Consider the following 186,525-nt stretch of genomic DNA (forward strand, 5'->3'; position numbering starts at 1 on the left):
CAGCATTAAAATGATGAGGATCAGGGAAAAGATCGCTCGGCTGAAGCAGGAGATGAGCCGCCTGGAAGTGCTTGAGCGCAGATGTGCGGCGTCCCGCGGCGCTTTGTGCGGCAGCCTACGTCGGCTCAACGCGGCTGATCGACAACGTAATACTGGGGTTGCCAGCTCGGTAGCGCTATGCGTGGCTAAACCGCGCGCAGCATATTGAGCGGCAAGGAATGCTCAAGGCACTGCTCGGAAAAGGGGCGTCGAGCTGGTAGCCAAAAGCCAACTCCGAGGCGACTTTGTTTAGCGACTTAGCGAAGCGATAACGCGTGCATACGGAATATTATGGGGCCGAGAACTTTGTGTCCTGCAACATCACGAGTTGCGCAATGGCGATCAGCACCAGTTCGACAAACGTTGGTATAGTGCTTTGCAGCCTAGGCTATATCACCCATTTACCTTTGTAGAGTTGAGCACCCGTCAGATCGTTTGTACTTTCGATGTTGAACCTGGATCATTCGGTCTGCGGGTCAGTGCGAAACCTGAACTGATGTCTTGCTATAAGTCGTTGAGTTCCGATCAGGTGTCGGACCTTTGGCCGATTGCGCGCAAAAAGACAGGGGCTTTATAGAAGGTGCCCACCATCGAGATCGCGATCTGCCATCAGAGCAACGGAATACATTCACTCGAGCGACGAAGATGCAAGCGAAGGATGGGGCGTCCGAGCTCGCGAGCACGTGAGCCCTTAGAGTAGCCAATAGCACGTCCCTCATACTGGGGGCTCTAACACAGCCGCCGCATTGTGATCATTGCCGCTTGAATTTGCATCCCACTCTTGAATCGGGTCGATATGGCATTTACCGAGCTTTTCATCAGACGTCCGGTGTTGTCTATTGTTATCAGTTCCTTGATTTTGCTGATTGGCCTGCGCGCGGCCACCGTACTGCCGATCCGGCAATATCCCAAGCTATCCAATACGGTCGTCACTATCTCGACTTCCTATCCTGGCGCCTCCGCCGACCTGATCCAGGGGTTCATCACCACTCCCCTGGAGCAGGTAGTCGCGTCCGCTGAGGGCGTCGACTACATCAATTCCTCGTCTGTGCTTGGTATCTCGACCATCAAAGTCTACATCAAGCTCAATTTTGATCCCAACGAAGCGCTTACGGAGGTGCTCGCCAAAGTCAATTCAGTCAAATACTTGATCCCGAAGGAGTCAAACGATCCGGTCGTCACTAAGTCGACCGGTCAGGCCACCGCTGTCATGTATATCGCCTTCTCCAGCGAGGAACTGGCGGCCAGCGCGATCTCCGACTACCTCTCGCGCGTCGTACAACCCGTTATGTCAACCGTCGACGATGTCGCAGCGGCAGACATCCTGGGGGGCCAGAGCTTTGCGATGCGGCTATGGCTCGATCCTGGGAAAATGGCAGGGTACGGCGTGTCGCCAGCCGAAGTTTCGGCTGCAATCGCGGCTAACAACTTCCAGGCCGCTGCCGGCCAGACCAAGAGCTATTTCACTATCTCCGATGTCACGGCAAACACGGATCTGCGGAGTGTCGATGAATTCAAGCGCATGATCGTCAAAGCCAATGACGGTGGTTTTGTGCGCATGGAGGACATTGCGGTAGTCGAGCTTGCCGCGCAGACCGCAGACACTAGCGTCGCAATGAACGGGGAGCACGCGGTTTTTATCGGCGTTCAGGCGAGCCCGCAAGGCAATCCGCTAAACATAGTGCGAGGCGTTCGGGCGCTGTTCCCAGAAATGGAGCGTAACCTGCCGCCGTCACTGAAGATGAAAGTGGCCTACGACGCCACCAAATTCATTCAATCGTCGATCGATGAAGTGGAGAAGACGCTCATCGAGGCCGTCGTCGTCGTGGTGGTAGTAATCTTCCTATTCCTGGCCTCGCTGCGGTCGGTCATCATTCCTGTGATCACTATTCCGTTGTCGCTCGTCGGTGTCTGCAGCATGATGCTGGCGCTGGGGTTCTCATTCAATCTTCTGACTCTCCTTGCGATGGTTCTCGCGATCGGTCTCGTGGTGGATGACGCGATCGTGGTGGTGGAGAACATTCATCGCCATTTAGAAGAAGGTGCGCCGCCCCTACAGGCTGCCATAAGGGGCGCGCGCGAGATCGTTGGCCCCGTTATCTCCATGACGATTACCTTGGCTGCGGTGTATGCCCCAATCGGATTTCTCGGCGGCCTCACTGGTGCGCTGTTCCGCGAGTTCGCGTTTACGCTAGCGGGAGCGGTGATCGTGTCGGGCGTGATCGCCTTGACGCTGTCGCCGCTGATGTGCTCGCTCTTCCTGAGGCGCGCTGACGGGGGGCGGTTTGCAAGATTTGTGAACCGCGGGCTCAGCGCCATCACACGATGGTACGGCCACAAGCTCGACCGCTCGCTCGACTATCGTCCGATTACCGGCCTGTTTGCCCTGACTATGCTGGGCCTCGTCGGCTTTCTCTATATGCATACTTCCAAGGAACTCGCACCCGAGGAGGATCAAGGTATCGTATTCGCTCTAACCAAGGCGCCGAAATATGCCAATATCGACTACCTCGACTATTACGGCGCCAAGCTTGAACACGCGCTCCAGAAATTTCCAGAGACTGATTTGAGCTTTGTACTCAATGGCGTTAGCGGCCAGCAGACTGGCATAGCCGGCATGCTGCTCAAGCCATGGGACGAGCGCAAGCGATCATCCATTGCGCTAAAGTCCCTTATCCAGGCCGAGCTGTCCAAAATCGAAGGCATTAACGCGTTTGCCTTTAGCTTGCCGCCGCTTCCTGGCGGTTCGGATGGCCTACCCGTGCAGATGGTGATCAATTCGACGCTGGGCTTCCAATCCGTCTACGAGGAGATGTCGAAGCTGAAGGATGCCGCGCGGAAGAGCGGTCTGTTCATGGTGAGCGACTCCGACCTCGAGTTCAACCAGCCGGTGGTACGAATCAAGGTTGATCGATCCAAGGCCAACGAGCTTGGCATCACCATGCAGACAGTCGGTAACGCGCTCGCCACTCTACTTGGCGGAAACTACGTCAACCGCTTCAATTTACAGGGCCGCTCCTACCAGGTGATCCTGCAGGTGCCACGCGAGGAACGCCTGGCGCCGCAAGCAATCGGGAGCTATTATGTGAAGACTGCGACGGGCTCGATGCTCCCGTTGTCTACCATAGTCTCCATCGAGGCTGCGACCGATCCAAACGCGCTCACACACTACAACCAGCTCAACTGCGCGACCTTTCAGGCCGTGCCGATGCCCGGCGTCACGATCGGGCAGGCCGTGGACTTCTTGGAAGCCGAGGCGAAGAAACTGCCCGCAGGCTTCAGCCACGACTTCCTCGCCGACGCCCGCCAATATGTGCACGAGGGTAACCAACTGGCCGTTACCTTTGCATTTGCACTCATAATCATATTCTTGGTGCTTGCGGCACAGTTTGAAAGTCTGCGCGATCCCCTCATCATCCTGATCAGCGTGCCGATGGCAATCGTCGGTGCGTTGATCCCGCCATTCTTTGGCTGGGCGACGATGAACATCTACACCCAGGTGGGACTGTTGACCCTGGTCGGTTTGATTTCCAAGCACGGCATCCTGATGGTTGAATTCGCTAATGAGCTGCAGCTCAAGGAGAGACTTGACCGTCGCTCGGCTATAGAGATGGCGGCGCGCGTCCGACTGCGTCCAATCTTGATGACAACTGCGGCAATGGTCACGGGCTTCATACCCTTGATGACCGTAACGGGAGCTGGCGCTGCGAGCCGCTTCTCGATCGGGCTCGTGCTCGTCGCGGGCATGTCCGTAGGTACGCTGTTCACGCTCTTCGTGCTGCCGGCGGTCTATGTCGCGATCGCGTCCGATCATCGTGCCGATGCGAGCTCCGGCCGCGCGAAGATCGCCGCCGAGCTCGACCTCACCGGCGCTGCTGATGCCCAGATGGGCTCGCAATGACGATGAAATCAATCCAGGTTCGCTCAGTGTAGTGAGCGAAGCAACCTGCGAGCGCTTCAAGCTCCCTTACGGATCGAGATCTTCACGCCCGTGGTGCCGAGCTTGGCGACCATCACGTGGGTGATAATCCGCGGCTGCTCCGCTAAGGTGAATTACAAAAAACTCGACCTCGCCGGGGAGAAGAGAATTCATGCTCTCCCGTAAAAGATGGCGTTGCCACTTATGCGACGGGCTCTTGAACGACAACTATTTGCTTCCGTCTGACGCGTGTTGCGTTGCTAGCTGAAAAAGATGACGCTGGTTTGAACGCCTTTAGGACTAATTGACACGAGTTCAATTCTCTGGACGAACGGGTCGAGAACGGTCGTCATCAGGAGCCCCGGATACATGGCCGACGCAGGTCATCATTGAGGTCTTCGTCAATGTCTACGTCCTTCTCGTCAATCTGAAGGGCGTGCCGGCAGCTTGAGACGAGTGTTTCCCATCTTGCTTCTCTTGCCGGGCGTTGCGCTCGGCGGCCATGCCTTGACCTCGCTCCAGCCGGGCTGGATCAAATTCGCCTACACGATCATTTTGTCCCTGATCGTGCTGCAAGCTGCGGGTTGACGCCGCCCTATCGAGGCAAGCTGGCGGATCCGCCGGCCATTCGGGTGGATGCTGGGTATCCTCTCGCTCGGTGCCGACTATCTCCGGCCCTCCCTTATCGATGTTGTTTAACAATCAGGCCTGGCTAAACACGAATTTCGCGCCGGCCTAGCCCTGGATTCGCGTAGTGGAATCGAGCGTGCCCCCTTCGTCTACTATCACCTCGGCTCGTTCCCGAGAGCGGCAGCTTGCTCTAGGTGTTTATACCCATTGTCATGCTTGACATCCTGCTGGGCTCCTACCTCCTGCGTCGGCTTGATCCGGAGATATTTCGACGGATCTGCTTGAGCTTTGATGCTGGTGTCGGTTTGTCGCTGGTGATGATCGAGCTTGATCTAGTGCAGAGCGCCTGGGCTTATAACGTGAGGGGCGGCGATACTGATGGATCTGTGCCTCCTACACCTGCTCCTTACCACCCACAGTCCGATTTGGTCGGAGCGACGGTCTCTGCGAACTGCGGATATCAGCGCTTGAACGATGCCGGCGGGCACCTCGGTGTCGAATGCGCGCGCGTCGTGGACCTGAGCGACGCCACCCTCTTCCGCGGCGCGATGATGTCATGGAAACTACCTGGCCGCCTGAAACCAGGAAGAATCGAATTTCAAAAGTACGGGCCGACATTGACGGCTTCCGCGTGATAGCGGTCTTGTATTGGTCCCGTGAGTCAGCGCCGTTACCCGTGAAGAGAGCTCCTGATTTTGCAAGAGCTGTCGGAAAACTACGGCTGTGTCCGGCACCGTTGGCTTTGCGGGGTTTGTAGGCTTTGCGACAAAGCCACAGTGAGCGTTGCGCCTCCGGTTGTCGCAGACCAGCAAAAACTGTCACCCTCTTATGGCCAGCTTAGCCGGGAAAGAATAGCCGAAACACCGTATCCACGGGCTCGACGATCACCGCCCGCTCGCCTAGTGACGTAGTCCAGTAGTTTTGTGACGGCATCGCATTTGCAGGGATTAAAGAATGCCAGCTTGAGGCCATCATTGTCGACAGCGCCGCTTGCAGGCGACGCGCGCAGGATGAGGGGCGTTGCGCTCGCGAGCCCGTTCTCTCAGGAGCGCCCGTGATACTGTCTGGTAATTGGTCAGCCGGCCTGCTTGGGACACGGCTCGCATTTTTTGTGGCCGGATTCGGCCTCGCGGCCTGGGCGCCTTTGGTGCCACTCGCCAAGGAGCGGCTCGCGGTCGATGACCGCATGCTTGGTCTTCTGCTGCTCTGTCTCGGAACGGGATCCGTCATCGCGATGCTTTCGACCAGCATATTGAATGCGCGGTACGGCAGCAAGCCCATTATCCTCGCGGGTGGACTTGGACTCGCGATGATGTTGCCGTGCCTTGCAATTGCCAACACACCTGTCAGGCTCGGTGCTACGCTGTTTGCTTTCGGCGTTTCACTCGGCTCGATCGATGTAGCCATGAACATTCATGCGATTGAATTGGAGCGCGATACGGGCCGTCCATTGATGTCTGGCTTCCACGCTCAGTACAGCATTGGGGAATTCACCGGCTCTGCCGCTGTGACCTCGTTAATGTCGCTGCAGCTTGGCCCGCTTTTTTCGACGCTGGTCTCTTCGGCGTTAATGACGATCGCGATTGTATCGGCCTGGCCGGGGTTGCTCGCGGCGGGGTCGGAGCAGCAGGGGCCATCGTTTGTTTTGCCCCATCGCAGTGTGTTGCTAATAGCTGTGCTCGCGGCTATCACCTTTCTTGTCGAAGGTGCAATGCTCGATTGGAGTGCTTTGCTTCTCGTTGAACGAGATCTTCTCGCGGAAGCGCACGGGGGCATTGGTTGTATGCTCTTCTCAATCGCAATGGCCGCAGGGCGTCTCAGCGGAGATGCCGTGGTGGCACGAATCGGAGACCGTGCCACATTGATGCTCGGGACTCTGCCGATCGTAACAGGCTTCTTGGCTGTGGTGGCCGCGCCCGTTGCGTTGATTGCTATGGCGGGGTTCCTGCTTATTGGATTGGGTATTTCAAACGTTGTACCTGTACTTTGTCGACGCGCCGGCAAACAGAAAATGATGCCAGCAGGCGTTGCGATCGCAGTCATCACGACAGTCGGCTATGCGGGTATACTCGTTGGGCCCGCCGGCATTGGGCTCGTCGCACACATGTTTGGCTTGCGCTTGGCGTTTGGGATGTTGGGCGCGCTCATGTCTATCGCTACGCTATCGGCGAGGATGATGATGACAGACCATCGCTAAGGCGTTGACCGAGAGGAAAGGGACACCAGTACGCTGCTAATGACCGTCCAGCGGTCGGCGCTTAACGGCTTAGAGACGATGAGCTCTCAACTTCATGGCAGCAGGTCTCGATCATGGCCATTCTCCTTTTCCTGCAAGTCGTTGGCTGCGTCGTAGATAGGATACTCCGCGTCACTCGGGTTCTTGGCGTCCGACCGAGCCCGGTCGTTGACAATGAACGCCTGTCAACTGCGAAGCAAAGTTGGTCGTTACGTGAGCGGCAAGTCCGCTAGGCTGGACATTCACCGCCGATTGATACCTAGCATGGGCCCGTTATTCCGGAACAGGCAGATCACTCTGGTGCCGTCCATCGCTGTCGGCGCGATACGCCCGGTATGCCAGCTGAATGCCGTCCTCAAGCGAGGTCGTGGCGCGCCAGCCGAGCCCGGACAGCCGCCCGACGTCGAGCAGCTTGCGCGGCGTGCCGTCAGGGCGCGACGTGTCGAAGCTGATCTCACCGCGAAAACCGATAGCGGCCGCGACCATGAGTGCTAACTCGGCGATGCTGATGTCCTCGCCGGTGCCGATATTGACCAGTTCCGGTGAGGAATAGGTCTTCATCAGGTGAATGCAGGCGTCGGCGAGATCGTCAACGTAGAGCAATTCGCGGCGCGGCGTGCCGGTGCCCCAGACCACCACGCTCTTCGAGCCCGCGAGCTTCGCCTCGTGGAAGCGGCGGACCAGGGCGGCAACTACGTGGCTGTACTCGGGATGATAATTGTCGCCGGGACCGTAGAGATTGGTCGGCATCACGCTAATGAAGTCGCTGCCATACTGCCTGCGATAGGCCTCCGCCATCTTGATGCCGGCGATTTTGGCGATCGCGTAGGGCTCGTTGGTCGGCTCCAACGGGCCTGTCAGCACCGAGTCCTCGCGCAGGGGCTGCGGCGCGAGCTTCGGATAGATGCAAGACGAGCCGAAAAACATCAGCTTCTCGGCGCTGCTTTGCTGCGCGGCCCGGATCACGTTCGCCGCGATCGCGATGTTGTCGTAGATAAACTCGGCGCGCAGCGTGTCGTTGGCGACGATGCCGCCCACCTTCGCGGCGGCGAGGAATACGACCCGCGGCCGAACCCGCGCGAACCAGTCGAACACGGCGGCCTGGTTGCAGAGGTCGACCTCACGCCGGTCCACTGTGACGATTTTGACGTTCTCGCGCGCCAGCCGGCGCACCAGCGCGCTGCCAACCATGCCACGATGGCCGGCGACATAGACGCTCTTGCCGGTCAGCTCAAAGGCTGCGCTTGCCATGGACCGCGTCCCATTTCGCCTCGGCGAGGTCGCTCGCCATCATCTCCTCGACGAGCTGGGCAAAAGCCCGCTTCGGCTTCCAGCCGAGCTTCTCGCGCGCCTTGCTGGCATCGCCGACGAGGAGATCGACCTCGGTCGGCCGGAAATAGGTCGGATCGATCTTCACCACGGTCTTGCCGCTCTTGGCGTCGACGCCGGTCTCATCGACGCCCGTGCCGCGCCATTCAACGCGGCGGCCGACCTGCGCGAAGGCAAGCTCGACCATCTCGCGCACCGATCGGGTCTCGCCGGTGGCGAGCACGAAATCGTCCGGCTTGTCGGCCTGGAGGATCATATGCATGCCCTCGACATAGTCTTTCGCGTGGCCCCAGTCGCGCTTGGCCTCGAGATTGCCAAGATAGAGCGTCTGTTCGAGACCGACCTCGATGCGGGCGACACCACGAGTGATCTTGCGGGTCACGAAGGTCTCGCCGCGAATCGGACTCTCGTGATTGAACAGGATGCCGTTGGACGCGAACATGCCATAGGCTTCGCGGTAGTTCACCGTGATCCAATAACCGTAAAGCTTGGCGACGCCGTAAGGCGAGCGCGGATAGAACGGCGTCGTCTCCTTCTGCGGGATCTCCTGCACGAGGCCGTAGAGCTCGGAGGTCGAGGCCTGGTAGAACAGCGTCTCCTTCTCCATGCCCAGGATGCGGATCGCTTCCAGGAGGCGCAGCACGCCGATCGCGTCGGCATTGGCGGTGTATTCGGGGCTCTCGAAGCTGACGGCGACGTGGCTTTGAGCTGCGAGATTGTAGATCTCGGTGGGGCGGATCTGCTGCATCAGGCGGATCAAATTGGTCGAATCCGTCATGTCGCCATAGTGCATCAGGAACCGCACGTTGCCGGCATGCGGATCCTGGTAAAGATGATCGACGCGCGCGGTGTTGAACGAAGACGACCGGCGCTTGATCCCATGCACGGTGTAGCCGAGACCGAGCAAATACTCGGCGAGATATGCGCCGTCCTGCCCGGTGACGCCCGTAATTAGCGCAACGCGCCGCTTTGAGTCCTGAGCCGCCATGGTCTCTCTTAGTTGCGCCGCAAAGAGCCTCGCTTCAAACACCATTGCGAAGCCGTTTCTCAAAAATCTTGATGTGCACGCGCGCTCCACCCGCAATTAAAGCAAAGCGATCGTTAGCTCCAGTCATACACACCATGCAGGAATGCACACTATATACATTGATTTATACTTGGACTGAAGGATGCCAACACATTGAGCGTCAAAAATGAAGCCCAACGCTAGCAGCGCGATAGTCCTAAGGCGAGATGGATGGCAAAGCGCCCTTTACGCGCGCCCTGGGCGCGCTTGCCTGGGCGATATTTCCAATGAGAGAGAAGCGACGGTCTGTGCTCCTTATCTATCCTCAGGCGAACGTGTGCATTCGCGTGGTCTCGTCATGGCATGGGAGAGCGACTAGCTGAGGTCGCAATGCATTTGTCGGAATGACGGTATGCAAGCCAGCACACAGCCAAGGCTGGTCATAGAGCCGCAGTCTACAAAACGCTGTTAGCTTCCGAACAGAACACGCAGTCTTCTAGGTCGACTCATCAACCATGATCGGCGCCGTTGCCGATATCCAACCGCGGCAGGCAATGGACGGTCGACGCGAGGCAAAGTGAGAAAGAATAGCAAACGTTGGTATAGATCGTCGAACGTTTCGATATCGAGAGCTTACTTTCGTACAATGGAGCTTCGACGGCAATCCTTTAACCTTGACCGAGCGTAAGTTGCCTCGGTTCGAGTATGATAAGTCTGTTAAACCCGCGCCGAAAAAATGTCTGCAGTAAGACAGGACAATTCAAACTAGAGCTGCTGCGCCGTTTGTACTCGATCGGCGGGCGAAGCGATGATGGCTGAAAGAGATCTAACTCACTCACGCTTGTGAAAGCGGCGGCGATACAGGGGGCCGCGAAAACCGAACTTGACACCTGTTACCATCCGGCAAGCGAATTTCATAACCGGGTTCCTGTAGGGGGACGTCGGACTCCTTAAACTTGGGCTGCATTGATCGATATGTGCGGAATTGTTGGCATTTTGGGGCGTGGTCCGGTCGTTGGGCAGTTGGTCGCGTCGCTCAAGAGATTGGAATATCGTGGCTACGACTCCGCAGGTCTCGCGACTCTCGAAGGTCTCCGTATCGAGCGCCGCCGCGCTGAAGGTAAGCTGAGAAACCTTGAGGAGCAGCTGCGCTGTTATCCGCCGTCGGGTCATACCGGCATCGGTCATACCCGCTGGGCGACTCATGGAAAGCCGACCGAGAGCAATGCTCACCCGCATGCGACGGAAAATGTCGCGGTCGTTCATAACGGGATCATTGAGAATTTCCGCGAGTTGCGAGCCGAACTGGAGCGGAATGGAGCCCATTTTAGCTCAGAGACAGACACGGAGGTGGTGGCGCATCTCGTCGAATCTTATCTCAAGAAGGGTTACTCGCCGCAGGATGCGGTACAAGCGTCGCTGCCGCGGCTGCGCGGTGCCTTCGCGCTGGCATTCCTTTTCAAGGCCCACGATGATCTTTTGATCGGTGCGCGTAAGGGGTCGCCCCTTGCGATCGGGCATGGGGCCGGCGAAGTATATCTAGGATCGGACGCGATCGCGCTCGCGCCTTTGACCGACACCATCACCTATCTTGAAGACGGCGACTGGGCCGTGCTTACGCGCACGACGTGCGTGATTTATAGCGCAGACGGCTCTGTCGTCGAGCGGCAGACATCAAAGTCTGGCGTATCGACACTCCTTGTGGACAAAGCGAATTATCGCCACTTCATGGCCAAGGAAATCCACGAACAGCCGACGGTGGCCGCCAAGACATTGGCGCATTATCTCGACATGGCGGCTAAGCGCGTCGCCCTGCCGCTCACATTGCCGTTCGACTTTAAATCCATTCAGCGCATCTCAATTACCGCATGCGGCACTGCAAGCTATGCCGGGCACATCGCCAAATACTGGTTTGAGCGGCTGGCGCGCTTGCCTGTCGAGATCGATGTAGCCTCCGAGTTCCGCTACAGGGGGGCGCCTTTGCGCCGGGGCGATCTCGCGATCGTCATCTCCCAGTCGGGCGAAACCGCTGACACGCTAGCTGCGTTGCGATACGCCAAGGACCAGGGCGTGCACACGATATCTGTGGTCAATGTCCCGACGTCAACGATTGCGCGGGAGAGCGAATCCGTTCTGCCGACGCTGGCGGGGCCAGAAATCGGCGTCGCCTCCACCAAGGCATTCATCTGCCAGCTGATGGTATTGGCGGCGCTTGCCGTCGCAGCAGGCAAAGAGCGCGATAAACTGTCTGAAATCGATGAATCAAAGCTTGTGCGTGAGCTTATCGAAGTGCCGCAGTTGATTGCTGCGGCACTGTTGATTGAGCCGCAGATTGAGAAGCTCGCTCGTTATATCGCGGACACAAGGGACGTGCTCTATCTCGGTCGTGGCACATCGGCCCCGCTGGCGCTGGAGGGCGCACTCAAGCTGAAGGAAATTGCCTATATTCACTCAGAAGGTTACGCCGCCGGCGAGCTCAAGCACGGACCGATCGCACTGATAGATGAGGCCGTGCCTGTGGTGGTGATCGCGCCTTATGACGGGGTCTTCGAGAAGACCGTCTCGAATATGCAAGAAGTTGCGGCTCGGGGCGGCAAGATCATCCTGATCACCGATTCGAAGGGTGCTTTGGAAGCGACGGTGGACACACTCATGACCATTGTGCTGCCAGAGATGGTCGCAAGCTTTACGCCGATGGTGTATGCCATTCCGGTTCAGCTCTTGGCTTACCATACCGCGCTCGTAAGGGGCGCGGACGTGGATCAGCCACGTAATCTAGCAAAATCGGTGACTGTGGAATGAGGCGGCAGTGTTATATCGAAGCATTGAGGCCACTAATGGAGTGGGCGAGCTCAAGGAGAACGATCCCAGTATCAACAGGTCTATCATAGACCGATCCAGCTCGATGAGCAAAGTGTCATCATCGTCCACCGACTAACGCCAATGGGGGCGAGCGTTACCTCCCTGTCGTTCGAGAGGAACGGTCGATAACAAGTGGGACTTACTGACCATTGGGAGATCCAAGTCGGCTCTCGGTTACCCAGCCTGCCATCTGCTTTGCAGGGCCAAATCAGCCTGAAGCTCGGTACGCAAAAGATACTCTCTAACTCATCCTCCCACCTTGCCGAAGCCGACGAGCAAGTCGGTGCACGCAACAGCTTCGGGCCGCTCCGTCGCGGCTTATTCACTGGCAGCGCATACACGCGACAACTTACGTTCATCTGCCCCATGTCGGGCACGTTGAGCATGCACTTCCACCGCGGGGACGATTCCTTAGGATGCAGTGCAGTTTGTGCTTAGATCGCGCGTAGCAGCGGCTCACGCAGTCCGGTTGGACCATACGCGCCGGGGCGGCCCTTCCAGCTGCTACGTGTCATCAAATGGATTGTTAGAAACCGGACATTCCCGCGCAAGGTCGGGGCGTAAAGCCAAGTGCAGGGGGCGCCGCACCGGAACGACGCGGCACCCCGGCTGTAGCGGCAGGAGAGTACTACTAGTCATTATATAATCCAGCGACGGCCGATCCGCTTGTATAGCAGGAGCGACCAGCCTTGCAGCGACGCGGGATTTAGCACGACTGGCAAATCCTGTTGGTGGGCCAGCGATCGCATCGGGTTCCTATGGGAGCCGCAGATCTGGTTGACCAGAAGGACGCTCCTTATTCTGGGCACGGGATTTGCTGTCCCGCTCCTCGACCGACTGCTGTCAACGCATGTCTGGGAGGGCTGCGATTTAGGGCAGCCTCTCCATTTCTATCGTTTTGAAGCCTCGCACCGAGAGTACGAGCGTGCAGCCGCAAGTCTCAGGGCGACAAGCTCAACAACGCAATCGTGGTGAGGTGGCTTGCCGGGCTAGGTCTCCGTTCGCCACACTCCAAGGAGGAACGCGATGAATGATCCGAGTGTGGCCGAAGTCGATCTTCACAACCTACAGGTCTCGGATCCACTGATTGGGCAATGCCAGCAGCTGGTCAGGGAAGTGGCAATTCCCTACCAATGGGAGGTGCTAAACGATCGCGATCCGGAGGTGATACCGAGTCACGCGGTAGAGAACTTCCGCCTTACTGCCGGACGTGCGAGGGGCGACTTCCGTGGCACTGTTTTTCAGGACAGTGACGTCGCAAAATGGCTTGAGGCGGCTGCATGGTCGCTATGCCAGGCACCAAATCCAGAACTGGAGAAAGCCGTCGATGAGCTGATTGAATTGATTGCGGCCGCCCAATGCGGCGACGGTTATCTCAACACTTATTTCATACTGAACGCGCCTCAGGAGCGCTGGACCAACCTAACGGAGTGCCACGAGCTTTATTGTGCTGGCCACGCCACTTAATTGAAGCGGGTGCGCATTCTTTCAGGGGACTGGCAAACGGCGATTGCTGGAGGTCGTTTGCAGGCTTGCCGACCTCCTCTGCACAGTTTTCGGCCCAGAGCGCGATCAGTTTCACGGCTATGATGGCCATCCGGAAATCGAACTTGCGTTGGCACGACTCTACGAAGCGACAAAGGAACAGCGATATCTCACGCTAGCCAATTATTTCGTGGAGCAACGCGGCAGGGAGCCACACTTTTACGACATTGAGTATGAGAAGCGCCAGCAATCCTGCATCCAAAAATCCGACGGCACGCCTTGGATGTAACAAACAAAGCATATAGCCAAGCGCACTTGCCGCTTTCGGAGCAGCGGACTGCAACCGGTCATGCGGTTCGTTTTGTATACCTGATGACGGCAGTAGCTCATCTCGCGCGTCTGCGCCAGAACGAGCAGCAGCGCCAAACTTGCCTACGGCTATGGCAAAACATGGTTCAGCGCCAGATCTATATTACCGGAGCCATCGGCTCGCAAGGCGCGGGCGAAGCGTTCAGCAGCGATTACGATTTGCCAAATGATACGGCGTATGCGGAAAGTTGTGCGTCGATTGGCCTGATGATGTTCGCGCGCCGTATGCTGGAGATGGAACTCGACGGTCGCTATGCCGACGTGATGGAGCGCGCGCTCTACAATACCGTTCTCGGCAGTATCGCGTTCGACGGGCGTCACTATTTCTATGTTAACCCGCTCGAAGTGCATCCCAAAACGCTGAGGTCTAATGGCATCTACAATCACGTCTCGCCGGTGCGACGGCGCTGGTTTGGCTGCGCGTGCTGTCCACCGAACATCGCGCGCCTTTTCACATCGATTGGTCATTACATCTACACGCCCAGCACCGACACGCTCTATGTAAATCTCTACGTTGGTAATAGGGTAGCAATATCGGTCGACGGACATGCGCTGCGGTTGCTCATAAGCGGCAGCTATCCCTGGAGAGACGAGGTGGAAATCGCAGTCGAATCTGCTCCGCAAATTGCCCACACGCTCGCCCTGCGCCTGCCGGAATGGTGCAGCGCGCCGCAGGCGAGCGTGAACGGCGAGCCTGTGAATTGCGAGCCGCGCAAGGGCTATTTGCACATTCGCCGAACGTGGCGGCAGGGAGATCGCGTCAAACTATCGCTGCCAATGCAAGTGCGTCGCGTATACGGCCATCCACAACTTCGCAATTTGGCCGGAAAGGTGGCCATCCAGCGTGGCCCCTTAATTTATTGTCTGGAGGAGGCCGACAACGGGACCGAGTTACACAACGTTTGGCTTAATGCAGACAGTCGGTTTTCCCTTATCGAAGGAACTGATCTCTTTAGTGGCAAGATCTTGCTGCAGGCCGGCGGGGCGCGGTTGCAACACACGCATTCTGAAGAAGCGGCGCTTTATCAATACGACAGAGTGCCTGGACAGCTAGAACCGCAGCGTCTGACATTCATTCCGTGGTTCAGCTGGGCTAACCGCGGCGAAGGCGAAATGCGGATTTGGATAAGTGAGCGTTGACGCCGAACGCGCGGTCGCACTTCCACGAGTCCGCGTTAGACTTCGTCTCTGGGGCAGGTGATGGCGTTGCTCAAAGTCTGGAAATCGGCCAGTGTATGGAAGGCGGTCCGGGAGCTCCACTGGAACGTTGAAAAGAGAACCTGGATATAAGGCGGCGCGGCGGAACTCCGAAAAGAGTACGATCCGATTGGCGTCAGCAGGTCAATCAGCTGATCAACCAAATTCCCTAATCAAGGAGCTTCCTCGGTCTGTTCGCGGCCTCTCATCAAACCTGATGAATGCCGATGGCACGAGCGTGCCTCCGTGTCGTTTAGAAGGAAGCCCTATGACAAGCCAACGTGAGGGCGGCCACGTCAGGTTTTGGTAAGCCAACCTCCCTATCAGCCCCGCTGGGCTTACCAAGCCTAAATTAGATGCGGAAATGTATGTCCGACGGGAGCACCAATCGCCATGTATAATCGGATCAATGGCTCGTCCTACTTCCAATCCTCTAACTTTGCAGAAACTGATGAGCAAATGGACGCAGCCAACTTTGCGGATGCGTTCGCCAATATGCGCTTAGCCGAATCTGGCTCGAGTGGCAGTTCATCTTCGGCAACAAGACCATATTCGCTCGTTCAACCCCTCCCATAATAGAGTTCAAGGATCGTCACTCATTCCGAGAAGCCGCGAAGGCCTATCATGGCGACGAAATCGGGTACATCGCCGACAACCCCCATGAGTACTCCGACTTCTTCTCCGCCAAGGCGAGGCGAACTGCAGAAGTTGCCAAAGACTACGGGACGACCCGAGATTCCGAGGTACTTCAGCTACCAATTGGGCAACAAGAGCGTCGGACTTCTAAGAATGGAAGGCGGCGACGGCATGACCGAATTCGACGTCAAAAGGTGGAAGAAGCTATTCCCTGACGCCACGGGACTACCTCTACTGTGGATCTTCAAGTCGTTCATCCACTTGTCGAGAAGCTGGCGATATCCTGCTCGAGCACCAGCTTCGAATGGACGGCGAACAGCCGCTGCTCAATTTGCGCCCGGCTAATCCGGAAGCAAGAGCCCGTGCGGCAAAGATGGGATTCGTCGAAGTTGACGCCGACAACATGGTTCTCGACCCAAAGAAGTCAGACAAGTGGGTAAGAAATAGCGACGGCGAATGGCAGCGAAAAGGCACTGCTGCGCGGTATCTTTCCAAAGCTGACGACAGTGAAGGTAGTAATACTGAGATCCCAGCGAGCCCAACATACGATTATGAGGATGATTTTATGTGACCATGAGATCACCGGTGATTGGGCCCGATGGAGTAGGCTAATCTAGCCTGCTCCGGCTCCTCTCTATTTATAGCGTTTGCGGCTGAGAGTTCCTCTGAGTTGGCTCAGAAGACTGCCCCCAGAGTGCTCCTTGGCCTAGCGGTTGCTGAGTTGTGTGAGCGTTGGAAGTAGGAGCTCACTGCGCAAGGCAATTGCGGCAATGCTCTCTGCGGCGAGGACCTGCATGGGTGCCGCCAAAGTGCGCCCGGCCGCCGAGGGGCCGGGCGTGTTGCGCCGAGCACGTTGGACGGCTTGGAGGCAGAAGTCTTCTACAGATCACGGCCTAGAAGTAGTAACGGCGTGGGCGGCTGCCGTGTGTCGGTGGGCAAAGAAATGTACAGCGAAGCGGCGCTCGATGGACAAGACGGCCGGCATTCGTCAACCGATATAACGACGCCGTGAGCACGAGGATCGTGCAGAGCTCTTTCACCAGAAAAGCCTCAACACAACACGCGAGGCGGTTGTCCTGGGCGAAGCTCCGTTATCATCGTCACTGCAGTCGGGCTGCGAACAGCCAATCTCTTGCTTTGTCGAACGCTCTCGCGCCAGCTCCGCTCTGCAATGGAGTATATAACCTCGATCTAGACGAGTTAAGAAGTGCTTAGGGTCGTCGAGTGCTTTGGGTCAGCATTATCTTCAACGTCGACCTACAGAATGAGTCGAGCTAGCCTGCCTTCCGGCCCTCGCAGCGATAATGTTGTTCTGCACCAATGTAGCCGCCCGGCATAGTCGGTGAAGCATGGACAAGGCAACAATTGGCCTCTCGCTCGCGTTTTAAAGCAAGTAGCGTGTTTGACCGCGAAGGGGTTGATCGGTGGCGAGATCGACCCGTGGACCGTTAAGATCGGACATCAATTCATGCCGCAGGTTGATTGCATCAGATGCCGTCTCGGCCGTCATACGCGTTCAGTGCCTTGTCGAGGCACTCGATTAACGCTTGTCCGGTAAAGGGTTTGGCGAGGAAGCCAATCGCTCCGGCGCCCAGCGCTGACGCGCGCACGCGGTCGTCGGGGAAAGCCGTAATGAAAATGAATGGTGCGTCGTAACCGCGTGTCCGCATCTCTGCCAGTAGCTGAAGGCCGCTCATAGCCGACATCTGTACATCGGTAATCACACAGGATGTCTCGTCCAACTGCGGGGACCTCAGGAGTTCCTCGGCCGACGCAAATATTTGGGCGATGTAGCCACGCGATTTCAAAAGATTCTCTGTCGCCGCACGGACTGAGGCGTCGTCGTCAACGACGGAAATCAAAGGCGTGGACAAGACGAGCACTCCTGAACGGGGAATAGCGGCTGCAAGCATCAGCCACCTTCGGCGAAAAGTGGGCTCGACTGATGAAATTGTAAAATCATACTTGGGTTTGTTCAGGACGATTGGCGCGAATTCCCAACGTCTCAGTCATTCTAATCAAGTCGGCCAGCGACCGTGCACGCATCTTCTTCATTACGTGTCCCCGGTAGATCTTGACCGTAATCTCGGCGAGCCCAAGCTCGGCGGCTACCTGCTTGTTCATCAGGCCGGCAGCGACCAGTTTCATCACCCCCTGCTCGCGCGGGCTTAAGGTCTCAAATCGAGACTGCAGGTTCGCGACGATCTGCTGAGCGTCCCGTCTTTTGCGATCGCGTTCGGTCGCCGCAACCACGGCATCAAGCAGTTCCTGATCGCGAAACGGTTTGCTGAGAAAATCGACCGCTCCTTCCTTCATGGCCCTGACGGTCATGGGAATGTCGCCATGGCCGGTAATGAAAATGATCGGCATATGTATGTTCAACCTTGCTAGCTCGGTCTGGTAATCAAGGCCGCTCAAGCCTGGCAGCCGGACATCAAGAACTAGACAGCTAATAACGTCCGGAATTGTGCTCTGCAACATTTCGCGAGCCGATCCGAATGCAATGACATCCATCCCTACCGAATGAAAAAGGTTCGTAAGCGAGCGGCGCATCGAGATGTCATCCTCGACGACGAAGACGATCGCCTTTGTCGAGGCCTTGGCGTTGCTGCCTTCACCTGGCGAGTCAAATCGTCCCGTCACGAGACGGCCTCCTTATGCAGCGGCAGGGCAAACTGGAACGTCGCGCCCGGTCCATTTTTGTGGGCCATTGACAGTCGTCCTCCATGAGCTTCCACGATCGACCGGCAGATCGAAAGACCCATTCCAAGGCCAGTCGATTTGGTGGTGAAGAAGGGATCTAAGACGCGGTCGGCGTCGTTCTCGGCGATGCCGACGCCGCAATCGGTCACGGCAAGTTGGACGTGCCCCACATTGTCCTTCGATGATTGAATCAGCAGTTCGCGCGTCCGGTCTGTAACTGCGTCCATGGCTTCGATTCCGTTCATCACCAGATTGATGATCACTTGTTGCAGCTGAATCCGATCGCCGAGGATCGTAGGCAGCCCTGCCGTCAACTCGGTTCGTAACATCACTCGGTGGCTCACCAGCTCTCGTGTTACCAGTGCAATGACGTCCTTGACGACCTCATTGATATCGAGCGGCACCATCTCAATCTCGCCTTTCTTCGCGAGCGTGCGAACACGACGGATCACCTCGCTTGCCCGGATTGCGTCTTCGATGATCCACTCCACCGAAGAGCGCGCGGCGGGAAGATTAGGAGCTTCCCGCCCCATCCAACCGAGGCACGCATCGGCGTTGCTGATAATAGCGGCGAGTGGCTGGTTTATTTCGTGGGCGATGGAGGTTGTCAGCTCTCCTAACGTCGTCACACGCGTCACATGCGCAAGCTCCGCCTGTGCCTTTCGTAGTTCTTGTTCGGCTTGATCGGCGCGAATGGTAGCGGTGATGTCAGTGCTGACGCCACGATAGCCGAGAAAATTGCCCTTTCCATCGAAAAAAGGCTTGCCACTCGTGCGGACGTAGATCGGAGAACCTGTCCGATTCACGGTGCGGTAGACGAGATCCCGAAACGGAAGATGGGCCTCCAACGTCGCCCGATGCTGCGCCCACTTCTCGGGTTCCTCTTCGAGGTCGCACGCAATCTCCCAGCGAAGCAGGCCCATCAATCCTGTCGCCAAAATTCCCGCAGCGCTGGTGTGCTCGGATAAGTGAGTGACCTGATGATCCGGCCCGGTCTCCCAGAGCCAGTCGGAAGCTGTTTCGGCGTAGTCGCGAAAGCGCTGCTCGCTTTCGCGCAGCGCGGCAAGTGTGTTTTCCAGGCGTTCCCTAGCTGCGTGTTGCTCGGTCACATCCATATGTGTTCCGATCAGCTCGCTGACGTTACCATCGCTGCCGACCACCACGTGCGCAACGGAGTGTATGCGTCTTATCCCGCCATCTGGTAGAAGGATACGAAAATCATATTCGAACCGCCCCTCCTTGTGTTCAATCGCCTGACGCTGCACCTCCTGTAGCCGCGGCAAGTCGTCCGGATGGATGCGCGATCGAATGGTCTCGATCGATACCGGCTCTTGGGGGCTAAAGCCAAACAGACGATCGACCTCGGCGGAGCGATACACGAAATCTACACCGTAGACGTCCCAGGACCAGCTGCCCGTGTGACTGAGATGCTGGGCTTCGGCCAGATAGGCCTCGCTGCGGCGCAGCTGCTGTTCTGCTCGCCTCGCCGCCGTAATATCCGTAGCTGCCCCAACAAACTCGATGTCACCAGAGGCTGTCCTCGTCGCTCGTGCCTGCGCATGAATGTGCTTTACCGAGCCGTCCGGTAGCAGAAGCCGGTATTCGTGCTCGAAATCGCTCGGGTCTCGCATCGCGCGATCGATAATTTCTCTAACCGAAGCCCTATCATCTGGATGCGTGCGCTCAACGACGAGCTGCGGCCCCGGTGGCGCTGTCTGAGGGTCTAATTGGAAAATTCGAAATGTTTCCTTTGACCAGAAGGCCTCGCCCGTTGTGGGGTTCCAGCTGAAGCTGCCTGTGTGACTCAACTCCTGCGCCTGGGCCAGATGTGCTTCGCTCCGCTGCAGGGCAAGTTCGGTCCGCCTTCGCTCCGTGATATCTTCGCAGGCGATAAGGACAATGGGCTGCTCATCGGCCCAGAGCATGGCTTTAGCGCTTTCACGTACCCACAACACCGAGCCGTCCTTCTTGACTTTCTGGACGTCCCACGTGCGCGTTTGTCCGACATCCTCAAGGCATGTCCGAACGCATTCGCAAACGAACGCGCGATCTTCCTCAGGAAATACGTCCAGCACGGATTGACCGATCAGTTCAGCACGAGCATAGCCAAGTTGTGTCGCGCCCAATGTATTCACGTTGAGGACAGTGCCGGCTTCATCGACCATGAAGTACATGGCCGGATTGTGCTCGAAGATGGCGCGCCACCGTTTCTCGCGATCCTCCAAATCGGCCGCACTCCGCTGAAGCTTGGCCGCGACCACACGCGCAGCCTCTCTTTCCTGGCGGAGCTTTGCGATCAGGTGCGCTCCCACCATCGAGGCAATAAAGAATGCAACGACCACCGGCAGGTCTTGGGGGTCATCGATTCGCAGGCTAAATGCCGGCGGCGCAAAGTAGTAAGCGAGAGCAGCGATGGCTGCGATGCAAAGCGCGGACGACGCGATGAAGCTGCCTATCAGCGAAAACAGCAATACCACTAACAAATATGCGAACGCCGTCGCGGCGAAATGCGCGTGAAGGTACAAGCAAGCCAGTGTTACCACGGCCAGCATCATGCTGCCAAAGGTAAACTGAAGGGCTGAACGTTCTAAACTGCTGATCTGGCTACGCATTTTGATACCGTCCGGCCTGTTCTCCGGCGGGAGAGCTATAACATTTTAGGCAAAAATAGGGCAATACTCGGCGCCAGCACCCGCTGGCGAGCGCTTCCGAGATCGATTGCTTGGCGCTGAACTGAGCACGCGCCGAGAAAAATTGCATCCCAGACGTACGTATAGTTGTCCTAAACCTTTCAATGTGGCGCGCTGACACGCCTGCAATCGATGCTCAGATGTCTGCTTTCCTCCGGTGCCGATATCCCCGGGCAGGCGCTCGAGGCTGCAGCCGAGGACAACTCCCTTACGCCAGCCGCACGAGGACAGCGGCTGCAGTTCAGTCAAGACATTGTGCCGGAACAATCAGGCCCGCCTCGCCGAACCGGAAAGAACAAAGACAAGCTGCCGGACCACTCATCTCGCCGGCACGATCGGTCATGCGGAAGAAAGCGCAATGGTCATATGACGAGATACGAAGGCGAAGTTACGCGACTGCTTTGTATGCCCTAGGGCCATCATGCCTAGGTGCGGAGGACTTGCTCTCCGAGTGGTTGGCCGGAATCGAGCGCGCGCAGCGACGCCGAGCCGAGACTAGCCGTGTGCGAGACGCCACGGCTCTGTCGAGGTGCCATCTAATCCGTGCTGATCACACCCATCATGATCTAATGCGGCAGCGCGGACCGTAACAAGGGATGATGAGTTGCGTCAGCAAGATCGCTACCACGTCGTTGGTCGGACCAGGCAAGCGCAGTGACCGCGCACACGGGCAATTGTAGGCGGAGCAACACCTAGGTCCGTCAACCGGACACGTTCTGTCGCAGTCCTGTTATCTGGCACGGCAAAATGTCGCAGAAGCGTTCAGATGGCCGGGAGCTTAACGGCGAAAAGACGCGCTTGAAAATGACTGTTAAAAAAGCCCCGACACTTTTGCTCGGCTGGCATCTTTTCAGAGCGGCTGCCGGGGGCGACGCGGTGCAAGGGCTGCGCACTAGAGATCGCGCGTGAAAGGTCCGGCTCCGTGTCAAGTCGGCTATGTCGATTCAACTACGAGAAATGCGGCTTCGCTTGCATTCGATGCGTCTTCGAATGGCGGCGGTTAGGATCCGGAACCTATCTCATCGTGTGTCGATAGTGGGGGAAACGTTGGGCTGGTTGAGCCGAGCTTGCAGCGTCGCGTGCTCGAGCTCGTCCTCCCACCAGGATACGAACACGGCGGCGATGCCATTGCCGGTGATGTTAGTAAGGGCACGCACCTCGCTCATGAACTTGTCGATCGAAAATACGATTGCCATGCCCGGCACCAGCGCTGGGTTGACCACCGACAACGTCGCAGCGAGCGTGATGAAGCCCGCGCCGGTGACGCCGCTTGCTCCCTTCGACGTTAGCATTGCCACGAGCAGGATCGTGAGCTGCTGGCCAAAGGTGAGATCGACCCCGAGTGCCTGGGCAATGAACAATGTCGCAAGTGTCATATAGATATTGGTGCCGTCGAGGTTGAAGGAGTAGCCAGTTGGCACCACCAAGCCGACCACGGGCTTGGAGCAGCCCAGCCGCTCGAGCTTCTCCATTAATTGAGGCAGCGCGCTTTCAGAGGACGATGTGCCGAGCACGATCAGAATCTCGTCCTTGATATAGACAATGAACTTGAAGATTGAAAAGCCGATGAGGCGCGCGATCAAACCGAGCACCACCACGACAAATAACGCCGCCGTCGCGTAAAACAGCGCGATTAGACCGATCAAATTGCCGAGTGCTGCCGGCCCGAACTTGCCGATAGTGAAGGCCATGGCGCCGAAGGCGCCGATCGGGGCCGCCTTCATAATGATAGCGATCACGCCGAACACCGCGTGCGCGACGTCGTCAATCATGCCTCGCAGCCGCTCCCCACGGCTTCCCAACGCCATCAGCGAAAAGCCGAATAGGATCGCGAACAGGAGAACCTGCAGAACATCGCCGCGGGCGAAGGCGCCGACCACGGTATCGGGAATGATGTTGAGAAAGAAATCGACGGTCTTCGAGGCTTCCGCCTGCTTGACGTAATTGGCGACCGCCGCAGCATCCGGCTTGACCGCAAGACCATGACCGATTTGGACCAGATTTCCCATAAGAAGGCCCAACACCAAGGCAAAGCTGGAGACGATCTCGAAATAGACCAGCGCCTTGACGCCGACGCGCCCGACTTTCTTCGCATCCTGAATATGCGCAATGCCAGATGTGACGGTGCAGAAGATAATCGGCGCGATCACCATCTTGATGAGCTTGATAAACCCGTCACCGAGCGCCTTGACCCAGTCATTGGTCGCGACAGACGGCCATAGGCAACCGACCATGGCGCCAAGCAAGATCGCGATCAGCACCTGCACGTAGAGAATCTTATACCAAGCTTGCGACGCGCGTGCGGGCGCCGCTGTTGCCATGGTGGTCATGACGCTTCCTTCCCGAATATACTCGAATGTGGGCCGCCGCGTCGTTGAGAGACGACGGCGTCATACGAGACTCATCATTTTTGCCGTGTCCGATTGAAGGACGGTTCCGAGAGCGGGCGCGTCGTTCCAAAGGCAGGCGTTTAGTTGCGTTATCCCTTCACGTTAAGCAAGATATGCACCAGATGCCCAAAGTGCGCCCGATTGGGCAGTCTCGGACAACCGTCTGTCTCCGAGCGGTATCGGCTTGAGTGCTCGGCCCGCGTTCGCAAGGTCGAACAAAAAGTTGCAGCGAGACGCGTATCTTGATCGGCTGGGCGCATTAGCGGCGTCCCGTCTCGGGATGGAAGCCCGAGCGTGATCGATATGCGCCGACTGCTGAGATGGATGCAAGAGTAGATGACATTGGTAAAATTGATAGTTTGGATAGCACTCATCCACGCGATGGAAGCCTGTTTAGGAGCTCGATTGCGCGCCAATAATCTTGGATCGATGCACTGCGTTGTCGCGAGCGGCAAAGCTCGTTCGTGCACGGGGTATTTGTCTCCAGGCGTGTGCTAACGATTTCGCATTAGGCAGGATTCCTTCGCTCTGGGCCCCTCGCGCCTTTTACCGCGTCGCAGAAGCAGCGTTACGATGATGACTCAGCTAGATCGTTCGCGTTGCTGCCAAAGGGCAGGCTTCCTGCGATCCGTTCCATTACCGGCGCGGCGAGTGCGGCGTTTGAGCCACCGACAACCAAATAGGCATCTCTGGCGGCGTCAAATTCTGCCGTTTCGTTGCGCGGCTGTCGCTGTCTGCTCGGCAACAAAAGCTGCCAGAAATCTGACATAGCGTTAGGTCCACGCCACAGCGACGTCGACGTCTATGCGAATTGCTCCGACGTTGCGCATAGAGCGCTCCACATTTCGCCCGCGGCACAGGAATTGCTGATTTTGAACGAGGAGGTGCCGCCGTCAGATGGATGGAAGCGGCCCTGTCACAGGAGTTGCCGATGAGACTTGCGATGCTGCTCTTGTTCGTAGAAACGACGCGCGTGAATGTGGCGCCCGCCACGAAGTGCGGCGCGACTAGAGGGCGATCCGCGCCACATGTCTGGCGAGCCGGACGTGCAGGCGATCACTGGGCCCGTAAGACGATCTGCTTTCACTTTTGGGGCTGACGCACATGGATGTCTTTTCGGCAGAGATTGCGCAATCCGTTGCGCTCACGATTGAGCTCGCCAGCGTGACGACCGTGATCCTCCTCGTGATTGGTGTGCCCGTCGCTTGGTGGTTAGCGCGCTCAAAGACTTTTTTGAGCGAGGCGGTGGCGACGATGATCGCCCTGCCGTTCGTGCTACCGCCGACGGCTCTCGGTTTTTGCGTACTCGTGTTGCTCGGCCCCAACGGACCGGGTGGCGTTCTCGCCTCTTTGTGGGGCGAGCGCACGCTCGCTTTTACCTTCGCAGGAATCGTGATCGGATCGGTCCTCTCGGCGCTGCCGTTGGTGGTGCAGCCGATCCGTAACGCCTTTGTCGCGATAGGCGATCGTCCGTTGGAAACTACGGGGTGCGTTTCGTCGTTGTATGCCTTCATTACCATCAGTGGGCCGCTGGCGCGATTGGAGTTTGTTAAAGCCGCCGTGGTTGGGTTTTCTCATACGATCGGCACATTTGGCGTCGTGATGATGATCGGCGGCAACATTCCTGGACGCACCAAGGTGTTGTCGGCCTACGTCGTAGACTACGTCCAAGCATCGGGCTGGCGCGAGGCGAGTGTGGTTGCCGGCGGTATGGTGATGTTCGCCTTTGCGGCACTCTTCGCCCTAGCCCTTATCGACAGACACTGTGCCAGGAGAGGCATCGAACCGTCTTAGGCTTGCCGGCCGGACATATCCGATCACGACCGAGCAGCAGTATTGCAAGCCGGATCCATCAATCCTTGGGTGGCTACAATGAACAAGCTTGTTATGGCCGCGGCGGCTGCTGGAATCGGCTTCAATTTAGTGCACTCCGCGCCTCTGCCCGAAGCGACGGCCGATGACCTCGGCGTTTCTCAGCAGCGCCTCGCCAAGCTAGACGAGTTCTTCGCTCGCGAAATCGCTCGCAAACGCGTGCCGGGTGCGGTGGTTGCAATCGCCAGGGACGGCAAGCTGATTCACTACAAGGCGTACGGGCAACTCGATCCTGCAAAAGGAAAATCGATGCGGCTCGACGCGATGTTCGCGCTTGCGTCTATGACCAAGCCGATGGTGGCTGTTGCGGGGCTTATCCTCATGGAGCAAGGTCGGCTGCCTCTACGGGCCAGGCTCACGGATTACTACCCGGAATTCGCAAACATGAAGGTGGGAGTGCCGCAGCATGACGGCCCATTAGAATTTCAAACGCAGAGTTCTCCGATCTACATCCACGATCTATATCGGCACACATCCGGGCTCACCTATGGCGCGCCCCCCGACAGCTCAGACAAGGTGGCGCGTCTCTATCCCGATTTCGCCGCTCCGCCACTGAGGGGCGATAAGCAGGCGTTCATCGAAGCCATCACCAAGCTGCCGCTAGCGCACCAACCGGGAACGGAATTCGAATACGGCTTCTCGACCGATGTGCTGGGAGCTGTCGTAGAACAGGTCAGCGAACAGCGATTGGGCGACTATCTTGCCAGCAATCTGTGGAAGCCCATCCAAATGCAGGATGCCACTTTCCATCTGTCGGAATCGCAACGCGAGCGCCTCGCACATCCATTTCCAGGCGACCCGCTGACGGGAAAGCCACAAGACATCGAGCTCCTCGAAAGTCCGACGAAGTTTGACTGCGGGGGAGCCTGCGCATTTGCGACAGTCGGTGACTACGTGCGCTTCGGACAAATGCTGCTCAACGGCGGGGAACTCGATGGGCAGCGCATTCTCGGTCCGAAGACGGTGCGCCACATGATTTCCGACCACCTCGGGGCAGAGATCAAAAATAAGGTCGCCAATGTGGAGGCGCACCGTGCCGGCTTCGGCTTCGGGCTCGGAGTAGCTGTACGCATAAACGAGGGTCTCTCGGCGGTTCCGGGCAATCCGGGTGAGTTCACCTGGAGTGGCGCCTACGGGACACAATTGTTATGCGATCCAAAGGAGCGTCTCGTCGTGGTGGTCGGAACGGCAGCGCCCGGAGAAATCCGGAAGTATTATCGCGAACAGGTCCAATATATTGTCTATGCTGCAATAATCCGATAATCCGCTTTCCGCCGAAAGGCTCGGCCAGCCGTTTGGGTAACCGGCAGACAGTGCTGCTACTACGCATCGATATCGACTGAAAGTCGGGGCCGTTACTTGCTATCCGCGTTGGCGCGGATCGCGCCAGTGCTTCAACAACGAGATCGCCTCCGCTATCGCGAAGAAGCTCTTGCAAGCGGGTTTGGTGTCGCGGATGCGCTAAGACGATCGCGCATTGCTATCGATCGGCTCGCGCGATGAACGCTCCTGTGATGGCTCTGAACTCCAGGCTCTCGCCCACCATCTTGCAGCGATGCCGTGCAGCGAGGCGCTTTGAATCAAAGGCAGTACTCTTCGTCGCCCGACAGCCGCTTTCGTGCGGGCTGCTTGCGTATGCTTTAACGCCCCATTGGTCAGCAATCGGCAAGTCTGATTAAGACTGGAGGGCAGTCCGGTGGCCGTCAACTGCACTAATTCTATTTAAAAACCGGCATTTCACGTGAGTGTCGCGGTCGTGCAAGAGCGAGCATGACGTAGCCGCCATGCAGTGGTGAACCATCATGCTGCTCTGTTGAAGTGCTTACATGGACGTCCAAAACCGGACACCATTAGCATGACAGATCAATGGCGCAGCTTATGGCTCGCTGGCTGCTTTCGCCAGTCCGCAACTCCCGAAGCGCTGGCTTGGTATCCGTTAAGTGTTTCGCTTCGGTGGCTTGTTTCTTGCTGAACGTCAGTAATTCGTTACGGTCGACGACAACTCACATGGAAGGCTTCATGGGTGGTGCAACGGAAACGTTCTATAGCGTGATCAGACGTCAAGGTATGACGCGTCGTAGTTTCCACAAATTCTGCAGTTTGACTGCCGCGAGCTTGGGACTTGGTCCGCTTGCCGCAAGCAGTATTGCCAACGCCCTGGAGACCAAACCGCGTGTGCCCGTCATCTGGCTGCACGGGCTCGAGTGTACCTGCTGCTCGGAAAGCTTTATCCGCTCGGCCCATCCCTTGATCAAGGACGCGCTGCTGTCGATGATTTCGCTCGACTATGACGATACGATCATGGCGGCGGCAGGACACCAGGCCGAAGCCATCCTGGAGGAAACTCGTGCCAAGTACAAAGGCAGGTATGTGCTCGCCGTCGAAGGAAATCCACCGCTGAAAGAGGGTGGCATGTTCTGCATTGACGGGGGCAAGCCGTTCGTTGAAAAGCTCAGGTCCATGGCGGAAGAGTCCATGGCGATCATCGCTTGGGGTACGTGTGCGTCATGGGGATGTGTGCAAGCGGCCAAGCCCAATCCCACTGGCGCGGCGCCGATCGATAAGGTGATCACCAACAAGCCAATCATCAAGGTGCCCGGGTGCCCGCCTATCGCAGAGGTCATGAGTGGCCTCGTGACTTTCATCACCACGTTCGGAAAGCTTCCGGAGCTCGATCGCCAAGGGCGTCCAAATATGTTCTATTCCGAGCGCATTCACGACAAGTGCTATCGGCGCTCCCATTTCGACGCTGGCCAATTTGTCGAAGAGTGGGACGACAAGTACGCACGCAAGGGCTATTGCCTGTACAAGATGGGCTGCAAGGGGCCAACCACCTACAATGCCTGTTCGGCCCTGCGGTGGAACGGCGGCGTTTCATTTCCGATTCAATCCGGCCACGGCTGCTTCGGCTGCTCTGAAGACGGCTTCTGGGATAAGGGGCCATTTTACGACCGACTCACAACCATCAGGCAGTTCGGCATCGAGGAGAACGCCGACCAGATCGGCATGGCTGCTGCCGGCGTAGTTGGGCTAACTGTCGCTGCCCATGCGGCGGTCACCGCCGTGAAGCGGTTGACTCACAAGCCGGATCGCGCAGCCCAAAAAAGAAAACCGAGTTGAGGAGGGGGCGACGGTGGCCGTCCAGACACCGAATGGATTCAATCTCGATCGTTCAGGCAGGCGAATCGTCATCGATCCGCTGACGCGGGTCGAAGGCCACCTGCGTGTCGAAGCCAATCTCGATTCCGACAATGTGATCCGCAACGCGGTCTCAAGCGGGACGATGTGGCGTGGCATCGAAGTCATCCTGCGCGGGCGCGATCCGCGCGACGCCTGGGCGTTCACCGAGCGGATTTGCGGGGTCTGCACCGGCACCCATGCGCTCACCTCCGTGCGCGCGGTTGAAAATGCACTAGGAATTGCGATTCCCGAGAATGCCAATTCGATCCGCAACATCATGCAGCTGTGCCTGCTCGTGCATGATCACCTCGTACATTTCTATCACCTGCACGCGCTGGATTGGGTCGACGTGGTCTCCGCGCTCAAGGCCGATCCCAAGTCGACCTCCGCGCTCGCGCAGTCTATCTCGCCCTGGCCGCTGTCGTCCCCTGGCTATTTTAAGGATTTGCAGATCCGGCTCACTAAATTCTTCGGATCAGGGCAACTCGGTCCGTTCAAGAATGGCTATTGGGGGCATCCGGCCTACAAGCTGCCACCGGAAGCGAACCTGATGGCTGTAGCGCATTATCTGGAAGCGCTGGATTTCCAGAAGGAGATCGTCAAGATCCAAGCTATCTATGGTGGTAAGAACCCGCATCCGAACTGGCTGGTCGGCGGCGTGCCCTGTGCGATCAACATCGAGGGAATTGGTGCGGTGGGTGCGATCAATATGGAGCGACTGAACATCGTGTCCTCGATCATCGACCGTTCGATCGAGTTTGTCGAGCAGGTCTACCTGCCCGACATTGCCGCGATCTGCTCGTTCTATAAGGACTGGCTTCATGGCGGCGGACTTTCGAGCAAGAGCGTGATGTCCTATGGCGACATCCCCGAAATCGCAAATGACTGTTCCGCCAAAAGTTTCAAGCTGCCGCGCGGGGTCATTCTTGGTGGCAATCTCAAGGAGATACTGCCGATCGACCATGGTGATCCCGAGCAGATCCAGGAATTCGTCGCGCATTCATGGTATAAATACCCCAGCGATTGCTGTGGACTGCATCCTTGGGACGGTATCACCGAGCCGCGTTTTGAACTTGGGCCAAAACTCAAAGGCAGCAAGACAGATATCAAGGAACTCGACGAAGGCGGCAAGTATTCCTGGATCAAAGCGCCGCGCTGGCGCGGCCACGCCGTGGAGGTCGGGCCGTTGGCGCGATACATCATCGGTTATGCGCAAGGCAAAGCCGAGTTCAAGGAGCCGGCCGAGAGACTGCTCAAGGGGCTCAATCTTCCCCTGACTGCGCTGTTCTCGACGCTTGGCCGAACTGCGGCGCGCGCGCTCGAATGCCAGTGGGCGGCGCATCAGATGCGTTATTTCCAGGATAAGCTGGTAATCCACATCAAGGCAGGCCATACGGCAACTGCCGATGTCAGCAGGTGGAAGCCGGAAAGCTGGCGCAAGGAGGCTAAGGGCTACGGGTTCAGCGAGGCCCCGCGCGGTGCACTTGGGCACTGGATCAAGATCAAGGACGGCAAGATCGACAATTATCAATGTGTCGTGCCGACGACGTGGAACGGATCTCCTCGCGATCCCAAGGGCAATATTGGCGCTTTTGAAGCCTCCCTGATCGGTACCCCGATGGCCGATCCGCAGCGGCCCCTGGAGATCTTGCGCACGATCCATTCCTTCGATCCGTGCTTGGCTTGTTCGACCCACGTGATGAGTCCTGACGGCCAGGAAATGGCTTCAGTCAATGTTCGTTAACGACATGCTGGACAAAGCTCGGAAGCTCCTTGCCGCCGTCGATGCGGAACCGACTGAACGGACCATCGGCGCTGGCATCGCCTACGCGCCGGTGCGACTGTGGCATTGGGTTAATGCGGCGGCCATTCTGATGCTGAGTTTAACCGGCTATGTCATTGGAACCGGAACACCGGCGATGTCGGGAGAGGCAAGCGGCAATTTCCTGTTCGGCTATATCCGCTTTGCTCATTTCTCGGCGGGATACGTGCTCAGTATTGGCTTTCTTCTGCGGATCTACTGGGCGTTAATCGGAAACGCGCATGCCATGCAGATCTTTTGGGTGCCGCTCTGGCGCAGGTGCTTTTGGCGCGAGGTGTACCACGAGATTCGCTGGTATGCGTTCCTTACAGTTGAGCCTGAGAGGCGCGTCGGGCACAACCGTCTTGCTCAGCTCGCGATGTTCTTCATGTTTACGCAGACGATCACGTTCATGGTCGTCACAGGCTTTGCACTTTATGGGCAAGGTGCCGGTACTGACAGCTGGCAGTACAAGCTGTTCGGCTGGGTATTTTCGATTTGGCCGAACAGTCAGGACGTCCATACCTGGCATCATCTCGGCCTGTGGGTGATCGTGACCTTTGCGCTGGTCCACATCTACGCGGCGGTCCGGGAAGACTCATGTCGCGCCGGAGCATCTCTTCTGTGATATTGGGCGAGCGCGGGTTTCGCGATTGACTGGCAAGCGGATGCTGAATCCGGAAAACAAGAAAAGGATCCTGGTGCTCGGCATCGGCAATATCCTGTGGGCCGATGAGGGATTCGGCGTGCGGGTGGTCGAGGAGTTTCATCGCCGCTACGCCATCGATGACAACGTCACCGTCCTTGATGGCGGCACACAGGGGCTCTACCTCGTCAGTTTTCTTGAGCAGGCTGATTGCCTGATCGTATTCGATGCCATTGACTATGGATTGCTGCCCGGGCAGTTGAAGCTTGTGCGAGATGACGAAGTGCCAATGTTTACCGCCGCCAAGAAGGTGAGTCTGCATCAGACCGGCTTTCAGGAGGTCTTGAGTGCGGCCGATCTGCTTGGCCGCCGCCCGCGAGAGCTCGCTCTCATCGGCTGCCAGCCGCTGGACCTGGAGCAATGGGGCGGTCCGCTGACCGCCCCGGTACGCTTTCAGATTGCGCCTGCGATTGAACTGGCTTGCAAACTCCTGGCGCAGTGGGACTCGCCGGCAAAACCGCGGACCGCGCCGCTGCCTGCATCAGAACGGCTGTTGGCGAACAATATCGACCATGCAAATTATGAGATGAGGGCGCAGCCGATCTAGCGGCGAGCGACTAACCATGTGCCTTGGCTTGCCAATGACGATTGTCGAGACCGACGGCATCACGGCGCTGTGCGAGTATGGGAATGAACAGCGGCGCGTCTCGGTCATGCTGCTCTCCGACGCCTCAGTCGGCGCCAAGGTGCTCGTTCATATCGACAGCGCGGTGCGGCTTTTGGACGAGAATGAAGCAAGGCTGATCTCGGAAGCACTTGACGGGCTTGAGGCCAGCCTCAACGGCCAGGACTGCGATCGCTTCTTTGCGGACTTGATCGGTCATGAGCCGCAATTGCCGGAGCACCTGCGCTAGCAGTTCCGCTCGCCGTTGCGCCGACTAGGCTTGCACACAAATCGAATTCCAGTCGCACGTAACCTTTGCATGGAAAATGTCAGGCGCTTCGAGCCGTTGGTTCGAGCAGGACGCGGCCAGACGGTGACTGGCATGCGCCTTGCTATTACCCTGCTAGAACCGAACATTATCAGAAAGGCGTGTGATGAAGTTGCAGCCGGCGCAGCATGGTCTGGCGCGGCCCGCTCCGTCCGACGTGGAGGGCGTCAGTGTCGATGGACGCCCGGTCGCGCACGCTCCCGTGAGGTCGGCCGTGATGCCACAGTCGGCGGCCGATCCCCTATATATACTCCGGATCATCCAGCCCGCGTTCTTTCCTGAAATGGTCAAGGCGTTTCGGCGGCGCATGCGAGGTGCAGTGCCAGCGCGCGGCGTAGGTGGCGAACTGGTTGAGTGGCTCGGCCTGCGAGGCCCATCGACGCCGATCCTGTGCCATCGGCACCATACACTTCGCCTGATCGCCAGGAGACCGGTCCGTTTGGTCACGATCGATCGCATCTTGGTACCGATGGTTCGGTCACACGCCGGCAGCGCTTGTGTCGGCAAGTGCATTGCCTCTCGATATAGCCAACGGAACATCGCATCATGAAAGCAGCGATCCGCGTTATATCCGACGGCGCCGACGGGGCGGCGAGTGACCTTGCCACTGGCGCTGGAAGTCTCGATGTAGTCTATAGCGGGTTGACGAGTGCGAGTGCGCTCGCCGAGCGCGCTTGGCGCGACAGCGACGAGCTTGCAAGCAACTATCCGAATGCCATGGCGCTGTTATCGAATGCCGCTGCTGCCGTTGGCGGCCAGAGAAGCCGCGCTCGGACACAACTGTACGGACTCGCGAATCTCAGCGATCCCGAGCGCAAGCTGATAGGCGAAGTGCTCGGAGAAGGTGAGGTCGCCGGCGTGGTTGCGCTGCCAGATGGTTCTTTGGCGCAAATCCGGGAGTCCGTGCTTGCAGGAATCTGGCGCGTGCGCATCGGGGGCGAGCCTGCGCACGAATATCTTGAGGTCGGAGCGATCCCGCAGATTGTCCGGCGCGCCGCAACTGACCTGACATCCGCCGATCTTGCGATCGGCGCGGCGCCGGACGGCGCAATGAACGTGCAACCGGTGCTCGCCGAAATACGCGAGCGGGCGCGCGTCTGGCGCTTTGGCATGCGCGCGCATGTCATCAATCTCACGTCGCTGCCGATGAGCGTTATCGACCTAACATTCCTGCAGCAAAGCATGGGCAATGGCCCGGTCCAACTCATCTTCCGCGGTTACGGCACGTGCCGAGTGCAGGCGACCCGGATCAGGAACGTCTGGTCGGTGCAGTTCTTCAATTCTACGGACAATATCATCCTTGATACGCTGGAGGTCGGCAGCGTGCCGATTGTTGCGTTGGCTGCCGACGAGGATTTCCAGGACTCTGCCGAGCGCATGCAGGAAATTATTAAGGCGTACTTCACATGAAGAGCTTGGAGAACATTCGGCATCGGGTGGGATCCCGTAGACGGCGCGGGCGCAGCGACCGCCGGCATACCTCGCGCAGGACGTTGGTGGAGCGGTGCGCATGAGCCTCGCTGCCCACAATAAAATCGATGTCACCGTGTTGCTAGCTGCCGACGTAGTCGCCGCGATCGAGATCCTACCGCGGGTCCGGCCGCCGCTGGCGCGGCTGTTCACTGGAAAAAAAGCCTCGTCGCTGCTCAAGGTGCTGCCGCGGCTCTTCGCGTTGTGTGCCGCTGCGCAGCAAACTGCACTGCTGTCCGCGGTGGAGACGGCGCGCGACGAAGTGATCACCCGCACGACAAAACAGCATCGTATTGCGCTTATCGTTATCGAGCGCATCGCGGATTTGCTACGGGGCCTGTTTGTCGGACATTTTACGCACTACATCGGCAGTGCGGCGGCAACCCGCTCTCTTATGCGGGGAATGTCAGCGCTTCTCGGCAGCGCACAGCCAGCCTGGGACTCCGCTCAATGCGAAGCAACGGCGCGGATCGTGGCTGCGCTGAACGCGCTCGGCATGCCGAATGAGGGGGACGCGGAGAGGTCCGATGGCCCATTGGCGCTTCGCATTGCAGCGCTTGATGAGATCGACCTAAAGTCAATTCCGGCGGAGCACTCGTTCCTGTCCGTTGCGGACGACCTCAACGTCATTAAACGGCTGCTCGTGGATGGCGCAACATTTTGCTGTTGTCCGGATCTTGACGGACATGTGCCCGAGACGGGTCCATGGGCGCGCCAAATGACGCGTGATCGGCTCTCGCCGAGCCCCTCCGGTGCGGCCGAGCGGCTGAGGGCCAGAGTTGCCGAAGCCCTCCGGTTATGTGCCTGGCTCAAAGCCGGTGCTCAGATTGACGCGGCGGAGCATGGGATTATCGAAAGATATAAGTTGGGGCCCGGCCGTGCGGCGGCAGCGGTCGAATGCGCCAGGGGCCGTCTCTACCACGCGGTTGAGCTTGATCCTCAGGGCCGGATATCCCGCTTCGAATTCCTTGCGCCGACGGAGTGGAATTTCCACCCGCGCGGACCGCTTGTCCGCAGCCTGCAGGGCGCGGTGCTGACGGCTAGACGACGTCGGGATGCAGTCGATGCGGTGATTGCATCGCTCGATCCGTGCGTCGGGTTCACTCTCAATTTTCGCGAAGTTGGCGATGCATGAAATGGCGATTTGTCTTGGCATCATTCAAATCGTCGAGGAGGAGGTACGTCACCGATCGTTTTCGCGGGTGCGTAGCGTCTGTCTAGAGATGGGAGCGCTCAGTCATGCCGCGCCCGAAGCGATCAGGTTCTGCTTTGCTGTCGTGGCAGCGCGGACCGTTGCCCAGGGTGCAGTCCTTAATATCATCGAACTGCCAGGCGTTGCCTGGTGCATGAGCTGTTCGAAGAACGTCGAGATTGCGCGACGCGGTGAATGCTGTCCTTGCTGCGGCAGCTATCAGTTGCAGGTGACTGCGGGTGAACAGATGCGCGTGAAAGAGCTGGAGATCGATTGATGTGTACCGTTTGCGGCTGCACCGAAGGGACGCCGTCGACCAAACGCGCCAATGCGCATGATGCGGAGAGCCATGACCGACACGATGCCCATGTGCGGGACGATTGCGATCGCCATTGTGCCCCTCCGCATGAAAACCAAGGCCCGCAGCGTTCAAACCATGCTGGCGATAGTCATAGGCGCCATCGTCGGTCTGCCCATCAGGCTCATGGTGGGCAGGCCTTTCTGGGTGCCGGCGCCGGCCCGGCTGGCTTGAAGGTCGCGGGCATGAGCAGAGAGCGGGTCATTCAGATCGGGCGCGATATTCTTGGCAAGAATAATGGTATTGCGGCGGATAACCGCGCGCTCTTCGTCGCGGATGACCTGCTTGTATTTAATCTTTTGTCCAGTCCCGGTGCAGGTAAAACGACGCTGCTCGTCCGCGGGGTGTCTGAACTCAAGCGTAGCCGGCCGGTCGGCGTCATCGAAGGCGACCAGCACACCTCGCACGATGCCGAACGCATTCGGGCCACCGGCGTGCCAGCCATTCAAGTCAACACCGGCAAGGGTTGCCATCTCGACGCTGCGATGATTGGCGAGGCTTATCGCCGCTTGCCGCTGCTCACGGGTGGTATTCTCTTCATCGAGAACGTCGGTAATCTGATCTGTCCCGCAGCCTTCGATCTTGGCGAGGCCTGCAAGATCGTAGTGCTGTCGATTACCGAAGGTGAAGACAAGCCGCTCAAATATCCTGATATGTTTGCCGCTTCTTCGCTCATGGTGATCAACAAGATTGATCTGGTCCCACTGCTTGAGTTCGATTTGGGCAAGACGATCGAATACGCTAGACGAGTCAATCCAAAGATCGACGTGCTTGTAGTTTCGGCTCGTACGGGTGAGGGTTTTGGCGCGCTCTACGCGTGGATCGATAGACAGGCGGGGCATCAGAGGCGCGCCCTAGAAGACACAAGGTGATGAGCGCCCCAACCACCTGCGACCGAACGCGGCTGCGCGTGCGCGTGAGTGGGGCCGTACAAGGGGTCGGCTTTCGTCCTTACGTCTATGGACTCGCCATGCGCTACGGATTGGCGGGATTTGTCATCAATGGCCCCGAGGGTGTTACGATCGAGGTCGAGGGCCACCGTGCGTCGGAGTTTGTCGCCACGTTGCCGCTCGAGGCGCCTCCATTGGCACGCATCGACCACATCTGCGTTCGCGAGACTGCTGCGCTCGCGGCGAAAGACTTTTCGATCGGCTCGAGCGAAGGCGGCAAATTGTCAACCCAGATCGTCGCTGATGCTGCTGCCTGCCAGCAATGCCTCAGGGAGCTGTTCGATCCAGAAAATCGGCATTACCTTTACCCCTTCATCAGTTGCTGCCATTGCGGCCCACGCTACACCATCGCCGAACGGCTGCCGTACGACCGCCGCAACACCGTGATGGGGGCTTTTAGGCTGTGCGCCGCCTGCGCGGCCGAATACGCCGATCCGGCGAGCCGCAGGTTTCATGCGGAGGCGATCGCGTGTCCGACATGCGGGCCTCGGCTCAGCCATGGGATCAGCGCCATTGTCGCGGCAATCGCGGGAGGACAAATCGTGGCGATAAAGGGGCTGGGGGGATACCAGCTACTTTGCGATGCGCGTAACCAGGACGCCGTGCAGCGTCTGCGCAGGAGAAAGCAGCGCCTTCAGAAGCCGTTCGCGGTTATGGTCGATTCCATAGAGCGCGTCAGCGACATCGCGGAGGCGAACGCGCCCGAGCTTGCGCTGCTCGAATCCGTAGCACGTCCCATCGTCCTTCTTTCTTCGCGGAACAATTTGGCGGCTGCCATAGCTCCGGGCTTATCGCGTGTGGGTGTCATGCTGCCTGTAGCGCCGCTGCATCACCTCATCCTTCATGCGCTTCGCTCGGCAGGAGCATGTGCGCGGACCGGCCCGGTCATCGTCGCCACCAGTGCCAATCGTTGCGGCGAACCGCTCCTGATCGACAACGCGCAGGCGCTGCGGCGGCTCAAGGGGATCTCCGACCTTATCGTGACCCATGATCGCGATATAGTGACGCGTGCTGATGACTCCGTGGTGTCGGTGGTGGCTGACCGGCCGCAATTCATTCGTCGTGCCCGTGGCTATGTCCCCGAACCAATAAGGCTTGCGAAGTCTGTGCCGCCCGTGCTTGCCGTCGGCGGCGCACTGAAATCGACCGTCACCATCACGCGGGACAACCAAGCGTTCGTCTCCCAGCATATTGGCGATCTGGATACGGCCGAAGGCATCCGTACGTTCGAGGAGACGATCCGACACCTCACATCGAGCCTTGACGTGGAGCCTCTCGCCATCGCCCATGATCTGCATCCAGATATGGCTTCTACCCGGTTTGCGGAAGCAAATGGCCGCGCGCTGGTCGCTGTCCAGCATCACCACGCACACGCTGCCGCAGTAATCGCCGAGCATGGCCATACGGGACCTGCGCTTGCCCTGGTGCTCGATGGCCATGGCCTTGGCTCCGAGGGCGGTAACTGGGGTGGCGAGCTATTGTTGTGCGAAGGGACGAGGTGCCGACGCATCGGGCACTTAGCGCCCCTGCAAATGCCTGGTGGAGATCGTGCAGCCCGCGAGCCGTGGCGCATGGCCAGCGCAGTATTACATGAGCTCGGCCGGGGTAACGAAATCGGGCGGCGCTTTGCGGCGCAACGGCAGGCTGGATGTGTGTCGGCCTTACTCGAACAGCCGGGCGGGGCCACGACGACCAGTGCGGGCCGGTTGTTCGACGCGACAGCGGCGCTGCTGGGGATTGCGAGTTTGCAGAGCTATGAGGGCGAAGCGGCGATGAAGCTCGAGGCGCTGGTGCGGCGGACTGCGATTCTCGAATCCGGCTGGACGATCGCTGGCGCCGTGCTGTCGCTTCGTCCGCTGTTTGCGCGTTTGATTGCAGATGACATTGACGCGGTGGGCGGAGCCGGGCTGTTTCATGGCACCTTCGCCGCCGCCTGCGTTGACTGGGTCACACGGTCTGCGCGGACAACGGGCGTTAATACCGTCGTTCTGAGCGGCGGCTGCTTCCTGAACGCGGCGCTGGCGGATGAAATCCCGCGCGGTTGCAGCGCTGCCGGCCTTACCCCGCTCTTGCCACGGCGGGTGCCGCCCAATGATGGCGGTTTAAGTCTTGGCCAGGCCTGGATTGCCGCCCTGCAGATAGCTCAACAGTCGTCCGCCAGGGGAGGAACAGCCTGATATGTGTCTTTCGGTTCCGGCAAAGATTGCGAAAATTCTTCCCAACGACATGGCCATAGCGTGCATCGATGGCATCAGCCTGGAAATATCGATCGCTCTCGTCGACGAGCTCGAGGTCGGCGATTGCGTCCTTGTCCATGTCGGCTATGCACTGGCTAAGATCGATCCGATGGAAGCCAAGCGCACGCTGGAGCTGCTGCAGGAGCTAGGCGGCGCAGGGGAACGCCGATCATGAAATATGCCGACGAATTTCGCGACAAGGCCATCGCGCAGGGAATTGCGCGTGCGATTGGCGCCGAGGTCAGTTCGCAAAGAGCCTATCGGTTCATGGAATTCTGCGGCGGGCACACTCATGCGATCGCCCGCTACGGCCTGGAGGATCTGCTGCCCGCGAACGTTCGCATGATCCACGGGCCCGGTTGTCCCGTCTGCGTTCTCCCCGCCAGTCGAATCGATATGGCGATACGGCTTGTCGACCGACCAGAGGTCACTCTGTGCGTCTACGGCGACCTGATGCGCGCGCCTGGGTCGCAAGGACAGTCCCTATTGCGAGCTAAAGCGCTCGGCGCCGACATTCGGATGGTCTACTCGACGCTCGACGCTATCCGGCTCGCCGAACAGGCGCCGAGCCGCGAGGTGGTCTTCTTTGCCATCGGATTTGAGACCACGACGCCCCCGACGGCGGTGATGATCCGAATTGCCGAGAAGAAGCGGCTGAAGGGCCTCAGCGTGTTCTGCAACCACGTGCTTACACCCTCTGCGATGCACAGCATTCTCGAGAACCCCAAAATCCGCGACACCGGCGGGGTTCCAATTGACGGCTTCATCGGGCCTGCACATGTCAGCACCATTATCGGTACGCAGCCTTACGAGCCCCTGGCAGAACAATTTGGCAAGCCGATCGTGATCGCGGGATTTGAACCGCTCGATGTGATGCAGGCGATCCTGATGCTAGTGCGGCAGGTGAACGAAGATCGCTACGAGGTGGAGAACCAATACAGTCGTGCGGTGACGCGTGACGGCAATCGGCGCGCCAAGGACGAGGTATCGCAGATGTTCGAACTGCGCGAGCAGTTTGAATGGCGTGGGCTCGGACTCGTACCCAACAGCGGACTGAAGCTGAAACGGGCCTACGCGCAATTCGACGCTGAGACGCGTTTTGCGATCCACGACCTGCGTGTCGCAGACAATCCGGCGTGCGAGTGCTGCGCGATCCTGCGTGGCGCCAAGCGGCCGGTCGAGTGTAAGCTGTTTGGAACCGTCTGCACGCCGGAAACTCCCATAGGGTCCTGCATGGTATCATCGGAAGGCGCTTGTGCGGCGTATTGGACCTATGGCCGAGTTCGCGATGAACCGGTGAGGCACACGTCATGAGCGTAAAGGGCTATCAACGCAAGCTCGATGTCGAGAACGGACGCGTTGATCTTTCCCACGGATCCGGGGGCCGTGCCATGGCGCAGCTGATCTCCGGCCTTTTTCACCAAGCCTTTGGTAATGAATGGCTCGCCCGCTGCAATGATCAGTCGGCGTTTGACGTTGCGGCAGGCAGGATGGTGATGACGACGGACGGCTATGTGGTCTCGCCGCTGTTCTTTCCCGGCGGCAATATCGGGTCACTGGCTGTGCACGGCACGATCAATGATGTCGCGATGTCCGGCGCGCGTCCCCTCTATCTGTCGGCCAGTTTTATCATCGAGGAGGGCTTCCCGTTTTCTGATCTGAAGGCGATCGCCGATTCCATGGGCGCGGCAGCGCGCAGTGCCGGCGTTTACATCATTGCCGGAGACACCAAGGTCGTCGAGCGCGGCAAGGCGGATGGTCTGTTCATCTCTACGACCGGGATCGGGATTGTGGCCGATGGGCTCGATCTCTCCGCCGACAAGGCAAGGGTCGGGGACCGTGTGCTGGTCTCCGGTAGCCTCGGCGATCATGGGGTGGCGGTCATGTCAAAGCGCCAGAACGTCGCTTTTCAAACCGAGGTCGTCTCGGATTCCGTAGCGTTGCACAACCTCGTAGCGGTCATGGTTGCCGCCGGCGGTAGCGGCATCCGGGTCATGCGCGACCCCACGCGCGGTGGGCTTGCCGCGACCCTCAACGAGATTGCGCATCAATCCGAGCTCGGGTTCCGTCTGCAGGAAGCATCCATTCCGGTGAAGCCGGCGGTTGCGGCTACGTGCGAACTCCTTGGACTCGATCCAATCCATGTCGCCAACGAAGGCAAGCTCGTTGCGATCGTCGCGCCTGATTTGGCCGATGCCGTGCTTGCAGCCATGAAGGCGCACCCGCTCGGGGCCGACGCAGCTGATATTGGCGAAGCGGTGGCTGACAATCGGAAATTTGTCCAGATGGCGACCGGTTTCGGCGGTCGACGAATCGTCGACTGGTTGTGGGCCGAACAATTGCCTCGGATCTGTTGACACGCTGCGTATCGTCCAGCTTTTGGGAACCAAGTTTATGATCAATGGTCATGAGCCATCACCCATCACTCATTAGCTCTGGAAACGATCCCTTCTATGGGCGATCAGCCCAACCGGCAGACTGCGACTTCGCTCTTTGGGCGTGCTGAATTTCGGTTGTTGGCTTTTCCACGAGCCGAGAACGCAATTCGAAACGATTCGTCGCCACCGCGCACTTTCGACGGTTAAGCTCAGCGAGCATGGTCACACGATCCGCTCGGCACCCGTGGGTTTGAAATCCTGCGAAGCTTGTCAAATATCGTTGAATTTCTGCGCCATTTTAACGGCTGCGTCGCAATATCGCTGCTCGCTTCCGATTAGAAAGGCGCTCCAGGCAGGGAGTTTTCAGATGAAGGTCGGAGTCCCCAAGGAAATCAAGGCACACGAATATCGCGTGGGCCTTACCCCGGGAGCTGTCCGCGAATACGTGGCAGCGGGCCACCGCGTGATGATCGAGACCAATGCCGGCGCTGGCATTGGTGCAACCGATGACGATTATCGCATTGTTGGCGGAACGATTCTAACTTCCGCAGCTGAGGTCTTCGCATCGAGCGAGATGATCGTAAAGGTTAAGGAACCTCAGCCGTCCGAGTGGTGTCAGCTGCGGGAAAATCAGATCCTGTTCACTTATTTGCATCTGGCCCCCGACCCGGATCAGGCCAAGGGCCTCCTGAAATCTGGATGCACTGCGATCGCCTACGAGACCGTAACTGATGCGCATGGTGGTCTTCCGCTGCTGGCGCCGATGAGCGAGGTCGCGGGTAGGCTTGCGATCGAAGCGGCGGGCAGCGCCCTGAAGCGGAGTGCAGGCGGACGAGGGCTGTTGATCGGTGGGGTGCCCGGTGTTCAGCCTGCCCGAATCGTGGTGATCGGAGGTGGCGTTGTTGGTACGCACGCGGCACGCATGGCGGTTGGTCTGGGCGCAGAGGTGACCATCATCGACCGTTCGATACTCCGGCTCCGCGAGTTGGACGAGCTATTCGAAGGACGCGCTCGCACCAGGTTTTCGACTATCGACTCTGTGGAGGAAGAGGTATTTGCGGCGGATGTGGTGATTGGTGCGGTGCTCGTTCCAGGTGCGAGCGCGCCGAAGCTAGTCCGCCGGAGCATGCTGAGCTCGATGCGCAAGAGGGCGGTGCTCGTGGACGTCGCTATCGATCAGGGCGGCTGCTTTGAGACATCGCACCCAACCACTCACGATGATCCTACTTACGAAGTGGATGGCATCATTCATTATTGCGTGGCCAATATGCCCGGGGCCGTGCCGCTGACCTCGAGCCAGGCACTGAATAACGCGACGCTGCCGTTTGGTTTGGCTCTGGCCAACAAGGGCTTTTCCGCCGTGCTCGACAATCCGCATTTGCGCGCAGGCCTCAACGTCCATCGGGGCCGGCTAACTTACGAAGCGGTCGCCGAAAGCCTCGGGCTGCCCTTCTCACCGATCGAACAGGCTGCGGCCTGATCCCAGAGGCCCTCATGGGCGTTTCCTCCCTGACTTAAGCCACCCTTCGGGGTGGCTTTTTTTCGGCTCCATCGATCTGCTAACCGGCGCCGGCATTTACTTCGACCGTGGAGCGAAGCGGAGGATCACCAGACGAAGGCTTGGCTTCAGTCCCCGCACGATGCGAGACAATGTACTTTCGGTCCATACAGCGCATATGAATGCCGGTCTTGCCAGGTAATCCAACGCAATTGAGAATGCGTCTGCGGGTCCGCTGGGGACCTCGCGACCACCGGAGCGACTTTGTCTGGCCCGATCGCCGCGATTCTGACTGGCTGTGGAGACGTCAATCCGGCCGGTGACGACTGCGCGGGTTGTTTACCCTGGTACTGTCGCCGAAGCCGCCGCTGTCCCGGTGAGTGGAACCATCAAGATGTGGCCCGGGGTCGACCTGACACACCGGCGGAGAAATTTTTGAGATCGCGCGGCTCATCCATCATCGCCGCGGCACGGCGGCCTTAGCAAGGATCGCAGATCGTTCCCTGAGGCTGGCGAACGCGGTCCACCTGATCGCTGACTGCCGTGAGATCGACCATACGCGAACCACGGCATCGAGCTCAAGCTACTGTCATGCGCGGTGTAGGATTTGCGACACCGTGTCGAGACGGCGACTTGCGTTCTCGAAAATAGCCCAGACAAAATCAAGTCAACTGTCTGGCACAAGACTTGAAAGCAAGAAATTGTCCCGCAACTTTCGCTCATGGAATCGCAGTATGGCCTACAAGATAATCGCATCCCAGTGCACCGTCTGCGGTGCATGTGAGTTCGAATGTCCCAATGCCGCGATCAACTTGAAGAACGACATATATGTGATCAATCCGACCCAGTGTACTCAATGTGAGGGGCACTTTGACGCGCCGCAATGCGCCGTCGTTTGCCCGGTGCCCGATACCTGCGTGCCGGCGTAGGTGGAGTAGCCGATGAGAGGAGCTCCGGCGCGAAATATGATGGAAACGCGATCGACAGCCGCCGCCTTTTGGATCCGTCTTCCGCTTCTCTCACTCGCTGGCCCTGACTCGGCGGCAACTTGCGCGATCCGCTCAGATAGATTGGGGCGGAATCCTCGCCAGCGGGAGGTGTCGTTGCGCGAGTGGAGCGGGCAATGGTAGCTGTACAAGAGACGGTCGAGCGCGTGAAGCGCATCGACGTCGACCAGTATCGTTATGGGTTTGAAACCCTGATCGACTCCGAGAAGGCCCCCAAGGGGCTGTCGGAAGAGATCGTAAAATTCATCTCGCAGAAAAAGAATGAACCCGCCTGGATGCTCCAGTGGCGGCTTGAGGCCTATCGGCGCTGGCTGACCATGACCGAGCCGACCTGGGCGCGCGTCGACTATCCCAAGATCGATTTCCAGGACCTCTATTACTACGCGGCGCCGAAGCCGAAGAAGACGGTCACCTCGCTCGACGAGATCAATCCGGAGATCCTGAAGACCTACGAGAAGCTCGGCATTCCCTTGCGGGAAGTCGCCATGCTCGAAGGCGTCGAGCCGAAGCCCGGGGAGGAAGATCCGGCCCGGCGCAAGATCGCGGTCGACGCGGTCTTCGATTCGGTCTCGGTTGCGACCACGTTCAAGGCGGAGCTGAAGAAGGCCGGCGTGATCTTCATGCCGATCTCGGAGGCGATCCGCGAGCATCCCGAGCTGGTGCAGAAGTATCTGGGCTCGGTGGTGCCGACCTCGGACAATTTCTACGCGACGCTGAACTCGGCGGTGTTCTCCGACGGCTCGTTCGTCTACGTGCCGCCGGGCGTGCGCTGCCCGATGGAGCTGTCGACCTATTTCCGCATCAACGAGCGCAACACCGGCCAGTTCGAGCGCACGCTGATCATCGCCGACAAGGGCTCCTACGTCTCCTATCTCGAAGGCTGCACCGCGCCGCAGCGCGACGAGAACCAGCTGCACGCCGCCGTGGTCGAGCTGGTCGCGCATGACGACGCCGAGATCAAATATTCGACGGTGCAGAACTGGTACCCCGGCAATTCGGAAGGCAAGGGCGGCATCTACAATTTCGTCACCAAGCGTGGCGACTGCCGCGGAAACCGTTCGAAGATCTCCTGGACCCAGGTCGAAACCGGTTCGGCGATCACCTGGAAATATCCGAGCTGCATTCTCCGCGGTGACAATTCGAGCGGCGAGTTCTACTCGATCGCGATCTCGAACGGCTTCCAGCAGGTCGATTCGGGCACCAAGATGATCCATCTCGGCAAGAACACGTCGAGCCGGATCATCTCCAAGGGCATCGCGGCCGGCAAGTCGCAGAACACCTATCGCGGCCTTGTCACCGCGCACCGGAAAGCGACCGGCGCGCGCAACTTCACCGCCTGCGACTCGCTGCTGATCGGCGATAAGTGCGGCGCGCACACCGTGCCGTACATCGAGGCCAAGAACTCCTCGGCGACGTTCGAGCACGAAGCGACGACCTCAAAGATCTCCGAGGACGTGCTGTTCTACTGCATCCAGCGCGGTCTTTCGCAGGAGGAGGCCGTCGGCCTCGTCGTCAACGGCTTCGTCAAGCAAGTTCTGCAAAAACTGCCGATGGAGTTCGCAGTGGAGGCGCAGAAGCTAATCTCGATCTCGCTCGACGGATCTGTCGGATAACCAAACATCCCGCGAGCCCCCTTGAATGCGGCTCGCCAGATGACATTTCAGGGATCAGATCAGAATGGCGCTACTCGAAATCCGACATTTGCATGTTGGTGTCGAAGACCGCGAAGTTCTTCGCGGCCTCGATCTTAACGTCAATGCGGGTGAGGTGCACGCGATCATGGGGCCGAACGGCTCCGGCAAGTCGACGCTCTCGCATGTTATCGCCGGCAAGCCCGGTTATGAGATCACCCGCGGACAAATCCTGTTCAGGGGCGAGAACCTGTTGCGGATGGAGCCAAATGAACGCGCCGCCAAGGGCGTGTTCCTGGCATTCCAGTATCCGGTCGAGATCCCCGGCGTGACCACCATGAACTTCCTGCGGGCGGCGCTGAATGCCCAGCGCAAGGCGCGCGGCCAACAGGAATTCTCCACCCCCGAATTTCTGAAAAGAGTCCGCCAGGTGGCCGGTTCGCTCAACATTCCGCAGGACATGCTCAAGCGCGGCGTCAATGTCGGCTTCTCCGGCGGCGAGAAGAAGCGCAACGAGATTTTGCAGATGGCGTTGGTCGAGCCGAGTCTGTGCATCCTTGACGAGATCGATTCCGGCCTCGACATCGACGCGCTGCGTATCGTCGCCAGCGGCATCAACGCCTTGCGTGCGCCGGAACGAGCGATGATCATAATCACGCACTATCGGCGGCTTCTCGACCATATCGTGCCGGACGTTGTGCACGTGATGTCGAAAGGGCGGATCATGAAGAGCGGCGGCAAGGAACTCGCGCTGGAGCTCGAGGCTTCCGGCTACGCACAATTCGAACACGCGGCCTGACGGCTCTAGGGATTCCCCGATGAAGCAGGTTTTTCCCAAAGCCGACGCCGAACGCGCAATTGGCAATGTTTTCGCTGCGGCGCGTGGACGACTGCCCGGTGCAGGCCCTGTGGCCAAAATCCGGGCAAGGGCATTCGAAGTCTACGAGCGTACCGGCCTCCCGCATCGGCGCATGGAGGATTGGAAATACACTGATCTGCGCGCCCTGATCGGCGAGGTGCTGCCGCTCGCTCCGCGACCTGATGCGGAGGCGCTGGTGCGCGCAAAGGTGTCGGCCGAGCAAGTGTCTGGCGATCAGGCGGTCAAACTGGTTTTGGTGGATGGCATATTCGCGCCGGAACTATCCGATCTCGGCAGGCTGGAAAATGAAGTTGTTGTGCGGTCGCTGCGAGAGGTTCTGGAGAATTCGGCCACTGGGGCCATGGCCGGTCTGGTGCTGTCGACGACGAGCGATCCGGCGATCTCGCTCAACGCTGCAATGGCGACAGATGGCCTGGTGATTACGGTCGCCGATGGCAATGCGGTGAAGTGTCCAATTCAAATCGTTCACGTCGCAACCGGACTGTCGGTGTCCACCTTTACACGCTCCTATCTGCAGCTCGGTAAAGGAGCGCATGCGGCCATCGTGGAAACCTTCGTCCCGGCTGGAGGCGCGAGCGGCTATCAAGCCAACGATGCGATAATCGTCTTGGTTGGTGACGAGGCGAGCCTTTCGCATATCCGCGTGGCAGCCGATGCCTCTGACGCCGTGAACATCTCGTCGGCGATCATCGCAGTTGGCGCCAGGGCTAAGCTCGACCTCTTCAGCATGACTTGCAGCGGCTCCATCAGCCGCTATCAGGGATTCATCACGCTGGCCGGCGAGGGAACCAAGCTCTCGGCAAATGGGGTTAATCTCATCAGGGACAAGCTGCACGCCGACACAACGATCGTGGTCGACCACGCCGTGCCACATTGCACCAGTCGGGAGAAGTTCCGCGCGGTCGTCGACGATTGCGGGCGCTCGGTGTTTCAGGGCCGAATCGTCGTTCGTCCCGCCGCCCGGAAGACGGACGCCACCCTGACAACGCGAGCGTTGCTGCTATCGGACCAGGCCGAGGCTGACAATAAGCCCGAACTTGAAATCTTGGCTGACGACGTGACCTGCGGCCACGGAGCGACATCGGGTGCGCTGGACGACACTCTCGTATTCTATCTGCGCGCTCGGGGGCTATCCGAGACGGATGCGCAGAGCTTGCTGATTAAAGCGTTCCTTGGCGAGTTGATTGAGGAGATCACTTCCGAGAATCTACGCGATTTTGTGACAGCGCAAGCTGAACACTGGCTGCAGGCGGGCCGATGAGCGCACATTCCGCTGTGAGCACTGGTAGTTACGAGGTCAACCGTCTGCGTACGGACTTTCCTGCGCTCGCCATGACGGTGTACGGCAAACCGCTTGTTTACCTCGATAACGCTGCATCCGCGCAAAAGCCCAACGCGGTGCTTGACCGTATGATGCAGGTGTACTCCAGCGAATACGCCAACGTTCATCGCGGCTTGCACTACCTCGCTAACGCGGCGACCGAGGCCTATGAAGGCGCCCGTATCAAGGTGGCGCAGTTTGTGAACGCGCATTCAAACGAAGAGATCATCTTCACCCGGGGCGCCACGGAGGCAATCAATCTGGTGTCCCAGACTTTTGGCCGTGAACGCATTAGCCCGGGCGATGAGATCGTTCTCTCGATTATGGAACACCACTCCAACATTGTGCCATGGCACCTTCTCAGGGAACGACTCGGTGCAGTGATCAAATGGGCGCCAGTGGATGATGACGGAAACTTTTTACTCGATGATTTTGAGCGACTGCTGACCCCGCGCACCAAGATGGTTGCAATCACGCAAATGTCGAACGTGCTCGGCACGGTGTTGCCGGTGAAAGACGTGGTGAGGATCGCGCATGCTCGTGGTATCCCGGTGCTGGTCGACGGGTCGCAAGGATGCGTCCATCTGAGCGTCGACGTCTGCGACATTGATTGCGATTTCTACGTCATGACGGGCCACAAACTTTATGGTCCGACTGGGATCGGTGTGCTTTACGGCAAGTCTGAGCATCTGGCATCGATGCCGCCCTTCAATGGCGGCGGCGAGATGATCCGCGAGGTCTCGCGTTCCGGCGTGATTTACGGTGATCCGCCACACCGGTTCGAAGCGGGTACGCCGCCGATCGTCGAGGCCATCGGCTTAGGCGCGGCTATCGATTACATCAATTCAATAGGCAAGGTGCACATCCGCAGGCACGAGAGCGTACTGCTCGCTTACGCGCAGGAGAGGCTGGCGGACATCAACTTCGTGCGCATGATCGGGTGCCCTGCCGAGAAGGGGCCGATCATTTCCTTTGATATGAAGGGTGCGCATGCGCATGATATTTCCACCGTCGCCGACCGCGCCGGGGTAGCGATGCGGGCGGGGGCCCACTGTGCGATGCCGCTACTCAAGCGCTTCGGCGTGCTGGCGACGTGCCGTGTGTCTTTCGGACTTTACAATACACGTGAAGAGATTGATGTGCTCGTGCGTGCGCTTATCAAGGCGCGGCAGCTGTTCTCGTGATTCGGAGAGCCTACGACGTCCAGGTGGCGAAGTAGTCGCATTGAGGTCTGGAGGATCAGGTCATGCACCTCATCCTCATCGCGGTAGGTAAGCACCTGTAAGTCTCAGCAAGCATAGAAGGATTGGCAAGCCTGTATCGGCCAGCCGGCCTTGCAGCCGGTCTTCCTTGTACGGCCGCCTTCGGCAAGCGCGATCGCAGAGTACTGCGATCGCGGACACGCTCGAGAATTGGGCAGCAATTCGCGCATAGCCAGCCGTTGTTCCATTTCGAACAGCCCCAAACCAAGAGTTCTCTGCCCAAAGCGTAATGTCGGGTTCGCAACAACGCCCCTGTCACCGCACGAGGCGCGCTAAACGATTTCGATTGCTGTGTTTTTTGTGCTCACGAGACACTGGCATGCTGGTTGCAAAAGTTCTGGTCAAGAAGCCGACCTCGCAACAGCTAACCTTAGAAGGACATCAGATGAGTCTCGCCACGACCCAGAGCATCGCAGAAATCAGGGCTCGCAACAAAGAGCTGATCGAGGAGGTGCTGAAGGTCTATCCGGAGAAAACCGCGAAACGGCGTGCCAAGCACCTCAACGTTCACCAAGCCGGCAAGTCAGATTGCGGGGTGAAGTCCAACATCAAATCCATACCTGGTGTGATGACGATCAGAGGCTGCGCCTATGCAGGGTCAAAGGGGGTGGTCTGGGGACCGATCAAGGACATGGTCCATATCAGCCATGGCCCGGTCGGCTGCGGTCAGTATTCGTGGGGCTCCCGACGCAATTATTACGTTGGCACGACGGGCATCGATAGCTTCGTGACCCTGCAGTTCACCTCCGACTTCCAGGAAAAGGATATCGTATTCGGTGGCGACAAAAAGCTGGTCAAAATTCTTGACGAAATCCAGGAGCTGTTTCCGCTCAACAACGGCATCACGATCCAATCGGAATGCCCGATCGGATTGATCGGTGACGACATCGAGGCCGTCTCGAGAGCGAAATCCAAGGAATATGGCGGCAAGACGATCGTGCCGGTCCGTTGCGAGGGCTTTCGGGGCGTGTCGCAGTCACTAGGCCATCACATTGCAAATGACGCGGTGCGCGATTGGATTTTCGACCAGCTCGAGTCCGATGGCAAACCAAAGTTTGAGCTGACGCCATACGATGTTGCGATCATCGGAGACTACAATATCGGCGGCGACGCCTGGTCATCACGAATTCTCCTAGAGGAGATGGGCTTGCGGGTGATCGCGCAGTGGTCCGGCGACGGTTCACTGGCTGAGCTCGAGGCAACACCGAAGGCAAAGCTCAACATTCTGCATTGCTACCGTTCCATGAACTACATCTCACGCCACATGGAAGAGAAGTTCGGTATCCCCTGGTGCGAGTACAACTTCTTCGGACCCTCAAAGATCGCAGAGTCGCTGCGCAAGATTGCGGGCTATTTCGACGACAAGATCAAGGAAGGCGCCGAGCGCGTGATTGAAAAGTACCAACCGCTGGTGAACGCTGTGATCGCAAAATATCGCCCGCGCCTCGAGGGCAAGACGGTGATGCTGTACGTCGGCGGGCTCCGTCCGCGTCATGTGATTGGTGCATACGAGGACCTCGGGATGGAAGTCATTGGTACCGGATACGAGTTCGGTCACAACGACGACTATCAGCGCACAGCTCAGCACTACGTAAAGGACAGCACGCTCATCTACGATGATGTCAATGGCTATGAGTTCGAGCGCTTCGTCGAAAAGCTCCAGCCTGACCTCGTCGGCTCGGGCATCAAGGAAAAATACATTTTTCAAAAGATGGGTGTGCCGTTCCGGCAGATGCACTCCTGGGACTATTCGGGCCCATATCACGGCTATGACGGCTTTGCGATCTTTGCGCGCGACATGGATCTAGCCATCAACTCGCCGGTCTGGAAGAAAACGAAGGCCCCCTGGAAGGAAGCTTCGAGAGCCAAGCTTCTGGCTGCAGAATAAACCAACTCATCTCGCTCTGTTGGAAAGCCGGGGCGACACCAATCTCGATAGTGAAGGATTTCAACAATGGCGCAGAGTGCCGAACACGTGCTCGATCATCTCGAACTGTTCCGCGGTCCAGAATACCAGCAGATGCTGGCCAAGAAGAAGATATTCGAGAATCCTCGCGATCCCGCCGAGGTCGAACGCATCAAGGAATGGACGAAGACGGCCGAATATCGCGAAAAGAACTTTGCGCGGGAGGCGCTAGCGGTAAATCCGGCCAAGGCATGCCAGCCGCTTGGCGCCGTATTCGCCTCTGTCGGCTTTGAGGGCACGCTGCCCTTCGTCCACGGCTCGCAAGGCTGCGTGGCTTATTACCGCAGCCATCTGTCGCGGCACTTTAAGGAGCCGTCTTCCTGCGTCTCTTCGTCGATGACGGAAGACGCCGCCGTATTCGGCGGCCTGAACAACATGATCGACGGGCTCGCAAACAGCTACAACATGTACAAGCCCAAGATGATTGCGGTCTCGACGACCTGCATGGCCGAGGTGATCGGCGATGACCTCAACGCCTTCATCAAAACGTCGAAAGAAAAAGGCTCGGTTCCGGCGGACTTCGACGTGCCATTCGCCCACACGCCGGCGTTCGTCGGCAGCCACGTCACCGGTTATGACAATGCGCTCAAGGGCATTCTGGAGCATTTTTGGGACGGTAAGGCCGGAACAGCGCCGAAGCTGGTGCGCAAGCAGAACGGGGCGATCAACATCATTGGTGGGTTCGACGGCTATACCGTCGGAAACCTTCGCGAGATCAAGCGCATCTTGGCGTTGATGGGCATCCAGCACACGATTCTCGCGGATAATTCTGAAGTCTTCGATACTCCGACCGACGGCGAATTCCGGATGTATGACGGAGGCACGACGCTGGAAGATGCGGCCAACGCGGTTCACGCCAAGGCGACAATCTCCATGCAGCAGTGGTGCACCGAAAAAACGCTGCCATTCGTCGCTCAGCATGGGCAGGACGTCGTATCCTTCAATTACCCGGTGGGCTTATCCGCAACAGATGACCTTATCGTGGCGCTGTCACGCATCAGCGGCAAGGAGATTCCCGATCAACTCGCGCGAGAACGAGGCCGCCTGGTCGACGCCATCGCTGACTCCAGCGCGCATATCCATGGCAAGAAGTTCGCGATCTATGGCGATCCGGATCTTTGCTATGGGTTGGCTGCGTTTCTGCTCGAACTCGGCGCCGAACCGACCCATGTGCTGTCCACGAACGGCAACAAGGCATGGCACGAGAAAATGCAGGTGCTGCTTGCAAGCTCGCCATTTGGGCAGGGCTGCCAAGCCTATCCGGGCCGAGACCTCTGGCACATGCGCTCACTCCTGTTCACCGAGCCAGTCGATTTTCTGATTGGCAACACCTATGGCAAGTATCTGGAGCGCGATACTGGAACGCCACTGATCCGCATCGGCTTTCCGATTTTTGATCGGCATCACCATCACCGCTCCCCTCTATGGGGCTATCAGGGCGGCCTGAATGTGCTGGTGAAGATCCTGGACAAGATCTTCGATGAGATCGACAACAAGACAAACGTTCTTGGCAAAACTGACTACAGCTTCGACATCATTCGTTGATGAGCGACCGTGCGCCTGCCATCGCCCAAGCACTCGACGATGGCACAAGCACACGACGGTCGACCATGCAATTGCTTTGCGCTGAGAGGAAAAGGGATGAGTTCACTAGCGGCCAGGGTCCAGGATGTTTTCGACGAGCCGGGCTGCGCCAAGAACGGCAGTAAGTCGGAGGCTGAACGCAAGAACGGCTGCACCAAACAACTGCAGCCAGGTAGCGCTGCCGGCGGCTGTGCTTTCGATGGCGCCAAGGTTGCGCTGCAGCCGTTCACCGATGTCGCTCACTTGGTGCATGGTCCGATCGCTTGCGAAGGTAATTCCTGGGACAATCGCGGCGCGGCGTCGTCAGGCTCGAGTCTGTGGCGTACCTCGTTCACAACTGATTTGAGCGAAACCGATATTGTATTCGGAGGAGAGAAGCGGCTGTGCAAAGCGATCAAGGAGATCATCGACAAGTGCGACCCACCCGCCATCTTCGTCTATCAAACCTGCATCCCGGCGATGATCGGCGACGACATCAACGCAGTCTGTAAGGCAGCATCTCAAAGGTTCGCAAAGCCGGTGATCCCGATCAATTCCCCGGGCTTCGTCGGCTCGAAGAACCTCGGTAACAAGCTCGCCGGCGAGGCGTTGCTCGACTATGTGATCGGGACGCAAGAGCCAGACTACACCACCCCATACGATGTCAACCTAATCGGGGAATACAACCTTTCGGGAGAGCTTTGGCAAGTGAAGCCATTGCTAGATGAGCTTGGAGTACGGATTCTCTCCTGCATCTCCGGCGATGGCAAGTATCGCGAAGTCGCTTCATCTCATCGCGCGCGGGCGGCGATGTTGGTGTGCTCAAAGTCCATGATCAACGTCGCACGCAAGATGGAGCAACGCTACGGGATCCCGTTCTTCGAGGGATCGTTCTACGGTATTCAAGATTCGAGCGAATCGCTGCGTCAGCTTGCCCGCTTATTGGTTGAACGCGGCGCGCCGACAGATCTGCTCGAACGCACTGAAGCGGTGATCGCGCGCGAGGAAGCGTGGGCCTGGGCTGCGATAAAGCCGTACAAGCCACGATTCGAAGGCAAGAAGGCTTTGTTGATTACCGGCGGGGTCAAGTCATGGTCGGTCGTTGCGGCACTCCAGGAAGCCGGGCTTGAGTTAATCGGAACCAGCGTCAAGAAATCAACCAGGAAAGACAAGGAGCGCATCAAGGATCTCATGGGGCATGATGCCCACATGATCGAGGACATGACGCCGCGCGAAATGTACAAGATGTTGAAGGAGGCAAAAGCGGATATCATGCTATCGGGCGGCAAGTCGCAGTTCGTCGCCCTGAAAGCGGCGATGCCCTGGCTCGATATCAACCAGGAGCGTTGTCACGCGTATATGGGCTATGTTGGAATGGTCAAGCTGGTGGAGGAGATCGATAAGTCGCTCTCCAGTCCGATGTGGGAGCAGCTACGTCGACCGGCACCATGGCAGGCATTGCCCAAGGCGATGGAGCAGATGCAATCGCCGGTGGCCGCGATCGCCTGCGATCCGGCGCTCGCCGAAACCGCGCGCCGCGCGAGGAAGATCTGCGTGTGTAACACGGTCGATCTGGGCACGATTGAGGATGCAATATACGCGCACGACCTGAGGAGCGTCGCAGCGGTGAGAGAGCATACCAATGCGGTCGGTGGCTGCTGCCAAAGACGCATCGAAGGTATCTTGGTGTCCGAGCCATCTGCCATGCGACAGGCCGGAGAATAGGGAGGCGTCATGGCCATCGTCACGGCGCCGGCGAAAGCCTGCGTTGTCAACCCGCTGAAGATGAGTCAGCCGATCGGCGGCGCATTCGCCTTCATGGGGCTGCGCGGGGCGATGCCGCTTCTGCACGGCTCCCAGGGATGCACATCCTTCGGGCTCACGCTCTTCGTCCGGCATTTCAAAGAGGCCGTACCGCTGCAGACCACCGCAATGAGCGAGGTCGCGACCGTACTCGGCGGTTATGAGAATCTCGAGCAGGCGATACTGAACATCTCCAACCGTGCCAAGCCAAAGATCATCGGAATCTGCTCGACCGGTGTCACCGAGACCAACGGCGACGATGTGGATGCCTACCTCAAGCTAATCCGGAGCAAGCATCCGCAACTCGCAAAGTTGCCACTGGTGTATGTCTCGACGCCTGATTTTAAGGGCGCGTTCCAGGACGGCTGGGAGAAGGCTGTGGCCCGCATTGTGGAGGTGCTGGTGGAAGGGCCCAGCGCCAATGGTCTGCGGGACCCATCGAAAGTTAATGTTCTGCCGGGATGTCACCTCACGCCCGGCGATCTTGATGAACTCCGCGTCATAGTGGAGGATTTCGGCTTGTGCCCGTCCTTCCTGCCTGACCTGGCGGGATCACTCGATGGGCATATCCCCGATGAGTTTACGCCAACGACCATCGGCGGCATCGGCGTCGACGAAATTGCGAGCATGGGCCGCGCCGGATGGACGATTGCCATCGGGGCGCAGATGCAGCGTGCGGCAGAGGTCATGCAGGTCAAGACCGGCGTGCCTTTTCGCGTCTTTGAGCGGCTGTGCGGTCTCTGTCCGAACGACGAATTCATGACCTTCTTGAGCGAGATCAGCGGCCGCCCCATACCCTTGAAATATCGGCGCCAGCGCAGTCAGCTCGCCGATGCAATGCTGGACGCGCACTTCCATATTGGCGGTCGCAAAGTTGCTATCGGCGCTGAGCCAGACCGTCTGTTCGATCTGTCCGGCATGCTGCACGACATGGGCGCGCAGGTGACAGCGGCCGTGACGACCACTCAGTCGGAGGTGATCGAGCGGATCAAGACCAAGGAGGTACTCATTGGCGATCTTGAGGATCTGGAAGGGCTTGCCAAAACACACCGTTGCGACCTCTTGATCACGCATTCGCATGGCAGGCAAGCGGCGGCTCGGCTGAAACTGCCGTTCTATCGTACGGGTTTTCCGATGTTCGATCGACTTGGTGCGGGACACCAACTATCCGTGGGCTATCGTGGTACCCGCAATCTGATCTTCGAAATCACGAACCTCGTGATCGCGCACCGCGAGGAAAACGACCAGCCTACACCCGATAGATGGCGGACTGCGGCGGGACTGCCACGTTGCTCGGGCTATCGCAGCTCCACCGGCGCGGCTGGGGGGGCGATTGGATGAAGGTCGCGTTTGCCACTCAGGACCTGAGACGAGTCGATGCCCATTTTGGTTGGGCAAAGAATATCGCAATCTACGATGTCGCGCCTGGCGGGCACGTGTTTCTCAAAGCGATTGAGTTTGAGGGCGACCTTAAGGAAGACGGCAACGACGATAAGCTGGCGCCGAAGATCGAGGCGATCAAGGATTGCGCAATTCTTTACGTCGCCGCCATTGGCGGTGCCGGGGCTGCGCGAGTGGTTGCCAACAAGATCCATCCGATCAAAGTGAACAAGCCAGAAAACATTCTGGTGTTGCTCGAAAAACTCGAGCGCGTACTGAAGGGCACGCCACCTCCCTGGCTACGCAAGGTTATGGCAAAAGACCAACGGCGAACGTTCGAGTTCGACGAATGAGGTGATATGACGGCAAAAATGGAGCAGCAGGGCAGCGCGGTCAATGCGCCATTCCTCATCGAATTGGTCAAGATTTGGCGTGCTCAGGATGCCAACGGAGCTTGGGACGGCAAGAGCGATCTTGATCTGCTCGAACCCTATATCCTGGACGAGAAGAAACGGCGCGCAATGCCGATTATCGGTGATCCCGATCCCGATACACTGTGGCGGCTTGAGCTGTTCTTCCATGCGATCGCGCTGTCGATCGAGAGGGAGACCGGCGTTATGATTCAGCCGATTCTGAAGCTGCATCATGAAGGCTTCGGGCGGGTAGTGCTCATCGCAGGCCGGCTGATCGCCGTGAACAAGCAGCTGCGCGACGTCCATCGCTTCGGATTCGATAATTTCGTCAATCTGGCTCAGGAGGGGGATAAATATGTCAGCGACGGAATTGACCTGATTCGGAAATTCCCAGACGTGGCGAACTATTGAGGATACTCACTCATGGGCGATCGTGAAACACTGAAGGCCGAGCTAAGGAAAGTATCCGCCAAGGCGACGCAAGCCAAGATGGATTTGCACGACCTTTCGGAAGAATTACCCATCAACTGGACCTCGATCATGGTGGTGGCGCAGAAGGCGTACGATGCCTATGCCGAACTTGAGCGGAAGGGCCTCGACTTGAAGGCGCTTGAAAAGAGTTAAAGGGGCAATGCATGTCGTTTCAAACATGTGACGGACGCGACTGGACGCCACAATACCTGATCTCGATCGATGCCAAGAAGTGCATCGGCTGTGGCCGCTGTTTCAAGGTGTGCGGCCGAGTTGTCATGATGTTGAAAGGAATCAGCGAGGATGGCGAATTTGTCGACCTCGATGACGATGACGATGAGATCGAAAAGAAGATTATGGTTCTGAATGATCAAGGCGCCTGCATTGGCTGTGGTGCATGCGCCAGGGTTTGCCCGGCCAACTGCCAGACTCACACTTCAGCCGTACCTGAAGCGGCGTGAGCGAACACGCTCGTCGTTTCGCGGCTGGCGAGATATAGGTGAGGAAAGGTTGCAATTGTGATCAGGTGAACTCATGGTGAGGACGGCGCGCCAGGAGGATTTCGGTTAAACATCGATAGCAAGATCGGGCGAGCTAAAGCGCAGGCATCGCCCGGTGATGGTTGGGCGTCGGCTATGTTACCGATACAATAGCCGTTGCTCACAAACCACTCGTCTCCAAGGTCCGTCTATTCGTAGAAGGCGAGCCGCGCCTCCCGCAGCGCTAAGTAGATCGAAGTGCCTGTCATGATGGAGTCCGAAGAGCATAGTTCAAGGCAGGCAGCCACTACGTCGGGCGATTTGATCCGAGGGGATGCTATGCATGTCTGCTTGCGATCAGGAGAAGCTTACTTGTCCGCCGCGCCGCCGATCGTGGACAATGATGTCTGCCTAGATGGTCGATTTCTATAAAGAACGTGACGTGCAGGGAACGTCTTGGTCTTTTTGCGCACGCCCGGTGGCGGACGACATTTCGCTGCCCAGTACACAGTCGTTGCAATAGAGCACGTGGGGGTGGGACATCGAGAGCACATCGCAAATCAAAACACGGAAGAGTTGGCACGCAGGTCTCTAATTGCCTTTGCGCGGGTACCTGGTCGGGCCGGGTACCCATCTGCTGATGGGAACCTGCGTGTCATTATCATTAGACGTCGGTCTCTTTGACGGATCAGTAGCCGACGATCTTACGTGCGATTCTACCCACGGATCGCGGCTTGTCGCAGCGACTATCTGTAACTCGCGCGCAGAGTGCGTCGGGTAGTCAAGCCGAAGTGCGCAGAGTGCTTTGGTCAGGTTGTGGTCAGCTAGGAATTGTATCCTAGCCGGCAGAGCTTGCACGGCACGAGCTCAATTGCGTGCAATTTTGCCGATAGGAGAGCGCTCTCATGTATGGCAGAAGCGTTGGCTCATCCAGCCAGTTCACAACCGGTAACCAACCTGACGATTCGTCAGAAGCGGGAGATAGTCCCCGGTTTGCGGAAACAGTTGCAGGAATGGAGCGAGGTGGGTCGTCATCCGAACCAGCGGCGTCATACTCTCTCGTTTCCAAAGCGCCCATTAGAGAGATCGACCGAGATTCCTTCTTGCGCGGAGCTGAGAGATTCTTGCGCAATGATATCAGGCACATCGCCGCGAACCCAGAAGAGTACTCGGACTTCGTCTCCCAGAAGGCTGAGCGCGCAGCGACGGTTGCTGGAAGTTACGTTAACACCTACGACGATCCAAATATGCCAGCACGATTTTACAGCTACCGGTTGGGCGACGAGATTGTCGGGCTTCTAAGAGCAGGAGGCCCGGCTCGGATTAAAGGAGACCATTTTCAGCAGCAGTTTGGGCGCAACGATATCACATCCGTCGTAGATCTTAGGGTGACTCATCCGCTTGTCGAGAACGCTGGCGATATCTTGCTAGAACATCAACTGCGAGAGGACGGGGACCATCCGCTGATCTTGTCGCGGCCGGCTCTAGCGGGCATGGAACCTCGTCTAGCGGACATGGGTTTTGTTCAGGTGGGTCGTAACCACTGGGTGCTTGATCCTCACCAGCGCCCCGATGTGTGGGCGAAGAACGAGAACGACGAGTGGCAGCGGTTAGGCAAGCCTACGAAGTATCTTTCCAAAGATGGGGGCAGTGAAAGCTACGAAACGGATTCGTCGGACGATGACCCTTCATTTTACTTGGAGCGCGCTCTTAGTGGGATGCGCATGGAGTAAATTGGCTGCAATAGCAGCAACAGGCCTGAAATGACGGACATTTGACCGTTCTATTCCGGGCTCAACGGTCTTGCTTCAAAGGGGGGGCGCACGCTCGCTGCGTCGCCCCCGCCGGCTGAAACGTCCGTTCAATCTTTCTCCGAAGGCGCTTACGAAGCTGCGGTGGGATGTTCGATCGGAGGGGGCGTAACGGGGGCTCCCTACGGAGTGGCCATCAACGAGCAGCAACGATTAGCCACCGCAGGCAGCTGTCCGGCAAATGGTGCAGATGGCTTGGACCCGTAAGCTGCAGCTGCATGGCCTTCATGGAAACGGCAGCAAGGCCCAAATTGTCGAACTGATTGATCTGAATTATGCGTCGGGTAATTGGGTGACCCAGCAATGGCTGGCTTGCGCGTTGGATTACCACAGACGCTATCAGCCCGGACTTGTACGGTTCTTGCAGGTTGATTGCACAGCGACAATGAAAAGCGTCTTGCAGTAATGGGCGATAAATGAAGCCAAATCCCGTCTACGCGATCTGCAGCTTTAACGACATTCCGAGCCGCCAGGCCATGGGGTTCCACCTTATGGTCGTCGATGATCACGGCAATCACCGGCCGTGGTCCATCATTGTGGTGCGCTGGGGCAAAAAGGTGCTTGGTTACGCCAATAAATGCCCGCACAGGGGCGTCAATTTGGATTGGGAGCCCAACGAATTCCTCGATCCAGATGGTATCCGGCTGATGTGCGGCAAGCATGGTTCGACCTTCGAACTCGGCACCGGCCGGTGCGTCGAAGGTCCATGTCAAGGTAGAGCGCTCACGCCGATCGCGTTGGCAGTTCTGGATGGTGATATCTGCGTCGTTGGTGTGCATCTTGTCGAAGACGATGCATCGGCCAATAACTGAAGGCCGCGCTCAGACCGGCCGGTTCTCGTTGCGGTTCTTCACGGGCTCCATCCTCTTTAGCCCGTCGTCGTACGAAATCTTCTCATATGACAGGTCGAGATCCTTCGCGGCATCGAGGAGGTAATCAAGCTTGCCGCCCGGATCGAGTTTCTTGATTTCGTCCTTGTTGAGCCCGACCAGGTCCATCATCTCCTTCCAAACCGTGGATTCATCGCACGGTAGGACGTGGAAGCTAATATCACCGAACTTCACTCGGTATTTCGCCAGTAAATCAATGTTGTTGCAAAACATGAAGTAGCTGCCGGTTGGGCTTAAGGCGCCGTCAAGGACGGTCGCGACGTCAGCAAGATAGGCGAAGGAATGCAGGTAGCCGGCCAGCACCGGAATAGTGCGTTCGCCGTCCTGCGCGATCGCCAACACCTGCTCAATCGAATAGTCTGGCGGCCGTTTCTCGTCCGCGACCTGAGTCTGGAATTTTAACGCCACGTCGCCGCGAAAGCCGAACCGGCCCGGCTTGGTAGTCCCGCCTTTGAGTACGGCATTGAGCAGGCGGCCCTCCTTCTCAATTCTGCCGAGTGCGGTGTTCTCGATTGCAGTCATTAAATTCTTCCTCGATCTAAGCTCTTCACCGACGCCTTGGCCGGTGCCAGATGCGATGCAAATTGCTTGCCGCCGCATGAGTAGGGGCCTTCGCCGTAGCTTACAAAGAAAGCGGGTCAGTGGCTGCGATCGCGTCAAGGAGCCTTGTCGGGAACCCGACACCGGTTTCAACGCCAACAGGGCGATCCGAAAAAGGGAGCATCATCAGGCGTCTGCGCGCTGGCACGTGATTTGCCCTTAGCAGCGAGATCAAGCTGATGAGGGAAAGTCGTGATCAACCTGACCGATAGCGCAGTGAATGCAATCAAGAGCGCGATTTCATCGTCGACGCACCCGACCGGCGGTCTGCGCGTCATGATCGAAGCAGGCGGCTGCAATGGATTGAAATACAAGATGGGTCTGGTCGAAGAACCGAAGCCTGACGACACCGTGCTCGAATGCGACGGGCTGAAGGTGTTCGTTGATAACAAGAGCCGTGAGCATCTGATCGGCACGACCATCGATTTCGTGATGGCACTGGAGAGTTCTGGCTTTACCTTTCACAACCCGAACGCCACCGCGAACTGCTCATGCGGAAAATCGTTCAGCTGATGAGGGGGAGACATCGAAGCATGCCGGCCGAACCAGGACAACTGAGGCAATCGTCGTTCACTGCAACAGACCGAGAGCTTCGCATTCGCGGCGCAATCGAAGAGATCCGACCCAATCTGCAACGCGAGGATGGCGACTGTCTCCTGATCCGGATCGATGGCAGCAGGGTCATGGTCAGGCTGACCGGCGCCTGCATGTTGTGTAAGCTTTCGAGCGTGACGCTGAAAGGCATTCAGGCGCGGCTGGTCGATAAACTCGGCGAATTGGTTCGCCTGCTCCCCGTCGCTTCTGCAGGCAAGGCAGTGCATTGAGCGAAAATCGAGTGCAGATTTACTTCGATAACAATGCAACGACGCGGACCGACCCATCGGTCTTGCAAGCCATGTTGCCGTTCTTCACCGAGCAATTCGGCAATGCCTCGTCCACGCATGCCTTTGGCAGCGAGGTCGCAGTCGCTGTGAGGCAGGCCCGGCGTAGCTTGCGGGGCCTGCTAGGGAACGCATACGACCATGAAATTGTCTTCACTTCGGGAGGGACCGAGGCCAATAATGCCGCGGTCCTCTCTGCGCTTGCGACACAGGAAGACCGGGACGAGATCGTCACCACCTCAGTTGAGCACTCCGCCGTTCTTGCGCTAACCGAGCAATTGGCGACAAGAGGAGTCAAGACGCACATCGTACCCGTAGATGCCCGCGGCCGGCTCGACATCGAGGCGTTTCGCGGCGCACTCGGGCCACGCACAGCGGTTGCCTCGGTTATGTGGGCCAACAACGAGACCGGAACGGTGTTTCCCGTGGAGTTTCTGGCCGGGTTGACCCGTGAGGCGGGCGCGCTGTTTCACACCGATGCGGTCCAGGCCATCGGCAAGGTGCGCGTGAACCTAAAGGACAGTGCGATCGACATGCTGTCGCTATCCGGGCACAAACTGCACGGCCCCAAGGGGATCGGCGCGCTATATTTGCGGACAGGGACAAAATTCCGGCCGCTGATCTGCGGCGGATCACAGGAACGAGGGCGCCGCGGCGGAACTGAGAATATTCCTGGCATTGTCGGCCTGGGAAAGGCCGCCGAGCTTGCGGCGGAGCGGCTCGAACCGGAGCGCGTTCGCATTGGCGCGTTGCGCGATCGCCTTGAGCAGGGAATTTTGCACAATGGCGAGTGCGTCGCGCTCGGCGATATCAGCAATCGATTAGCGAACACGGCCAATATTGCTTTCGATCATCTCGAAGGCGAAGCCATCGCCCACCATCTCAACAGGGCGGGCATTGCCGTGTCGCTCGGATCAGCCTGCAACGCCGGCTCAATGCAGCCATCCCATGTTCTGCGTGCCATGCAGGTGCCGGCGTGGCGGATGCGTGGCGCGGTGCGCTTTTCTCTGTCGCGTGAAACCTCCTTCGCGGAGGTCGATGAGGTCGTGTGCGCAGTGTCCGACATCGTGGCTCGCCTGCGCGCCACCTCCCCCGTCGCAGTCAGGGAGTAGACCTCGTGAAAATCATGATCCGCCGGTCTCCGGACGCGGGCCTGTCGATCTACGTGCCAAAAAAGGATCTCGAAGAGCCAATCGTGGAATCCGAGTACGAGACCCTATGGGGCGGCTGGATCAAAGTAGCTAATGGCTGGGTGCTCGATTTGCCAGAGATGGCGAGCGACACACGGTTACCGATCACAATCAATGCTAAAAAACGGGGCGAGAACGGGGACGTTCCGTGAAGGCGCCCCCGCAGATCGACTTTGTCGATGCTGCCGATGTAAAGGCGATGCTCGTGGACATCGCTGCCGGCCTGAGGGCCGCGAGCATCATTCCCTATCTCGGTCCTGGCCTGGCCGAATTGTGCAGATCCGATATGCCGACCACGCCAGAGGCGTTGGCCAGCTTCTTCGCTAGCAAGGTCGCGCTGCCGCGGCGGGCTAGGGGCAATGCGTGGGCGTCGGCGCAGCATATCGAGATCAGCAAACACCGGTCCACCGTGACGGCATTGATGACGCAGGCCTTCGCTCGGCCAGTCGAGCCGACGCGGTTGCACCATCATCTTGCGTCCCTGTCGCTGCCCGTCATAGTCGACGCGTGGTATGATGCCGCCATGCGCGCGGCGCTGGGTAAGCGCGATGGATGGGGCGAAGTGCAGGGTATCACCCGAATCGGCATTGGCGAGAATCGCTGGTATCGCTTTTACGATTCACTTGGCCAAGAGGCCGGCGGTTCCTTGGCCGGCAGCTGGGCGACTGTGTTGTACAAGCCGCATGGCAGCGTGGAGCCGGCCAACAACTTCCTTATCTCCGACGCTGACTATGTCGAGGCGTTGACCGAAATCGACATTCAAACGCCAATTCCAGACATCATCAAGGAAAGGCGAATCGGACAGACCTTTCTCTTCATCGGCTGTCGCTTCAACGACCAGCTGTTGCGTAACTATGCCCGGCAGATCATCAAGCGCTCGGCCGACACCCACTATGCGATCGTTGATCCCGACGCGCTCTCTCGCAACGAGCTCCGCTTTTTAGTCGAGCAAGGCCTTACACCGCTTGCGATTGGGATCCCTGCCGCGGTTGAGATACTGATCACCCATTAGCGTCCTTGTGAAGCCGAATCCCCAGCTCGTATCGACATATTTGCGAGAGCGGCAACGCGAGAAGACCCGTTCAGATGGAGCCGGGTCCCGGCACTCAGCGCCAGAATGAATGCGCAAGCCATGGAGCGCTGCGTGAGAATGACGACGTATCTGTCGCATTGTCAACAAGCGCATCATTGCATGCTCCTACATGCGCCAGCGCCGATCGTTTCCGCCAACTCGTTGGCGTATGGCTCCAATTTCATCGTCTCCGCCATGGCATGCAAGTTGCTACCCAGCTTCTTGAGGCTCGCTCACGGATGGTCCTGGGGGGCGATGATGCCTGCAGGGAAAAATGAAAATGAACGCGGTCGCCGGACGCGGAAAATATGTCAAAGCTGTAGAGGATAGCGGCAAGATGAAGCCGGCCGCCGAGCATAAGGGCTGCCGCGCTTCGGCCAAGACCGGGCAGGCGAGCTGCGGCTCGCAGGCAGGTCAAGGCGATCTGCCGATCGAAATCTGGGAAAAGGTCAAGAACCATCCCTGCTACAGCGAAGAAGCGCATCATCATTACGCCCGCATGCATGTCGCGGTCGCGCCTGCCTGCAACGTCCAGTGCAATTACTGCAACCGAAAATACGACTGCGCCAATGAATCGCGTCCGGGTGTGGTGAGCGAGAAGCTCACGCCTGAGCAGGCGGTAAGAAAAGTGCTCGCGGTCGCGACCACCATTCCGCAGATGACGGTCCTTGGCATCGCTGGCCCCGGCGACCCCCTGGCCAATCCAGCAAAGACGTTCAAGACGTTCGAGCTGGTCGCCAAGGCGGCTCCGGACATCAAGCTGTGCCTGTCAACCAATGGACTGGCTCTGCCGGACCATATTGATGCCATCGCCAGGTCGAAAATTGACCACGTCACCATCACTATCAACATGGTCGATCCCGAAATCGGCGCCAAGATCTACCCGTGGGTCTTCTTCAACCACAAGCGCTACACCGGCATCGACGCGGCAAGGATACTCACCGAACGCCAGCTGCAAGGCCTCGAGATGCTTAGCGAACGGGGTATCCTATGCAAGGTCAACTCGGTGATGATCCCAAACATCAACGACTACCACCTGATCGAGGTCAACAAAGCGGTGAAGTCGCGCGGTGCCTTCCTTCACAATATCATGCCGCTGATCTCCGCGCCCGAGCACGGCACAGTATTTGGCCTCAACGGTCAGCGCGGACCGACGGCGCAGGAGTTGAAGGCGCTGCAAGATGCTTGCGAAGGAGAGATAAAAATGATGCGCCATTGCCGCCAGTGCCGCGCCGATGCGGTCGGTTTACTCGGGGAGAATCGCAGCGCAGAGTTCACCACCGATAAGGTCATGAGGATGGACGTCCAATATGACTTAGAGATGCGCAAGGCATATCAGGGCAGGGTAGAGAATGAGCGTGCCGCCAAAGTCGCGGCCGCCCAAAAGGAGCTCGCGGAATTTGCCGGAGAGACGAGCGCGATCACTCTTCTAGTGGCCGTCGCAACCAAGGGCTCGGGGTTGATCAACGAGCACTTTGGGCATGCAAAGGAATTCCAGGTGTACGAACTTTCTACATCCGGCGCGAAATTCGTCGGCCACCGCCGCGTGGACGTTTACTGCCAGGGCGGTTATGGCGAGGAGGACAGGCTTTCTGCCATCATGCGTGGCATCCATGACTGCCATGCGGTCTTCGTGTCCAAGATCGGCGGCTGCCCGAAAAGCAATCTGATCAAGGCGGGGATCCAGCCGGTCGATCAATACGCCCATGAGTTCATCGAGAAGTCGGCGATCGCCTGGTTCAAATCCTATCTGGACAAGGTGAAACGCGGGGAGATCCAGCACGTGCAGCGCGGCGACGCTGTGATCCGACAAGGATCTTTGATCTCTGCAGCGTAAGGGGGAATATGTGCCATTCAAGATCATCGCCTCGCAGTGTACGAGCTGCTCAGCCTGCGAACCGTTATGTCCGAACGTTGCGATCTCGGAGAAGGGGGCGAGCTTTGTCATTGAAGCGGCGAAATGCACTGAGTGTGTTGGCCATTTCGACGAGCCGCAATGTGTCGCCGCCTGTCCGGTCGACAACACCTGCGTGGTTGACACATCCTTGCCTCGCTACCAGGCGCCAGCCTAAAGTGCGAGGCCCGTGAGTGGCATGCCAAGAGCTGGTTCTGAAAGCGTCATAAGCGTCGGGCTGCGCGTTGGCGGCGGCGCAGGCACCGGCGTTCGGTCCTCCATCACGATTGCCCTGGGATCGAGGTCGGCGGCACGGGCCTGGCGGTATTTCATTCCGCGCGGTGGTCCAAAGGTGCTTCGCGATGCCGAGAGTGTCCTTCTCGGCAGCGCTGCCATCGTCGATGTGACTGACGATGCCGCGCGAGGATGAAGTGATGCAGGATCTCGCCTGCGGTGGGCGAGGCCGCTCCCCGCATCTCTAAAGGAGCGATCCATGAGGAGCGATACATGAACAGCATCGTTCGCGACAGCGACGTCGTCGAGCTCAGCGAGCCGCCTGTCTTCAGCTTTGGCCAAAAGGTGCGAGCCAAACGCACCATCCGCAATGATGGCACCTATTGCGGCAAGGAGATTGGCGACGTTTTAGTAAAGAAGGGAGAGGTGGGTTACGTCGTATCGATCGGCACGTTCCTGCAGCAGTTCTACATCTACGGCGTCGAATATCTGGAAAGCGGCTACCGAGTTGGCATGAAGCGCAAGGAACTGGAGTCGGTGGACGCCTGCGAGGAGGTCGATGATCTGCCGTTGCCGGAGGAGTTATGACGCAGCCCGGCTTTCCGAAATATCGACGTGGCCAGCGGGTCAAGACCGCAGTCGACCTCATCAACGATAACTCATTTCCCGATACGGAGCCCGAAGGAGTCTTGCTCGCCGCCGGAGCGACCGGTGAGATCATCAACGTCGCGATCCATAACGAAGCGAACGTGCCGATCTACATTGTCGACTTTGGTGAGCAGCTGCTCATCGGCTGTTTTGAAGAAGAAATCACAGTGCTTTGAATGGAGGCTTTCGCCGTGAATGCTGCGCTGATGAGAAAGGTAAAGGCCGGGCTGGTGCCCCACCCCAACGAGCTCGATCGCAAACGGATCGAGCGCGGCTTGAGCTCGCGCAAGCGCTATCTCTACGTCTCTCCGAACGTGACGCCGGTGAGGGGCGGCTACCTCGTCGAGAGCCCCTGTTGCTCGCGCAACATCGACAAGGATGGCGCACTCATCGATGTCGCGCTGATTCTTTATGATGCCGTGAGCGGGATCTGGAAGCTGTTTCGCAAGAATCACGCGCGAGGAATCTGGGAATTTTACAGCCTTTACCATCGGTTGACTTTGGCAATCGACGAATTGAATGCGGATCCGGAGCGTCTGTTTTGGCAATGACGCCCCGCCTTTCACCAGTCATAGAGGAGCCACGATGGCGCTCACCGCGGAGGAAGTGATCGAAATCGAGCGGCTGCTTGCAGCCGATGGCGCCGAGATGGGCCCGTTTGTCGAGCTGCAGCGCCGCTTTCCGCAGCTTGCTTGGGTGCGCTGTGATGCGTCGGATGTGGCGGATCATCCGTTCCGGCAGTTTCCGCGTTTCGACCTTCATCTGATCGATGGATCGGATCACTGCGTGCAGATTACGGCCGATCCGACGCGGGCGACCGGCATCGTATTGGCCAAAAGGAATGTTGGGCTGTGAGCACTGAACTAGCAGAGCATCGGCTTGATGGCGCGCACACTGTGGACGAGAATACATCATTCATTCCACTGTCCGATCCGGATATCACCTTCGCCGAGCTCTCTGCCGTGGAAACGCTGCTATGTTCGCCGCAGATCTCCAACGGGCGGATCGCTGAGGCGTTTGAGCACGCTTTCGCCGCCTATCTTGGGCGCAAATATGCTGTTGCGGTCTCGAGTGGTACCATCGGGCTCCTCCTTGCGCTGAGGGCGCTCGGCATTGGCCCGGGGCAGGAGGTTATCGCCTCGCCCTACTCCTTTCGTGAGACCGCGCATGCCATCAGTCTCGCAGGCGCACGAGCGGTATTTGCAGATGTCGACTATTGGTCGGGAGCATTAGTCCCAGCGAAGGCCGAAGAGCGCATCACGGCCAACACGCGGGCGATTGTCGCCGGCAATCCCAACGGTCATCCAGCGCCATGGTCGGAGCTGCGCGCGGTCGCGCAGCGCCATCAACTGCTGCTTTTGGAGGATTCCACCGAGGCGATCGGATCGAGTTACATGGGTGAGCTCGTCGGCCGGTTTGGCGACCTCGCGGTGTTCGACTTCGCTCAGCCGGTGGCCCTAACCTGTGGCGAAGGCGCAATGGTGGTGACCGACGATATCGACATCGCGGTCGGATTGCGTCGCCATCGCGCCCATCGCCTGGACGAGCGCTCTTCCGTTGTTGTCGGTAGCACGGCGCCTTATCAGGCCGGCATGAGCGATCTGACGGCTGCCTTGGGCCTAGCGCAGCTCGAGCGTCTCGATGAAATCTTGGAGCGGCGTCGGTTCGTCGAGCAGCTTTATCGCGCGCATATGCAATCATTTGAGGGCATCAAGCCGCCTTATGTTGGCCCCGATGTGACCGAGGTGAACTGGTTGCTTTATCTCGTTCATCTGGGGACACGCTTCACGCGATCGGGGCGCGACGCCATTATCGATGATCTGGGCGTCGCGCAGGTTGAATCCGCCGCCTATAGCCAGCCGCTGCACTTGCAACGCCACTACTTAGACTTAGGCTATCGGCGTGGCGATTTCCTGGTTGCGGAAAGAATAGCAGATCGCGCTCTTGCGCTTCCGTTTCACACCCATCTCACGAACAAGCAGATCGAGTTCATCGTCGAGACCATGAAAGATGCGTCGATCAACGTGGGAGCGGGTGCCGCGATCTACTGAGATGCTCGTCGTCCACGACACGGAAGAATGAGGGTTGAATTGCGAAGAGCGTGGTGTTTCTCATCGCGAGAGATGAGCAAACGAGCCGAGGATAGGTCGTCGCAGCGTTGTCGGACACATCGTGATCCACATGGCACGAGCGCGCCGGATTCCGCTGGAGACATGCACTCGTCTTAAGGCCGCAAGAGAAATGCTCCCCAGCGAGCGCGAAGAAGATCTACTCGATAGCAGAGAAGGCGGCGCGTCCAAGGCGCGGGTTGAGAGCCTACGCGTCAAGATGCCCCAAACCAAGCACATCACAGTCGAGATTCTCGGTGTCCGCTCAGGATCTTTAGGGTTACCAAGACAGGGGATCGGTATGAACTCGCAACAAGTCATCATCCACGTCCGCTTCGCTCCGAACGGAAGGGTGATCCAAATCAGCGAGCGTCCGGCGAAGCTCACGCCGAACCAGTGGTTTGACGTCCTCAACACCCGTGCCAGCTCGGCTTATCGGCCGCTCGCTCGTGGCCGTGGGATTTTTCAGCTGAGCCGGACTGCGATCCAAGCCTTCAAGCAGGAAACTGCGAGGCCGGGATGAGCGAACCTATAATCGGCAACCTGATGAGCGGTCACATCGAGGTTTTTGCCGTCTGTCCGGCCGATGCCATCGAGCGGAGTGAGGCCATGGGCTTTAGCCTATCGCGGATTGATGATAGGGGCGAGAGCCGGCCGTTTCCAATTATTGTGGTGCGCACCTTCGGCAATGACTACCTCGGTTACGTCAATCGTTGTCCGCATGAGAGCGCCTGGCTCAACATCGGCTCCGGTGCGTTTTTCTCGGCGGACCGCACCTTTCTCAGATGCGGCCGGCACGGTGCAAGATTCGAGATCGACACTGGAATGTGCATCGACGGCCCTTGCGATGGACGATCGCTCGAGCCGGTAGCGCTCGCCGTGATCGAAGGTGAGGTCTGCCTGTGCGGCGTCAAGCTGCTCGAGGACGATCGGTTTTCTGACCCCTTCGGGGACAGCGACGAAACCATGGATATCACGATCCATCCGGACTAACGGGTCTATCTCTTTGTTGTGCTCAAGCTGCCTGAGGCGCTTTGCCCTCGGATGAGGCCATTGTACTCGTGAGCGTTGGCAGATGCGTGTCACAGCTTTTGATTTGTGAGACAAAACGGATGCCTCGTCTGATTGCGCCTTGCACTCCGCGACCTCCGCAGCACCAACAAGCTGCTCTTGCGCTGGCTCGTCAAATCGAGCCGGCAGGCGGGACATGCTTCCATTGCAGCACTTTGGAGCCGGTCAGGCAATCACGCTCGATGAAGAGCTGACGTCATCGCCCGGTGGCATCCCGACCCAGGTCGCCTATTGCCGGCGATATGTTTAAGCGGGAAATGCCCCCGGCGGCTGGAAGTTCGCCGAGGGCGCGTCTGGGCTTGGAGAACGGCGCGGACCCAGACTGACAGGACCGTTTGGCCAGGAGTAATGACGATCCTGTGTCAGAAGGCCGGCCGGCGCAGCCAGCATTATTCCCTGCGCTGCAACGCGGCGCTCTTAGCGAATCGCGCCACCATCGTCCGTTAGGGCCGGTTAGGACCAAATGCATTCATGGGCACGTGTTCGTTGTTCCGCATTTGCAGCTGCAAGCGCGTCTTGACGCGTATCGTGCGAAGTGTGGTCCCAATTTGGGACAGTTGTGTTGCGGTTTAACGTTGCTGCCGACGGGATTGTGACCCGCTTGGTCTGCAGCCTCAAAGGTAGCTCGGCGATCAGTCCTGCCTCGTTGGGCTCTCGCGACAGGCGCTATCTGTTGAGCAAACGATAGATGGGCAGCGGCGGAACGCAGCGTCCAGCTTCAGGGCGAAAAAGATGCTGTGGGCTCGTGCTGGTCAAATGCGGCCAGCCGATCACGATGGCAGAACAACGGCGCTCAACTCACCGCATGATCTTTTTAGGCGGCTCCAGGGTCATGAGGATCGCTGCTCATTCCAAGATATGATAGCGCAAGAGCTCGGCAAAATAATCGAGAGTCGTGGTCATTCTGCGTACGAACTGCAGAAGGTTGAAGGGTCAAACACAATGCGAGGTTTGTCGTGTCCGAAACAGAAGCGAACGACATTGTCTCAACCGTCGCAATAATTGTTAGTCGCGCAAAGCAAGGCATCGATGCAGAAACGAACGTTACGCATGTGGTGTGTAATTTGCTTTGGAGAAGTTGGATGGTGAGCAAGTGATGCGGGAGCAGAAAGATCGCGATGAGGGCAGAAGAGGTTGGATTGATCAAGGAGGCTGCTCTGGACGCGAAGACATCTATCGCTGATCTTCAGCGACGACAATCACTATGGCGCCCGCTCATTTTGCCTGCTTTGGCAAGCGCGAGTGGGAATTAGCATCAATTGGTCGATGCGGCGTTTATTGGTAAGAGATTGTGGGGGGCGATGTGCTCGCATCTTGTCTCTTCTCAGATGAAGCCCATTGATCACAGGATAGGCGCATGAACTCAGAAACCGAATTCGAGCTTCCTCAACTTTATAGGCATCATGTCTTTGCCTGCAACACGCAGCGTCCGCCAACTCATCCGCACGGCAGCTGTGGCGCCTCCGGCGCGCAAGCCCTCTGGGATCGAATGGCCAAGACGATCGAAGCGGAAGGCCTCAACGGTATTGGCTTCACGATGGCAGGCTGCCTTGGCTTTTGTAACTCTGGTCCCTTGATGGTCGTCTATCCCGATGGAGTGTGGTATCGCGCGACCACGCCTGAGGATGTCGACGAAATCTTAAACTCCCACCTCAAGCAGGGCAAACGTGTCGACCGTCTTGTGATGGTGTTAAAGCGAAGCTAGAGGCCGATTAGCGGCGACTTGCCCGGGCTAGCAAGCATCGACGGCTTGTCCAGCGATGAGCTGGCCGCTCGGAGGTCAGAGCGTCTGAGATTTAGCGTAGCTATCACGCCCCGGATTTGAGAACAGCAAGTCATTGACGTTTCCGCGGCGTGCCGCCTTTCTTCTCTGGCCTAATCGGCAAATGGCGCCTTTGCGCGCATGCTGAGTCGATCTGTTTGTGTACTGTCACTCCATGCCGCGCGATAATGGCTCTCCGCGTCTCGCGAGATGAGGCGTCCTCGACGCGTCATCTCGCTCTGCTTGCACTGCGGTGAGATTAGGGGACGCGCTCGATGAGCTCGCCGCGTCCTGGTTGATCAAACGGACTCCCTTTCTGATCCTGTTCCAGCCTCAGAACTTGTAAGTGACGCCGCCGCTGACGAGCCACGGGTCGATGTTGGCGCGCCCGGTGACGGCAATCGTATTGTTTACGGTCGCGGAGTACTCCGGCCGCAGCCATAGCTTCTTCACGTCAAAGTTGAGGCCCCAGTTACGATCAAGCATGTAATCGAAGCCGAATTGGACCGCCGCGCCGAATTGGTTGCTGATGCGCAAATCCGTAACGGCAAGACCGACCAGCGACGTATTGGCTGCCGATTGGTTGAAGAATGTGGTGTAATTGATGCCCGCGCCGATATAGGGCTTGAGCGCGCCGAAATCGGTGAAGTGATATTGCAGGGTCAGTGTTGGCGGCAAAAGCCAGGCTTTGCCGATATCGAGGCCAGTAAGCGCGCCATTGCCGCTGATGTGGTGGCTGGTCACGCCGAGAATGAGTTCGGCGGCAACGTTTTTTGTGAAGAAATAGGTGATGTCGAGCTCGGGTATGGCTTGATCGCTGATCGAAAGCCCAGACCTTGGTGAGGACAGCGAGGGCGCCCCGGCGACGCTGACTGAGCTGCCTGCGGTATCCGGCAAAACGCCAAGCACGCGGAGGCGGATCATCCATGGATTAGAGGGTTCGATCGGGGGCGCTTTATAGTAGATCGACGCCCGGCCCAGATCTGCAGCCTGTACCGGGATGTTGGCCAACGAGGCCGCTAGCGCGAGGAGTGATGCCCTCGTCAGAACTGTCCTTGTTCTCATCGAATTCTCCATTCCAAAATTCGCGCGAAGAGCCGCGCGAGATCTCTGTCACACACGGGGAATGGCGGAGGATTTGATGCCGATCAAAATGGGAGCGGGCAGAGCGCAATTATGCCGCTAAGTTGCATAAGCATCACGGCCGCGAAGCCTGGAGATCTGTTCTGATTGTTATTCACTTCAAGAGAGCCGGGTCTCTTCAAGAAACCACCTCTCGGCTCGGTGCTCTGATCCAATCCAGGCCGCGGACGTCATGCGCGATAAGCGGCAACTGTCGCGGCCTCTCACAAGGACGCGCGGCATTCGAGCGCAACAATATAGGCGATGTCCCTTACGGAACAGCCACTCGCGCGGGCCGTCTCAGCGAAGGTCCCGTGGCCTATTGCCCGTGAAGGAGGCCGGAAGTGGGAAACGTCATCTTTGGCTTGTTTGATGGGCTGGGGGACGCTCCTTCGTTTCCTCAGGTCTGCGGACAACGCGTGGGGTTTGCTTCGTGCAAGCATCCCTCGAGATCATCTTGCGTCTTGCGGCCAAGCAGCGACAGCACGGGCTCATGATCAAGTCCGGCACAACGTGCCCCGTCAACGTCGATCAGCGGTCGTCGTATCAGGAGCGGATCGCCGACCATCAATGCGAGTGCGCTTGCAGCGTCGATAGTATCGGGATTGACTTCGCCTGACTTGATACGTGCCGCAGCTCGGTTGAACCAGGAGGCGACGGGCATATTGCCGAAGAAGCCGCGTAATTCCTCCGCATCCCATGGCTCCTTCAAGATGTCTTGGGCGATCACGTCGTGGCCGGCGGACTTCAGCGCTTGAATCTGACGCGCGTTAGTGGCGCAGCCGGGTTTCTGATAAAAGATGATCGTCGCCACGACATACCTATGTAGGCGCGCCGAGCTGAACGATTGGCACGGCGCGGCTGCTTCGGGAGCCTGTTCAATTTCTTGCCCGATCATCTCCAAAGTCAGCGCACCAAGCCCCGTACCAATGGTATGCAACCTCGCCGCTGATGCGCCAGGTTTCGGGCCCGACCGGCATATTCACTGTCGTCAAATCGGAGCAAGTTCCGTTCCACACCTGAAGGCATCGGAACAGATCGCCCCAAATCGGCTTTTCGCGTTGATGGTTGTGGTCGTTGTTAGTTTTCTGACAGCCGCGGGTCCTGTTAGATCCGAAACAGCCAAGACCTTGCTCACCGGCTAGTTGGTTTTCAGAAACGTAATCAGAAGCTTAAGGAGCGCGGTCAAGCGTTGGCACGGCGGTTGCTAATAAGCGGCAGCAACACTGAGTGAGGGCTGAGTGCACGCCGACGCGTAAGACGAGCGATGCGCTCCTTCCCTTGAACCCGTGTGCCCCCGTTTCTGCGAGAGAAACAAGCTCGCGCGCAAGAAGCGCGCAACTTTTGGCAAATCGGTTGATGGAGAGCAACATGTCTTCACTGAGACAAATCGCGTTTTACGGGAAGGGCGGCATCGGCAAGTCGACCACTTCGCAAAACACGCTGGCGGCGCTGGCTGAGATGGGTCAGAAAATCCTGATTGTAGGGTGCGACCCGAAAGCGGACTCGACCCGCCTGATTCTGCACGCCAAGGCGCAAGACACGATTTTGAGCCTTGCAGCGAGCGCCGGCAGCGTGGAGGACCTCGAGCTCGAGGACGTAATGAAGGTCGGCTACAAGGACATTCGCTGCGTGGAGTCCGGTGGTCCTGAGCCGGGTGTCGGCTGCGCCGGCCGCGGCGTCATTACCTCGATCAATTTCCTGGAGGAGAACGGCGCCTACGAAAACATTGACTATGTCTCATACGACGTGCTCGGCGACGTCGTTTGCGGTGGCTTTGCGATGCCGATCCGCGAGAACAAGGCGCAGGAAATCTATATCGTGATGTCCGGTGAAATGATGGCGATGTATGCCGCGAACAACATTTCCAAGGGAATCCTGAAATACGCAAACTCTGGCGGCGTGCGGCTGGGCGGTCTGATCTGCAATGAGCGGCAGACCGACAAGGAGCTGGAATTGGCGGAAGCGTTGGCCAAGAAGCTAGGCACTCAGCTGATCTACTTCGTGCCGCGCGACAACGTGGTGCAGCATGCCGAGTTACGCCGCATGACGGTGCTCGAATATGCACCCGATTCCAAGCAGGCCGATCACTATCGCAATCTTGCGACCAAGGTTCACAAAAATGGCGGCAAGGGCATCATCCCGACTCCAATCTCCATGGACGAGCTCGAGGACATGCTGATGGAGCATGGCATTATGAAGCCCGTAGACGAAGCCATCGTCGGCAAGACCGCCGCCGAACTCGCGGCCTCGTAAAGGTCGCGAGTCGCTCGGCCTTGTGAAGGCGCGCGACGAATGCCGGTCCCCCGCCCATCCCGGGAGGCCGGCATTCTGACGATCGACCCTGATCAAAACCAGGTTGCGGCAGCGCAAGCCTGACCATTGTGGAAACTCGCAAAATTATGTCCGAATCGCACTTCCTTCCGTTGAGGGCTGCTTGTGCCATTGATGCCAACAGCCAGATGCACAGGGGAATTGCAACCTACAGCCTGCTCACCGGTGTGCCTCCTGCAGATGCCGATATTGCCGTTGACAGCAATCTCGATCGCCATGTCCTGGCGTCTATCTTGGCGGCTGCCACAATGGATGGTGGCTCCCTTCCCGAGAAGGCCGGCCTGTCCGGCCTTGAACTGGCGACCTTGCTGGAGCAGTACTTTCCCTCGCTTGAGATCAAGCTCGTGGAGCAGCTCTCGGTTTTCAAGTGCGAAGAGGACGAAGAGATCGCAATGCTGCGCGATCTCTTGCTCAAGCAACGCTCAACGGAAGGGGATATCGGCCACTGGCTGGCTGCGATGATCGCGCGGCGCGCCATTGAGCCAGGCCATCTGTGGGAAGCTCTTGGCTTGCGCGATCGCGGCGAACTCTCTCGGCTGCTGAGCCGCCATTTCGCGCCGCTCGCCTTGCGCAATGTCAACAATATGCGCTGGAAGCGCTTCTTCTACCGCATGCTTTGCGAGGATGAGGGCCTCGTGATGTGCACGACACCCGTGTGCACGCATTGTGTCGACTTCAACCTCTGCTTCGGCGAAGAAAGCGGTGAGAGCCGGATGGCCGAGCGCCGGCGCGATTTTCTGTTGCAGGCGGCTCGGCCGGTCGTTGCCGGCGACTGGCCATCTGAACTGCCACAAGGGTCCGCGATCGCACCATCATCGGAGAAAGCCTCGCAGGATTTGGTAAGCCGCGCGGAAGGTTGAGGGCGCGGCTGACGCCGTTTTGAGCGAGTGACCATGTGTCAAGGCGGCGGCGGGCTCAAGTGCTCCGCAACAATTCTCACATCCTGGCGCGCCGCTACTGCATTAAAGTTCGAACTCGGCGGGGCAATAGGCGAGGCGTCCGCTTCATGAGCCTGTCGCATTTACGACAATCCATTTGCTGAAGCTTAGGTAGGTCAAACAATGAGGAGCTCTCGCGTGATTGCCGCTAGCACCGCCGCAAAATCGTCTTGGTCCGATCAGGTGCGCGCCAAGCCCACCGTGCTCAACGACACGACATTACGCGACGGCGAGCAGGCACCTGGCGTTGCGTTCACCACAGAGGAAAAGCTAGCGATCGCGCAGGCGCTTGCGCGGGCCGGAGTCACGGAGATCGAGGCGGGAACGCCGGCGATGGGCAACGAGGAGATCGCCGCCATTCGCGCCATTGTCGAAGCAGATCTTCCGCTGACCACCATAGGCTGGTGCCGGATGCGGGAATCGGATGTCGATGCGGCGATCGAAGCAAAGGTGTCCATGATCAATATGTCGATCCCGACCTCCGATGTTCAGATCGCGGCCAAGCTAGGTGGTCATCGCAACCTGGCGCTGGAACGGGTGAAGCGAGCGGTAGGCTATGCCTGTGCGCGCGGACTTGAGGTCGCCGTCGGTGGTGAGGACTCCTCCCGCGCCGACATCGATTTTCTCATCAGACTGATGGCAACTGCAAAAGCCGCGGGCGCGCGTCGCTTTCGTATTGCAGATACACTCAGTGTGCTCGATCCCGACGCAACCTACGTGCTGGTCAGGAATTTGCGTGCGACCACCGATCTCGAACTCGAATTTCACGGTCACGATGATCTCGGACTCGCAACCGCCAACACGCTCTCCGCTATCAAGGCCGGCGTGAGCCACGCCTCAGTGACCGTCATCGGGCTGGGCGAGCGGGCCGGAAATGCCCCGCTCGAGGAAATCGCGGTCGCACTCAAGCAGCTCTACGGGCGCGAGACCGGCATCATACTCCCGGAGCTCGAGAACGTCGCCGCGGTGGTAGCAGCCGCGGCCGCACGTGCGATTCCTATGAACAAGGCCATCGTCGGAGAGCATGTATTTACGCACGAATCCGGCATTCATGTCGATGGCCTTTTGAAGGATCAACGCACCTATCAATCGCTTGATCCCGTTTTGTTTGGCCGCTGCAACCGCTTTGTGATCGGCAAGCATTCCGGACTTGGGGCGATCACCGCGTTACTCGATGAACTGCAGCTCGTCGCCAGCGCCGATCAAGTCAGACAGATTCTGTCGCAAGTGCGCAAATATGCCATCGAGCACAAGGGGCCGGTCGAGCGCGAAACCGTGGCGGCGATCTGGCGCGACGTGTGCGGATGCCTGGCAACCCACCCCGCGTGAAAAGCCGTGTCCCGCAGCGTTTGCGTAAACAGACGCGCCGCAAGGACGGCGTCCGATATCGCTGATGGGCCCGAACGGCGTCCAGCTTTCGCACGTCAGATCCCCTGGCGTGATCTCACCTCCAGATCTTACTTCCCGTTCCGCCATACATGCTGTGATCTCCTACCCAATGGCGAGCCGCCCCGCACTGCCAATCGGCGTCTTCTCGCGCTGAGTTCCGGTCCGGCGACCGTCCTGACGAGCGTCAGCCTCGATCGGGGTTTGGCCATTGATCCCGCCAGCAGTCAACAGGCGTCACCCCATCTCATTTACCGTCCAGAGCTAATCCGAAGGAGAATTTTCCATGATCAACTCATCCCCGGCAGCCGGTATCCTTGATCGGCTCAGCAAGGCCTCATCGGCGGAGGATTTTTTTTCGCTACTTGGCGTCGATTACGACCCTAAAATCGTGAATGTCGCGCGCCTTCACATCTTAAAGCGCATGGGACAATATCTTGCAAAAGAGCAATTTGCTGGTGCCGCAGAGCCGGAAATCAGAGCTCGGTGCAAGGCGATGCTGGAGCAGGCCTATGCCGATTTCGTGGCATCGTCACCGATCGACCAGCGAGTGTTCAAGGTTTTGAAGGAGGCGGTCGCAGACCCTAAGAAGGCGGCGGCCTTCGTGCCATTGAGCGAGCTGAAGTGATCTAGCGTTCCACTGCAAGCAAGGTGTGCCCGACGGGGCACCGTGGCAACCCGATGTGCGGCCTTCGTCTTTTTCCGGGTCAACTCTCTGCAGCTATCACCCGAGCGGCGGCTGTCGTATTCCCGACCCATGTCTGGACTGGTCGTGTCCACGGTATCAGCGGATATTTCAACTGTCTGCCAAACCATTACTTTCGACTGACATTCAGTGTTTTTTGCAACTGGTACGACACTTGCTGTTGTCCTGCCGATCCGATCATCTGTGCCGACAGATGGTAGTCGTCCGAGATGAGATTGAAGGAAGACCCATGATGCTGCTTTTAGTGCCTGCCGAGCCCTGCGCCATCATCTCGTGGCGTACGATCGCGCCAGGTCCGTTCGAAACGGTCTTTGACGCGATCAAGGCTCCGTATGGACGGTGAGATGGTGGTCAATGGATAAGTCGCCCGTTCGCGCTACACCTGGAGAGGTTATGCACAGCGTCGTCCGCATCAAATCGGCCCCGGATTCCGCTCAGATTTGTATCCATCTCATGGCGGATAGCAACATGCGTCAGGAAGAGGGCCAACGTCGGCCCATACGGGCTGTCCGCGCTGGAGGCTCGGCATGGATCGCGTGACAGGTGCGTTGCCAGGATCGCGCTCGTCATCACAGTCAATGTGGAGCTGGTGGGCCGAAAGTGAGGCGCAGGTATTGCGCAGCGAACGGAATCGCCAACTCCGGCATGGAAGCGAACGGTCAGAATCACCGCGGCGCCCTGGCCACCGCGGTGGCGCTCGTCAAACGCGGCGCGCAAGCATTCAGTGTGGAAGACCTCGCCAAATCCGGCCGGACCGGTACGTCTATCGCGACCACGCGTCTTGTTGTGAGGCCGGTCGGACCAAGCAGACGGGGCAGAGCAGCCGGTCACTTGCTGACCAAAAGTGATCTTCAGCTAAGGAAGCTAAAAAAGCAACCTGTGGCGCGGGCGCGCCTATCTTTGAGGGGAATTTAGAGTATGAGCAATGTCACCAGAACGGCCATGCCGGCGCCGGCCGGGCGCGCAGCAGCGAAAAAAGAACTGCCGGAGCACTTCAAGGCGTACAAGCACGTCTGGGTCTTCGTCGAGCTGGAGCGTGGCCAGGTGCATCCGGTTTCATGGGAGCTCATGGGTGCCGGGCGCAGGCTTGCCGACAGGCTAAAGGTAAATCTTGCGGCTGTCGTTATCGGTCCGGAGGGGCAGCACACACGTAACGCCGCGCTGGACGCCTTTTGCTACGGCGCCGATCTGGCCTATCTCGTGAGCGACAACGTTTTGTCGGATTACCGCAACGAATCTTATACCAAAGCGCTAACCGAACTCGTCAATACCTACAAGCCCGAGATCCTACTGTTAGGGGCGACGACGCTCGGTCGCGATCTCGCAGGTTCCGTGGCGACGACCCTGTCCACGGGGCTCACTGCCGACTGCACCGCGCTGGACGTCGACGCCGATGGTTCACTTGCGGCGACGCGTCCGACCTTTGGCGGCTCGCTGCTCTGCACTATCTATACCTTGAATTATCGTCCGCAGATGGCAACCATCCGCCCGCGGGTCATGCCGATGCCTGAGCGCGTCGTACGCGATGCCGCTCGTATCATCGTCCATCCGCTCGGCCTTGTCGAAGACGATATTGTCACGAAAGTATTGTCGTTCCTACCCGACCGCGATGCAGAAACCTCCAATCTGGCCTATGCCGATGTCGTGGTTGCGGGCGGCCTGGGACTGGGATCGCCTGAGAACTTTCGGTTGGTGCGCGAGCTCGCAACTCTGCTTGGCGCTGAATATGGCTGCTCGCGTCCTCTGGTACAAAAAGGGTGGGTTACGTCTGACCGGCAAATCGGCCAGACGGGGAAAACCATCCGGCCAAAGCTCTATATTGCCGCCGGCATTTCCGGCGCGATCCAGCACCGGGTTGGCGTGGAGGGCGCGGATCTGATCGTCGCCGTCAATACTGACAAGAACGCTCCGATCTTCGACTTTGCCCATCTCGCGATCGTCAGTGACGCCATGCAATTGCTACCGGCGCTGACGGCCGCATTTCGCGCCCGGCTTTTGCCGAATTCGCGCGCCCGTATCGCGGTCTAGAGGAGATGATGATGATTGAAGAGAGATTCGATGCGATCGTGGTCGGAGCCGGTATGGCCGGCAACGCGGCGGCATTGACCATGGCCAAACGCGGCATGAAGGTGCTGCAGCTCGAGCGGGGCGAATATCCCGGATCAAAGAATGTGCAGGGCGCCATCCTCTACGCCGACATGATGGAAAAGCTGGTCCCCGAGTTTCGAGAGGAGGCGCCGCTCGAACGTCACCTGATCGAGCAACGGTTCTGGATGATGGACGATCGGTCCCATGTCGGCATGCATTACCGCTCGGAGGACTTCAACGAGGAACGGCCGAACCGCTACACGATTATACGCGCCCAATTTGACAAATGGTTCTCTTCCAAGGTGCGGGAGGCTGGCGCGACCGTGCTGTGCGAGACGACCGTCACCGAGCTCGCACGGGACGAGCGTGAAAGGATCGTCGGTGTCCGTACAGATCGCCGAGACGGCGAAATACACGCCGATGTCGTCGTGCTGGCCGAAGGGGTCAATGGCCTGCTCGGGACGCGCGCGGGCCTGCGCGCGCGCCCGACACCGGATAATGTTGCGCTCGCGGTGAAGGAAATGCACTTCTTGCCTCGCGAGACCATCGAGGCACGCTTCAATCTCAAGGGCGATGAAGGCGTCGTGATTGAGGCGGCCGGTACCATTTCCCGCGGCATGACCGGAATGGGTTTCATCTATGCCAACAAAGAGTGCATTTCGCTCGGCATCGGTTGTCTCGTCGCCGACTTCCAGCGCACGGGCCAGACACCCTACGGCCTGCTCGATCAATTCAAGAGGCATCCCTCGGTGGCGCCCCTGATAGCAGGGTCCGAAGTCAAGGAATATTCGGCCCATCTCATTCCTGAAGGCGGTTACAAGTCGATCCCGCAGCTTTATGGGGAAGGCTGGGTCGTAGTGGGCGATGCGGCCCAACTCAACAATGCCATTCATCGTGAGGGCTCCAATCTCGCGATGACTTCCGGCCGCATCGCCGCCGAAGCGATAGATCTGGTGAAATCCCGCGGCGAGCCGATGAGTGCAACAAATCTGTCGATCTACAAGAAGTTGCTGGACGATTCCTTCGTCATCAAAGATCTAAAGAAGTACAAGGATTTTCCGCCGCTGATGCATACCCACTCACAAAACTTCTTTCTCACCTATCCGCAGCTCATCTCCAAGGCGATGCAAAACTTTGTGCGCGTCGATGGTACGCCCAAGGCTGAGAAGGAGAAGGCGACCCTGAAATCCTTTGTCAAGGCGCGGTCGTGGACAGGTCTATTCGGCGATGCTTATCGTTTTGCCCGGGCCTGGCGCTGACCGCAACAGTGTGAAGTCCAACAATGGAAGGTAAAAGAATGAATGTCGAACCCCCAGTGCGCGTCGAAGACAAGCTGTATTACAACCGCTATCTTGTCGACGTCGGTCACCCTCACGTCAAGGTCCGTGCGCACACGAGGCCATCGCCGCAGCTACTTGCACTTTTGAAAGCCTGCCCCGCGCGATGCTACGAGCTCAATGACGACGGCCAGGTCGAGATAACAGTTGACGGCTGCATCGAGTGCGGTACCTGCCGCGTGATCGCCGAGCCCACCGGCGACATCCAATGGAGCCATCCGCGCGGCGGATACGGAGTGCTGTTCAAGTTTGGGTGACGGTGGGACGAAGGGCCGTGGTGCGACCGAGTTAGGCGACAGGATCTCACCATATCTGTGGCGCATGACGCGTCACTTTCACGGCGCCTGGAGTTCGAGTAAGACACTCTTCATGGGGACGCTGCGCAAGACATGACTTGCAGATGTCACGTTCGTTTGGGAGCTGCGAAGGACTGGTTGTGGCGTCACTGAGTGGCGCCACAACGCCGTCGATCGGATGGCAGAGGATGGATCAGCCGCTCGCCTGAGAGGGGGTCGGCCCAGCGATCTCGATTGCGGTCGCCACTGACTGCATGATCGCGGCAAAGCGCACGGCGGTCTGGATCGCTGCGGAATCGACGCCCGCGGCTCTCAGTGTCTTCTCATGCGCGTCGATGCAGGCACCGCAGCCGTTTATGGCTGAGACCGCAAGCGACCACAGCTCGAAATCGGACTTGTCCACGCCGGGATTGCCGATCACGTTCATACGCAGCCGTGGCGGCATCGTCTTGTATTCCGGGTTGGAAACGAGGTGAGCGAAGCGGTAGTAGACGTTGTTCATTGCCATCACGGAGGCGGCGGCTTTCGCTGCGGCGATCGCCACAGACGTCATCACGGCGGACGCAGCCGCTTCGATCGCGGCAATGAGGGCTGCATTGCGGGTGGCAATCGCGCTCGCCAGCAGCAGCCCGTATTTTCGTTGCGGCGAAAGCGTCTCATCGGCCACCAAGGAGGTCAAGTTAAGCCTGACGTCCTTCGCGAAATCGGGAATCGTGTCGCTTATTTGTTCGATCGACAACATGCCTCAAGCAACCTTCAATGTTTCGCCGCCGATTTCGCGGTTGCAGGGACAGAGCTCGTCGGTTTGCAGCGCGTCCAGAACGCGGAGCGTGTCCTTAGGGCTGCGCCCGACACTGAGGTTGGTCGCATAGACGTGCTGGATCGTGTTTTGGGGGTCAACAATAAAGGTGTAACGATAGGCAACCCCTTCGGGTGAACGCACCCCAAGACCATCGACGAGCGTTCCCTTTGTGTCGGCAAACTGCCATATGGGTAGATTGTGCAGATCGACGTGTGAGCGCCGCCAAGCGAGCTTGCAGAACTCGTTGTCAGTCGAACCACCCAGTACAACCGCATCGCGGTCGGCGAAATCCTTGGAAAGCCTGGCAAACTCAGCGATCTCTGTTGGGCAGACGAAGGTAAAATCCTTCGGGTAGAAGAAGATGATCTTCCATTTTTCTGGAAAGCTCGATTCGGTCAGCGTCTCGAATGCACTCTGTCCTTCTTCTTCCTGCGCTTGAAAACACGGCTTCACCCCTGTGATTTCGAACGGCGGCAACTGACTTCCAATTCCGAGCATGCTGTCCTCACAAATTTGCTTTGAGTAGATCGTGACCTCACCGTTTAAGCAAACTATATGCCATCCGTTCTCAGGAGTGGAGTCCAGCGGCTTTGGTACAGGCATGTCTTCGCGCGCTTGAAGCGTCGATCAGCGCTAAGTTCAGAAAAATCTGTAGCCAAGCGCTTCCTTGCAAAGCTTCAAGTGGCTGACAGTCGTAGGCAGCGCATACAGAAATAATGAGAACAGCCTTGCTTTGCGCGGCCGCCTGAGATGTTCGCCTGCAGCGTCTGGTCAGAGCTCGTTCTGCGTCCTTCAGAGCAAACTGCCTCATTTCGCAATGCGCCGAATGGGTCACGACTGCCGGCCTGCCAAGATCTAATGAAAATACTGAACCTGACGAAGCCGCGAGGTTTTGTGGAACCAACAAGAGCGGCTGTATCGCCGCGACAACAGATTGCACTCATAAGGCCGCAGATTCCCGCCGTTGCCAAACAAGATGCGAGTAATCATCGGCTGCGGCGCCTAGCGCATTAAGGCGCTTGAAGCGGCGGCAGATCACCAAGCTCGAGGATTTGCCGGATCCTGAAACGCTTGAAAGCCAACCAGGCCCGCCGTCGGCGGCGATTGGGGCTTAAACTCAACGTAGCGTCAGGTTGTGCAGTCTGGATCATACATGCGACGATCACTCTGAAGCTTCTTGATCACGAGACCTCAAGGTCTCAAGATCTTAGGTGCATTGGGTATGTGGCTGTGCAGGCACGACCGGGTTGTCGTGGATGTGAGGGAATCGGCGTAATTGAATGCGATGCAGAACTTTCAATCGCAAGTATCAAATCCCGGTAGGTCTTCGAACGGCAATCGATCAGCCCAAGTTCGACCCCGATGTGCCGCATGCGATCTTGCCCGGGAGTAGTACGCGTTGCGCTTCGGATGAGGCAAGTTCCGCCTGAGGCGAGTCCCCCGAGGCTTCAGCAGCCCGGTCGCATGAAAATATCCACCGTACGGACATTGGTGGTTCGATGCGGATGCCGCCTAGGTCCAACCTGCGGGACAACTCCTTCAGCAGTACGCGTTATAGTGTCGATGTTCCGCACGCTCACCTTGGCTCGACCGCAAACGCTTATCGGAACGCCGCGGCTATACTATCGTCATCGCGCCGACAACACGGCCCGTAAGGCCGGCAATATCTCCGAGTGAATTACGCGGTTCGGCGCCGTCTACGACTTCATGATCGTGCTCGACGCCGACAGTCTCATGAGCGGGCAGACCATCGTCCGATTGGTCCATGCCATCGAGACCAATCCCACCGCCGGCCTCGTCCAGACTCTTCCCATGGTCGTCAATGCGCGAAGTCTCTTCAGCCGCGTCCAGCAGTTCGCGGGCCGGCTGTACGGGCCGATGATCGCCGCCGGCGTCGCCTGGTGGCACGGCTCCGAAGGCAATTACTGGGACCACAACGCGATCATTCGGGTGAAGACGTTCGCCGAAGCGGCGGCGCTGCCGCAGCTGCGCGAGCGCAAGCCGTTCGGCGGGCACATCCTCAGCCACGATTTCGCCGGGGCTGCGCTGATGCGGCGTGCCGGGTGGGGCATCTACATGCTGCCGACGCTCGGCGGAAGCTACGAAGAGGTGCCGCCTTCACTGCCCGACTTCGCGGCGCGCGACCGGCGCTGGTGTCAGGGCAATCTTCAGCATCTCGCCGTGGTCCCTGCGCGAGGGCTCCACTGGGTCTCGCGGCTGCATTTTATGGTGGGCATCGTGGCATATCTGACGGCGCCGCTGTGGCTGCTCTTCCTGCTACTAGGGATGCTGATCTCGCTGCAGGCCCGCTTTGTGCGGCCCGAGTATTTTCCCAAGGGTTTCTCGCTGTTTCCGACCTGGCCGGCCCAGGATCCCGTGATCGCCATGTGGGTGTTCGTCGCCACCATGGGGCTGCTGCTGTTGCCGAAGCTGCTCAGCCTGGTCCTCGTCTGGATGCGGCGCTCGGAGCGGCGCGAATTTGGCGGCGCGTTGCGTGCTTCGGCCGGAGTTATCGCAGAGATCATCGTATCCGCGCTGATGGCGCCGGTGATGATGATCTTTCAGTCGATCGCGGTCGTCGAGATTCTGGCCGGCCGCGATGCCGGCTGGCAGACGCAAAGGCGCGACGACGGCACCGTGGAGCGCCGCTAGCTCTATCGGAAATACGGCGTTCCAACCCTGTGCGGCGTTGCGATGGCGGCAAGCGCCTACGCCGTTTCGCGCCCCTTCTGCTCTGGATATCGCCTGTCATCGTCGGGCTGCTGTTCGCCGTTCCCATAGGCGCGCTGACCGCCATGCCCGTCTCCGGAAGATCGTTTGTCACTCCCGAAGAACGAGAGCCGCCCTCCGTCCTGCGGCGAGCGAACGAACTAAACGCGTCGGCGGACCCAGGGGGCAGCCCCGCACTGGTGGAGCTGCGCCAAGACCCTGCGCTTCTAGCCTTCCACCTCGCGCAGCTGCCGCCTACTCGCGCCGCCCGACCCGACACGATCGACGCCATCTGGCGGTCGGCCGTGCCAAGGTCGATGCCAGCGAGACTTTCGAGGAGGCCGCAGATCATCTATCCTCGCGGGAGATCTTCTCGATCTTGAACGACGGCTCAGCCCTCTCGACCGTATTGCAGAAGCCATGAACGCGCACCGAGTGCTTGGCGGACCTCGCTCGGACTCGAACCAGTCCTTGACCCGAGACAACTCCCGTGCGCTGCGCGCAACGGCGCTCTCGCCTCTGAGGGGGCGTACTGACATTGCTCGTGACCGATTCACCCTCAGCCAGTTGCGCGACGTCAGTTTTTTGTCAGGTAGTGCTAGCTAGATCTCCCATCTTTGTATTTGTCGTGGAGCTTCACTAACTGGTAAAGCACCAACCCGCATATTCCGAAAAAGGCTGCTAAGAATTCTACGACGTGCAATGTCGCCGGCTCGAGGGTCCCTAGGGGGTCGTCGCATCGACAATTGTCCACTTTCATTGGAGGTATTAATGCCGTCTTCGCTTTGTGGCGTTCTAGCGCTCCAGGCAGAGGCTCTGCGACGTCGCGGGCTAGCAGAATTGGGGTCGCTGCCGAGGATGTCTCGGAGGCGGCGGATGGCAGCGCAAAAGTCGCGGCGGATGCAGGTGCCGCTGCAGAGAGCGAAACGATGGTCGAGGCCAGGAGCAAGATGAGTTTGCTCTTGCAAGCGACATATTTTGATTCATAGCCGTAGAACATTGCTCGTGTCAGACCCGATGTACTCTCAGCGCGCCGGTTCTTCTTGCATGCTTGAGCCAGCCGCGAGATGGTAGCAAAGATCGTTCCAGCTTTGGCACGGGCACTCATCAACATGCACCCACAGCCTCATTGATGCGATGCAAGTTGGATGAAGGCCGGGTAGTTGGCGGTGAGTTTGTCTTCGCGTGCCACGCGCCGGTATGCTCGACGTTGTTGAGGAAGCGCTCGACGGAATTCCGGTTCAAATAGAGATGCGGGCGAAGATTGATTGGATCTCAGCGATTGCAGCGCGGCGGAATGTTGGCCGATGCGCCTTCTTCCGGTCTGCATCATAACCTCGGCCGTCCAGGAGCATTGCTCCTGACTTTAGGTGAGATACAAGTCTTTCGGCGAGTCATTCGCCTCACGCGAACTTGCTTGTGACCAAATCGTCGGCGTTACTTCATCATCGCTTCGACCTCTGCACGAAAAGCTTGGCGCGAGGTATCTCGTGAATAGAACATATGGCCGCCCGGATAGACTACAAGCTTGAGGCGCGGCGCCGAGGCAAACGGCGGCAACTGATCCAGCACGATCTGCGATGCGAAATAGGGGGTGACGAGGTCAAACAGGCCGTGTGCGACGAGCAATTTCATCTTCCGGTCCGTTGCCAGAATCTGGCGCAGCTGTGAAAGGGACTCTGGAGAGCCGCGACCGAAATCCCAAGCCCGCCCAACCGCGCCGTTGCGCAACTCGTAAGACCCGTCCGGCCGCCAATTAAGCTTGCGCGTAAGCAGATCGACAGTGGCGCTGGTCAGAGGCGCCAATAGCGCATCGCTGGAGGGATCACCGGAAAGTGGGAAATCGGAGTCCGGATACGGATTGAGGCCACGCACCGAGGCGTCATAATTGCCAATTAACTTACCGTTTTTACGCTCGAGTTCACGGCGGAACTCCGGGAGGCCGAAGCGGCCCGCCAGCCTACGACTGACCTTCTGGTCGATGCCGGTCAGCGCTGCGGCCTTGTCGGCCAGGCGCGTGGTCGCTTCATTGTCCGCCTGGCCTTTCATGAGATCGACCAGAAACTCGCCGCGTGCATAGGCTTCCACGTCGGCAAGATCAGATCGCTTTACCGGACCCTCGGCTTCGCGCAGGGTCGCGACATAGCTTGGCAGGGTTGCGACGTATCGCAGCAGGCTCGTGCTGGTAAACTGACTGTAGTCGAACAGTGGCGAGACCATAATCAGTCCCTTGATGCCTATGCCCTGCTGCATCTGCAACTGCTGGACAACCTTTGGCCCGCGAATCCCGCCATAGCTTTCACCCACGATGTATTTCGGAGACAACAGCCGGTCATGCATTTCGAGCCAGCGGCGGACCACCAGCGCGAGCGCGTTGACGTCGCCGTCAACGGAATAGAGCTGCTTGCGCGCATCATCGCCGGTTCCGATGAAGCGGCTATAGCCGGTGCCTACGGGGTCAAGAAACACGAGATCGGTGAAATCGAGCCAAGTTTCCGCGTTTGGCCGCGCCTCCGGAAAGGTCGATGGCGTGACCTCGTCCGCATTGATCGGCAACCGCCACGGTCCGGCATTACCGAGGTGCAGCCAGGCCGATGATGAGCCCGGTCCGCCATTGAAGAAGAATGTTACGGGGCGCGAGCCGCGGTCGGCTCCGTCAAGCTGATAGGCAGTATAGGCGATGTCGGCCTGGGGCTCGCCCTTGTCGTCGAATAGGCGGATGGAGCCGGCGGTCGCGACGAAAGAAAGCGTCCGCCCGGGGAGCTCAAGCGTTTGCGCGGTGCTGGAGTCCGGCGGCAGGCGATGCTGCTCGGCCGGCGATCGCATACTCGGCGTTTGCCCAGCGCCAGCCTTCTGGCCGGGCGGCGTAGTGACCTGAACAGGCGCCGGATCGGCGGCTAGAGCGCTCTCCATTCCCCCGCAGGCAAACAGGATCAGCGCAAGAGAGGTGTGGCGCAACGCGGTCAAATGCATCGAGTTTCTCCTGTCCCGGCGCGCACCCTGTGCGCGGAACCCATCTGTCAGAGCAATTCTGATCGCTAACTCATTTGGGGGTACAACAAACCTACTAGAGCCAGTAGTCGTCATCATCACCGCGTGCGCGCACAAAGGGGGAATTCCCTCCGTGCATACAAATCTAACCGGGTGGACCCCGAACTCGCCGACGAGCATGCGGTGTTATCGATGCGTGCTTCTGCCAGCTCAAGGAGGTTTCAGCGCGTTACAACCGGCTACGACAAGCTTGCGAGAAATCTCCTGGCCGTCGTTTACCTTGCCGCCATCGTCAGAGTGAGTATTGGATCCTTGGCCTGACCCCTAGTTCAGCTTCGCTAAGAACCAATGGATCGCCTCAGCCCCTTGTTCTGGCTGCTGGCAACTAATGACCTATCTCTTCCGAAATAGTGATTTCTGTGCCGGCGCGCTCGGCACAGGGGCGCGCGAGCGCCTCCTCGCCGCAGAAAGATGTCTTCTGTTGCGATCCAGCGCTTGGCTAGGTGTGGCGGCTCCCCCTCGCAAGCCCATCCCGAGATCACGATCGGTTGCGCGGCTGATGTGTACATGCGCCGGGATTGCCTTGCCCATCTCGTCTTGCAAACCAGCAGAGACCTTCGGCGCGATTGCCGTGATTATACCCAAGCTCTCATACCACTGGGCTAGCGACTGAGATGTCCACTGCAAGCGCATGATTTGTCCCCCACTCCAGTTATGCCGCACGAGATCAATCGGTTGCGTCAAGTTTCCGAGTTTGCTCCAAACCGGTAGCGATAAGCATCAACAGAACAGTTAAGTCGAGCGGGCCAGCTGCCCCAAATCTGGAAGGAAGAGCCAAACAATTTTCCTGGTCGCTCAGATGGGGCACCAGATCTCCCCAGATCGCCTCGATTTTGGACGACGCCACCGATGCGCACGCGTTGCTGCGCGAGATCCTAAGCAAAATCGGCCCGTAGCCTACGGTTACGGCGGTCGACAATTGCCCCACGGTATTCGAATCTCATCCATTCATAGTATCGATTCTCGAACGGGATCTGTTGATGTGGTTCTCGTATGAGGCACAGCTATCGAACGTTCTCATGCCAATTTGGCAAACGCTGCAAGAGCGGCTGGGCAGCCCCGAGTGGAACAGCGCGCGTGATTTCCGCCAATACGTCCGCTCCATCGCTGAGCCGCAGTGCATGAAAGGAGCGACGCGCGATGCGGGCCAAAAGCGGCACGCCAGAATTGCAAGCTCCCAGAGACAGAACCAAGGTGACCTCAGCCTCGTCGAACGGCAGAGAGGCTTTGATGCGTGCCGGAAATACATTAAGGATAGAGCTTGTACGCTGGGGCTTGCACGCAATGCTGACGTCGCCGGCTGCGATCCGGAGCCGCAGTCTCGTGCCGGGTCTCAGCGGCGCTCCAGGTATCAGAAGCCGCTCTCCCTTGAGGCGGAGCTTGAGCAGGCCATAGCGTCCGTCATAGCCGCCGACCAGGGTATCAAGACAGACTGCAGCTTCGTCCCGCCAGCCAAGCTCCGGAGCGCTCTGAACGACATTGAGCGGTCCGGCTGCAGTCACGGCGCCATCTTTCATCATGACAAGATGATCGGCAAAATGCTCAATATCAGCCATGTCATGACTAACGTATATCATCGCCAATGGGAGCTTGTCCCGCATGCGCACGAGAAATGGCATGATCTCGCATTTGGCGGAGCGATCGAGCACAATGAGCGGATCGTCCAGCAAAAGCAGTCGAGGCTGGCTTAACAACGCTCTGCCAAGGGCAAGTCGTTGTCGCTCGGCCACAGAAAGATGTGACGGCAAACGCTCGAGCAGCGGCGCCAAGGCGAGTAATTCGACCACACCATCAAAATCGATCAGTGCCGATGTCGATTTTGACGTGTTGTAGAGAAGGGTGCGCCGTACAGACCAGCCAGAAAAATGGGTAGGTAGCTGGAATACGTATGCGACGGGACGCAGATGAGGCGGTCGAAAGGTTGTCTTATCCTGCCAAATCTCTCCATCGATCGCACAGAACCCGTCGGGCAGACGCTGCACGCCAGCTATGCAGCGCGCGAGCGTGGTCTTGCCGCACCCGGGCGGACCAAAGATCGCTGTAACGCCTTTGGCTGGTAAGCTGAATTGCGCATCCAGCGGAATGTTCGCGAGAGAGCCGTTGAAGTAGACCTCAATATAGCCTGCTTTTGCTTCTGTCATGAACTTGTGCCTGTGCTGTATCTTTCCATCAAGTCGCGAACACAAATCGCAAATGGAGATGATGGCTGTGCCGTTGACCATTGACTCCGTCGCTCCAGAACAACGCCTCTGCTAGGAAGGGCATAGGTGCGGCGACGAACTGCAGAGCGATGTTAAGACCAGAGGCTTGTTGCATCCTCGCGCGGTGAGGATCGAGACAGTCGGGTGCTGTCCCGTGCGCTTGCCAACGAGAAGCAAAGCCCCTTTCCGGCAGGCCAGGCTGTCAGCTCGCTTCGGCTCGCCAAGGGCTTCTGCTGAATGTCCAAATAACGCGCCTTGAGACTTGACGGCACGCAGGTCGGCTCACGCCAGAGTTGAATGCTGGCCTCGGGGCCCGGAATCCCTATCAAGGATCCCGTAGCTTTAGTAGCTGATTTGAAGTTTCCGCCGCGCGCGATAGTGATGGCGTGTGCATTCTCGGGTCCGAGGAGCGTCAAAGCCAGGTCGATCAGAATGTATCGGATAAGCCACATTGGAACTCCGGTCCTGCCGCCACCACTTTCTTCGCAGCAATTTGTTGTTCCTTGCCAGCAATTCGCGTGCCGCTTCTAGCGGCAAGGGGGGCCTTGTATCGGTCTCCACCGGACCTCTTAAATCGCCGCATCTCATTGTAGGGCTTTGGACGCTCGCGTCACCAACCGCACATGCAGGAGCTAGGAGACGAAGCTGAGGATGAACCATCGCCTCTTGCATTTGAGATGTGCTTTGGCGAACACGCGGCCGTAAAACTCGTCAATGATGCACAAGTCCATGCGCCGATTTGGCACACCTTCCGATGTGCGCGCGGGAGAAGGTCGGCTGCCGGGCGCTTGGAAAAAGGACTGATCTGAAATGAAATGCGGTGCCCGCGAACTACGGGAAAGAATCTTCCTCGCAGCAGCGGCTACGCCGCGCATTTCAGCGCGCAGACCTTCGTTGCAATGCCAGGTGACTCAGGATTGAGCTGCCAAAGATGGACAATTTGACAGGCCCCCTCAGGAATTCTTGCGTCAGCGACCAACGGGTTGGGGCTCGAGGCTCGCAAGGTGGGCCCACTGAATGCTCCAGCTTGGACATCGCCTGATTTCGTTGCGGCAGCGCTATCTCCGTTCTAATCACAACGTAGCGTGTCGCTATCGTGAAGGCCTATTGTCTAAGGAGGGCCTCGGGATTGCAATGGTCCGCGTGGGCAGTACAGGGTAATCGATCTTTGGCAGCTGCCCGGTGAGCGAATTCAGAAAGGCGACAACCTCGTCAGCTTCTTCATCGCTGAGCTTTGCACCAAGCTGAACCGCACTCATTACGCCAACCGCTTGCTTAAGACTCCAAACCTGACCAGAATGGAAGTAGGGGGCGCAATGCGGCGTTGCGCAACGGCGCCGAGCGGAAAACATACTCATCGCCGAGATCCTTGGTGACGGAAAAACGACCCTTGTCTTCCCTCGAAGCAGGCTTTCGGCTGGCCTTTTGATCATGCCGAACGGGAAGTAATCCTGTCCACCGACGTTGATCCCGTTGTGGCAAGAGGAGCATCCCTTTTCGATGAATAGTTTCAGCTCGGCTTTCTGCTGATCAGTGAGAGCATATCCGTCGTCATCGAGGTACTGATCGAGGGGGCGGCAGGAGTAGTCAAGGTCGCCTCGAAAGCCTCGATGGCCTTCGAGATTTTCAAACGTCACGGGCGTCGCATCATTGGGAAAAGCCTTACTGAACATAACGATAATCAGTCATTAAATTCAATGTGCTGAGCACGCGTACGGGCGTCGCATTCGACCCTGGACTGGACAGGGCCTGCGGCCTGCGCCTTAAGATCGGCCGCGCGCCCATCCCAGAACTGCGCCACGTTGAAGACCGCGTTATAGACTGTTGGCGCACGACGCGACCCCAGCTGCCAGCGAGACCAATCGACATTGGGCCGGCATCTACCCCGCCAGTCCCAAGGTTATGGCACGTGTTGCAGCTAATAACCCCGCTCGCCGATAGCCTCGGACGAAAAACAAGGATTTGCCAAGTGTGACCTTTTCATGGGTGATAAGATTGTCCTTCACAGCGGGAACGATTGAGGGAATCGGCTTGAAAATCAGCTTGGCGGCGCTCATCTAATCCTCATTGGCGCCTGCTGCTCGCAAAATCAGAATGGCTGCGGCCACAACACGTAACCTGCCGGCCAAGGAAAGCTCGCGTACCGCTAATTTCCTCATGTGAAGGCTCGCTTTTGTCCTAGATCGTGGAATCGCGAACGTAACGCGCGGTCCGCGCCCGTCCGCAGAAAGACGTCGACCACGCATGGTGTCTTCCGGGTTCCGGCTAGGCTGCACCCAGGCTGACGCGCTGTCGGTGTTTGTAGCAATCGGCATGCCCGCGGCTCGAGGCCGCTGAGCTGGTTTTGAGCAATTGCCCACCGTGAATAGCAGCAGCCGGCTTGAGGCTGTGGTATCGACCGTAGGTGACAGTTACGACGATCACCATGCAGCCATGGTACCTTGGCCTGTCGGTCCAAACCTCTGTACTTCTCAAAGCCCATCGTACGAAACTCTTCTCTGCAGGTCAGCTGGTTGGAGCCGCGAACAAGCGAGCTGCGTCCACCCAGCTTGTCGCTGATCGTCTCGATGCGTGCCCTTGACGCCCTCAACCCAACACCAGGCAGAGCGTCATCGACCAACATCGGGGACGTTCGTCCCGGGGGCAGTCGGTCAGGCGTCCCGTTGTCGGGAGTTCGTCCTACTGCCCCTAATGTGGGTATGCTGCCCGTCTCACACATTTGACGACCCTCAAAGTGCTTGAATCGATCGTGGCGTCAGGTTGTAGCATTGCGAAGCAAAGCGCCGTATTGGGAGCCAGCATCGACACACAAGCGGTAAACGGCAGATCTATGCTGTATCTCGGTCTTTGCATCAGCGTGCTGCGCGTGGCGCGACGATGATTCGCGAGCCCGCAATCATGGCGTCGGCCCGCAACAGCGAGACAGAGGCGGCCCAATCCGGTAAACAGGTTATGCTCGCGCGGCCGAGAACAATAGTGATGGATATGCGGCTTAAGAGAGGTTTGGTGAATCAAGAGCGACGAATGGGCTGGACTTGCAATGCGCGTCGCTGTGCAGCCGCCCTCGCCGGGATCGCGATCGCAGCGACCTGGTGCACAGGACACGCTCGCGCGCGAGATCGGCGGACCGAGCAAGTCTTGATGTCGTGCAGATCAGACGTAATCCGCTTCTGTGACCGCTTTACAGGGCGTAGCGAAGTGGACGTAGCGATGTTTTGTCTTAGGGACAATTTCAAAAACTTGCGCGGCGAATGCCGCCGCATGGTGCCAACCGCCGCGGAGAGAAACGACGGACCGAGACGACGTCTCAACAGGCTTCCGGTCGTCCTTCAATGAGAGTGAGGCGTCCGAGCGGCAGTTGCAAAAATGGAGCGGCAGTGAGGTATTCAGGCTGTCGGGCGCCGGAGTTTGGCCCGCTTGGTGGCCGAAAGTCGAGCGGGCTGGAAACTTCAGCCTGCCGAGCCGCAGTTCATCTATCAGGGCGGCTGAGCACGGTGAATCGATTGGCCTCGATCAGCCATCGATAGTGCGCCCATACGTGCTACGAGGTTGTAATGCGCTCTGAACCTCGATTTCGTGCTGCAGCAGTTGCGCTTTTTTCAGCGCTGCAGCCATCCGCCCACTTTAAGGCCGTCGTGAGATTGCCATCGGCCCCGCTGTAACCGGTCGAGAGGACAATCTGCGTAAACTGTGGTGGGTACAGCCGGACATCTGCAGGAATCCGTTCTGCGCATCAATCTACGGCGTTGTGGTCGGCAACCAAGTATTTTCCGGCAGATGGCCCAAATCGGCTATAACTTGCAAAAGATCGGCGAAATGTGAGCATTGGAGGTTGTTCGATCGCGTCTTCCTCAGATTTCTCAGCTGGGGATCAGTTTCGTTTCGACTGCCCGGCTCAAGGTACAGATAGATCGAGGAAACGTTTTTGTTAGCCCCCCATCGACTTCCCGAACGAACCGCTTGATGCCATTGCGGCGTTCTCGACGGGCGCTTCAGGCGAGTCGCTTCGCCCGATCGTGGTGCTCTTGGCCGAATATACTTTAGGGCTCAAGGTCAAAGGAAACGCCGTCGACAAGAGCCGTTCAAAGGCAGAAAGCTGTTCAAGCAGACGCTTCTCAACGGCCTTGCGCTCCGCCCCAGGTAGGTCCCTTTTAAGGAATCGACGGCAGCGCCAGATTTCGTTCCGCAGCCATCTGATCTCACTCAGTGTATCATCAATTGAAGCCATCACAGATATAGTTCACTTCGTGTCCATGGAGTATCAATTATGGCGATCGTCATCGAGGGGCCATTCCTCGGCTCCGCATTCCTGCATAGCAACTGCATCCGAGGACTTGCGACGTCCCGCCCGTCTTTCGGCGAGCAGTTCAATGTATGCACGCTTATCATCAATATCACCCTACACCGCGCGCGCGACGAGAAATCGAGGCAGATCCTCGCGTTTTCACGGCGCTGCGATCCTGTGCCTTGCACAATTCCTGCGCTCCACAGAATTGATTGCGGCGCGAAGAAAAACCGAGAACCGGAGCAGTTAAATTCATGTGCGACACGCAGACGGCTCAAGCAGGAACTGTTAACGCACGACGCATGTCCCCATGGTCGATGGCGGCGGAACTTGCAAGGGCTTGACGGCTTTGTTGCCTGTTGAGTCGCTGGGCGCGTCCTGACTTGGGCCACAGCTCGCGACTTGGACCTTAGCGATGTCGAGCTCTTGCGGCCCAAGCGGCGTAAAGCGGCGGCGACTTCTTGCGCAGTGTCAGTCCCGCGGTGGTACCCGGCATTCGCAATCGCTTACCCGATAAATAATTTATGGGCGAGTTGGACCATCAACAACATGAGAAAGCCATGGGGACGATTGCTTAAGGAAGGAGAGCCAGCCTGACTGCGATCGTAGGCACGCGCCATCCAATCAAAGAACGCACGTGCCAGGATTGGGATCTTAGCAATCCGAGGCAAATGTCGGCTAGACGCAGTGTCGAGCCAAATGAGCAGTCCATGGACAATCTTGCTATCGACATCCGCTGTGCACAGTCCGCCTCAGAAGACCGATTTAATAGCTTGAATCTCACGCTGCGACAGGTTGTAGGCGTGCTGATGCGTAAAAGATAAAGGCCCACTTGGCAGGCGTTGATGGTGCATCGCAAGTGGAGGTCGATGGGAACGGCCTGCTGATTACCAGTTTTCTCGCTTGCGGGCGATGGCCAGGGAGCCATTTGCATCGTCTGCACGGGACGTCGGGTTAAAGTACATTGACCAGTTGGAATCGCGAGATGGCCTTGATGATGGAATGATACCGGCAGCAGAATATGTCTGACCCCAGCCGTAATCGTTTTTTTAGCGGTCCAGAGAAAGCGCGCTGGGTGAACAGCCCGCGCTCGCAAGCAAATACTCCAGCGGAATAGACTGTTCATATCCGGCCAGAGGCGATGACCGGCAGCACTGATGGCCGCACAGAGCGCTGCGGTGAAAGCTCGGGAGGTCTTATGTCCTTCCGAACCAGCCTCACGGGGGCGCTAGGCGAAATAGATCGCGCCAGCGTCATCGTTGCATTCTCAATAGTGGTGGTCACGCGCGAGACTGCGCAATGTTGGCCATTCGGTGTTCCAGCAAAAGGCGGCGGTTGAGCTTCAATCTAGATTTCTGCCGAGCTTCGAGGAAAGCATCCGCGCCAAAAGATCGTGGGGCTACGCCACGACATGCAGCGCGTTGAGCCGAAAGGCCGGAGGTCAGGCCGGCCGGGACGTTTGCGAGAGAATAGCTTCTCGTGTGTCGCAACTTGACGACGTTCTGATTGGGAAGGTCGGAATTAGGGGGGCTTCATATTTGCAGCATTATTCGACCGGCACTCCAAAGGAGCGGAATGTCGCTGTGTAACTATCATAATCGTGCAACTCACGCTAGCTGAAGTGCTGAGGAGAAGCGGTTTGAGCAGTGAGGTGGCCGACCAAATAAATCTCTCAATAGCAGCGTTCGATGGGCATGAAGCTGCGGTGTCGAAGATGACTATCGCTTCGCAGCGACACTCTGGTGATGTGGTGGCCAAAGATTACAGAACTGAACTAAAAATCAGAAGGACAACGTCTTGAGCCAGGCGGAGAATGAAGTCGTCGAGCACATGCTCTCGTCATTGACGACCAGCTGGTTGCAGAGTCGTATCGCGCCCTCTGACGAGGGCTGATGCGTCATTTTGGGCTAGCCTGCGAGAGAGCGGGACTGATCGCGACGGAGAGAGAGCAGTACGGGTATTGAAACATGTTTCACGCGAGATCAACGAGGCGCAGCCGATGCTCGAGTTCATTGATCGCGGTGCGGATCGACTAAATTGAGCTCGACAGACGGAAATTCTTCGCACCAGTGCAGATCCAGCTGTTCGATCATTCAGTCGAACGCGTACGTCTCATCAGCGCTGCGTCGAGATCTGCGACGGTGAGCCGAGGGGGAGGGCCGGTCTTTGTGGCCGATGTCAATGGCTGGGAACTTGTCATCGGAGAAATTGAGCGAGCCACGTGTTGTTAACATCGGATGCGCGCCGTGTCTCGTAGAAGGTCGAGCGGCATTAGGCGCGATGGGCTGCAAGCTTTTTAGCTCAGCTATTTAGCATAAGCGTTTGAACGCAGGGGGAAGTGGGGCCGCCTCCGCAAGCGACAGCAAAGTAGCAAGCCTAAGCGTCCCGCTGCCAGGGTGCCGGCACCCGGCACCGTCGGCCCAGCTCGAAGTAATTCATCGGCGTAGCGCTGAGCCTAAGGTTGTGTAATTGATGGGAGCCGTCCAGTTTCGTCGCTCCGCGTCGTCAGCTTATCGACAGCTGGCTCTCGTATCATGAACATCGCTACTCGCTGGCAGAGTCGCCTCAAAGGGCCAATTTGGCGGGGGACACCGGGATAGACTCCAATATCAACTGATCCACGAGCGAGACTTCGCCTGGGTTCGCTGCCCGTCTGAAGTTATTCGGGGCACTCGCAGCAGCGTATTCGCGCCGGCGGTGCGTGGCCCCGCTGTGTGATCGCATCTCATTGCAGTTAGTCGGTGGAGCGTTCTCCATGGTGGGTTACCAGTTCTAAGATGCGCCGCCCCGGCGCGTTTGCTTCATTTTGCTACCGAAGAGACGATATCGATGAATGCAGAACAGCTCGGCGCTGGTACTCCTTCCGCAACGTCCGATTCGGAAAGCTCCGAACCGGGCTCTCCGCCCGCATCGCAGTGGGGAGAGGCCTTAACGGACGTTCAGGCGTCCGCTGCCGAGGCGGCTGCCTCGCAGGAAGAGATGTTGACGGACTGGGCTGCCGAAAACGGGCAGGGGCAACATGAGGATCGGCAACAGGCGGTAACGAGGGCTTGGCGGGGCGCGGGTGATCTCAATGAGCCGTTAGATCTGTCGTCTCTGTCCCTGACCGCCTTGTCGGCGTCCATTCCGGCCGGGTTGCGCCGCCTGAATGTCGACGATAATCAGCTTGACAGCCTGCCCGAGACCCTTCCGGCGAGCCTCCAACGGCTCTACGCCAGCAATAATCGGCTGACCAGCCTACCCGAGCTTCCACCTGGGCTGCGGCGGCTCTATGCCATCAGCAATGGGCTGACGCGCCTGCCCACAGAGCTGCCGCGGGGATTGCGGCGGCTGAATGTCGACAACAATCAGCTGACCAGCCTGCCAGAACGCCTTCCAGCAACGCTTCAGGAGTTGGACGCCAGCGGTAACCGCCTGACCCACCTGCCTGGGCTTCCAGCTGGGCTCCAGCGTCTGAACGTCGACTACAATCAGCTGACCGACCTGCCCGAGCCTCTTCCGGCCGAGCTCGAATGGCTCAGCGCCAGCCACAACCGGCTGACCAGCCTGCCTGAGACGGTCCCGCCCGAGCTGCTGTGGCTCGGCGCCAGCAACAACCAGCTGACCAGCGTGCCCGAGACCCTGCTGACGCAGCTAAGCCGTAACTCGAGCGTTGATCTGGAGAATAATCCGCTCGCCGATTGGGTGCAGGCCAGCCTGGCAACAGCGATGCATGCCGGACACTATGCCGGCCCGCAGGTTTTCTTCTCGACGGCGGATGGAGCGGTGGAAGTTCAGCCGCGGTCCCTGCAAGAGGTTGCTGCGGACTGGCTCGAGGACGAGCCCATGGCAATGGCCACTTGGCAGCACTTCGGCCATGAAGCGGGGGCCGCGGACTATGCACGCTTCCTCGACAGGCTCCGTGGCACCGTGAACTATGGCAACGAGGCGTTCCGCCAGGCGGTCGCCGAAGATTTGCGGCAGGCAGCCGTCAGGCCGCGTTTGCGCGAGCAATATTTCCAGTTGGCTTCGGGGGCGAACGCGAGCTGCGAGGATCGCATTACTTTGGCCTGGAACGGCATGCAGACCGCACGCCTGAACGCTGATGTCGAGGACGGCGTCTATGATGGGCGCCTTGGCGAACTGCTCCAGCACGGACGCGTCATGTTTCGCTTGGAAGCGCTAGACGAAATCGCGCGCGAGAGGGTCAACTCGCTTCGTCGTGCCGATCCCGACGCGGACGTCGATGAAATCGAGGTCTACCTTGCCTACCAGACCCAGCTGCGCGACCAGCTCGAGCTGCGGCACATCGCTCCCGACATGCGCTTCATGAACGTCTCTCACGTGACCGAGGATGATGTGGCCAGCGCTGGGGCATCGGTGCGGAATCAGGAAGCGGCGGAATTTGCCGATTATCTGGCAACACGCTGGCAACCGTGGGAAAGCGTGACAAGGCGCATCGCGCCCGAAGATTATGCTGCCATGCAGGAGCGGCTCGTCGACGCGATGGGCGAAGAGTTTCAAACCCGTCTGAATCTCCGACTGGCCGAGGAAGGTTTGACAGGCGATGCCGATGCCGAGCGGGTGCTCGGAGCCCAGATCCGAAACGAGATCGCCCGCGAGATCAAAAGTGCGGTCATGCACCGGGTGCTCGGGAAACTCGGCCTTGATCTATGAGCCTCCTCTGATGGAAGGGCCCGTCGATCCGCCTAGCCGCTCACAAGGTGAAGACAGTCATCGATCCTTTCGAGGACGGGCGTGTCTGCATGAGCTATTCGGCCAATGAGCTGCCGTCCTGCCGGTCGCGTGATCGGTGCGGACGATCACGGTAAGGATGGGCAATCCACTGCAGATTCGTACACCGCAATTCATGCGTTCGCGCCGCGTTGAGAACGCTATTGAAGACTGCTCATAGCCGGACGAATAACTGGCAAGCAGATCGGAATCTCAAGTAGCCCTTGTGGAACGTAGGCTGTCGATATCAGTGCCCCGAGATCGATAGGCGTTTCGCAGCATCACACTCGTATCCAGATCGCGAAACATGCTGTAGTTCCGTCGGATCCATTGATGCAGCTCGGTGGACCAGTCCTTCTCGTTGCGCAGATATCCAGTGAAGGAAAAGCTAAGCCGGTCTATATATCTCTTAAGGAACAGCGGAAGCGCGGGAATCCGAAGCACCCGCTCGCCATCCATCGCTTCAGGTAATTCGCCACGCAGCACGAATTCATTGTGGACGGTGACTAGCGACGCCGGTGGAATTCTCCGCCGCAGCATTTCATAACCGCGAAACGAGATGCGGTCAGCGCCCGCGACGAAGAGGATGATAGGGGCGACATAGCAGCGCTGCGTCTCCTTCATGAAGCCGATCTCATCGCACATCTTAAAGAATTCGTCGAAGGCGTGAAAGCCGAGATCGATTACCTTGGGTACCCGATCGTGGATGACAAGAGGGTCCATCAGCTGCATCTTGCCGTAAGTGTCGATCACATCCGCGGTCTCCGTGATATTGGGGAGGTAGTCGAGCAATGACGGCTCTTTCAAGTTGACATCAAACGACAGCGCTGTGCCGTTTTTCAGCAACAAGAACTCGCTCATGGCCCGAGCGATGAGAGTTTTACCGACCTGCGGGCTAGGAGAGCAGATGATGTAGATGGGGGTCGCTAACATAGCCAGCAGATCAATTGTGTTTTGTACGTGGGCCCGACCTGAGCTCGCCGAATATGCGACTACTTCTCGCCGGCCCGGGTTGCGGACTTGGCGCCGGCCAATTCCGTCAAGTTGATGCGATCAAACTCGCTCCAGACGTTTGCCAGCCAGTGCCGGACATAGCCGCGCAGCACGAAGGAGTTGTTCGCGGGTTCATCGTTCCGCCCCTTGTTTGCGACGAAGTCTATGAATGGGACGGATGCGACTTCCACCTGCTCATAAGCCATCTCGTTAAGCTTCGGTATGACCAACTCAGTCGCATGTTTGATGCGGTGAAAATAGGAATTATAGGTCGCTTGATCCCACTGGAAGAATTGAGTGTCGTTGATGAAATTCTTGACCAGATAGTACTTTGCGCCGCTCATGAAGGTCGCGGTTTCCGCGATCTCGTCTAGCGAAGCGATGGATGATCCCAGGATATGGAACACGGCAAACGTGATCTGGCCAGACCGCGCCGAGTCCAGAAATCCGATGTCGCGCAAGGAAGCCAACGCAGAGGACAGTAATCCTGCGCGAGCATCGATGACAGTGACGGACAGCCCTGAGTTCAGGGTATCGAAGATCTTCATCTGGTCAGCCGTCGTCGTCATGTCGACGATCTCGGTGATCTCGGGATAAAAGCGCTTCAGCGTTCCCCGCGGCGACTCCGTGTCGAATGCGCGTATTTGCACGTTGTTGACGCTGAAGTAGTCCAGTAGCGTTCGTGATACGGTCGTCTTGCCGACTCCTCCCTTGTCCGCACCGACCACAATTACAACTGGCTTCACCATGGAAATCTCCTGAGATACTCGCTATTGCCGCGCGCAAAGTGCGCAACCGGCGCGTCTCTGCTTTGGGTGTGAACATGGCAGAAAGAAGGGACAATGAACCTTCGATGCGCGAGCTCTACAACCGATGAACGTTTTCAACATCAAGCGAGTGACGTCGTTGGAGCGCAACGACGATGCAGGCTGAGAGTGGGGAGCAAATCACTCGTACTGGTGGTCTACGTGAGGTTTGTGGGCGGCTGGAAATGCGCACGACCACGAATCAACTGTCTGCCTGTGGTGGTCGTTGCGATTGCCATAGGTTATATATCGCCGCCGCTATCCAGATTGGCATGAAGCGACCGAATCTTACGTAGCGTCAGACTGCGAGCTGGTGGAAGCGCAATCGAGGCGGTGCTACGCGGTTCGGCTATGGCTTGGCAGATCATAAAAGGTCTGCTGGATCAGATCGTCGTTTCGGCAGATAGCGAAGTGGCTGGTCAATTAACCGAGAGATGACCCTGAACGACGAGCTCTCACTCTGCTGAGAATATCGAGATATGCGGGCGCTGAAGCGGGCTGGTGACGCAAATAGCAAGCATGCATCTGCTCGCGCCGAGGCGAGATTAAAGTGTCATGGAGAACAAGATCGAAGGGTGAGCGGGGCGCCGGCCGACGGCTCAACATCGGTGGGGAGCGATATCGAGGACGCTCCGTTAAAAGAAGCCGGCGTCGTGCGACCGGAACCCGTGATCTTTGTCTTAGGCGCAGATTTCGCCGATGACGCTGCGTGGTGCGGGTTCAGCAGATCCTTTAGGGGATGAACGATGGGCTGGCGCATGTGCGCTCTCGCTGGGCCGCTTCCTTTGGGGGGCGGTGTACATTACGGTTTTAAAGCGCCCACTCTGATCACCACTACTAGGCAAACCCGCCTGAACTGGGTTGCTAGGTGCGCGCCCACTTCTCGTTCTTCTGGTCGGTCGCGCTTTAAGATAATTGGTCTGCATATTCGGCCTCGGCATAAAGCGACATCACGCTCGCTTTCATATCGGACAACCACCGAAGCGTCGCCAGGCGCCCCCCCTTGAGTTTGTGCTGTAGGCGTCGATCCCGCTGGCGCCACGGTACAGAGCGCCAGCCTACCACGGCAAGGCAGCTCGAGCACAACTAAACGCGACTAAGGCGGATACTTACTGCAAATGCAGGGAGGCGTGGAAACAGGAAGCATCAACCTCATAGCTGCCGTTCAAGGCCGCCGAAAGTAGCGATCCCCTGGGACTGCGAAGAGCTCCGATCCGGGCATCGCTGGTTAAGCCGGAACTGAAAAGAATGAGGACCAAGCCGTTTGGTAAGGGGTTATCTCTAGTCTGAGCCATTTCCCCAATGGCACGACCACAGTGGAAGCTCGGCCTCAGCGTAGCCCTCGCTGGGGCCGTTTTCTTGGTGATATCGCTATTTGCATATCGCTACCCTGAAGACTTCAATTGGGTGGCGCCGTCGGGGCGGCGTCTAGCTGCTCGGCGCCGGGCGCGGGTGTGGTCCCCGATGGCATTTTGGTCGGCTGCGCTGCGTCCTTTGGGGAGCGGCCGACGATAATTGTGAGCAGACCCTCGCCCCACAGCCGCCGCGCTGCTCTCTTGGCGTCCTCCAACGTCACCCCATCGACCACGGCGTTGTGCTTTTCGACATAGTCGACGGGCAGCTTGTCAAGCTGATGCTGCAGCAGCGTTCGCGCAAGCTTTGATGATGTGTTCAGAGCCAGCACTTGCGAGCCCTTCAGGTAGGACTTTGCATCATCGAGTTCCTGCTGAGTCGGTCCTTCCTCGGCGATGTGGCGGACCTGCTTCTCGATTTCTTCGACCGTTTGGCCGGCACGATCGGTGGAGGTGCCGCTATTGCCGAGAAACATGGCTGAATGATCCAACCAGACCAGGTGCTCACGGACGTAATAGGCCAGTCCGCGCTTCTCGCGGACTTCGCGGAACAGGCGCGACGTCAGGCCGGCGCCGCCGAGGATGTGGTTGACGACATAAGCGGCCATGAAATCTGGCTCGCTGCGACGGACGGCTGGACCGCCAAAAGTCACAACTGTCTGCGGCACGTCGAGCGGAATAAAGACCCGCTGCGGCGGCTTTGCTGCGACGACTTCGGTAACCGACGTCGCTTCCGCTTTGGTCGGCAGGCTGCCAAAGGACTTGTCGAGCAGTTTGCAGAGCACCCCTGGATCGACGTCGCCGACTACCGCGATCTTGAGCGTGTCTTTTGCGATCACGCGTCGGACATAACCCTTGAGATCCGCGACCTCGATCTTCGGCACGCTTTCCAGCGAGCCTCCGGCTGGGCGAGCATAAGGATGATCGCTAAAGGCAACTTCGAGGAACTTGCGATGGGCCAGAGACGAAGGATCGGTCGAGTCGTGCCGAAGGCGCGCAAGCACAGCGGCACGGATCCGTTCGACATCGGCCGCGTCGAAACGCGGCGAGGTTAGCGCCATCCGTAAAAGGTCGAAGGCCTCGTCCGCATTGTCCTCGAGCGTGCGCAAGGCACCGCGGAAGTGATCATGGGTCGAGCGAAAACGCAGCTCAATGGCACGACGGTCGAGCCGCTCGTGAAAGGTCTTGAAGTCAAGGTCGCCGGAACCTTCCCTGAGCAGGCCAGCAACCATGTGGCCTACGCCAGGTTTTTGAGGGGGATCCTGAGTCGCGCCGCCAGTGAAGGCAAATTCCATCGCGATCAACGGGACAGTGGAATCCTGCACGAACCAGGCTTCTATACCGCAAGGCGAAACCAGGCGCTTGATCCTGGTCCGCGCAAGCGTCCTCATGGCCGCAAGCGAATTTGGCGAAGCGAGCATCGCGATTGAAAGCGAGGCCCCCCCGAGGAGGATCCCACGTCGTGTGCAAGGATGGATCACTAGGGCTTCTCCCCGTCTTTTGGCGTAGACTCTCTGATGAGATAGCCAGTCACCGATCGTTTCTTGTCGAGCCATTTCCGCACGGCCCCGGGCACCTGCTGTGCACCGACCGCGCGGATGCCGTCCGACCAGCCTCGAATATCGTCGATGCATAGTCCCGTTGTCAGGCCGCGGCCATACCAGCGCGCGAGCATTTCCTGATCGTCCTGGGCGTAGGTTACCTGCGCGATCAACCGCGTCTTGACCCGCTCGAGATCTTCGGCGCTCGCGGGGGTACGCGCAAGGTCGGCGATTACCTCGTCGATGGAGCGCTCGATCTGGCTGAGTTTGACGCCAGGTTTTGGTATGGCAGAAATCTCGAATAGCGAGGGATCGAGCGCGGCAGAGTGGTAGCGCGCTTTGGCAGTGACCGCGAGCTGCTTTTCGACCACCAGCGAGCGATAGAGATATGAGTTGACGCCGCCGCCCATCAACTGCTCGAGCACATCAAGCACTGGACCCTCGCCTGCGGCCGCGGTGCGAGCCGACGGTACGAGATAATAGCGGTGCAGGGCTGGCTGCTCGACGCGGGAATCGGCCAACGTCACTGTGCGCGGCGCGGCCGGCGTCGGCTCCTGCGGCCGCAGGCGTTCCAGGGGAATCGATGGTTGCGTGGGGATGCCGCCAAACGTCCCCTTGACCATCGAGCGGACTTCCTTGGGGGCGACGTCGCCAGCGACAATCAGGATCGCGTTGTTCGGTGCATAGAAGCGCTGGTAGAAGGTAAGCGCGTCCTCTCGGGTAAGCTTTTCGATTTCCTGGCGCCACCCGATAATGGGGCGACCGTAGGGGTGGTTGAGGTAAAGCGCCGCCATCATCTGCTCAGCGAGCCGTTCACCTGGATGGTTGGCGACGCGCTTATTGAATTCCTCCAGCACGACGTCCCGCTCGGACAGCACGTTCTCATCTTTGAGACTGAGGCCGGTCATGCGGTCGGCTTCAAATTCCATCATCTTGCCGAGGTGCTCGCGCGGCACGTGCTGGAAGTAGCTGGTGTAGTCGAATCCGGTGAAGGCGTTCTGATTGCCGCCCGCGCGCAGCACGGCCTTGGAGAATTCGTTCGCCGGATGTTTGGAGGTGCCCTTGAACATCAGGTGTTCGAGGAAATGCGCAAGCCCCGATTTGCCAGGCGGCTCGTCGGCGGAACCGACCTTATACCAGATCATCTGCGTCACAACGGGTGTGCGATGATCCGGGATCACGACCACCTGCAGGCCGTTCTGAAGCGTGAAGCTAGCTGGTCGATCTGATCTGATCGTGTCGGCAAAGACGCTATCCTCATCGGGAAGGTATACGTCAGTGTGATCATCAATTCTGTGCTCGACCGCCGGCGCAGTGCGCCTCGTCGATTCGGAGACATTAGCGGCGGTACCTCCCGCCTTGGCGGTGACCGAAATCCGGTTCTTCATGGCATCGCCTTTCGTTGCATACTGATCCACGTTTATGGCGGGCAAATCCGATAAACCGGGGAGCCGCAGGTCGTTTTGGAAAACAGCAGAGCAAAAACCGGACCAATCGCCGAATTGCGTGCTCACAGCCGCGCGCACCTCAACTGGACACAAAACAGAACCGGCGCATAATTGTCTGGCCAAAGGTGAGCCGTCGACGGTCGTGAACACGACATTGCGCACAACGCGTCAGGACAACTTGGCGTCAACTGACGGAATGGAAACTTGCAGAAAGGGTGGATTGAGCGGCGATATGGCGCCAGTGCACTTTAGGCAGGCTCGCTGTTACACATCTCGCTTTACACGATGAGTGGCTTGGCAATATTTCTCATGGTCGCGAGGCGGGAGTCGGCGAGCAGCTCCTTGGAGTACACTGCGCCGAAATAGTCCAGGACGAAGGTGCCAGAATAGCGTAGATTATGCGACGCGCGGATTAGGTTATGGAGAATTGTGGCGGCTTGGTCGATGCGGTCGCGATAGCGTGCGCGGATAACGTTAACGGCGTTCATCGAGTGGACCGCCTCGTCGGCAATAACCTCCCGCAGCCAATGATGGAACGTGTTGTTCCCAAGGGCATCATAAAATGGCTTTTCTGCTGCATAGGCGCGGCAAGTGCACATCTCATCAAACGCGATTATAACCATTAGGGAGAATTCGTCCTTCAGGTGTTCAACGATCGGACCAAAATCATGCGTTCGGGCGTCCAATCTCGCCCGAAGATCCTTTTCCGACCCGTTAGCAACAAGTTCAATGATTCGGATGAATCCGTCGGTGTGGCGCTCTTCGTCAATCGCCCAAGCGTTGAAGAATGCCGCAGCTTCATCGGAAGCAATAAGATTTCGCGCCACTAATTCTTGTTTCAGATACCGGGCGTCATATTCCGTGTACAGATCAGGCCACAGTTTGTCCCAACGAGCGCGGACAGTCGACGGCTCGGCGGCGAACATCGCTGGCGTAAGAGCATCGAATAATTCTTTTGGACTCCAGTTCCGTCGAAACGGCGTGATCATCCGAGTGCCCCTAATCGCGTACCGCGCAAGCGCTCCGGCTCAACATTGTTGTCATCTGTTGTCAGCCGTACGCTCGCACAGCATATGCTACAAACAAACAAGAGATGCCGTCGTCTCCTTATTTTGGTAGGCTGATGGCCAGAGGCCTTTCGGCTGGCTGACGCCTCCTCTTGAATGGCGCAGTAGCCTTTCGTGATGCACACGGCCGCAAAACCAGGGACACTCGTCATTGCTGGTCGCCGGTCCAACACGGCCTCACTTGACTCCGGCGGCGCCGCCATGCTGACAGGCACCATAGTTTCAGCAGATCCACGACGCCGCCTGTTGAGGGGGAGGACTGCGGCACGTTTTGAAGCACAATGAGCGGCACACGTGGCATCGGATGGGAGGCCCAGGCACCAATTGGATGTGTAGTCTACGTCCCAGGAGATCCCGGCCGTTAGCCTCGAATAGGAACTTGCGGCGATAGTACTTGAGATGAGCATCGATGAGTATCTCTGGCCTTCTTCGATTTCGTTTAATGAATCCCTGTGCACTCCCACCGCGCAAGCGCACTGCTAAATCAAGTAAACTGAGCCACGGAAGGTTATGCGATTACCTGCACGACCTGGTAGATCGCCTAGTGTTGCGAGATTGAGAGGATTTGTCTCTAAGCAGCATTTCGGTTGTCGACCGGCGAGGTAAACAACTGCTCAGTCTCGCTAGCGTCGATGAGACGGAGGAAGTCACAGTTGCGTGCCGTTTGCTGTTTAAGGAGGCAAAGGGATGCCGACAAAGCGCCGGCCCTCTTCGTCCTTCAAATCACCAATAAACGGATTGCTCATTACTCCTGAGGATTCGAAAGACAGGCCAGATCACAGTCATCTGATTGAGATTGCAAGCCGAAACGTGCCTCGTTCCCGTTAGCTATTTCTACATTCCGCTATCCAACCAATAAGCTGAGACAACGGGGTGCAGAAGCGCCCGGATGGAGCACTGCCGAGCCGGGTTTTATGTGGATGTCCTCCTTGTGGAACACGTTCATTGTCGGTCCCCCTCATGCCGACAAGAGTCTGCCAACCATTCACGCCTTCCACTCTCTTCCGCTCCGACCGCTAACGGATCGAAAATGGTTTTCGAGCGAGTTCTTGCCCGGGATAGCAGGGGAGGAGATCCACACATGACCGAACCGGCCGTTATGGAAAACGTGCGCCGCTATCGCGCGATAGCTTCGTTGTGCCGTCAGTCCGCCGCATTTCGGCCAATCCAACGGGACTCATTACTAGCGCAAGCTGCAGCGTGGGAGGAACGCGCGATCGCGGAGCTCGAGAGATACTTTAGTCCTCGGCCGCATGTTTCCGTTAACGGCAGCGGGCGCTTCGCAGATCCACGATCGAACAATAAGTAAGGTTCACGAGGGAGAATGGTGGCCAGGTGATCCAGTTGCGCAAGCCAGCCGTCGCGAAATCATGTCGGCGTTGGCGCTACTGTCTTCCGCTGCGGCAAAGATAAAAGCTGCCTGCTCGCGCATTTGGCATCTTTGTTCTTGTTCCACTTGTCGCCCTGCTTGGCGGGATTAAGCGCCATCATCGAGTCACTTACCTCAGCAAAACCCAACGCTGCTGCGCGAGCTTTCGCTGGGCGATTGGATGTGTAGAGAGGACGAGCGGTTCGTCGCCATTGAGCCGGAGCTGACGTTCCAGGAGGATATCGCCTGGGTTGTTGGCCAGCGGATGAGTGAGCTGAGATCTATCGTCCAGGTGCTTTCATCTCATCCAGCAAACTTAAGGTTTTGAGGATATCAACCACTGGCGGCTTGGAAATGAGCGGGTATGGCGGGGTTGCCATCAAAGATCGACCCGGAGGAAGAATTCGATGGCGCCGAATTCTTAGTAGAGACTATGTTCTGGAAACGTTTGACTATCAGTTCAGTACTGAGCCATTGTTCGTGGGTCGTCTCATTCATCCGTCGCGGATACACTTGGCGTGGATGGGTTGCTGATCCTGGTTATAGATGTCGGTTTCATTGTACGAACGATGTCGCTTCGCAGGGAATTTAAGTCTTGAGCCTCCACGGCGGCTGATAATCGGCTAGCTGTCGGTAAGCTGGCAGACAGGCACCAAGCAACTGCGAACCGCCCTTGTTCGTTGACTACCTCTCACGGTACGGTGCGTGCCGGCCATCCGCTTGCAGTTGTGGGTCCGGATTGCCGTTCTGCGTCGTCCCTTCAAGGGCGAGCGACAGCTTGAGATTGTTGCTCAACATCGGATTTCCTGGGTCAATTGCCAGAGCCTGGCGGTATAGCGTTTGCGCCTCGTGATGGCGGCCCTCGTGATCGAGCACAACACCTTTGGCATTCAGTGCGCGCAGGTCGCCGGGTGCTGCAAGCAAGATGTTGTCGAGCACCTCAAGCGCCTCATGAGGGCTTTCACGCATCAGCAGGCCCCGCGCAAGGGGAATCGCCGCATCGACATTGTCCGGTCGTTGCTTCAGCGCATCGCGCAAAGCCTTCTCGTCAGCATCCCGACCGAGGGCGTGAGAGATGCGCTCGCGCATAGCTGGATCGACCTCCTTGGCCCCAACCAGCTCTGCCGTAGACGTCGGCTGCTGTGAAAGACCCGACGTGTGCGAGTTAGCGCAACCCGCGAGCAGCACAATGGCAAGCATGGGGAGAAAGGCCGAGCACGAATGGCGACGAAAGTTACGCCAGCGCCGCAGAAGATTAATCTTACATGAATTCATAAGCGACCTCACGACCCCACACCTGTGCTCGTCAACCGGCCGCAGGGAGGAGGTCACGATGCCCGCCTGTAGGAGTCTTGTCCTTGCCAGGCGCAAGTTTGACGGAGCCAATCGGCTGGACGGTGAAATCCGAGGCGAGATCCTGATACGAGAGAACAGGTAGGTCTATTCCATTGCGGGTGAGAAAGCCGCGGACGAAGCGCCGGATATCCATCGAGCCCAGGATAACTGGCTGGTTCTGACTGCGCGCGATGCTCGAATGGATCTGGCGAAATTGTGCAAGTAGCATCTCGCTTTGCCGATCCTCTAAAACGAGGTAGGGACCGACAGCGGTCTCGCGTACCGCACCTCGCACGATATCCTCGGTCTCACGCTCGACGATAAAGGCCGCCACAACACGATGGGCGTTGGCATAGCGGTGACAGATTTGCCGCTTCAGAACGGAGCGCACATATTCGGTGAGCAGTACGGCACTTTGCTCCCGTTCGCTCCATTCTGCAAGCGCCTCCAGAACCAAGCGGGTGTTCCGGATCGGGATGCCCTCGTCCAGCAAGCGACGTAGCACATCCGCGATGCGAGGGATCGGTGTCGTGCGCAGCACCTCCTTCACCAGATCGGCATATTCCTGCTCCATCCGGCTAAGCAGCTGACGCGTTTCCTGAATGCCCACCAGGCGCTGTGCATAGCGTGTCAACGTCGACTGGACGCGCAAGGCGATGATTTCGCTCGGACGGTGGTGCCCTATTCCGGCAGCTTTGAGAGCGGGCGCATGGCCTTGTTCGATCCAGATCCGATTCGTGTCTGGGTCCTGCCAAAAGGGGATCCCGCTCAGTTCAATGTTCGCCACGTCGTCATTAAGTAAGAGTTGTGTCGGGTCAATGGCGCCCTCTTCCACCGGCACTCCTTCGACATCCACCCGGAATTGCGATTGGGCCAGGTGCTGTGCGCTTTGGGCCGGAATGCGTGGAATTGTGATGCCAAGATCAGCTGAAACCAGTGCCGAAACCCGTGCGACGCACTGCTCGAGTTCCCCTACGTCGATTGCCTGCATCAGGCTCGGCGCTAGCAACAGCGTAATCGGAAGTGCCTCCGCGGGCACGGTTTGCTTCTGACCTTGTGCGGAAGCGGGAGCCGAACCGGTGGGACCGGCGCCGGCCTTGAGAGCGGTCTTGCCCTCTTGCACGCCAACCTTGAGAAAGCTGGCAGCGGAGAACAGCGCGGCCAGTATGACAAAGGGCGGCAAAGGGAAGCCAGGAACGAACCCCATCACAAGCAAGACACAGGAGGCCAAGCGTAGCGCTTGTGTGCTGGCCGTAAGTTGGTTGACGATATCGGCGCCGAGATTGAGTCTGGAAGGACCGTTGACACGAGTGACAATGGTTGCGGCTGTAATTGACAGCAGCAGGGCCGGAATCTGCGAAATGAGCGCATCACCGATCGTCAGGATCGTATAATGATGCACCGCCTCCTCGAGGGACATGCCCTTGGAGAGCGATCCGATCGTGATGCCACCCAGCATGTTGATGCAGATGACTATTAGTCCGGCTATGGCATCGCCCTTCACGAATTTCATAGCGCCGTCCATCGCGCCGTGCAGTTGGCTTTCTCGCTCCAGCGCGCCGCGCCGGCTGCGCGCTTCGTGCTGATCGATATGGCCGTTGCGCAGCTCCGCGTCGATCGCCATCTGCTTGCCCGGCAGCGCATCGAGCGTGAAGCGCGCAGATACCTCCGCCACCCGCTCGGCGCCCTTGGCGAGAACCATGAACTGCACCATGGTCACGATCAGGAATATGACAATGCCGACGGCGATGTTGCCGGATATGACGAAATCGCCGAACGTATGAATGATGCTGCCGGCATCGCCCTCGGCGAGGATCAGTCGCGTCGTTGCAACGGTAAGAGCGAGACGAAAGACGGTGGAGATCAGGATGACGCCCGGCAGGGACGAAAAGTCGAGCGGCGTGTTGAGATACAGGGCTACCATCAACAGCAATATGGCAAACCCCAGATTGAAGCCGATCAACATATCGATCATGACGATCGGGATCGGCATGATCATCATTCCGATCGCCAGAAGAAGCATCAACGCGACCATCAAATCCGGGTGAGCCGGCGCGCGCGTGATGAGATTTCGTAGAAGGTTGGCCATGAGAAGCCTTATTGTTGTTTGATTGCAGCTGTTCTGCCCCGCAACAAAACATAGCGTTTGAAGACGGCTTGCGCTTCGATCATGCGGCCAGCGTGGCGCAGGGCGTGGCTGCGCATCAGCATCAAGGGCGGACACGAAGACGGCTCGTCATCCAGTTTGTCAAGCCTGTCCAATACCGACAGTGCTTCGTCACCGCGACGCTCCGAGATGAGAGCGTAGGCCAGGATGCGGAGCAGGCCGATGTCTTGAGACTGTTCGTGAGGGACCAGCCGCAACAGAGCCAGGCTCTTGGCGCTCTGTCCGCACGCAAGGTAGACATAAGAAAGCACGCAGAGCAAATCTCGCTCCGGCCCGGAGATCAGCTCGATAGCGCCGGCTTCGGAAACGATCGGCGGCTGTGTAGATGTGAAGTGTTGCACTTTGTCTGGCACGACCATTGCTAGCCTTTGATCAAGCCGTTGTGACTCTGCCGGAGCAGGATTAAACGTTGCAGCTCCAGTTGCAGAAGGGCGGCCCCTTCACGTGGCACCAAATCCTCTGGCGCGGCTGATAGCGTATCAGCCAAACGCTCCAGAAGAAGGCCGTGTTGCTCTGGACGCAGAACATGCGAATGACGTAAGCGCGGCGTCACGAAGGAGAGCAGACTGTGCGCGAGATTGGGCTCATTAAGCCAAGCGAGTTCCGAGCTTGGCTCGATCTGACCTGGCGGGGCGCGCGCCTCGTCTAGATTGATGCGCGAAACTGCATCGATCGAACTGAGCTCGAGCGCGCTCTCGATCGTGGCGTCCACCAACCGATCCGGCACGTCACTGTGACGAGAAAGTGAGGTGTGGCTCTTGGGATCATTGCCACGCGTCCGGTCAATCCCGATGGACTTGGCTCGAGAATTGACCGGCGTGATGGCAGATGCATGATGATCAACGTTTGGCTCCTGAAAAGAGGTGCCGGGCTCGACGGGATTGGGGGGCAGCCTAGTCATGGCACTTTGCTTCCTTACCTGCGGCCTAAACGCTAATAGGGTAGAGTGGCAAGCCGGCCATCCCGACTCAGCAGAACACGCCCTTCCTCAATCCCGTAGACGGTCCATCCATTGCTTAAGAGCGCGCCGACGAAATACTTTTGACCAGCAATGACAATATAGGGGTCGCTCCCGCGCCAAACAGCTTGGACCCCAATTGCGGGAGGCGTCTTCTCATCCTTGATAGCCACCGCATTGACGAGCGTATAAGCGCCATTGCTATTGTGATCAAACCGCTGCTGGACGTCTCGCCATGTGGCGAGCGAGGCGGGCGTAACGGTGCCATCGGCGGTGACAACGCCCGCCCCAGAGCCGACCTTGATGCCGACAAGGCCCGCTCTGTGAACTTCCTCTTGCAACCGTTCGGCAGCGGCATCGGTGGCCAGAGCATCAGGAGCGCTGAGCGCCAGCTTGGGCGCAATGTCCGGAGCAGGGGACGACGGACTTGACGCCACGGTGGTGTCGGTCTGGACGAAACTGGGTGAGACTGCGCCAACCGCGGCAGAGCTGATCAGGACCAAAGCAAGAAAGGCGAGCGATATATGCCGGCGGTCGATGGAGCCAGCTTGTTTGTAGTCCTCGATCGTCCAGCGAATGGACATCGCCCCGGCATGCAAAACGACAGGAAGAGGGACAACAATGGATTCGTTCGGTAAAACAGTCTCGTGCCCCTCGATCCTAACGTCCCCCGCAAGGGCCTCGATCTCAATTGAATTGGAATGGGGGGTGACACGAATATGGTGCGGTTCGAGGCCTTGTTCGACGAAGATCAAGTCAGCATCGAGGCTGCTGCCAATCAGACACGATCCGACCCCCACTTTACTTGTCAGCCCGGAGTAACACCCCGACAACACTTCGAAATGCGGGCAATTTGGTTCATTCACGGTCGGTTTCCTGAACAGCGAACGGAACCGTACGGCAAAACCGTACGGCCCGTGCGACTTCACAGACTAAGCAGCCGGGGAAAGTGGGGCGGCGACGTCGCCCCATCTCATCCCTTACTGCACCCGCTCATCGGCGGCTTTCTTGACGGTCGAGAGCTCGGTCGAGACGACGCGAAGTTCCACATCCCTCTCAGCAGCCTTTGTGCTGGTCAAAGTCAGGGCGGCGATTTGCCGTTGGAATGCCGCCTCTCCAGCAGCTTCAGCAGCCGTGGAAGCGGCTGCAGCAGTAGCGGTGCCGGCTGCTCCACCTGCAGTCGAGGTATGAGACGCACCAACATTTTTAGTCATACTATTCTCCTGTGTGCTCGAATTTCGCCGCGACGTGCGGCTCCTATTTCCTAACGTCGCAACATGCGACGTCAGGAATCCTCCTCTGTCTCGGCCATGACATCGTCGAAATGGCTCATTGCACTATTCGCAACTTGGAGAGCAGCGGCTCCCAAAGCGGCGCTGAACGCTTGCTGCATAGCGGCTTCGTGCGAGTTTCCGCCCGGAGTGGGCGCGCCGCCGTTTACGGGAATGTTTGCATCAGGCGATCGGGCGTGATCGTCGCGCTCGCCAGGCTTGTGAGATCCTTTTTTGCCGCCGCTTTTGCCGCCAGCCGCATGGAGGTCAGCATCAACGTGCCCAGCGGCGCTAGAGCTCGTAACGCGCATCGGGTTCTCCTATGTCAATTCGATCGGTGCCAATGGAGGCAGTTTCCGCCCTCCACTATGCAAGTATTAGCTTTCGACAAGCTGACGAGTCGTAGAAAATGCAATGAGCCGATGGTCGATCATCATTATACGTCTTCACCAGCCGACCGTATTTGAACAAGTGTGGTAACAGCGATGCACTCTACCACAACGTCGAGCACACCTTGTTGGTCACGCTGGTGGGGCATGACCGCCCGCGAAAGCTGGAGATCAGATGGTTAAGACAAACAATCGTTTGTGAAGCTTGATCGGGTGAGCGCGTTGCTCATCGTTTCGAAAGCTTCAATAGCGGAATACCAAAGTCACCACTAACAAAAACGTTTTGAGGCCGACGTGCTGCAATCTCGGGATCACGTCTCTTGCGATGCCTCCGAGCTCTTTCGACAATTCGCTTGCAGTCAGGCGAAGCGGCATGGGGCTTGAGCTGGTCGGAGCGAGGCGGAAAGCCAGAGTGACGGCCGATTCAGCGGCCAAGAGCGGTTCCTCGGTCCTGGCGGGCCCATAGCAGATTCGTCAATCGCGACCTGCTTTCAGGGAGACCTAGCAGAAGCCCGCCAGTCGAGAAAGAGCCCTTCGGACTTCTACCGCTCTGGACCAATGTGCTCTCGATCCTTGCGCAACCGGCAGGCTCCGCGGCTGCGGCCGGCTGTCGCGTAGTGTTAATGCATCGCGGTCTTGACAGGCGGCGTATGCAGTCGATGGAACTTCACGGCGGCGGACTGGGTTTGAGGGTCGGATTCGAACGATCGAGTGCGGCCAACATTTTGTACGCAGTGAAGAGCCGAAGTAAGTTCCTCGGATTCGGGGGCGGCCTCAAGTATGCTGGTAGAGCTTGCGCGACCTGCTGCTCGGCAGAGAGGCCCAACCGCGCGGAGGCCGCGCAAGCCCGATTAGCGTTTCCAGCGTGATCCTGAGAAGATTGCGTCGCTCCGCCTAGGCGTTAGCGCCTGCAGCTTGCAAGCGCTCGGATTCGATGCGAGCCTTTAGGTTATTCAGATAATCCTCCGCGTAGGACTGGGCCACCGAAACCGGCAGGTTGATGCCGGCCGTCGCGGCTTCTTGAATTGCCTGCTTCACCAAGCCTTCTCGCATTGCAAATTTGACCTCAGGTCCGGCGATGCAGCCCACGGCCTGTGCCGCAAGGCTCAGCCCGGCTTCTTCCAGCGCTTGCTTTATGTTGCCCCCACTGATGGCTGTGTGAAGAAGATTTGCAGCTTGCGCCTCGGCTTCGAGCACCATTGACGCCAGATCGGCCAGTTCACCCAAGCCTGGAATGAAGCCAAGTACACCGACTGCTGTCGCGGCCCAGTCGAATATTTTAGAGCCAACTTTGAGCACGTCATTAAGTGCGTGCATGAAGGCACCACCGTTCTTTTTGGGAGACTTGATGTCGGGCTGGTCTGCCGCGCCCATCGTCATGTCCGCGACCGCGTCCTGCTCGGCAGGCGTTCGGACGGCATGCGTCTTCACTTGGTGAGCGGTGCGGTTCGCACCCGACATGTTGTTGAAGAACTGATTGAAGTCGGTGTTGCTGATGTTGCCGGAATCGACCGTATGACCGCCGCCGAAGTCGAAGAACTTATGGTGGGTTTTGTAGCCTGTAATCGCGTTGTTCATCAACCCGAACAACACAGGATCGGAGAGCAGCTGGGAGGCCGCCTTTCGCACGTTGGGCGGGAGGCTCTTATCATCGACCATGCTCGCCAGTTTTTCTCGGGTCAGATCACCCTTTCCGAAGAAAGCGTTTTGGTTCTTGCTGATCGTATTAAGCGTATCGAGCTCGGCTTGCGAGAGATTCATCGATGATGAAGCAACCTGCAGGAAGTCCTCTTTGTGGACCTTGTCTATCGAGCCGCCGTACAAGTGCTTCCATTCATCCGGGTGGTCGAGGAAGTATTGAGCGGCCGCGAGGACCTGTGGCGGGCATTTGCCGGTTTTAGCTTCGCCATCGACGATCCGCTTGAAATCCGCAAGGCTCAGGTTCTTAGGCAGGTTGTCGGAATACCGATAGAGCTCGCGCAATGCATCGGTCTGGGTCATAACCGATGGCGCGCCATTCCGGGTGCCGTCGGAAGGGATGTAGTTTTGCGTATAGCTCTTTGCCCGCTGCTCCTGGAAAGCAGCAACCTGAGGGTGGTGATCGGAGAAGCCGGAGAGATCGCCTGCTTTGATCTTCCCGCCGCAGCGGCCGTCACCTTGCGAGCCTATCGCATAGAAAAGCTCTGGGTCCAGTTGCAGAGCCTCGATCGCCGCCTTTAGATCCGGCGGTGTGGAGGGATCGTTGGCCAAATCTCCAAGAGATTTCCAATCCAGCGGGCATTTGTCTTTGTGTCGGTTCAGCACCGACACAATCTGCAGCTCGGCATCAGTCAGCGTGCCGCTGTTCCACGTGATCCTGGAGCTTTGTACGGGTGCCTCTGCAATCTTCGGGGCGCTCGCAGCGGAGGAGGACTCCGCGGAGGATGGCTCTGGGGCCTGCTGACATGCGTCGAGTGCGGCCTTGATCTCCGGCGGGAGGATGTTCCGCACTTCCTGCGTGAGTTCCTCCGTCAGCTGCTTGGCCGAGTCTGCAGCCGGCGGATCCTGTGGAGTGGAACGGGCATCGGCATTGTCTTTCAACGAGAAACTAGCCAGCATCGCCTCGAAGTTTGAAAGATCCCGCGCCGATGAGGGCCCGGGGGCCAGCCCGGACAAACTCGAGCTGGCGGTTAGCGATAGGTTGTTGACTGACATTATACGTCCTCTGATTTGAGATCGCACCACAAGCCGGTCATGTGGCGCAGCCCGAGAATCGCGACGAACAACGAGCAAGAAATGTCGATAGGCTTCGATGGCTCCTACCACTCGCTTCCGATTGCTCAGTGCGCCCCCAGCGCTCAGTTCCGCTACAATCTATAGGCACATCGCCGTCTAGATATTCACGCCACATGGTAGGTTCGATTAGCTTTCCAAAAGCTGACGGCGCTCAGAGGTTTCACAACGAGACGCGCAATGATGGTGTGAGAGGCGGTGATGGGTTCTCGATATCGGAATCGGCTTACTGGTTATGCTCGATCGCTCGCCTCCGGGCCAACTAGGTCGAATTAGCGAGGCCGAGTCTGCCGCTCTGCGGATGGTCACGTGCGCTGATTCGTGAAACAACGTCGCAGGTCTCCGCAGCATCTTATAGTGAAATCACCCACGCGTAGCGACCTCGCGCCCGACGAGAGTGTTGGCGCTTGCGTAGATGCTCGAAAAAGCCGACGGTATTGTGCGGAGCCTATTGCCCCGAGCGGATCGAAGCTCAGCTGCGCTCGGCATTCTTCATGTCAACATGCTTAGCCGCTTGGCGAGTGTTCGCTCGAACCTACAGGCCAAAGGGAAGGGTCCAGCGACGGTTTGAGACGAATAAGACCTTCTTCTCGCCATTCCGCCGTGTGAGGCACACCCAGGATGGTGAACGTTGTTGTCCGGACACCCCTGGTAGGTTTGAGATCGCGGCTTCTTAGCATTTCGATCTGAGCGGGCGTAGCGGTTTGGCCAGTGAAGACCCAGTCGTCCTTGGCGCGACGACCGTTCGCCATGGCGAACTCTCCAATTTCCGGCGGAGCAACCCTGCGTGCAACGTGGCCCAGCTTGAGACCGTCCAGCGTGAGGTGACCCGGCCCGCATGAGCCAAGGCTCAAGATCTTGCCAAACTCCGAGATCGGAGGCGTCCGCGCGGTGTTGAGCGATCTGCTGTTGGGAATTGGACCGGGCACCGCCGCTCAATGATGGCTCGACACGCAATGATCTGCCTCCGAGTTCCTGCTAAACTAGGTCCTGGCTGTAATCGAGTATTTCATGCAATGCCATTAGTTCACGCTCAAACTCCCTTGGACCGGCGGGCGATGAGGACGAGTGGGACGCTGGGCTGTTGTCCGCCCGGCTTAGCGCGTTGAAGTCCATCCTGTTCCTCCTTTTGGACAACGGAGTGGCTTTCATTCTTATGCGACGAAGCTCATTTGCATGACGCACTTCGTGGAGTTGTTCAAAAGCTCGCATGAGGCGCTAAAGTGGCTAAACACGCTCACCGATGCTGCTGGCTAGAATTCTGCTTCGCATCCGTGGCTCCGGTTTGGACGTTTATTGCGCCACCCTGCGGCACCGGCCATCTACACATCCGCGCTCTGACAATGGCAGCAGTAGCTTTCGAAAAGCTGACAGAGGGCATAAGCAGACGCATTGCATCTCTTCCAGGCCATCTGTTGTCATCAAGTCATTTCTTACCTGCATCGAGTGTGTGGACCACGCCGTCTTGATGTGATGCCTCCGGCGAAGGAGCGTCATTCGGTCGTCCTTCGCGAACGACCACGCTGGAGGATCCCCGAAACAGCATCAAAACCGACTCGTGCGGCGGCTTTTCGGCACCGCTCGGGTTTCGCCGTGCCTGTGCCTCCGCCGCAAGTCCTTTCACTGTTTGCTCCACAAGCGCGACAAAGCGGGGTGGACCAGAGGCGAAGACGAGGCCATCTCCCGGTACGGGTCTCACGATGTAACGCTCGTCGGAGATGTTGAGCGCATCGAGTGCCGCCTTGAACGCATCAAAGCTGACTGGACTCAAGACCAAAAGGCGGCTTTGCGCCTCATGCGCATCGGATACGTAGAGCACCAGCCCATCGTAGTACCATTGAAGATTGTAGAGATTAATCAACCGTTCGAGGAACTCTCGCGGTGGGAGATCCGGCATTCGCCCGCGAATCCGCCCCTTCACCCCGGTGCTGACATTGACCCTGATGTTTAGGTTGTTGCCAAATTCCTGCAGTGCGGCCGCGAGGTCCTGATCCAGAACTGTGTAACTGTAAGGCGTCGATGGCAGCGCCAGGGGCGCGCCGAGCGCCTCGACGACGCCAAAGCAAATGAAAACACCAGCATAGAGAACTTTCGTCAAGATGTGCAGCCTTGTGGATGGGATGAGCATTCCTGCTATTTTGCACTTGAGAACAAGCACCGGAATTCGTCCCAAAATGTGGAAGCCGAGTCTTCGTCCCAAATTGGAAGCTAACCGTGATCATTAGATGACAGATGCTCGTCAGTTTTTGGTCAGCTTGCTTCTCTAAGGTGCGGCCCATTCGTGCGAACGAACGGCTCATCTCACCACGTGACAGAAATGATTTCCTCCATGTTGTTTGGCGTTACGTCGATCTCTGCCAACTCCGTCGAGTGTGCCTCCAGCGGCTGTTCGCCGGCACACGCTCAGTTTGTTGAGAGTCTTGCGCAGGCGGCCTCGAACCAAGGTGTCGCCTCTTCTGTGACCGAGCACGCGCCAGCTCCATCGCTGCCGGAAGTGCAGCGCGCAGTGGCGCCGGCGAGCCCGCTAGGCGATCGCGTCCTTCAGAGCATTTCTGCTATCCACCAGGGCAAACCATTTCCGTCGGGTGCAGTTTCGCCGGCGCTCGTCGGCCAGCCTGATCCTACCAAGAGTCTGCAGCTTGGGCCGGCCGCGCAACCGGTCTTGCGTGTGCAGCAAGTGGAGGTGCATCCAGTGGGCAAACCGGAGGGTGCGGATCATTTCGACTCGGCGCTGACGAATCTGCGGGATGTTTACAACGGCGTCATCCAGGTTTCGCTCATCTCAAAGGGGACAGGTGCTGTCAGTTCTTCTCTGAATAAGCTTCTATCGGCGGGCTGAGTGGGCCGTTGGCTGTCTTGACGAAACACAAGATCGGTAATGGCCGGCCCGCAAGAAAGCGGCTTGATGCTCTCGTTCTGTTGCTGCTTTTGCTGACCCTCGCCGGCTGCAAAGCTGATCTGTATACCAAAGTTCAGGAGCGTGAAGCCAACGAGATGCTTGGGCTGCTCCTGAGCAAGGGCGTCGATGCCATCCGTGTCGTCGGTAAGGATGGGACCAGCACAATTCAGGTGGAAGAAAGGCAGCTCGCCTACTCAATCGAGCTGCTGAATGACCATGGCTTGCCGCGCCAATCCTTCAAGAGCCTTGGTGAGGTGTTCAAGGGGGCGGGCCTCGTTGCCTCTCCGGTTGAGGAGCGAGCCCGCTACGTCTATGCTCTCAGTGAAGAATTGTCGCGCACGATCAACGATATCGATGGGGTTCTCTCCGCCCGTGTTCATGTCGTTCTGCCGAAGAATGATCTTTTGCGACAGGATGCAACCCCGTCCTCGGCGTCGGTTTTCATTCGACACGCCTCCAACGCGAAGCTCTCAGCCTTGCTGCCGCAGATCAAGATGCTCGTCGCCAATAGCATCGAAGGTCTATCTTACGACAAGGTGGCGGTCGTGTTCGTGCCGGTTGAGCGAGCTCAGCATGAGGTCTCCGTTGTGCCAGCGGCAGCTTCCGCCGAACCAACGAAATTCATCGCAAGTCACATTGCGATCGGTGCAGGAGGTGCGCTCGCCGCGTTGGGCATTCTATCTTACGTGCTGCTGAGCACACGTGGGCGACAGCTTCGTCAATCTTGGCGCAAAGTGACAAATTTCGGCAGAGGTGCCAGCAAGCCAGCGGTTCAGTCCGCCGGCAAAAAACTGTCCTCCGATCCGAAATAGGCGGCAAGCATGTCCGTATCGATGGCATCCACTGACCCAAATCATTCACTCAACCCGCATTCCGATCGCCTGCGCGAGCTTGCCGCTTTGATTCATCCCGGCCGGTTTGCCGGCCATCTTGATGGGCTCCTGTCGGCCGCCACAGTGCTGCAGCTGCAGAAGACTCCGAGACTGCAGCAAAGACTGGTCGAATTGCTAATGGGCAGTGAGCTGGTCTCGCACGGAACCGACTGGGGTAGGGACGTTCTGCTAGGGCATGATCCGCGTCGGGCGGCCCTGCTCGCCGGCAGTATCTGGCATGCCCGTTCGGTGCTCAAGCTTGTGTCAAAGCACGATGTAGCGATTCTGATCGAAAATATTGGTGCGGAAGCTCATGCTTTCGCAATCCGACACTTATCCAGCGCCGTCGCAACTACATCGATTGACGATCCGCAGAAGCTCGCGAGCCAGATTGAACATGACGGATGTGCCTGCCTTGGTGCTTGGCTCAAGGACGCAACAGAGCTTGACCGTGTGCGCGTTCTTTTCCGCTTACCTGTGGGGACCACCGCCGAATCCCCAGCAGCCGAACACCACAATTCAGCGGGTCAGTTACTGTCTTTGGTGGTGGCCCACTTGGCCACGGAGGAGCCAGCGGCATGACGGCCAACGAAACAGTCTTGCCAGATAGCCCGCGGATACGGCCGCTTGGTCCGCTCATACCAGCCGCGGAACTTGGTATCTGGTACGATGCGGTGCAGACGCGCGCGTTAGCCGAGCGATATCTGCGGCAGGTTCGCAGTTGGGCAAGGAAAGCCTATCAGCAGGAGCGGGAGCGCGGCCATTGCGAAGGTCTTAGGTCAGGCTCGGACGAAATGGCACAGCTAATCGCCCGAGCTGCTTCCGATGTGGCCCGGCGAAAAGCCGTTCTGCAACGGGAGTTGCCACAGCTCGTGATTGAGATATTGACCGATTTGTTGGGCTCCTTTGATCCGGGGGAGATGTTGGTAAGGACCGTTCGTCACGCCATCGAGCAAAGATATGGCAGCGCAGAAGTATGCCTTCACGTGTCTCCTGTGAATGCTGATGCACTAAGGCATGAATTCGTGACGTTCGATGGAACGGATAGTCGGCCGAAAGTCAGAATTGATCCGGACCCGGCCGTGGGGCCTGACCAGTGCGTTCTATGGAGTGAGTTCGGCAGTGTCGATTTAGGGCTTGCCGCGCAGCTGCGCACATTGCGTCTCAGCCTTAATCCATCTTCTCAGGAAAGCGCTCCGTGACGACGCAACGATCAGGCCATGATCAATCGGCCGGAGAAGGAGATGTGCATGCGGCGATAGCATCTCTAAGACTCGCAGCAAAGGATGTCGATACGCGTGCCGTGCGGGGACGGATCACGCGTGCGATCGGCACCTTGCTCCATGCCGTATTGCCGGGGGCCCGTGTTGGAGAACTTTGCCTGTTGCAGGATCACGCTTCTGGATGGTCACTTGAAGCGGAAGTCATCGGTTTGCTGCCGGACGGGGTTTTGCTGACGCCCATTGGCGATTTGGTAGGCTTGTCCCACCGGGCGGAAGTGCTCCCGACCGGGCGCATGCAGGAGGTGTCAGTCGGGCCCGACCTGCTCGGCCGCGTGATCGATAGCTTCGGCCGTCCACTCGATGGCAAGGGGCCGATAAAGACGGTCCACACGTATCCGCTCCGCGGCAAGGCGCCCAACCCGATGAGGCGGCGTGGCATCGAGCAGCCATTTCCCCTCGGCGTTCGCGTGCTGGATGGACTTCTGACGTGTGGCGAAGGTCAGCGGATCGGAATCTATGGAGATGCCGGTTGCGGTAAGTCGACGCTGATGTCGCAAATTGTAAAAGGCGCGGCCGCAGATGTTACCGTGGTTGCGCTCATAGGAGAGCGTGGACGCGAGGTGCGTGAATTCATCGAACGTCATATTGGAGATGCCCTTGCTCGCACGATCGTTGTCGTTGAGACATCCGATCGATCGGCAATGGAGCGGGCGCAATGCGCTCATATGGCGACCGCACTCGCCGAGTATTTTCGTGATCAAGGGCTGCAGGTCGTTCTGATGATGGATTCGCTGACGCGCTTTAGCCGAGCGATGCGCGAAATCGGCCTTGCCGCAGGAGAACCTCCTACCCGGCGCGGCTTTCCTCCTTCCGTCTTTGCGCTGCTGCCTGGTCTGTTGGAGCGTGCCGGTATGGGCGAGCGGGGCTCGATCACGGCATTCTATACCGTGCTTGTCGAAGGTGACGGCACGGGCGATCCGATCGCCGAAGAGTCGCGCGGCATTCTCGATGGTCATATCATTCTTTCGCGCGCGCTGGCCTCGCGGGAGCATTTTCCCGCCATCGACGTGCTGTCGAGCCGAAGTCGTGTCATGGATGCGGTCGCCTCTGGTCCACATCGCAAGGCGGCATCCGTCTTCCGCGATCTGCTCTCGCGCTACAATGAGGCTGAGTTCCTGATCAAGGTCGGTGAATACAAGCCGGGCAGCGATCCACTGACTGATCGGGCAATCGATTCAATCGAGGAACTGCGCGCATTCTTGCGCCAGGGACAGGACGAGCCGTCTAGCTTTGAGGAGACCGTTTCATGGATGTCGCGTCTGACGGCCTGAATCTCCTGCAAGCGTCGAAATTGCGGCTGGTGAAAGACATGAGAGAGCGAAGCGCGCTTCGTGAGTTGTCGAACATGGAAGCCAGGCGCCGAATTGCGGTCGAAGCGCTGCAGCGAGCGTCTGAGAATCTTGAGGGCGCGGAGAGTCGTCGCGCCAAGGTCGAAGCTGAACTTTATCAGGAGCTGGCGTCGCTCAAGACGATGTCCGTGACCGAGCTCGATCGTCGCTGTCAACTCGTCCTTGGGCGACTGGCAGCACAGATCGAATCGGCACGCCAGGCGCGTGAGCAGGCGCGCGTCGCGCATGAGCAGGCTCAGCGGTCAGTGAATGAGGCGCGGACCATATGGGCCAAGCGTTCGGCGGCGAGCCAGAAATGGGAGGAGATTGAGGGCGATGTCCAGCGCACTACCGCTGTCCGTTCGGAGTGTGCAGCCGAAATCGATGCCGACGACGAGGTTTTGCTCCGATATCAGGGTGGTTCGCGCAGCCAAGCGGTCGGTGGCTCGAACTGATGGCTCGTTCTCTTATAACGTCGCGAGCTGCGCCCGTGGAACCTGTCGGTAAATGCCGTGGGTGAACTTGTACTATTTCAGCCAGCGGTAAAGTTGTCGCATGGCGTGGTCTCGTGGCTCAACGAGGTCGCAGCACCACGCACGGTTCTGCAGAGCCGCCTTGGCGATAAGCCGCTATCGATCCGTATAAGCCGGCTTGTTTGGCAGGCCGAGCCATATGCCATGTCGATGCTCGACTGCGTATTTTGCGCCGGAGGCGAGACCGCTGTCTTGTCCTTGCCCCGCCTTCTCGTCGAGGCGCTGATTTCAATGGTCCAGTATGGCCTTACTTTACCTTCCGACCCAACCCGCTCGCTGCTTCTCGAACTTGCTCTGGAACCTTGGCTCGCTCGATTAGAGATCATGCTCGCGCTGAATTTGCAGCTGATCCGCATCGAAGACGCGACGGCCAAAGACCCCTATTTGGAGCTCGACGTTACTTTCGGACCGCTGGCGGCCGAGGCCCGCCTGTTCTTGTTCGCGCCACTTGACGGTCTGGTTCCGTCTGCGTTTCGTGCGTTAGGCGAGTTGATCGGCCAATTACCGCGAGACTTAGGCATGATTTCTTCGGAATTGCCGGTCGTGATTGCGAGAGAGATCGGCTCGCTGCGGGCGCCCGTCAGGCTTCTTCATCAAGCACAGCCCGGCGACGCACTGCTGCCGGACGTCATTCCATTTGCCCATGGCCAGCTCATCCTCGCTGCGGACAAGTTGTGGGCGCCGGCGCAGGTCGCGGGCGACAGACTTATCCTTCGGGGACCATTCCGCCTGCAGTCCCATCCTCTAAGGTATGCAAATATGACGATACGACCCCAAGCGGAGCAAGCAATCCCGCCCTCGGAAGCCGACATCGACAGTGTTGAGATCACGCTCGTGTTCGAATGCGGCCGCTGGCCCATCCCGCTGGGTACGTTGAGAAACATCAACGAGGGGCACGTGTTCGAGCTTGGCCGGCAGCTGGACGGTCCGGTCGACATTGTCGCCAACGGTCAATTGATCGGCCGCGGCGACATCGTACGTGTCGGTGAAGCGTTGGGCATCCGGTTACGTAGCAGGTTGGCGGTCAATGGTTGACATTCAACCGAGCATCCTTGCGCTTGTTGCGGCGACCGCCGGCCTTGGCCTGTTGACGTTCGCAGTCGTCACAACGACGGCGTTCATCAAGGTTTCCGTCGTTCTCTTCCTGATCCGCAACGCGCTCGGCACTCAGTCGATACCACCGAACATCGTTCTGTATGGCGCTGCATTGATCCTTACCGTGTTCATAGACGCCCCGGTATTCGAGCAAACATACAACCGCGTGACCGATATGCAACTTCGTTACCAAACCGCCGACGACTGGTTGACCGCCGCCAAGGAGGGCAGCGAGCCGCTGCGCGCCCATCTCAAGAAGTTCACCACTGAGGAGCAGCGCACGTTCTTCCTGTCGTCGACGGAACATATCTGGTCGGAGGAGATGCGCGGCAACGCAACAGCCGATGATTTTGCGATCCTGGTGCCGTCCTTTTTGATCTCGGAGCTTAAGCGTGCGTTTGAAATCGGCTTCCTTCTGTATCTTCCGTTCATCACAATTGACCTGATTGTGACGACAATTCTGATGGCCATGGGCATGTCAATGGTGTCACCAACAATGATATCCGTTCCTTTCAAGCTTTTTCTGTTCGTCACAATCGACGGCTGGTCACGGCTCATGCACGGGTTGGTCTTAAGCTACGCATCTCCGGGGAGTTGAGATGGACGAGGCCAGCATCCTCACCCACGTGAGCCGATCACTGGTCCTGTTCATGATCTGGGTTCTGCCGCCGCTCCTGGCAGCCCTCGTGGCCGGATTGGGTATCGGCATCGTGCAGGCAGCAACCCAGCTCCAGGATCAAACCTTGCCGCTTACCGTGAAGCTCCTCGTCGTCGTCGCCGTGCTCGTTCTGTTTGCTCCGGTGCTGAGCGCGCCGCTGATCGAGCAAGCCCAGCATATCTTCACTGAGTTCCCCGCGCTCACAGCGAGGTATTAGTGCGCGGAACGCACGGCTGTCTAAGTTTTTGCTATAGCGCGCGTTTGTCGGCGTTGATTGTGAACCACAAAAGGGCGAGTTCGTCAGCTTATCGAAAGCTAGCCCTACTAGCATGCGACGGATAAATATCCGAACTGTCCTGTTCGGCTCCGTGAGCCTGCCGTATTCGGAGGAAGAATGACCCCATTTGGAAGTTCTATCCATTCGATTTAGGTTTTGCTTCGAGGTGACGGAATTACCTGCTGAGACCTGGTCCTCGATGCATTGCCTGGCGAGTTGTCGACGCAGTGAACGGGCGAACCGCCTTGATTGCAAGCGGCCCCACGATTCTGGCGTTCTGGTGAATGAGCCTGCGAATGGAGGTGCCGCTCGAGACCGATCTCCATTGACTGCGAAATTGATGGAAGCTTTGAGGCCCTCAGATCTCCAAACCGCTGCGGCCGGTGAGAGCGGAAGAAGCGTGGCTTGTAGGCCGCGCAGCGGCGCGATTTCGCCGGTGCTCTCATCGAATGGTCACACCTCTGCGCCGGATGGCTGTAGTCATATGGATGGTTGAAGCCGAAGTCATCTGCCTTGTGGGAGGCCTGTCGCTCTGCAACCGCTGGGACAAGAGATCTGCAGAGTTCTTGACGTCTCACATCATGGCGACGTGAGTGCGACGGTTGCATTGGCTGAAGGAACGACGAGCTGAGCTCAAATGGATGCCTTGTCACCCACCGAGACGCAAACTCTCATTCAGACTGCTGTCGAGTTCGTCGTTGCGGCAGGACTTGGCGCGGCCCGGGCCCTCGGCATTATGCTGGTTCTTCCGGTATTCACGCGACCGCACATTGGCGGGATTATCCGCGCAAGCGCGACGGTTGTGATTGGATTGCCTTGCTTGATGCAGATCAGGAACGGCTTGCAGACACTAGATCCGGGCACCCGTATGGTTGCGGTCTCGCTCCTCGGTTTGAAGGAGATATTTATCGGCCTGCTGTTCGGTTTTCTGCTTAGTATACCACTTTGGAGCATCCAGGCCGTTGGTGACATCATTGATACCCAGCGCGGCATCTCCAGCCAGGTGGACGATCCTGCCACACGCAGTCAAACCGCCCCGATGGGGCTCTTTCTCGGGACTGCCGCGGTTACGATCTTCGTTGTATCAGGAGGTCTGCAGACCATGGTCAGATGCCTCTATGGAAGTTATCTGATCTGGCCCGTGTATCGGCTGCTACCGCCCCTGACCCACCAAGGGGCAATGGAGTTTATCGGGCTTCTCGACCATGTCATGCATACGACTCTCGTGGTCGCCGGGCCCGTGCTGGCTCTGCTGCTTCTGATCGACGTATCCGTCATGCTGCTCGGGCGCTTTGCGCCGCAAATCAAGCTGAGCGATCTCTCTCCGACCATCAAGAATGCCGCCTTTGGCATCATTATGGTCAGCTACGCCGTCTTCCTGATCGAATATATGCAAGCAGAGATCATTCGGTTCAACGGCGTGCTGGAGTGGCTCGAGAAGTTCTTGAAATGAACGACACGAGCGAAGAGAAAAACCTTCCACCAAGTCACAAGAAGCTGAGGGACGCGCGTAAGAAAGGGCAGAGCCCGCGCAGCGCCGACTTTGTGACCGCGGCAAGCCTTTGCGCTGGTTTCGGCTGCCTGTGCTTCAGGGCGGGCCCGATCGAAGACGGATGGCGCGAAGCCGTGCGGCTCACCGACAAGCTGCAGGAACAGCCCTTCAACAGTGCGGCCCGGCAGGCGTTGGTCGGATTGATGGACCTTTCTATAACAGCCGCGGCTCCCATCCTAGGTGCGGCGATTGTTGCGGCGATTCTGGCCGGTGTCTTGGCCGGCGGCGGGCTGACGATTTCGGTTGAGCCGCTTAAACCCAGCTTTGAAAAATTGGACCCCGTCAAAGGGCTGAAGCGGATTGTCTCCCAGCGGTCGGTTGTCGAGCTTGGAAAGTCTATCGTCAAAGTTTTGGTTCTTGGCGCAATTTTCGTTTTCACTGTGTTCGCAAGTTGGAGGGCACTGGTATACTTGCCCGTGTGCGATTTGAGCTGCTTTGGTTTTGTCTTTAAAGAGCTCAAAGTGCTGATCGCGATTGCTGCCGGCGCTTTTCTGATTGGCGGCTTGGCCGATCTGCTCATTCAGCGTTGGTTGTTCTTGCGCGACATGCGCATGACGCAGAGCGAAGCCAAGCGCGAGTCCAAGGAACAGGATGGTAATCCGCAGATCAAGGGTGAACACCGCAGGCTCCGCCGGGAGTCGGCGAACGAGTCTCCGCTCGGCATCCATCGGGCGACAGTGATACTGACGGGGCGAGCGACATTGATTGGGCTGCGCTACGTTCGGGGCGAGACCGGCGTCCCGGTACTGGTGTGCCGCGGCGAGGGCGAAACGGCTTCACAGTTACTGGTCGAGGCGCGCGCCCAACGTCTGAGCATTGTCGAGGATCATGTGTTGGCGCGTCAGCTGATCCGAAAAGGTGCGATGGGTAAGGCCGTGCCGATGGAGTGTTTCGAGAGGGTTGCAAAGGCAGTCTTTGCCGCCGGCCTAGTTTAGGGTCCCACAAAACAGCGATGCGCTCAAATCTCTGGTCAACGACCCAACTGTCCCAGAACCTGATCTGCTAGCTGCACGTTCCCAAGAAAAGGACCGAGCAAAGATTGGATTCCAGAAGGCTCGTCGGCCGATTCCAAGACTGATATGGACAAGAATGGCCAACCGACGTTCATGCTGCTCGGGTCTTACGAAGCCGCTTATTGGGTTTCTGGCGCAACCCTGTTATGCGTTTCATCCTCCAAATTGGTCCTGTTGCCCGCCGACGTAGCCCCACGTGCGGTGATGGGAAGCACTGCACGATCACCACTGGTCGGCATGACAGCGCTATTGCCTAACAGGTCGCCAGGTTCATTGACCATGACCGCAAGGTTATGCCGGACTGAGCAGCCAAGGGTTGGATTGAACGAATTGTCGTTTACTGTAGGACCGACGATGGAGAGCGAGGGGCAGACCGGAGGATGGGCTTCGAAAGTGATCGCTTCGATCCTCACCCCGGAACGAGCCGGCAAATCCACACGAGAAGCGGACAGCCGGATGTTGTAGGTGGCAACGCCCATGGCGCGAGCCTCGTGGGCCACCTGTGCAATGAGTCTGGGTGGGCCGATGACACCCACATGGAGGGCATCCCGCCGGCCGCGACTGGTCGCTGCAATAAAGCTTCGCAGCCGATGCCGTTCGGGGCCACGAAGGCTCTGCAGGAACAGCACGCTAGTCTTCTGCTCGACCTGGATCTCTTGGTCAGCCGGCGCGGGCTGGATCGAGGTAGTAATTGCGCAGCCCCCCAATGTTGCTCCAATAACGATCGGATAGCACAGATGTCGCAAAGTCATTTGGCGATCCTCATTCGATAATAAAGCCCGCGCTGCCGGTCAATCCTGGTGCGCTGGCGCGAGGCGCATCGCGCTCTCGCGGCGGCCGGGCCACCGTGTTCGTCAAAATCCGCCCCGCGTCTGAGGGCGGTGAGATGCGGTCGCTCGGCGCACTCATCCGGCTCGGATTCGGTCCGGGCCGCACGATGTAGGGCGTGACAATAATGACCAGCTCGGTTTCACGTTTTTGAAACGATGAGGAGCGAAAAAGCGCGCCCAGGATCGGCACATCGCCGAGCCAGGGAAACTCGCCGATATCAGTGTTGAAGTTGCGCCTGATGAGGCCGCCGATTGCAAAGCTCTGACCGCTAGCGAGCTCGACCACGGTGCTCGCCCGCCGAGTCGAGAGGGCAGGGACCGCCATGCCATTGATTTTGACTTCGCCTTCGCTCGACAATTCGCTGACTTCGGGTTTCACACGGACATTGATCTGATTATTGTTGAGAACCGTCGGAACGAACTCGAGGCTCACGCCGAACTGGCGAAATTGGACGGAAACCTGCCGGTTGTCCTGCATCACCGGAATGGGGAATTCGCCGCCGGCGAGGAAGCTTGCGGCTTCGCCGGACATGGCCGTTAGATTCGGCTCAGCCAGAATTGAGGCGAGGTGCTCGCTCGCGAGAGCGTCGAGAACAGCGCTCAGGTTGGTATTGCCGGCGCTAAACCCAATCCCGATCGTGCCGCCGCCGCCGGCCGCGCCGGACCCGCCCCCTTTGCCGGTCACAAGGAAAGCGCCGTTTGGGCTCGAGGCCGTGAAGTTGATGTTGAGATCCTTGACGGCGCTGCGGGAGACTTCTGCCACCCGTACGCTGAGATTCACCTGCAATGAGCCGGCGACCTGGATCTTGTTGACAACCAGCGCGCCCGCGCCAAGAAACTGCTCAGTGACCTTCCTGGCGGTCTCGACGACATCGGCATTAGGCGCCGTACCGCTAAGGATCGCGCCGCGCGGGGTATAGCTGACCTGAATAGGATAGTCGCCGACCTCGGCCTTAAGCGCGGCCCGCAAATCTTCGATCGGTTGGGTGACGACAACACGCAGCTCGGCGAGAGCCTCTCCGTTGTCGTTCAGGGCAAACAGGCTCGTCCGTCCGGCCTTTTTGCCAAACACGAAAATCGTGGTGTTCGATGGCGCCTGATAATCCGCAATCGCTGGGTCAGCTATAAAAATGCTCGCAGCCGGCCCGGTCAGATGAACTGTCTTGCCCTGTGAGGAGGTAAGGTTGATCGTGCCCGTGGTGCTGCCAGGCGCCGCACGTGGCGGTTCCCCTTTGCCATCCCGCTTTGTCTGAGCTGTGACAGCAAGCGGAAATAGCAGAGCGAGTGCGCACAGGACGTAGCAGAGGCGGGGAAAAGCGGCATAGTGCGAGCCGCTGGCGACCATCGGCGGCTCGCGGGCGTCATTGTTAACCACGTTCAAGGGAGTGCTGCTTTCAAGTTCGATCGGCTAGGCGGCCGATGCTGCGCCGATGAGTTCGAGGGTGTAACCGACACCGCGCGCGGTCTTGATCCTCAGCGTTGCACCCGCTTGGCTCAAGTGCGTGCGTAAGCGATAAATCCCGACTTCCAGCGCATTGGTCGAGACCTCATCGTCAAATGCATACAAGCTATCTTCGAGCGATGCGCGCGGCACGGTACGGCCCGCGCGGTTGAGCAGATGTTCAAGAATGCACACTTCGCGGCGCGCAATTCTCAGTATTCGACCACCGATCGAGACTTGTCTCGCGATCGGATCGAAATGCAGATTTCCGAATGTCACAACCGGCGCCATCATTTGCGTTGACCGTCGCAAAATAGCTCGCATGCGGGCAATGAGTTCGTCGATAAACACGGGCTTGGGCAGAAAATCATCCGCGCCCGCATTGAAGATCGCAATCCGCCGGCTAAGATCATTGAGACTGCTCATCATCATAGCCGGCATTGATCGTCCCTCGCGCCGCAACTGCTTCAGCCAGTCCAATCCGTCTCCATCGGGCAAAGCCGATTCGAGCAGGAGCATGTGGTAGTTCGCGCAATCGAGCGCGGCCGCCGCCTCATCCAGCGTGCGTGTCACGTCGACGGCGAAGCCACAATTTAAGAGCGCTTCCTTCACGTCGCGGGCAAAGTCCGCATGATGATCAACCAGGAGAATTCGCATTCATCGCCTCTCGTCCATCCTCGGCAGGACTTGAGCGTGTCACGCTGACCATGAGAGTCGGCGGAGCCCAGAGGCTGCCGCTTTGGCGTGAATTCGAAAAGCCGTAAACGACACGCAAGACGTTGTTGGCAGGCGACCCATGTCTGCGCGTCCATCGTCATCGGATTGGCGGCCTGCGGCGGATCGCCTGCGCGGGGGGGCGCGGCTCAAAATCTCCCTTACGCCGGCAAGAGCCCTGCAATCTCTCACGAAGCTGAGAGTCTTGGCCGCGCGCTGATGCATCTGTAGGCCGAGCATAGCCGTGCCTGCATGCACTACACGAGCGCCTGCCGTAGCGACCGTGCCAAACCGCCCGGACGAAACGAAAGCGCAGGCGAGAGCGGCTGTATTTGCCGCCGAACAGACTTCCGAAACCGACATTGGAAACTCCCCAAGTTCGCCTTGACCGCGGTTAGCCTGCAAGGCTGTTGAACCCGTAGTGTCGTCAAGTCACGACAACGCAAGTGTTCCGCGTTTGAAGACACTTCACGCGCTATGCATCGACCAGTGGCTGGAAAAGGCCGAGATGCGCGACGAAACACGCCCATCGGCGGGATAGACGTCCTCTCGATAGCCGCTGACAGCCGAGCAAGACGTCAACTGTTCGGTCGCTCCGGAGACGTTCTCCGCCGCAGTCGAGCGAATGCTGCCAACGAACGAGAAATTGAGTCCGGCGTTGCTGTCGCGCATTGTCTAAGGTGGTTACGCCGCCTCCCTTTCGTCAGACAGGGTGAACGGCGCAAGAATGATCTAATCTCGAGCTTGGACTCGGCCTGTGGTCGGCACAGGCGAAATAGCGATTGCCCGCGTTGTTCTCGCGCGCTGCATCCTGGTCTGGCTGCGAGGAGGGCGCTGCGTCTTGCGCTTACAGAGCAGATAAACGACGCAAACTCTGAAGGGGAGCAGTCGAGTAGTGCGACCAGGCGGATCGGCCGAGCATTGAGGTTTTGAGACGTTCGCAATTGTTGCTACCTGTCAGGAAGAGTTCACGTGAGTGGATTCTGTCGCGAGACTGTCGGAAATCCTACAATCTGACGCTGGGTGCGATTCAAGTGCCTTTAAAGGCTCCTTGTAGCAGTGCCCTCAAACTCGGAATCGTTGTGAGGCAACGGCGACACAGTTCGCCTGCGGGTGGCGGTCGGTCTCGCTCTGTCCAACTTAAAATGTCCGAAAAGGCAGTCGTTCTTACCAAGCTTTGGGTAAGCCTTGACCCACGATTGGGCGATCCGATCCGCCTCATACGTGGCAATTTAGCGGGAAGACCGTGGCAAGGCGCGGGATGCGTCCACGTGAGGACAGGAGCTGACGTCCGAGATGCAGACGGCCGATCGCGCGAGCCAAGTTGTTCAGCAAGGGACCGAGGAGAGAATCGATTGCCAGACGTCATCTTGAATGCGGGCTCCATACATTGCGATCGACTATGGGGCTTTTAGGCGTGTTCGGCAAAATCGATTGTTTTGATGGAACGCATCCAGGTTGCTGATCGGCCGTACTGCACTAACGCCGCTTGCTGCGGACGAGTGAATACCTGGTACGATTGCGGCCGAAAGACCTGTTGGTTGACCGCGCGGTTAATGTCAGGCCGAGCCAGCTAAGGCGGGGGAGCGTTCAGCGCCTTACCTCACCAAAGCCGCTGGCCAACCGTGGGGGCGGCTAACAAATTGATGCCAGGCGATGTCACAACGCATCAATGCCAGAATGCTTGAACGAGCGGGCAGATGGCGCAGTCGACAGACCATCTACTCATTACTCTCGCGCTTGTACGGATTCGCTTCGCTAGCGGTCCGGTAGCTTTCCAAATTGCCGCCCAGGAACAGGCGCTCGGTTTCTCGGGTTGGCGTTCTGCCCAGTGAGCACATCATCGACGTCCCATCGATGTTGTCCTGATCTTCGGCATCCATTCCAAGCCCAATGCTCCTCAGCACGTCGTCGGGGGTCCAGACAGTTGGCTTCGGTACGGGATGTGTAGCGCGTCCGCATTGTTGGCGATCGCTCTCGCCCAAGGATCACGAGAAACGGCGAGTTTTGCCGGATCCTCGACCAACGATGCGAAGGGTGATGCTGTTGTCTTGCCGCGCATATGCCGGCCAGCTTGGCGCGCTCGGTCCATAGGATACCGCTCCAGAGGATCTCCAACGGAAGAATGATCCCGAGCCGAGTTGCGGACATGCGATATCGCGCTCATGTTTTCTTCCATGTGCGGCTTGCAATCATTGTCCTGATTCTGAAAACGCCGCAGTGTGACATATGACGACCCCACCACCTCGTCGAATAGGCGGTCCCGATCGACGGGAGCTGCGGTCGCCGATGACAATGTGCTGCTTGCTGCTCGGCAAGGTCGATCTCGTTCCGAAGCGCTTCAAGAGTGGTACCTGCCAGTGTTGCGGCAAGCTGAGCGCGCGCGCTGACAAGTGATGAGGCTGGATAGCGACTGGTTTCCCGGGCCACCTCGTTTGGCGCAGACGAGGACGTGGCAGTCGCGGAATTTGCCGCTAAGGAGACTGAATCCGACGTCGGGTAGACCGAATCTAAGTCGTCTAGATTCAAGTCATTCAGCTGCTGCTCAAAGCTTTCTTGATCTTCTGAACTGTGTGCCGGTGCGCCGGTCTGGGCGCTAAGCTCGTTCGGTTGCCAGTCGACGGTGTGCGCGTGCAGCAGCGCGTCGTGAACCTGAAAGGGAGTGTCTGCGGCATTTCCGTTCATCAACATTCATATCTCTCTCCCTTCGAGTGCCGGCTTCGGCGTAGATTGTTGCAGGGGCAGCTTTCGAGAAGCGGACGGACCAGGACGGAAGCCATTTAGCTTTAGCCGTTTGAGGGATGCCGAATGGAGTCAGTCAGTGAGGCGAGCGGTCAGCTGGACGGAAGCCGCGCAAAGCCACGGATCAAAAGTCGGTGCCGCCTTGTGCCTTCTGGTATTGCTGTTTCGACTAGGCCGAGATCGGGTGCCTTGACTGAGCTTGATCCGACCGCCGCGTCAGGTTCGCTCCACCACCTCATTGCGGACACGTCGTCTAGCGCAGACAGTCCTTGCACAGCTATCAAGATGGACGAGCTGGCCCATGCGGCTGTCCGAAGTGTTCCTTCGTAGATCGTCTACTTTATGCAGATGTGAGAATTGCATGCTTTCTGTCGTTGGGCCTGCAATGGAGGAACGAGACTGGTTGCCGTTTTGTGTTTTCCAAGCGGCCGACGCTCGATCAGATCGTTCTAGTCGACGTCGCGCGAGGCTAAGCCACTTCCGCAAACCTGACATACGAGGTTGTGATGTCGGAATAACCATTACAACTACTTGCGCTTGGTTGCGACAGGATGTTTTTGTCGCTGGCGCGAGCGCGCTTGATGTGTGGAATCAGCCAAACGGTTTGCGAGCACGACGTCTTGAAAAACGAGATCTGTGGTACTTATCGAGGGAGAAGAGCATATGAAGTTTACTGGCATAGGACTGACGATCCTGTTGTCCTTGCTTTCGGCCGCGAGCGGGAGCGCGCTGGTGAGAGCCGATGAGCCCTCGCCGAAATACACCGAGGTGCTCAATGCCCTGCAGGCCGGGAAGAATGTGAAGCTCATACTGGACATGAGCCGCTGTACCACCGCGGAGGCTGGCAAGCCTGCGTCGGCGACGCAGGCCGGTCTGGTCATCAACGCCTTCAGGGTGACCGCCCAGAACGGCATCAGCTTCGCCAATGCACACCAAACGGTCGACAGCTCCGGACATGCCGTGACCGAGTACATCCGCCATAGCCTCAGCCGGGAAGGCAAGCTGACGGTGCGAGCCTCGAAGCTTGTCGTCGGGACCACCGAACTCGTGAACCAGGGCGAATTCATCTGCGAACTGCCGGAAGGCGCAAAGTTCATCTGGTAACGAAGAGCACAGGGCAGCGGGATGCGCTTCGAAGACTTGATCCTTTAATCGTGTGGACATCTTCGCAAGCCATGACGCGGATCGTTTCGATCGTCAGGAACGGCCAGAGTGTTTCTGGCCGTCTTTTCGTCGGGCAGGCATCGAGTTGCGCGAACTTGCTGCAGTTCGATCAAGGTAACTCATGAGGGCCGTCGATCTCGATTCGATCTCAGTGATTGGAAGATCGGCGGTTCAGGCTATCGTGTATGGGTTGGAGCCAAGGCCTCTCAGTTGAGCGCTCCAGATTGGCTCGCCATGGTACGTCCGCACGCTGTCCGCGGTCCTTGTGAGGGCATTGTTTCCAACCCGATCAAGCGGCGCCCGCGATGATGACGCGCGACCCCACCCCACGATGCGCTCGTATCTTGCATCCCGCGTCTTTTGGGGTCCTTTCACCGGAAACTTCCGTGCTGCCGAATGCGGCCACAACGTGATTGAACCATCCCGCTTTAGATCATGCTGGGCCTCGCCGCTGTGGGGTTTGCTCGCTGCTTAAACTATCTTTCGGACGCAATTCTAATTTCTCTGAAAGCAAACGATCCGACGTGGTTTCGGGAGCTTGAGCAGCTGCCCGAGGCGAGGACGAGCACCTCGTTCAGCCAAATTGCGGCCGATGGAAGAGAAGAACGCGGCCACCGGGTAGGCTTTCGGCCGTGTAGGGCTGACCGTGGATCAGAAAACGGGTCATTGGGACCTCCTGGCTCGGCAGAAGGCCCAGGTTTTGGAGCATGTCGATCACGACAGGCGAAGCCTCTTGGGGGCCGTGCCTCCAGTCGTCGCCGAACAACTCTCCGAGTTCAGGCACTTGCGGGGACGGCTGATGGCCCGATCCCGGTGCGGCAGACGGCAGTGGAATGTTTGGCGCCACCGCCAAAGGAGCGTCCTTTCGCAATTCGAACGAGGAGAGCGGACTAAACCCAGGTGCAAGGCCGCCGTAGGCATGCGGGGGAGCCGTCGGCGTTACAAGCGCAGCTTCACCCGGCAAAGCGAGCCTTGGGTGATGAATGAGTTGAACGTCGTTGGATCCTCTCGGTCCCAACACGGCTGTGTAGCGATCGCCGCCAATCTCATAGTTCATGACCGGACTTTCTCCATTAGGCAAGAAGTCCCACTTGCCCAACGTGGAAAGCAACATTTCGGGGGCCAACTGGGTGCCATGCGAAAAATCCTTGGGCACGGCGAACGAAACATCAAACGTATCGCCGATAGCAGGAGACCGCAGATGGATGAGCTGAACATCATTGCGCCCACGCGGTCCTAGCACGGCCGTGTAGCGTTCACCGTGAATGTCGTAGGTCTTTACCCGCTGTGCCGCATCCGGCAACAGACCCCAGCGGCAGAGCCTGGAGCGCATCATATCCGGCGCGGCCTGGGTGCCATGGGAGAAATCCTCGGGAACGGCCAAAGAGGCATCAAAGCTCTCGCCGGCTGCGGCGGACATCGTATCATGTGTTGCCGGGGTCGCACCATCTTGATGCATCATCCTCCTAAAGTCTTCTTCAGAGGCGGGATTCTGCGACCGTGAGCCCTGCCAGATCACGGCATGGGGGGGCGACCCCATTGCCGTCCATAACTTGGATGTATCCAGATCGACAGCAGGCGCAGACCCGTCTCGATCCGCGGCATCGAAAAGCTCTTCCTGGACGACACTTTGCACGGGCGAGTGGGTCACTGAACTCGTGGTTGGCCAAAGCACCGGTGCACTGAAGGGCACGGATGGCAGTAGGCGCTCGCGATCCGCCGCATCGAAAAGCTCTTCCTGGGCGACACTTTGCACGGGTGAGTGGGTGACTGAACGGGTGGTTGGCCAAAGCGCTGGTCCATCGAAGGATGTCGCTGGCATCAGGCCCTCGCGATCCGCGGCATCGAAAAGCGCTTCCTGAGCAAAACTCTGCACGGGCGAGGGGGCGGCGGCACGCATTCCCTGCCAAAGTACCGGCGCATCGAAGCTGGCACGTGGAGGCACTTTGCTTCGGCGCACAGCGTCGAAAAGCACATCCTGAGCGACACGTTGCACGGGAGAATGAAGGGTCCCCGTTCCCTCCCAAACCTGCGTAGCATTGAAACCGTGGGCCGGCAATGAGCCGCCTTGGTCCGCAGCGTTCCCCAAAGGCTGCTCATGATCGAAAAGCTGCACGGGCAAATCGGCGTCCGGCTGTATTGGCTGGCGCGAGTTGCCTCCGTCAGCCCCCGAATTGTCCTGCCCGGCGATCCGGCGGTAGTCACTCAGCCTGTTCAACGAGTAGATGAGTTTCTTGTCCTTCGGAAACAAAGCGTCGGCATGGCCGAGCAGCGCTTTGTGACTGAGCTTAGCAATTGACAAAGGTCGCAGTGCTGCCGCTAGCTTCCGAAGACAGCTAGCATAATTTGCAGCGGTTTTTGCATCGAGTGCTCGACCAAAGCCCGCCTCGGCGGCCTTTCTGATGAGGCTCGCGTCTTCCTTGGACGGACGATAATGTGTTGTGGGGGCCGGAGCGGTGTCGCTGGGCTCGCGGTACCTACTAACCATTGACAATGCAGGGGCGATGACCTTGTCTTTTGGCAGTAGCTTCTTGGAGCGGTCGAGCAACGTATCGTCATCGAGCTCAGCAATCGACTGACCAGACTGCTTCAGCGCCTCAGCCAATTTGCGGAGCCGACGGTCGTAAATTTCGATGGTGGTCGCATTCGGCTGTGGCCCTCGGTCAAGGGCAGCACCAGACGCTGCTTGGATGAGGCGATCGTCTTCTTCAGTGATGTCATAAAGATCGCTATGGGAATATATCGGGCCGAGCTGTCGCACCTCTCCCAAGTGTTGCTCAAACACCGCTTGCGGTTGTTGCGGCTGCTCCACGGTGGTATCTGACGCAGCGGAATCTTTATCGGCTGGGTTGATCGCGTTGTATCGGTCCATGGTGCAGTCCACTGGCATCGCTTCCTCGTTCTTTCGCTACTCACGTTAGCTTTCCAAAACCTGACGTGGCCGGGCGGAAAGATAGAATGATGATGGCGGGCAAGTGCCTTTTCCAACCTGACGACAAGTGCGGCGAATGCAAAGACGGTACAGCTTTCGGCTGAAACTCTGATTGTCCAAGTGCAGTACGCGGCCAGCCCGCACTGGCCAGTCGGACCGAAGTGTTATAGATGGCGCGAACGCTGCTTTCGATTTTTCCGAGCATCGGAAAAGCCAAATGAGGAGCCTCTACCCTCAGCCTTTTGTCCCTGACTTTTGGATGGATTGATGCGCTAGCGGTCCGATCGTCAGCTAGATTCCCGCACAGAAACAGTACCTCGCGCTCCTCAGTCGGGGTATCGCTCACCCATGCCAGATTGGGTTCATCATTCTCAGTCCCGTCCTCAGAATACTGACGATCTCTTCGGCCGTCCAAGTGGTGACCCTCGGCACCGTGTAGCTGTGCAGCTCATTCGCGTTTCCGCGATTGCTTTGGCGCCATACTCGTTGTCGACGTCCGGCGAAAGGAGCAGTTGTAAGGCCTCCTCGGACAGTGATACAAAAGGCGAAGAACTGGTATCGCCCCTCATGTGCTCTGCCGCTGCGCGGACCCAGATCAAGTCGTTGGCCTTCCCAGATATTCCAGGGGGCGGCGTCGTAATGGCTTGCAATGGCTGGCGTAGTCTTGAAAGCGCTGCAGCTCTGCGTACGAAGATGCCACCACGTCGTCGTAGAGGCGGCCACTATCGACGCCGTCGCCTGACGGCCCAGTCGCTCTTGACCATTGTGCTGATCTTTGCGCAGCGAGTTCGATTTCTCTTCTAAGTTCCGCAATATTCGCGCAGGTCAGCGTTACGGCAAGCTGAGCGCGCGTTCTCACAAAGGATGCAGCTGCGCACGTTCGTTCTCCTGGATAGCCTGCGCTCTCTTATTGCCATCCGTCGCAGTCCGGGTCGATCCAGCCCCGGGTGAAGCTGTGTTGGGAGGATTGGCTGTGGTTCTCTAAGCCACTGATCAAAGTCTGCTTGCGCTGTCTCTTGCTGTCGCGGCTCGACGTAATTCATCTGAGCCGCGCATGGGTTGACGTTGTCAAATTGGTCCATTCCCGTCTCCCTTTGGTAGCCTCTGTCGATATCATTCGGACAAAGTTGATCCGATAAGGATCAGCAACTGAGGCGCGCGCGAATGTCTATAAACTGGATTGGATCTGGTTCTCGAACGGGTCGGTATGTTGAGGGCATACGTGGGACTGACCGGGATCCAGCTCCTTTTTCTCTTCCAGATTTTTTTGAACCAGAGCTGCGTGAGGAAGTCTGCCGAGGCCAGCTTGCATCGCCTGCGAGTCGATGTCCTTGAAACGTTACTCCAGACGCTAGCTCTGGTCCGAACAGCCGATCTGGTCGCGGCCATCGGGCTCGTGACCGCGCCGGCGTGGAGTGGAGCTCATTGTGCTCTGTTGGGATTGCTGATGGGCGCGAGGATTCGTGGGCCCGCCGGGCGCTGGTCGCCAACAAGACCCGCGCGATGCTACTTCGATCCAGGCATCCGCAACACGCGCGGAATAGCCTAAACTCACAATATCAAGGGGGCTGCGCGGCCGCGAGACGTTGGATTGCCGACCAGACTTGGCAAGGCCACGAACGATTCGGCTCGCATGAAAGGCGCGGCGGCGACCAACCGGCGCACGGGCGCCTCAGCTCGGAAAGACAAAATGGGGAGTTGACGCTTGCAGCCAATGCGCCACACGTGCACCACAAGGTTGGTCACGCCTAACAACCATATCGCGGCGAAAGCCTTGTGGTGTGGCCTGCAGGCGCAGCCGAACAAAAGGACCTAGAGCGATCTGCGCAGTCGGTCGTATCGGCTCCTCCTTCCCATCCTCCGGGCCCGACGCGATTCCAGTCAAAGTAGCGATAGATCCCAGACCGGTGATGGGCGGGGTTCCCGCAACGCGTACAGCTAAAAAGGCCTGAGCTATTCAAAGCGGCGGAGGCCTGCCCCTGAACCACTGAATAAGTGGTGCCGCAACCGATGCATGAAAATTAGACTATCATTAGTCTTCCTGGGTCGACCCAAATCGGCCAGTTGGCCGCTGCGATGCCCGAAGGAAGCCGCTCTTGGCGCTCGCGGGTTGCACCCCTGTTGCTAGTGGCAGGACGGCAGCAGGACATTGATGGCCTAGGTCAGAACGCCGGGGCTGCGGTCGGCCACCAAGCTGGCGCGGAGCGTGTCGTCCGTGATCTCCCACGCCGATGATGGCCGCAGACCTCGACGCTGGGCAGGCGATTCGATCTGGCATTGTTGAAGCTGATAGCCCGCGACTCATCACGAGAGGCGTGCCCCACCTCATGTGCCGGTAAGTGACGCGCTCCAAAACCCAACTGGGTGATTTCGTGAACATTGATGCGGGCGCTTTTTGACGCTCTGAGGTGGCCTATGTCCAAAGGTAACTGAATCCGTGCACGTATCGGCGCGCTCACGAGAAGGAGCCGTGACGACGGGCATTCTTGCGAAGTCGCGCTCGGTCATCATCCCGATAAAAAACGCGAGGACGATGCGGCGCCTGCAGATAATCAACCGAAGGTCCGTAGCATCCTCGAATGCGCAGGCGGCACGGGAAGAGAGTTCACTTCGAAGCGTTGCCTTAACGAGGCATCGAGAATCTGGAATGTTTCACCGCATTATTAGATGGTTGGCTTGGCGCGGCCTTATTGATCGGATGTTGCTTTGCAACGGGGCAGCAAGCGGTTGATCAACAATGTCGCGCCAAATCTGTCGTGTGTTCTCGACGCATCAATTGATGTCGTTCGCTTCGAGCCGGCGCTCCCAATTGAAGCCGCTGCAATCAGGCAGCGCGTCTTCGGTGAGCCTGATCAGAGACCATTTGGGGTTAAGCGATGGAAAGATAGGCATCGCAATAGAAGAGGATGCCAACAGACGATAGTAGATTGAAATACTCAACTATTGCGTTTGCGGGGTCTGGACCTCTAAAGATCCTCTAGCTTGATCATTGCTCGCCCGGTCGGGGGTCCAAACGTTTCGATCGCGAATGCCATCCAAAACATCTTCCTGAAAAGGAGCTGGCTTCTGATGAATTCTGGAGAGCTGATGTGAGTGTACTCGTGTGGAAGCAACCAGCTGCTGGAAACAAGCTGTCACGTCGGCGCCAATCGGCAACCAGCGTGATCGAAGCTCTTCTCGGCCGCGCCCGCTCGGAGAAGATCGCAAGACCTAACAAAAGCTTCTTTGGTGACATTCTTCTCACATCAGCCAACTGTTTGTTGTCTATCCCTCAAATTGAATGCCCGGAGCACATGCAGGGTGAGCTTGCGAGAAAGCGCAGGCTGGCTGCCAAGATCGACTTGTCCACAAGGCCCACCAAGCAGCTCAGAGGCCGCCGCACGAGGGGCTGCGATGTCTTCGCGTAACTCCATGCTTCACCTTGGCTTAAATCTTCATGGTGCCGGTGGTCATTTCGCGGCGTGGCGCTGGCCGGGCACAAATCCAAGCGCCTTTTTCGACATCGAGCACTACGTCCGCGCTGCGAAGATTGCGGAGCGTGGTCTGCTGGATGCTGTATTTCTGGCCGATACCCCTGCGATAAGTTCCGACATTACGCACCAGCCGCCGCTTAATGGGCTCGAACCGACGCTGGTTCTCGCTGTGATTGCACGTGATACGGAGCGAATTGGCCTGATTGCGACGGCGTCGACTACCTACAACGAACCATACAATCTTGCCCGCCGCTTCCAATCGCTCGATGTCATCAGCCGCGGGCGCGTTGCGTGGAACGCGGTCACGACGTCGAGTCCGGCGACGGTTGCAAACTTTGGCGGTCGAGAGGTCGGGCGAGCGGATCGCTATAGACGTGCGGAGAACTTCGTTGAAACGGTTCGTGCTCTCTGGCTGAGCTGGAGCGGCGAGGTGATCATCGCCGATCAGGCTGCGGGTGTTTACGCAGATCAGAGTCAGTTCCGCCTGCTCGATCCCGCTACCAATAGTTTCGGCATCCGAGGCCCACTTACGCATCCCGGTTCGCCCCAAGGCTACCCAGTCATCGTTCAGGCGGGCGGTTCGGATCCCGGACTACGGCTCGGCGCCCGCAGTGCAGATGTCGTGTTTGCGGCAGCTGGGGACTTGTCAACGGCTTTGCAGGAGGCAGAGCGCCTGCGCGCGCTCTCTCGGCAATTCGGCCGCCCTGCGGCTCCGCTCATCCTGCCAGGCCTTGTCACCTGTATCGGGGGCACCGAGGAAGAAGCGGCTCGTCGCAAGAAAAACCTTGACGGACTGCTCGATCTGGAGCGCGCCATCGTCGTTCTTGCACGAAGCATGGGTGTGGCGGCCGAGAAGCTCAGCCTCGAAAGGCCAATCCCGGAGGAGATTTTGCCTACTGCAGATGATGTTCCGTTTTCTGTCGGTCACCATCGCACGATTGAGACTCTGGCGCGTCAAGGTCGGACGGTTCGCGAAATCATCAGCAGCGTTCAAGCGTTTGGCCACCGCTTGCTCGTGGGTGCGCCCGAGCAGATCGCGGACTCGATTGAGGCATGGTTCCGCGCTGGCGCGGTTGATGGTTTCAACATCATTCCGGACGTGCTGAAAGATGGCACTTCAGCGTTTGTCGACAATGTGGTGCCCATCCTGCAGAAGCGCGGGCTCTTTCGCAAAGAATATCGGGGGCAGACGCTGCGAGAGCATTTCGGGCTCTCCATTCCTTTCGAGCCGGCACGAGCCACAGCTAGCTCACCGCTATGACGCTTCCTCAACATCAAATGATTTGGAGCCTGGATATGCCTTTATCGAATGCGCGGTCAACGAGGCGATTCACTGGAAAGCCGAACTATCCAGCAAGAACCGTGGAGGCTACCCTTCTCGTGCTCCTGGGCCTGTCGCAACTGCCATCAAGCATTCATGCTCAAGAAGGGTTAGCCGGCAGCGTAAAGCGAGGAGGCGCTATCCGTTACGGGCATTTTCAAGAGCCTACTTGCCTGTTCGGGGGCTGGGTGCAGCAATGGTATCTGCAACGTCAGTACAGCGATAATCTAGTTGCGCGCACCGAGGGCGGCAACATTGTGCCATGGCTTGCCGAGTCTTGGAGCATCTCCGACGACAAAAAGGTGTACACATTCGAGATAAAGCCGAAAGTAAAGTTCACCGACGGGACTGCGCTCGATGCGCAGGCTATCGCTGACAATATCAGCGGATGGCTTAGCAACGACCCCGATCTTCGCAATCCGACTGCCGCTCCCTATCTTGGCGATAGCTTCGAATCGGCAACTGCAATTGCTCCTCTGAGGTTGCAGGTAAAATTAAAGGTGCCGTTCCAGCCCTTGCTGAACGTGTTCGCCCAATCCTCACAAGGCATTCTCTCGCCATCGGCGCTCAAACGTGGACTTGCGGTCAATTGCGAGAACCCTGTCGGTTCCGGCCCATTCATTGTCGACAAGTGGCGCCATGGGCGAGAAGTCACCTTCCGCCGCAATCCCGACTACAATTCGGCCCCGGCCACCGCAAAACATCAAGGGCCGGCTTACGTTGACGGGATCACCTGGAAGTTTCTGCCAGATCAGACTGTCCGATACGGCTCGCTGATCACGGGCGAGACCGATGCCGTATACGATATCCCGGCTGTCGCATGGAAGGACGCCAACTCCCGCTTTTCAGTATTGCGGCACCTTACCGGCGGCACCCCCCTGCGCTTGGCGTTGTATACGGCCCGGCCCCCATTTGACGACGTGCTCGTCCGCAAGGCCTTTGCCTATTCTACTGACCGAAGGGCCGCGGTCGACACATCCTTCCTTGGCTCTTTGCCGTTTGAGGGCAACGGGGCGCTAAGTCAGAGCTCGCCGGAATACCTGCCTGAGCTCGGCCATTCCTATGGATACGATGTTCGGAAGGCCAATCAGCTGCTTGATCAGGCGGGTTGGACTGAGCGTAATCGTGACGGCGTTCGTCTCAAGAACGGCAAACCGCTCATCGTGCGCGTTTCCTATTCGAACGCTTTTCTGAAGCCGGATGGCGAGCAAGCCTTGCAAGTTATCCAGCAGCAGGCAAGGGAGGCCGGTTTTGACGTACGTCTTCAACCCACCAATCCGGCCGATTTCTTCGCCGGAAAAAACCTCGGACCCGATGATTATGAGATCGTTCTCCTCTATTGGGTTGCCCCCGGCGCTGAGATATTCCGGATCTCGTGGAAGCCCGATCAGAACGGCGAGACCAATCGCTTCAATCCCTCACGCTATCAAGATCTGACGCTTTGGGACGTCATTCAAAAGGCGGAGCAGGAACTTAATGGGGCGCAACGTACCGCCCTCTATCAGCAGGCGGAACGGAAGATCGTGGATGAGGCTCCTGTGATTGGCCTCACGGTGCTGGACGTAACGTTGGCGACCAAGCCGAACCTCAAAGACGTTTGGCTGGACCGCGGCTCGGTTGGCGAGCCCGTTTTCTATGACGCTTATTTCGATGACGGGAAGTGACGCCGTGAGGATAGTAGCCCATCATCCCATCGTTTGGTTCGCGCGCCGGATATTCTCCGGCGTGGTCGTGGTGTGGGCTGCCGCAACCTTTGCGTTCTTGATTCAATGTGTGCTCCCTGGCGACCGCGCCCAGATCATCATCAATGTGACGAGTGGCAACGTCGGGCCGGCGTCGTCGGCGGAGCTTGCAGCGATCAATGCGAAATATGGTTTTGATCAACCGCTCGCTGTTCAATACGGCAAATACATATTGCAGATCCTGCATGGAGATCTTGGCGAGTCGTACCAGCAACATCGGCCTGTCGCAGCGATTATTGCGGAACAGATTGGCCCTACGATTGTTCTGGCCATCGCTGCGCTGCTGATCGCATGGCTTATCGCGATTCTGACAACCTTGTTCATCGCTGGCAGAGACAACATATGGTCGAAGCTGCTCAATGACACACAAGTCTTTTTGGCAACGGTGCCGCCTTACTGGCTAGCCACAATTCTGCTTGTGCTCTTTGCGGTAAAGCTAGGCATTTTTCCGGTGATCGGGGGAAACTCGCCGATTGGGCTCGTTCTGCCGACACTTGCGTTGGCTCTTGAACTATCGGGCTTTTTCGGACAAGTCGTTCAGAACGAATTCACGCGCGTGCTCGAGCAGCCGTTCGTTACGTCCGCAAGGGCGCGGGGTATGAGTGATTTCGGCGTCAGGCTTCGCCATGTCCTCCGCCATGCCGCATTGCCGGGCATTACTTTATCAGGTTGGGCGCTCGGCAAACTTCTTTCGGGCGCGATTTTGATCGAGGTGGTTTTCGCCCGTCAAGGCCTAGGTGGCGTCCTTGTCGCTGCGACGTCCTCGCGAGACGTTCCGATTGTCTCTGGAGCTGTTTTGATCTCCGCGGCCCTATTCGTCCTTGCCAGTATCATTGTCGATCTGACTTACCGGGTAGTCGATCCGAGGATCAATTTGACATGAGCATGTTCGCCGAAGTCACCTTGTCTCGGCCGCTCAGAGAAGTCCTAGCGATCGTGCGTCGTGTCCCCTTTCGAATTGCGGTCTGTATTATCATCTTTGGCGTCTTTGTCCTCGCAGCCATGGCGCCAAAGGTGCTGCAGACGCACGATCCGCTTGCTATTGATCTGAGATCGGCATTGCAGTCTCCGTCGATCGCTCACTGGTTTGGAACTGATCAATTGGGTCGAGATCTTTACTCTCGCGTGGTCGAGGGCGCAGGCCAATCCTTGGCTATCGGACTTGGCGCGACGGCGCTGAGCATGTCCATTGCAATGGTCATCGGCGGCGCCGCTGCACTTTCTGGCGGTTTATTAGACAGCATTCTCAGCAGAATTATTGACGTGCTCTTCGCAATTCCCACGCTCTTGCTCGCCCTTGTGTTCGTGACAGTTTTTGGGCCGTCAGTATTGACTGAAGTCGTAGCTGTCGGAATCGGAACAGCGCCAGGCTATGCGCGCATGATCAGGGGCCAGATGCTTTCCATCAAAGGGGCAGGCTATGTGGAGGCCGCTAAGGTGCTGGGCCATCCATTTTCCCGTATTGTCTGGAGGCATATTCTTCCCAACGCCATGAACCCGCTGACGGCAATGATGACGATCGGCGTAGGACAGGCGATTATATGGGCCTCCGGTCTTGCTTTTCTAGGACTTGGCATCGCTCCCCCGGCGCCTGAATGGGGCGCGCTGCTCAATGCCGGGCGCAATTATGTAATCTACGCCTGGTGGCTGGAGATCATACCCGGCTTGGCAGTTACGGCGTTTGCCCTCAGCCTCACCATCATCGGGCGCCATCTACAGGACCGTCTGGAAGGACAAAGATGAATGTCGCAGGGTAGCCCCCAGCCTGTCCCGCAGCAGCCAGACCTCCTCAGGGTCGAATCGCTGCGTGTCTCCTTCGGGCGCAGCATCGCCGAGAACACAGTCGTGCGCAGCATATCCTTCTCCCTCCGACCGGGACAGTGTCTCGCGATTGTCGGTGAATCCGGCTCGGGCAAGAGCGTGACTGCGCGGTCTCTCATAGGCCTTGCTGGTCGCTACGCCAATGTTCATGCACGCCAGCTAAGCTTCGACGGGATGGACCTAATCGGCCTTAGCGATCGTGCATGGCGGCGCATCCGCGGCACCGAGATTGGCTTTGTATTACAGGATGCACTCGTCTCGCTTGACCCGCTTCGCCGGATCGGCAAAGAGGTTGGTGAAAGCTTGCTCCTCCACGGTGCGGTATCATCACGCGAGGAGCTCGCGCAGCGCGTCATTGCTCTCCTTAAGCTCGTCGGTGTCCCTGAGCCCGAGACCAAGGCCGAGCGGCTGCCGCATCAGTTATCCGGCGGCCAACGTCAACGGGCTCTCATCGCTTCGGCACTTGCACTCGATCCGCGCATCCTGATCGCAGACGAACCGACGACCGCGCTCGATGTCACGGCGCAAGCTCATGTGCTGGCACTGCTCGAGGAGACCAAAACGAGGGGCAAGGCTCTGATCCTGATCAGTCACGATCTGGCAGTGGTCTCCCGCGTGGCGGATGAGATCCTCGTCATGCGAGGAGGCGAGGTCGTTGAACGCGGGACCGCTGCCCAGATATTCAGAGATCCGCGACACCCCTATACTCGTCAGCTGCTGGACGCCGTGCCATCAGGCCGGCCGCGCGGCTCACGCCTCTCTCCATCAACTATTGTGCGTTCGCCTTTGCAGCAAATGCAGCTACCCCTACAATCGCTGCCGAAATCTCATCCTATCCTGCTCGAAGCGACAGGTCTAGTGAAGCGCTTCAAGGGCCCGGATGGCACTTTACGGGCGGCTGTGGACGGCGTCTCCTTCGAAATGCGATCCGGCGAGACTTTGGGCATCGTGGGTGAGTCCGGATCAGGAAAGTCAACGATGGCGCGCATGGTCCTGGCGCTCGACGAGCCTGACGAGGGAGCCGTTCAGTTTGCAGGCCGGCCTTGGACCACGCTCGCCGAATGCGAACGGCGGGCTCGGCGGCGGTCGCTATCGATCATTTACCAGGATCCTCTTGGCTCGTTCGATCCACGTTGGACGGTCGGACGCATCATATCCGACAGCCTTTCGAGCGATGTTGAGACACGGCGCAAGCGGAAGGAGCGTGTTATCGAACTGCTCGATCTGGTCGGGCTATCCCAGGCCTTGCTGGACCGACGACCGCTCGAGCTCTCGGGCGGTCAGCGCCAGCGCGTTGCGATCGCCCGCGCGATCGCACCAAATCCTGCCGTAATCGTCTGCGATGAGCCGGTTTCGGCGCTTGACGTCTCGATCCAGGCCCAGGTCTTGGACCTGCTCGGCTATCTGAGGGACCACCTCGACGTAAGTTATCTCTTCATCTCGCATGATCTCAGTGTTGTTCGTCATATCAGCGATCGCGTCATAGTTATGCGTCGGGGGAGAATTGTCGATAGTGGCGTCACTGACGAGATATTTCGTAATCCACAGTCTGAATATACTAAGAGCCTTATCGCCGCCATGCCGCGTCTTGTGCGGGACCAACAGATAGGTCATTCAGCTACGATCCTCGAAGAAGGCATTGCGTGAATGCCTTCGAATTCGATCCCTTATCATTAAATTGTCTATCTCCGACCGCTTGGGCATTCGCCTTTGCACCTGCCGATTTGGTCACGATTGCGCGCTCGTTCATCGCTCGACCAGGACAGTCTGTGGCGCGGGTTCCCACTAGATGGACGACCGGCGCGCCGAGCAGGGCTAGCCGAGTTCGAACACTCGCTAACCGTGAGTCGGCGTTCCGCAAATGTCGAATTGCAAGTCATCGATTGAGTGCCCGCAAGGACACTGGCGACTCTTGCTCTCCTGCTAACGAGCTCGGAATTTTCGCTTTGGCGATAGCCTTGCGATCATGGTGCAGTCCCCGACAACGAGACCGTGTTTGTCAGGTTCAAAACATTCGGAGTCAATATCGATTTCATGACGCCTATTCAGCCCCTTGCTTGCGACTGATGCGCGGCTGGCACGGTCGTTGCTATCGGATAATGAGGTAACGCGGCGTAAGGGCTGAGTGCAGCCCTAGATGAAAGAACACTTTTCCGCCCGGAAGCCGTGGGTCCGTTGAGAAAGAAGCAAGACCTTGAATTTTTCGCATTCTGTTTGATGGAGAGCGATTTGGATGTGCCTATAAGAGCTGACGAGCCAAACCGCGACATCTGGACATATCGGCACTGTCAAACGACCGTTGCGTTGTCAGCGTTGCCTGGCCCGGTGAACAATTTCAGCGAGCGAGCGGCAGTGGGGGGCGCATGACTAGAATTCGGCTGACTGCTCAAGCGTCCCGGCTGCGGAGGTCACCGACACAATAGGCGCTTCAGCGACGCATCGCGTCGCCATTTCGCCGACGAGTTCGCCGCAGGTCGCATAGCGTACCTCCAAGGCGGAGCAAAAAGAGGTCAATAATAGGCCCCCCGTAATTCGGGCAATACGGAATCGTCGTCATGTCGCAAACGATCGGCTCAGATAGCGAGTGCACCGCGAATGAAGGGGCAGAGCACTGGTCAGATCCGAAACACAATCTTTCATCAGATGGCGACTTTGTTCGGTACTGGAGCCGAGCTGCCGATCGGTTGCGCGCGGTGGCCGCCGTCGGGAGGCGAACCGAAGAGGCGATCAAAAGGACCGGGACTGGCTTGCAGCTATCCTCCGAGAACTTTAACAATCACGACCTGTCAGATTTCCCGTTGCGACGCTGTACCCTCAATCGTGCGCAGCTCTACGGAGCAAAGTTGGATCGGGCAGACCTTTCTGGGGCGAATCTTATCTGTCCGGGGCTAGAAAGGGCAAGTTTCCTCGGGGCCAAGCTCGATTTTGCGTATATGCATGCGATTGCAGCGCAGGTCTGTAACTTCGATGATGCCAGTCTGCGCAATGTAATTGATGCAACAGGCAGCCTGTTTCACGGTTGCAGCATGAAAAGAACACGCTTTGACAACGCCATGCTCAGCGGGCTTCTCGCTTACCAATGCGACGCGAGTGATGCTGTATTTGATGGCGCGGAGCTACAGGGTTCGACCATCAATGAATGTTTCCTTCGTTCCGCTTCCTTCCGCTTTGCCAAGCTGAGCCAACTCACGATCACGAAATCACATCTGGCGTCTTGCTCGTTCTTCCAGTCAAAGGGGAACTGTTTATCGATTGTGCGTCCCACCTCGGTAGATGGTCTTGTCCTGGAAGGCGCTCATCTTCCGTATCTGAGACTCTCAAAGGTAAGCGGCCGCATTGCAGCGAGAGCCATGAGCGCACCATTTGCCGATATTCACTTGTCAGATCTTTCAAATGCGGAGCTTGAGCAGGCAGATTTGACCGAGGCGCGGCTTTTGTCCGTAAGCTTGTCCAACGCAAACCTCGTCGGTGCCGTGGTCAACGGTGCATCCATTCATTCCTGCCAGCTCGACGGAGCGGACCTGTCTCTGGCATCAGGCGAATGCATTTCGATAACAGAGAGCACAATGCGAGCCGCCAAATTATCGGGCTTTCGTGGCCGCTGTGCCTTTGTGCGCGACTGCGATCTCGAACGCGCAGACCTATCCAATGCTTATCTCTACAGGTCGATGATCACCGGTGATCCCCCGCAATCAATGGCACTGGATGAGGCAAATCTCGAAGGATCGAATATCGTTCAGGCATATCTCGCCGCAGGAATGACAAGAACCAATCTGGAGGCAACGCGGGCCGCGTACGTTCGCATGAACCAATCGTCCTTGCGCGAGGCGAACCTGAGTGGGATGTCGCTGTTCCAGGCCAGCTTCGTAAAGGTGGACTTTTCGGGCGCTAAGATAACCACATTCGAGCCACCATTCTTTGCAGACCGATGTCCGGGCCTACAGGACGCTCTGAAGGGGGATCAGCCACGCGAGCCATCAAGCTATCTGGCTGAATTCTCATCGTTGATCAGACGGGGTCGAGAAGGGTCCACCTGACGGCTTCGGAGACTGCAAAATAGAAGGGAATGCAGTGTCGGTGAGCTTAGGACAGCTCTGGACGGTCGTCCGGGCTGTGAGCGAGCGCTAAAGCGCTATGGGGCTCGTTGGCATTGCAAGCAGATACGAGAGGCAGGGCAGACCTTCTGCGCGATCCGACCAATCAGATCGCTCTTTTGGCGTTCAAAGAGACTGGAGTAGGAAAATGCATCTGGCATGTCTTTCCGCAGGTAAAGCGTTCATCCGGGAGGTGGCGAGAACAGGGCAGACAATCGGGACGGTACATACTCTCGGCGCCCTGCATCTTGGGCATGCAGAACTGATCAGAAGGGCGGCATTGGAGAATGACGTCGCGATCGTCACAGTCTACCCGAACAAGATCCAGCTTAGACCAGGTGGGAGCTACGATTTCAATTTGGACGAAGATATTGGACTTGCATTGCGTTCGGGAGCAACTGCCGTGATTTCCTCCAACGACACCGAAATGTTCCCGCCTGGCTATCGAACCTTTGTATCGCAAGGCAACTGTCATTTGCGCTTAGGGGGGCGTGATGCGTATTTGAAGGAAGCCGTTACCGGGGCAGTCCGCTGGATCTGCTATGCAAGGCCAACTCGCAGCTACTTCGGCCTGAAAGATATCGGTCAGGCGATCCTGGTGAAGCGCGCCGTCGCAGACCTCCTTCTGGATTGCGAGATAAGGTTTGTGCCGACCGTGAGATACAAGAACGGAGTGCCCATTTCGTCGCGTTTGAGGCGATTTAGCCGTTCCGAGCTTGATGAGCTGTCTTGCCTTTTCACGGCACTCAACCATTCGAGGAAAGAGATCGCCCAAGGGGTATCTAGGGTGAAGGATCTGGTCGCGTCGGCCACATCTCAGATCAAGTTCCGCCACTTTAAACTCGATTTTGTTCGAATCGTCGGCGCTGACAACTTCGAAGACCTAGAGCAAGTCAAGCTCCCTTTCATAATTTTTGGAGCGGCAACGGCTCATGGTCTCAGGATCTTCGATAATATCTACGTTCCAGATCAGGATACTCTCATGAAGGGTCCTTCGGATATCTGGGTCGATCTGCCTGAACAGCCCTAGCCAGACGATTATTCATCCATGACCTTGAGAAAGCTATCCGCTCCGGCCGTATCCCAAGGCGAGGGTCACCTTATGAAGGTGTACTCGGCTTGATGTTGCCTCCAGCGCATAGCCATCTCTAACCAGCGCTGAGAGCTCTTGAGTAGATCAACTAGGAAAGTCAATGCGATCCTTACTGCCCGACATGGTAGGGCGAGGTTAGCTGCACTGTGAGGTAGCCTGGTCGAGCGGCCCGTCGCAGCCAAGCGCTGCGGCAGCTCGAATCGATGAACCGCGCCACACCGTAAACTCTCGAGAGCAAAATCTGCAGAGATGATCATGACAAGGCGATCGGAAGATTATAGGGCTGAGGATTCGTGTGTTATCCCGCTGAGCAAGCTTGATGTAAGCGAGGGCAAGCGCTTTCAAGACGACAGCATGTGGGTTTGTTTTGAGAGGTTGCGAAAGGAAGATCCCGTTCACTACTGTCAAGACAGCGCTCATGGTCCGTATTGGTCCGTAACGAAATACCGGGATATCGTAGCCGTAGACACAAACCACAAAGCATTCTCGTCAGAAGACGGTGTCACTATCGTCGACGTGCCTGGCGAGCACTGGACCCCGAGTTTCATCAAGATGGGGCCTCCCAAGCACGCCGAGCAGCGCAATACCGTCAGCCCGATCGTCGGACCGGAAAGCTTGACGAAGCTCGAAAGCTTGATCCGGTCTCGGGTCAGGGCGATTCTCGCGCGCTTGCCGCGCAACGAGGCCTTCAACTGGGTGGACATGGTCTCCATAGAGTTGACGACGCAAATGCTCGCCACGCTGTTCGACTTTCCATTTGAGGATCGGCGACTGCTGACCTATTGGTCAGACGTCGCTGTTACAGCTCCGAGAGCAGACCATGCAATCGACAGCTGGGACAAGCGAAGCGCCATCTTGTCCGAGTGCCTGGACTATTTCACCCGGCTTTGGAACGAGCGCATCAATGCCGAGCCGCGCCTCGACCTGATTTCCCTGATGGCGCATTCGCCCGCCACACGGCAGATGGACCCGAGCGAGTTTCTCGGAAATCTGATTCTGCTGATCGTTGGGGGCAACGACACCACGCGCAACTCAATCACCGGCGGCCTCCTGTTCATGGGTCAGTACCCCTCCGAGCTGCGAAAGCTAATTGACAAACCCAAGCTGATCTCAAGTGCCGTGTCCGAGATTATTCGGTACCAGACGCCAATCGCACATATGCGCCGAACCGCCGCGATCGACAGCATCGTAGGCGGAAAACAGATCAGGAAAGGCGACAAGGTCGTCATGTGGTACATCTCCGGTAACAGGGACGAAGAGATCATTGAGAACGCCAACAATTTCGTGATCGATCGCAAGAATGTGAGGCAGCATCTCTCGTTCGGATTCGGCATCCATCGCTGTCTTGGTCGACATCTTGCGGAGCTGCAGCTGAGGGTCCTCTGGGAGGAGATTTTGGATGCGGAATTGTGGTTCGAGGTCGTCGGCGAACCCGAGCGGATTGCGTCTAACTTCGTGCACGGCTATTCCGCTCTCCCCGTGCGGATTGCAGCCTAGGCCCAAATTACTCTGCTCACGCAGACGGCAGGCGGCGGAGCGGGCTTGTCCTGAACCATCTTTGATTTCTACAAGCAGCGCAGCTGGGGTGATCGACGGGAAACAATGCTGCATGTCGGAAGCTTACCGGCCCGGCAGACGCTTGGAAGGGCCTGCGAGAAGCGATAGGTGAGGCGCGCGTCTCGACGCGCAAGCGCTTGGCATGCCGAAAATTGAACCTCAACGGCTACTCCGATGCAGGTCTCCGGGCCACCTCGAATAGTTGAAACAATAGAGGCCAATGACCTTGATGTTGAAAATTGTAGCTGTGGCAGCGATTTTCCTTGGAGAAGCTCTTTCGATATTCGCCGAGTTGATTGCCTCAAGGCAATTCGGAAAGGCCGGTGGCGATCTGGCGATGCTTTGGCCGATGTTTCTCCTGGTGAGCTTGGGTGGCATCCTCCTCGTTTTCGGATACGCGCTGGGCTACATGTATCTGAAGAATATCTGGATCATTGTCGCGATATCGGTGGGAGCGATCCTGGTCGTGGAACCGATACTCGCCGTTCTGCTCTTTAGAGACGTGCCGACAGCCGGTTCACTGATTGGGCTGATTCTCGGTGGGTTTGGTGCGCTCGCTGCCATATTTCTATGAAGGTGATCTCACCGGGCCCGGATGGGCGCCGCACATTTGCGAAATGCAGGCTGAGGATCTGCGGAAGGTCGATTCAGCCGGTTCGGACGAGGAAAAATATCGATGCTGATCGACCTTCAGCATCTCGTCATCGGTGTACGGCCGTTAGATTGTTAAGCTCTTATGACAAAGTCCCCTTACCGTTAGCAGGGACGCGTGTGGCGAGCGTAGGTCTGCCAATCATAAGCCGGCCATTGCTGCTTGACCATAAGTCGCCGATTAGGCCGCGAGTGTTCTCTCGGCTACCTACTAACGTTTGGGGACGACTTGACTCGGTCGGCGTGGACGGAGCCATCGGCAGACGGGCAAGACTCGTACCGGATCGCGTCGAGGCCAGGGCACTTCAGCCGCGGTCACGTCTCGGCTGCTTACACCGACGCAGTTACCCGCATCGCTCTCTTCAGCAACATGGAGCTCCGACGGAAATGAAACTTGGTGACATCGGCTTTCTTGTGCATCCGCAAGAACGCTTTTAGTCAGCTAGTCGTCAGGCACGCGGCCTATCCAGACGGGCTGCACATTCGCGACTTTTACGGAGACGAAGCATGACGGGGATTGGCCGAGCTGGCACATCGGAGGGGTGGGCCGCAGGAGGCGACAGCACCGGGGACGTAAGCCGTTCGAGCCTGGAGCCCAGGCCTTTACCGGGAGGACGCAATCAATCCTTCGATGCCGTGATGGAGCGGATGCGCTCTGGGCCTCAAGACAGAACCGCGGCGCTTGGCAACCCAACGTCGGATGGGGCGCCGCCAACGCGGGACGAGATCAAGGCAGCAAGGCAAAAAATGACCAGCCTGCTTGAGGAGCTTGAAACGAGCCGCCGAGCGGCCACGCGCGCCCAGAACTTGGAAGAGGCGCAAGAGCTGATCGATCAAGTCGTTAAAGCAGGCTCAACTGTTCTGGAGTACTACGCGGATCTGCCTGCCAACTTGGCGCGTCGCATTCTGCCCGACGATCGGGCTCGCCGGCTCCGCGATGACACGGTGGACGCGGCCGATGAATGTAACATAGTGGCCACCAAGATTGTCTACGAGCTGGAGAAGAAAAGAAAGGAAGCATTAGGCTGGCTCGAGAGGATCAAAAGCACCGGTACGCCCGCCCAGGTGAGCGGCGCGTTTAAAAGCGTGGCGAACCACTATGCAGCCTGCATGGATTGGTGGGGAAAGAAGGTGTTGCGCTTCGAGCGGATACAGTCTGCCTGTGCGGCTACTGCCAGCTTGCCAAGCAGCACGCCCGAGATGCGCAAGGCCGAAGAGGCCGCACTAAGACTGCATACCGGCTGGGCTCTCAATACGAAGTGCATGTATCTGCAAGCGCGGATTGCTCTCGCGGAGCTCTTGATTGACTCGCGAGCAAGCACGCTCGACCCAGACGTGCGCGATGCCCTGATGGACGAGACCGGGCGGGTGCGTCAGCTCGGGACTTTCATCGGGGATGTTTTTCCGGCATTCGTCTCCACGTCCGACGCCGTTCTGAACCGCAATGGAGCAGTGCTCGACGCGGAGCATCGCTCCGTTCTGGAAGGAGTCATGGAGCGGCTTTCGGAATTTGCATCCGGGCTGAGCGGCATCGTTACCAGCCTGAGGCAGGTCGGAACGGGAGCTGAAGTTCCCCTGCAGTTGCTGGACGAGATCGTGGAAGGGGCGTGGGTGACCGCAAACGAGGTCATGCGGCTGCTGGCATTGCAGCCAACTACGCCAGCCACGATTGAACCGCCGGCTTGGGCTGAGCTGCCGGAAAATACTGCCGGGGTGAGCCACGGCAATTCAGGTCGCAGAAAAGGAAAAGGAAAAGCAAAAGGAAGGCGCGCAGCGCCTGCAGGCGAGGGGAGTTCAACGGCCAGCTCATCCGAGCCGCAAGTCGCGAGGCCCGATACCGCTACGGCTCCGACGCGCAAGGTTATCGTGCGCTCAGATCTCGGTACCAAGAAGCTCGCCACCACGGAGGAAGCACGTTCCTCATCCGCTGCAACCGAGCACCTCCAGATGTGGCAGGCGCCGCCGTCCAAAGAAGCCCTGGCGGGATTACTTGAGCGATTGGATAAGCTGCTGCAGTTCGATCTGCCGGCTCAGCAGAGGGCGGTCTCGCAGGCGCGCCAGATGAAGCCCGAGGACGCCGAACACGTCTTGGATCGGGTTATTACGCGCTTGCAGACGCAGGCCGACGAAATTGATGCCTGTGTAATCGCGCTGCAGGAGCCTCGCCGACGTGGCCTGCTCACGCCTTCGCAAGTTCCCGAAGTGCACGACAAAATAGTCCGACTCAACGGGATATTGTCCGAGCTGCAGGGACAGGCAAAATCATTGAAAGCGCAGAAGACAGCGATCACGAGCGATTGCATGAAGACCTACCCGTTTCCATCCCAAAAGTACCTCGAACAGTTGCGCGCGACGGGGGAACTGGAGTCAGTGGATCCGCCGCGCGCCTTGAAGGGAGAGCCAGGGAAGCTATTCGAGATCAAGCTGCAGCCCAAGGCGCTGCGCAGCGGCGCGATGCCACGGCCGATGTGGGTGCACATCCATACCGAGCAGTTGGTTTATGCCTCGCAATTGGCAGCGCTGGGCGATCGCGAATTCGCCGCATGCCACGTGAAGTCCGACGAACAGCGCGGATACAATCAGCATTGGCAGAACGCTCGAGCCGCCGAGGGTCACGAGAATGTCGTGATCCACCGCGGCAAGCTCACTCCTGTGTTCTGTCGGTCCTTGTTGAGCACCGCCGCTGGCCGGCCGTGGCAGCCGCTTCCCGATCCGGAGCACGTTTCAGCGCAGATGGCTCGACTGGGGATCTAGTGAGCTGGTTGCCTTGCGGCGGTGAGCCGTTCGGTGGCAGCGTTCATGCCTCCAGACCGGCGCGGCGGATTTCCTGAGCAGCGCCGAGCCCATCTTACAAAAGGCACGTGGCGAACATCGGCACCCATGCGAGAAGTTAGGCCGCTGAGTATTGCAGATGGAAAACATGTACCTGATACTGGCGGCAATCCGCCCGGATGTAACAGTGCTGTCGCCTGTTTGCCCGCGGCAAACTGGGCGCGCAAACCCTCGGCGGAGCTTCAACGGATTACGGATGGTTCGGTGGCACGGGAGCTGAGCATCATGGCCGCTTTGACGGATCAAGCCGGGCGGTGCACAACAACGCCGCCTGTTTGCTACTTTTGCATAAGGCTACCACGGTCCCAGCATCAAGCCTCCTAGGCCCCCAAAGATGCTGGGGCTCGTCGTTCTTCCTTGAGCGTCTCTGCAGCCCAGGCGAACAAGACAATGGTAAGCGATCTTCGCAGTCTTCTCACTCGCTGATGAACATCGCGCGCCCAAGTGTGACGCAGGCGCGTTCGGGAGGCGCATGTGCGGGACCATGCAAACCGACTGTCGTCTTGCTCGGACGATACAAGCCGGAAAAACGCTGTACTCGAGTGCTCCCAGACATGCATCGACCACTCCGCGGCGCGTCCCGCGTTCGATCATGAAGCAGATTGCAGGTTCCGAGCGGGCTAACATTGAGCCGTACGGTGATGTCCGGCCTTATCCATTCCCTAGATAGATCTGATCAAGAAAATCAATTTTACCGCTTACAGCGTCGTCATATAGACCCGAGGACGGTTGGGGCCAACCTAGGGAAGCGATTTCTCGGATGAAAAAGTCTGTGTTAGTGACGGCGAGCGCCCTCGCGCTTGCAACTGCGGCGGCTCCTTTTGCTGCAAAAGTTGCCGCGCAACCGGTTGCCGGCAGGGTGGAGGTAGCCGATACATCATATCCTCAGTGCGCGGACGAGCCGTTGGATGGTATCTGCGACCTGTTCTTTTGTTTGACCGATCCCTCGTGCGTGCGACACTGAGGACCGAAAACAAGTCAAGCAGAGAACGAGGATTGAGCCTCGTGCGGCCGCTTGCTCCGACAGCGGCCGCGTCCTCATGGCGTACGGTTAAACTGGCAGATGGTGCAAGCGGCGCCATCTCAATTCTCTTAAGATGATCAAAGCGATTGCTCACTTTCAGCCAGTCTGTGATTACCGCCGCGCGCAGCCGCCGCATCGGCGTAGGTTGGGTAAACGGGAAAAGTCGTTTAGATCGCGACGCTGTGTTCCGATGCGAGCCACAGCTCGATCTAAAACTGTCGAATTTCTATTGCTTTTCCCTGCACGCCCATAGCGCCCTTCGATTCAATGGTTCGCATTTCGGACGCCATGGATGTCCATTGTTCCCGCTATGCCTAGGGTAGCCGTCGTGGCGTGACGACGTTTCGTTTATGGTTGGGTGTGAAATTGAGTGGCGCCGTCTCCGGCATCATGAGCATGGCAAAGAGCCCGGCCGCGCTAGCGAAAAGCATGTACCAGGCGGGCACGAGTGCACTCCCGGTAAGGTGGATCAGCCAGGTGACGATCGGTTGAGCTGTGCCTCCGAAAATCGCTATCGCAAAAGCGTAAATCGTCGCGAAGGCGCCGCCACGAATGTTCCTGGGCAAACCTTCGGCCATGCTCACGTAGAAGGCGCTATACGGAATCGTTCCGATCAGGGTGAGGGCGCCGAGACCTCCTAGAAGTGCGAAGGCACTGCGGCTCTCTGCAATCCACAAGAATACCGGATAGGTCATCAGCAATGCAGTGACCTGCGGCCATATCATGATGCGACGACGGCCTGCGCTGTCGGCGAGCAGGCCGCCCAGCAGTGCTGCAGCGATTCCGACCACATTGCTGATGAGCGTGGTAGCAAAGGCGAGCGGCGCGGAAACGTGGAGGGTGTTCATCGCGTAGGTAGTCATATATCCCGTAACATAAGTAGTGATCGTGCAGCTGGCCAAGATGACAAATCCCAAGCTCATGATGCGGCGATCGGCACGCGATTGGCCTGCAGGCTGGGTGACCAGAACGTGCGCCTCGGGCCGGTGCAACGTTTCGGGTAAGACGCTCCGCAACCAAAGTCCAAACGGCAACGTAGCGGCGCCGAGCAACAGCGCGATCCGCCATCCGTACGCATTGAGCGCTTCGCTTGTCATGGTGAGCGAGAGTATTTCTCCAACCAACGCTCCGGCCGTCGCAGCTATCTGTTGGCTCGCGGGCTGAAAGGAGACAGCAAGACCGCGCGCGTCAGCGGGGGCCGCTTCCATCAAGTAGGCCGTCGTCGGACCCACTTCACCTCCGAGAGCAAAGCCTTGCAGCAAGCGTGCGAAGACGACCAGTGACGGAGCGGCAAGTCCTATTGTCTCATACGATGGCGTGATAGCTAACAATAGGACCGCGGCACTCATCATGGTAAAGCTGGCAGTCATCGCGGGCCGTCGGCCGGCCCGATCCGAATACGAGCCGAGTACGATGGCCCCGATCGGTCTGGTCACAAAACCTGCGCCGAAGGTTGCGAGTGACAGCATGAGGCTAGCGAATGAGTCGGTTGCCGGGAAGAACGCTTGGCCGATCTGTATCGCGAAAAAGCTGTAGGTCCCGAAGTCGTAGAATTCGAGAATATTGCCGATGGTTGCGCCCAACATGGCGCGGCTCGTCAAGCGTTCGTCTGCGGGATCGAGGACCGGCTCCAGCCTCTCTCGAGTAGATTGCCTCGACATCCTCGACCCAATCTGAAGCGCAATCCCTGACCCAAACTTTTTGGCCAGCTAGGTCAAACTGTTGCATTCCACTTGCCCGAACTCGTCCCTCACGGCCATTGCGCCAGTCAACAGTAGGCTGAAGCGTGTCACGACGAAGCTCACCGTAACGTCTGCAATAAAGATGCCTGTCTTTGAGTCGCCGTTTAGCCCCTGATCTGACCGCTGGCCTGGCCGGCAAAGACAAATATGAGAAGCTGCTGAGTTCGTCGGATGGCTGCAGATTTTTGCGCTGCTGTGGCGAGTGTGCGACAAAATTGACGGGCGCCGCACACGACTGACGACGATTCGAGCCATTCCGCCTCGGCCAGGTTGCGTCCGGTCCCTAAGGAGCCAATGGGCTAGGCTCTTCATCGCCAAGGCGCTTGCCGCCGCTCAGCGTGCCTGCGGCGGTTTCTCTCGCGCGTGCAAGATCACCATTTATAGGTGCTCCGCCTACGGCCGCGGCCGGGTCGCCAGCGAGCGGGCGGCCCGTCTGCTCAGGGGCCGCCTCGCCGATCTCCGGCGCGAGGGCGTCCCCGGAACGGGGACAAGGCGCGGCGTATTCGGCCCCGAGGCCGACGATGCCAATCTCGAGTTGTTCGGTGAACGCTGCCAAAGTTTGGGGGGCGTACATCTTAGTCAACACTTGGGGAGCTGTTAACGCAAATCAGTGACGCCACACGTAGGAGCTACCGTTCGTGTGCCCGGACGGGCGAGCACGAATGCAGGTTACGTTTCTTCGCCAACGGACCGTTGGAACAGAATTCACTCGTGTCCTGAATAAGGAAAATCGTCGAAGTCGCCGCTGAAATGTCCGCTTTCTCTAAGCGCGCCCTGACACGAGCGCCATCTGCATGACGCAGGGCGTCAATAGCAGCCAGGACAAAGTTGGCCGTTCGTATTTGCTCATCTGAGGATGTAGCATTCCGCTCGACCGATGTAGTTCCGGACTGGCAGTCCGAGGTTGCATCATGGCGCGCAGGATCAGACGCACTGGGGACGTCACGGAGTCCCATTATACGCAGTGCCATCCGCAGTCCTGGCACCACCGGCACCGCCGCACCTGAATGATCGTCTCGGCTGCTTTGCGTCTGAGCGATTTCGTTCTTCATCCAATCAGGTGAGCAGTTCGCTCACGGTTGCCGGACCCTCACGTAGGTCGCGCTCTCTTCTGTTTTCGCGCTGGCGCGGCTACGGTTAGCGGCCATTGCATAGGCTCGAAGTGTAAGCCAGAACGACTGGTCGCGAGCAGAGATCGAAATGCACGTTCGGTGCAAGGCTGGATCTTGCCACGATCCGCATCGCCTGGACCTCCTAACCAGCTTTACCGCCAGATGAATGCGAGGCACGACGCAGACCTGCGCGCCCGACTGGGAGGTCAGGCGGAACGAGATTTGGCTCGGAGATGATCGCATCAGAAGTGGCAGATGCGGCCGCGGGTTTGTCTCCCTTCTTCGACCTTTGTCAGCTTCTCGAAAGCCAGCCTCTTTAACACTCAAACTTGGCCTCTCGATGACGAAGCCGCCCATGTCTGAATTCGTAACGAACTTCAGCTCACTCCCTGGGGAGATCTTCAAGAGGCCTTTGTTTCCATAATAGAAAGGAGAGCTTTATGGATCCGAACCCGATCGACAATCGTTCGCCAGAATCACCAACGGCGCACGTCTGGACACAAGAGGATCATGATTGTTCAGTCAGATCATGAATGAAGCGGGACCATCATCATCTGCCGCACCTGAGGAAGCGGGAGATGTCTCATTCGCCGCTCCCCAGAGATTCTCACACGGTTCGCAAATCGCGCCTGACTTCATGGTCGAGAGGCTGTTCCACCAGGGTCTCTTGCCTGACTCGGACCAGCCGACGATGACCTATGAAATTCGAGGTCACCGCTACACGGCCGGTTTGGATGGGTCCAATCGCGTTCTTCTTGTTCATAACCCTGCGGAGGACCAAGTGGTTGGGGTCGGCCGGGCGGGGGTACCGGACTTCGGAGCATTCTTCACGGAGCACCGGCGCTTCGGAACGCCGCTACCACAGCAATGGGCCACACCTGCACTGATGGACAAGCTGCGCGAAGAAGGTTTCATGCCGACCGCTAATAACCCCAGAACAATCCAGCTTAACGGACGCGCCTACAAAGCCGAATTAGCCGAAGGAGGGTTCGTTAAGCTTACGCGGGTATGAGACGCAACCCGACGGTGAAGCGATCGCGCGGGACTGGAGCCCTGCGGTCACTTCGGGTCTCGTGGATTGCTTGCGCCGCCAGTGGGTACGCATCATCGGACCCGCTGGTGGCCCACGATGCACGCTCATCCTGGCCACTTCGTCTGGGTGGTGCCGCACCTGTCATCCGGGCTGCAATATTGCCCCCCGTATTGCCTCATCTGAGGATGTTACTTTCGCTTGACCGATGTAGCTCCCGGCTGTCGACGAGTCCGAGGTTGCACCATAGCACGCAGGATCGGAGAATTGGGGGACGTCGCGGAATGCCCATTACGCGCGGCCAGCGTCGCACCTTTAGCCGTGCGCGGGATGATCGTCTCGGCTGCTTTGCGTCTGATCGATCCCAACAAGCGCTGCACGACGGTGGCTGCGGCGGGCCGAACTGTCCGAGATGTTGTTCAGCGAGGCGGAGACTTGCCAGCGCGCTCAGACGGGGCTTGGCGCCAAACAGCGCTCGATGTCGGCTGGGTTCGCGCAAATTGGGCAGCGAAACCGGTGACCGTGGAGGGCACTCGGAAGCGCCGTAGTCTTTGCCGGTGCGAGCCTACATAGACTTGGCGGACGCGGAGGTATTCTTTTGGATTTGGCAGCAAAGGTCGCCTAGCCGCAACCGACCGTCGCAAGTGGCGCAGTCGCTTTCCGTAGCAGTGGGATTGCGCGAGCGTATTTATCGGATGGGAGTCCTGTCAATTGGCCCTACCAGATCTGGGCGTTTTGCAAGCAGCACCTCCACCGTAGGGTCACGGTAGATCGCTTGCACATAGGCGTGTGCAGCCAGCTTCGAAACGCGGATAAGAGCGCATGACGAACATCAAGCTTAGCTACCAGTCCATTGCGGATGCACGCGCACAGCGAACCATCGCCGATCAAAACACGAGAGGGAGAACGCTGGCCCCGCGTCGTCGAGGTTTCCAGATGATACGAGGAATGAAGCCGATGGCGCGGATGGTCGTAGCAATAAGGCGCGCGCTCGCCATGTACGATCTCGACCGGTGCTGCGCAATCTGGTGGCTCTATCGTCTCCATTTCGGATTCACCCGCGACGTGATGTTGGGGCTCGCCGCGGTCACGGTTGCTCAGGAGAGATCCCGCTGCGGAATTTAGGAATCGTGGCGTCGAGCGCCTTCCATACGGGCTCGGCCGCGAACCTGCCGCAGGCTACCCGTTTGGCTAGCGAACAAAGGCGTTGCTCAACGCCAATCGCCTCAAGTCTCTCCCAGCCAACAGGCCGCAAATCACATCGTGTACCGGCGGCCTGCGCGGGGCACCGATGGTGCCTGCCAACGCGATCAGCAGCCCGCGAAGATCGGACTTGTGCTCGCACTTCACACCTAAAGTCGAAACTGTCGACGGATGATGCTGCTCATAGCCGAGTTGTGAGTGGCCGAACGGTGGCGCAAGCGATCGTCGAGGATTGCGACGATGAGCAAGGCGGCCGCTGCGCGACATGCCGCCCTTACTAAGAACCGATTGTCAGGTTTGAGACGGACGTCCAAAAGTCGACACTTACATGGCTTGGAAACGATTGGAGAACCGCCAATTTTCAAGCGGCACGCTGCTTGCTCTATCGAAAGCCAGCGGACGCAGTTCCCGCATGCCCGCTCTTTGAAGCCGAGTATGCATCTTCCGAATGCTTCCACTCACCGCACAAGTCCGGCTGGCTAACTTCAGGACAACTCCCATGAGAAATTCGCTTTTTCTCGCCGCGTCGCTATCCATGAGCTGTTTGATGGCCGCGGGACTGTCCCAGGCGCTAGCGCCTGCGAGCGGGGCTGAGGATCCTTTTCTTTGGCTTGAGGAAGTCGAAGGGCCGCGCGCATTGGCTTGGGCTCACACCGAGAACGGCAAGACACTCAGTGCGCTCCAATCTGACCCACGTTACCAGCGCTTCTACGGGGAAGCGCTCCGCGTTCTTCAGGCCAAGGACCGGATTCCGTACGTCTCATTGGGACGGCGCGGTCTCGATAATTTCTGGCAGGACGAGAACCAGGTGCGCGGCGTCTTGCGGCGTACGACCCTTGAAAGCTATCGAACCCAAAGCCCACGATGGGAGACCATTCTCGACGTGGATGCTCTGGCGCACGCCGAGAAAAAGAATTGGATTTATGAAGGGGCGAGCTGCCTTCCGTCCCAAGGGCGCCTTTGCTTGCTCCACCTTTCAGAAGGCGGAAAGGACGCTGTGTTCGTCCGCGAGTTCGACGCAGTCGCCAAAACCTTCGTCTCGAACGGCTTCGAACTTCCCGAGGGAAAACAGGAGGTCACTTGGGTAAACAGCGACACGGTCCTAATTGCACGAGATTGGGGCGACGGGACCATGACGCAAGCCGGTTACCCTTTCGTTGTCAAGGAGCTCAAGCGCGCTCAGTCGCTCGCGGAAGCACACGAGGTCTTCCGTGGCGAGCCGACCGACGTCGGGGTCACTCCATTCGTGCTGCGCGACAGTGAAGGCAGGATCCATGCGACCGGCGCCGTGCGCAGCATCAGTTCGTTCGAGCATGAGTATGTGCTCTTTGGGCCCGAGCCGATTAAGCTCAATCTGCCAAAGAAGGGGGCCATCGGCGGTATCGCGAGTGGTCGCCTGCTGGTGACGCTAAACGAAGACTGGATGCCACCGTCCGGAGACACCCCCTTCTCAGCCGGCTCGATCATCTCGTATGACCTGGCCGAATGGAAGCAGGATCCGCTGCACGCCAGACCCGCGCTCGTTTTCAAGCCTGGGCCTCGACAAGCGCTCAGCGGATTCACCGCCACAAGAAACGTTTTAATCCTAACGATTCTCGACAATGTTCAGAGTAAGGCGTTCGTCTACAAGTACCATCAGGGCGCCTGGCGGGCCACGCCGATCCCGCTTCCAGAGAATGCGAGTGTCGGTCTGACTGCCGCTTCGCATGAAACGGACGAGGCCATGTTCACCGTCTCCAGCTTTCTCAGCCCGACGATGCTCTGGTACTTCGACGCCGCAACCGAACGCCTTGAGACACTGAAGACGACACCTCCTAGGTTCGACGCCTCGAGACTTGTCGTCGAACAGTTCGAGGCAATCTCGCGCGATGGCACCCGCATTCCTTACTTTCTGCTACGACCAAAGAGCGCAAGGCTTGACGGATCAACTCCGACGCTTCTCTATGGGTATGGTGGGTTTCAGACTCCGCTCATCCCCTCTTACGCGGGCCTCACGGGACGACTCTGGCTCGAGCAGGGCAACGCGTATGTTGTCGCGAACCTGCGGGGCGGCGGTGAGTTCGGGCCCCAATGGCACCAGACTGCCCAAGGAGCAACGAAGCAGCGCACGTGGGATGATTTTATCGCCGTCGCGGAGGACTTGATCCGGCGCAAGATCACTTCTCCCCGCCGGCTGGGCGTAGTCGGCGGTAGCCAAGGAGGCCTGCTGGTAGGGACCGCAATCACCCAACAACCTGACCTCTTCAATGCGGCTATCTTACAGGTTCCGCTGCTCGACATGGTTCGGTTCACCAAGCTGGGCGCCGGAGCCTCCTGGATCGGCGAGTATGGCGATCCCACCATTCCTGCAGAGCGCAAGTGGCTCGAGGCCTACTCGCCCTATCAAAAGTTGGTGCCAGGCAAGACCTACCCGGCCCCCTTCATTCTCACCTCCACCACGGACGACCGTGTGCATCCAGCGCATGGCCGCAAGGCAGCGGCGAGGCTCGCTGCGTTGGGCCAACCGTATCTCTATTATGAGAATACCGACGGGGGGCATAGCGCCGCCGCCAACCTCATTGAACAGGCGCGCCGGATCTCTTTAGAATATACTTATGCATCCCGGCGGCTTGTTGATGAGTGATGTCGAGGACTAAAATACTTCAACGATGACGCTTGGCGGACGACGTTATCGGCAGCGGCGTCAGCAAGCCCGTCTTTGCTCATTCTCCGCAGACTATGGTATCTCCCTGGGGATTAATCCGAGCGATCAGCTACGCCCCCGCCTATCAGTCCGGGTAGGTCACTCAAGGCCGATTTCTCGTTGATACCCACGAGGCATTGCGTGTGAACAGCCCTCAGGGGCAAACCGGTGCGTTAGCCTCTCGATCCCGTGGCTAACTTCATTGGCAGTGCGGATGCGGATAGGGATAGCGCCTTTCTCATCAAGTCCCCTCGATAGGCGCCAAGTCGCATCCACGCTGCTTTCCAACTGTTGCTGACCGGCGTTATGTCGCTCAGTCGTGCGATGCTGTGTTTCTCTCGCATCTCAGTGCCGACAATTTAAGTGTGCAATCATCATTTGGCTCGCTTTTAGTCAATCATCCGGTTGAAGGCTTACTGGAATTCCACAAATGCACTCCGACAATCGACCGATACGCGGAGTGCGACGAACATGGCAGTACAATATGTACGGCGGAGCTATGGGCGGGCGCAAAGCACCTAATTCGCAATTGACGCCACAGGTGACCTGCCCTCTAACGGGGCGGAGTATCTACGATGGTATGGTCCGCAACCGACAATGTCTCACTGATGAGCAGCCTGAGGCCTGTCAGCTTGCGGTAAGCTATCACAGATACAGAGCCCTTTGGGGTTAACGGGATGTGGCAGGGACAGCGCTATTGCTCCAGTCGATCAGCGCCGAGTCACCTTTCCGCTAGTCTCAACGGCAGTGCGGATGTGGTAGGGACTAGTTGGCCTGGTTTCAGCCCCCGGGTCGGTGAGCACTGAGCCACGCCCGCACTGTTTTACATCTCGCTCTGACGCTATCTCGACAAGCTTCGCAGGTACTCTGAGGGCCACGTACTTCCATTTCTGCCGCGACGCGCGCAAATGAGTGGCGTTGCACACTACATACCGCGACGAGAGCCGCCTGAACCGCGAGTTCGGCCGCAAGCGCTTCGGCGATGAAGGCTATGCCATGAAGAGTTGGTCGTAGAGCTTGGCGCGGCCTTCCTGCCCGCCAATCTCGGCCTGACACTGGAGGTGAGGGAGGGGCACGCCTCCTATGTCCCCTCTTGGATCAAGGTGCTGAAGAACGACAAACGCGCGAACTTCAAGACCTCGTCCAACGCCCAGCGGGCGGCGGACTTCCTGTATCGGTTTCATGCTAAAAATTCCGCCGCGGCCTGAGCCGCGGCGCGCCTTGTTCTCCCTGAGAACCGGCATCGCGAGTAAGGGGCGACTTCGAATATCGGAGGAGTTGTGCGCCTTATCCACGGGCCAGGGTTGTGGGCTCTACTTGGCCGGTAGAGGTGAATCACCGAAGCATGGGTTGCAGCCACGCATCGAGCGGGGAGGGGCAGCATGGCTCGCAACGTCATCATCTTCTCAGACCCGCAAAAGCGGTGAAGAAGCTCCGCAAGGTATCGAGCGGCCAGAAGGAAATGCTCGTGCTGATTGATCCGCACGCACATGAGCGCGCGCGGCTCATGACGGCGAGGAGCCACCATTCGGTCTCACATCCGAGCGAAGGAGACACCGAACAGGCTGGGAGCTTGCCGCAGCGCGGAGCGACCGCTTGGCCAGTGTCGACTGGTCTTAGCTTGAGTGGTTTGCGTATGTCGCGAATGACGGCGCCGACGTCGGCAGGTGTACGGATAAGGATGGCAACCCCCAATGTCAGCGTTCGCTTACATCAGCAGATGTCGCCGTTCAGTGACAATCGGAATGTCGCCGTCCGTCAACATTCCAAAGTTGTCATCGATCGCCGACATGGGAGTCGAGCGCAACCACGAGCTCATTCATTCCGATATCGGCGCTCGCCGAACGGCTGCAATCCGGCACTCTTGAACCACTGAAAGATTATAACGACTGAATCGATCGTTGTTCAATGTCGGGCGCAATGTGGGGGCGAGTGTTGTAACAAGCTTACGAACAGAAACGTATAGTTGTAAGGAAGTGCCGCGCACCGGCGGTGGCGCGGGACAAGTGCAGCTCGTTTTTGCCAAGCATAGGCTATATATACGCTGAACGGGTTTTGGCTTGTATCAGCCCGCCGCGGCTAACCTGCGTGAGCAGGTGGTGCGCTGCAAGGGTGTCAGCCTTCATGCAGCTTGCGTCATCAAGCCTGCGGGGCAAATTGCCGGGCGACGCTCTAGAGCTGCGCGAGGAATGCATTCTAGGAAAAAATTGCGCACAAGAATGTAGAAGAGCACGGGGCGGCCGAGGAGCCTTTAGGTCTAGAAGGCTAGAAGGACAGATCTGTATTCATGCGTCAGCCCAAAATGGGTCTCTCGAGAGCGCGCCGTCGTTAGAGACCCATCGGCAAAGACCCGTAGCTCTCGTTTAAAGCCTAGAAACGTCTCTAATAAGATACTCGATCGTCGTGAGAGAGGCGGCAAACGTTCCATGCTCTTCATTAATATCTCAGCGACGGGCTGGTCGGAAGAGAAGCGTGCCACAAGAAAGCTTATCTGAACCGGCTGCACCCAGCCGATCGCCGCGATTGCGGTGAGGCGGGAGCCTTAGCGGAGGTCGCGCTGGTCGTGGCGTTGGGCGCACCGGCATCGCGTTCTCTTCAATTTGAGTAAAGCATATGCCACAGCTTCAAACAGACATCCGCCCATTGCGAATTCTGTCAGCTTCTTCTTCCCTCATCGCGGCGCTCTGCTCTTGGTTGCCCGACAGCGATCGCTTGGCTTGAGGATTACGCCTTGACTTCACTGGGATTTGGCGAGGGCAGACTGGATAGAGGGAGTTCTGCTCGATCGCTGTGGAGTTGCCGCGCACCTACACCGCCTCGCCGGAGAACAATGTGGGATCGGCAAATGTTGAACGCCGTTAAAACTGACTGCGCTATTACGGTCGGTCAACGATGAGGTCTGCGTGAGCCTCTCCCGGAACGAGACGAGCGCTCGCGTTGATGTCGGCTCGAAATTTCTGGAGGCTGCCAGCACAGGTGAGACGAGGTGCGATCGGCTGAAAGAAGTCGGCCGCAAAGCGCTTTCCAAATGCCTTGATGGCGGCGCGCCTCTGCATCACGCGGGCCTCCCAGAACGTCGATGATGTTGGCGGAAACGGTGTTCGTCACGGGAGCTATGCGAATGTATCGGTCGTACATTTTGCCTGCTACGGTCGCCCGCACAAACATGCCAAATCGCGCCCATAAGAGTCTCTCTGCCAGAAAAAGTAGCAGGAAAGCTGCGCCAAGGTTTGACAGACGTTCGAGAAACCTCTTTCCAGCGCTAGCCCGCTGAGTGACCCCGGCAATCTCCATTAACTAAGATCAAAGGTGCAATTCAGATCCTTTATTCTCTCGTGAACTTAACGGAAGCAAGAGGTCTCATGCGCTACCTTCTCATCGGAGTGCTCGCACTTCCCATCCTCGTCGGCTCAGGATCGAGTTCGACCGCTGGTTCGCGGGCGCATTCGTACACGTCACCGGTACGCCAGGACGTCTCTTGTCTGCAGGGACGCAGTTGGGGATATCCGGGCAATTGCCAGTTCTCGACCTATGGCCAGTGCAGGGCTACTGCATGAGGTAAATACGCCTATTGCGGCTTCAATCCGACCTACGCTTTCGAGCGGCAAGGAAGACAATCGCGCTGATGTGAATCAGGATTGCTGGTACGCCAAGCGGCGGATTTGAAACATTTGCCCGGACAGGCTCCTGTTGCCATTCGTTCGCCTCACCTTTTCTGCGCTCGCCTTTTCTCGGATGCCGGCCAGGCTCCGCGGATATCCAAAGCCCTGTGCTTCTCGGCCACAGACAAATGAGGAGTATAACATGCGTTCGAGGCAGTGGCTGAGCGGAGATGCATCAAGACAGCCCTCCAAGAAGCCGAAAATTATCAGGCGATACGACTTAACATTAGTGGGCCGGCTGCGGCTGTCGATTTGGCAGGCGGTCGTAAGCGGATTGGCAACGGGGCGCCCTGTGCGCTGAGCCAGCGCTGTGGTCGCCGCGGCGAGTACGTTCGTGGGCTCAAGTTGTTGACTGGCTAGGCGTCCCGCAGCTGCTGCTCTCTTGAGGGTTCTTGCATCTTCAACGCGGCGTGCAGGCGGGCCTTTTCAAGCCGTTGCCTGACTCCGCTAAGGCAACTAGCCAGCTTTGCAAAGTCCGTAACATCGAGATAACCAGAAACAAACTCATCGAGTTCTTCCTGCTGCGTCGCGATGCTCGCAAGTCGTCTGCGAGCGCTATCGGTTAGCGACAGGTTGACGATTCGTGCATCGTTCACGCAGCGCTTACGTCGTACAAATCGCTTATCCTCAAGCTGTTTCGAATGCTTCGTAATGAAGGCCGACTCAACCTTCATCAACTTTGCAACCACGTTTACCGGAACACCGTCGCCCTGTTCCAAGTCGATCAACGCCATCAAGATCATCATTTGAGGTGCAGCAAGGCCCAGCGCATGCGCCTGGAAATAGCGAAGGTCGTCCAGACACACATTAATGGCTCTGATCTCCCACGTGAATCGCCTGAGTACATCCTGACTCGCGGCAGAGCTCTTCCCGAGCCGTCTTTTCAATCCTGGCAGCTTGGACGGCATCAGATTTCAGGGAGCCTCCATCCTTAAACTATTCCGGGCGAGCAGAGCGCAGTTGCGGGGACTATATATGCGCATACTTTCGAAGCGTCGAATCTCGGGTCAATAAGCAATCCCACCAATGGCTTCCGTGCCAACCTTCTTTTGCAGATACGTCCGGTGCCGAAATGCAAAGCACCTTCACACACTCGCCCTGGTGAAATCACTCAAATACTACTTTCATATGCAGAATTCCGGCTTCATGAACTGCTTTTGCATGCGATTACAGCGTGCAACGCCCTGAACGTCGCGAGTCCGGCTCCATAAGCGACACTGCTCCGCCGCGCGATTGGACGGCGAGAATTTTTAGGTTGCCGAGAGCTGCTCCCGGAATCACTAGAGCAACGCGTACGGCGCGGAATCAACCTGCCGGAGCCGGCTCCAGGCTTCGAAAGCAGGAGCTGGAGATCGGCAATAGCTCCTTATTCCACGATAAGTCACAGCCTGGATCGAAAGACAAGTAATCGCAAGTCAGTTCTTCACCAGGTTGTACGTCACGGGCTGTGAAAATTCTGCAATGATCGTCTTGATATGTGTTTGGATGACTGCTGTGATTCATGAAGCGAGCGTTGTCAGCATTATACTCTACGACACCGTCATTAACTTTGAGGTCTCTCGGGTAGGCATGCTTATCAAGTAAAGCTTGAAATGTTGGAGCTAGAGTCTCGTATTGTTCGGGCGTCACCGCAATGTCAACAATCGGGTTGTGAATCCAAACTAACGCACCTTTAGGCAAGCGTTTGGCGGAGAAAAGGCCGATGCCGCCAAACTGGTCTGGCTTCAAAATAGTTTCAACGATCAACATCGAAGAAAGCTCCCAACTCACTAACACCCGGCAAGCTAGCTGACGTCAGGTGCGAAATCTCCTGCACGAATTGGTAGGGGCGTTTATAGCGCCTCTCACAACTTGGAGTTCCTCAGCGTTCGTTTCGGCGGCCTAGTGCGGATCGCCATCCGCGGCACCGCCATGGTGCTGGCGCTGGAGGGGCTGCAAATCAATGGGATTTCGAGCAAAATCCACGTTAATCGAGGCCGCGAGTTCATGCCGCGCGACCGTTCCTGTGGACCTATTAGCGCGGCGGCACGCTGGAATTTCTCGCGGCGCGGCGCCGCCGACAAGTCCTTCATCGAGGCTTTGAAGAGCCGCTTTCAGGCCGAATGCGTCAATGCCCACTGGTTCCTGGGCCTTGGGGCGCCCAGCACAAAATGGAGACATGGGCAGATATTGCAAAGAGCGCCCGGTTGGGAGATCGGCGGTAGACCGCCGGTCTGGCTGCACAATTGCCTCGGTGAAACAAACAAAGGGAGAGAGCTGTCCGCTCGACGAGGAGCCGGTAAACGATGATGTTCGCAGGTGCATCGGGGCCACATCGCTTATCCGCAACGCCCCGAGCCTGACTAAGCCTCGCAAGAGTCGCTGAAGCAAGCTATAGTCCATCAACAAGTCCGGTACCTGCGCTATCGGTGTTGACTTCTCCGTAGCGGCTGTCCCTGGCGTCTACATTTATGGATGATGGATGAGCCGAACGTCATTGGGTCCTCCCGGCCCTAAAAGGGCGGTGTAACGCTCGCCGCGAATGTCGTATTGCTTCACCGGCTGCGCTGCGTCCGGCAAGAGGCCCCAGTGGCCGAGCTTTGAGATCATCGTGACTGGGGCGGGTTGGGTCCCGTGCGAAAAGCCCTCAGGAACGGCGAATGATGCGGCGTAAATCTCGCGGGCCACGGGCGGCGCCGTCTCAGCTCTGGCGGAAGCCGGAGCGGCTTGCTCCATCGTCTGTGCGAGCAGTGCTGGCGAGGGCCGATTCGTCGGCTGTGCGCTCGGCTGCGAAACGCTTTCCGGTCGAGATCCGAAATGAATGGTTGCGCCTGACAGATTGAGTGGAGAGCTGCCCCTCATCGCCGCCGCGGGCACGAACAGCGCCGTGAAGCGGTCGTTATGAACTATGAAAGGAGCGGGTGGGGGGTCCTGGCTCGGCGGGACGCTGCTACCCTCATGCGCGCCTGACGTGCGCCAGTCGTCCTGCCGCGAGTTGAAGGAACGAACGGCCGCTCCTGAATCCACGGCGTGGTCATGACGCTCGGTTGGCTCGAGAGACGACGATGAGCCGGCGTTTTCCAGCATCGCCCACAGCAGATCCTGGGCGAAGTCTTCCGCAGGAAGGATCAACGGACCGCTGGCCCGAAACGGTGTGCCGGCCTGTTCAATCAGATCGCGAGCGGCTGAATTGCTAGGCTCGCCGGGCTGGTGCTCAATGGCATCGGCTTGCGTCTGGCTTAGTGTCCTCTGCCTCTTCGCAGGCCTCAATTGGCCGGTGTAGTCCTCACCTATCAGGACAGCGGCGTCCTCGCGTCCGGTAACTGCGTGTTCGGGATGAGAACCGTTGGCCCTCTGGTGCTCAAGTCCCAAGGTCTCGGCGAGTCTAAGGCCTTCTTCCGACAGATGAGGATAGTAGGGATCAGCAGAAACAGGATCCTCTGCGATCGCAGACGTACCAACTTGCTGCACTTCATCCAAGTACGGCTCAAAATCCGCTTGCTGCTGTTGCGCTTGCGGCACGGGGCTGTAAGCAGCGAACTCTGGGTCGAATGGGTTGATAGTGTTAAATGGGTCCATGTCCGCCGCCGGTTCGAGTGTGTCGCTCTCGCTCTATTAGGACCAGCTGTCGACAAGCTGACGCACTCAGAGAATTCAGTGGGCCAAATGGGCCTGCCCGATCGCCACACTTCGGTCGAAAAACGCGCAAGATGCCGGATTGCGCTCAAGTGGCACGCCTTGCGGCATTTCGCGGTGTCCTGCTGGATGGAGGCCGACCTGAACTAAAAACAGCTCAGACCTTTGCCGGCCATAGCAGTCGTAGACTGCTACAGCCATCTGTTCAAATCGCACGACCAAAACACTCGCACAGTGGCAAAAACTGCATAGACGTGCCTGGCGGCCTGCTCAAGGTGGTTCCAAACTCGCACGTGCCGAGCGGAATGCAGTATCACGCCTTTGCCTTCGACCGGAGCGAAACTCCTGAGTTGGTGCGCGCATTCTGCCGCTGGCTGGTGAGACTTTGTCGCAAGGAAACGTTGCTTGAAGCGCTCGTTATCGCATAAATTCGATTGCGGCTTCGGGTAATGCCTTTTCGGTTTGCTTTCCGTGTGTGCGGCGGTCCTTCATAGGAGACCTTATCCGCCAGTTCGACGAAGACCGGGAAACGTATGACACTTTGCGGAGGCGCGCTTATAAAGCCGGCTGACGAGGTGGAAGAGAAGCTGATCGCCGGACTGGGCAAAAGGGCAAATATCCGAGCTCGTCCAGGGCAATGAAGTCAGGGGCGACCTATTGTGGGCAGTTCAGCGTCTCTAGCACCTTGGCTATTGCCGCGGCCAGTTTCGTGGGGACCAAGCGCAAATGGAAAGCTGGAGCAACCCAAGGATCGACCGCCTGACGAGGGGCAAACGTCACCCGGGTTTGTTAACCCTCGGCTGATCAAGCAGAAAGACGGCACAAGGTGGCTCATCGGCGCTGATTATCGCACTGGTTGTGGTGCTAAGAATCCCTCGGTGGTCGCCAAGCGTGCCGAGCGAGACATCACGAAAGATCGGGACCACTGGCGTGACGGCGCGAACGGGCTCGGGGCGGCATTGCGAGCTCGGGTTTAGCGTCGACTGAAAACCCGACACGGCCTAGACGAAGAGAAGATCATGCCCGAACAAATGAACGCCGTGCTTTTCCACAAGTTGCAGGAACTATCCCGGCACAACGCGGTCGCCCGCGCGCTCGTCTTCTTGTGGAATTCCGGCACGCTGACCTACGAGGACTGGTCGACGAAGGCGATCTCTCTGCTCATTGATCAGAACGAAACGCTCTCAGCGATCGCTGTGGATGTGGAGAAGCGCGCCTGCCGCCTGCCCAAAACCCCGCCAACCTCGCCCGCGCGTTGAGAGAGCCCGTCCCGTGCCCGACACCACCACCAGGACAGAAGCGCCACACCCCGGCCCGCGCTGCGGCTTGTCAACGACGCAAAACAGGAGTCGCTACGCTGCCCCGCAGCTGGTCGCGACGACGGCAACGAAAACGCGCTTTGCTTCTACTTCAACCGGCGCGTAACCGACGACGAGATGCGGTGCCTTCATAAGGCGATACCGCATGCGGCGGCCAGGCTGTCGATCGGCGGCCAAGCCGGCAAGCCAGCGACCGAGGTCTCAGAGCAGGAAGCTGCGGCGGTGCTGCGTCGCTACCTGCTCATGCGCGAGATTGATTCTGAGTGTCTCCGCCGCTTGGCGGAGGCTTCGGTGTTGGGAAGCGACGATAGCCCAGCGTAGATCTCGAAATTCCACTGCCACGGTCCAAGCCCTATGGTGAGTTGCCCGTGAATAAATTCTTAGATCGTTCCGTCTGAACGGCGTTCAAATCCCGCTTCTCAACCCAAAAGCCGCAGCTTACGCTTCGCCTCAGCGGTACGACCGTCTTGGCCCTATCCGCACATGCCGTAAGACTTGGTAGCTGCGTTGCCGCACCCATGCGCGGGCGGTGCTGCCTTAAGGTGCTATAATGCAACGGAATATTCCAAGTCGCGCGGACAGGGGGGAGAACGCGCAATAGCTTTCCCAATTCCTACGACGGTTCAGTGGAGCGCACTTAATCTTCCGCCCTCCATTGCACTCCCGCCGCTTTGCGGACGCGTGTTCTCTACTCGCAGATTCAGCGCGGAAGCTATTCATTGCACTGGCTTGCGCGAAAGCCATGGCGCGCGCCAGTGCCAGCCGCCGCAGCGCTCGTCATAGTTGAGCAGGCCGGCGGCGACATTGCAGCCGACGAGCGGCGGCAAGCTCACGCCAGGACAGTGAGTTGTCAAACCATCGGAGATACCGTCGCATCTCTCGCAAACCTTGAAGCTGAAATCCCGGCTAAAATAATGGCCGGGGAAACTTACTACCTTTCCCATACCTCTGCGCAACCTCCTCGTTGACATCATTGAATTGCGATTGCATCGGATCGCCCATATCTGCGAGAGCGAAGGCGCAGATCGCCGGGCATCAAACTTCAACGCGGGGCCTAGCTTCGTGCGCCTAACGCGGCTGACTGTTAGTCGGCCCGCTTCACCATTCTTCGATTCGAGAATGGCCGCGCGGACATTCAGCACGGCCAAGTCAGGGAGGAAACGCCCCAAAGGGCGACTGAAGGGAGCATCAGGATGAGTAGGTCGCTCACTCACCGAGAACTCCAAGCTTGCGCGAACACCGTCTAATCGCGCAAGGCGGCTCCACGAATACGCGTTTCCTTGCGCTGGTTGGCGGCGATTTTCACGCGTGACTTGCATGTTTTGTGCGCACATGACGTTTCAGCCGCAGCTATTGCGTCAGCCATTCGGACCCCGTCGTGGCCACGTAACGCTTTTTCGATCGATGGCAGCGACAACAACAGTGAGATCGAATTCGTGCGGTCCGGGGTACTTTTGCGCAGAATTCAGGATTGCGAAATCAATTCAGATTAGGCGCCGGTTTGTCATGCCCGGTCGCCAGTGCCGAGATCGCCACCTGCACCCGCTTGCGATTTGTAACTGGATGGCGAGAGGTTCACCGTGACCGTGCGAAGTGCGCGCGCATTTGTACGTTCCGTACAAAGATTTGGCGCCACACCAAGCGGACTCTCGAATGAGATTCTGCCGGTTTTAACAAATTGCCGGTAAATCCCGTGCGTTAAACCTTAGAAGGGCACATACCGTGAAAACGCTAGTTCACTTTACGCGATGAGTCCCAGGGCCGCCGCCATAGAATATGGGCTGATAGCGGCAGGTGTCTCGCTTGCAATCATCACAGTCGTGAAAGGGCTAGGCACTAAAGTCAATACGAAAATTCACTTCGATCCGCAGCTCTCTCACATGATCAAAGGCCGCCTCAGTCGGCTGCCTTTTTTCTCCACCACCTGTGCATGAAGGACCCAGTCAGAGGCGAGCTGGGCCGCTAGGGATCGGCAGAACTTGAGAAGAAGTGCGGCGAGGGGTGGAACAGATCATCTCAATGCGGCTGCTCGGAAATTCGTGTTTTAGGGAAAGACACCTGGATGAGTCTTTTCGTCGTCGGCAAATTTGGCAATCAATCGAAAGCGGTCCTTGAGGCCTTTCAGTCCGTGACGGCCTGGTTCTCGTGCTTTGTCTCGGCTCGAGGGTCGATCCGAATCGCGATCTTATGCTTTTGTCTTGCGATGAGCGCGATTGCGGTGGGCCTCGGAGGGTATTCCGTCCTTGGTATCCGGCACGCAGGCGACCTGGTTGCGCGGACCTTCGATGAGTCCTTGATGTCGATCAACTACGCACGTGCGGCTGGAGCCGATTTTGCCGCGATGCGCGTGGCGTCTTCACGCGTCACAAGGCATCCGTCTACCCGTGCTCGACTGGATGATGAAATCGACAAGCTGGCGAAGACGCTTTCGGAAGATGTGACTATAGCGGCTGAACGGTCGCAATCAGCGCGAGCTGCGAGGGCAGCCGCCAAAGTTAAGGAAGCGGCAAGCGCCTGGGTCGCGATTCATCGCCGTCCCCTTCAAGCGTCTACCGATGGCACTGGGCAGGATGAAGCGAGCGCTCGGGAAATCGACGGCGTTGACCAGCTTTCCAACCTCGTAAATCAGCAGATTGAATTGCTGGTGAACTATACGGCCGGGGATGGTTTTCTATTCCGTCAGCGAGCCCTTGCCGCGATCAAACGGGATCTGCAACTGAATGTGGTAGCGCTGACCGTTGCGCTCGTTCTGTCCGGGCTTTTTTCGTGGCTGTTGGCGCGGCGAATTATCGGGCCTGTCGCCATTGCGTCGAAAGCGGCAAGGAGTATTGCCGATGGCGACCTGAACGCAGACATTCCCAGAGGCAGCAGTGACGAGCTAGGCTCGCTACTCGCAGCCATGAGGAAGATGCGGGATAACATCAGGGAGATGGTCGATCGAGAGGTGGCGCAACGTCGCTCCGCGCAGGCGCGGCTTTCCGATGCGCTGGAAAATTCTCGAGAAGGCATCGTGCTCCTGGACGCGAGCGGACAGATAGCATTGGTCAATTCCCGAGCTAGCGAATTCATCGGCTGCTCCTCGCAGCTTGTTCATCCGGATCTCTTTCGAGTTGAGCAGGTGCCGAGCGATGAGTCAGCCGGAGCGGAAATCACTCAACGAGAGGTCTCTCACGACGTCGAAGGATTGGCGAGCGAAGCCCGACTCCCAGACGGACGGTGGCTGCGAGTTAGCCGCAGTCCGACCCAAGAGGGAGGTGTTATCCTCGTTTATAGCGATATCACCGGCTTGAAGCGTCAAGAAGCCGAGTTGCATGCGACGAATCTGAGACTGGATGCGGCGCTGACACACATGTCTCAGGGCCTCTGCCTCTACGATAGTGAGGCACGGCTGCAGGTCGTAAACCGACGCTTCTGTGAGATCTTTGATCTTTCGCCTGAGCTCGTTACTCCGGGCATGACTTTCGAGGAAGTGCTCGGTCTGAGTGTTGCCGCTGGAAATCATGGCGGCCAGAAGGTGCCCGATCTGCTGGCGGAGCGGGAGAAGGTTTTGCCTCGCCACGAGAGCGGCAACTACCTCCAGCGCCGTAACGACGGACGCGTCATCTCTATCGGCCATCGCTCCACTTCTGATGGCGGCTGGCTCGTCAGTTGCGAAGATGTGACCGAACAACAGAGAGCCCAATCTCAAATTACCTTTATGGCGCGGCATGATGATCTGACCCGGCTACCTAACCGCTCATTGTTCGCCGAGCGCATTGAAAACGCCGTCGCGGAGGCCGGCCGCGGTTCTGGTTTTGCGGTGTTCTGCCTGGATCTGGACAATTTCAAACAGATCAATGACACCTTGGGCCACCCGGTGGGTGATGGGCTGCTTTGCGCAGTCGCCGACCGACTGAGCGCGTGCGTCCGCGAGATTGATACCGTCGCCCGGTTGGGTGGCGACGAGTTTGCGATCATACAATCTGATGTCCAAAACGCTGAAGATGCCGAACGCCTCGCCCGCCGCGTGGTAGAATGTATCGGAGCTCCTTATGAGCTAAATGGGCATCGCGTTATCGTCGGATGCAGTGTCGGAATTGCGCTCGCGCCCGGTGACGGTATGACACGCGAAAAGCTTCTGAAGAATGCGGACATGGCGTTGTACCGGTCCAAGGCGGGCGGCAGGGGAACATGGCGGTTTTTCGAACCGGCGATGGACGCAAGTGTGCAGAGCCGCCGCGCGCTCGAACTCGATCTTCGCGAAGCCATGGCCAAGGACGAATTCACTCTTTTCTATCAACCCATTTATGACCTGCGGATGGACCGGATCAGCGGCTTCGAAGCATTATTGCGCTGGCCTCATCCGAAGCGTGGGCTGGTGCCACCTGACCAATTCATTCCGATCGCAGAAGACATCGGCCTCATCACTCCACTGGGTGAATGGGTTCTCAACCGCGCCTGCGAGCAGGCGGCCGGTTGGCCGAGCGAGCTCAAGATTGCAGTCAATGTCTCGGCGACGCAGATTCGGGATCCAAGATTTATAGAGGTTGTCGCGAGCGCGCTTGATGCTTCAAGGATAGCCCCGCAACGGCTCGAATTAGAAATTACGGAGTCTGTTCTCCTTGGAAACAGCGCCGAGACGATTGCAACACTGCATAAGCTGAAGGCGCAGGGGCTGAGCATCGCTTTAGATGATTTTGGTACTGGATACTCGTCGCTGAGCTATCTGCGCAGCTTCCCCTTTGACAAGCTCAAAATCGATCAGTCATTCGTCCGTGACGCAACAGCGACAAATGGATCCAAATTGATCGTAAGAGCCATCACCAGCCTCGGAAAAGGCCTCGGCATAACAACAACGGCGGAGGGGGTCGAGACGATTGAACAGTTGAATCAAATAGAAGCGGAAGGGTGCAACGAGGTGCAGGGATTCCTATTCAGCCGCCCGGTCCCTGCTACCGAGATAGCATCAACAATCCTGAATCTAAGAGGTGGCCTCGCGAGACGTCAGTTGAGCGGTGCGATGACCGGCTAAGACGAACCAAGACTTTTCTGAGTTTTGTGCGGTCCTGAGTGCGCTCTCGCTGTTAGGTCCAATGCCTTCCGGATCCGCAAGGTGCGTCGGCATGCTAACAACCGAGCCAAAAAGGTTCCGATCGTCGGGCGCGATCATAATCACCGGCGCATCAGCCGCCGCGGCTCCAGCCTAGGGGTTTGTTGAGGGTCGTGAAATGAAGTTCATTGAGGGTGTCGCACGGATCCACTGCACCAGTTGTTGGCTCGCCCCCAGTCATGGAGCGCAAAGGTGTTCTGAAGCAGACTTCCTTAATCGGCAGCAATTGCTATTAAGGGGTTTTCCGGGGTTGCCATATAGGAAGCGATATGTCGTCGAGGAGCCGATGAGGTTATGGGTCTGCTTAGCTTTGCTCGCGGCCCTCTTTCCGTTAGGCCAGCCTGTTGCCGCAGTAGCAGCGGAGAAATCAGCCGATGCCACGGAGTGGGCCAGTTATCGTCGGCCTGCGGCGATCCCGTTTCCCGATCGTAATCCCTACTCGGTGCCGAAAGCTGCTCTTGGGGAAAGACTCTTCTTCGATGCGTTGCTCTCTAAGTCCCGCACTCGTTCCTGCGCGACGTGCCACAATCCGTCGCTTTCCTGGGGTGATGGCCTTGCGCGTGCGATCGGCGAGGATCCCAGGGGCCTGCCTTTGCGTGCGCCGACGCTGATCGATGTGGCATTCACCGAACCGTTGGGGTGGGACGGCAAATTCAAGTCTCTCGAAGCCGTCACGTTTGGGCCGATCACAGGCCCGGCAAATATGAATTTAACGGAATCAGAATTGATTGCGCGCCTCTCCGCTATCCCAGCCTATACTGATGCATTCGCAGCCGCATTCGGGGACGGTGCGATCACGCGACCCAGGATCGAAGCCGCCTTGGCGACTTTTGAACGAACCATCGTGGCTGGCGAAGCGCCATTCGACCGATGGATCATGGGAGACGCGTCAGCCGTCAGCGCCGCGGCAAAACGCGGCTTTCAGATTTTCAACGGCAAAGCCCGTTGCTCAAACTGCCACGCTGGACCATCCCTCACTGACGGATCGTTTCACGATATTGGCATCGCAAAGAACGACGACGTTGGACGCGGTCGGCTGTTTCCGACTTCGCAAAAGCTGCGGTACGCATTCAAAACGCCGACATTGCGCGATGTCGCGCGGCGTGCTCCCTACATGCATGATGGATCAGTCGCAACCCTCGAAGAGGTCATCGAACTCTATGACAAGGGTGGGGTCGACCGTCCGAGCCGCTCACCGTCATTAAAGCCTCTATCTCTTACGGAAAGCGAAAAGGCGGATCTGATCGCTTTTCTCCAGACGCTCACCGCATCCTCGACAGATGCGACGTTTCCCAGGTTAGCGCGATGATCGGTGCCCCGATCGCGCGATCGGGGAGGCTCTCAGGGAAAGTGCGGCAATGCCGCTCCCAGCAAGCCAAACATTAGGATGAGGAGCCCGCCCGCCCACGTCTCTAGGGTTTCACTGCATGCTGCGAGCCGCTTTGCGGTAAGGGTCAACGCCGAGCCCACGTGCACACTCTTTGTACGAAACGCACCGAACATGGGCTTACTCCAGACATCTTGTTTTGTCTGACATTCAGTACTTCACTTGCATTGAGGGCCCGTCGTCGAAATCTGTAAAATTGAAAGGATTGCGATAGTCTCGCCGCTCAAAATGTTTGCTGGCGTGTCCCCATTAGCCCAGCGAACAACCTTCGCAAGCAGGCTCCGTCACATCATTAAGAGTTATGCTAAGTTGAAAAAATCGTTTAGAGGCGGGCGCTTCCAAGAGGGGTGGTTTCTTATGTTCGGGTCTCTGACGGGGGATGCCATTGCGGCATTCCGGGGCTCCCTATTTGCAAAGTCCATCATGGGACTTTCTTTTTGGTTCTGGGGGACACAAGCTGCCAGTGCCCATGTCAAGTGGTTCTGTGCCTATGACGCTGCCGGCCAGCCCCGAAGCCTCGAAAACGTGCTGTGCCAGGATTTTGAACTGCTGTTGGCTCTTGCCCTGCTCTGGTTTTGTTCCGGCTGCATGGTTGAGCGGACGTCTTTGGGTGAGCTGACGGCCCGCTCCCTCAACCGCTTCACGGATGGATTGCGGCTACACACTGAGGAAATGATCCGTGCTGTCTGCGGATTTTTCTTCATCTCGCTTTGGGCGGTGGGCGGCATCTTGCTGACCCCGGAATTGAAAACGACTTCGCCAATGGTTGGGCCTTTGCAGCTCGCTATCGCCGCGGGCCTGCTATCGCGCCGCACGATGCCCCTTTCCGCGGCGGGGATCGCGATGCTGTTCGGGCTCGCCGTTCGAGACTACGGAACGTTTCATCTGGCTGATTATCCGATCTTTCTGGGCCTTGCGGCCTACCTCGCCCTCGCTGGCTTGCAAAAAGATCTGTTCGGCATTCCGCCGCTCGATGTCGTTCGCTACGCAACCGCCGTCACGTTGATGTGGGCCTCGGTGGAAAAGTGGGCTTACCCGGAATGGAGCTTCCCACTTCTGATCGAGCACCCCGGCATGACGCTCGGGTTCGATAGTGAGTTCTATATGCGCGCCGCAGGTATGGTCGAATTCACGCTCGCGTTTGCCTTAGTTTGGACGCCACTGGTCCGGCGCGTTGCGGCTGCCATACTGCTTGGAATGTTCATCAGTGCGTGCTTCGAATTCGGCAAGCTTGATGTGATCGGGCACTCGGCGATCATCGTCGTCCTGGTCGCGATACTTTCCGATAATCAGCCGAGGGAGACCGACTATCGAGCTCCCTGGCTCGCTCCGGCCGGACTATGTGCGGCGCTGACGGTTACGCTCTTCGCCTACTATGTCGGCCATGCAGCGATCTTCAATACCTCAATTCTGTAGGCGCGCTACTTTTTGACATGCACGCCAAGCTTCATCTTGGGATGAATGCCGCACAACACAGTGTAATCACCAGCAACAGAAAAGACGACGTCGAATTGGCTGCCCGGCTGTTGATCGCCAGAATCGAATTCGAAAGTGTCTGAGCTCAAATAGGTGTGGTGCAAGAGCTCACCGTCATCGTTGATGAACCGTATGGTCTCGCCGCGCTTTATTACGATTTCCTGGGGTCTGAATTCTCGATCTTTTTGCGAAATTACATAGGGGCTGGCGCCTAGAGCGGCTCCAGCGAGGAGCCCTCCCACTATTGCGGCTGTCATCTGGAAACCGAACTTGCCCGTGCGCGAAGGTATTAGCCTTGCTCTCATTCCGACCTCACTGAAAGCTAATTCAAAAAAATGCGACCTTACCGCGGACTACCGAAGGCCCGGGACTACTGGGACACTTATCAGATTGATCATAATTTGGCGCGTCGGTCACCGTCATCATTAGAGAAAATTTGAGACCGGGGCAGCCGCCGGCTAATGTCCACGCAGATGGTTGCCTTTTGGCGATGCGAGGGGATCGCCAGTCGTCGCCACGTCCCCGCGGCAAGACAGACAGTGCTCCGTCATGGCATCAGCTGTTGAGCAAAAAATTGTTTGATTGTACTTGAGGGCGTCAGAAAAAAATTCGGGTGGCGCATAATGAACTTCTGCAGAAAGGGAGCGTGACCAAGTTCGCGCCTGACATCCAAAATGTTCTCTGGGGAAGCGGTTGCTTTAGTGCCGCTGGGTTCGTCTCACGCAGCGGACTTCGCAACCCCCGTCAGGCGGAAACAGCGTGGCGCGCTGGTCTAACGGCGTTCCGACGCTGACGAATCCAAGGCGAGCGCTCCTCACCCCATCGGCCCGGTGAAGCGTTGAAATTCGTCAAAGACGTCGTCTAGACGCCGAATTTGTGCTCAGCGAGCTGCTCATTGCAGGAATCCATATAAGTATTTGGCTACGTTTCCGGCAGATGCCCACGCCATGAGACGGACCGCACTATGACCAATCGGGTGCCAGCCGTCCTTGAATCGCTGGACAACTCGGGAGACCCCGATCTCGCAGGAGTTACCGGCACACAGTCGATTCTTTGTCGGCCCGATAGCTTGCGTCCTAATACTCGGCACCCTGTCAGAAATGCTATCCTGTCGAGAATCTCTCTGGAAAGCCTCGCGGCATTAGGGGAGTGCCTTGAGCCGATCGTCCTGAAAGAACGTATGGTTCTGCAAGAGCCGAAAAGGCATGTAGAGCACGTCTATTTCGTGGGGTCGGGCCTCGTCTCGCTAAGGGTTGTCGCGGCGGGGAGCATGCTTGAAACCGCCGTCATAGGATATCAGGGTGTGGTCGGTGCTTCGTTCTTGTGGGGAGGACATCTTTCGACGCATCAATCTGTGGTGTTCTTTCCCGGAAGCGCGCACAGGATCCGTGTTGAGGAATTGCGCCGGCTGGTAAAGGAACGTGCTGAGCTCCGCAAGCATCTCTTTGGGTACGTTCAAGCGCTGACATTTCAGAGCGTTCAGACAGGATTGTGCGGGGTTCGGCACTAGTGAACAGAGGCTCGCGAGCTGGCTTTGTTTGGCGAGTGATGCTGCTGACGCTCGCGTGCTGCCGGTTACCCATGACTACCTTTCATCTGTCTTGGGACTTCGTCGCGCTGGAGTAACGCAGACCCTGAGCCGATTCGAAGAACAAGGGCTGATCCGCAAGATGCGCGGTGTCTTGCAGATTGATGAACCGAAGTGCCTCGAGCAAAGGGCATGTTGTTGTTACAAGCTCATTTCAGGCGCTTATGCCTCGTCTCAGTCCGCGATTCCAGCAAAAGAGCTGATTGGGTGACAAGGTCACACCGGCTTTCTGATTCATCTCTCCAGTTCATATCGAGACGACTTGCCGACCACGTATTGCTCTGCGCGGAGCGAAGAGCCGCGTCCGCGGCCCCATTCACATCGACCGGCGCCAAGGCTGGCCCGCCACGTGTTGATTGCCATTGCATCGTTCAGATGCGGTCCACTTACGGTTTCGGCAAAGGGGAACGAGCAAACCTCAAGCGCACACAACACCACTTTGCCTAAGCTCGTATCCGGCGCCTGACTGGCCGGCTGCCGAAGGGTACGCCGGCTGCCACCTGGTCTTAAAGCTCTTACGCAACGTCGCACGCAGAGCCGAGCGACGAAGGCCAGCTCCGTGAGTCTCTGAGCACCATCGAATCACAAGGTCGGTTGAAACGAACATTGCGTAGTAACGCGCTGTTCTCAGGAGCGCGGCTTCCAGCGTCGGGGCAGGCGAGCAGCTCCCTCATCTAGGTCGTAACCGGTATGAGCTCCCACGCCCGCGGTGATCAGCGAGCGCGGGCGTAGCGGATCGGCATCCAGTATTGCCGCAAGGCCTCGACCGCCGCCGGAATATCGGCCTGGGCGTTACGCGGGAATTTCTTGGTTTCGCGGCCGCTTCGTGGTGACCCAAGCAGCGGACGGCCCTGATCATCGCGACAGTGCAGCAGGATGGGCAGAAGTAGGCCGTGATTGACGTTACTGGCGTCCAGCAACGGCGCCCACGCCGATAGCTTGAGCCGCATCGCGGCATAGAAGCCTTGGCACCATGGTCGCGGATCGACGTCTCCACTGGGTTTGCGCCGGTGCATCGGCGCGAACCTGTCGGGTGCGGTCGAGAGGGTGTTGCTGATGTCGTTGTGGCGCAGCGCGACGGCCGATATGGCTGCAAACTCCGGGGTGCCGCCGTCGTTGAAGGCATCGGCATCGACGGCGAGCAGCGGGCAGATCCAGTCGAGTGGGCTCATCGACACCGGTCCGGCCACGATTGCGGCGACGTAGCCGTCGAGCATGGGGAGATTGGTGGCGGCAGGATGCTGATCGACGCGAGCCTGCAGCCATCGCTCGAGTTCCTCAAGTGGCATTGCGGCTGCCGCCATCGACGACGCTGCTTTATGACGACGCGGGCTCATGCCGCGGCCTGTGCGGTGCGCTGGCGCGCCGCCTTCCAGTGCCAGGCGAGCAGCTCGTGCAGTTGATGGCTCTTGGTTCGCCCGGAGACGATGCGCTCCAGCACGTCGGTCAGATAGGCCTGCGGATCGAGCTCATGGAGCTTTGCGGTGTTCACGAGCGAGGCCAGGATGGCCCAGCTCTCGGCGCCGCCTTCGCTGCCGCTGAACAAGGAGTTGCGTCTTCCCATGGCAATCGGGCGCATAGAACGCTCGACCGTGTTGGAATCGACCTCGACGCGGCCGTCGCGGAGAAACAGCGTCAGTCCGTTCCAGTGATTGAGCGCATAGTTGATCGCCTCTGTCAGCTTCGATTGGGAGAACAGCTGACCGACCATCTCGGTCAGTCGCGCATTGAGCGCCGCCATCAACGGTGCGCTCCTGGAGCGGCGGGCGGCCAGCCGCTGCTCCGCGCTACTGCCGCGGATCTCTGCCTCGATCGCATAGACCGCCTGCAGCCGTTCAATCACCTCGCGCGCGAATGGCGACTGCGTGGACTTGTACACCTCGACGAATTTGCGTCGGGCATGGGCGAGACAAAAGGCGAGCTGGATCGCGCCGCCATGACGGCGGGCCAGCGCCTTGTAGGCGGCATAACCGTCCACCTGCAGAATGCCGGAAAAGCCCGTCAACTGTCCGGCGATCTCCTCGGTGCCGCGGCCGTCGGCGAATACGTAGGCAACCGCCGGCGGCGAGGGGCCATCCCATGGCCGGTCATCCATAGCATGCGCCCAGAACTGGCAGATGCGGGGGTGATGTCGTCCGGGATCGAGCACCGGCATCGGCGTCTCGTCGCAGAACACGCGCGGCGCGGCCTGAATCATCCGCAGCTGCAGCTCATAAAGGCTCCTGAGCCACCAGGCGGCACGTTTGACCCAACCGGCGAGTGTCGCGCGGTCAAGATGGATGCCCTGGCCGGCAAGGATCTGAACCTGCCGGTACAGCGGCAAATACCAGGCGAACTTCGAGACCACCACGTGGGTCACGAGGGCCGTCGACGCCATGCCGCCTTCAATCAGGCGCGGCAGCACTCTCGCCTGGACCACGCCATCAGTGCAGCCGCGGCAGCCGTATTTGGGACGGATCGTGCGCAGCACGCGCAGGAACGCCGGGACCACGTCCAACACCTCGCTGACGTCCTCGCCGATCTTGTGAAGCTGGCCCTGGCAGCACGGGCAGGCCGTCACCTCCGGCTCCAGGACCTGCTCACAGCGCGGCAGATGCTTGGGCAACGCGCCGATGTTGCGGCGCGCCTTCTTGCGCGGCTTATCGGATGGCTTCGCCGCAGGCGCATCGTCGTTGGCAGCTGCAGGCGGCGTGACCCTGGTCTCAAGATCGTCAAGCTCAAGCGCAAGTTGCTCGACCACGAGCGTGGCAAGCCGTTCCGAGCGCTTCCCGAAGATCATCTCCTTGAGCGTCTGCATCGCAACACGCAGCTTCTCGTTCTCGGCGTCGAGCGCGAGCACCATCTCGGTTAGAGCGGCTGGATCAGTCGGGAGAACGTCCGGGCGAATCGCCATGAACGGACCATACATCCGCGCGCCACAGGCTCCAGCGAAATCCTCTTCTCTCAGCCGACAACGGCCGGCTGCTTCACAGGCTTGGGTGAGACGCGCGTCCACTCGAGTCCGTCGAGGAGCATCGCGAGCTGCGTCGCACTGAGATGCACCACGCCGTCGCGGATCGGCGGCCAGGTGAAGTGCCCCTGGTGCAACCACTTCGTCACCAGCACCATGCCGCTGCCGTCCCACGCCAGAAGCTTCACTCTGTCCATGCGTTTGCTGCGGAACACGAAGACGTCACCACAATACGGGTTCGCACGCAGCGCTTCGCTCACCAGTGCCGACAGCGTATGCACCGACTTGCGGAAATCGACCGGCTGTGTCGCCAGCACCACCTTGAGGTCAGGGCGTAGCGCAATCACCGGATGCCCCGAAGCGCCGCCAGCACGGTCGACAGCGTCGCCAGCTCCACGCCCGGCTCGACCCGGATGCGCGCCCCGTTCACCTCGATCTCGACAACCCCGCAAACCTTGGCCGCCGGCGCGGCGATCTCCAAAGGCTTCGTCTGTAGCCACGAAATACGCTCGGGCTCGCCGGCTGTCCCGCTACCGCTCTCAGCACCAATATGGATTGGCACGAAGTTCGGCCCCTTGCCCACCACCGCCGCCGCAACTTGGCGTCGCCACACCGTAAGCAGCCCGCGCGAAACGCCATTGCGCCGCGCAACCTCGGAGATGTTCACACCCTCCCCAAAGCTCTCCGCCACGATCCGGGCCTTCTCCTCGCCCGTCCACCGACGCCGTCGGCGCTCCCCAGTGATCACCTCGACGCGACGATAGGAGCCATCTTCCTGCCTGGCATCAAGCATGGCATTTGCCATCGTTCCACCTCCACCGATCAGCTCATGCCAGGCTGTATCGCGCGCAAGCCGAGGGGTGGCTAGGTGGGGGCCTCATGCCGGTTAC

Annotated in this window: 141 protein-coding genes and 10 pseudogenes; 102 read left to right on the top strand and 49 right to left on the bottom strand. The window is 58.2% G+C overall.

The window, feature by feature from the left end:
- Positions 1–835 precede the first annotated feature (835 nt).
- The 3 genes from GA0061098_RS12115 (at position 836) to GA0061098_RS12125 (ending at position 6,785) form a co-directional block, all read left to right on the top strand.
- Positions 836–3,940, top strand: coding sequence for an efflux RND transporter permease subunit (locus GA0061098_RS12115; RefSeq protein WP_091956529.1), 3,105 nt, complete (start codon positions 836–838; stop codon positions 3,938–3,940).
- An 860-nt stretch (positions 3,941–4,800) separates the two neighbouring features.
- Positions 4,801–5,223, top strand: coding sequence for a hypothetical protein (locus tag GA0061098_RS46020; protein ID WP_245323235.1), 423 nt, complete (start codon positions 4,801–4,803; stop codon positions 5,221–5,223).
- Positions 5,224–5,645: 422 nt separating this feature from the next.
- Positions 5,646–6,785 carry an MFS transporter gene (locus tag GA0061098_RS12125; RefSeq protein ID WP_430649264.1) on the top strand — a complete coding sequence of 380 codons (1,140 nt, stop codon included), beginning with the start codon at positions 5,646–5,648 and terminating at the stop codon, positions 6,783–6,785.
- Between the two features lie 312 nt (positions 6,786–7,097).
- Here the strand turns inward: GA0061098_RS12125 and GA0061098_RS12130 are convergent, their stop codons facing one another.
- Positions 7,098–8,075, bottom strand: coding sequence for a GDP-L-fucose synthase family protein (locus tag GA0061098_RS12130; protein WP_091956531.1), 978 nt, complete (start codon positions 8,073–8,075; stop codon positions 7,098–7,100).
- On the bottom strand, positions 8,056–9,141 hold the full coding sequence (gene gmd, locus GA0061098_RS12135) for a GDP-mannose 4,6-dehydratase (RefSeq protein ID WP_091956532.1): 1,086 nt from the start codon (positions 9,139–9,141) through the stop codon (positions 8,056–8,058). The genes GA0061098_RS12130 and gmd overlap by 20 nt, the downstream gene beginning before the upstream one ends.
- A gap of 993 nt (positions 9,142–10,134) precedes the next feature.
- Here gmd and glmS point away from each other — a divergent pair.
- The 6 genes and pseudogenes from glmS to GA0061098_RS46955 all read left to right on the top strand — a co-directional run bounded on the left by glmS (position 10,135) and on the right by GA0061098_RS46955 (position 16,279).
- On the top strand, positions 10,135–11,961 hold the full coding sequence (glmS, locus tag GA0061098_RS12140) for a glutamine--fructose-6-phosphate transaminase (isomerizing) (RefSeq protein WP_091956533.1): 1,827 nt from the start codon (positions 10,135–10,137) through the stop codon (positions 11,959–11,961).
- A 1,086-nt stretch (positions 11,962–13,047) separates the two neighbouring features.
- Positions 13,048–13,488, top strand: coding sequence for a beta-L-arabinofuranosidase domain-containing protein (locus GA0061098_RS46940; protein ID WP_208610642.1), 441 nt, complete (start codon positions 13,048–13,050; stop codon positions 13,486–13,488).
- A 22-nt stretch (positions 13,489–13,510) separates the two neighbouring features.
- A pseudogene (locus GA0061098_RS46945) lies at positions 13,511–13,795 on the top strand (beta-L-arabinofuranosidase domain-containing protein); the annotation flags it as partial.
- Entirely contained in the window at positions 13,786–15,015 is a 1,230-nt protein-coding gene (locus tag GA0061098_RS46950) for a glycoside hydrolase family 127 protein (protein ID WP_208610644.1), read from the top strand. The pseudogene GA0061098_RS46945 and the gene GA0061098_RS46950, both read left to right, overlap by 10 nt.
- Positions 15,016–15,647: 632 nt before the next feature.
- Positions 15,648–16,053 (top strand): annotated as a pseudogene (locus tag GA0061098_RS47745) (hypothetical protein).
- Positions 16,013–16,279 (top strand): hypothetical protein, encoded by a 267-nt coding sequence (locus GA0061098_RS46955; RefSeq protein ID WP_283807987.1) that lies wholly within the window; start codon positions 16,013–16,015, stop codon positions 16,277–16,279. Before GA0061098_RS47745 ends, GA0061098_RS46955 begins: the two are co-directional and overlap by 41 nt.
- Positions 16,280–17,195: 916 nt before the next feature.
- On the opposite strand, the gene GA0061098_RS12155 is transcribed toward GA0061098_RS46955, so the two are convergent.
- The 5 genes from GA0061098_RS12155 to GA0061098_RS43670 form a co-directional block, all read right to left on the bottom strand.
- Positions 17,196–17,621 (bottom strand): response regulator transcription factor, encoded by a 426-nt coding sequence (locus GA0061098_RS12155; RefSeq protein ID WP_091956534.1) that lies wholly within the window; start codon positions 17,619–17,621, stop codon positions 17,196–17,198.
- Positions 17,622–17,667: 46 nt separating this feature from the next.
- Positions 17,668–18,351 carry a response regulator transcription factor gene (locus GA0061098_RS12160; RefSeq protein ID WP_091956535.1) on the bottom strand — a complete coding sequence of 228 codons (684 nt, stop codon included), beginning with the start codon at positions 18,349–18,351 and terminating at the stop codon, positions 17,668–17,670.
- A complete protein-coding gene (locus GA0061098_RS12165; RefSeq protein WP_091956536.1) occupies positions 18,348–21,023 on the bottom strand; it encodes a PAS domain S-box protein in 2,676 nt (891 codons plus the stop codon). Before GA0061098_RS12165 ends, GA0061098_RS12160 begins: the two co-directional genes overlap by 4 nt.
- 1,097 nt (positions 21,024–22,120) lie before the next feature.
- Positions 22,121–23,431 carry a C4-dicarboxylate transporter DctA gene (gene dctA, locus GA0061098_RS12170; protein ID WP_091956537.1) on the bottom strand — a complete coding sequence of 437 codons (1,311 nt, stop codon included), beginning with the start codon at positions 23,429–23,431 and terminating at the stop codon, positions 22,121–22,123.
- 628 nt (positions 23,432–24,059) lie between these two features.
- Positions 24,060–24,260 (bottom strand): hypothetical protein, encoded by a 201-nt coding sequence (locus GA0061098_RS43670; RefSeq protein WP_129590838.1) that lies wholly within the window; start codon positions 24,258–24,260, stop codon positions 24,060–24,062.
- Between the two features lie 335 nt (positions 24,261–24,595).
- Between GA0061098_RS43670 and GA0061098_RS12175 the strand changes: the two genes are divergently transcribed.
- The 31 genes and pseudogenes from GA0061098_RS12175 (at position 24,596) to GA0061098_RS12335 (ending at position 58,864) form a co-directional block, all read left to right on the top strand.
- Positions 24,596–25,285: a molybdate ABC transporter permease subunit gene (locus tag GA0061098_RS12175; RefSeq protein ID WP_165637307.1), complete on the top strand. Its 690-nt coding sequence runs from the start codon at positions 24,596–24,598 to the stop codon at positions 25,283–25,285.
- A gap of 78 nt (positions 25,286–25,363) precedes the next feature.
- Positions 25,364–26,626: a serine hydrolase domain-containing protein gene (locus tag GA0061098_RS12180; RefSeq protein WP_091956538.1), complete on the top strand. Its 1,263-nt coding sequence runs from the start codon at positions 25,364–25,366 to the stop codon at positions 26,624–26,626.
- A gap of 756 nt (positions 26,627–27,382) precedes the next feature.
- Complete coding sequence (locus tag GA0061098_RS12185; protein WP_091956646.1) at positions 27,383–28,483, top strand: hydrogenase small subunit; 1,101 nt, start codon at positions 27,383–27,385, stop codon at positions 28,481–28,483.
- A 13-nt stretch (positions 28,484–28,496) separates the two neighbouring features.
- The gene (locus GA0061098_RS12190; RefSeq protein ID WP_091956539.1) at positions 28,497–30,287 is read left to right on the top strand and encodes a nickel-dependent hydrogenase large subunit; all 1,791 of its coding nucleotides are present in this window, start codon (positions 28,497–28,499) and stop codon (positions 30,285–30,287) included.
- Positions 30,288–30,291: 4 nt separating this feature from the next.
- A pseudogene (gene cybH / locus GA0061098_RS12195) lies at positions 30,292–31,001 on the top strand (Ni/Fe-hydrogenase, b-type cytochrome subunit).
- 11 nt (positions 31,002–31,012) lie between these two features.
- A complete protein-coding gene (locus GA0061098_RS12200) occupies positions 31,013–31,597 on the top strand; it encodes a HyaD/HybD family hydrogenase maturation endopeptidase (protein ID WP_091956541.1) in 585 nt (194 codons plus the stop codon).
- Between the two features lie 16 nt (positions 31,598–31,613).
- Positions 31,614–31,904, top strand: coding sequence for a HypC/HybG/HupF family hydrogenase formation chaperone (locus GA0061098_RS12205; protein WP_091956542.1), 291 nt, complete (start codon positions 31,614–31,616; stop codon positions 31,902–31,904).
- Positions 31,905–32,528: 624 nt separating this feature from the next.
- On the top strand, positions 32,529–33,392 hold the full coding sequence (locus GA0061098_RS12215) for a hydrogenase expression/formation protein (RefSeq protein ID WP_165637308.1): 864 nt from the start codon (positions 32,529–32,531) through the stop codon (positions 33,390–33,392).
- A 100-nt stretch (positions 33,393–33,492) separates the two neighbouring features.
- The gene (locus GA0061098_RS12220) at positions 33,493–34,587 is read left to right on the top strand and encodes a hypothetical protein (RefSeq protein WP_091956544.1); all 1,095 of its coding nucleotides are present in this window, start codon (positions 33,493–33,495) and stop codon (positions 34,585–34,587) included.
- Positions 34,580–34,921 carry a hydrogenase maturation nickel metallochaperone HypA gene (gene hypA, locus GA0061098_RS12225; protein ID WP_091956545.1) on the top strand — a complete coding sequence of 114 codons (342 nt, stop codon included), beginning with the start codon at positions 34,580–34,582 and terminating at the stop codon, positions 34,919–34,921. Before GA0061098_RS12220 ends, hypA begins: the two co-directional genes overlap by 8 nt.
- On the top strand, positions 34,921–35,874 hold the full coding sequence (gene hypB, locus GA0061098_RS12230; RefSeq protein WP_091956546.1) for a hydrogenase nickel incorporation protein HypB: 954 nt from the start codon (positions 34,921–34,923) through the stop codon (positions 35,872–35,874). The genes hypA and hypB overlap by 1 nt, the downstream gene beginning before the upstream one ends.
- Positions 35,874–38,129: a carbamoyltransferase HypF gene (gene hypF / locus GA0061098_RS12235; protein ID WP_091956547.1), complete on the top strand. Its 2,256-nt coding sequence runs from the start codon at positions 35,874–35,876 to the stop codon at positions 38,127–38,129. Before hypB ends, hypF begins: the two co-directional genes overlap by 1 nt.
- A 49-nt stretch (positions 38,130–38,178) precedes the next feature.
- Positions 38,179–38,364 (top strand): HypC/HybG/HupF family hydrogenase formation chaperone, encoded by a 186-nt coding sequence (locus GA0061098_RS12240; protein ID WP_347337523.1) that lies wholly within the window; start codon positions 38,179–38,181, stop codon positions 38,362–38,364.
- Positions 38,361–39,503: a hydrogenase formation protein HypD gene (gene hypD / locus GA0061098_RS12245; protein WP_091956549.1), complete on the top strand. Its 1,143-nt coding sequence runs from the start codon at positions 38,361–38,363 to the stop codon at positions 39,501–39,503. Before GA0061098_RS12240 ends, hypD begins: the two co-directional genes overlap by 4 nt.
- Positions 39,500–40,546 carry a hydrogenase expression/formation protein HypE gene (gene hypE / locus GA0061098_RS12250; protein WP_091956550.1) on the top strand — a complete coding sequence of 349 codons (1,047 nt, stop codon included), beginning with the start codon at positions 39,500–39,502 and terminating at the stop codon, positions 40,544–40,546. The genes hypD and hypE overlap by 4 nt, the downstream gene beginning before the upstream one ends.
- 388 nt (positions 40,547–40,934) lie before the next feature.
- Positions 40,935–42,047 (top strand): alanine dehydrogenase, encoded by a 1,113-nt coding sequence (gene ald / locus GA0061098_RS12255; RefSeq protein WP_091956551.1) that lies wholly within the window; start codon positions 40,935–40,937, stop codon positions 42,045–42,047.
- Positions 42,048–42,799: 752 nt separating this feature from the next.
- Entirely contained in the window at positions 42,800–42,994 is a 195-nt protein-coding gene (locus tag GA0061098_RS12260; protein ID WP_091956552.1) for a 4Fe-4S binding protein, read from the top strand.
- Positions 42,995–43,188: 194 nt separating this feature from the next.
- Positions 43,189–44,685, top strand: a complete 1,497-nt coding sequence (gene sufB, locus GA0061098_RS12265) for a Fe-S cluster assembly protein SufB (protein ID WP_091956553.1) — start codon at positions 43,189–43,191, stop codon at positions 44,683–44,685.
- A gap of 64 nt (positions 44,686–44,749) precedes the next feature.
- Positions 44,750–45,502 carry a Fe-S cluster assembly ATPase SufC gene (gene sufC / locus GA0061098_RS12270; RefSeq protein ID WP_091956554.1) on the top strand — a complete coding sequence of 251 codons (753 nt, stop codon included), beginning with the start codon at positions 44,750–44,752 and terminating at the stop codon, positions 45,500–45,502.
- A 19-nt stretch (positions 45,503–45,521) separates the two neighbouring features.
- Positions 45,522–46,844, top strand: coding sequence for a Fe-S cluster assembly protein SufD (gene sufD / locus GA0061098_RS12275; RefSeq protein WP_091956555.1), 1,323 nt, complete (start codon positions 45,522–45,524; stop codon positions 46,842–46,844).
- Positions 46,841–48,088 carry a cysteine desulfurase gene (locus tag GA0061098_RS12280; protein WP_091956556.1) on the top strand — a complete coding sequence of 416 codons (1,248 nt, stop codon included), beginning with the start codon at positions 46,841–46,843 and terminating at the stop codon, positions 48,086–48,088. The genes sufD and GA0061098_RS12280 overlap by 4 nt, the downstream gene beginning before the upstream one ends.
- Before the next feature lie 463 nt (positions 48,089–48,551).
- On the top strand, positions 48,552–50,054 hold the full coding sequence (nifD, locus tag GA0061098_RS12285; RefSeq protein WP_091956648.1) for a nitrogenase molybdenum-iron protein alpha chain: 1,503 nt from the start codon (positions 48,552–48,554) through the stop codon (positions 50,052–50,054).
- A gap of 66 nt (positions 50,055–50,120) precedes the next feature.
- Positions 50,121–51,677 carry a nitrogenase molybdenum-iron protein subunit beta gene (nifK, locus tag GA0061098_RS12290; RefSeq protein ID WP_091956557.1) on the top strand — a complete coding sequence of 519 codons (1,557 nt, stop codon included), beginning with the start codon at positions 50,121–50,123 and terminating at the stop codon, positions 51,675–51,677.
- Between the two features lie 96 nt (positions 51,678–51,773).
- A complete protein-coding gene (nifE, locus tag GA0061098_RS12295; RefSeq protein WP_091956558.1) occupies positions 51,774–53,420 on the top strand; it encodes a nitrogenase iron-molybdenum cofactor biosynthesis protein NifE in 1,647 nt (548 codons plus the stop codon).
- A 9-nt stretch (positions 53,421–53,429) separates the two neighbouring features.
- Positions 53,430–54,839 (top strand): nitrogenase iron-molybdenum cofactor biosynthesis protein NifN, encoded by a 1,410-nt coding sequence (gene nifN, locus GA0061098_RS12300; protein WP_091956559.1) that lies wholly within the window; start codon positions 53,430–53,432, stop codon positions 54,837–54,839.
- Positions 54,836–55,231, top strand: coding sequence for a nitrogen fixation protein NifX (gene nifX, locus GA0061098_RS12305; protein WP_091956560.1), 396 nt, complete (start codon positions 54,836–54,838; stop codon positions 55,229–55,231). Before nifN ends, nifX begins: the two co-directional genes overlap by 4 nt.
- Positions 55,232–55,237: 6 nt before the next feature.
- Positions 55,238–55,702: a NifX-associated nitrogen fixation protein gene (locus tag GA0061098_RS12310; RefSeq protein ID WP_091956561.1), complete on the top strand. Its 465-nt coding sequence runs from the start codon at positions 55,238–55,240 to the stop codon at positions 55,700–55,702.
- A 12-nt stretch (positions 55,703–55,714) separates the two neighbouring features.
- Positions 55,715–55,915 carry a CCE_0567 family metalloprotein gene (locus GA0061098_RS12315; RefSeq protein WP_091956562.1) on the top strand — a complete coding sequence of 67 codons (201 nt, stop codon included), beginning with the start codon at positions 55,715–55,717 and terminating at the stop codon, positions 55,913–55,915.
- Between the two features lie 11 nt (positions 55,916–55,926).
- On the top strand, positions 55,927–56,223 hold the full coding sequence (fdxB, locus tag GA0061098_RS12320; RefSeq protein ID WP_091956563.1) for a ferredoxin III, nif-specific: 297 nt from the start codon (positions 55,927–55,929) through the stop codon (positions 56,221–56,223).
- A 1,031-nt stretch (positions 56,224–57,254) separates the two neighbouring features.
- Positions 57,255–57,974: a host specificity protein gene (locus GA0061098_RS12325; RefSeq protein ID WP_091956564.1), complete on the top strand. Its 720-nt coding sequence runs from the start codon at positions 57,255–57,257 to the stop codon at positions 57,972–57,974.
- Between the two features lie 494 nt (positions 57,975–58,468).
- Complete coding sequence (locus GA0061098_RS12335) at positions 58,469–58,864, top strand: Rieske (2Fe-2S) protein (protein WP_091956566.1); 396 nt, start codon at positions 58,469–58,471, stop codon at positions 58,862–58,864.
- Positions 58,865–58,873: 9 nt separating this feature from the next.
- Here GA0061098_RS12335 and GA0061098_RS12340 read toward each other — a convergent pair whose 3' ends face one another.
- Positions 58,874–59,464 carry a hypothetical protein gene (locus tag GA0061098_RS12340; protein WP_091956567.1) on the bottom strand — a complete coding sequence of 197 codons (591 nt, stop codon included), beginning with the start codon at positions 59,462–59,464 and terminating at the stop codon, positions 58,874–58,876.
- Between the two features lie 270 nt (positions 59,465–59,734).
- On the opposite strand from GA0061098_RS12340, the gene GA0061098_RS12345 reads away from it, so the two are divergent.
- The 15 genes from GA0061098_RS12345 to GA0061098_RS12415 all read left to right on the top strand — a co-directional run bounded on the left by GA0061098_RS12345 (position 59,735) and on the right by GA0061098_RS12415 (position 70,345).
- Positions 59,735–60,055 carry a HesB/IscA family protein gene (locus GA0061098_RS12345; protein WP_091956568.1) on the top strand — a complete coding sequence of 107 codons (321 nt, stop codon included), beginning with the start codon at positions 59,735–59,737 and terminating at the stop codon, positions 60,053–60,055.
- A 20-nt stretch (positions 60,056–60,075) separates the two neighbouring features.
- On the top strand, positions 60,076–60,366 hold the full coding sequence (locus GA0061098_RS12350) for a NifU family protein (RefSeq protein ID WP_091956569.1): 291 nt from the start codon (positions 60,076–60,078) through the stop codon (positions 60,364–60,366).
- Positions 60,363–61,535 (top strand): cysteine desulfurase NifS, encoded by a 1,173-nt coding sequence (gene nifS / locus GA0061098_RS12355; RefSeq protein WP_091956570.1) that lies wholly within the window; start codon positions 60,363–60,365, stop codon positions 61,533–61,535. Before GA0061098_RS12350 ends, nifS begins: the two co-directional genes overlap by 4 nt.
- 5 nt (positions 61,536–61,540) lie before the next feature.
- A complete protein-coding gene (gene nifT, locus GA0061098_RS12360) occupies positions 61,541–61,765 on the top strand; it encodes a putative nitrogen fixation protein NifT (protein WP_091956571.1) in 225 nt (74 codons plus the stop codon).
- Positions 61,762–62,625 (top strand): SIR2 family NAD-dependent protein deacylase, encoded by an 864-nt coding sequence (locus GA0061098_RS12365; protein ID WP_091956572.1) that lies wholly within the window; start codon positions 61,762–61,764, stop codon positions 62,623–62,625. Before nifT ends, GA0061098_RS12365 begins: the two co-directional genes overlap by 4 nt.
- 397 nt (positions 62,626–63,022) lie before the next feature.
- Complete coding sequence (gene nifB / locus GA0061098_RS12370) at positions 63,023–64,522, top strand: nitrogenase cofactor biosynthesis protein NifB (RefSeq protein WP_091956649.1); 1,500 nt, start codon at positions 63,023–63,025, stop codon at positions 64,520–64,522.
- A 10-nt stretch (positions 64,523–64,532) separates the two neighbouring features.
- Positions 64,533–64,757, top strand: coding sequence for a 4Fe-4S binding protein (locus GA0061098_RS12375; RefSeq protein ID WP_091956573.1), 225 nt, complete (start codon positions 64,533–64,535; stop codon positions 64,755–64,757).
- A gap of 329 nt (positions 64,758–65,086) precedes the next feature.
- Complete coding sequence (locus tag GA0061098_RS12380; protein ID WP_091956574.1) at positions 65,087–65,401, top strand: nitrogen fixation protein NifZ; 315 nt, start codon at positions 65,087–65,089, stop codon at positions 65,399–65,401.
- Positions 65,398–65,637, top strand: coding sequence for a nitrogen fixation protein NifZ (locus GA0061098_RS12385; protein ID WP_091956575.1), 240 nt, complete (start codon positions 65,398–65,400; stop codon positions 65,635–65,637). Before GA0061098_RS12380 ends, GA0061098_RS12385 begins: the two co-directional genes overlap by 4 nt.
- A 15-nt stretch (positions 65,638–65,652) precedes the next feature.
- Entirely contained in the window at positions 65,653–66,012 is a 360-nt protein-coding gene (locus tag GA0061098_RS12390) for a DUF3024 domain-containing protein (protein ID WP_430649259.1), read from the top strand.
- A 34-nt stretch (positions 66,013–66,046) separates the two neighbouring features.
- Positions 66,047–66,316, top strand: coding sequence for a DUF6129 family protein (locus tag GA0061098_RS12395; RefSeq protein WP_091956577.1), 270 nt, complete (start codon positions 66,047–66,049; stop codon positions 66,314–66,316).
- Positions 66,317–66,357: 41 nt separating this feature from the next.
- Positions 66,358–67,512 carry a DegT/DnrJ/EryC1/StrS family aminotransferase gene (locus GA0061098_RS12400; protein WP_091956578.1) on the top strand — a complete coding sequence of 385 codons (1,155 nt, stop codon included), beginning with the start codon at positions 66,358–66,360 and terminating at the stop codon, positions 67,510–67,512.
- Positions 67,513–67,633: 121 nt separating this feature from the next.
- Positions 67,634–68,092 (top strand): hypothetical protein, encoded by a 459-nt coding sequence (locus tag GA0061098_RS47200; protein WP_347337524.1) that lies wholly within the window; start codon positions 67,634–67,636, stop codon positions 68,090–68,092.
- 23 nt (positions 68,093–68,115) lie between these two features.
- A complete protein-coding gene (locus GA0061098_RS12410) occupies positions 68,116–68,562 on the top strand; it encodes a Rieske (2Fe-2S) protein (RefSeq protein WP_091956651.1) in 447 nt (148 codons plus the stop codon).
- A 1,435-nt stretch (positions 68,563–69,997) separates the two neighbouring features.
- A complete protein-coding gene (locus GA0061098_RS12415) occupies positions 69,998–70,345 on the top strand; it encodes a (2Fe-2S) ferredoxin domain-containing protein (protein WP_091956579.1) in 348 nt (115 codons plus the stop codon).
- Positions 70,346–70,735: 390 nt separating this feature from the next.
- Here the strand turns inward: GA0061098_RS12415 and GA0061098_RS12420 are convergent, their stop codons facing one another.
- Positions 70,736–71,479, bottom strand: a complete 744-nt coding sequence (locus tag GA0061098_RS12420) for an OmpW/AlkL family protein (RefSeq protein ID WP_165637310.1) — start codon at positions 71,477–71,479, stop codon at positions 70,736–70,738.
- A gap of 445 nt (positions 71,480–71,924) precedes the next feature.
- The gene (locus tag GA0061098_RS12430) at positions 71,925–72,338 is read right to left on the bottom strand and encodes an ArsC/Spx/MgsR family protein (protein ID WP_091956582.1); all 414 of its coding nucleotides are present in this window, start codon (positions 72,336–72,338) and stop codon (positions 71,925–71,927) included.
- Positions 72,339–72,895: 557 nt separating this feature from the next.
- Between GA0061098_RS12430 and nifH the strand changes: the two genes are divergently transcribed.
- From nifH to GA0061098_RS12465, 7 genes are all read left to right on the top strand, one after another.
- Positions 72,896–73,780, top strand: a complete 885-nt coding sequence (gene nifH, locus GA0061098_RS12435) for a nitrogenase iron protein (RefSeq protein WP_091956652.1) — start codon at positions 72,896–72,898, stop codon at positions 73,778–73,780.
- Between the two features lie 146 nt (positions 73,781–73,926).
- Positions 73,927–74,718, top strand: coding sequence for a nitrogen fixation protein NifQ (locus tag GA0061098_RS12440; protein ID WP_091956583.1), 792 nt, complete (start codon positions 73,927–73,929; stop codon positions 74,716–74,718).
- A gap of 216 nt (positions 74,719–74,934) precedes the next feature.
- Positions 74,935–76,125: a homocitrate synthase gene (gene nifV, locus GA0061098_RS12445; RefSeq protein WP_430649260.1), complete on the top strand. Its 1,191-nt coding sequence runs from the start codon at positions 74,935–74,937 to the stop codon at positions 76,123–76,125.
- Positions 76,126–76,468: 343 nt separating this feature from the next.
- Complete coding sequence (gene nifW / locus GA0061098_RS12450) at positions 76,469–76,810, top strand: nitrogenase stabilizing/protective protein NifW (protein ID WP_091956584.1); 342 nt, start codon at positions 76,469–76,471, stop codon at positions 76,808–76,810.
- Between the two features lie 996 nt (positions 76,811–77,806).
- A complete protein-coding gene (locus GA0061098_RS12455) occupies positions 77,807–78,916 on the top strand; it encodes an electron transfer flavoprotein subunit alpha/FixB family protein (RefSeq protein ID WP_091956585.1) in 1,110 nt (369 codons plus the stop codon).
- An 11-nt stretch (positions 78,917–78,927) separates the two neighbouring features.
- A complete protein-coding gene (locus GA0061098_RS12460) occupies positions 78,928–80,235 on the top strand; it encodes an FAD-dependent oxidoreductase (protein ID WP_091956654.1) in 1,308 nt (435 codons plus the stop codon).
- Positions 80,236–80,273: 38 nt separating this feature from the next.
- Positions 80,274–80,570: a ferredoxin family protein gene (locus GA0061098_RS12465; RefSeq protein WP_091956586.1), complete on the top strand. Its 297-nt coding sequence runs from the start codon at positions 80,274–80,276 to the stop codon at positions 80,568–80,570.
- Positions 80,571–80,802: 232 nt separating this feature from the next.
- Here the strand turns inward: GA0061098_RS12465 and ahpD are convergent, their stop codons facing one another.
- Together ahpD and GA0061098_RS12475 are read right to left on the bottom strand one after the other, a co-directional pair.
- Complete coding sequence (gene ahpD / locus GA0061098_RS12470) at positions 80,803–81,351, bottom strand: alkylhydroperoxidase, AhpD family (RefSeq protein ID WP_091956587.1); 549 nt, start codon at positions 81,349–81,351, stop codon at positions 80,803–80,805.
- A gap of 3 nt (positions 81,352–81,354) precedes the next feature.
- Complete coding sequence (locus GA0061098_RS12475; RefSeq protein ID WP_091956588.1) at positions 81,355–81,909, bottom strand: peroxiredoxin; 555 nt, start codon at positions 81,907–81,909, stop codon at positions 81,355–81,357.
- Positions 81,910–83,016: 1,107 nt separating this feature from the next.
- On the opposite strand from GA0061098_RS12475, the pseudogene mdoH reads away from it, so the two are divergent.
- Positions 83,017–84,544, top strand: a pseudogene (gene mdoH, locus GA0061098_RS12480) (glucans biosynthesis glucosyltransferase MdoH); the annotation flags it as partial.
- Positions 84,545–85,557: 1,013 nt separating this feature from the next.
- Here mdoH and GA0061098_RS12490 read toward each other — a convergent pair.
- The 5 genes and pseudogenes from GA0061098_RS12490 to GA0061098_RS47410 form a co-directional block, all read right to left on the bottom strand.
- Positions 85,558–87,093: a S10 family peptidase gene (locus tag GA0061098_RS12490; protein ID WP_165637311.1), complete on the bottom strand. Its 1,536-nt coding sequence runs from the start codon at positions 87,091–87,093 to the stop codon at positions 85,558–85,560.
- A 1,082-nt stretch (positions 87,094–88,175) separates the two neighbouring features.
- Positions 88,176–89,312 carry a molybdenum ABC transporter ATP-binding protein gene (gene modC / locus GA0061098_RS12495; RefSeq protein ID WP_091956655.1) on the bottom strand — a complete coding sequence of 379 codons (1,137 nt, stop codon included), beginning with the start codon at positions 89,310–89,312 and terminating at the stop codon, positions 88,176–88,178.
- 1,151 nt (positions 89,313–90,463) lie between these two features.
- The gene (locus GA0061098_RS47400; RefSeq protein WP_245323241.1) at positions 90,464–91,045 is read right to left on the bottom strand and encodes a c-type cytochrome; all 582 of its coding nucleotides are present in this window, start codon (positions 91,043–91,045) and stop codon (positions 90,464–90,466) included.
- 8 nt (positions 91,046–91,053) lie between these two features.
- A pseudogene (locus tag GA0061098_RS47405) lies at positions 91,054–91,334 on the bottom strand (cytochrome c peroxidase).
- A complete protein-coding gene (locus GA0061098_RS47410; protein ID WP_430649261.1) occupies positions 91,253–91,429 on the bottom strand; it encodes a hypothetical protein in 177 nt (58 codons plus the stop codon). The pseudogene GA0061098_RS47405 and the gene GA0061098_RS47410 overlap by 82 nt, the downstream one beginning before the upstream one ends.
- A gap of 2,210 nt (positions 91,430–93,639) precedes the next feature.
- Between GA0061098_RS47410 and GA0061098_RS43675 the strand changes: the two genes are divergently transcribed.
- Both GA0061098_RS43675 and GA0061098_RS12520 read left to right on the top strand, forming a co-directional pair.
- Entirely contained in the window at positions 93,640–94,020 is a 381-nt protein-coding gene (locus GA0061098_RS43675; RefSeq protein WP_129590839.1) for a hypothetical protein, read from the top strand.
- A gap of 2,466 nt (positions 94,021–96,486) precedes the next feature.
- On the top strand, positions 96,487–98,313 hold the full coding sequence (locus GA0061098_RS12520; protein WP_091956592.1) for an NEL-type E3 ubiquitin ligase domain-containing protein: 1,827 nt from the start codon (positions 96,487–96,489) through the stop codon (positions 98,311–98,313).
- 270 nt (positions 98,314–98,583) lie between these two features.
- Here the strand turns inward: GA0061098_RS12520 and GA0061098_RS12525 are convergent, their stop codons facing one another.
- From GA0061098_RS12525 to GA0061098_RS12550, 5 genes are all read right to left on the bottom strand, one after another.
- A complete protein-coding gene (locus GA0061098_RS12525; RefSeq protein WP_091956593.1) occupies positions 98,584–99,303 on the bottom strand; it encodes a hypothetical protein in 720 nt (239 codons plus the stop codon).
- A 59-nt stretch (positions 99,304–99,362) separates the two neighbouring features.
- Complete coding sequence (locus GA0061098_RS12530; protein WP_091956594.1) at positions 99,363–100,112, bottom strand: P-loop NTPase family protein; 750 nt, start codon at positions 100,110–100,112, stop codon at positions 99,363–99,365.
- A 1,456-nt stretch (positions 100,113–101,568) separates the two neighbouring features.
- Positions 101,569–102,942, bottom strand: a complete 1,374-nt coding sequence (locus tag GA0061098_RS44900; RefSeq protein WP_245323273.1) for a M16 family metallopeptidase — start codon at positions 102,940–102,942, stop codon at positions 101,569–101,571.
- 59 nt (positions 102,943–103,001) lie between these two features.
- On the bottom strand, positions 103,002–104,450 hold the full coding sequence (locus tag GA0061098_RS12545) for a M16 family metallopeptidase (RefSeq protein WP_430649265.1): 1,449 nt from the start codon (positions 104,448–104,450) through the stop codon (positions 103,002–103,004).
- 338 nt (positions 104,451–104,788) lie between these two features.
- Positions 104,789–105,499 carry a hypothetical protein gene (locus GA0061098_RS12550; RefSeq protein ID WP_245323244.1) on the bottom strand — a complete coding sequence of 237 codons (711 nt, stop codon included), beginning with the start codon at positions 105,497–105,499 and terminating at the stop codon, positions 104,789–104,791.
- 1,159 nt (positions 105,500–106,658) lie between these two features.
- On the opposite strand from GA0061098_RS12550, the gene GA0061098_RS46045 reads away from it, so the two are divergent.
- Complete coding sequence (locus GA0061098_RS46045) at positions 106,659–106,886, top strand: hypothetical protein (protein ID WP_091956595.1); 228 nt, start codon at positions 106,659–106,661, stop codon at positions 106,884–106,886.
- Positions 106,887–106,945: 59 nt separating this feature from the next.
- Here the strand turns inward: GA0061098_RS46045 and GA0061098_RS47750 are convergent.
- The 7 genes and pseudogenes from GA0061098_RS47750 to GA0061098_RS12585 all read right to left on the bottom strand — a co-directional run bounded on the left by GA0061098_RS47750 (position 106,946) and on the right by GA0061098_RS12585 (position 112,620).
- Positions 106,946–107,238: pseudogene (locus GA0061098_RS47750) on the bottom strand (hypothetical protein).
- A 392-nt stretch (positions 107,239–107,630) separates the two neighbouring features.
- Positions 107,631–108,035, bottom strand: a complete 405-nt coding sequence (locus GA0061098_RS12560; RefSeq protein WP_245323246.1) for a tetratricopeptide repeat protein — start codon at positions 108,033–108,035, stop codon at positions 107,631–107,633.
- Between the two features lie 217 nt (positions 108,036–108,252).
- Complete coding sequence (gene sctV / locus GA0061098_RS12565) at positions 108,253–110,370, bottom strand: type III secretion system export apparatus subunit SctV (RefSeq protein WP_091956597.1); 2,118 nt, start codon at positions 110,368–110,370, stop codon at positions 108,253–108,255.
- An 8-nt stretch (positions 110,371–110,378) separates the two neighbouring features.
- On the bottom strand, positions 110,379–110,807 hold the full coding sequence (sctY, locus tag GA0061098_RS12570; protein ID WP_091956598.1) for a type III secretion apparatus assembly chaperone SctY: 429 nt from the start codon (positions 110,805–110,807) through the stop codon (positions 110,379–110,381).
- A 2-nt stretch (positions 110,808–110,809) separates the two neighbouring features.
- Entirely contained in the window at positions 110,810–111,349 is a 540-nt protein-coding gene (locus GA0061098_RS12575; protein ID WP_091956599.1) for a hypothetical protein, read from the bottom strand.
- Between the two features lie 32 nt (positions 111,350–111,381).
- Positions 111,382–112,272: a SctD/MshK family protein gene (locus GA0061098_RS12580; protein ID WP_091956659.1), complete on the bottom strand. Its 891-nt coding sequence runs from the start codon at positions 112,270–112,272 to the stop codon at positions 111,382–111,384.
- Between the two features lie 114 nt (positions 112,273–112,386).
- Positions 112,387–112,620, bottom strand: coding sequence for a nodulation protein NopA (locus GA0061098_RS12585; RefSeq protein WP_084674877.1), 234 nt, complete (start codon positions 112,618–112,620; stop codon positions 112,387–112,389).
- A gap of 526 nt (positions 112,621–113,146) precedes the next feature.
- Between GA0061098_RS12585 and GA0061098_RS47755 the strand changes: the two are divergent.
- Positions 113,147–113,218, top strand: a pseudogene (locus tag GA0061098_RS47755) (hypothetical protein); the annotation flags it as partial.
- 91 nt (positions 113,219–113,309) lie between these two features.
- Here the strand turns inward: GA0061098_RS47755 and GA0061098_RS43685 are convergent.
- The 3 genes from GA0061098_RS43685 to GA0061098_RS12595 form a co-directional block, all read right to left on the bottom strand.
- Positions 113,310–113,501, bottom strand: a complete 192-nt coding sequence (locus tag GA0061098_RS43685; protein WP_129590840.1) for a hypothetical protein — start codon at positions 113,499–113,501, stop codon at positions 113,310–113,312.
- Between the two features lie 459 nt (positions 113,502–113,960).
- On the bottom strand, positions 113,961–115,760 hold the full coding sequence (locus GA0061098_RS12590; RefSeq protein ID WP_430649262.1) for an HrpF/NolX family T3SS translocon protein: 1,800 nt from the start codon (positions 115,758–115,760) through the stop codon (positions 113,961–113,963).
- Positions 115,761–117,264: 1,504 nt separating this feature from the next.
- Complete coding sequence (locus GA0061098_RS12595; protein ID WP_091956600.1) at positions 117,265–117,966, bottom strand: secretin N-terminal domain-containing protein; 702 nt, start codon at positions 117,964–117,966, stop codon at positions 117,265–117,267.
- A 189-nt stretch (positions 117,967–118,155) separates the two neighbouring features.
- On the opposite strand from GA0061098_RS12595, the gene GA0061098_RS44905 reads away from it, so the two are divergent.
- The 11 genes from GA0061098_RS44905 (at position 118,156) to GA0061098_RS12650 (ending at position 127,270) form a co-directional block, all read left to right on the top strand.
- Positions 118,156–118,677, top strand: coding sequence for a nodulation protein NolB (locus tag GA0061098_RS44905; RefSeq protein WP_245323248.1), 522 nt, complete (start codon positions 118,156–118,158; stop codon positions 118,675–118,677).
- A 32-nt stretch (positions 118,678–118,709) separates the two neighbouring features.
- Positions 118,710–119,549, top strand: coding sequence for a type III secretion system inner membrane ring lipoprotein SctJ (gene sctJ / locus GA0061098_RS12605; RefSeq protein ID WP_091956662.1), 840 nt, complete (start codon positions 118,710–118,712; stop codon positions 119,547–119,549).
- Between the two features lie 9 nt (positions 119,550–119,558).
- On the top strand, positions 119,559–120,191 hold the full coding sequence (locus GA0061098_RS12610; RefSeq protein ID WP_165637314.1) for a nodulation protein NolU: 633 nt from the start codon (positions 119,559–119,561) through the stop codon (positions 120,189–120,191).
- Positions 120,188–120,811, top strand: a complete 624-nt coding sequence (gene sctL, locus GA0061098_RS12615) for a type III secretion system stator protein SctL (protein WP_091956601.1) — start codon at positions 120,188–120,190, stop codon at positions 120,809–120,811. Before GA0061098_RS12610 ends, sctL begins: the two co-directional genes overlap by 4 nt.
- On the top strand, positions 120,808–122,163 hold the full coding sequence (gene sctN, locus GA0061098_RS12620; RefSeq protein WP_091956602.1) for a type III secretion system ATPase SctN: 1,356 nt from the start codon (positions 120,808–120,810) through the stop codon (positions 122,161–122,163). The genes sctL and sctN overlap by 4 nt, the downstream gene beginning before the upstream one ends.
- A complete protein-coding gene (locus GA0061098_RS12625) occupies positions 122,139–122,675 on the top strand; it encodes a hypothetical protein (RefSeq protein WP_091956603.1) in 537 nt (178 codons plus the stop codon). The genes sctN and GA0061098_RS12625 overlap by 25 nt, the downstream gene beginning before the upstream one ends.
- A gap of 222 nt (positions 122,676–122,897) precedes the next feature.
- Positions 122,898–123,788 (top strand): type III secretion system cytoplasmic ring protein SctQ, encoded by an 891-nt coding sequence (gene sctQ / locus GA0061098_RS12630; protein ID WP_347337526.1) that lies wholly within the window; start codon positions 122,898–122,900, stop codon positions 123,786–123,788.
- Positions 123,781–124,446 (top strand): type III secretion system export apparatus subunit SctR, encoded by a 666-nt coding sequence (gene sctR / locus GA0061098_RS12635; RefSeq protein WP_091956605.1) that lies wholly within the window; start codon positions 123,781–123,783, stop codon positions 124,444–124,446. Before sctQ ends, sctR begins: the two co-directional genes overlap by 8 nt.
- Position 124,447: 1 nt before the next feature.
- A complete protein-coding gene (locus GA0061098_RS12640) occupies positions 124,448–124,723 on the top strand; it encodes an EscS/YscS/HrcS family type III secretion system export apparatus protein (RefSeq protein ID WP_050403016.1) in 276 nt (91 codons plus the stop codon).
- Positions 124,724–125,420: 697 nt separating this feature from the next.
- On the top strand, positions 125,421–126,236 hold the full coding sequence (gene sctT / locus GA0061098_RS12645; RefSeq protein WP_091956606.1) for a type III secretion system export apparatus subunit SctT: 816 nt from the start codon (positions 125,421–125,423) through the stop codon (positions 126,234–126,236).
- Positions 126,233–127,270, top strand: a complete 1,038-nt coding sequence (locus GA0061098_RS12650) for an EscU/YscU/HrcU family type III secretion system export apparatus switch protein (protein WP_091956607.1) — start codon at positions 126,233–126,235, stop codon at positions 127,268–127,270. Before sctT ends, GA0061098_RS12650 begins: the two co-directional genes overlap by 4 nt.
- 197 nt (positions 127,271–127,467) lie before the next feature.
- Here the strand turns inward: GA0061098_RS12650 and GA0061098_RS12655 are convergent, their stop codons facing one another.
- The 6 genes from GA0061098_RS12655 to GA0061098_RS46055 form a co-directional block, all read right to left on the bottom strand.
- The gene (locus GA0061098_RS12655; RefSeq protein WP_091956608.1) at positions 127,468–128,100 is read right to left on the bottom strand and encodes a CpaD family pilus assembly lipoprotein; all 633 of its coding nucleotides are present in this window, start codon (positions 128,098–128,100) and stop codon (positions 127,468–127,470) included.
- 10 nt (positions 128,101–128,110) lie between these two features.
- The gene (locus tag GA0061098_RS12660; protein WP_091956609.1) at positions 128,111–129,559 is read right to left on the bottom strand and encodes a type II and III secretion system protein family protein; all 1,449 of its coding nucleotides are present in this window, start codon (positions 129,557–129,559) and stop codon (positions 128,111–128,113) included.
- A 27-nt stretch (positions 129,560–129,586) separates the two neighbouring features.
- Positions 129,587–130,276, bottom strand: coding sequence for a response regulator (locus tag GA0061098_RS12665; RefSeq protein ID WP_091956610.1), 690 nt, complete (start codon positions 130,274–130,276; stop codon positions 129,587–129,589).
- A gap of 525 nt (positions 130,277–130,801) precedes the next feature.
- Positions 130,802–131,005 (bottom strand): hypothetical protein, encoded by a 204-nt coding sequence (locus tag GA0061098_RS43690; protein ID WP_129590841.1) that lies wholly within the window; start codon positions 131,003–131,005, stop codon positions 130,802–130,804.
- Positions 131,006–132,054: 1,049 nt separating this feature from the next.
- Complete coding sequence (locus tag GA0061098_RS46050) at positions 132,055–132,216, bottom strand: hypothetical protein (protein ID WP_245323250.1); 162 nt, start codon at positions 132,214–132,216, stop codon at positions 132,055–132,057.
- Between the two features lie 280 nt (positions 132,217–132,496).
- Positions 132,497–133,024: a hypothetical protein gene (locus GA0061098_RS46055; protein WP_245323251.1), complete on the bottom strand. Its 528-nt coding sequence runs from the start codon at positions 133,022–133,024 to the stop codon at positions 132,497–132,499.
- A gap of 714 nt (positions 133,025–133,738) precedes the next feature.
- On the opposite strand from GA0061098_RS46055, the gene GA0061098_RS12680 reads away from it, so the two are divergent.
- A complete protein-coding gene (locus GA0061098_RS12680) occupies positions 133,739–134,179 on the top strand; it encodes a VirK family protein (RefSeq protein ID WP_091956611.1) in 441 nt (146 codons plus the stop codon).
- Positions 134,180–134,813: 634 nt separating this feature from the next.
- Here GA0061098_RS12680 and GA0061098_RS12685 read toward each other — a convergent pair.
- Positions 134,814–137,111: a hypothetical protein gene (locus tag GA0061098_RS12685; protein WP_165637315.1), complete on the bottom strand. Its 2,298-nt coding sequence runs from the start codon at positions 137,109–137,111 to the stop codon at positions 134,814–134,816.
- A gap of 3,149 nt (positions 137,112–140,260) precedes the next feature.
- Here GA0061098_RS12685 and GA0061098_RS43695 point away from each other — a divergent pair.
- The 11 genes from GA0061098_RS43695 to GA0061098_RS12745 all read left to right on the top strand — a co-directional run bounded on the left by GA0061098_RS43695 (position 140,261) and on the right by GA0061098_RS12745 (position 155,677).
- Entirely contained in the window at positions 140,261–140,578 is a 318-nt protein-coding gene (locus GA0061098_RS43695; RefSeq protein WP_129590842.1) for a hypothetical protein, read from the top strand.
- The gene (locus tag GA0061098_RS12700; RefSeq protein ID WP_091956614.1) at positions 140,565–141,905 is read left to right on the top strand and encodes an NtaA/DmoA family FMN-dependent monooxygenase; all 1,341 of its coding nucleotides are present in this window, start codon (positions 140,565–140,567) and stop codon (positions 141,903–141,905) included. The genes GA0061098_RS43695 and GA0061098_RS12700 overlap by 14 nt, the downstream gene beginning before the upstream one ends.
- A 119-nt stretch (positions 141,906–142,024) precedes the next feature.
- On the top strand, positions 142,025–143,629 hold the full coding sequence (locus GA0061098_RS12705; RefSeq protein ID WP_245323253.1) for an ABC transporter substrate-binding protein: 1,605 nt from the start codon (positions 142,025–142,027) through the stop codon (positions 143,627–143,629).
- A complete protein-coding gene (locus GA0061098_RS12710) occupies positions 143,601–144,590 on the top strand; it encodes an ABC transporter permease (RefSeq protein WP_091956615.1) in 990 nt (329 codons plus the stop codon). The genes GA0061098_RS12705 and GA0061098_RS12710 overlap by 29 nt, the downstream gene beginning before the upstream one ends.
- On the top strand, positions 144,587–145,450 hold the full coding sequence (locus GA0061098_RS12715) for an ABC transporter permease (protein WP_091956616.1): 864 nt from the start codon (positions 144,587–144,589) through the stop codon (positions 145,448–145,450). Before GA0061098_RS12710 ends, GA0061098_RS12715 begins: the two co-directional genes overlap by 4 nt.
- Positions 145,451–147,175: a dipeptide ABC transporter ATP-binding protein gene (locus tag GA0061098_RS12720; protein ID WP_091956617.1), complete on the top strand. Its 1,725-nt coding sequence runs from the start codon at positions 145,451–145,453 to the stop codon at positions 147,173–147,175. It begins immediately after the preceding gene.
- Between the two features lie 908 nt (positions 147,176–148,083).
- Positions 148,084–149,565 (top strand): pentapeptide repeat-containing protein, encoded by a 1,482-nt coding sequence (locus GA0061098_RS12725; protein ID WP_091956618.1) that lies wholly within the window; start codon positions 148,084–148,086, stop codon positions 149,563–149,565.
- 205 nt (positions 149,566–149,770) lie between these two features.
- Positions 149,771–150,652: a pantoate--beta-alanine ligase gene (locus GA0061098_RS12730; RefSeq protein WP_091956619.1), complete on the top strand. Its 882-nt coding sequence runs from the start codon at positions 149,771–149,773 to the stop codon at positions 150,650–150,652.
- Positions 150,653–150,970: 318 nt separating this feature from the next.
- Positions 150,971–152,212 carry a cytochrome P450 gene (locus GA0061098_RS12735; protein WP_091956665.1) on the top strand — a complete coding sequence of 414 codons (1,242 nt, stop codon included), beginning with the start codon at positions 150,971–150,973 and terminating at the stop codon, positions 152,210–152,212.
- Between the two features lie 280 nt (positions 152,213–152,492).
- Entirely contained in the window at positions 152,493–152,846 is a 354-nt protein-coding gene (locus GA0061098_RS12740; protein WP_091956620.1) for a hypothetical protein, read from the top strand.
- A gap of 584 nt (positions 152,847–153,430) precedes the next feature.
- Positions 153,431–155,677 (top strand): hypothetical protein, encoded by a 2,247-nt coding sequence (locus tag GA0061098_RS12745; RefSeq protein ID WP_091956621.1) that lies wholly within the window; start codon positions 153,431–153,433, stop codon positions 155,675–155,677.
- 1,416 nt (positions 155,678–157,093) lie between these two features.
- Here GA0061098_RS12745 and GA0061098_RS12755 read toward each other — a convergent pair.
- A complete protein-coding gene (locus GA0061098_RS12755; protein ID WP_091956623.1) occupies positions 157,094–158,440 on the bottom strand; it encodes an MFS transporter in 1,347 nt (448 codons plus the stop codon).
- A gap of 1,707 nt (positions 158,441–160,147) precedes the next feature.
- Between GA0061098_RS12755 and GA0061098_RS12765 the strand changes: the two genes are divergently transcribed.
- The 5 genes and pseudogenes from GA0061098_RS12765 to GA0061098_RS12795 form a co-directional block, all read left to right on the top strand.
- Positions 160,148–160,645: a hypothetical protein gene (locus tag GA0061098_RS12765; RefSeq protein ID WP_245323257.1), complete on the top strand. Its 498-nt coding sequence runs from the start codon at positions 160,148–160,150 to the stop codon at positions 160,643–160,645.
- Positions 160,646–161,485: 840 nt separating this feature from the next.
- Positions 161,486–161,788, top strand: coding sequence for a hypothetical protein (locus tag GA0061098_RS46060; protein WP_245323259.1), 303 nt, complete (start codon positions 161,486–161,488; stop codon positions 161,786–161,788).
- Positions 161,789–162,365: 577 nt separating this feature from the next.
- Positions 162,366–164,489: a prolyl oligopeptidase family serine peptidase gene (locus GA0061098_RS12780; protein WP_091956667.1), complete on the top strand. Its 2,124-nt coding sequence runs from the start codon at positions 162,366–162,368 to the stop codon at positions 164,487–164,489.
- 1,064 nt (positions 164,490–165,553) lie between these two features.
- Entirely contained in the window at positions 165,554–165,757 is a 204-nt protein-coding gene (locus GA0061098_RS12785) for a zincin-like metallopeptidase domain-containing protein (RefSeq protein WP_430649263.1), read from the top strand.
- A 2,154-nt stretch (positions 165,758–167,911) separates the two neighbouring features.
- Positions 167,912–168,103, top strand: a pseudogene (locus GA0061098_RS12795) (DUF3551 domain-containing protein); the annotation flags it as partial.
- A 464-nt stretch (positions 168,104–168,567) separates the two neighbouring features.
- Here GA0061098_RS12795 and GA0061098_RS12800 read toward each other — a convergent pair.
- Together GA0061098_RS12800 and GA0061098_RS12805 are read right to left on the bottom strand one after the other, a co-directional pair.
- On the bottom strand, positions 168,568–169,119 hold the full coding sequence (locus GA0061098_RS12800) for a MarR family transcriptional regulator (protein WP_091956627.1): 552 nt from the start codon (positions 169,117–169,119) through the stop codon (positions 168,568–168,570).
- Positions 169,120–169,516: 397 nt separating this feature from the next.
- On the bottom strand, positions 169,517–169,960 hold the full coding sequence (locus GA0061098_RS12805; RefSeq protein WP_091956668.1) for an SET domain-containing protein: 444 nt from the start codon (positions 169,958–169,960) through the stop codon (positions 169,517–169,519).
- Between the two features lie 135 nt (positions 169,961–170,095).
- Between GA0061098_RS12805 and GA0061098_RS12810 the strand changes: the two genes are divergently transcribed.
- The gene (locus GA0061098_RS12810) at positions 170,096–170,500 is read left to right on the top strand and encodes a hypothetical protein (protein ID WP_129590843.1); all 405 of its coding nucleotides are present in this window, start codon (positions 170,096–170,098) and stop codon (positions 170,498–170,500) included.
- A gap of 159 nt (positions 170,501–170,659) precedes the next feature.
- Here the strand turns inward: GA0061098_RS12810 and GA0061098_RS12815 are convergent, their stop codons facing one another.
- Together GA0061098_RS12815 and GA0061098_RS43700 are read right to left on the bottom strand one after the other, a co-directional pair.
- The gene (locus GA0061098_RS12815) at positions 170,660–171,769 is read right to left on the bottom strand and encodes a hypothetical protein (RefSeq protein WP_091956629.1); all 1,110 of its coding nucleotides are present in this window, start codon (positions 171,767–171,769) and stop codon (positions 170,660–170,662) included.
- 602 nt (positions 171,770–172,371) lie between these two features.
- Positions 172,372–172,471, bottom strand: a pseudogene (locus GA0061098_RS43700) (ATP-binding protein); the annotation flags it as partial.
- Between the two features lie 374 nt (positions 172,472–172,845).
- On the opposite strand from GA0061098_RS43700, the gene GA0061098_RS46070 reads away from it, so the two are divergent.
- From GA0061098_RS46070 to GA0061098_RS12840, 5 genes and pseudogenes are all read left to right on the top strand, one after another.
- Positions 172,846–173,085 (top strand): hypothetical protein, encoded by a 240-nt coding sequence (locus GA0061098_RS46070; RefSeq protein WP_245323262.1) that lies wholly within the window; start codon positions 172,846–172,848, stop codon positions 173,083–173,085.
- A gap of 1,808 nt (positions 173,086–174,893) precedes the next feature.
- A pseudogene (locus GA0061098_RS47210) lies at positions 174,894–175,029 on the top strand (Flp family type IVb pilin).
- Between the two features lie 178 nt (positions 175,030–175,207).
- Positions 175,208–178,156 carry an EAL domain-containing protein gene (locus GA0061098_RS12830; RefSeq protein WP_091956630.1) on the top strand — a complete coding sequence of 983 codons (2,949 nt, stop codon included), beginning with the start codon at positions 175,208–175,210 and terminating at the stop codon, positions 178,154–178,156.
- Between the two features lie 364 nt (positions 178,157–178,520).
- Positions 178,521–179,543: a cytochrome-c peroxidase gene (locus GA0061098_RS12835; protein WP_091956669.1), complete on the top strand. Its 1,023-nt coding sequence runs from the start codon at positions 178,521–178,523 to the stop codon at positions 179,541–179,543.
- Between the two features lie 501 nt (positions 179,544–180,044).
- The gene (locus GA0061098_RS12840) at positions 180,045–181,037 is read left to right on the top strand and encodes a hypothetical protein (RefSeq protein ID WP_165637316.1); all 993 of its coding nucleotides are present in this window, start codon (positions 180,045–180,047) and stop codon (positions 181,035–181,037) included.
- 5 nt (positions 181,038–181,042) lie between these two features.
- Here the strand turns inward: GA0061098_RS12840 and GA0061098_RS12845 are convergent, their stop codons facing one another.
- On the bottom strand, positions 181,043–181,402 hold the full coding sequence (locus tag GA0061098_RS12845) for a methylamine utilization protein (RefSeq protein WP_091956631.1): 360 nt from the start codon (positions 181,400–181,402) through the stop codon (positions 181,043–181,045).
- 1,260 nt (positions 181,403–182,662) lie between these two features.
- On the opposite strand from GA0061098_RS12845, the gene GA0061098_RS46075 reads away from it, so the two are divergent.
- On the top strand, positions 182,663–182,896 hold the full coding sequence (locus GA0061098_RS46075) for a helix-turn-helix domain-containing protein (protein ID WP_245323265.1): 234 nt from the start codon (positions 182,663–182,665) through the stop codon (positions 182,894–182,896).
- Positions 182,897–183,398: 502 nt separating this feature from the next.
- Here GA0061098_RS46075 and GA0061098_RS12855 read toward each other — a convergent pair.
- Genes GA0061098_RS12855 through tnpA form a run of 4 tightly spaced genes read right to left on the bottom strand, consistent with a single transcriptional unit; the run spans position 183,399 to position 186,440 of the window.
- Positions 183,399–183,989 carry a UPF0149 family protein gene (locus GA0061098_RS12855; RefSeq protein WP_091956632.1) on the bottom strand — a complete coding sequence of 197 codons (591 nt, stop codon included), beginning with the start codon at positions 183,987–183,989 and terminating at the stop codon, positions 183,399–183,401.
- A 29-nt stretch (positions 183,990–184,018) separates the two neighbouring features.
- Complete coding sequence (gene tnpC / locus GA0061098_RS12860; protein ID WP_091956671.1) at positions 184,019–185,578, bottom strand: IS66 family transposase; 1,560 nt, start codon at positions 185,576–185,578, stop codon at positions 184,019–184,021.
- Between the two features lie 50 nt (positions 185,579–185,628).
- Positions 185,629–185,982, bottom strand: a complete 354-nt coding sequence (tnpB, locus tag GA0061098_RS12865; protein ID WP_091956633.1) for an IS66 family insertion sequence element accessory protein TnpB — start codon at positions 185,980–185,982, stop codon at positions 185,629–185,631.
- Positions 185,979–186,440, bottom strand: coding sequence for an IS66-like element accessory protein TnpA (gene tnpA, locus GA0061098_RS12870; RefSeq protein WP_091956634.1), 462 nt, complete (start codon positions 186,438–186,440; stop codon positions 185,979–185,981). The genes tnpB and tnpA overlap by 4 nt, the downstream gene beginning before the upstream one ends.
- Positions 186,441–186,525 lie beyond the last annotated feature (85 nt).

Origin of the sequence: Bradyrhizobium shewense (assembly GCF_900094605.1) — a bacterium.
GTDB classification, from domain to species: Bacteria; Pseudomonadota; Alphaproteobacteria; order Rhizobiales; family Xanthobacteraceae; genus Bradyrhizobium; species Bradyrhizobium shewense.

Excerpts from the sequence above, each read along its gene's own strand:
- GA0061098_RS12115 (WP_091956529.1), top strand. The coding sequence starts at position 836 with ATGGCATTTACCGAGCTTTTCATCAGACGTCCGGTGTTGTCTATTGTT.
- GA0061098_RS46020 (WP_245323235.1), top strand. The coding sequence starts at position 4,801 with ATGCTTGACATCCTGCTGGGCTCCTACCTCCTGCGTCGGCTTGATCCG.
- GA0061098_RS12130 (WP_091956531.1), bottom strand. The coding sequence starts at position 8,075 with ATGGCAAGCGCAGCCTTTGAGCTGACCGGCAAGAGCGTCTATGTCGCC.
- gmd (WP_091956532.1), bottom strand. The coding sequence starts at position 9,141 with ATGGCGGCTCAGGACTCAAAGCGGCGCGTTGCGCTAATTACGGGCGTC.
- glmS (WP_091956533.1), top strand. The coding sequence starts at position 10,135 with ATGTGCGGAATTGTTGGCATTTTGGGGCGTGGTCCGGTCGTTGGGCAG.
- GA0061098_RS46940 (WP_208610642.1), top strand. The coding sequence starts at position 13,048 with ATGAATGATCCGAGTGTGGCCGAAGTCGATCTTCACAACCTACAGGTC.
- GA0061098_RS46955 (WP_283807987.1), top strand. The coding sequence starts at position 16,013 with ATGGACGGCGAACAGCCGCTGCTCAATTTGCGCCCGGCTAATCCGGAA.
- GA0061098_RS12155 (WP_091956534.1), bottom strand. The coding sequence starts at position 17,621 with ATGCTTGCAGCCGCTATTCCCCGTTCAGGAGTGCTCGTCTTGTCCACG.
- GA0061098_RS12165 (WP_091956536.1), bottom strand. The coding sequence starts at position 21,023 with ATGCGTAGCCAGATCAGCAGTTTAGAACGTTCAGCCCTTCAGTTTACC.
- dctA (WP_091956537.1), bottom strand. The coding sequence starts at position 23,431 with ATGACCACCATGGCAACAGCGGCGCCCGCACGCGCGTCGCAAGCTTGG.
- GA0061098_RS43670 (WP_129590838.1), bottom strand. The coding sequence starts at position 24,260 with ATGTCAGATTTCTGGCAGCTTTTGTTGCCGAGCAGACAGCGACAGCCG.
- GA0061098_RS12175 (WP_165637307.1), top strand. The coding sequence starts at position 24,596 with ATGGATGTCTTTTCGGCAGAGATTGCGCAATCCGTTGCGCTCACGATT.
- GA0061098_RS12180 (WP_091956538.1), top strand. The coding sequence starts at position 25,364 with ATGAACAAGCTTGTTATGGCCGCGGCGGCTGCTGGAATCGGCTTCAAT.
- GA0061098_RS12185 (WP_091956646.1), top strand. The coding sequence starts at position 27,383 with ATGGGTGGTGCAACGGAAACGTTCTATAGCGTGATCAGACGTCAAGGT.
- GA0061098_RS12200 (WP_091956541.1), top strand. The coding sequence starts at position 31,013 with ATGCTGAATCCGGAAAACAAGAAAAGGATCCTGGTGCTCGGCATCGGC.
- GA0061098_RS12205 (WP_091956542.1), top strand. The coding sequence starts at position 31,614 with ATGTGCCTTGGCTTGCCAATGACGATTGTCGAGACCGACGGCATCACG.
- GA0061098_RS12215 (WP_165637308.1), top strand. The coding sequence starts at position 32,529 with ATGAAAGCAGCGATCCGCGTTATATCCGACGGCGCCGACGGGGCGGCG.
- GA0061098_RS12220 (WP_091956544.1), top strand. The coding sequence starts at position 33,493 with ATGAGCCTCGCTGCCCACAATAAAATCGATGTCACCGTGTTGCTAGCT.
- hypA (WP_091956545.1), top strand. The coding sequence starts at position 34,580 with ATGCATGAAATGGCGATTTGTCTTGGCATCATTCAAATCGTCGAGGAG.
- hypB (WP_091956546.1), top strand. The coding sequence starts at position 34,921 with ATGTGTACCGTTTGCGGCTGCACCGAAGGGACGCCGTCGACCAAACGC.
- hypF (WP_091956547.1), top strand. The coding sequence starts at position 35,874 with ATGAGCGCCCCAACCACCTGCGACCGAACGCGGCTGCGCGTGCGCGTG.
- GA0061098_RS12240 (WP_347337523.1), top strand. The coding sequence starts at position 38,179 with ATGGCCATAGCGTGCATCGATGGCATCAGCCTGGAAATATCGATCGCT.
- hypD (WP_091956549.1), top strand. The coding sequence starts at position 38,361 with ATGAAATATGCCGACGAATTTCGCGACAAGGCCATCGCGCAGGGAATT.
- hypE (WP_091956550.1), top strand. The coding sequence starts at position 39,500 with ATGAGCGTAAAGGGCTATCAACGCAAGCTCGATGTCGAGAACGGACGC.
- ald (WP_091956551.1), top strand. The coding sequence starts at position 40,935 with ATGAAGGTCGGAGTCCCCAAGGAAATCAAGGCACACGAATATCGCGTG.
- GA0061098_RS12260 (WP_091956552.1), top strand. The coding sequence starts at position 42,800 with ATGGCCTACAAGATAATCGCATCCCAGTGCACCGTCTGCGGTGCATGT.
- sufB (WP_091956553.1), top strand. The coding sequence starts at position 43,189 with ATGGTAGCTGTACAAGAGACGGTCGAGCGCGTGAAGCGCATCGACGTC.
- sufC (WP_091956554.1), top strand. The coding sequence starts at position 44,750 with ATGGCGCTACTCGAAATCCGACATTTGCATGTTGGTGTCGAAGACCGC.
- sufD (WP_091956555.1), top strand. The coding sequence starts at position 45,522 with ATGAAGCAGGTTTTTCCCAAAGCCGACGCCGAACGCGCAATTGGCAAT.
- GA0061098_RS12280 (WP_091956556.1), top strand. The coding sequence starts at position 46,841 with ATGAGCGCACATTCCGCTGTGAGCACTGGTAGTTACGAGGTCAACCGT.
- nifD (WP_091956648.1), top strand. The coding sequence starts at position 48,552 with ATGAGTCTCGCCACGACCCAGAGCATCGCAGAAATCAGGGCTCGCAAC.
- nifK (WP_091956557.1), top strand. The coding sequence starts at position 50,121 with ATGGCGCAGAGTGCCGAACACGTGCTCGATCATCTCGAACTGTTCCGC.
- nifE (WP_091956558.1), top strand. The coding sequence starts at position 51,774 with ATGAGTTCACTAGCGGCCAGGGTCCAGGATGTTTTCGACGAGCCGGGC.
- nifN (WP_091956559.1), top strand. The coding sequence starts at position 53,430 with ATGGCCATCGTCACGGCGCCGGCGAAAGCCTGCGTTGTCAACCCGCTG.
- nifX (WP_091956560.1), top strand. The coding sequence starts at position 54,836 with ATGAAGGTCGCGTTTGCCACTCAGGACCTGAGACGAGTCGATGCCCAT.
- GA0061098_RS12310 (WP_091956561.1), top strand. The coding sequence starts at position 55,238 with ATGACGGCAAAAATGGAGCAGCAGGGCAGCGCGGTCAATGCGCCATTC.
- GA0061098_RS12315 (WP_091956562.1), top strand. The coding sequence starts at position 55,715 with ATGGGCGATCGTGAAACACTGAAGGCCGAGCTAAGGAAAGTATCCGCC.
- fdxB (WP_091956563.1), top strand. The coding sequence starts at position 55,927 with ATGTCGTTTCAAACATGTGACGGACGCGACTGGACGCCACAATACCTG.
- GA0061098_RS12325 (WP_091956564.1), top strand. The coding sequence starts at position 57,255 with ATGGAGCGAGGTGGGTCGTCATCCGAACCAGCGGCGTCATACTCTCTC.
- GA0061098_RS12335 (WP_091956566.1), top strand. The coding sequence starts at position 58,469 with ATGAAGCCAAATCCCGTCTACGCGATCTGCAGCTTTAACGACATTCCG.
- GA0061098_RS12340 (WP_091956567.1), bottom strand. The coding sequence starts at position 59,464 with ATGACTGCAATCGAGAACACCGCACTCGGCAGAATTGAGAAGGAGGGC.
- GA0061098_RS12350 (WP_091956569.1), top strand. The coding sequence starts at position 60,076 with ATGCCGGCCGAACCAGGACAACTGAGGCAATCGTCGTTCACTGCAACA.
- nifB (WP_091956649.1), top strand. The coding sequence starts at position 63,023 with ATGAAGCCGGCCGCCGAGCATAAGGGCTGCCGCGCTTCGGCCAAGACC.
- GA0061098_RS12380 (WP_091956574.1), top strand. The coding sequence starts at position 65,087 with ATGAACAGCATCGTTCGCGACAGCGACGTCGTCGAGCTCAGCGAGCCG.
- GA0061098_RS12385 (WP_091956575.1), top strand. The coding sequence starts at position 65,398 with ATGACGCAGCCCGGCTTTCCGAAATATCGACGTGGCCAGCGGGTCAAG.
- GA0061098_RS12395 (WP_091956577.1), top strand. The coding sequence starts at position 66,047 with ATGGCGCTCACCGCGGAGGAAGTGATCGAAATCGAGCGGCTGCTTGCA.
- GA0061098_RS12410 (WP_091956651.1), top strand. The coding sequence starts at position 68,116 with ATGAGCGGTCACATCGAGGTTTTTGCCGTCTGTCCGGCCGATGCCATC.
- GA0061098_RS12415 (WP_091956579.1), top strand. The coding sequence starts at position 69,998 with ATGAACTCAGAAACCGAATTCGAGCTTCCTCAACTTTATAGGCATCAT.
- GA0061098_RS12420 (WP_165637310.1), bottom strand. The coding sequence starts at position 71,479 with ATGGAGAATTCGATGAGAACAAGGACAGTTCTGACGAGGGCATCACTC.
- nifH (WP_091956652.1), top strand. The coding sequence starts at position 72,896 with ATGTCTTCACTGAGACAAATCGCGTTTTACGGGAAGGGCGGCATCGGC.
- GA0061098_RS12440 (WP_091956583.1), top strand. The coding sequence starts at position 73,927 with ATGTCCGAATCGCACTTCCTTCCGTTGAGGGCTGCTTGTGCCATTGAT.
- nifW (WP_091956584.1), top strand. The coding sequence starts at position 76,469 with ATGATCAACTCATCCCCGGCAGCCGGTATCCTTGATCGGCTCAGCAAG.
- GA0061098_RS12455 (WP_091956585.1), top strand. The coding sequence starts at position 77,807 with ATGAGCAATGTCACCAGAACGGCCATGCCGGCGCCGGCCGGGCGCGCA.
- GA0061098_RS12460 (WP_091956654.1), top strand. The coding sequence starts at position 78,928 with ATGATTGAAGAGAGATTCGATGCGATCGTGGTCGGAGCCGGTATGGCC.
- GA0061098_RS12465 (WP_091956586.1), top strand. The coding sequence starts at position 80,274 with ATGAATGTCGAACCCCCAGTGCGCGTCGAAGACAAGCTGTATTACAAC.
- ahpD (WP_091956587.1), bottom strand. The coding sequence starts at position 81,351 with ATGTTGTCGATCGAACAAATAAGCGACACGATTCCCGATTTCGCGAAG.
- GA0061098_RS12475 (WP_091956588.1), bottom strand. The coding sequence starts at position 81,909 with ATGCTCGGAATTGGAAGTCAGTTGCCGCCGTTCGAAATCACAGGGGTG.
- GA0061098_RS12490 (WP_165637311.1), bottom strand. The coding sequence starts at position 87,093 with ATGCATTTGACCGCGTTGCGCCACACCTCTCTTGCGCTGATCCTGTTT.
- modC (WP_091956655.1), bottom strand. The coding sequence starts at position 89,312 with ATGACAGAAGCAAAAGCAGGCTATATTGAGGTCTACTTCAACGGCTCT.
- GA0061098_RS47400 (WP_245323241.1), bottom strand. The coding sequence starts at position 91,045 with ATGTTCAGTAAGGCTTTTCCCAATGATGCGACGCCCGTGACGTTTGAA.
- GA0061098_RS47410 (WP_430649261.1), bottom strand. The coding sequence starts at position 91,429 with ATGAGCGCCGCCAAGCTGATTTTCAAGCCGATTCCCTCAATCGTTCCC.
- GA0061098_RS43675 (WP_129590839.1), top strand. The coding sequence starts at position 93,640 with ATGGCGATCGTCATCGAGGGGCCATTCCTCGGCTCCGCATTCCTGCAT.
- GA0061098_RS12520 (WP_091956592.1), top strand. The coding sequence starts at position 96,487 with ATGAATGCAGAACAGCTCGGCGCTGGTACTCCTTCCGCAACGTCCGAT.
- GA0061098_RS12525 (WP_091956593.1), bottom strand. The coding sequence starts at position 99,303 with ATGTTAGCGACCCCCATCTACATCATCTGCTCTCCTAGCCCGCAGGTC.
- GA0061098_RS12530 (WP_091956594.1), bottom strand. The coding sequence starts at position 100,112 with ATGGTGAAGCCAGTTGTAATTGTGGTCGGTGCGGACAAGGGAGGAGTC.
- GA0061098_RS44900 (WP_245323273.1), bottom strand. The coding sequence starts at position 102,942 with ATGCTCGCTTCGCCAAATTCGCTTGCGGCCATGAGGACGCTTGCGCGG.
- GA0061098_RS12545 (WP_430649265.1), bottom strand. The coding sequence starts at position 104,450 with ATGAAGAACCGGATTTCGGTCACCGCCAAGGCGGGAGGTACCGCCGCT.
- GA0061098_RS12550 (WP_245323244.1), bottom strand. The coding sequence starts at position 105,499 with ATGATCACGCCGTTTCGACGGAACTGGAGTCCAAAAGAATTATTCGAT.
- GA0061098_RS46045 (WP_091956595.1), top strand. The coding sequence starts at position 106,659 with ATGACCGAACCGGCCGTTATGGAAAACGTGCGCCGCTATCGCGCGATA.
- GA0061098_RS12560 (WP_245323246.1), bottom strand. The coding sequence starts at position 108,035 with ATGCGCGAGCGCATCTCTCACGCCCTCGGTCGGGATGCTGACGAGAAG.
- sctV (WP_091956597.1), bottom strand. The coding sequence starts at position 110,370 with ATGGCCAACCTTCTACGAAATCTCATCACGCGCGCGCCGGCTCACCCG.
- sctY (WP_091956598.1), bottom strand. The coding sequence starts at position 110,807 with ATGGTCGTGCCAGACAAAGTGCAACACTTCACATCTACACAGCCGCCG.
- GA0061098_RS12575 (WP_091956599.1), bottom strand. The coding sequence starts at position 111,349 with ATGACTAGGCTGCCCCCCAATCCCGTCGAGCCCGGCACCTCTTTTCAG.
- GA0061098_RS12585 (WP_084674877.1), bottom strand. The coding sequence starts at position 112,620 with ATGACTAAAAATGTTGGTGCGTCTCATACCTCGACTGCAGGTGGAGCA.
- GA0061098_RS12590 (WP_430649262.1), bottom strand. The coding sequence starts at position 115,760 with ATGTCAGTCAACAACCTATCGCTAACCGCCAGCTCGAGTTTGTCCGGG.
- GA0061098_RS12595 (WP_091956600.1), bottom strand. The coding sequence starts at position 117,966 with ATGCTCATCCCATCCACAAGGCTGCACATCTTGACGAAAGTTCTCTAT.
- GA0061098_RS44905 (WP_245323248.1), top strand. The coding sequence starts at position 118,156 with ATGATTTCCTCCATGTTGTTTGGCGTTACGTCGATCTCTGCCAACTCC.
- GA0061098_RS12610 (WP_165637314.1), top strand. The coding sequence starts at position 119,559 with ATGTCCGTATCGATGGCATCCACTGACCCAAATCATTCACTCAACCCG.
- sctL (WP_091956601.1), top strand. The coding sequence starts at position 120,188 with ATGACGGCCAACGAAACAGTCTTGCCAGATAGCCCGCGGATACGGCCG.
- GA0061098_RS12625 (WP_091956603.1), top strand. The coding sequence starts at position 122,139 with ATGGATGTCGCGTCTGACGGCCTGAATCTCCTGCAAGCGTCGAAATTG.
- sctQ (WP_347337526.1), top strand. The coding sequence starts at position 122,898 with ATGTCGATGCTCGACTGCGTATTTTGCGCCGGAGGCGAGACCGCTGTC.
- sctR (WP_091956605.1), top strand. The coding sequence starts at position 123,781 with ATGGTTGACATTCAACCGAGCATCCTTGCGCTTGTTGCGGCGACCGCC.
- GA0061098_RS12640 (WP_050403016.1), top strand. The coding sequence starts at position 124,448 with ATGGACGAGGCCAGCATCCTCACCCACGTGAGCCGATCACTGGTCCTG.
- sctT (WP_091956606.1), top strand. The coding sequence starts at position 125,421 with ATGGATGCCTTGTCACCCACCGAGACGCAAACTCTCATTCAGACTGCT.
- GA0061098_RS12650 (WP_091956607.1), top strand. The coding sequence starts at position 126,233 with ATGAACGACACGAGCGAAGAGAAAAACCTTCCACCAAGTCACAAGAAG.
- GA0061098_RS12655 (WP_091956608.1), bottom strand. The coding sequence starts at position 128,100 with ATGACTTTGCGACATCTGTGCTATCCGATCGTTATTGGAGCAACATTG.
- GA0061098_RS12665 (WP_091956610.1), bottom strand. The coding sequence starts at position 130,276 with ATGCGAATTCTCCTGGTTGATCATCATGCGGACTTTGCCCGCGACGTG.
- GA0061098_RS43690 (WP_129590841.1), bottom strand. The coding sequence starts at position 131,005 with ATGCGCGACAGCAACGCCGGACTCAATTTCTCGTTCGTTGGCAGCATT.
- GA0061098_RS46050 (WP_245323250.1), bottom strand. The coding sequence starts at position 132,216 with ATGGATGCCGAAGATCAGGACAACATCGATGGGACGTCGATGATGTGC.
- GA0061098_RS46055 (WP_245323251.1), bottom strand. The coding sequence starts at position 133,024 with ATGTTGATGAACGGAAATGCCGCAGACACTCCCTTTCAGGTTCACGAC.
- GA0061098_RS12680 (WP_091956611.1), top strand. The coding sequence starts at position 133,739 with ATGAAGTTTACTGGCATAGGACTGACGATCCTGTTGTCCTTGCTTTCG.
- GA0061098_RS12685 (WP_165637315.1), bottom strand. The coding sequence starts at position 137,111 with ATGGACCGATACAACGCGATCAACCCAGCCGATAAAGATTCCGCTGCG.
- GA0061098_RS12700 (WP_091956614.1), top strand. The coding sequence starts at position 140,565 with ATGTCTTCGCGTAACTCCATGCTTCACCTTGGCTTAAATCTTCATGGT.
- GA0061098_RS12710 (WP_091956615.1), top strand. The coding sequence starts at position 143,601 with ATGACGCTTATTTCGATGACGGGAAGTGACGCCGTGAGGATAGTAGCC.
- GA0061098_RS12715 (WP_091956616.1), top strand. The coding sequence starts at position 144,587 with ATGAGCATGTTCGCCGAAGTCACCTTGTCTCGGCCGCTCAGAGAAGTC.
- GA0061098_RS12720 (WP_091956617.1), top strand. The coding sequence starts at position 145,451 with ATGTCGCAGGGTAGCCCCCAGCCTGTCCCGCAGCAGCCAGACCTCCTC.
- GA0061098_RS12725 (WP_091956618.1), top strand. The coding sequence starts at position 148,084 with ATGTCGCAAACGATCGGCTCAGATAGCGAGTGCACCGCGAATGAAGGG.
- GA0061098_RS12730 (WP_091956619.1), top strand. The coding sequence starts at position 149,771 with ATGCATCTGGCATGTCTTTCCGCAGGTAAAGCGTTCATCCGGGAGGTG.
- GA0061098_RS12735 (WP_091956665.1), top strand. The coding sequence starts at position 150,971 with ATGACAAGGCGATCGGAAGATTATAGGGCTGAGGATTCGTGTGTTATC.
- GA0061098_RS12740 (WP_091956620.1), top strand. The coding sequence starts at position 152,493 with ATGACCTTGATGTTGAAAATTGTAGCTGTGGCAGCGATTTTCCTTGGA.
- GA0061098_RS12745 (WP_091956621.1), top strand. The coding sequence starts at position 153,431 with ATGACGGGGATTGGCCGAGCTGGCACATCGGAGGGGTGGGCCGCAGGA.
- GA0061098_RS12755 (WP_091956623.1), bottom strand. The coding sequence starts at position 158,440 with ATGTCGAGGCAATCTACTCGAGAGAGGCTGGAGCCGGTCCTCGATCCC.
- GA0061098_RS46060 (WP_245323259.1), top strand. The coding sequence starts at position 161,486 with ATGACGAACATCAAGCTTAGCTACCAGTCCATTGCGGATGCACGCGCA.
- GA0061098_RS12780 (WP_091956667.1), top strand. The coding sequence starts at position 162,366 with ATGAGAAATTCGCTTTTTCTCGCCGCGTCGCTATCCATGAGCTGTTTG.
- GA0061098_RS12800 (WP_091956627.1), bottom strand. The coding sequence starts at position 169,119 with ATGCCGTCCAAGCTGCCAGGATTGAAAAGACGGCTCGGGAAGAGCTCT.
- GA0061098_RS12805 (WP_091956668.1), bottom strand. The coding sequence starts at position 169,960 with ATGTTGATCGTTGAAACTATTTTGAAGCCAGACCAGTTTGGCGGCATC.
- GA0061098_RS12815 (WP_091956629.1), bottom strand. The coding sequence starts at position 171,769 with ATGGACCCATTTAACACTATCAACCCATTCGACCCAGAGTTCGCTGCT.
- GA0061098_RS46070 (WP_245323262.1), top strand. The coding sequence starts at position 172,846 with ATGCCCGAACAAATGAACGCCGTGCTTTTCCACAAGTTGCAGGAACTA.
- GA0061098_RS12830 (WP_091956630.1), top strand. The coding sequence starts at position 175,208 with ATGAGTCTTTTCGTCGTCGGCAAATTTGGCAATCAATCGAAAGCGGTC.
- GA0061098_RS12835 (WP_091956669.1), top strand. The coding sequence starts at position 178,521 with ATGAGGTTATGGGTCTGCTTAGCTTTGCTCGCGGCCCTCTTTCCGTTA.
- GA0061098_RS12840 (WP_165637316.1), top strand. The coding sequence starts at position 180,045 with ATGGGACTTTCTTTTTGGTTCTGGGGGACACAAGCTGCCAGTGCCCAT.
- GA0061098_RS12845 (WP_091956631.1), bottom strand. The coding sequence starts at position 181,402 with ATGAGAGCAAGGCTAATACCTTCGCGCACGGGCAAGTTCGGTTTCCAG.
- GA0061098_RS12855 (WP_091956632.1), bottom strand. The coding sequence starts at position 183,989 with ATGGCGGCAGCCGCAATGCCACTTGAGGAACTCGAGCGATGGCTGCAG.
- tnpC (WP_091956671.1), bottom strand. The coding sequence starts at position 185,578 with ATGGCGATTCGCCCGGACGTTCTCCCGACTGATCCAGCCGCTCTAACC.
- tnpA (WP_091956634.1), bottom strand. The coding sequence starts at position 186,440 with ATGGCAAATGCCATGCTTGATGCCAGGCAGGAAGATGGCTCCTATCGT.